This window comes from Alteromonas sp. ABH4_454 (assembly GCF_056311775.1).
On sequence record NZ_CM149972.1, the window covers coordinates 1,903,156 to 2,133,841 of the forward strand.

Annotated in this window: 188 protein-coding genes, 6 tRNA genes, 1 other RNA gene, 10 pseudogenes and 1 riboswitch (2 of these 206 running past the window's edge); of the genes and pseudogenes, 128 read left to right on the top strand and 77 right to left on the bottom strand. The window is 44.4% G+C overall.

Annotated elements, in window-relative coordinates:
- The 8 genes from ACYX4W_RS08265 to pseI form a co-directional block, all read left to right on the top strand.
- Positions 1-3,298: the 3' portion of a motility associated factor glycosyltransferase family protein gene (locus ACYX4W_RS08265; protein ID WP_476075244.1), read on the top strand. 65 nt of this gene lie to the left of the window's left edge; 3,298 of the gene's 3,363 nt are visible here — the last part of the coding sequence; its start codon lies beyond the left edge, outside the window; it ends in the stop codon at positions 3,296-3,298.
- Between the two features lie 78 nt (positions 3,299-3,376).
- On the top strand, positions 3,377-4,072 hold the full coding sequence (pseF, locus tag ACYX4W_RS08270; protein ID WP_476075245.1) for a pseudaminic acid cytidylyltransferase: 696 nt from the start codon (positions 3,377-3,379) through the stop codon (positions 4,070-4,072).
- Between the two features lie 2 nt (positions 4,073-4,074).
- On the top strand, positions 4,075-5,196 hold the full coding sequence (pseG, locus tag ACYX4W_RS08275) for a UDP-2,4-diacetamido-2,4,6-trideoxy-beta-L-altropyranose hydrolase (RefSeq protein WP_476075246.1): 1,122 nt from the start codon (positions 4,075-4,077) through the stop codon (positions 5,194-5,196).
- Between the two features lie 9 nt (positions 5,197-5,205).
- Positions 5,206-5,850, top strand: coding sequence for an acetyltransferase (locus tag ACYX4W_RS08280; protein ID WP_476075247.1), 645 nt, complete (start codon positions 5,206-5,208; stop codon positions 5,848-5,850).
- Complete coding sequence (locus ACYX4W_RS08285) at positions 5,850-6,440, top strand: hypothetical protein (protein ID WP_476075248.1); 591 nt, start codon at positions 5,850-5,852, stop codon at positions 6,438-6,440. The genes ACYX4W_RS08280 and ACYX4W_RS08285 overlap by 1 nt, the downstream gene beginning before the upstream one ends.
- A gap of 1 nt (position 6,441) precedes the next feature.
- The gene (locus tag ACYX4W_RS08290; RefSeq protein WP_476075249.1) at positions 6,442-7,380 is read left to right on the top strand and encodes a ketoacyl-ACP synthase III; all 939 of its coding nucleotides are present in this window, start codon (positions 6,442-6,444) and stop codon (positions 7,378-7,380) included.
- The gene (locus ACYX4W_RS08295; RefSeq protein ID WP_162889814.1) at positions 7,370-7,597 is read left to right on the top strand and encodes an acyl carrier protein; all 228 of its coding nucleotides are present in this window, start codon (positions 7,370-7,372) and stop codon (positions 7,595-7,597) included. The genes ACYX4W_RS08290 and ACYX4W_RS08295 overlap by 11 nt, the downstream gene beginning before the upstream one ends.
- 3 nt (positions 7,598-7,600) lie before the next feature.
- Complete coding sequence (gene pseI / locus ACYX4W_RS08300) at positions 7,601-8,626, top strand: pseudaminic acid synthase (protein ID WP_476075250.1); 1,026 nt, start codon at positions 7,601-7,603, stop codon at positions 8,624-8,626.
- Here pseI and pseC read toward each other — a convergent pair.
- Both pseC and pseB read right to left on the bottom strand, forming a co-directional pair.
- Complete coding sequence (gene pseC / locus ACYX4W_RS08305) at positions 8,607-9,776, bottom strand: UDP-4-amino-4,6-dideoxy-N-acetyl-beta-L-altrosamine transaminase (RefSeq protein ID WP_476075251.1); 1,170 nt, start codon at positions 9,774-9,776, stop codon at positions 8,607-8,609. The two genes, pseI and pseC, sit on opposite strands and share 20 nt — an antisense overlap.
- Positions 9,773-10,774 (bottom strand): UDP-N-acetylglucosamine 4,6-dehydratase (inverting), encoded by a 1,002-nt coding sequence (gene pseB / locus ACYX4W_RS08310; RefSeq protein WP_476075252.1) that lies wholly within the window; start codon positions 10,772-10,774, stop codon positions 9,773-9,775. The genes pseC and pseB overlap by 4 nt, the downstream gene beginning before the upstream one ends.
- Positions 10,775-11,054: 280 nt before the next feature.
- On the opposite strand from pseB, the gene ACYX4W_RS08315 reads away from it, so the two are divergent.
- The 38 genes and pseudogenes from ACYX4W_RS08315 to ACYX4W_RS08500 all read left to right on the top strand — a co-directional run bounded on the left by ACYX4W_RS08315 (position 11,055) and on the right by ACYX4W_RS08500 (position 51,185).
- Entirely contained in the window at positions 11,055-11,852 is a 798-nt protein-coding gene (locus ACYX4W_RS08315) for a flagellin (protein WP_476075253.1), read from the top strand.
- Positions 11,853-12,015: 163 nt separating this feature from the next.
- Entirely contained in the window at positions 12,016-13,479 is a 1,464-nt protein-coding gene (locus ACYX4W_RS08320) for a sigma-54 dependent transcriptional regulator (RefSeq protein ID WP_476075254.1), read from the top strand.
- A gap of 136 nt (positions 13,480-13,615) precedes the next feature.
- The gene (locus ACYX4W_RS08325; RefSeq protein WP_476075255.1) at positions 13,616-14,755 is read left to right on the top strand and encodes a sensor histidine kinase; all 1,140 of its coding nucleotides are present in this window, start codon (positions 13,616-13,618) and stop codon (positions 14,753-14,755) included.
- 16 nt (positions 14,756-14,771) lie between these two features.
- Positions 14,772-16,109 (top strand): sigma-54-dependent transcriptional regulator, encoded by a 1,338-nt coding sequence (locus tag ACYX4W_RS08330; protein ID WP_476075256.1) that lies wholly within the window; start codon positions 14,772-14,774, stop codon positions 16,107-16,109.
- 243 nt (positions 16,110-16,352) lie between these two features.
- Positions 16,353-16,688 (top strand): flagellar hook-basal body complex protein FliE, encoded by a 336-nt coding sequence (gene fliE / locus ACYX4W_RS08335; protein WP_474808213.1) that lies wholly within the window; start codon positions 16,353-16,355, stop codon positions 16,686-16,688.
- 12 nt (positions 16,689-16,700) lie between these two features.
- Entirely contained in the window at positions 16,701-18,395 is a 1,695-nt protein-coding gene (fliF, locus tag ACYX4W_RS08340) for a flagellar basal-body MS-ring/collar protein FliF (protein ID WP_476075257.1), read from the top strand.
- A gap of 12 nt (positions 18,396-18,407) precedes the next feature.
- The gene (gene fliG / locus ACYX4W_RS08345) at positions 18,408-19,448 is read left to right on the top strand and encodes a flagellar motor switch protein FliG (protein WP_025254367.1); all 1,041 of its coding nucleotides are present in this window, start codon (positions 18,408-18,410) and stop codon (positions 19,446-19,448) included.
- A 118-nt stretch (positions 19,449-19,566) separates the two neighbouring features.
- Entirely contained in the window at positions 19,567-20,349 is a 783-nt protein-coding gene (gene fliH, locus ACYX4W_RS08350) for a flagellar assembly protein FliH (RefSeq protein WP_474808208.1), read from the top strand.
- On the top strand, positions 20,342-21,676 hold the full coding sequence (fliI, locus tag ACYX4W_RS08355; protein ID WP_474808206.1) for a flagellar protein export ATPase FliI: 1,335 nt from the start codon (positions 20,342-20,344) through the stop codon (positions 21,674-21,676). Before fliH ends, fliI begins: the two co-directional genes overlap by 8 nt.
- Before the next feature lie 72 nt (positions 21,677-21,748).
- Positions 21,749-22,195 (top strand): flagellar export protein FliJ, encoded by a 447-nt coding sequence (fliJ, locus tag ACYX4W_RS08360; RefSeq protein ID WP_461851375.1) that lies wholly within the window; start codon positions 21,749-21,751, stop codon positions 22,193-22,195.
- Between the two features lie 349 nt (positions 22,196-22,544).
- Positions 22,545-24,881: a flagellar hook-length control protein FliK gene (locus tag ACYX4W_RS08365; protein WP_476075258.1), complete on the top strand. Its 2,337-nt coding sequence runs from the start codon at positions 22,545-22,547 to the stop codon at positions 24,879-24,881.
- Positions 24,882-25,108: 227 nt separating this feature from the next.
- Positions 25,109-25,648 carry a flagellar basal body-associated protein FliL gene (gene fliL, locus ACYX4W_RS08370; protein ID WP_461851373.1) on the top strand — a complete coding sequence of 180 codons (540 nt, stop codon included), beginning with the start codon at positions 25,109-25,111 and terminating at the stop codon, positions 25,646-25,648.
- Between the two features lie 27 nt (positions 25,649-25,675).
- Positions 25,676-26,734: a flagellar motor switch protein FliM gene (fliM, locus tag ACYX4W_RS08375; RefSeq protein WP_118489991.1), complete on the top strand. Its 1,059-nt coding sequence runs from the start codon at positions 25,676-25,678 to the stop codon at positions 26,732-26,734.
- Positions 26,735-26,751: 17 nt separating this feature from the next.
- On the top strand, positions 26,752-27,159 hold the full coding sequence (gene fliN / locus ACYX4W_RS08380) for a flagellar motor switch protein FliN (protein ID WP_012517672.1): 408 nt from the start codon (positions 26,752-26,754) through the stop codon (positions 27,157-27,159).
- Between the two features lie 28 nt (positions 27,160-27,187).
- The gene (gene fliO, locus ACYX4W_RS08385; RefSeq protein ID WP_476075259.1) at positions 27,188-27,637 is read left to right on the top strand and encodes a flagellar biosynthetic protein FliO; all 450 of its coding nucleotides are present in this window, start codon (positions 27,188-27,190) and stop codon (positions 27,635-27,637) included.
- Positions 27,630-28,385 (top strand): flagellar type III secretion system pore protein FliP, encoded by a 756-nt coding sequence (gene fliP, locus ACYX4W_RS08390; protein WP_474854067.1) that lies wholly within the window; start codon positions 27,630-27,632, stop codon positions 28,383-28,385. Before fliO ends, fliP begins: the two co-directional genes overlap by 8 nt.
- 8 nt (positions 28,386-28,393) lie before the next feature.
- The gene (fliQ, locus tag ACYX4W_RS08395) at positions 28,394-28,663 is read left to right on the top strand and encodes a flagellar biosynthesis protein FliQ (protein WP_012517675.1); all 270 of its coding nucleotides are present in this window, start codon (positions 28,394-28,396) and stop codon (positions 28,661-28,663) included.
- Positions 28,664-28,675: 12 nt separating this feature from the next.
- Positions 28,676-29,455: a flagellar biosynthetic protein FliR gene (gene fliR / locus ACYX4W_RS08400; protein WP_269915974.1), complete on the top strand. Its 780-nt coding sequence runs from the start codon at positions 28,676-28,678 to the stop codon at positions 29,453-29,455.
- A gap of 6 nt (positions 29,456-29,461) precedes the next feature.
- A complete protein-coding gene (gene flhB, locus ACYX4W_RS08405) occupies positions 29,462-30,586 on the top strand; it encodes a flagellar biosynthesis protein FlhB (protein WP_476075260.1) in 1,125 nt (374 codons plus the stop codon).
- A gap of 168 nt (positions 30,587-30,754) precedes the next feature.
- A complete protein-coding gene (gene flhA / locus ACYX4W_RS08410; protein ID WP_474831504.1) occupies positions 30,755-32,854 on the top strand; it encodes a flagellar biosynthesis protein FlhA in 2,100 nt (699 codons plus the stop codon).
- A 29-nt stretch (positions 32,855-32,883) separates the two neighbouring features.
- Positions 32,884-34,293, top strand: coding sequence for a flagellar biosynthesis protein FlhF (flhF, locus tag ACYX4W_RS08415; RefSeq protein ID WP_476075261.1), 1,410 nt, complete (start codon positions 32,884-32,886; stop codon positions 34,291-34,293).
- A 5-nt stretch (positions 34,294-34,298) separates the two neighbouring features.
- Positions 34,299-35,165, top strand: a complete 867-nt coding sequence (locus tag ACYX4W_RS08420; protein ID WP_118489983.1) for a MinD/ParA family protein — start codon at positions 34,299-34,301, stop codon at positions 35,163-35,165.
- Positions 35,162-35,893 (top strand): RNA polymerase sigma factor FliA, encoded by a 732-nt coding sequence (locus tag ACYX4W_RS08425; RefSeq protein WP_118489982.1) that lies wholly within the window; start codon positions 35,162-35,164, stop codon positions 35,891-35,893. Before ACYX4W_RS08420 ends, ACYX4W_RS08425 begins: the two co-directional genes overlap by 4 nt.
- Before the next feature lie 36 nt (positions 35,894-35,929).
- A complete protein-coding gene (gene cheY / locus ACYX4W_RS08430) occupies positions 35,930-36,313 on the top strand; it encodes a chemotaxis response regulator CheY (RefSeq protein ID WP_025254383.1) in 384 nt (127 codons plus the stop codon).
- Between the two features lie 34 nt (positions 36,314-36,347).
- The gene (locus ACYX4W_RS08435; protein ID WP_474854077.1) at positions 36,348-37,103 is read left to right on the top strand and encodes a protein phosphatase CheZ; all 756 of its coding nucleotides are present in this window, start codon (positions 36,348-36,350) and stop codon (positions 37,101-37,103) included.
- 12 nt (positions 37,104-37,115) lie between these two features.
- On the top strand, positions 37,116-39,386 hold the full coding sequence (locus tag ACYX4W_RS08440; protein ID WP_476075262.1) for a chemotaxis protein CheA: 2,271 nt from the start codon (positions 37,116-37,118) through the stop codon (positions 39,384-39,386).
- 28 nt (positions 39,387-39,414) lie between these two features.
- Positions 39,415-40,545 (top strand): protein-glutamate methylesterase/protein-glutamine glutaminase, encoded by a 1,131-nt coding sequence (locus tag ACYX4W_RS08445; protein WP_476075263.1) that lies wholly within the window; start codon positions 39,415-39,417, stop codon positions 40,543-40,545.
- 28 nt (positions 40,546-40,573) lie between these two features.
- Positions 40,574-41,338, top strand: a complete 765-nt coding sequence (locus tag ACYX4W_RS08450; protein ID WP_476075264.1) for a ParA family protein — start codon at positions 40,574-40,576, stop codon at positions 41,336-41,338.
- A 7-nt stretch (positions 41,339-41,345) separates the two neighbouring features.
- Positions 41,346-42,152, top strand: coding sequence for a chemotaxis protein CheW (locus ACYX4W_RS08455; RefSeq protein ID WP_476075265.1), 807 nt, complete (start codon positions 41,346-41,348; stop codon positions 42,150-42,152).
- A 17-nt stretch (positions 42,153-42,169) separates the two neighbouring features.
- Positions 42,170-42,661 carry a chemotaxis protein CheW gene (locus ACYX4W_RS08460; protein WP_136780770.1) on the top strand — a complete coding sequence of 164 codons (492 nt, stop codon included), beginning with the start codon at positions 42,170-42,172 and terminating at the stop codon, positions 42,659-42,661.
- Between the two features lie 59 nt (positions 42,662-42,720).
- The gene (locus ACYX4W_RS08465) at positions 42,721-43,155 is read left to right on the top strand and encodes a DUF2802 domain-containing protein (RefSeq protein ID WP_476075266.1); all 435 of its coding nucleotides are present in this window, start codon (positions 42,721-42,723) and stop codon (positions 43,153-43,155) included.
- Between the two features lie 122 nt (positions 43,156-43,277).
- A complete protein-coding gene (gene metA, locus ACYX4W_RS08470) occupies positions 43,278-44,216 on the top strand; it encodes a homoserine O-succinyltransferase MetA (RefSeq protein ID WP_476075267.1) in 939 nt (312 codons plus the stop codon).
- Between the two features lie 3 nt (positions 44,217-44,219).
- Positions 44,220-45,287, top strand: a complete 1,068-nt coding sequence (locus ACYX4W_RS08475) for a homocysteine S-methyltransferase family protein (protein WP_476075268.1) — start codon at positions 44,220-44,222, stop codon at positions 45,285-45,287.
- A gap of 9 nt (positions 45,288-45,296) precedes the next feature.
- Positions 45,297-47,923: pseudogene (gene metH / locus ACYX4W_RS08480) on the top strand (methionine synthase).
- 23 nt (positions 47,924-47,946) lie between these two features.
- Complete coding sequence (locus ACYX4W_RS08485) at positions 47,947-48,537, top strand: DUF938 domain-containing protein (RefSeq protein WP_476075269.1); 591 nt, start codon at positions 47,947-47,949, stop codon at positions 48,535-48,537.
- 34 nt (positions 48,538-48,571) lie between these two features.
- Positions 48,572-48,856: a pyrimidine/purine nucleoside phosphorylase gene (gene ppnP, locus ACYX4W_RS08490; protein WP_476075270.1), complete on the top strand. Its 285-nt coding sequence runs from the start codon at positions 48,572-48,574 to the stop codon at positions 48,854-48,856.
- Between the two features lie 89 nt (positions 48,857-48,945).
- Entirely contained in the window at positions 48,946-50,169 is a 1,224-nt protein-coding gene (locus ACYX4W_RS08495) for a YjgN family protein (protein ID WP_476075271.1), read from the top strand.
- 5 nt (positions 50,170-50,174) lie between these two features.
- Positions 50,175-51,185 (top strand): M48 family metallopeptidase, encoded by a 1,011-nt coding sequence (locus ACYX4W_RS08500; protein WP_476075272.1) that lies wholly within the window; start codon positions 50,175-50,177, stop codon positions 51,183-51,185.
- 1 nt (position 51,186) lies between these two features.
- Here the strand turns inward: ACYX4W_RS08500 and ACYX4W_RS08505 are convergent, their stop codons facing one another.
- Complete coding sequence (locus ACYX4W_RS08505) at positions 51,187-52,083, bottom strand: LysR family transcriptional regulator (RefSeq protein WP_476075273.1); 897 nt, start codon at positions 52,081-52,083, stop codon at positions 51,187-51,189.
- Positions 52,084-52,099: 16 nt separating this feature from the next.
- Positions 52,100-53,068, bottom strand: coding sequence for a hydrogen peroxide-inducible genes activator (locus ACYX4W_RS08510; protein ID WP_474808162.1), 969 nt, complete (start codon positions 53,066-53,068; stop codon positions 52,100-52,102).
- Between the two features lie 159 nt (positions 53,069-53,227).
- On the opposite strand from ACYX4W_RS08510, the gene ACYX4W_RS08515 reads away from it, so the two are divergent.
- The 4 genes from ACYX4W_RS08515 (at position 53,228) to betI (ending at position 58,855) form a co-directional block, all read left to right on the top strand.
- Complete coding sequence (locus ACYX4W_RS08515) at positions 53,228-53,881, top strand: carbonic anhydrase (protein ID WP_476075274.1); 654 nt, start codon at positions 53,228-53,230, stop codon at positions 53,879-53,881.
- A gap of 11 nt (positions 53,882-53,892) precedes the next feature.
- Positions 53,893-55,527 (top strand): SulP family inorganic anion transporter, encoded by a 1,635-nt coding sequence (locus ACYX4W_RS08520; RefSeq protein ID WP_474808159.1) that lies wholly within the window; start codon positions 53,893-53,895, stop codon positions 55,525-55,527.
- A gap of 256 nt (positions 55,528-55,783) precedes the next feature.
- Positions 55,784-58,207 carry a TonB-dependent receptor domain-containing protein gene (locus tag ACYX4W_RS08525; RefSeq protein ID WP_476075275.1) on the top strand — a complete coding sequence of 808 codons (2,424 nt, stop codon included), beginning with the start codon at positions 55,784-55,786 and terminating at the stop codon, positions 58,205-58,207.
- Between the two features lie 72 nt (positions 58,208-58,279).
- Complete coding sequence (gene betI, locus ACYX4W_RS08530; RefSeq protein ID WP_476075276.1) at positions 58,280-58,855, top strand: transcriptional regulator BetI; 576 nt, start codon at positions 58,280-58,282, stop codon at positions 58,853-58,855.
- Positions 58,856-59,075: 220 nt separating this feature from the next.
- Here the strand turns inward: betI and ACYX4W_RS08535 are convergent, their stop codons facing one another.
- Positions 59,076-61,148, bottom strand: coding sequence for a M13 family metallopeptidase (locus tag ACYX4W_RS08535; protein ID WP_476075454.1), 2,073 nt, complete (start codon positions 61,146-61,148; stop codon positions 59,076-59,078).
- Complete coding sequence (locus ACYX4W_RS08540) at positions 61,138-62,427, bottom strand: GNAT family N-acetyltransferase (protein WP_476075277.1); 1,290 nt, start codon at positions 62,425-62,427, stop codon at positions 61,138-61,140. The genes ACYX4W_RS08535 and ACYX4W_RS08540 overlap by 11 nt, the downstream gene beginning before the upstream one ends.
- 119 nt (positions 62,428-62,546) lie before the next feature.
- Here ACYX4W_RS08540 and ACYX4W_RS08545 point away from each other — a divergent pair, with 119 nt between their 5' ends.
- The 10 genes from ACYX4W_RS08545 (at position 62,547) to ACYX4W_RS08590 (ending at position 71,907) form a co-directional block, all read left to right on the top strand.
- On the top strand, positions 62,547-62,996 hold the full coding sequence (locus tag ACYX4W_RS08545; protein ID WP_476075278.1) for a regulatory protein RecX: 450 nt from the start codon (positions 62,547-62,549) through the stop codon (positions 62,994-62,996).
- Between the two features lie 299 nt (positions 62,997-63,295).
- On the top strand, positions 63,296-65,893 hold the full coding sequence (gene alaS, locus ACYX4W_RS08550) for an alanine--tRNA ligase (RefSeq protein WP_476075279.1): 2,598 nt from the start codon (positions 63,296-63,298) through the stop codon (positions 65,891-65,893).
- A 134-nt stretch (positions 65,894-66,027) separates the two neighbouring features.
- On the top strand, positions 66,028-66,219 hold the full coding sequence (gene csrA, locus ACYX4W_RS08555) for a carbon storage regulator CsrA (RefSeq protein ID WP_012517705.1): 192 nt from the start codon (positions 66,028-66,030) through the stop codon (positions 66,217-66,219).
- 109 nt (positions 66,220-66,328) lie between these two features.
- A protein-coding gene (locus ACYX4W_RS08560) for an IS3 family transposase (RefSeq protein WP_476073589.1) occupies positions 66,329-67,533 on the top strand; the annotation gives its coding sequence in 2 pieces (ribosomal slippage) (positions 66,329-66,701 and positions 66,701-67,533; 1,206 coding nt in all).
- A gap of 535 nt (positions 67,534-68,068) precedes the next feature.
- A tRNA-Ser gene (locus tag ACYX4W_RS08565) sits at positions 68,069-68,160 on the top strand.
- A gap of 37 nt (positions 68,161-68,197) precedes the next feature.
- Positions 68,198-68,274, top strand: a tRNA-Arg gene (locus ACYX4W_RS08570).
- Positions 68,275-68,327: 53 nt separating this feature from the next.
- A tRNA-Arg gene (locus tag ACYX4W_RS08575) sits at positions 68,328-68,404 on the top strand.
- Positions 68,405-68,664: 260 nt separating this feature from the next.
- Positions 68,665-68,940 carry an OadG family protein gene (locus tag ACYX4W_RS08580; protein ID WP_474808148.1) on the top strand — a complete coding sequence of 92 codons (276 nt, stop codon included), beginning with the start codon at positions 68,665-68,667 and terminating at the stop codon, positions 68,938-68,940.
- Between the two features lie 18 nt (positions 68,941-68,958).
- Positions 68,959-70,773, top strand: coding sequence for a sodium-extruding oxaloacetate decarboxylase subunit alpha (gene oadA, locus ACYX4W_RS08585; RefSeq protein WP_476075280.1), 1,815 nt, complete (start codon positions 68,959-68,961; stop codon positions 70,771-70,773).
- Positions 70,774-70,776: 3 nt separating this feature from the next.
- Positions 70,777-71,907: a sodium ion-translocating decarboxylase subunit beta gene (locus ACYX4W_RS08590; protein WP_476075281.1), complete on the top strand. Its 1,131-nt coding sequence runs from the start codon at positions 70,777-70,779 to the stop codon at positions 71,905-71,907.
- A 52-nt stretch (positions 71,908-71,959) separates the two neighbouring features.
- On the opposite strand, the gene ACYX4W_RS08595 is transcribed toward ACYX4W_RS08590, so the two are convergent.
- The 6 genes from ACYX4W_RS08595 to pspF are packed head-to-tail and all read right to left on the bottom strand — an operon-like array spanning position 71,960 to position 78,496.
- Positions 71,960-72,763 carry an ATP-binding cassette domain-containing protein gene (locus ACYX4W_RS08595; protein ID WP_118489956.1) on the bottom strand — a complete coding sequence of 268 codons (804 nt, stop codon included), beginning with the start codon at positions 72,761-72,763 and terminating at the stop codon, positions 71,960-71,962.
- The gene (locus ACYX4W_RS08600) at positions 72,763-73,758 is read right to left on the bottom strand and encodes a peptide ABC transporter ATP-binding protein (RefSeq protein ID WP_179982689.1); all 996 of its coding nucleotides are present in this window, start codon (positions 73,756-73,758) and stop codon (positions 72,763-72,765) included. The genes ACYX4W_RS08595 and ACYX4W_RS08600 overlap by 1 nt, the downstream gene beginning before the upstream one ends.
- A gap of 1 nt (position 73,759) precedes the next feature.
- Positions 73,760-74,653 (bottom strand): ABC transporter permease subunit, encoded by an 894-nt coding sequence (locus ACYX4W_RS08605; protein WP_474808142.1) that lies wholly within the window; start codon positions 74,651-74,653, stop codon positions 73,760-73,762.
- Positions 74,640-75,671: an ABC transporter permease subunit gene (locus tag ACYX4W_RS08610; RefSeq protein ID WP_476075282.1), complete on the bottom strand. Its 1,032-nt coding sequence runs from the start codon at positions 75,669-75,671 to the stop codon at positions 74,640-74,642. The genes ACYX4W_RS08605 and ACYX4W_RS08610 overlap by 14 nt, the downstream gene beginning before the upstream one ends.
- A complete protein-coding gene (locus tag ACYX4W_RS08615) occupies positions 75,668-77,371 on the bottom strand; it encodes an ABC transporter substrate-binding protein (protein ID WP_476075283.1) in 1,704 nt (567 codons plus the stop codon). The genes ACYX4W_RS08610 and ACYX4W_RS08615 overlap by 4 nt, the downstream gene beginning before the upstream one ends.
- A 3-nt stretch (positions 77,372-77,374) precedes the next feature.
- A complete protein-coding gene (gene pspF, locus ACYX4W_RS08620) occupies positions 77,375-78,496 on the bottom strand; it encodes a phage shock protein operon transcriptional activator (RefSeq protein WP_476075284.1) in 1,122 nt (373 codons plus the stop codon).
- 220 nt (positions 78,497-78,716) lie between these two features.
- Here pspF and pspA point away from each other — a divergent pair, with 220 nt between their 5' ends.
- The 7 genes from pspA (at position 78,717) to maiA (ending at position 85,121) form a co-directional block, all read left to right on the top strand.
- On the top strand, positions 78,717-79,400 hold the full coding sequence (gene pspA, locus ACYX4W_RS08625; protein ID WP_474808134.1) for a phage shock protein PspA: 684 nt from the start codon (positions 78,717-78,719) through the stop codon (positions 79,398-79,400).
- Between the two features lie 75 nt (positions 79,401-79,475).
- The gene (pspB, locus tag ACYX4W_RS08630) at positions 79,476-79,715 is read left to right on the top strand and encodes an envelope stress response membrane protein PspB (protein ID WP_025254416.1); all 240 of its coding nucleotides are present in this window, start codon (positions 79,476-79,478) and stop codon (positions 79,713-79,715) included.
- A gap of 3 nt (positions 79,716-79,718) precedes the next feature.
- On the top strand, positions 79,719-80,159 hold the full coding sequence (gene pspC, locus ACYX4W_RS08635) for an envelope stress response membrane protein PspC (protein ID WP_476075285.1): 441 nt from the start codon (positions 79,719-79,721) through the stop codon (positions 80,157-80,159).
- A 203-nt stretch (positions 80,160-80,362) separates the two neighbouring features.
- Positions 80,363-81,163 carry a phenylalanine 4-monooxygenase gene (gene phhA, locus ACYX4W_RS08640; RefSeq protein ID WP_476075286.1) on the top strand — a complete coding sequence of 267 codons (801 nt, stop codon included), beginning with the start codon at positions 80,363-80,365 and terminating at the stop codon, positions 81,161-81,163.
- Between the two features lie 214 nt (positions 81,164-81,377).
- On the top strand, positions 81,378-82,934 hold the full coding sequence (gene tyrR / locus ACYX4W_RS08645) for a transcriptional regulator TyrR (RefSeq protein WP_474808129.1): 1,557 nt from the start codon (positions 81,378-81,380) through the stop codon (positions 82,932-82,934).
- Between the two features lie 348 nt (positions 82,935-83,282).
- Entirely contained in the window at positions 83,283-84,293 is a 1,011-nt protein-coding gene (locus ACYX4W_RS08650; RefSeq protein ID WP_476054709.1) for a fumarylacetoacetate hydrolase family protein, read from the top strand.
- Positions 84,294-84,467: 174 nt separating this feature from the next.
- Entirely contained in the window at positions 84,468-85,121 is a 654-nt protein-coding gene (gene maiA / locus ACYX4W_RS08655) for a maleylacetoacetate isomerase (RefSeq protein ID WP_476075287.1), read from the top strand.
- A 44-nt stretch (positions 85,122-85,165) separates the two neighbouring features.
- On the opposite strand, the gene ACYX4W_RS08660 is transcribed toward maiA, so the two are convergent.
- A complete protein-coding gene (locus ACYX4W_RS08660) occupies positions 85,166-85,633 on the bottom strand; it encodes an Lrp/AsnC family transcriptional regulator (protein ID WP_014948689.1) in 468 nt (155 codons plus the stop codon).
- A 319-nt stretch (positions 85,634-85,952) separates the two neighbouring features.
- Here ACYX4W_RS08660 and ACYX4W_RS08665 point away from each other — a divergent pair, with 319 nt between their 5' ends.
- Both ACYX4W_RS08665 and ffs read left to right on the top strand, forming a co-directional pair.
- Positions 85,953-87,011 carry a Glu/Leu/Phe/Val dehydrogenase dimerization domain-containing protein gene (locus ACYX4W_RS08665; RefSeq protein ID WP_476075288.1) on the top strand — a complete coding sequence of 353 codons (1,059 nt, stop codon included), beginning with the start codon at positions 85,953-85,955 and terminating at the stop codon, positions 87,009-87,011.
- 85 nt (positions 87,012-87,096) lie between these two features.
- Positions 87,097-87,193: signal recognition particle sRNA small type (gene ffs / locus ACYX4W_RS08670), an RNA gene on the top strand.
- 15 nt (positions 87,194-87,208) lie between these two features.
- On the opposite strand, the gene ACYX4W_RS08675 is transcribed toward ffs, so the two are convergent.
- A complete protein-coding gene (locus ACYX4W_RS08675) occupies positions 87,209-87,514 on the bottom strand; it encodes a late competence development ComFB family protein (RefSeq protein WP_476075289.1) in 306 nt (101 codons plus the stop codon).
- Positions 87,515-87,837: 323 nt separating this feature from the next.
- On the opposite strand from ACYX4W_RS08675, the pseudogene ACYX4W_RS08680 reads away from it, so the two are divergent.
- The 9 genes and pseudogenes from ACYX4W_RS08680 to ACYX4W_RS08720 all read left to right on the top strand — a co-directional run bounded on the left by ACYX4W_RS08680 (position 87,838) and on the right by ACYX4W_RS08720 (position 98,355).
- A pseudogene (locus tag ACYX4W_RS08680) lies at positions 87,838-88,930 on the top strand (tryptophan 2,3-dioxygenase family protein).
- Between the two features lie 497 nt (positions 88,931-89,427).
- Positions 89,428-92,070, top strand: a complete 2,643-nt coding sequence (locus tag ACYX4W_RS08685) for a TonB-dependent receptor domain-containing protein (RefSeq protein ID WP_476075290.1) — start codon at positions 89,428-89,430, stop codon at positions 92,068-92,070.
- 104 nt (positions 92,071-92,174) lie between these two features.
- Complete coding sequence (locus tag ACYX4W_RS08690) at positions 92,175-93,089, top strand: class I SAM-dependent methyltransferase (protein ID WP_476075291.1); 915 nt, start codon at positions 92,175-92,177, stop codon at positions 93,087-93,089.
- 322 nt (positions 93,090-93,411) lie between these two features.
- Complete coding sequence (locus ACYX4W_RS08695; protein WP_118489934.1) at positions 93,412-94,173, top strand: DUF3450 domain-containing protein; 762 nt, start codon at positions 93,412-93,414, stop codon at positions 94,171-94,173.
- A gap of 6 nt (positions 94,174-94,179) precedes the next feature.
- Complete coding sequence (locus ACYX4W_RS08700) at positions 94,180-95,538, top strand: MotA/TolQ/ExbB proton channel family protein (RefSeq protein ID WP_474808117.1); 1,359 nt, start codon at positions 94,180-94,182, stop codon at positions 95,536-95,538.
- 1 nt (position 95,539) lies between these two features.
- Positions 95,540-96,064 (top strand): MotA/TolQ/ExbB proton channel family protein, encoded by a 525-nt coding sequence (locus tag ACYX4W_RS08705; protein WP_012517736.1) that lies wholly within the window; start codon positions 95,540-95,542, stop codon positions 96,062-96,064.
- Positions 96,065-96,075: 11 nt separating this feature from the next.
- Complete coding sequence (locus ACYX4W_RS08710; RefSeq protein ID WP_012517737.1) at positions 96,076-96,474, top strand: ExbD/TolR family protein; 399 nt, start codon at positions 96,076-96,078, stop codon at positions 96,472-96,474.
- A gap of 1 nt (position 96,475) precedes the next feature.
- Entirely contained in the window at positions 96,476-97,087 is a 612-nt protein-coding gene (locus ACYX4W_RS08715) for an energy transducer TonB (protein ID WP_474808114.1), read from the top strand.
- 2 nt (positions 97,088-97,089) lie between these two features.
- Positions 97,090-98,355, top strand: a complete 1,266-nt coding sequence (locus ACYX4W_RS08720; protein WP_474854126.1) for a tetratricopeptide repeat protein — start codon at positions 97,090-97,092, stop codon at positions 98,353-98,355.
- 152 nt (positions 98,356-98,507) lie between these two features.
- On the opposite strand, the gene ACYX4W_RS08725 is transcribed toward ACYX4W_RS08720, so the two are convergent.
- Positions 98,508-100,784 carry a GNAT family N-acetyltransferase gene (locus ACYX4W_RS08725; protein WP_476075292.1) on the bottom strand — a complete coding sequence of 759 codons (2,277 nt, stop codon included), beginning with the start codon at positions 100,782-100,784 and terminating at the stop codon, positions 98,508-98,510.
- 59 nt (positions 100,785-100,843) lie between these two features.
- On the opposite strand from ACYX4W_RS08725, the gene ACYX4W_RS08730 reads away from it, so the two are divergent.
- The 10 genes and pseudogenes from ACYX4W_RS08730 to ACYX4W_RS08775 all read left to right on the top strand — a co-directional run bounded on the left by ACYX4W_RS08730 (position 100,844) and on the right by ACYX4W_RS08775 (position 108,787).
- A complete protein-coding gene (locus ACYX4W_RS08730) occupies positions 100,844-101,269 on the top strand; it encodes an acyl-CoA thioesterase (RefSeq protein WP_474854129.1) in 426 nt (141 codons plus the stop codon).
- A 129-nt stretch (positions 101,270-101,398) separates the two neighbouring features.
- Positions 101,399-101,502, top strand: a riboswitch (TPP riboswitch).
- A 55-nt stretch (positions 101,503-101,557) separates the two neighbouring features.
- Complete coding sequence (locus ACYX4W_RS08735; RefSeq protein ID WP_476075293.1) at positions 101,558-103,648, top strand: TonB-dependent receptor; 2,091 nt, start codon at positions 101,558-101,560, stop codon at positions 103,646-103,648.
- Positions 103,649-103,665: 17 nt separating this feature from the next.
- Positions 103,666-103,929: a hypothetical protein gene (locus ACYX4W_RS08740; protein WP_476075294.1), complete on the top strand. Its 264-nt coding sequence runs from the start codon at positions 103,666-103,668 to the stop codon at positions 103,927-103,929.
- Positions 103,929-104,574, top strand: a pseudogene (pnuC, locus tag ACYX4W_RS08745) (nicotinamide riboside transporter PnuC). The gene ACYX4W_RS08740 and the pseudogene pnuC overlap by 1 nt, the downstream one beginning before the upstream one ends.
- On the top strand, positions 104,540-105,400 hold the full coding sequence (locus ACYX4W_RS08750) for a phosphotransferase (protein WP_476075295.1): 861 nt from the start codon (positions 104,540-104,542) through the stop codon (positions 105,398-105,400). Before pnuC ends, ACYX4W_RS08750 begins: the two are co-directional and overlap by 35 nt.
- 187 nt (positions 105,401-105,587) lie before the next feature.
- Positions 105,588-105,664: transfer RNA gene (locus ACYX4W_RS08755), tRNA-Trp, on the top strand.
- Positions 105,665-106,020: 356 nt separating this feature from the next.
- Entirely contained in the window at positions 106,021-106,689 is a 669-nt protein-coding gene (locus tag ACYX4W_RS08760; protein ID WP_476075296.1) for an alanine acetyltransferase, read from the top strand.
- Positions 106,690-106,698: 9 nt separating this feature from the next.
- Positions 106,699-107,199, top strand: coding sequence for a ribosomal protein S18-alanine N-acetyltransferase (gene rimI / locus ACYX4W_RS08765; protein ID WP_476075297.1), 501 nt, complete (start codon positions 106,699-106,701; stop codon positions 107,197-107,199).
- A gap of 133 nt (positions 107,200-107,332) precedes the next feature.
- Positions 107,333-107,629, top strand: a complete 297-nt coding sequence (locus tag ACYX4W_RS08770; RefSeq protein ID WP_476075298.1) for a 2OG-Fe(II) oxygenase — start codon at positions 107,333-107,335, stop codon at positions 107,627-107,629.
- A 228-nt stretch (positions 107,630-107,857) separates the two neighbouring features.
- Complete coding sequence (locus ACYX4W_RS08775; protein WP_476075299.1) at positions 107,858-108,787, top strand: DMT family transporter; 930 nt, start codon at positions 107,858-107,860, stop codon at positions 108,785-108,787.
- 7 nt (positions 108,788-108,794) lie between these two features.
- Here the strand turns inward: ACYX4W_RS08775 and ACYX4W_RS08780 are convergent, their stop codons facing one another.
- A complete protein-coding gene (locus ACYX4W_RS08780) occupies positions 108,795-109,691 on the bottom strand; it encodes a LysR family transcriptional regulator (protein WP_476075300.1) in 897 nt (298 codons plus the stop codon).
- 192 nt (positions 109,692-109,883) lie between these two features.
- Here ACYX4W_RS08780 and ACYX4W_RS08785 point away from each other — a divergent pair, with 192 nt between their 5' ends.
- The 4 genes and pseudogenes from ACYX4W_RS08785 to ACYX4W_RS08800 all read left to right on the top strand — a co-directional run bounded on the left by ACYX4W_RS08785 (position 109,884) and on the right by ACYX4W_RS08800 (position 113,827).
- On the top strand, positions 109,884-111,083 hold the full coding sequence (locus ACYX4W_RS08785) for an MFS transporter (protein WP_476054694.1): 1,200 nt from the start codon (positions 109,884-109,886) through the stop codon (positions 111,081-111,083).
- A gap of 10 nt (positions 111,084-111,093) precedes the next feature.
- Positions 111,094-112,002, top strand: coding sequence for a TIGR03571 family LLM class oxidoreductase (locus tag ACYX4W_RS08790; RefSeq protein WP_476075301.1), 909 nt, complete (start codon positions 111,094-111,096; stop codon positions 112,000-112,002).
- Positions 112,003-112,023: 21 nt separating this feature from the next.
- Positions 112,024-112,861 (top strand): annotated as a pseudogene (gene dkgB / locus ACYX4W_RS08795) (2,5-didehydrogluconate reductase DkgB).
- A 30-nt stretch (positions 112,862-112,891) separates the two neighbouring features.
- Positions 112,892-113,827, top strand: coding sequence for an alcohol dehydrogenase catalytic domain-containing protein (locus ACYX4W_RS08800; protein ID WP_476075302.1), 936 nt, complete (start codon positions 112,892-112,894; stop codon positions 113,825-113,827).
- On the opposite strand, the gene ACYX4W_RS08805 is transcribed toward ACYX4W_RS08800, so the two are convergent.
- From ACYX4W_RS08805 to ACYX4W_RS08840, 8 genes and pseudogenes are all read right to left on the bottom strand, one after another.
- A complete protein-coding gene (locus ACYX4W_RS08805) occupies positions 113,822-115,579 on the bottom strand; it encodes a diguanylate cyclase (RefSeq protein WP_476075303.1) in 1,758 nt (585 codons plus the stop codon). The two genes, ACYX4W_RS08800 and ACYX4W_RS08805, sit on opposite strands and share 6 nt — an antisense overlap.
- Positions 115,580-115,742: 163 nt before the next feature.
- Positions 115,743-116,775 (bottom strand): annotated as a pseudogene (locus tag ACYX4W_RS08810) (DUF2955 domain-containing protein).
- Positions 116,776-116,805: 30 nt separating this feature from the next.
- Entirely contained in the window at positions 116,806-117,879 is a 1,074-nt protein-coding gene (locus ACYX4W_RS08815) for an HlyD family secretion protein (RefSeq protein ID WP_476054688.1), read from the bottom strand.
- Positions 117,876-118,331 (bottom strand): MarR family winged helix-turn-helix transcriptional regulator, encoded by a 456-nt coding sequence (locus tag ACYX4W_RS08820; RefSeq protein ID WP_474854160.1) that lies wholly within the window; start codon positions 118,329-118,331, stop codon positions 117,876-117,878. The genes ACYX4W_RS08815 and ACYX4W_RS08820 overlap by 4 nt, the downstream gene beginning before the upstream one ends.
- A gap of 284 nt (positions 118,332-118,615) precedes the next feature.
- On the bottom strand, positions 118,616-121,600 hold the full coding sequence (locus ACYX4W_RS08825) for a TonB-dependent receptor plug domain-containing protein (protein WP_476075304.1): 2,985 nt from the start codon (positions 121,598-121,600) through the stop codon (positions 118,616-118,618).
- Between the two features lie 527 nt (positions 121,601-122,127).
- A complete protein-coding gene (gene btsR / locus ACYX4W_RS08830; protein WP_476075305.1) occupies positions 122,128-122,856 on the bottom strand; it encodes a two-component system response regulator BtsR in 729 nt (242 codons plus the stop codon).
- Positions 122,853-124,547: a LytS/YhcK type 5TM receptor domain-containing protein gene (locus ACYX4W_RS08835; RefSeq protein WP_476075306.1), complete on the bottom strand. Its 1,695-nt coding sequence runs from the start codon at positions 124,545-124,547 to the stop codon at positions 122,853-122,855. Before ACYX4W_RS08835 ends, btsR begins: the two co-directional genes overlap by 4 nt.
- Before the next feature lie 122 nt (positions 124,548-124,669).
- Complete coding sequence (locus ACYX4W_RS08840; RefSeq protein ID WP_476075307.1) at positions 124,670-126,163, bottom strand: carbon starvation CstA family protein; 1,494 nt, start codon at positions 126,161-126,163, stop codon at positions 124,670-124,672.
- A gap of 346 nt (positions 126,164-126,509) precedes the next feature.
- Here ACYX4W_RS08840 and prfC point away from each other — a divergent pair, with 346 nt between their 5' ends.
- From prfC to ACYX4W_RS08855, 3 genes are all read left to right on the top strand, one after another.
- Positions 126,510-128,099 (top strand): peptide chain release factor 3, encoded by a 1,590-nt coding sequence (prfC, locus tag ACYX4W_RS08845; RefSeq protein WP_474854170.1) that lies wholly within the window; start codon positions 126,510-126,512, stop codon positions 128,097-128,099.
- Between the two features lie 33 nt (positions 128,100-128,132).
- Complete coding sequence (argS, locus tag ACYX4W_RS08850) at positions 128,133-129,863, top strand: arginine--tRNA ligase (RefSeq protein WP_476075308.1); 1,731 nt, start codon at positions 128,133-128,135, stop codon at positions 129,861-129,863.
- 204 nt (positions 129,864-130,067) lie between these two features.
- The gene (locus tag ACYX4W_RS08855; protein WP_474808067.1) at positions 130,068-130,634 is read left to right on the top strand and encodes an NADPH-dependent FMN reductase; all 567 of its coding nucleotides are present in this window, start codon (positions 130,068-130,070) and stop codon (positions 130,632-130,634) included.
- 42 nt (positions 130,635-130,676) lie between these two features.
- Here the strand turns inward: ACYX4W_RS08855 and ACYX4W_RS08860 are convergent, their stop codons facing one another.
- The 5 genes and pseudogenes from ACYX4W_RS08860 to ACYX4W_RS08880 form a co-directional block, all read right to left on the bottom strand.
- Entirely contained in the window at positions 130,677-131,348 is a 672-nt protein-coding gene (locus ACYX4W_RS08860; protein WP_474808065.1) for a pentapeptide repeat-containing protein, read from the bottom strand.
- 62 nt (positions 131,349-131,410) lie between these two features.
- Positions 131,411-133,261 carry a methanol/ethanol family PQQ-dependent dehydrogenase gene (locus ACYX4W_RS08865; protein ID WP_474808063.1) on the bottom strand — a complete coding sequence of 617 codons (1,851 nt, stop codon included), beginning with the start codon at positions 133,259-133,261 and terminating at the stop codon, positions 131,411-131,413.
- A gap of 243 nt (positions 133,262-133,504) precedes the next feature.
- Positions 133,505-134,140, bottom strand: coding sequence for a response regulator transcription factor (locus tag ACYX4W_RS08870; protein ID WP_474808061.1), 636 nt, complete (start codon positions 134,138-134,140; stop codon positions 133,505-133,507).
- A 105-nt stretch (positions 134,141-134,245) separates the two neighbouring features.
- Positions 134,246-135,502 (bottom strand): annotated as a pseudogene (locus tag ACYX4W_RS08875) (DUF2891 domain-containing protein).
- A gap of 59 nt (positions 135,503-135,561) precedes the next feature.
- The gene (locus ACYX4W_RS08880; protein WP_474808057.1) at positions 135,562-136,605 is read right to left on the bottom strand and encodes a PLP-dependent cysteine synthase family protein; all 1,044 of its coding nucleotides are present in this window, start codon (positions 136,603-136,605) and stop codon (positions 135,562-135,564) included.
- Positions 136,606-137,017: 412 nt separating this feature from the next.
- Between ACYX4W_RS08880 and ACYX4W_RS08885 the strand changes: the two genes are divergently transcribed.
- Positions 137,018-138,232: an endonuclease/exonuclease/phosphatase family protein gene (locus ACYX4W_RS08885; RefSeq protein ID WP_476075309.1), complete on the top strand. Its 1,215-nt coding sequence runs from the start codon at positions 137,018-137,020 to the stop codon at positions 138,230-138,232.
- A gap of 94 nt (positions 138,233-138,326) precedes the next feature.
- Here ACYX4W_RS08885 and ACYX4W_RS08890 read toward each other — a convergent pair.
- Positions 138,327-139,194, bottom strand: a pseudogene (locus ACYX4W_RS08890) (DUF417 family protein).
- A gap of 231 nt (positions 139,195-139,425) precedes the next feature.
- Between ACYX4W_RS08890 and ACYX4W_RS08895 the strand changes: the two are divergent.
- The gene (locus ACYX4W_RS08895; protein WP_476075310.1) at positions 139,426-139,884 is read left to right on the top strand and encodes a hypothetical protein; all 459 of its coding nucleotides are present in this window, start codon (positions 139,426-139,428) and stop codon (positions 139,882-139,884) included.
- An 83-nt stretch (positions 139,885-139,967) separates the two neighbouring features.
- On the opposite strand, the gene ACYX4W_RS08900 is transcribed toward ACYX4W_RS08895, so the two are convergent.
- The gene (locus tag ACYX4W_RS08900; RefSeq protein ID WP_476075311.1) at positions 139,968-140,393 is read right to left on the bottom strand and encodes a hypothetical protein; all 426 of its coding nucleotides are present in this window, start codon (positions 140,391-140,393) and stop codon (positions 139,968-139,970) included.
- A gap of 203 nt (positions 140,394-140,596) precedes the next feature.
- Here ACYX4W_RS08900 and ACYX4W_RS08905 point away from each other — a divergent pair, with 203 nt between their 5' ends.
- On the top strand, positions 140,597-141,034 hold the full coding sequence (locus ACYX4W_RS08905; protein ID WP_476075312.1) for a DUF2177 family protein: 438 nt from the start codon (positions 140,597-140,599) through the stop codon (positions 141,032-141,034).
- Here the strand turns inward: ACYX4W_RS08905 and ACYX4W_RS08910 are convergent.
- Positions 141,012-142,175, bottom strand: coding sequence for a fatty acid desaturase family protein (locus ACYX4W_RS08910; RefSeq protein ID WP_476075313.1), 1,164 nt, complete (start codon positions 142,173-142,175; stop codon positions 141,012-141,014). The genes ACYX4W_RS08905 and ACYX4W_RS08910 overlap by 23 nt on opposite strands.
- Positions 142,172-143,230 carry a flavin reductase family protein gene (locus ACYX4W_RS08915; RefSeq protein WP_476075314.1) on the bottom strand — a complete coding sequence of 353 codons (1,059 nt, stop codon included), beginning with the start codon at positions 143,228-143,230 and terminating at the stop codon, positions 142,172-142,174. The genes ACYX4W_RS08910 and ACYX4W_RS08915 overlap by 4 nt, the downstream gene beginning before the upstream one ends.
- Positions 143,231-143,520: 290 nt before the next feature.
- Between ACYX4W_RS08915 and ACYX4W_RS08920 the strand changes: the two are divergent.
- A pseudogene (locus tag ACYX4W_RS08920) lies at positions 143,521-144,607 on the top strand (alkene reductase).
- Between the two features lie 163 nt (positions 144,608-144,770).
- On the opposite strand, the gene ACYX4W_RS08925 reads toward ACYX4W_RS08920, so the two are convergent.
- Positions 144,771-144,989 (bottom strand): hypothetical protein, encoded by a 219-nt coding sequence (locus ACYX4W_RS08925; RefSeq protein WP_474808041.1) that lies wholly within the window; start codon positions 144,987-144,989, stop codon positions 144,771-144,773.
- A gap of 336 nt (positions 144,990-145,325) precedes the next feature.
- Between ACYX4W_RS08925 and prfB the strand changes: the two genes are divergently transcribed.
- Positions 145,326-146,424 (top strand): peptide chain release factor 2 gene (gene prfB / locus ACYX4W_RS08930; RefSeq protein ID WP_474808039.1). Its coding sequence is split into 2 segments (ribosomal slippage): positions 145,326-145,400 and positions 145,402-146,424, totalling 1,098 coding nucleotides; the frame shifts between segments, so codons are not numbered across the junction.
- A gap of 23 nt (positions 146,425-146,447) precedes the next feature.
- Positions 146,448-148,016, top strand: a complete 1,569-nt coding sequence (gene lysS / locus ACYX4W_RS08935; RefSeq protein ID WP_269916047.1) for a lysine--tRNA ligase — start codon at positions 146,448-146,450, stop codon at positions 148,014-148,016.
- Between the two features lie 23 nt (positions 148,017-148,039).
- Here lysS and ACYX4W_RS08940 read toward each other — a convergent pair whose 3' ends face one another.
- From ACYX4W_RS08940 to ACYX4W_RS08950, 3 genes are read right to left on the bottom strand one after another with little or no spacing between them, the layout of a single operon-like run.
- Positions 148,040-148,981, bottom strand: a complete 942-nt coding sequence (locus ACYX4W_RS08940) for a ketopantoate reductase family protein (protein WP_476075315.1) — start codon at positions 148,979-148,981, stop codon at positions 148,040-148,042.
- Positions 148,982-149,039: 58 nt separating this feature from the next.
- Positions 149,040-149,795: a pseudouridine synthase gene (locus tag ACYX4W_RS08945; RefSeq protein ID WP_476075316.1), complete on the bottom strand. Its 756-nt coding sequence runs from the start codon at positions 149,793-149,795 to the stop codon at positions 149,040-149,042.
- A complete protein-coding gene (locus tag ACYX4W_RS08950; protein WP_476075317.1) occupies positions 149,795-150,355 on the bottom strand; it encodes an Hpt domain-containing protein in 561 nt (186 codons plus the stop codon). The genes ACYX4W_RS08945 and ACYX4W_RS08950 overlap by 1 nt, the downstream gene beginning before the upstream one ends.
- A 336-nt stretch (positions 150,356-150,691) precedes the next feature.
- On the opposite strand from ACYX4W_RS08950, the gene ACYX4W_RS08955 reads away from it, so the two are divergent.
- The 6 genes from ACYX4W_RS08955 (at position 150,692) to ACYX4W_RS08980 (ending at position 157,588) form a co-directional block, all read left to right on the top strand.
- Positions 150,692-153,562, top strand: coding sequence for a M16 family metallopeptidase (locus ACYX4W_RS08955; protein WP_476075318.1), 2,871 nt, complete (start codon positions 150,692-150,694; stop codon positions 153,560-153,562).
- Positions 153,563-153,636: 74 nt separating this feature from the next.
- Positions 153,637-155,235 carry a glutamate--cysteine ligase gene (gene gshA / locus ACYX4W_RS08960; protein ID WP_476075319.1) on the top strand — a complete coding sequence of 533 codons (1,599 nt, stop codon included), beginning with the start codon at positions 153,637-153,639 and terminating at the stop codon, positions 155,233-155,235.
- Between the two features lie 92 nt (positions 155,236-155,327).
- Positions 155,328-155,942: a transglycosylase SLT domain-containing protein gene (locus ACYX4W_RS08965; RefSeq protein ID WP_476075320.1), complete on the top strand. Its 615-nt coding sequence runs from the start codon at positions 155,328-155,330 to the stop codon at positions 155,940-155,942.
- 339 nt (positions 155,943-156,281) lie between these two features.
- A complete protein-coding gene (locus ACYX4W_RS08970; protein ID WP_476054658.1) occupies positions 156,282-156,740 on the top strand; it encodes a hypothetical protein in 459 nt (152 codons plus the stop codon).
- Positions 156,741-156,875: 135 nt separating this feature from the next.
- Positions 156,876-157,277 carry a hypothetical protein gene (locus ACYX4W_RS08975; RefSeq protein ID WP_476075321.1) on the top strand — a complete coding sequence of 134 codons (402 nt, stop codon included), beginning with the start codon at positions 156,876-156,878 and terminating at the stop codon, positions 157,275-157,277.
- A gap of 185 nt (positions 157,278-157,462) precedes the next feature.
- Entirely contained in the window at positions 157,463-157,588 is a 126-nt protein-coding gene (locus ACYX4W_RS08980) for a hypothetical protein (protein ID WP_259462646.1), read from the top strand.
- Between the two features lie 21 nt (positions 157,589-157,609).
- Here ACYX4W_RS08980 and smrB read toward each other — a convergent pair whose 3' ends face one another.
- Positions 157,610-158,260 carry an endonuclease SmrB gene (gene smrB / locus ACYX4W_RS08985; protein ID WP_476075322.1) on the bottom strand — a complete coding sequence of 217 codons (651 nt, stop codon included), beginning with the start codon at positions 158,258-158,260 and terminating at the stop codon, positions 157,610-157,612.
- A 152-nt stretch (positions 158,261-158,412) separates the two neighbouring features.
- On the opposite strand from smrB, the gene prmB reads away from it, so the two are divergent.
- The 3 genes and pseudogenes from prmB to ACYX4W_RS09000 all read left to right on the top strand — a co-directional run bounded on the left by prmB (position 158,413) and on the right by ACYX4W_RS09000 (position 161,821).
- Positions 158,413-159,348, top strand: a complete 936-nt coding sequence (gene prmB / locus ACYX4W_RS08990) for a 50S ribosomal protein L3 N(5)-glutamine methyltransferase (RefSeq protein ID WP_476075455.1) — start codon at positions 158,413-158,415, stop codon at positions 159,346-159,348.
- A 9-nt stretch (positions 159,349-159,357) separates the two neighbouring features.
- The gene (gene aroC / locus ACYX4W_RS08995; RefSeq protein WP_476075323.1) at positions 159,358-160,455 is read left to right on the top strand and encodes a chorismate synthase; all 1,098 of its coding nucleotides are present in this window, start codon (positions 159,358-159,360) and stop codon (positions 160,453-160,455) included.
- A 150-nt stretch (positions 160,456-160,605) separates the two neighbouring features.
- A pseudogene (locus ACYX4W_RS09000) lies at positions 160,606-161,821 on the top strand (MFS transporter).
- Positions 161,822-161,849: 28 nt separating this feature from the next.
- On the opposite strand, the gene ACYX4W_RS09005 reads toward ACYX4W_RS09000, so the two are convergent.
- The 4 genes from ACYX4W_RS09005 to sodB form a co-directional block, all read right to left on the bottom strand.
- Positions 161,850-163,397, bottom strand: a complete 1,548-nt coding sequence (locus ACYX4W_RS09005; protein ID WP_476075324.1) for a SpoVR family protein — start codon at positions 163,395-163,397, stop codon at positions 161,850-161,852.
- A gap of 1 nt (position 163,398) precedes the next feature.
- A complete protein-coding gene (locus ACYX4W_RS09010; RefSeq protein WP_474831327.1) occupies positions 163,399-164,685 on the bottom strand; it encodes a YeaH/YhbH family protein in 1,287 nt (428 codons plus the stop codon).
- A gap of 102 nt (positions 164,686-164,787) precedes the next feature.
- The gene (locus ACYX4W_RS09015) at positions 164,788-166,710 is read right to left on the bottom strand and encodes a PrkA family serine protein kinase (protein ID WP_476075325.1); all 1,923 of its coding nucleotides are present in this window, start codon (positions 166,708-166,710) and stop codon (positions 164,788-164,790) included.
- A 240-nt stretch (positions 166,711-166,950) separates the two neighbouring features.
- Positions 166,951-167,532, bottom strand: a complete 582-nt coding sequence (gene sodB, locus ACYX4W_RS09020) for a superoxide dismutase [Fe] (RefSeq protein ID WP_025254504.1) — start codon at positions 167,530-167,532, stop codon at positions 166,951-166,953.
- A 349-nt stretch (positions 167,533-167,881) separates the two neighbouring features.
- On the opposite strand from sodB, the gene ACYX4W_RS09025 reads away from it, so the two are divergent.
- The 5 genes from ACYX4W_RS09025 to ACYX4W_RS09045 all read left to right on the top strand — a co-directional run bounded on the left by ACYX4W_RS09025 (position 167,882) and on the right by ACYX4W_RS09045 (position 176,093).
- Positions 167,882-168,232, top strand: a complete 351-nt coding sequence (locus ACYX4W_RS09025) for a Grx4 family monothiol glutaredoxin (RefSeq protein ID WP_136780857.1) — start codon at positions 167,882-167,884, stop codon at positions 168,230-168,232.
- A 334-nt stretch (positions 168,233-168,566) separates the two neighbouring features.
- Positions 168,567-171,137, top strand: coding sequence for a TonB-dependent receptor plug domain-containing protein (locus tag ACYX4W_RS09030; RefSeq protein WP_476075326.1), 2,571 nt, complete (start codon positions 168,567-168,569; stop codon positions 171,135-171,137).
- Between the two features lie 166 nt (positions 171,138-171,303).
- Positions 171,304-171,864, top strand: a complete 561-nt coding sequence (locus ACYX4W_RS09035) for an RNA polymerase sigma factor (protein ID WP_474831674.1) — start codon at positions 171,304-171,306, stop codon at positions 171,862-171,864.
- A gap of 1 nt (position 171,865) precedes the next feature.
- Positions 171,866-172,921: a FecR family protein gene (locus tag ACYX4W_RS09040; protein WP_474831324.1), complete on the top strand. Its 1,056-nt coding sequence runs from the start codon at positions 171,866-171,868 to the stop codon at positions 172,919-172,921.
- Positions 172,922-173,021: 100 nt separating this feature from the next.
- Complete coding sequence (locus tag ACYX4W_RS09045; protein WP_476075327.1) at positions 173,022-176,093, top strand: TonB-dependent receptor domain-containing protein; 3,072 nt, start codon at positions 173,022-173,024, stop codon at positions 176,091-176,093.
- Between the two features lie 149 nt (positions 176,094-176,242).
- Here the strand turns inward: ACYX4W_RS09045 and ACYX4W_RS09050 are convergent, their stop codons facing one another.
- Positions 176,243-176,437, bottom strand: a complete 195-nt coding sequence (locus ACYX4W_RS09050) for a bacterioferritin-associated ferredoxin (RefSeq protein ID WP_025254510.1) — start codon at positions 176,435-176,437, stop codon at positions 176,243-176,245.
- A 287-nt stretch (positions 176,438-176,724) separates the two neighbouring features.
- Between ACYX4W_RS09050 and ACYX4W_RS09055 the strand changes: the two genes are divergently transcribed.
- On the top strand, positions 176,725-177,330 hold the full coding sequence (locus ACYX4W_RS09055; RefSeq protein WP_474808007.1) for a peroxiredoxin: 606 nt from the start codon (positions 176,725-176,727) through the stop codon (positions 177,328-177,330).
- Positions 177,331-177,404: 74 nt separating this feature from the next.
- On the opposite strand, the gene rnt is transcribed toward ACYX4W_RS09055, so the two are convergent.
- On the bottom strand, positions 177,405-178,040 hold the full coding sequence (gene rnt / locus ACYX4W_RS09060; RefSeq protein WP_474831322.1) for a ribonuclease T: 636 nt from the start codon (positions 178,038-178,040) through the stop codon (positions 177,405-177,407).
- 341 nt (positions 178,041-178,381) lie between these two features.
- On the opposite strand from rnt, the gene ACYX4W_RS09065 reads away from it, so the two are divergent.
- Positions 178,382-179,254, top strand: a complete 873-nt coding sequence (locus tag ACYX4W_RS09065; protein WP_118489874.1) for a flagellar protein MotY — start codon at positions 178,382-178,384, stop codon at positions 179,252-179,254.
- 37 nt (positions 179,255-179,291) lie between these two features.
- Here ACYX4W_RS09065 and glpQ read toward each other — a convergent pair whose 3' ends face one another.
- The 3 genes from glpQ to ACYX4W_RS09080 all read right to left on the bottom strand — a co-directional run bounded on the left by glpQ (position 179,292) and on the right by ACYX4W_RS09080 (position 181,919).
- The gene (gene glpQ, locus ACYX4W_RS09070; RefSeq protein ID WP_476075328.1) at positions 179,292-180,488 is read right to left on the bottom strand and encodes a glycerophosphodiester phosphodiesterase; all 1,197 of its coding nucleotides are present in this window, start codon (positions 180,486-180,488) and stop codon (positions 179,292-179,294) included.
- A 108-nt stretch (positions 180,489-180,596) separates the two neighbouring features.
- A complete protein-coding gene (gloA, locus tag ACYX4W_RS09075) occupies positions 180,597-180,992 on the bottom strand; it encodes a lactoylglutathione lyase (RefSeq protein ID WP_476075329.1) in 396 nt (131 codons plus the stop codon).
- A 216-nt stretch (positions 180,993-181,208) separates the two neighbouring features.
- The gene (locus ACYX4W_RS09080) at positions 181,209-181,919 is read right to left on the bottom strand and encodes an SDR family oxidoreductase (protein ID WP_476075330.1); all 711 of its coding nucleotides are present in this window, start codon (positions 181,917-181,919) and stop codon (positions 181,209-181,211) included.
- 328 nt (positions 181,920-182,247) lie between these two features.
- Here ACYX4W_RS09080 and cspE point away from each other — a divergent pair, with 328 nt between their 5' ends.
- Entirely contained in the window at positions 182,248-182,460 is a 213-nt protein-coding gene (gene cspE / locus ACYX4W_RS09085) for a transcription antiterminator/RNA stability regulator CspE (protein ID WP_025254517.1), read from the top strand.
- Between the two features lie 164 nt (positions 182,461-182,624).
- Complete coding sequence (locus ACYX4W_RS09090) at positions 182,625-182,804, top strand: hypothetical protein (protein ID WP_334057716.1); 180 nt, start codon at positions 182,625-182,627, stop codon at positions 182,802-182,804.
- A 234-nt stretch (positions 182,805-183,038) separates the two neighbouring features.
- Here ACYX4W_RS09090 and ACYX4W_RS09095 read toward each other — a convergent pair whose 3' ends face one another.
- The gene (locus ACYX4W_RS09095) at positions 183,039-184,457 is read right to left on the bottom strand and encodes a M20/M25/M40 family metallo-hydrolase (protein ID WP_476075331.1); all 1,419 of its coding nucleotides are present in this window, start codon (positions 184,455-184,457) and stop codon (positions 183,039-183,041) included.
- A gap of 198 nt (positions 184,458-184,655) precedes the next feature.
- Here ACYX4W_RS09095 and ACYX4W_RS09100 point away from each other — a divergent pair, with 198 nt between their 5' ends.
- Positions 184,656-185,462 (top strand): putative periplasmic lipoprotein, encoded by an 807-nt coding sequence (locus tag ACYX4W_RS09100; protein WP_476075332.1) that lies wholly within the window; start codon positions 184,656-184,658, stop codon positions 185,460-185,462.
- A gap of 68 nt (positions 185,463-185,530) precedes the next feature.
- Here ACYX4W_RS09100 and ACYX4W_RS09105 read toward each other — a convergent pair whose 3' ends face one another.
- The 9 genes from ACYX4W_RS09105 to ACYX4W_RS09145 all read right to left on the bottom strand — a co-directional run bounded on the left by ACYX4W_RS09105 (position 185,531) and on the right by ACYX4W_RS09145 (position 193,424).
- On the bottom strand, positions 185,531-186,253 hold the full coding sequence (locus ACYX4W_RS09105; protein ID WP_476054642.1) for an endonuclease III domain-containing protein: 723 nt from the start codon (positions 186,251-186,253) through the stop codon (positions 185,531-185,533).
- Positions 186,254-186,375: 122 nt separating this feature from the next.
- Complete coding sequence (locus tag ACYX4W_RS09110; RefSeq protein WP_474854240.1) at positions 186,376-187,068, bottom strand: electron transport complex subunit E; 693 nt, start codon at positions 187,066-187,068, stop codon at positions 186,376-186,378.
- A 1-nt stretch (position 187,069) separates the two neighbouring features.
- On the bottom strand, positions 187,070-187,924 hold the full coding sequence (locus ACYX4W_RS09115) for an RnfABCDGE type electron transport complex subunit G (RefSeq protein ID WP_476075333.1): 855 nt from the start codon (positions 187,922-187,924) through the stop codon (positions 187,070-187,072).
- Entirely contained in the window at positions 187,924-189,009 is a 1,086-nt protein-coding gene (gene rsxD / locus ACYX4W_RS09120) for an electron transport complex subunit RsxD (protein WP_476075334.1), read from the bottom strand. The genes ACYX4W_RS09115 and rsxD overlap by 1 nt, the downstream gene beginning before the upstream one ends.
- On the bottom strand, positions 189,006-191,882 hold the full coding sequence (gene rsxC / locus ACYX4W_RS09125) for an electron transport complex subunit RsxC (RefSeq protein WP_476075456.1): 2,877 nt from the start codon (positions 191,880-191,882) through the stop codon (positions 189,006-189,008). The genes rsxD and rsxC overlap by 4 nt, the downstream gene beginning before the upstream one ends.
- 5 nt (positions 191,883-191,887) lie before the next feature.
- Entirely contained in the window at positions 191,888-192,469 is a 582-nt protein-coding gene (gene rsxB, locus ACYX4W_RS09130; RefSeq protein ID WP_179982769.1) for an electron transport complex subunit RsxB, read from the bottom strand.
- Positions 192,469-193,050, bottom strand: a complete 582-nt coding sequence (rsxA, locus tag ACYX4W_RS09135) for an electron transport complex subunit RsxA (RefSeq protein ID WP_179982770.1) — start codon at positions 193,048-193,050, stop codon at positions 192,469-192,471. Before rsxA ends, rsxB begins: the two co-directional genes overlap by 1 nt.
- 193 nt (positions 193,051-193,243) lie before the next feature.
- Positions 193,244-193,320: transfer RNA gene (locus ACYX4W_RS09140), tRNA-Asn, on the bottom strand.
- 27 nt (positions 193,321-193,347) lie between these two features.
- Positions 193,348-193,424 (bottom strand) — tRNA-Asn (locus tag ACYX4W_RS09145).
- Between the two features lie 998 nt (positions 193,425-194,422).
- Between ACYX4W_RS09145 and ACYX4W_RS09150 the strand changes: the two genes are divergently transcribed.
- The 3 genes from ACYX4W_RS09150 to ACYX4W_RS09160 all read left to right on the top strand — a co-directional run bounded on the left by ACYX4W_RS09150 (position 194,423) and on the right by ACYX4W_RS09160 (position 199,285).
- Entirely contained in the window at positions 194,423-195,805 is a 1,383-nt protein-coding gene (locus tag ACYX4W_RS09150) for an MATE family efflux transporter (protein ID WP_476075335.1), read from the top strand.
- 96 nt (positions 195,806-195,901) lie between these two features.
- Complete coding sequence (uvrB, locus tag ACYX4W_RS09155; protein ID WP_476075336.1) at positions 195,902-197,917, top strand: excinuclease ABC subunit UvrB; 2,016 nt, start codon at positions 195,902-195,904, stop codon at positions 197,915-197,917.
- Positions 197,918-198,358: 441 nt separating this feature from the next.
- The gene (locus ACYX4W_RS09160) at positions 198,359-199,285 is read left to right on the top strand and encodes a LysR family transcriptional regulator (RefSeq protein ID WP_118489862.1); all 927 of its coding nucleotides are present in this window, start codon (positions 198,359-198,361) and stop codon (positions 199,283-199,285) included.
- 109 nt (positions 199,286-199,394) lie between these two features.
- On the opposite strand, the gene queC is transcribed toward ACYX4W_RS09160, so the two are convergent.
- The gene (queC, locus tag ACYX4W_RS09165) at positions 199,395-200,051 is read right to left on the bottom strand and encodes a 7-cyano-7-deazaguanine synthase QueC (protein WP_334057735.1); all 657 of its coding nucleotides are present in this window, start codon (positions 200,049-200,051) and stop codon (positions 199,395-199,397) included.
- A 94-nt stretch (positions 200,052-200,145) separates the two neighbouring features.
- Between queC and queE the strand changes: the two genes are divergently transcribed.
- Together queE and ACYX4W_RS09175 are read left to right on the top strand one after the other, a co-directional pair.
- The gene (gene queE / locus ACYX4W_RS09170; protein WP_476075457.1) at positions 200,146-200,820 is read left to right on the top strand and encodes a 7-carboxy-7-deazaguanine synthase QueE; all 675 of its coding nucleotides are present in this window, start codon (positions 200,146-200,148) and stop codon (positions 200,818-200,820) included.
- Between the two features lie 100 nt (positions 200,821-200,920).
- On the top strand, positions 200,921-201,802 hold the full coding sequence (locus ACYX4W_RS09175) for a type 2 periplasmic-binding domain-containing protein (protein WP_476075337.1): 882 nt from the start codon (positions 200,921-200,923) through the stop codon (positions 201,800-201,802).
- Positions 201,803-201,871: 69 nt separating this feature from the next.
- Here ACYX4W_RS09175 and asnB read toward each other — a convergent pair whose 3' ends face one another.
- Positions 201,872-203,542, bottom strand: a complete 1,671-nt coding sequence (asnB, locus tag ACYX4W_RS09180; RefSeq protein WP_118489858.1) for an asparagine synthase B — start codon at positions 203,540-203,542, stop codon at positions 201,872-201,874.
- A 399-nt stretch (positions 203,543-203,941) separates the two neighbouring features.
- Positions 203,942-205,609: a M28 family metallopeptidase gene (locus tag ACYX4W_RS09185; protein ID WP_476075338.1), complete on the bottom strand. Its 1,668-nt coding sequence runs from the start codon at positions 205,607-205,609 to the stop codon at positions 203,942-203,944.
- A gap of 70 nt (positions 205,610-205,679) precedes the next feature.
- On the opposite strand from ACYX4W_RS09185, the gene ACYX4W_RS09190 reads away from it, so the two are divergent.
- Positions 205,680-206,633 carry a DUF3025 domain-containing protein gene (locus tag ACYX4W_RS09190; RefSeq protein WP_476075339.1) on the top strand — a complete coding sequence of 318 codons (954 nt, stop codon included), beginning with the start codon at positions 205,680-205,682 and terminating at the stop codon, positions 206,631-206,633.
- A gap of 150 nt (positions 206,634-206,783) precedes the next feature.
- Here ACYX4W_RS09190 and ACYX4W_RS09195 read toward each other — a convergent pair whose 3' ends face one another.
- From ACYX4W_RS09195 to ACYX4W_RS09275, 17 genes and pseudogenes are all read right to left on the bottom strand, one after another.
- Positions 206,784-207,488 (bottom strand): YIP1 family protein, encoded by a 705-nt coding sequence (locus ACYX4W_RS09195; protein ID WP_476075340.1) that lies wholly within the window; start codon positions 207,486-207,488, stop codon positions 206,784-206,786.
- Positions 207,489-207,762: 274 nt separating this feature from the next.
- A complete protein-coding gene (locus tag ACYX4W_RS09200; RefSeq protein ID WP_476054632.1) occupies positions 207,763-209,487 on the bottom strand; it encodes an SLC13 family permease in 1,725 nt (574 codons plus the stop codon).
- Between the two features lie 16 nt (positions 209,488-209,503).
- A complete protein-coding gene (cysN, locus tag ACYX4W_RS09205) occupies positions 209,504-210,919 on the bottom strand; it encodes a sulfate adenylyltransferase subunit CysN (protein ID WP_476075341.1) in 1,416 nt (471 codons plus the stop codon).
- 1 nt (position 210,920) lies between these two features.
- Positions 210,921-211,712: a 3'(2'),5'-bisphosphate nucleotidase CysQ gene (gene cysQ / locus ACYX4W_RS09210; protein ID WP_334057750.1), complete on the bottom strand. Its 792-nt coding sequence runs from the start codon at positions 211,710-211,712 to the stop codon at positions 210,921-210,923.
- Complete coding sequence (gene cysC, locus ACYX4W_RS09215; RefSeq protein WP_474807967.1) at positions 211,712-212,308, bottom strand: adenylyl-sulfate kinase; 597 nt, start codon at positions 212,306-212,308, stop codon at positions 211,712-211,714. Before cysC ends, cysQ begins: the two co-directional genes overlap by 1 nt.
- A complete protein-coding gene (gene cysD, locus ACYX4W_RS09220; protein WP_179982784.1) occupies positions 212,308-213,222 on the bottom strand; it encodes a sulfate adenylyltransferase subunit CysD in 915 nt (304 codons plus the stop codon). Before cysD ends, cysC begins: the two co-directional genes overlap by 1 nt.
- 252 nt (positions 213,223-213,474) lie before the next feature.
- On the bottom strand, positions 213,475-214,980 hold the full coding sequence (gene putP / locus ACYX4W_RS09225) for a sodium/proline symporter PutP (RefSeq protein WP_476075342.1): 1,506 nt from the start codon (positions 214,978-214,980) through the stop codon (positions 213,475-213,477).
- Between the two features lie 117 nt (positions 214,981-215,097).
- Entirely contained in the window at positions 215,098-217,059 is a 1,962-nt protein-coding gene (locus tag ACYX4W_RS09230) for a GGDEF domain-containing protein (protein ID WP_476075343.1), read from the bottom strand.
- Positions 217,060-217,254: 195 nt separating this feature from the next.
- The gene (locus ACYX4W_RS09235; RefSeq protein ID WP_476075344.1) at positions 217,255-217,959 is read right to left on the bottom strand and encodes a DUF3379 family protein; all 705 of its coding nucleotides are present in this window, start codon (positions 217,957-217,959) and stop codon (positions 217,255-217,257) included.
- The gene (locus tag ACYX4W_RS09240) at positions 217,952-218,509 is read right to left on the bottom strand and encodes a sigma-70 family RNA polymerase sigma factor (protein WP_476075345.1); all 558 of its coding nucleotides are present in this window, start codon (positions 218,507-218,509) and stop codon (positions 217,952-217,954) included. The genes ACYX4W_RS09235 and ACYX4W_RS09240 overlap by 8 nt, the downstream gene beginning before the upstream one ends.
- A 116-nt stretch (positions 218,510-218,625) precedes the next feature.
- Positions 218,626-220,479: a DUF885 domain-containing protein gene (locus ACYX4W_RS09245; RefSeq protein ID WP_476075346.1), complete on the bottom strand. Its 1,854-nt coding sequence runs from the start codon at positions 220,477-220,479 to the stop codon at positions 218,626-218,628.
- Between the two features lie 204 nt (positions 220,480-220,683).
- On the bottom strand, positions 220,684-222,477 hold the full coding sequence (locus ACYX4W_RS09250) for a BatD family protein (RefSeq protein WP_476075347.1): 1,794 nt from the start codon (positions 222,475-222,477) through the stop codon (positions 220,684-220,686).
- Positions 222,478-224,527: pseudogene (locus ACYX4W_RS09255) on the bottom strand (vWA domain-containing protein). It lies immediately after the preceding gene.
- Positions 224,527-225,603 carry a vWA domain-containing protein gene (locus ACYX4W_RS09260; protein WP_474854276.1) on the bottom strand — a complete coding sequence of 359 codons (1,077 nt, stop codon included), beginning with the start codon at positions 225,601-225,603 and terminating at the stop codon, positions 224,527-224,529. Before ACYX4W_RS09260 ends, ACYX4W_RS09255 begins: the two are co-directional and overlap by 1 nt.
- Complete coding sequence (locus ACYX4W_RS09265; RefSeq protein WP_474854278.1) at positions 225,596-226,216, bottom strand: DUF4381 domain-containing protein; 621 nt, start codon at positions 226,214-226,216, stop codon at positions 225,596-225,598. The genes ACYX4W_RS09260 and ACYX4W_RS09265 overlap by 8 nt, the downstream gene beginning before the upstream one ends.
- Entirely contained in the window at positions 226,216-227,190 is a 975-nt protein-coding gene (locus ACYX4W_RS09270) for a DUF58 domain-containing protein (RefSeq protein WP_476075348.1), read from the bottom strand. The genes ACYX4W_RS09265 and ACYX4W_RS09270 overlap by 1 nt, the downstream gene beginning before the upstream one ends.
- Positions 227,191-227,193: 3 nt before the next feature.
- Complete coding sequence (locus ACYX4W_RS09275) at positions 227,194-228,150, bottom strand: AAA family ATPase (RefSeq protein WP_474807947.1); 957 nt, start codon at positions 228,148-228,150, stop codon at positions 227,194-227,196.
- Between the two features lie 472 nt (positions 228,151-228,622).
- On the opposite strand from ACYX4W_RS09275, the gene fadI reads away from it, so the two are divergent.
- Positions 228,623-229,933 carry an acetyl-CoA C-acyltransferase FadI gene (gene fadI / locus ACYX4W_RS09280; protein WP_474831292.1) on the top strand — a complete coding sequence of 437 codons (1,311 nt, stop codon included), beginning with the start codon at positions 228,623-228,625 and terminating at the stop codon, positions 229,931-229,933.
- Positions 229,934-229,952: 19 nt separating this feature from the next.
- A protein-coding gene (fadJ, locus tag ACYX4W_RS09285) for a fatty acid oxidation complex subunit alpha FadJ (RefSeq protein ID WP_476075458.1) crosses the window boundary here: on the top strand, positions 229,953-230,686 show its 5' end (the start). 1,408 nt of this gene lie beyond the right edge of the window; only the first 734 of its 2,142 coding nucleotides appear in the window; its start codon is at positions 229,953-229,955; its stop codon lies beyond the right edge, outside the window.

Below are 230,686 nucleotides of genomic sequence, written 5' to 3' on the forward strand. Positions count from 1 at the left end.
ATCTGCATATGCGATAAAAAAGAACAAAGAAAAAAGTCTAATAGCGCTCAAACGTGTGATGCCTGTTATCTGTGCTCAGCTAATGCAATCGCGAAGCACGTCTACGTCTGTGTTCGTTAATAAAGATAAAGAGCTCGATATTGTCGATTTCAACAGCGGCAAAGTACTGTATGGTGAACAGGTAACCGTAAATATTCAAAAGCATGTAGATGCTTTTTTACGTTCTCCTTTTGTTTTAAATAAAAATGGCTTTTCGCGGCAAGCATATCCTCTTGAACGTGACGCTGACGTATTGGTGGTGTTGGGGTTGGGTTTAGGCATTCACCTTTTAAAGCTAGTGAGAGAAACTAACTTTAAAAGTATTATTCTTTACGAACCTAATTTTGAATACACACACTGCTCTTTGTACACAGGTGTGTGGCCTGAAATTTTTAAGGTTGCTGCTGGAAAAGGGACGGCGATTTACTTTCAAAGCCAGCGTGACGGAAGTTCCGTCTTAGAGGACTTAAGTGAATTAAAGCAAGTTAGCCCTTTTACTAGTGTTTATTTTTATCAGCACTACCACAGTGTGAGCTTCGACTCAGTAATGAGAAGCCTGTCAGAGCTAACCATCGATAACGTACAAAAACGTTTATTTTCTTTTCCTTCACTGCAGCCATTCGACGATTATTTAGTCCCATGGAGCCCTATAGTCACTAGAAATAATTGGGACGAAAGCCACCTTAGGCGCGACACCTTTGATAAAAATATAGCGGCGTTCTCAAAGTACTACCCAGACATTGCACAAGAATTCAAAGATTATGTTCCGCTCAAATGGGAACCTCGAGCGAACCAGCGCGGTGAAGTAAACCTTTTTCATATAGAGACCTGTACGCCACTTCATGGTGATAGTCCAAAACGCGAATCTGAACTGGCTTATGAGGCGTTTGTTAGACAGCCTAACCGGGATAACTTAATTTTAGGTTACGCTGGTGGAAAGCTGATTCATTATTCGCACCATAAAATGGTTAAAAGAATTCAAGAGCACTTGGCGGGAATGGAAGAGGAAGAAGGCGAGTTACCTGAAACTGTTAAGTCGATGCTTCTATTTGGTATGGGAGCGGGCTATCAACTCGAAGCTTTAAGTGAATCTCGAGATATCGAAAAGCTCTTTGTTTGTGAGCCTAATCGAGATTACTTTTTTGCTTCCCTGTATGCGATAGATTGGGCTGCAATACTCAACAAGGTTGACGAAAAACGACACAGAATTTATCTCAATATTGGCGATGATGGAAGTAACTTAGTACGCGACCTGTTAAGTCAGTTTCATTCCATTGGTACACATATTATTGCAAATACCTACCTCTCCCTTGGTTACGATAACGAGGTGCTACTGCCTGCTGTCGATAAACTTAGAGAAGACCTGCGTTTGATAGTTGCTATGGGAGAATATTTCGAACATTCTCGCTTTGGGACAACACACACCAAATGGGCGGTAGAAAACAATATAGGATTTTATCGCAAAACTGGCGTGCAGCCCTTGGCTAAAGACCTAAGTGATGTTGCCGTGTTTGTTGTAGGAAATGGTCCGTCTCTCGACAAATTAATGCCTCTTTTAAAAGAAGAAAGAGAAAATGCTATAGTTATCTCGTGCGGTACAGCTCTTCAGGCAATGTATAGTAATGGGATCGTTCCTGACTTTCATGCGGAAGTGGAGTCGAACCGTGCATCTTTCGATTGGGCATCGCGAATTGGTGACAAGGCGTACTTAAAGCAAATCAATTTCATAAGCTGTAATGGCGTACACCCTGATACGGCAGCGCTTTATAAAAATACTTATCTCGCTTTCAAAGAAGGGGAGTCGTCAACGGTATTTATGAAAGAGCTCTTTCCTGAGCTGAATTTACCCTTCCTTCACTTTTCCTACCCTACAGTGTCTAACTTAGTTATTAATTACGTATTAGAACTTGGTTTTAAACAGATTTATTTGTTTGGGGTAGATTTAGGTATGGTGGATGTTAAACATCATCATTCTAAATCGTCAGGCTATTATAAAAAAGACGGAAAAGAGCTGTTTAATCACGATGAGCGCGTAGACACTTCATTGGTAGTGCCGGGTAATTTAAGACCCTATGTAAATACCAAATTTGAATTCAATATGTCTAAATCTGTGATTGAGAAAACTCTAGCAGCCTTTAGTGATGCGGACGTCTATAACTTAAACGATGGCGCCAAAATTGCCGGCAGCCCTGCGTTAGAGAAAGACGCGCTAATCATTACTAATTCATTGGAAAATAAGCAGTCTGCTATGAATTGGATTCAATCTCAAGCTCATATTCCTATCCCAGCCGATGAATTCCAGCAGAGATTTGCTCAACGTTTTAACCACGAAGCTTTAATTGAGGATATCACCAACTTCAAAGCGTTATCTGAAAGAGAATTTAACGGGCGCGAAGATATTGATAAGCTTGTGTTCGACCAGCGAAAATTTTTGGTCGAAGCGTATTTGCGTAAATGCTCTATTCTGTTTTTCTACTTCAATGGTACCTCGAACTATATAAACAGTATTTTTAGTAAATTAACGCATTTCAAGAACGACGAACTTGTGATGGAAAAGTTTGAGGCAATTAGAGAGTGTTGGCACAATTTTCTCGACGATGCGTTAACAAGTATTTCGATGTACCCAGATGCCTTTGACACTGTTTCAAGTTTTACAAGAGAAAGGCAAGAAATTACCCTTCAAGAGTTTATCGAAAGAGAAAGTGTATCCTTCGTCAGTGAATCTGTTAGCGACGTACTTAGTGCATTAAAATTTAATCAAAACGCTGAAAATACTCAATGCCAGTATCAGATTGAAGTTATCTCAAGTATTTCTGGTTTAAAAGAGAGAAAGGCTGGAATTAGTCGAATTGCGTATATCGTAAATGACCCAGAGCTTCTATTGGCGTTACACGAGCGACTCAAGCCCGCTGAAAACGATATGCTTGTATTTTGTCCATTTGAAGATTTCGATGACGAAAGGGTCGAAAAAGCCGTATTTATTGCGATACTTGCGCTAACCTCTAGCGATAAATTGAAATTAGTGTTTCCCAAGCTGGAGCAAGAAGATTGGGGGAGCTTCTTTGAGGATTACTTTCCTGCAGTCTCGCGCGGTATGACATCATTCGAAACCTATAATATGTTTGCTTTAGCTTCTGAGCCTCTGGCCGATAAAGAAATGACGAATGAAGGCGGTGATAGATTTTGGTTGTGTTCAAGACCGTTAGAAACCTCACTATGTGAGACAAAACTCATTTTCAGTAAAAAGAAATCATCTTAGCGCGATAAAATTGATGAGTCATTGTGCCATTAGCGTCAAAAGTTACTAAATCAGAATACGCTAGCAGCAGAGACGTTTATGAATGTAGCAATAATTCCAGCGCGAGGCGGAAGCAAACGTATTTTGCGAAAGAACCTCCGTCCTTTTTGCAATAAGCCTGTAATTGCCTGGTCTATCGAAGCCGCTTTAAAATCTGCGCAATTTGATAAGGTCATTGTAAGTACAGATGACGACGAAATTGCCCAGTTTGCGATTGACAACGGGGCAGATGTTCCGTTTGTTCGTCCGGCTGAGCTGTCTGATGACCATGCGTCAACCCGAGATGTAGTTAATCACGCGCTAACATGGCTAGTAGAGAATGAACAGCCGGTAGATTACTGCTGTGTGCTTTATGCTACTGCGCCTTTTGTTACTTCTGATGTTTTAGTTAGCGCTTTCGCACAGTTAAAAAGTTCAAATAGGGACTTTTGTTTTGCGGCCACCAGTTTCCCCTTTCCGATTCAACGTGCTTTTTACTTCACGCCGCAAGGCGATATTGAAATGTTTGATAAAAAGCAAATGAAAGCACGTTCTCAAGACCTACAAGAGGCCTACCATGATGCGGGGCAATTTTATTGGGGAAAAGCTGACGCTTTTCTACAAAATTTGCCTATGTACTCCCAACACGCCAGTGCGTTTTTGATGCCAAGATATCGCGTACAAGATATTGATACTGAAGAAGATTGGGAAACCGCAGAACTCTTATTTAGTGCGATACAGTCGCGAGGGTTGTAAGGTTGAACAACTCAGTTACAGTACTATTTCGAGCAGACAGTGCGCAACACATTGGAACGGGCCACGTTATGCGCTGTTTGACACTGGCTACGATATTGAGAGAACGGGGCGTATCGATAATCTTTGTTTCAAAGCCGCATGAAGGGCACTGCTTAGATGAAGTGAGGCGAGCAGGTTTTAAGGTTATCGAGATACCTGTAGCCGAGTCTGCTAAATATGAAGGGAGTTGGTGCCCTCATGCTAGTTGGTTAGGCAGCACAGAGTTGTACGACGCAGAGCAAACCTTAGAGTCGTTAAGATGTGTAACTTTAACAGAGCGCTTAATTGTTATAGTTGACCATTTTTCGCTTACGTCTCAGTGGCACAAAACAGTACAAAAAGCCCTTGATGCCAAAATCGTCGTAATTGATGGTTTAGCCGACCGGCTCCTGCAATGTGATGTATTAATTGATCCTAATCTAGTGCTCAATCCCCAAAAAAAATGGGGCGGGAAAATAAAAAACGATACTAAGCTCATGATCGGGCCTCAGTACTTTCCATTGCGAGAAGAGTTTTCATGTGTCTCTTCAACATTGCGCAAATCAGTTAAGCGCCTTTTTGTTTGCTTTGGTGGTATGGACAAAGATAATGCCACCTTGTTTTTATGCGAACTGCTCGCTAAATGGAATGAAAAGTTAGATAACCCTGTTAGCGTAGATGTTGTTATAGGCAAGCATCACCCATGTAAACGGGAGATAAAGGCGTTCTGTGAACAACGTGGCATCGAATTACATGTGCAGTCATCGAATATTTCATCCTTAATGTCACAAGCTGATTTAGCTATTGGCGGAGGGGGGACCATATCTTGGGAGCGCTGTATGATGGCCTTACCTACAGTTATCCTCACCATTGCTCAAAATCAAATAGCACAGGCAATCGCATTAGAAGCAAAGGGGGCGGCGGTTTATGTTGGAGACTTCAGTAAAGAATGCGAAAAATTACAAGAGATTGAGCAAGGCGTTATAAGCGTGCTTGAGGACTTAAGAGGCTCTTCAGATAAATTGAATGAAATGTCCGCTAGGGCGCTATCGGTTATGGATGCATACAACCACAATCAACCGTGGGTAGATGAAATTATCAGTTAGAGGCAGGATGTGTTGAAAAAGGTAGTGATCATAGGTGGTGGCGGGAATGGCTTAGTTGTCGCGCAAATTGTGCTTGATTTAATTAAGACAGGCGAGCCTATCGAGCTTGTAGGTTTTTTAAATGACAATATTCCTTTCGGGGAGTACATCGAGCGATGGCCAGTATTAGGCGCTCCTCATGAATGGGAAAGCTTAGACGGTGATGTTTCGTTCGTTTACGCACTTCTGTCTGTTGGTAAAATGAAAGTTCGCGCTGAAAAGTTTAAACAGCTCAATATTCCACAAAGCCGAATGGCAACAGTGGTTCACCCATCTGCGAGCATTGGTTTTAATGTTAAACTGGGTAGCGGTGTCGTCGTCGCAGCCAATGCTGTACTTCAACCTGGTGCAAAGGTAGGAAATAACTGTTTTATTCGCGCGAATGCTAATCTTGGGCACGATGTAGCGCTTGATGACTTAGTTGATATAGGCCCTAATTCAACGCTTTGCGGCTATGCACACGTTGAAGAGGGGGGGCAAATAGCGCCCAATTCAGTGGTTAGAGACAGCGTGCGTGTAGGAGCGTACAGCACGGTGGCTGCTGGCGCTGCTATTTTCAAAGATGTTGCCCCTGGCGCCACTATGTTAGGAAATCCGGCTAAAAGGATTCGATAATGAAAACAGAACTTAAGTTTAAAGGTTCGCGAAAGTACTTACACAGTACAGACTTCTACACCTGGTTTAGCACTGCAGTATGTAATACGAATCAAATTGTTACCAAACTGGTGTTTAAGCAATTGATTCATCGCCAATGTCAGGTTTTGTTAGGGCAGGTCCAGGATGTGGCTGAAAAAGACATTGTTGGTACCGTTGAGCTTTTCGATAAAAACACTCAAGAAAAAACTCGAGGGTTGATTGTCGAGACCAATACATCAGTAGATGAGTCCTACCCATTTGATGAAGATAAGCTGGTAAAAGACGCCGAGATAATTTCCTCGCAACAACAGGCCACTGCTTTTTGTCGCAATGACTGCACAACCATTGAGCTTGTAGTGGCATTAACGAAAAAGCTTCATAACACACTCTTTAGTCTAAATAAGGGAAAGTGGTTGGTGGGACAGCTTAACTTTTGCGATGAGCTGCCGATAGTTTATGAAAGTCTTTCTATTAAAACTACGCGAATGATGCAAAACAAGTTTTCGATTAACGACGTTATAATCGATGGTAAACGTTTTGGAACCGTGCAGTTTATTGTTGGAGAATAGCATGATAGGCATTAAGGCTATTTCAAGCTACATACCTAAAGACGGTGTAGACAACTTCAAGCAAGCGGAAGCTTTTGAGGAAACAGCATCATTTGTTGAGACCAAACTCGGTGCTCGGTTTTTGCCAAGGTTAGAAGAGGGTGATGATACCTCTGATATGGCAGTAAAGGCGGTGGAAACTTTACTTTCTGAATCGGACCTCGCTAAAGAAGATATAGATGCACTTATTGTTGTAACCCAAAATCCAGACGGTCACGGTTTGCCACACTGTGCAGCCCTTGTGCATCAAAAGCTTGCGTTGCCTACTCACGTTGCCGCCTTTGATGTTTCACTGGGGTGCTCAGGGTATGTTTATGGATTATCAATTCTACAAGGCTTCTTAGCTGCATCTGGTAAGAAAAATGGCGTCTTGGTTACCGCCGATCCGTACTCGAAAGTGATTACAACGCCCAATAGAACAACCTCTATGCTGTTCGGCGACGCCGCTTCTGCTACATGGATGGGAGAGAATCCACAATTTTTAGTTTCAGATTGTACCTTTGGTACGGATGGAAAAGGCGCAGAACATCTAAAGGTAGAGCAAGGTGAGCTTTATATGAATGGAAGGCAGGTCTTTAACTTTGCTTCATTGAACGTTGCTCCTGCTATAAAATCATTATTAGAAAAGAATGATTGGCCCGAAGAGAGTGTAGATGCGTTCATTTTGCACCAGGGAAGTTTGGCTATCGTGGACGCAATTGCAAGGCGTTTCAAAGGCAACGAAGACAAGTTTATTAAAGCTTTAGAAGAGACGGGGAATACTGTTTCTTCATCTATCCCGCTTATATTGAAAAACTATTTACATAGCGACAACGCAACGCGACTCGTATTAAGCGGATTTGGTGTAGGGTTTTCTTGGGCGACCTGCCTATTAAAGAGGAATGAAGAAGATGTTAACTGAAGTAGACGTAAAGCAAGCAATGACTGATTCTGGTGTAACAGCAGATGTGAGCAACCTAGGTAGTGAACAAGCGTTTTCAGAGTATGGTTTAGATAGCTTAGATTTATTCAATTTGTTTGTGGAGCTTGAAGGCAAGACAGGCGTCACTGTACCAGATGAAGACCTCGATAAGTTGAAGTCTATTGATGACGTACTTGTATATTTTAATAAGTCTTAATAGATGTACCCATTTACCGACCAAGTATTCATCATTGCCGAGTTGTCTGCCAATCACAATAACGATTTCGATTTGGCGGTTAATACGATAAAAGCAATGGCGAAAGCGGGAGCTAACGCGGTTAAAGTACAAACTTACACCGCTGATTCGCTGGCCATAAATATAGACAATGACATTTTTGGAAAACGCAAAAATGGCCTATGGAAAGGCCGTACTTTATGGGATCTATACAAAGAAGCCTCCATGCCATATGAATGGCATGAGCCTCTTCAAAAAGTAGCTCAAGAATTAGGGCTAGTGTTTTTTTCCAGCCCGTTTGATTTGGATGGTGTGGCACTTTTAGAAGAGCTTAACGTCCCCCTCTATAAAATAGCGTCCTTCGAAATTACTGATATTCCTTTGATTAGAGCGGTAGCGAAAACGGGCAAACCTATTATTATTTCAACAGGGGTAGCGCAAGAAGAGGACATTGCCCTAGCATTAGAAACCTGTCACAGAGAGAATAATCATCAAATAACGCTATTGAAGTGCACGTCGAATTACCCCTCAACTCTTGCTGATGCCAATCTCAAAACCATGCTAGACATGCGTGATAAGTTCGAAACCACTGTAGGTGTTTCTGACCATACCATGGGCTCTGTGGTACCGATAACGGCCGCAGCGATGGGAGCCAGAGTCATAGAAAAGCATTTTATCTTGGACAGAGCATTAGGTGGTCCAGACTCCGCATTTTCGATGGAGCCAGGTGAATTCGCTGACATGGTGAAAAGTGTTCGGCAGGTAGAGCTCGCGTTAGGTAACGTCACCTACGAGGTAAGTGAAAAAGATAAGTTTAGACGCCGCTCACTTTATGCTTGTGAACCCATTCAAAAAGGGCAGCCTTTCACCCGTAAGAACGTTAAGTCGCTCAGAACAGGTTTTGGCTTGGCTCCACAACATTTAGACGCACTTCTAAGTCGAAATGCATCGAGGGCTTACAATATTGGCGACCCAATATTAGCTGAGGAAGTTAGCGCGATAATTGATTAACAATATCAACTGTCGTATCAACTATATATTGCGCTTCTTCTCTGGTAAGTGAAGGATATAGAGGAAGCGTAATTGCGTGCTCGTAGTATTGTTCTGCTTGAGGGTAATCACCCTTTTTAAAGCCTAACTTTTGATAATATGGCTGAAGGTGAATAGGAATGTAGTGAACGTGAGCAAAAATTCCTTTTTCCCTTAAGGCTTCGATTGCCGCTTTGTGTGAATCTGAGTTTAAACCCTTGCATCTAATAACGTACAAATGATAGCTACTGTAGCAGTCGGTTTTAACCTCAAGCGGCGAAATCTTATCTTGTTGTTTGAATGCATCATTGTAAAAAAACGCGAGTTCGTTCCTTTGCTCAACAAATTGCTCTAGTTTTGTTAGCTGGCTTGTACCTAAGGCCGCTTCCACATCGTTCATGCGGTAGTTAAACCCTAGTTGTATTTGCTGATAATACCAAGGGCCGTGTGATTTTTCAGTCATTTCATCTTTATTCGCGGTCACACCATGACTACGCATCAATTGCATTTGACGCGCTAACTCACCGCTATTCGTTAACGCCGCGCCTCCTTCCATCGTCGTAATTATTTTTACGGGGTGGAAACTGAAAACCGTAATATCCGAATACTGACAGCTACCTACGGGGCGTTCGCAATATTTCCCACCAATCGCGTGGGAAGCATCTTCAATGACACAAAAGTTATATTTCTTTGCAAGTGTGGCAATCGCTTTCATGTCGCACGACTGACCTGCGAAATGCACTGGGATAAGAGCTTTAGGGAGAGTCCCATGCTCTTTTGCCTGCGCTAACTTAGCGTCTAATGCATTGACAGATATATTGCCAGTATTAGGCTCTATATCAACAAAGTCGACTGTCGCACCACAATAAATAGCACTGTTTGCTGAAGCTACGAAAGAATTGGGACTTGTCCATACAATATCATTTTGTTGTACCCCAAGAGCGAGGCAAGCAAGGTGCAGCGCAGACGTAGCGCTATTTACTGCGACGGCATGCTCGGCACCACAAAATTGAGTCAAGGCTTTTTCAAAAGCGGGAACAGCGGGCCCCTGTGTTAGCCAGCTTGATTTTAGTGTTTCAACAACAGCGTTAATGTCATCTCCATCAATTGACTGGCGTCCGTAAGGGATCACTTAGCAGCGTCCTTATTACAAGAAATGATTTCTTCAACTGTAAGAAAATGAGGGTTGTTGTCGGAAACATATTCGAAGCCATCAGATACTGGTTTACCCTGTTCTTCTAGCCCATTTACAGTGAAGTCGTTACTTCTATTGAAAAATTTTATAGCCGGCGCAATCACAAAGTGGTCGTCATACTCAAAAGTATGAAAAGCCATATCGCCGGGGCACATCATTTCATGAAGCTTTTCACCTGGTCGAATACCCACAATTTTTATTGGCACACCAGGCGCCATAGCTTCGGCCAAATCGGTGATTCTAATTGATGGTATTTTAGGAACGAATATTTCGCCGCCAAGCATCCGCTCGAAATTCTTTAGAACAAAGTCTACGCCCTGCTGAAGGGTTATCCAAAAGCGGGTCATATCTGTATGTGTAACAGGAATATAGTCTGTACCTTCTGCAATGAGCTTTTCGAAGAAAGGAACAACCGAACCGCGAGAGCCTACTACATTTCCATATCTTACTACCGAAAATCGAGGTTTTCCTGAGCCCACCATATTATTTGCCGCTACAAAAAGCTTGTCAGAGGCAAGTTTAGTGGCGCCGTATAGGTTTACAGGATTAGCCGCTTTGTCGGTCGACAAGGCAATGACTTTGCTTACTGAGTTATCAATAGCTGCGTTAATAACATTCTCAGCACCATCAATATTAGTGCGGATACATTCCGTGGGATTATATTCAGCAGCAGGAACTTGTTTCATAGCCGCTGCATGAATAACGTAGTCCACCCCCTGCATCGCTCGGGTAAGGCGGTCTTTGTCTCGAACATCGCCGATGAAATAGCGCATGCATGGAGCGTTAAACTTTTGCTGCATTTCGAACTGTTTGAGTTCATCACGTGAATAAATGATTAAGCGCTTGGGGTTGTAGCGTGATAACAAGTTTTCGGTGTATTTATGACCGAATGAACCTGTACCACCTGTTATCAATATAGACTTACCGTCAAACATAGATCGCCCACGATTTTTATGATTATCGTTTAAATATATCATGTGTCGGCAACAATGCCATAAACCATTAGGCCACAACGATTATTCATCAAAAATAAATGCAAAATAGAGGTGTTCAAGTACCAGTATGTTTATTTGAAAAGAGCCACAGGCACAGCTCATAAGCGCATATCGTATATAATTTTACCTTAAGGAGTATGAACTTTTATACCTTGTATTGATTAGAAGTTATACAGCGATATGCTATATTTGGAAGAAGTGTTAATGAGAGGGCGCAACTATGCAAATTAATAACAGCAGCTCAACATCGCTAATTGGTCAAATCCAAGAAAAGCAGGACAACTTGTTTGAGAAGCTGGCTTCTGGAAAAAAGGTAAACAATGCCTTAGATGATGCGTCGGCCCAGCAAATCATCGATCGATTAACATCAGAAGTCGAAGGTAACCGTCAATCATTAAACAACGTCTACGATGGCATCTCTGTCGCGCAGGTTGCAGAAGGCGGACTCGGAAGCATAAACGACGACGTCAACCGTATTCGCGAGCTTACTTTGCAGTCTGGTAATGGTGTACTTAGCAGTGGCGATCGCCGTGCTATTCAATCTGAAATCACTCAGCTGCAAGAAAACATCTCGCAAACTATCGAGCAAACAAATTTTGCAGGCAAGCCGTTATTATCTGAGAATGGCTCACTAGAATTTCAATCAGGTTCTAGCCCTGGTCAATCAATAAGTGTTAACACCCAAGATGTTGCAGCGCAGCTCAACGATGTTTTATCTATCGATATTACGTCAGGTACTAGTATCGAAGATGCGCTAGGTGCTGCAGATGCGGCTATAGAAACCATAGGCGGTGCACGGGGCGATTTAGGCGCTACGCAAAATCGATTTGAAAGTGCAGCGCGCTCACTCACGCAAGCTAACGTAAATACCGCAGAAGCACGAAGCCGTATTCAAGATCTGGATTTTGCGCAAGCCGCTTCGCAACAAGCATCAAATGACGCAATAGGTCAGGCTGCACTTACCGTTCAAGCCCAAGCGAACCAACAAGAAAGCCAAGTTTTATCGTTATTAAGCTAGACTAGATGGTGTAGCTTAGGCTAAATTTAATCGAAAGAAGCAGGGTAACCTGCTTTTTTTATTGATATATTTCCCAAAACAGCGGTTGCGCTCCGATCTTTTGTCGTTACAATTTAGAAATGCGCTAAACTGTAAATAATAACAAAGCGTTCTCGGGGAATTGATGAAGAACATTTTGCTGATTAGTGATAATCAGGAACTTATTCAAAACTTGGAAACTATCGTTACCTTCATGGGAGAGTCGTGCCAGTCACGAGGCTTCAGTGAATGCGAGCGATACCTCCATGAAAGTGGTGCAGACGCCGTGCTTATAGAGTACCGTTCGCCCACCGCCGTAAGTAATCTGGTAGAAAAGTTTCCACACATACCGTTTGTCGCTTTAGTTGAAAGTAATACACAGGCGTCTGCAAGCTGTAATCTGGTTAGTGTTATTGCAACACCGTTAACGTACCCTGTTTTAACGCAGGCTATACATCGTTGCCAAGAATACTCTCGACGTAAACCAGGCTTATCTCGAGCGGCAGGTACAAAAACTCGGTTATTTAGAAGCCTAATTGGTAAAAGTGAGCAAATCCAAATTGTGCGGCGCTTAGTTGAGCAAGTCGCGCCTACCGATGCCACCGTGTTGATTTTAGGTGAGTCTGGAACCGGTAAAGAAGTGGTTGCGCGCAATGTTCACTTCTTATCTGAACGTAAAGACGGTCCATTCATTCCAGTAAATTGCGGCGCTATTCCCGGCGAGCTTTTAGAGAGCGAATTGTTTGGTCACGAGAAAGGCGCTTTCACAGGCGCTATCAGTGCACGTAAAGGCCGCTTTGAGTTAACTGAGGGCGGCACATTATTTCTCGACGAAATCGGTGATATGCCCCTTCAAATGCAGGTGAAGTTATTACGTGTGTTGCAAGAACGTATGTTTGAACGCGTAGGCGGGAATAAGCCCCTTCAATGCAATGTGCGCATAATTGCGGCAACGCACCGCAACTTGGAAACGATGATCAGCGAAGACAAGTTTCGAGAAGACTTGTACTACCGACTCAACGTTTTCCCAATCGACAGCCCTGCGCTTAGACAAAGAAAAGACGATATTCCCTTATTGCTTCAGGAATTGAATAGCCGAATTCAAGGGGATGGCGTTGAAAGCGTGCGTTTTACCGAGCAAGCCATTGCGTCGCTAATGGAGCATGAGTGGGCGGGGAACGTTCGTGAACTCTCAAATTTAGTTGAGCGATTAACAATTCTTTACCCTGGGCAGATTGTTGATATTGCTGATTTACCGGAAAAGTATCAGTACGGTGATGTTCAGGCTTACGAACCAGACTATCCAGAAGAAATGCTTGAGCGTGAAGCCTTTAATGAACTATTTGCCGAGGCTGCAGCGCAAGAACCAGAAGAAGACGTTAGCGAGCAGAGTCACGACGGCCTAAACGGTATGGTGTCCTCCTCGTTACCTGCAGAAGGTGTTAACCTCAAAGAGTACCTTTCTGAGCTTGAAGTGAATCTCATAAAACAAGCCCTGGAAAACCAAGATTGGGTGGTAGCACGTGCCGCCGACAAGCTTGGAATGCGCAGAACCACGCTCGTTGAAAAAATGCGGAAATACGATATCCAGCGTACTGAAGAAGCGTAATGTCAGCTAATTGACGTTATGCTTTTCTTTGAAAATACCATCTATCCTACTGATAAATAAGCCAATATCAAGTTGGCATATCTTCTGCTTTATCTAAGCCATAGTTAAACAGCGTCTGCAATTTGACGAGGATAATATGGCTTTCGACAGCACACAACAATCTACAGAGTATTTCGCATCTGCCTATGCACTTAACGGCGGCTCGGCGGTATCTCAAGATGATTATCAAACGTCGCAAAATGATGATATTGAATCACTGAGATTGCAGGCGAGTCGACTCGAACATTTACTTCAAGTGATGCCAGCGGGTGTTATTGTTATTGATGGAAAGGGCATTGTTCGCCAAGCCAACGAGCAGGCAAAAGCATTGTTAGGCGAACCGCTGGAAGAGGAAGTGTGGCGCAGTATTATTACTCGCTCTTTCAAGCCTCGCGCAGACGATGGTCATGAAGTATCGCTGGTTGATGGTAGACGAGTGAAGCTTTCAATTACCCCACTAGACAACGAGCCAGGTCAGCTAATTGTTATCACAGACCTAACTGAAACCCGTCAGCTGCAAGCGCGGGTTAGCCACATGCAACGGTTGTCTTCTCTTGGAAAAATGGTGGCATCCCTAGCCCATCAAATCAGAACTCCACTTTCTGCAGCCATGCTTTATGCGTCAAACTTAACGCGTAAAGGGTTAGGGGAAGAAGCACAAACACAATTTGCGAACAAGCTAACAGACAGGCTTAAAGAGCTGGAAAGCCAGGTTAATGACATGCTGCTTTTTGCTAAATCTGGCGAAGAGCAAGTGGTAAGCAAAATTAGTCTCGCTGAACTATTCGCTGCCATTGAGGGGAATGCACAAAGCATGACAGCTCAAGCGCAGCAAAAGCTAACGTTTTCAGGTTTTGAGCAAAACGTAGCAATAACTGGGAATTTAACTGCTCTTCAGGGTGCATTGTTAAATCTCATACATAATGCGAGCCAAGTTACCCCGAAAGGTGAGTGTGTACATGTCCAGGCATCGGTAAGCGATCAGCGTTTACATGTTTCAGTTATTGATAAAGGCCCAGGTGTACCAGAACGGTTAAAAACCAAAATCTTTGAACCCTTTTTTACAACTAAAACTCACGGTACCGGTTTGGGTCTTGCTGTGGTGAAGTCGGTGGTAAGTGCGCATAGCGGCGCACTCAACGTAATTGACGTACCCGAGGGCGGGGCATGCTTTAGCGTGTCATTACCGTGTTCGGTGAATGCTAAAACTTCACAAACATTGACTCATGTTGCGTAAGTCATAGGAGAGAATAATGTCTAAAACTACCATACTAATTGTTGAAGATGACGCGGGTTTACGCGAAGCCCTCCTAGACACCCTGTTATTAGGTAACTACAACGTGATTGCCGCTGATTGTGCAGAAGAAGCGTTAATGATGCTGTCGTCTCAGAATGTAGACCTAGTGGTTAGCGATATACAAATGGGCGAAATGAGTGGCTTAACGTTGCTAAAAAGCATTAAAGCTAAATATCCTAATATGCCTGTGCTGTTAATGACGGCCTACGCCACCATTGATGATGCGGTTCAGGCGATGCGCGATGGCGCAACGGACTACCTTTCAAAGCCTTTTGCGCCAGAAGTACTGCTTAACTTAGTGGGGCGCTACGCGCCTGCACAAAAAATTGAGTCACGTACGCCAATCGTAGCCGACCCTTCAAGTTTGAAGCTACTTGAGCTTTCACGGAAAGTTGCGAAGTCTGAAGCTACCGTTATGGTGATGGGTCCAAGCGGGTCGGGTAAAGAAGTGCTGTCTCGCTATATTCACGACCAGTCACCGCGAAGCGATGCGCCTTTTGTTGCCATCAACTGTGCTGCTATTCCAGAAAATATGTTGGAAGCGACTTTGTTTGGTTACGAGAAAGGGGCCTTTACAGGCGCTATTCAGGCCTGTCCGGGTAAGTTCGAACAAGCTCAAGACGGCACCCTGCTACTTGATGAAATAACTGAGATGGATTTGGCACTGCAGGCTAAATTGCTGCGCGTGCTGCAAGAGCGTGAAGTTGAACGTCTTGGCGGCCGAAAAACCGTTAAACTAAATGTGCGAGTTATTGCTACGAGTAACCGAGATTTAAGAAAAGCAGTGGATGCTGGCGAATTCAGAGAAGACTTATACTACCGCTTAAACGTATTTCCTATTGAATGGCGCCCGCTATCGGAACGCCCAGGAGACATTGTTCCGCTTGCCGAGCACCTTGTTCAGCGTCACGCCAGTTCACAGGGCTTGGGTACTATCAGATTAAGTGCTGCTGCGCGCAATAAATTGTCGCAATATAGCTGGCCAGGAAACGTTCGAGAATTGGAGAACGTGGTTCAACGCGCGCTTATTCTTTGTGAAAACAATGAAATAGATGCTAGCGATCTAATGATTGACGAAGACATGTCGGCCCCGCTTGAAGTTGCACAAGAGCCGGTTGAAGACAACAGATTGGGCTCAGAGCTTCGTTATCAGGAGCACCAAATTATTCTTGATACCTTGGTATCTTGTAATGGTAAGCGCAAAGACGTAGCAGAAAAGCTAGGTATAAGCCCTCGTACCCTTCGTTATAAACTAGCGCGTATGCGTGAAGATGGTATTGAAGTACCAGCATAGTACTGCTGTTTTGAATCTCTCGTTTCATCCCCGTTATCCGTCGCCTCTGAAGTAAAGAAGGCGGCGGTTTTTTGTTACTCCCTTCAAATCAAACGCCATAAATTTGGCTCACCCTCTCATTTGGCTGTTATCGTATTGAAATTTAAGGTTTTTTAAAGTTGGCAAGACCTTTGCTAAATCACTCTTATAGATTATGTATTCGCCGGTGTTCAGGCGGTTTTCAAAGAAACGCTAGGAGTGGTTATGGACGTTAAAGCCAATAGTTTGTATCAAGAAATGCAGAACATGATTGGGCAAACTCGTCTTCAAGTTAACGAGCCTCAGCAACAGCCGCTTAGTGAAGTTAATAGCTCGGCAAGCGAATTCTCGACCATGCTTAAGAACGCGGTAGATGGTGTAAACGGTATGCAGCTTGAGTCAAAAGATGCTCAACAGCGCTTTGAAATGGGCGACCCAAGCCTAAGTTTAGCCCAAGTCATGTTGACAAAAGAAAAGGCAGGCATTGCGTTTGAAGCGACTGTTCAAGTGCGTAACAAAGTACTTGAAGCCTATAAAACAATAATGAATATGCCGGTGTAGGTGGAGTAGGTTATGGCTGAAGCTACAGGTACAAACCTTACGGTTCCTGATCAAAATCAAGCAGTGGACAATGAGCCAGAGAATAAATCTGGTTTCATGGATACGTTAGGCAGTGCAGATATGATGCGCCAAATGGCCCTTGTGGTTGTTTTGGTCATCTGCGTTGCCATCGCAATCTTTATTCTTATCTGGTCGCAAGAACCTGATTATCGCCCCCTTGCGAAAATGGAAACCCAAGAGCTTATCGAAACTCTCGATTATATGGATGCGAATCAAATCGACTATAAGCTTGAAGGCAATATTGTTTATGTAAGAAGTGACGAATTCCAAAATATCCGCCTGGGTATGACACGCCAGGGGTTAACTAAAACCTCAGATGCAGGTACCGATATCATCATGAAGGATATGGGTTTTGGTGTAAGTCAGCGTGTTGAAATGGAGCGTTTAAAACACGCTCGTGAACAGCAGATTGCCTCGACCATTGAAGATATCGCAAGTATTCAAAAAGCACGTGTTCTTTTAGCTATGCCAAAAGAGAACGTTTTTGCTCGAAGAGAGAAGAAAGCGTCGGCAACCGTTGTGCTAACGGCTAAACGTGGTGCCGTCATTGCTGGTGAAGAGGTTGATGCGGTCGTTGATATCGTGGCGTCTGCCGTACAAAACATGGAGCCGTCTAAAGTAACGGTAACAGACAGCAATGGTCGTCTGCTTAACTCCGGCTCGCAAGATTCAATGAGTGCTCGTGCAAGAAAAGAGTACGAAATTGAACGTCAGCGCGAGCAAGAGTATCTTGAAAAAATTGACGCTATACTAATTCCAGTTTTGGGCATAGGTAACTACACGGCGCAAACTGACGTTACAATGGACTTCACGGCAATGGAGCAAACCCAGCGCAGCTACAACCCAGACTTACCTGCGGTTCGCAGTGAAATGATCGTCGAAGAGAACAGCGTGGGTGGCGGCGTGGGTGGTATTCCTGGCGCATTATCAAATCAGCCTCCGCTTGATTCTAATATTCCAGAAAATGCTGTGGGCGGCAGTCAACAAAGCATGCCAGGGCGCACGGCAAAAGAATCGACGCGCAACTACGAGCTTGATACCACCATTAGTCATACCAAAAAGCAGACAGGTGTAATCCGCAGACTAAGTGTGTCGGTGGCAGTGGACTATACCCAAGTGGCGGGTGAAGACGGCGCGATGACACCGACGCCGCGTAAACAAGAAGAGATTCTTAATATTCGCAGACTATTGCAGGGCGGTATTGGCTTTGACGTTACCCGCGGCGATTCGCTAGAAGTGGTTAGCGTACCCTTTACCCGTATGGATGCAGGCGAAATTGAAGATGCGCCTTTGTGGGAACAGCCTGGTTTTCTGCCAATTCTTAAGCTAGTTGTTGGTGGCTTGGTTATAATAGTACTTATCATCTTTGTGATTCGACCTATGCTGCGTCGTCTTATCAACCCAGATGAGTCTAACGAGGCAGATGAATTTGATGCTGATGAAGGCTTAGACTTAGGCGATGACACAATTAGCATGTTAACGTCTGACTTTGACGAAGGACAGGTAGGCTTTGCGCCAGATGGCTCACTTATGCTACCTGACTTGCACAAAGACGAAGATGTACTTAAAGCCGTACGTGCCCTAGTGGCCAATGAACCAGAATTATCAGCCCAGGTAGTTAAGGGCTGGTTAATGCAAGACGAGTAGTGAGATAAGATTATGGCTGAAGAACTTGCCAATGTTGAAGAACCGTCATACGACGTCAGTAAATTAGAAGGCGTAGAAAAAGCTGCCATCTTACTACTTAGCTTATCTGAAGAAGATGCGGCGCAGATATTAAAACACCTTGAACCAAAACAAGTGCAGAAGCTGGGTTCTGAAATGGCGAAAGTGGACGATATGACGCAAACCAAAATCACGTCAGTTCACAAACACTTCATTGAAGAGATTCAGAACTACAGCACTATTGGCTTCCAGAGCCAAGACTTTGTTAAGCGAGCACTAACTGCGGCCTTAGGTGAAGACAAGGCGGCAAACCTAATCGATCAGATCCTAATGGGCAGTGGCGCTAAAGGTCTAGATTCACTGAAATGGATGGACTCTAAGCAGGTGGCGAGCATTATTCGCAACGAACACCCGCAGATCCAAACCATTGTACTGTCTTATCTAGAGCCTGAGCAAAGCGCTGAAATTTTGGCGCAATTCCCAGAAAAAGTACGTCTTGATCTGTTGATGCGTATTGCGAATCTAGAAGAGGTTCAGCCAGCAGCATTGCAAGAACTAAACGAAATTATGGAGAAGCAGTTCGCTGGTCAAGCGGGAACGCAAGCGGCGAAAATGGGCGGCTTGAAGTCTGCAGCGAACATCATGAACTACTTGGATACCGCGATAGAAGGCCAGCTAATGGACGCTATTCGCGAGCAAGACGAAGAGATGAGTCAGCAAATTCAGGACCTTATGTTTGTCTTCGACAATTTGGTCGATGTAGACGACAAAGGCATTCAGGCAATATTGCGCGAAGTGCAGCAAGATGCGCTGCTTAAGGCCATTAAGGGTGCTGACGAAGAGCTTAAAGATAAAATTATGCGCAATATGTCTAAGCGTGCTGCTGAAATGCTTGGCGATGACTTGGAAGCTCTTGGCCCTGTTCGTATCAGTGAAGTGGAAACCGCACAAAAAGAAATTCTTTCTGTTGCCCGTCGACTTTCTGACTCAGGTGAAATCATGCTTGGCGGCGGTGGCGGTGAAGAGTTCTTGTAAGCGCTCTGATGCCCTTAGCGCTGTAGCTGAGGTAGAACCAAGTCTCGTAATAAAGAACTTTGTAATAAAGAGCCTTGTAATAAATAGCCTCGTAATAAAAAGTCTCTGGTAATTAAAAATGTCTGGTAATAAAAATTTCAGTGAAAACGAAATAAACGAAGCTAAAGCGTGGGATCTACCTTTTGTCGATGATCCAAGGGCAGCTAGAAAAGACGAGACAACCAACGCACTGAACAAACGCTCAGATTGGAAGTATGAGCCCCCTGAAGTTGAAGAGGAAATCAAGCCTCCTACTGCTGAAGAGATAGAAGCTATTCGCCAGGCTGCCTATGATGAAGGTTTTCAGGAAGGCAAGGAAAAAGGTTTTGAAGAAGGTAAAGCTGAAGGTCTTGAAACAGGCTTGGTCGAAGGTAAAGAACAAGGTCATAACGAAGGTTTGGAACAAGGTTTAGAAGAAGGTCGCCAGCAGATGGCTGAACAAGCCGAAGTGTGGCAAATGCTTGCTGAAAAATTCCACGACCCACTTTCTCAGGCTAACGATGAAACCCGTGACCAGTTGGTTAAACTTGCCGTAACACTTGCAAAAGCTGTGATTAAAACAGAAGTTAGCACTAACCAACAGGTGGTACTTCAAGCGTTAAGCGAAGGCATTAAGGCGTTACCCATTAATCAAGAAGACTATCAAATTCACATGAACCCAGACGATATTGAATTGGTAAAAGCGCATTTCGGCGACGAAGAAATTGCCAAAAAAGGGTGGAGTTTGGTTGAAGCCCCAGCAATGGAACGTGGCGGTTGCGATATTACCACTGCACAAAACGCTGTAGATGTGTCTGTTGAGCGCCGGTGTCGTAACGTTATAGATAAATTTTTACTAAACCAAGGTTTGTCAGATGACTAGCCCTTGGCATTCGCATTTTGAATCCCTCACAAAACAGGTCTCTTCTCCGCCGGTAGTCGCTGCCGGCAAGTTAGTTCGTGGTATCGGTTTAACTCTCGAAGCGGTGGGGTGTCAGCTACCCGTTGGCAGTCAATGTTTAGTACAGACCATTGAAGGTGAGATAGAAGCCGAAGTGGTTGGTTTTGGCGATGATATAACTTATTTAATGCCCACTGAAGCGGTGCGCGGTATTGTGCCTGGAAGCCGCGTGATGCCGTTAAACCGACAAAGTGGTTTGCCAGTAGGTATGGGGCTTTTAGGGCGTGTGGTAGATGGCAATGGTCAGCCCCTTGACGGTTTAGGTGAGATAAATGCCGAGGCCCGCGCGCCAACGACTAGACCGCCAATGAACCCGCTTATCCGCCGTCCCATAAATACCCCGATGGATGTAGGCGTACGCGCCATTAACGCACTTAATACGGTGGGTGTAGGTCAGCGCATGGGGCTCTTTGCAGGAAGTGGCGTGGGTAAAAGTGTGTTATTAGGTATGATGACCCGGGGCTGCGAAGCCGATGTGGTTGTTGTGGGGCTTGTCGGGGAGCGTGGCCGAGAAGTAAAAGAATTTATTCACGAAATCCTCACAGAAGAAGAGCGCCAACGTGCAGTTGTAGTAGCTGCACCAGCCGATACTTCACCGCTTATGCGCTTGAAGGGTTGTGAAACTGCAGTCACCATTGCTGAATATTTTCGCGATAAAGGCATGAAGGTGCTGCTGCTCATTGATTCGTTAACTCGTTATGCCATGGCGCAGCGCGAGATAGCGCTGGCTGTGGGAGAACCTCCTGCAACAAAAGGCTATCCGCCATCTGTCTTTGCTCGGTTACCTGCATTAGTTGAACGAGCTGGTAATGGCAGCGAGCGGCAAGGCTCTATCACGGCCTTTTATACGGTACTCACTGAAGGCGACGATTTACAAGACCCCATTGCTGACGCGGCTCGTGCCATTTTAGACGGTCACGTGGTCTTATCGCGAACCCTTGCCGATAGCGGCCACTACCCGGCAATTGATATTGAGGCGTCGATAAGTCGAGTAATGCCAATGGTGGTAAGTGAAGAGCATCAATTAATGGCTCGTCGTATTCGCCAGGTTTACTCAAACTACAAACAAAACCAAGACCTTATTTCTATTGGCGCTTATGCAAAAGGCTCCGACCCTCGCATTGATCTAGCAATTCGTGCAGAGCCCGCAATCAATGCTTTGTTGCAGCAAGGAATGAAGCAAGTCATTCCTTATGACGAAAGCCTAGAAGGTATGGCAGCACTAGCCAAAGGATTAGGGCAGGGATGATGGCTTTGTTAGTAAAAGGTAATAAAACGCTCGTGAAGAAGAAATCAGAACTCTTGAGTAAGGGCGCTAAAAATGTCTAAACAACTAGAGCGTCTAGCCGAGTTCGAGCAAGAAAAAGAGCAGCGAGAAGCTCGCTATTATCAGCAGGCTCAGCAAAACGTAAATCAGCAAAAGCAAAAGCTAACCAGCCTCGAGCAGTACCGTATTGACTATATCAAAGGTATTCAGCAAACCGGTCAAGCCGGCGTTACGGCGACTTATTATCAACAACACTTATCTTTCGTCGGAAAATTAGATAAAGCGTGTGAGCAGCAGATGCAAGTGATTGCTCGTGCGCAGATGGCAGCGGATCAGCGCAAGCAAATATGGCTAAAGCAGCAGCAGAAAGTCAAAGCTGTTACCTTGTTGCTTGATAAGAAGAAGTTGGCTGAGCAGAAAAAAGAAGCCAAAGCCGAGCAGGCCATGATGGATGAATTTGCCACACAACGATTTTTCAGAGCTAAGCGCTCTCCTTTCTAATAAATAGTATGTTCTCAAGCCACTTTGGCTCAACCCTTGCTAAATCAATATGAAATGTAACAGCGCGCCTTAGTTTTAATGCAATGGTTATTACGCTCTAACAGTGTTTTTTGAAGTTCTACACTTATTACAAAGTATGAAATTCAACGAAAGCGAGCATAAAACCTAATGCCAAACGATAGCCATAAAGGTTATCTGCGTAGAGCTAAGTGATTGAAATTTAGATAAGCGTTGGTGGGTTTGCGATTTACTTCTCTCGGTCTGTATAAAAATAACGCCCAGTGATTGATTCGCATCACATAACGTCTTTTTGGTGAAAGACGAGATAAATGTAGGACGGTAGGACAATATGCAACAAGTTGCCGCACATAAAACAGACATTGCCGCATTACCTTTTTCTGCTTCTAGCACAGCTAAAGCGGTTGAAACAGGTATTGGTACGCAACAGCAAGCGAATAGCGAAAACAACCAAGCATTTAATCGACTTTATCAGGAAGCAAAGTCAAGCAAATCAGATTTTGTTTTAAATGACAAAGAAACATTTAACTCTCAGTCTCGGGATAGAAGCCGTTCGACCAGCTCACCTGCTAACACTTCAGTTTCTAATGAAACGGTAAAGAAGGGAAAAGACCGGGATGCGGGCCATACCGATCTTCCTGTTGATAAGAAAGTGACAGACAATCCAGCAGAGTCTACGCCCAGTACAAAAGAAGAAAACGCTGCCATTGCCCAAAAAGATATTGCCGAAGCTATAGAAGCGCATCGCAACTTAGACGGTGAAGAAAAGACCAGTTTGAAAGCAGATGACGCTCAAGGTGTTATTGAGCAAAAAGCTGTAACCGAAGCAGATTTTGTTATTGGAGAAGGCGGCAAAAAAGATGCTGAGGCAGGCGTTATTACCACACCTGGTACGCCTGATGGAAACCCGGACAAGACTGATGAAGAACCCGACTGGGTTGCCTATGTTGAAACCCTAGCCGATCGCTTTGGTAACACTGATAACAGAGAGCAAACTCAAGGGCAAACTGGTAACAGAACAACCAATGGTATTTCTGAAGTTTCAGATGAGACGGTGAATGTTCTTTCTGTAAAAGAAAACGGAAAGCTTTGGAAGATCCCAGACGGTGTTGATGCCAGCGACGCGCCCTCGGTGATGGCGCATCTATTTTTTCAGCTTAATGGTGACAGCAAAGAGGGCGAAATCGCCATAGAATCCCTTTCGACTGACGCACAACAAACACTGAGTGCTTTAACCGCACTACTGCTCGGCGCTGAAAGTGAGCAGAGTGGTGCCGGCAGCGAACAAGATAGTGCCGGCAGCGAACAAAATAGTACCGGCAGCGAACAAAATAGTGCTAACGGCGAAGCAAACGTTGAGCAATCGCAAATCCTTGCCAATGATAAGTTAGATTCAAATGCCAGTGAACTTTCAGCGCTAATTGCACAACTCATGCAGCAAAAAGAAAGCGATAGCAATGTAGTGCAAAGCTTGGGCGAAAGTGCAGGGAAAACGCTGACAAATAGTACAAACGCATCAGATGAGTCTGTTGTGTTAAGTCTGTTATCTGATGAGCTTAAAGCGATACAGCAATTGTCTTCAGATGAAGCCAGCTCTCAGTTAGAAGCATTGTATTCTGACGCAACCACTGACATAGCCGCTGAAGTAGTCATTGCCGGGGCAGGTATGGAAAATGATGATGTAAATACTAACGGGGCAGACAAAAATAAAGTAACTGACAAAGCACCAGTGATGAATATCCAAAGTGCTATACCTCCAAACAATGGCTTTGAAATGACCGGTGATCCACAAAGCGACTTATTAGCTGCATTAAGTGAACTCTCCCCTCAAACTGCACAAAAAGCGACTGAGGCGTTTGCTGAACGTATAGTTACAGTAATGCCAAGTGGTGCACAACAACAAGCTGTGAAGGCAAATATCATTGCCGGTATTAATGAATTTCAGCAACAAGTTCAGCAAGGCAGAGAGCCTGGCATTGATTTAACGGCTATTGTGACTGATGCCGTTAAAGAGGCAGCAGTAAATACCGACGTTATTGCTTCGATGACTGCTAGGGTCGATAGCCAGGCGAGTCAGTTTCTTAACTTGATGACGCAAACACAGGCCAGCGCCCAACAAGCTTTCGCAAGTATGGTAGGACAAACCGATACGGTAATACAGGAAAACACCCAGCTTCGCGCTGAAGCGTCAAAATCTCAGCAGCAGTTTGAAGGCTTTGATAAAGCGGTCAACATCCATAAGCCAGAAGGCCAGCAGCAGCTAAATGAAAAAATTCGCTGGATGGTTAACGCGCGCAACACCATGGCTGAGATTCGACTCGACCCGCCGGAAATGGGCAGCATGCAGGTTCGGGTGAACGTTGTAGGTGATGCAGCAAGCGTAAGCTTTGTTGTTCAATCTCAACAAGCAAAGGAAGCGCTAGCCGATGCCATGCCTAAATTGCGAGATATGCTTTCTGAACAAGGCATTGAGTTAGGTGATGCTGAAGTAAGAAAAGATAATTCGTCAGGTAACGAAAATGGCCAGCAACTTGCAAACGATAATAGCAGAGGAAACGGCACCGAAAACCGTGGAGAAAATGACGGTTTAGACGACATGGGCGAAACGCGGATTATCGAGCAATCAGTGACGCGAGCAGCCAAGGGTGGAATTGATTTCTACGCTTAAAATTAAGCAAAACTATTATCAATAGGTAGCATGGTGAGATTATTTTAAGACTGCTATGTTTGATGTATTCAATTGAATCCGATTAAACAGGTCGATGTAACGCCGCTCAATAGTAATTGATGGCTGCGGTTACGGTATCAAGTAGATGTAGATACGAATAATGGCATTGCCATTTGCGATGGAACATTGATAATACGTTTTTTCTTAATATTACTGATGAGTTACACATGGCTGATGAAGAGTTACAGGTAGAAGAAGGCGGTAAAAAGAAAGGCAAAATGATGTTGATCATCATTATCGCTGTGGTTCTTGTAGGTGGTGGAGCTGCTGCTTATTTCTTACTGTTTGCAGGAGGCGATGAACCTGCGGCCGAACAACTGGCTGAAGCCGACGCTGCGGCGGCCGCCGAGAGTGCACCGGCAGCGAGTTCGGGTAATGCTGAAATAGGTACGGCGCTGTACGTTGCTATGCCAAGACCCTTCGTCTTCAATGTGCCCGGATCAGGACGAGACAGACTTGTCCAAATTAAAGTACAGCTATTAGTACGTGGTTCTGATAACGAAGAGTTAGCAAAGACGCATATACCGCTTATTGAAGGTACACTTTTGCAAGCTTTTAGTACGTCAAATGCAGATGATCTTGTCACCGAGGCAGGTAAAATTGAGCTTCGTGAGCAAGCGGTAACTGAAGTACAAAAAGCATTGAAAGACATTACGGGCAGCGATGTTGTAGAGCGCGTATTGTTTACAGGTTTTGTCATGCAGTAATGCATCGACTAAGTAAGGTAGAAGACGGTGAGTGATTTATTATCTCAAGATGAAATCGATGCCCTGTTACACGGGGTAGATGATGTAGAAGAGGAAGAGGTCGGCAGTAGCGACTCTGATGCTTCTACGCTCGAGTACGACTTCTCCTCGCAAGATAGAATTGTACGTGGGCGTATGCCTACGCTCGAAATTGTGAATGAACGTTTTGCCCGTCACATGCGCGTAAGTCTATTTAACATGATGCGACGTTCAGCTGAAGTATCGATTAACGGTATTCAGATGATCAAGTTTGGCGAATATATCCATACACTGTTCGTTCCAACGAGTTTGAACATGGTGCGTTTCCGTCCACTTAAAGGTACGGGGCTAATCACCATGGAAGCTCGCTTGGTGTTTATTCTGGTAGATAACTTCTTTGGCGGTGACGGCCGATACCATGCGAAAATCGAAGGTCGTGAATTCACGCCAACAGAACGTCGTATTATTCAAATGCTGCTTAAAATAATCTTTGAAGATTATAAAGAAGCCTGGGCGCCTGTCATGGACGTGTCTTTTGAATATTTAGACTCAGAAGTAAACCCGGCCATGGCGAACATTGTGAGTCCGACTGAAGTGGTGGTCATAAGTTCGTTTCATATCGAGCTAGATGGTGGCGGTGGAGACTTCCACGTGTCATTGCCATACTCAATGTTAGAGCCTATTCGCGAACTGCTAGATGCAGGTGTTCAAAGCGATAAAGAAGATACAGATTTACGTTGGAGTAAGGCGCTTCGCGACGAAATTATGGATGTGAAAGTGGGTTTAACCACGCACATGCTAGATGTGGATGTACCGCTTCGCGATGTGATGGAGTTTAAACCCGGTGATATCATTCCTGTGGAAATGCCGGAAACCATCACAGTATTAATTGAGGATTTACCTACGTTCAGAGCCAAACTAGGTCGTAGTCGCGATAATTTGGCGCTGAAAATAGTAGAGAAAATTGCAAGACCGACTTCAGTGAAGTCTGAGCTACAGTTATTAACCCGCGGTGGGCGCATTATTGATAATGACGCAGAGCTGCAAGTACTCGAAGAAGACCTGTAAGGTAGAGGGGAGTTCCCATGAGTGAAGACGGTATGGACGATTGGGCTGCGGCAATGGCCGAGCAAGCCGAATCTGAAGCGGATCAAGAGGCTGGCGATAACGAAGACGTGCAAGTTGCTGAACTTGACGAGTTGACAGATGATGCGCCAATTACGCAAGAAGAGAAGAAAAAGCTAGATACCATTCTAGATATTCCAGTGACTATTTCGATGGAAGTCGGTCGTAGTCAAATTAGTATCCGAAATCTGCTACAGTTGAACCAGGGTTCTGTGGTGGAACTGGATCGTGTTGCCGGTGAGCCACTAGATGTATTAGTTAATGGCACGTTGATTGCTCATGGAGAAGTAGTAGTGGTCAACGACAAATTCGGTATTCGATTAACGGATGTTATTAGTCAAATTGAGAGAATCAAGAAGCTCAGATAAAACTTCTTATAAACTAAGGGGTTGCGCAATGCTGCCCCTTTTATTTAGTCAGCTTGCGTTTGCACAGTCGACCCAATCAATCACCAACCCCACATCAATACTGTCAATTTTCCTTTCCTTGCTGGTGGTCGTAGGCGTTATTTTTGCCTTAGCGTACGTAATGCGTCGATTTAATGTCACTGCGATGGGCGGAAACCAAATGAAAGTGGCGGCCAGCATGGTTGTTGGCACAAAAGAAAAAATCATGGTTATTCAGGTGGGCGAAGAGCAGCACCTTATTGGTGTTACTAGTCACAATATCTCACATCTAAGTAAGTTAGATAAAAACCTCGATGTGCCGGTAAAAGGACTAAATAAAGCCACAGGAGAGCAGCAAAATGGGGCTGAGGCGTTTAAACAAAAGCTTGTAGCTGCCATGGCGGGAAAGCTTAACCCCAGCTTAGAAAAAGAAAAAAAGGAAGAGTCGAAAGATGCGTAAGTTTGCCTGGCTACTTTTTATCCTACCGTTATTGCTGCTTGTGGAGCCTGTTTATGCTCAGCAGGGGATTTCTGCAGTAACGGTAACAACCAATCAAGATGGGTCGCAAGATTACACAATGACGCTTCAAGCGCTGTTTATCATGACAGCGCTAAGCCTTATCCCTGCGTTTATCATGATGATGACCTCGTTTACGCGTATTATCGTGGTACTGTCTATTCTGCGTCAGGCAATTGGCCTTCAGCAATCACCATCGAACCAGATACTCATTGGCGTAAGTTTGTTTTTATCTATGTTCATTATGGCGCCGGTATTTGAAGAGGTGAACGAGCGTGCCTTGCAGCCTTATCTTAACGAGCAACTCACTAGCCTAGATGCCCTAGAACAAGCCAAAGGCCCCATGCGCGCTTTTATGCTTTCTCAAACACGGGTAAAAGACCTAGAAACGTTTGTACGGATAGCCGGAGATGAAGGAAAATACGCCGATACCAATGAAGTACCGCTAACCATCCTTATCCCCGCATTTGTAACCAGTGAACTTAAAACCGCGTTTCAAATTGGTTTTATGCTATTTATTCCCTTTCTTATTATTGACTTGGTGGTAGCGTCTATATTGATGGCTATGGGTATGATGATGCTTTCACCTATGATTGTATCTTTGCCGTTTAAGCTCATGTTGTTTGTATTAGTGGATGGCTGGAACCTTATTTTCGGAACGTTGGCGACCAGCTTCGGTATGGGCGTCTAGGAGGGCTTATGTCACCAGAAGTCTTTGTCGAAATACTGCGAGAAGCCATGTTTATGGTTATCGTGTTGGTCTCTGCTGTGATAGTTCCAAGCCTCATCGTGGGTTTGGTTGTTGCGGTATTTCAGGCTGCCACCAGTATCAACGAACAGACCATGAGCTTCTTGCCCCGCTTACTGGTAACGCTTCTCGCGCTAAGTTGGGGAGGAAACTGGTTGGTGCAACAGCTTATGGATTTCACATTCAGAATGGTTGATATGATCCCTCAGGTTGTGGGATAGCAGGCTAAAGCTGTGGAAGTAGAACTCGCCACCATCAATCAATTTCTAGCCGATATGCTGCTGCCGTTTATGCGCATTAGCGGCTTATTTGTGGCCATGATTGGCTTGAGTGCTAAATCAATTCCCCCGCAGGTAAGAGCCTTGTTGGGTATAATGCTTACTCTCATTATCATGCCGGTAGTGCCTCCGTCACCCATAGAAAATTTAGTGGATGTGGGCACATTTTTAATTGTTATTCAGCAATTGCTAATAGGCATTGCTATTGGTTTTATATCAATGATGGTGCTTAATACCTTCGTGCTTGCAGGCCAAATTATAGCAATGCAAACCGGTTTGGGGTTTGCGTCAATCGTTGACCCCGTAAACGGTATTAACGTACCTGCAGTTGGTCAGTTTTATCTAATATTAGCGACCTTATTGTTTTGGACCTTGGATGGGCATCTGTCCATGATCCAAATGATAGTAATGAGTTTCGAGGCGTTTCCCATAGGTGAAGCGTGGTGGACCGGTGAACAGTTTCGCGATATTGCCCATTGGGGAGGTTGGATGTTTATATCGGCAGTAACCTTGTCTCTAGCGCCCATTGTGTCACTACTTATTGTGAATTTAGCATTTGGTGTAATGACCAAAGCTGCGCCGCAGCTAAACATTTTTAGTATTGGTTTTTCCATTGCTCAGGTAATGGGATTACTGATTATCTGGATAACGCTAGATAACTTTACTGCGCACTTTGAAACCCAATGGTTTAGAGCCGAACAGTTTATGTGTGAACTATTGAACATTTGTGGTTAGGAAAAAATGGCAGATTCAAGCGAAAAAACAGAAGACCCCACGGGGAAAAAACTCGATGATGCCCGAAAAAAAGGGCAGCTGGCCCGTTCCCGTGAACTATCCACAACTTTAGTGCTTATTGTCAGCGCCTTCATGTTTTTGTTTGTGGGCAGTTGGATTGCTGAATCTGTTTTCAAGCTTACCCAGCGAATGTTTATTCTCTCTCGCGACGAAACTTATGATACTACCCACATGTTCGGCGCTTGGGGGGAAGCCTTTTCGGCAGTAGGTCCTGCCGTGCTGCTTTATATGGTGGTTGCCATGATAGCCGGCATCTATGGCTCTATTGCACTTGGCGGTTTTAATTTTACCTGGGAAGGAGCAAAGCCTAAGGGCTCCAAGATGAGTCCAATTCAGGGCTTTAAGCGAATGTTCGGTATGAACGGCTTAGTTGAGCTATTAAAATCCATCGCTAAAGTTGTGGTTATCATCAGCATGGCCATAGGAGCGCTGTTGTTCTTCGAAGATGAAGCGCTGCATTTAGATATGGAGCTATATCCGGGAAACATCTTTCACGCGCTCGACATGCTTAAATGGGCGTTTCTTATTCTAGTATGTGGCATGATCCCCATTGCACTCATCGATGTGCCTTATCAAATGTATAAGCACAACAAAGAAATGAAGATGACCAAGCAAGAGGTTAAAGACGAACGGAAAAATGCAGAAGGCGACCCTATGGTAAAAGGTCGTATTCGTCGCTTGCAGTATCAAGCAGCAACTAAGCGCATGATGCAGGATGTACCACAGGCAGACGTGGTAGTAACCAACCCTACTCACTTTTCTGTTGCCATTAAGTATGACGAGCAGGGTATAAGAGCCCCAGTTGTGGTGGCAAAAGGAGCTGATGAATTGGCTATGCATATCAGAAAAATTGCTACCGCCAATGACGTACCCTTAATACCTTCTCCTATGCTCGCTCGTGCCATCTTTTATTCGACAGAAGTCGACGATGAAATTCCGAACGCCTTATTTATGGCGGTAGCACAGGTGCTAGCACACGTTTATCAGCTTAAAGCACATAGGGCAGGTAAGGGGAAGCGCCCTAAACCACTTAAACGAGATTTGCCTATCCCTCCAGAATACCGTCGCTAAGTATCTATATTTCTGGTTTTTTTTAGAGGGCCTATTTATACCTTTCGCATAATTTTTAGCTCTACTGGTGTACTTAAATGCCGCTTCGTATAAAGCTGGCACGTTAGTTGAAAACTCTATTGAAGATTTACATAAAGCGTCAATTTTCTGATAGAGAGACACCCAGCCATGCAGTTATCCGGTTATCTTCAGCGATTCGATAAAAATCAGCTGCAAAATTTTACCAGTGGTTTAGGCGCGCCTATTGTCCTTTTGGCAATCATGGGAATGGTAATACTACCCATGCCGCCGTTTTTACTCGACGTATTGTTTAGCTTTAATATTGCGCTCTCTCTCGTCATTATTTTGGTAGCGGTACTCACCCAACGACCTGTGGATTTTGGTATTTTCCCACTTGTACTCTTAATAGCGACAGTTCTGCGTTTGGCGCTTAACGTTGCGTCTACGCGGGTTGTATTACTGTACGGCCACGAAGGGGGAGATGCGGCAGGTAAAGTGATTGAAGCCTTCGGTGCTGTGGTTATCGGTGGTAACTATGCTGTAGGTATTGTTGTCTTCGCTATCCTTCTTATTATCAACTTCAAGGTAGTAACCGCAGGTGCGGGACGTATTTCAGAAGTAAGTGCTCGCTTTACCTTGGATGCTATGCCAGGTAAGCAGATGGCAATCGATGCCGACCTTAATGCAGGCTATATCGACCAAGACCAGGCGCGTCAGCGTCGCGAAGAAATAACCGCAGAGGCTGACTTTTACGGGTCGATGGATGGTGCATCAAAGTTTGTAAAAGGCGATGCGGTTGCCGGCCTTTTTATCATGCTTATCAATATTGTTGGCGGGTTATTCATTGGCATGATTCAGCACGGCCTTTCATTTGGAAATGCCATAGAGATCTACACTATTTTGACCATTGGTGATGGTTTGGTGGCGCAGATACCTTCATTGCTACTTTCGGTAGCAACAGCGATTATCGTTACTCGAGAAAACGAAACCCAAGAAATGGGTAAAGAGATCCGTGGTCAACTAGGAAATAATCAAGCGCTTTATATAGCATCAGGCGTGCTTTTCGTCATGGGTATCATTCCGGGTATGCCTCATATCGCATTCTTGGGTTTTTCATTTTTGATTGCGGGCTTTGCATATTGGCAGACAGTTCAAGCTAAGAAGAAAGCTGAAGAACCTCAATTGCCAGAGAACATTTCAAAAGATGAAACTGTTGCACCTGAAGTTAAAGAGCTGGGATGGGACGACGTTCAGCAGGTGGATACTATTGGTTTAGAAGTGGGCTATCGCTTAATTCCGCTTGTTGATAAATCTCAAGGTGGTGAGTTGTTGACACGAATTAAAGGCGTACGTAAGAAACTATCGCAAGAGCTGGGTTTCCTTATTCCACCTGTTCATATACGCGACAATCTAGACTTAGAGCCTAACACTTATACCATCGCTATGCTCGGCGTCACAATTGGCGATTCCGTTATAAGTCACGACGAAGAGCTTGCCATTAACCCAGGGCAAGTGTTTGGCAAGCTAGAGGGGCGGGCTACTAAAGACCCTGCTTTCGGGCTAGACGCGGTGTGGATTAAGCCTAATAAGCGCGAGCACGCGCAAACGCTTGGATACACGGTTGTTGATGCCGCTACGGTTGTTGCGACTCATCTAAGTCAGTTACTTTCAAATAACGCCTATCAGTTACTTGGGCATGAAGAAGCGCAACAGCTTCTAGATATGCTGGCCAAACAGCACCCTAAATTGGTCGAAGGTTTGGTGCCCGATATTCTGCCGCTTAGTACCGTTGTGAAAGTGCTGCAAACCTTACTATTTGAAGGCGTGCCTATTCGCGATATGCGCACCATCGTGCAAACGCTTAGCGAGTACGGCACACGGAGCCAAGACCCAGATGTATTGGTGTCTGCGGTGCGTATAGCACTCAAACGTTTAATCGTTCAGGAAATTACTCAGGGGGCAAAAGAGATACCTGTCATAACCTTGGCGCCAGAGTTGGAACAGATGTTGCACCAGTCCCTTCAAGCAGGTGGCGAAGACGGTGCTGGTATAGAACCAGGTCTGGCAGACAAGCTGCAGAAATCATTGCAGCAAGCCAGTCAGCAGCAAGAGTTAGAGGGAGAACCTGCAGTACTCCTTACCTCAGGCATGCTACGACCCGTGCTGTCTCGCTTCTTAAAGTATTCTGTTGTTGGGCTGCATGTTCTTTCATACCAAGAAGTGCCTGATGACAAACAAATAAAAATAGTCAGTTCGGTCGGTCAATAATCTGACACTGGGTGATTGGAGAGGTTGCAATGAAAATTAGACGTTTCTTCGGCAAAGATATGCGTGAGGCGCTAAGCCAAGTTAAAGCTGAGTTGGGCAGTGATGCAGTGATCATGTCAAATCGCAAAGTCGCTGACGGTATCGAGCTTGTAGCAGCCTACGACAAAGAGCCTGAAGCCAAGCTTTTCACGCCTAAGGCGGCACCACAGACCGCTGCTAAAACGCCTGGCCAAAAGGCTGTGCCTAGCTTAAGTGAAATTATTGGCGACGATGGCCCTGATAGCTTAAAAGCCTTGCTGGAAAAGCAGCATGGTGGAAACCCAGTTGCAGAAAGTTCTGCACAACCAGCACAGCCAATGTCAGCGAACGCTAAGCACGCCAACGAAATTGCATCTCACTTAGATTTTTCAGAAGCGTTTATCGACGATCTTGAAATACAGTCACCACAACAAGATGCTATCGAGCACCAGGCTTTTCCAGAGCATCAAGCGTCAAGTATGGGTGAAACTCCTGTATCCCAGTCTGCTGAACTAGCTCAAATTAAAGAAGAGTTAGCTTCACTTCGCGACGTATTGCAGTATCAAGTTGCTGACCTAATGGAAGCGAAGAACAAGCGTCAAAAACCTGTTCATCAATACTTGGTCACGCGATTAACCGATATGGGTTTGAGTAGTGCACTAGCAACTCAGCTGATTAGCTATACACCGGCTCATTACAACGAACGTGACGCGTGGGTATATCTTCTTAACCTATTGGCTAATCGCATAAATGTTACCGGAAACGATATACTAAGCTCACAAGGTGCCGTTGCATTAGTCGGGCCTACTGGTACAGGTAAAACAACCACGGTTGCAAAGTTGGCCGCCCGCTACGCGCAAAAATACGGTGCAGAATCGGTAGCTATGATAACTATTGATACGTATAGAATTGCAGCCTATGAGCAACTAGCGACATACGGAAAAATTATTGGCTGTACTGTGCGAAAAGCGCAAACTAGTGAAGAACTAGCAGATTTATTGTTCCAACTTCGTCATAAGCGACTAGTATTGATTGATACAGCAGGTTTTAGTCAGCGTGATAGTCGATTAATTAAGCAAATTAAGCAGTTCGACAATGGTCAAATGCCAAAAGTTAAAAAATATTTGGTAGCGCAAGCCAATACGCAATATCCGGCTTTGCAGAGAATCATTCAAGCGTATGACGATATTGAACTAAGTGGCTGTATTTTCACAAAGTTAGATGAGTGCTACTCTTTAGGAGAGGTACTTAGTGCAGCGGTTGAATACCAACTACCGGTTAGTTATGTCACCGATGGTCAAAAAGTGCCTGAAGACATTAAGATTGCAGAAGCGAAATCTTTAGTTTCCGCTGCTGCAAAGCTTTATAAAAAGTACGGTTTGAATCATACTAGTGGTAACAACGCAATTAAAACAGCATAAGCAGTATGATTGACGATCAAGCGAGTAGCTTAAGAAAAATGAAGCAATCACGGTTAATCAAAGTAATCGCCGTCACCGGTGGTAAAGGTGGCGTCGGTAAAACAAACATTACGCTTAACACTGCTATCGCCATGGCGAAGCAGGGCAAGCGTGTAATGGTTCTTGACGCGGACCTTGGTCTTGCAAACGTAGATGTGATGCTAGGCCTGCGAGTTGAGAAAAACCTATCTCACGTACTCTCTGGCGAGTGCACGTTGGACGAGGTTTTAGTAACCGGCCCCCACGGTATTAAGATTGCGCCCGCCACATCTGGCACGCAGTCAATGGCGGAACTCTCACCCACACAGCACGCTGGCTTGATAAGAGCATTTAGCGAGCTGCGTTCTCAAATAGACGTATTAATAGTCGACACCGCTGCTGGCATTTCAGATATGGTTTTAAGCTTTTCTAAAGCTTCCCAAGATATCATGGTGGTGGTTTGCGATGAGCCAACATCACTAACTGATGCGTATGCGCTGATAAAAATCCTTAACCGTGAGCACGGTGTTTTTCGCTTTAAAGTTGTGGCCAATATGGTTCGCGATGTACGAGAAGGTCAGGAATTATTTAGCAAATTAAGTAAAGTGACAGGGCGTTTTCTCGATGTTGCACTAGAATTAGTGGCGACGGTGCCATTTGACGAAAATATTCGCAAAGCAGTGCGTAAGCAAACAGCTATTGTTGATGCTTTTCCAGGCTCTCCTGCAGCCGTAGCGATAACCAAGCTAGCAAACAGGGCGCTTACTTGGCCCATTCCGGCGCAGCCTGGAGGTCACTTAGAATTTTTCATTGAACAATTAGTTGCAGAAAAAGCCGTAGGAAGTCAACGTTGAACAGCAAGGCAGCCGCTTATCAACAGCAAACAGATAAATCGCAGTTAGTCGAAAGACATGCGCCCCTGGTTAAGCGTATTGCGCACCATTTGATGGCGCGCCTGCCTGCGAGTGTACTTGTTGATGACCTTATCCAATCAGGCATGATTGGTTTGTTAGAGGCTGCTCGAAACTTTGATGGGTCAAAAGGCGCAAGCTTTGAAACCTTCGCAGGTATCCGCATTCGCGGTGCCATGCTGGACGAAATACGCAAAGGTGATTGGACGCCACGTTCTGTTCACCGAAATGGTCGCGCAATAACAGAAGCGATATCTCAGGTAGAAAGTGAAACTGGGCGCGACGCACGAGATTCCGATATTGCTGACAAGCTTAATGTGAGCTTGCAGGATTATCACCAGATGCTCAATGAAGTAAATGCCGGGAAGTTGGTCGGCATTGAAGATTTAGGTGTGTCGGAAGATGTGATCACTACCGAGCAAAGTCGAGGCAGTGATGCACCGTTAGAAGATTTAATGCAGGGCGCATTTCAAAAAGCGCTGGCCCATGCAATAACGACATTACCCGAGCGAGAAGCGATTGTTCTTTCACTTTACTATGACGAAGAACTAAACTTAAGAGAAATAGGCGAGGTTCTCGACGTAAGTGAGTCGAGAGTCAGTCAAATTCATAGTCAAGCCATGTTAAAACTCAAATCACGAATGAAATCGTGGCAAGCTGACGAAGAATAGAAATTAAAAACAATTAACCCCTCAGTGGAGGCTATTTTGGACAAAAGCATGAAAATTCTCGTGGTCGATGACTTTTCAACCATGAGACGTATCATCAAAAACCTACTCAAAGACTTGGGTTTTGCCAACATTCAGGAAGCGGATGACGGAAGCACTGCATTACCTATGTTACAACAAGGCGATTTCGACTTTGTTGTTACTGATTGGAACATGCCTGGTATGCAGGGTATAGATTTGCTCCGCGCGATTAGAGCCGATGACAAACTTAAGCATTTGCCAGTACTTATGGTGACCGCCGAAGCGAAGAAGGAACAGATCGTTGCCGCCGCCCAAGCGGGTGTGAATGGTTACGTCGTTAAACCTTTCACCGCGGCAACGCTTAAAGAAAAATTAGATAAAATATTCGAACGTTTAGGTTGATCCAGACGCTCACCAGATAAATGAGGTTTACTGGATGTCAACGAATGTAAACGTTCCAATATCGTTAGAAGAAGCAAAGCAGCTTGTCACTTTTCTCGAAGAAGGTGACAAGGCTTCAGCTAACGCACTACTTGAAGCCGTCTCAATGAAAGAAAACGTTGAGCTATTCGCTGAAGTAGGCAAGTTAACGCGTCAACTCCACGACGCATTAAACAACTTTCAAATAGACGACCGCATCAAAAATCTAGCTACAGACGATATCCCTGATGCCCAGTCCCGCCTTACCTACGTAATTGAAGAAACCGAAAAAGCTGCTAATACTACTATGGATGCCGTTGAGGCGAGTATGCCCATCGCTGAACTGCTATCGGAGCGGATCGAAAAGGTTATGCCAGAGTGGAAAAAGCTGATGAACCGCCAAATCGAGTTGGGTGAGTTTAAGGTTTTATGTGCAGACTTAGACGAATTGTTGGAAGACGGTTCGAATCAGTCGGCTAAACTTACACAGTTACTTACAGAAGTTTTGATGGCACAAGGTTATCAAGACTTGACTGGACAGGTTATTCGTCGCGTTATCGACTTGGTTAAAGAAGTCGAAGATAGCCTTGTAAACATGCTTACTATGTTTGGCGAACGGGACGGTGCAGAACAAACTAAACCTTCCAGCGTTAAGGCCGATAAGGTTGATGGTGTAGAGGCAGAAGGCCCAATTATTGATGCTGACAAACGAGATGACGTCGTTTCAGGTCAAGATGATGTAGATGATCTTCTGTCTAGCTTAGGTTTTTAGGGGAGCGGGTGCATGTCGTTTGATGTTGACGAGGAAATATTACAGGACTTTCTAGTTGAGGCTGGAGAGATACTTGAACAATTACAAGAACAGCTCGTTGATCTTGAGAACAATCCTGAAGACGCGGACTTGCTTAACGCAATTTTTCGCGGCTATCACACAGTAAAAGGGGGAGCGGGCTTCCTTTCTCTTACTGAGTTAGTTGAAATTTGTCACGGTGCTGAAAACGTTTTTGACGTCATGCGCAATGGCCAACGAACGCTAACGCCTGAGTTAATGGATATCATTTTGCAAGCCACTGATGTGGTGGTTGAAATGTTTGAGAGAGTAAAAGCACAAGAGCCGCTAGAGCCGGCGGATGCTCACCTCGTCGACCTGTTACACAAACTCAGTCGCCCAGAATCTCCAGATGAAAACATTTTCGACAATGCAAGTGCGCCCGAGCCAGAAGTTGTCGCGGCTGAGCCCGAGGTCGTTGCAGAAGAGCCGGAACTAGCTATAGATGAACCAGTGCCAGCAGCGTCAGATACCAGTGAAAGTAGCGGTGGTATAGAAGAAATTACCGAAGATGAGTTTGAGGCTCTCCTTGATGAGCTTCATGGAGGTGGTGCTCCAGGACAAGCTGCATCAACCAATACAGAAGCCGCCAAAACGGAGCCTGCGCAAACGTCAGCACCAGCGGCGAGCACTGACAGTGATGACATTACTGATGAAGAGTTCGAAGCACTGTTAGATGATCTGCACGGAAAAGGTCAGTTTGGTGGGGACGAAAAAAGTGCTCCAGAACCAGTATCAGCAGCTGCTCCGGCAAGTAGTGCCGGAGATGAAGAAATTACCGACGATGAATTTGAAGCACTGCTTGATCAGCTTCACGGTTCTGGTCAAGGTCCAACTAAACAAGGCTCTGCTCCAGCGGCCCCTGAACCTCCGGTAGACAAAGCGGCTACCGAAGCTGTTCAAAAAGCAAAGCAAGCCGCGTCGAGTGCCCCGGCTGCGCCTAAGGCGAAGCCAGAACCCAGTGCAGCGAGCCCAGCTAAAACGAGCAAAGCAGCTGCGCCAAAAGCGCCTGCCAAGAAAGATGATAAAAAAGGGGCTCCTGCTCCACCACCTGCTGAGACAACAGTACGTGTAGACACTAAGCGTTTAGACCAAATTATGAATATGGTCGGCGAACTCGTACTCGTTAGAAACCGACTGATAAGTTTGGGGATCAACAGCAACGATGAGAGCATGTCAAAGGCCATTGCTAATCTAGATGTAGTGACTGGAGACTTGCAAGGTGCGGTAATGAAAACCCGCATGCAGCCTATCAAGAAAGTGTTTGGCCGTTTTCCTCGCGTTGTACGTGACCTGGCTAGAAGCTTAAAGAAAGAAATTACCTTAGATCTTGTAGGTGAAGAGACAGACTTAGATAAAAACTTGGTTGAAGCATTGGCCGACCCGCTCGTGCATTTGGTGCGAAACTCTGTCGACCACGGGATAGAAATGCCTGATGATCGTGCAGCGGCAGGTAAGCCTCGCATGGGTACGGTTCAGCTATCAGCATCTCAAGAGGGCGACCATATTCTTCTTACTATCGAAGACGACGGTAAGGGTATGGACGCCGAAAAGCTCAAAGAGATCGCAATTAGCCGCGGCGTATTGGACGCAGACGCAGCAGCACGCATGTCTGACGTTGAAGCGTTTAATCTTATTTTTGCACCTGGCTTCTCTACTAAAACCGAAATCAGCGATATTTCAGGTCGTGGTGTGGGCATGGACGTGGTTAAAACCAAGATTAACCAGCTCAACGGTACCATCAATATCGACTCGCAGTTAGGAAAAGGTACACGATTAGATATCAAGGTACCGCTAACGCTCGCGATTCTACCTACGTTAATGATTGTTGTAGGAAAACAGACCTTTGCGTTACCATTAGGTGCGGTGAACGAAATAATAAACATGGACATCAAGAAGACCAATACGGTAGATGGCCAGCTAACAATGATAGTTCGTTCGAAAGCAATTCCGTTGTTCTTCCTTGGTGAATGGTTAATCCGAGGCCCCAAAAATATAAATAAAGAAAAGGGGCATGTTGTTGTGGTGCAAATTGGTACTCAACAAGTAGGGTTTGTCGTAGACGCGCTGATAGGCCAGGAAGAAGTGGTTATTAAACCACTCGATGCATTGTTGCAAGGTACGCCTGGTATGGCTGGCGCAACAATTACTTCAGACGGTGGAATTGCATTAATTTTAGATGTTCCTAGCCTGCTCAAACGGTACGCGCGTAAACCTATAAAGTAAGGCGATGAATTAACAGGAATGATAATCCATGGTCTTTAAAGTCCTAGTCGTGGACGACTCGACTTTCTATCGCCGTCGAGTAAGAGAAATTCTCGAAGGAGATAGAGAGCTTGAGGTTGTAGGTGAAGCAAGAAACGGACGTGATGCATTAGACAAGGCGGAAGCTCTTAAGCCTGATGTAATAACAATGGACGTTGAAATGCCTGTTATGGATGGTATTTCCGCCGTTAAGGCAATTATGGATAAACGTCCTACGCCAATTTTAATGTTTTCATCATTAACGCATCATGGCGCTCAGGCAACGCTAGATGCGTTAGAAGCAGGCGCGCTCGATTTCTTACCCAAGAAATTCGAAGATATAGCCCAAGATAGAAAAGATGCTTCGCGGTTACTTTGCACTAAAGTCAGGTTGATCGCGCGAAGAGGGTTAGGCGTTAAGCGCCCATCTCTTCGCACCGCCGAGACGAGAAAACTCCCTGACAATGCGCCCAAACAGGCTTTTTTCAAAACGTCGGGTTTACTTTCTGGTCATAAAGACGCTGCAAAGCAGCCTACCGTTTCCTCAGTGAGAGCAACGGGTAAGCAATACAGATGTTTAGCTATTGGGGCGTCCACAGGTGGGCCTGTTGCACTTCAAAAAGTGCTTTCTCCACTACCTGCAGATTTTCCTTATCCTATTTTACTTGTGCAGCATATGCCTGGGACTTTCACTACTGCATTTGCACAGCGTTTAGATAGCAACTGTAAAATTAAAGTGAAAGAAGCAGAGCATGGCGATATTTTAGCACCAGGGCACGCTTATCTTGCCCCAGGAGGAAAGCAAATGTTGCTTGAATCTATCGGTAGCAACAAGCGAATTTCCATCGTTGATGCAAGCCAGTCTGATAAGGTGAATTATAAGCCAAGCGTAGACCTGACCTTTAGCTCGTTGGCTAAAGTTTATGGTGGCGACGTGCTTGGTATCATCTTAACGGGTATGGGCGCAGACGGTAGAGAGGGCTGTCGGATACTCAAGGATAAGGGGGCGACTATTTGGGCGCAAGACCAAGACTCCTGTGTGGTTTACGGTATGCCTCAGGCTGTCGCTGTGGCTAATATATCGAGTAAAAATATTAATATCGATGATATAAGCAGTTGCGTTCAAACCGAAATGCGATAGCAGTTTGAACAGTAATGGAACAGTAATTATGAAAGTGTGGACTGTGGCAAATCAAAAAGGCGGGGTAGGTAAAACTACCACAACCGTAAGCCTTGGCGGCTTGCTCGCTCAAAAGGGCAAGCGAGTGCTCATGATAGATACCGATCCCCACGCATCGCTTAGTTACTATTTTGGTATTGATGCAGAAGCGACAAGCCATTCTGTTTACGACATTTTTATTAAGTCTAACGAGATTACTGCCGATAATGTTATGGACTGTCTCAGTCCTACAAAACTCGACAATTTATATGTGCTACCCGCAACCATGGCATTGGCGACGTTAGACCGAACCATGGGAAGCGAGCAGGGGATGGGCTTAGTGCTAAAAAAAGCACTTGCTAAAATAGCCGATGAGTTCGACTTTGCTATCATCGACTGCCCGCCTGTATTGGGCGTGTTAATGGTTAATGCCTTAGCGGCATGCGATAAGGTTATTGTTCCGACTCAGACAGAATATTTGGCGCTTAAAGGCTTAGATAGAATGATACGCACTATGGAAATAATGGGGCGTTCATTAAATAAGTCTTTTGATACTCTGATCATTCCTACTTTGTTCGATAAACGAACAAACGCCGCATTAGCGTCGAGAAAGCGCTTAATGGGTGATTACGGTGAACGTGTGTGGGAAGGTGTTATCCCGGTGGATACTCATTTTAGGGATGCGAGTTTGGTGCAGCTTCCTATCTCTGCTGCGTACCCGAAGACAAGAGGTGTAAATGCCTACAATAAACTGTTAGCCGTATTGGAGAAATAACAAAACCATGAGCAAGCAATCGCCATTTGCCCGTGAAGAAGTGATGGAGGCATACCTAGACAGTCTTCTGAAAGAGCCCGAAACTCCGGAAGATGTCACTGCGCGCACGGCAAAATTGCTTGAGCAGGCCTCTCAGCAAATGGCTGAGTCAGCCCTTGTCTCAACGGCTAGCGATAGCGAAGCGCACGTCGACAAAGAAGAAGTGTTAGCTCAAGAGGTTTCTTCGTTAATTGAAAGTCAAAATTTAAAGACGATTGATAGCGAAAAGCCGCATTCATACGTTGACGTACCTGTTCAGGCAGAAAAAGAAAGTGAGGTAAGTGCTCCTGAGAGTTTAAAAACGCCACTAAAGGATACTCTCGGTTTCCGCTTTCAGGCGCTATTCTTTGAGGTTGCAGGGCTAACGCTTGCGGTTCCCTTAACTTCGCTAGGGGGAATCCACCAAATTGAAAAAATAGGCCCTTTATTTGGAAAACCTGACTGGTTTATGGGTGTAATGTTGCACAGAGAGTCTAAACTAAGTGTTGTTGACTCTGCAAAATGGGTAATGCCAGAAAAATACGACGAAAATCTCGCACAATCGCTCAACTACCGATATCTTATAATGTTAGGAGAGAGTGCGTGGGGATTAGCAAGCGAAAAGCTTGTAAACACAGTCAATTTGACTACCGATGATGTTAAATGGCGCGAGTCCACAGGTAAACGTCCCTGGTTAGCAGGGATGGTTAAAGAAAAAATGTGTGCGTTAATTGACGTTGAAGAATTAATATCTATGCTTAACAAAGGCTTAGGCAGTAACGACCAGACGCCATAGTATTGGGAGCCAGGTTCATGAGCGATGAAAGAATGAATAATAACGCTAGCGACAGTAACGATGAAGTCCTTCAATGGGTGACGTATCGCTTAGGTGAAGAAACGTACGGTATTAACGTAATGCAAGTACAAGAAGTACTGCGTTATACCGAAATAGCCCCTGTACCCGGTGCGCCTGATTATGTGCTTGGTATTATTAACTTGCGTGGTAACGTGGTAACCGTCATTGATACCCGTGCGCGTTTTGGGCTGCCGCCAACGGAAATCACAGACAACACTCGTATAGTTATCATAGAGTCGGACGAACAGGTTGTCGGTATCTTAGTGGATAGTGTCGCAGAAGTGGTGTACTTAAAATCTTCAGAAATCGACAGCGCCCCTAACGTTGGTACTGAAGAAAGCGCTAAATTTATCCAAGGGGTTAGCAATCGTGATGGCGAACTGCTTATTCTTGTTGATTTAAATAAATTGCTCAGCGACGAAGAGTGGGATGAGCTTAGCAATATCTAAATAATGATTAGGCGGCATGTATTGTCTATGTCGCCTCCATTTCCCCAAGGGTTATGTCCATGGAATGGCAGCTTGCTGCACCTACCTTAATTGAACTTATTTTGTGCGGCTTTATCGTTGTGCTTGCTGTTACTGTAAGTATTCTATATTCGCACGTTAAGCAGTTACGTACAGCTTTAAGCGATAGTGAGCAAAATAGTGCTTCTGCAATTGCGCGAGCAGAAGCGCTCGCTAAAGATGCAAATAACCAACAAACCGAGGCGCAAGCACGCACATTGGTCATTACTCGCCACATTCAAGAGCTAGACGAAAAACAAACTGATATTGAAAATCAGCTTCGAGAGCTCAAACTTCAAGATCCTTCCCTACGCCTATATCAACGTGCTGCAGACTTAGTTAAGCAAGGTGCCAGCATCGACGAAATTATTGAGGCCTGTGACATTCCTCGCGCTGAAGCTGAGATGTTAGTTATGGTGCATAAACAGAACAGCTAGTTGTTTGGTACTGATAAACTCGCCTTACAAAGAAAACGTTTAGACGTCTAGACGTAAAGATGTTGACATATCGCCAGTTATAGACACAATACAGGTATTGTAATTTATCACTGGAGCCCTCTATGCCAATTCGTATTCCTGAGCAGTTACCCGCGCAGAACGTACTACAAGGTGAAAACATTTTTACCATGGACATGGACAGGGCTGCCAATCAGGATATTCGTCCTCTTGAAGTCGGCATTCTTAATTTGATGCCGAACAAGATAGAAACAGAAGTACAGTTACTTCGCCTGCTATCGAATACGCCGCTGCAAATAAACGTAGACTTGATTCGCATTGATAATCAAGCACCCAAAAATACTCCCCAGTCACACATGGATGCTTTCTATCACGACTTTTCAGCAGTCGCGAATAAGAAATACGACGGCCTTATTGTTACTGGTGCGCCTCTAGCGCTTATCGACTATGAGGAAGTGAAGTATTGGGACACCATGACCACCATATTGGAGTGGGCACAGCGACACGTTAACTCTACTTTATACCTGTGTTGGGCTGCCCATGCGGCTATGTATCACTTCTATGGCATAACCCGAGAGATCAGAGACGAAAAGTTTTCTGGTGTTTTTCAACATAAAGTGAACGACCCTAACAATGAACTGCTAAGAGGTTTTGACCCTACGTTTCACGCTCCCCATTCTCGTTATGGGCATATCGATACTTCGCTGTATAACAGTGTTGATGGGCTGAGTGTTGTGGCAGAATCTGATGATGTAGGTGCGTATATTGTGGCATCTGAAGACAAGCGAATGGTGTTTGTAACAGGCCATCCAGAATATGACCCTGATACGCTTAAAGACGAATACTTACGGGACATTGCCGCGGGTCAAACTACAGCAATGCCGAAAAACTATTTTGAAGGGGATGATCCAGCCAAGTCTCCTATAGTACAGTGGCGCTCGCACGGCAGCCTATTGTTTACAAACTGGCTGAATTATTATGTTTATCAGACCACGCCTTACGATTTAAGTCAGCTTGCTGAAAAGTCACAGCCAAAGAGGTAGCACGTGAGCCAAAGACAAATTTCTAGCGCGCAGGCAACGCTTACAGAAGCCGCTAAAAAACGCATTCTTATATTAGACGGCGCCATGGGCACCATGATCCAGCGCCACAAGTTGGAAGAAGAAGATTACCGCGGGACACAGTTTGCCGACTGGCATTGCGATGTTAAGGGTAACAATGATTTGTTGGTGCTAACCCAGCCCGATATTATTTACCAAATTCACTGTGATTATTTTGAAGCTGGTGCGGACATTATTGAAACGAACACGTTTAATGCTACGACTATCGCAATGGCCGATTATGATATGCAGGCTCAATCACGGGATATCAATGTGGCTGCGGCTAAGTTAGCGCGTAAAGCTGCCGATGAATTCACCGCAAAAACACCTGAAAAACCCCGCTTCGTGGCCGGTGTATTAGGTCCAACAAACCGCACGGCGTCTATTTCGCCTGACGTTAATGACCCAGGTAAGCGCAACGTCACGTTTGACGAACTAGTGGAAGCGTATAGCGAGTCTACCGAAGCGCTCATTGAAGGCGGTGCAGATTTAATCATGCTCGAAACTATTTTCGATACATTAAACGCGAAAGCGGCAGCGTTTGCCGTAGAGTCGGTATTTGAAAAGCTCGGTAAGTCTTTGCCCGTGATGGTGTCAGGCACTATCACCGACGCTTCAGGGCGTACGCTTTCGGGGCAAACCGCGGAAGCATTTTATTACTCAATGCGACACATTAGTCCGTTTTCCTTCGGCTTAAACTGCGCACTGGGCCCAGATCTATTGCGTCAATACGTCGATGAAGTGGCTAATGTTAGTGAGTGCTTCATATCCGCACACCCTAATGCAGGCTTGCCTAACGAATTTGGCGAATACGACATGGAAGGTCCAGAGATGGCCGAGCACATCAAAGAATGGGCGCAATCAGGGCTAGTAAATATCGTAGGTGGTTGTTGTGGCAGTACCCCAGAGCACATTCGCGATATTGCCAATGCGGTTGAAGGTCTCGCGCCACGCAAGATTCCCGAATTTAAACCTAAAATGCGTTTGTCAGGCCTAGAGCCGTTTGTACACTAGGAGGGCATTATGAGCGCAGAATTTTCAACATTTATTAATATCGGTGAGCGCACTAACGTTACAGGTTCTGCTCGCTTTAAACGTCTTATTCTTGAGGGTGATTATGAAACCGCACTTGATGTCGCAAGACAGCAGGTAGAAAACGGTGCCCAAATCATTGATATCAATATGGACGAGGCCATGCTTGATTCAAAGCAGGCCATGATCACATTTTTAAACCTTATCGCTTCTGAGCCAGATATTAGCCGAGTTCCCATTATGATCGACTCGTCTAAATGGGAGATTATCGAAGCCGGGCTTAAGTGTGTACAAGGTAAAGCGATAGTTAACTCGATTAGCTTAAAAGAAGGTGAAGAACTCTTCTTAAACCAAGCTAAGCTAATAAAGCGCTACGGTGCTGCAACCGTAGTGATGGCGTTTGACGAGACCGGGCAGGCCGACACACAAACCCGCAAAGTTGAAATTTGTCAGCGTAGCTACAAGCTTTTGACTGAAGAAGTTGGTTTTCCGCCTGAAGATATTATCTTTGACCCCAATATTTTCGCAGTAGCAACGGGGATTGAAGAACACGATAATTACGCGGTTGATTTTATCGAAGCTACCCGCGAGATACGTAAAACCTGCCCTTACTCACATATTTCTGGTGGCCTTTCTAATATTTCGTTCTCTTTCAGGGGCAACAACCCAGTGCGCGAGGCTATGCACTCGGTGTTTCTGTACCACGCTATTCGCGCGGGTATGGATATGGCAATCGTTAATGCCGGTCAGCTTAGAGGTATATGACGAAATTCCCGCTGAACTTCGAGATGCGGTTGAAGACGTGATTCTAAATCGCAGAAGTGATGCCACAGAGCGCTTGCTTGATATTGCCCCTAATTATCAAGGTGATGGTAAGGCTGCCGCGAAGGAAGATTTATCTTGGCGCGAGCAAGAAGTGAATAAGCGATTAGAACATGCGCTTGTTAAAGGAATTACCGATTATATTATTGAAGACACCGAAGAAGCGCGCCAGCAAGCTGAGCGCCCGTTACACGTTATCGAAGGGCCATTGATGGATGGCATGAACGTAGTAGGGGATTTATTCGGTGAAGGTAAGATGTTCCTTCCGCAGGTAGTAAAGTCGGCTCGCGTTATGAAAAAAGCGGTAGCCCATTTACAGCCATACATTGAAGAAGAAAAGTCAGACGATGCTAAAAGCAACGGTAAAATTCTTCTCGCTACGGTAAAAGGTGATGTTCACGATATCGGTAAAAATATCGTAGGCGTGGTACTTCAGTGTAATAACTTTGAAGTGATTGATCTTGGCGTGATGGTGCCAGCGGCAACAATTTTACAAACCGCTAAAGATGAAAATGTTGATATGATTGGTTTGTCAGGCCTTATTACGCCATCACTTGATGAGATGGTTCACGTAGCCAAAGAAATGGAACGTCAAGGCTTTGATATTCCTTTACTTATTGGCGGGGCGACGACGTCTAAAGCGCATACCGCAGTAAAAATTGAACAAAATTACCATGCGCCTGTGGCTTATGTTCCAAATGCAAGTAGAGCAGTAGGAGTATGTCAGCGTCTTCTAAACAAAGCGTCTCGCGATATTTATGCAGAAGAACTGGCAAAAGAATACGATACGGTACGTGAACAGCACGCCCGTAAAAAGCCGCGCAGCAAGCCGGTGACGTTAGCTCAGGCGAGAGAAAATGCTTTTAAGCCAGATTATACGACTTTACCGGTAAAACCTGCGAGCTTAGGTGTTACACCGGTAACCGCCGATTTAGCTACGCTACGCAACTACATTGATTGGACGCCATTTTTCTTAACGTGGTCTTTAGCAGGAAAATACCCGCGTATACTCGAGGATGAAGTAGTAGGAGAGCAGGCCCGGTCACTGTTTAACGACGCCAACGCCATGTTAGATAAAGTTATCGAAGAGAACAGTCTTCAGGCGAAAGGCGTTATCGGCTTGTTTCCTGCTAACCGCGTTGATGATGATGTTGAGATTTATACCGATGAATCTAGAAGTGAGGTCCAAGGCGTTGCCCATCACCTGAGGCAGCAAACGCTAAAAGACAAATTCGCTAACTATTGTCTGGCGGACTTTGTTGCTGAGAAATCCAGCGGCATAAACGACTATGTAGGGGCTTTTGCCGTCACCGGTGGTATAGGTGAAGACGAGCTTGCTGATAGCTATATTCAGACTGGCGATGACTACAACGGCATTATGGTTAAAGCGGTGGCAGACAGGCTTGCCGAAGCGTTTGCAGAATATCTACACGAACAAGTACGTAAGCACTACTGGGGCTACGCCGCAGACGAATCACTAAGCAATGAAGAGTTGATACGCGAAAAGTATCAGGGCATTCGACCTGCACCCGGTTATGCGGCGTGTCCAGAACACACTGAAAAGCAGTCTCATTTGGGATCTGCTATCAGCAGAACAGCACACAGGTATGAAGCTAACCGAAAGCTATGCTATGTGGCCGGGAGCTTCGGTATCCGGATGGTATTTTGCTCACCCTGATTCGAAATATTTTGCTGTTGCTAAAATTCAAGCCGACCAGGTAGAAGATTACGCCACACGTAAAGGCTGGACGCTAGAAGAAGCTGAAAAGTGGTTAGGGCCTAACCTAAGTGATTAGTACTAATAAGGCAGGGAAGGTATATGCAAATCGAAAAGCCTTTTAGTCAGGCCTGTGAAAACAACAAGCGCGCTATTTTGAGCGTGCTTGAACGTACATTTGCTAACTGCCGACAAGTTTTAGAGATAGGAAGCGGTACGGGGCAACACGCCGTATTTTTGGCTGAACACTTGCCCCATCTTATTTGGCACACAAGCGATCAACCACACTACCACGAGGGTATTGCCGCTTGGCTGAGTGATGCAAGTGTGGGTAATGTGAAACCTCCCATTGCATTCACTGTGGGGCAAGATGTATTTCCCAACCTCGACGTAGACGGTATTTTTACGGCAAACACCGCGCATATCATGCAGAAAGAAGAGGCAAAGCTACTCATGGAATCAGTAGCGTTGCACTTACCTAAAGGGGGCATATTTTGTCAGTATGGCCCTTTTACACACAGCGGTAAATTTACCTCTGAAAGTAACCAAGCCTTCCACGCTTCGCTCTTAGCGCGTGGCTGTGGTGGTTACCGCGATATCAACGAGCTTACTGCTTGGGCAGGCGAGTTAAGCTTGCAAGATATTATCGATATGCCCGCCAACAACCATATGCTTATTTGGGAAAAGCGCTAAAGAAGTATCAATTGCATCAATCAAAGGAGTAGCTATGAGCTTTAAAGTAAACCATTATTTCGACAACAAAGTGAGCTCGATCGCGTTTGAATCTGCAAACGGCCCTTGTACGTCAGGGGTAATGTCACCAGGTGAATATACTTTCTCTACCTCTCATAAAGAGTTAATGAAAGTGGTAGAAGGTGAGCTAGTGGTTAAGTTACCGGGAAGTGACGAATGGCAATCTTTCGCCACAGGTACCAGTTTTAATGTGCCTGCAGATGCATCTTTTGACGTAAAAGTGTCTACGCCTACCGCTTACCTTTGCTTTTACAGCTAAACGTAAAAGACCTAATAGCTACGCAATCTTGCCATGTGCGTTAATTTTGCGTAGCTTTATAAAAAACAAATCAAGGATGAAACGTTGCCATGACGGATGACAATGCATATACCCCCATGCCCGACTACGAAAGTTATAGTCTAGAAGAACTTGCCCAAGCGTTAAACTCCATAGACGCTGCTGAGTATCCAGAACGCGCTGCCAAGATTTCGGCCTTAATCGCTGAAAGAAAAAGTAAGTTGCACGCATCACACGAAGCAATCAGTAAAGCGAATGATAAAATAACCCGTACCGAGCAGATTAAGTTTCATGGTAAAGCGGGTGAGTTTTTTTCTATATGGATAGTTAATTTACTTCTGAGTATTGTTACCTTAGGTATTTATTCTGCATGGGCTACGGTGCGTACCAAACGCTATTTCTATAGCAATACAGAGCTTGATGGTCATCGCTTTTCTTACCTTGCTGAACCGCTACAAATTTTAAAGGGGCGGATAATTGCCGTAATTTTATTCGGTGGTTATTTTTTTCTAACTACGATAAACCCCGCTGCTGCGCTTATTTTCGCACTTATTCTCATGGCATTAACGCCTGCTTTAATTATTATGAGTATGCGTTTTAGGCTTCGTATGACGGCATATAGAAACGTTAGATTTTCTTTTAAAGGCCGGTGGGGAGAAGCCTTTGCGTTATTTGTACTCTTGCCTATTGCAAGCATATTTACTCTGTACTTGCTTATGCCTTGGGTATTAAAGAAGATTGATGCGTTTTTAGTAAACGAATCATGTTTTGGCAATAAATCCTTTTCCACCACGCTGGAAACGGGCAAATACTATCGAACATCAGTTGGTGTGCTGTTTATCTCTCTTTGCTTAATGCTAGTTTCGTCTTTTGTGTTAGGTATTGGCGCTGTGGCAATGTCTAACGGTGAACCGTCGTCTGTTTCAGCTCTAGCACCAATACTGTTAGTTTTGTTTTACTTAGTAGCCTACGCTGTAGTATCAGGTTACTACAATGCTCGAATTAGGAATCACATTTTCCAAAAAACACAACTTGAAAACGTTGCTCAATTTAATTCATCGCTAGCAGCAGGTGCACTCATCAAACTGCGCTTAGTCAATGCGCTAGCGATTGTTCTAACTTTAGGAATGGCGCTTCCTTGGGCAAAAGTGAGAACTGCAAAATTATTCGCCGACGCCACTGAAGTAAAAGTGCTTGAAGGTTTTGATCAGGTACTTATTGGTAGTTCTGGTTCTGCTGGTGCGGTAGCAGAGGAAGCTGCGACTTTATTTGATGTAGACGTTGCTTTAGGTTAACTGCTGTGTCGGTATCACATTACTATTACGCAAGCGGTGTTAGTTCAGATATTGTGACCTGTAATATTGAGGGCGACGAGCTGGTTATTTTCTTTGACCAAAATGGCACTTCTAAACGGGTACACAGGTCAGAGATGACAACTCGCACAAAACTTGCGGGGTTACCACGAGAAGTGTCTTTGGATGGCGGTGATTTACTTATGTGGTCGTCTAGCCCAGAGGAAGATGCCTGGCTTGATAAAAATCAATGGGTAGGGGTGAGTAAATTAGAGTCGAAAAAGTCGTATTTAATGGCAAGTATAATACTTGTGCCTTTGCTTCTTTATGGACTATTCACCCAAGCACTTCCTCGAATTGCCGTGTCGTTTTCTCAATATGTTCCCTACAGCATAAAAGAAATCGGTTCTCAACATACCTTGGCCGCGCTCGATAGCACTTTACTTAAGCCATCTGAACTTAGTACCGAATCAAAGGAATTACACGCTAACAGTTTTTATTCACTATTAGCTCAAATAGAGACGGAAAATAAAAATTACCGCGTGCACTTTCGCCACTCTAACGTACTAGGTCCCAATGCTTTTGCCTTACCTGATGGCACTATTGTGTTTACCGACCAACTCATCGCTTTGGTTGAGGAAAATCAAGACGTATTAAATGCTATTTTTCTGCATGAAGTAGGGCATGTAGAAAACAATCATTCCATGCAGCTTATTGCAGAGTCACTATTCGCAACCCTTGCGATAAGTTATATTTTTGGCGACTTGAGTGGCGTTTTAGATGGTGTTCTAGGCGTAGGAACAAGTGTAGTTCAAAATCAATTTAGCAAAGCTCATGAATGGGAAGCGGACAACTACGCTATTGGTCAATTAAAAGCATTGGGTAAAGATCCCGCTGACTTCGCGGCTGCTATGGAAGCATTCCAAACGTTAGCCACAGAGCAGTCAGACGTTGATAGCTGGTTTAGTTCCCATCCACTTGTACAAGACCGTATTGATAATGCACGAATGGCAAAATAACCTATGAGGTGCTAAGCGAAAGAGTTTGGGACATTGCGATAAAGTCATCTACAAACCCCAGCGCGTCAGTAGCGTTGCGATGGCCCAAATATAGAGTTTTAGTCACGCCCGCTTCACCCATAGATTTTGTGCATAGCAATTCACTTTCCTTTGCCTCCTCAACAAGCCACTTTGGTAAAGCGGTAATACCGCGACCAGCAGCTACCATTTGCAAAATAATTTCAGTGGTTTCAATGGTTTTGTGCTGTTTGACCGTGCAGTTGGCAGGTGTAAGAAAATGCGTAAATACGTCAAGGCGACTTTGCTCCACCGGATAAGTTATAAGGGTTTCATTACTTAAGTCTTTTGGCGTTACAAATGACTTTTCTGCTAAGTTATGATGTTTATCCATAACCAGTACTTGCTCGTATTCAAATACGGGCGTGTAGGTAATAGTGTCAAGATGCAGCGGGTCGGGCGTAAGTAAAATGTCTATATCGTACCCGTGAAGTGCCTGTAATCCACCAAACGAAAATGCACGGCGTACATCAACATCAACATCGGGGAAGGCCTTTAAAAACGGCGCGACAACTTTTAACAGCCATTCGAAGCATGGGTAGCATTCCATCCCAATACGCAATATGCCTTGTTTTCCGTCGGCAAACTTTTGAAGCTGGGCTTCGGTGTGTTCAAACTGTGGTAAGACCCTGTGGGCAAGACCTAAAACACTTTGACCGGCTTGGGTGAGCGTTAGCCTTCTGCCTTCTTTTTTCCAAAGCGGCACGTCAAAATGCGCTTCTAATTTCTTCATCGCGTGACTTAACGCTGATTGGGTAAGAAAAAGCGATTTTGCTGCTTCCGTCATGGTACCTTCAGCGTCAATCGCTCGTACTATTTTTAAATGGTGTCTATCAATCATAGTGGCTATATTTAGATTAACGTTTCTGAGGTGAACTAGACGCGGAGCTAACAATAGTGACTGCGTCAGAAAGACGAGATTCGATGATCTCCTTTATGATAATAGAGATCTCTCTAAAGGTTTTCCTGCCTGGCGCCGTGTTTCTCCATGCCAAAGAGTGCTGACGCTCTATGGGCATATCTGCGATTTCACACACATGCAGTGCTTCAGGTTTGTGTAGTTCTGAATGTATGTAAAGACCAGGCAAAAAAGCCACACCCATCCCCATTACTACCATTTGGCGCAAAGTATCTAGGCTGGTTCCTTCGTAATCACGCTGTAAATCGGCACCAATTTCATCGCAAATACGCTGTACTTGATGGTGAAAATGATGACGGTCTTCTAGCGTTAGTACTTTTTCACCACTTAATTCTTCTGGTTTAACATAGGCCTCACCCGCTAATTTATGATCGGATGGTGTGACAAATTTCAACGGCTCTTTGAAAAGTGGCTGGGTTATCAATTGTGAGTTCTCGCCCGAAAGTGGCGATAAAATTAAGTCATACTCGCCCCGCAAAAGACCATGCTGTAGGGCATTAGGCGCGCCTTCACGTACGTAAAAACGCAAGCCAGGTTTACGTTTGTGTAAATCGGGCAAAACGAAAGGGAGCAAATAAGGGCCAAGTGTTGGGGGAATACCCAATCGGAATGTCACCGTTTCCCCCTGAGACAAGTCACGAGCAATTTCGCCGAACCTCTGAGAGGCCTGTAATACTTCTTCAGCCGCATCTAGCAGCGCTTTACCTTGTGGTGATAAAAGCGTGCCGGTGCGTGAGCGCTCAAATAAAGTTAAGCCTAAAAGGTTTTCCAGTGCACTAATTTGACTGGTCAGAGTAGGCTGACTAATTCCTAGTATTCCCGCAGCCTGTCTGAAGCTCAAGTACTTAGCCACAGCTACAAAATAGCGGATTTGGTTTATTGACGGGGTCTTTCCGTTAAATTGCATGGTGAAAATAGCCTTCTCTTACTAGACTTATAATTGATGATGTTTTGGTTGTGATAGTATTTAGCTATCGCGAGTTAGTATATTAAACTATTAATCTATCAGGTGAAACTGGCGTAATTACATAATCATTACAATTATTAAAAAAATTGGGAGTTATATATGGATCACGTTATCTCTGGTGTGGCTAAATTTCAGAAAGAAGTTTATCCGAACAAAAAGGCTACGTTTCAAAAGTTAGCAAACGGCCAAAACCCAGAAGTGCTTTTCATTACGTGTTCAGACTCACGTATCGACCCTAACCTCGTAACACAAACTGACCCAGGCGAACTTTTCATTTGCCGTAACGCAGGCAATATCGTTCCTCCTCACAGTAATGAAACCGGTGGCATGACAGCATCTATCGAATTTGCAGTTGCTGCACTGGGCGTTTCTCACATTGTTATTTGTGGTCACACCGACTGTGGTGCGATGAAAGGTGCGATTAACCCAGAAGGTTTGAGTTCGTTGCCACACGTTAAAGAGTGGCTAGGCCATTGTCGTGTGGCAACTGACGTAGTTAAAGAACGCTGCGGTCATTCAGATTTGTCGCTAGAAGATTTAGAAGCGGTAACAAAAGAAAATGTTGTTCAACAAATTCAGCATCTTCGTACTCACCCGTCTGTTGCTGCGAAAATCGCTACAGGCCAGGTTAAGCTACACGGATGGGTTTACAACATCGGCGAAGGTGATGTGCTTTGCTACAACGCTGAAAGCGGTGAGTTTGAAGCCATGGACCAGAGCGCTGCTGAAGCACAGCTTTCGCGCGGTGAATAAGGTCAAACACTATGGTTAAAATTAATCTCTCTAATTTACGAGGCGATTTTACCGGCGGTTTAACAGCCGGTATCGTTGCTTTGCCACTGGCGCTTGCGCTGGGTGTAGCGTCAGGTCTTGGCCCAATGGCTGGTCTTTACGGTGCTATCGCCGTTGGCTTTTTTGCTGCACTGTTTGGTGGAACGCCTGCGCAAATTTCAGGTCCTACAGGGCCAATGGTGGTGGTACTTGCAGGCCTATTTGCAAGCCTTTCTGGCGATGCCAGTCTTATATTCACAGCGGTGATATTGGCGGGTATATTCCAAATTGTTTTTGGTGTGCTTGGCGTAGGTCAATATATCCGCTTGGTTCCCTATCCGGTAATCTCAGGCTTTATGTCGGGCATTGGTGCTATAATCATCATCCTCCAATTAGGCAGACTGTTGGGTCATGAGCCTCCGGGCGGTACCATTGGCGCACTGTCTTACCTACCTACAGCCCTTGCTGATATTGACTTTGCTACCCTTGCATTAGGTTTAGGTACATTAGTCATTGCCTACAAATGGCCACCTCAATTAGGCAAGTATGTGCCAGGTGCACTTGCTGCGTTAATCATAGGCACGCTAGTAAGTTTGGCGCTTTCAGTACCAATTCTTGGCGATATTCCTACAGGTTTACCAAGTCTTCACCTACCAGTTTTTGACCAAAGTAAGGCACTGCTAATTCTTGAAGCAGCGTTCATTCTTGCTGTACTGGGCGCTATCGATAGTCTATTAACGTCTCTTGTTGCTGATAACATGACACGTACTCGTCACGACAGTAATAAAGAGTTAATCGGTCAAGGTATTGGTAACACCTTTGCTGGTCTAATTGGCGGTATCGCGGGCGCGGGCGCGACCATGCGTACGGTTGTTAATATCCGCAGCGGTGGTAAATACAACATTTCAGGTATGGTCCACGCGCTTGTTTTGCTTGCAATCGTATTAGGACTTAGCCCGTTAGCAGCGCAAATTCCTCACGCAGTACTTGCTGGTATTCTGGTTAAAGTTGGTTTAGATATCATCGACTGGAGCTACCTGAAACGTGCACACAAAGGACCGCGCTGGGACTTCGGCCTAATGATTATGGTGCTTGCACTAACGGTATTTGTAGACTTGATTACAGCGGTTGGCGTGGGCGTTGTATTTGCTGCACTTGCATACGTTAAGCAAATTGCGCAGCTTCAAATTGAAGAACTTAAAAAGATCCCTGAGTCGCTAAACGACCCTAAAGAGAATGAGCTTTTAGAGTCACTTAAAGACAAAGTTTCAATCTTTAGCTTTGGTGGACCACTAAGCTTTGGCGCTGCCGCCGATTTAGGTCACCACGTTCGTGAGCGCGTGAAGCCGGGTTCTAAAGTCACCATACTAGACTTCTCGCGTGTTCCACTTATGGATGTATCGGCAGCAATGGCAGTTGATACGGTAACATCAGACGCACTTGCAGCTGGACGACAGCTTGTAATTTGCGGTGCAAATGCTGAAGTTAACAAAGTGCTTGAGGGCGTAAATGAAGCCCATCCAGGTATACCTAACTTCGAGACTCTTCACGACGCTTTGCTTTATGCAAAAAAGCAAGTAGCCGGGACTGAAAGCAACACGAGTTTTCAAGCCGCAACGCAATCGTAATAAGAGTTTGACGTAAACAAAACCTTTCCCTTTTTTAGCCCTCCTCTGGAGGGCTTTTTTATGCCCATAGCTTAATTTTTCCTGTAGCACGGCGATTTATTGAGGAAAGTTTACAACTTCCAAGTCGAATTGAGCACAGCCTCCCGGGAAGAATTTAGCAATTTAATTAATTGATTGTTCAATTAAACTTAACCTAAGTGTAACAATACCTACCTAAAGTAGTGTACAAACAATACACAACTACTTTGGGAAACACATGAAACCACACAATAAATTATCTATAGCAATACTTGCTGCCCTTTCATCTATGGCTGCATCGTCACAAGTTTTGGCGGAAGAGGCGGAACGTGCAGAAGAAGAGCGCATAGAAGAGATTACGGTTGTCGGTCGTAGCGTTTCTTACGCGAATAACGCAACCAGCGACGACATGTTTAAACAGCAGGCAAATCTTAGCAGTGTTTTAGCCGCGGTGGACAATTTACCCGGCGTACTCATTAACGAAGGCGATACCTTTGGCGCTGATGATTGGTCAACGTCCATCGTTATTCGTGGTTTTCAGGTCAACCTAAACGAACAGCAAATAGGTATGACGGTAGATGGCATTGCCAACGGTAACTCAAATTACGGCGGTGGTGCTAAAGCAAATCGCTATATCGATACTGAAAACGTTAATGGTGTAGAAGTGTCACAGGGTACTGCAGACATCGCTTCTCGTTCTCATGAAGCATTAGGCGGCACGCTAAATTTTACCACCATAGACCCGTCGATGGAGCAGGGTTTAGTCGCTAGCGTTACCGCTGGTGAGTTTGATGCGTCAAAATACTATGTTCGTTATGAAACCGGTGAAATATTCAAAGACACTTACGCTTGGATAAGCCTTTCAAGTCAAGAAAGCTCTGACTTTATGCAGCAGGCGGCGGAAAATACCCGCGACCATTTAGCGATGAAGTTTATCTCTACCGTTAGCGATGTATCGCTTACTGGTTATCTGTCTTACGACGATACTCACGAAGATAACTACCAGCGTATTTATGGCTTAGCGCAATATGAGCAAAACCCAGACTGGGATCAGTTAACTGACGAGTGGACAGGCGTGCCTTATCAAGATCAGGCATATCGCCGCGGTTGGTCTACGCTACGCGAAAATTTATTCGCCTATTTACAGGCAGAATTTACGATTGGTCAGGTCGATTTTATGACCAACGTGTATTATCACGACAATGAAGGGCGTGGTGAGTGGGTGCCTCCATATATCGTTGATGTTACTGACGACGGCGCAGAAGGCCATTCAGAGCTTGTTGTTGGCAACACGGTATTTGGCGGGCAAGAACTCGGACAAATTTACTTTGTGGATAGACAAGGCAATCAGTTAAGCCCTATTGAAGGTTGTCAAAGTTCACTAACTTTCCCTTATGGCGGTGCAGGTGCACAGTACGATCCTGGCTGTCACGAGCAAGGGGCTATCCCAGTGGGCTCTTATCGTCATACCCACTATGACAAACAGCGTATAGGTCTTAACGCTGATGCCGTTTGGTACACAAAGATTGGTGATTTTGATAATACGGTTCGATTTGGTATTTGGTGGGAAGATTACGATCGTGATGAATCACGTGACTGGCACAAAATTACCAACTCATCTATCAGTGTAGATTATGACAATGTACCTTATTGGGTGCAGTACGACAGAACATTCCCGGTTGATACTCTAATGTACTATGTGGAAGACGAGCTAGATTTAGGCTTTGCGCGCATCCGCGCGGGTGCGAAGAAATTTAACGTCGATATTGAAAAAACGGACAACTTTGATTCAGCTAACAATTTATCGGTGAATACTGATTCAGATACGCTGTTTTCAGCCGGTATTGTCGCACCATTGCCATTTGAAGGATTAGAAGTCTTTGCAGGCTACGGTGAAAACTTTGCGGCAATTAAAGACGCGCAGCTAGAGCGCAACGATACCGACCTCCGTTTTATAAAGCCAGAAACCGCTGACAACATCGACGTGGGTTTCCGCTATGCATCACCAGGCTTCAATGCCAGTGTGACCTACTACAATATTGAGTTTAACGACCGTATCCAATTTACCAGTAACGAAACTTCAGAGGGAATAGACTTTCTTGAAGCGGCTGCTGGTGGTTACAAAAACGTGGGTGGTATAGAGTCTAGCGGTTTTGAAATTTCAGCAGACGTTATGCTAACCGATGAGTTCTCGTTGTTTACCTCTATCACTCTAAGCGATTCTGAATACGTTGCTACGGTAGGAAGTTCAGGCACGGAATACGACACGCTTGACGATGCGCTGGCAGCCATTGCTGACCCTGAAAACCCAGAAGTGTCACTGGTAGCTATTGAAGGTAATACGGTTATCGGTACGCCTGACACTATGGCTGTAATTAGCCTTGATTGGGCACGCGATAACTACTTTGCTGGTTTGTCTACAAAGTACGTTGATAGTCGCTACTTGGATATTGATAATGCCGCACAAGTTGATGACTACATAGTTAGCGACTTCTATATTGGCGGTTTTATCGAAAACATTGGCCCAAGTGTTGAAGAGTTGGAAGTGCGTTTAACAGTAAACAATCTTTTTGATGAAGACTATGCGTCTACTATCGCCCCAGGTGCATTTTGGATTGGCGCACCTCGCGCTGTTGCAGTCAACGCACGCTTAACCTTTTAATCGTGATATCATACCTGCGACAGCATAGCGCTGTTGCAGGTTATTTTTAGATTTAAGGTTTGGAGTTGTAGCATGCCCAAGGTGGGAATGGAGCCAGTTCGTAAGAAGCAATTAATTGAAGCAACGCTAGAAGTGATGGCAGAAGTGGGCTATCACGGAACAACGATTAGCTTAATTAGTAAAAGAGCTGGGCTTTCTTCAGGGATAATCAGTCACTATTTCGGTGACAAACAAGGGTTAATTGAAGCAACCATGCGTCACCTACTCGATGCGCTTAAAATTACAAAGCGCATTGACGATCCACTTCAGCGTATTGACTTCATCATTGAGAACAACTTTTCGCAAACGCAGGGGGCGAGTTCAGCCACCAATACTTGGTTTAACTTTTGGGCGCTATCGCTGCACAATGAAGGTTTGCATCGTTTGCAATGTATTAACCACAAACGCTTAGAACGTAACTTAGCGTTTAGCTATCGCAAGTTACTTCTGCCGGAGCAGGTTAAAAATGCCGCTGCGTCCACCGCTGCACTCATTGATGGGTATTGGCTGCGCTATTCTATGGGAAGCGTAGGGAACGGTGATTTTTCGGAAGCTGTGGTGCGCTGTAAGCAGTACGTTCGCGATTTAGTGGCTCAATACGGAAAATAAATAAGCAAACGGAAGTTAAACAAGTACTCGCGGCTGGCGTATAAGTACCACCGAGCGAATACTGATTAGAAAAATAAAAAGGGCGGTTCGAGATAAATCGAACCGCCCTTTTTAATTAACTACACTTTCTAAATGAGCTTTAACGTAATTGGGGCCAGATACAAGTCGCTAGCCGGCGCGAGAATCTAGCATGAGCTCACTAAGTGACTAACTCAACGAATTACCAAATTCTTACACGCTCTTCTGGCGCAAGATAAAGTGCATCACCTGGCTTCACATCAAACGCCTCGTACCATGCATCGTGGTTTCTTGGCGCTTGAGCACGATAACGGCCTGGTGCGTGTGTACCTGCACGTAGTTGGTTAAGCATGCTTTCTTCGGTGCGCTTTTCTTTCCACACTTGTGCCCAAGCTAGGAAGAAACGCTGGTCGCCTGTTAGGCCGTCAATGACCGGCGCCTCTTTGCCGTTAAGGCTAAGCTTGTAGGCGTGGTAGGCCATAGCTAGACCGCCTACATCGCCAATGTTCTCACCCAAGCTGTTGCGACCGTTTACGAAGTTACCCTCGATAGGCTCGTATTGGCTGTATTGCTCGGCTAGCATGTCTGCTTTTTCTTCAAATGCTGCACGGTCAGCATCGGTCCACCAGTTGCGCTGAATACCGTTTGCATCAGATTTTGAACCTTGGTCGTCAAAACCGTGGCCCATCTCATGACCAATTACCGCACCAATAGCACCGTAGTTCACAGCTGCATCGGCATTAGGGTCGAAGAATGGCGGTTGTAAAATAGCCGCTGGGAATACAATCTCATTGAACGAGCTATTGTAGTAGGCATTAACGCGCTGCGGTGTCATACCCCAACGATTGCGGTCCGTTTTCTCTAGCTCGCGCTCTATTGACTGGTCTTGGAAGAAAGTACGCAGGTTGCGTACATTGCCCACTAAGTCTTTGTCGCTAATGGTTACGCCATCGAAAGACTGCCATTCATCTGGGTAGCCAATTTTAGGGTTAAACGCCATTAGCTTTTCTTTGGCGTTAACCTTGGTTTCTTCGCTCATCCAGTCTAGGTTTTCAATACGCTCACCTAGCGCTGTACGCAAGTTCTCAACCAATTCCGCCATTTGCTCTTTTGAGCTCTCGGGGAAGTATTCATTAACGTAAATCTTACCAATAGCAAAACCTAGAGATTCAGTGCCAGACATTTGGCTTACCGCACGTTTCCAGCGAGGGCGAGGCTCTTGCTGGCCGCTTAGCGTGCGACCGAAGAAGTCAAAATTAGCTAAGTAGATATCTTCTGAAAGGAAGCCAGCGTTATTTGAAATAGTGTGATACTTCAAATAGGATTTCCAATCGGCTAAGTCAGCTTCGTTAATAATTTTAATAACGTCTTTTACAGGCTCTGGCTGTGAAATATTCAGCTCAGGCACTTTGTAGCCGGTTTGAGCAAAATACGTGTCCCAATCAAAACCTGGGTATGCGTCAGACAGTTTACTACGCTCAATTTGGTTAAGCGTTAGGTCGCGGTCACGGCGTTTTTCGCGAGGCCACTGAATGTCTGCAATTTGTGTTTCAAGAGCAAGAATGTTCGCTGCTTTTTCTGCTGCGTTTTCTTCGCCTGCAAAATTAAGCATTTCCTCAATATGTGCTACATAAGCTTCGCGGATCTTAACAAAGCGTTCGCTATCGCTTAAGTAATAGTCACGATCAGGAAGGCCTAAACCACCTACACCAACGCTTAGCTGGTATTCGTTCGGATCAAGGCGGTTGTACCACATGCCACCATAAATAGGAGTACTTGAACCCACCAGCCAGCTATTACCAAAAGCTTTGGTTAGGTCAGTTCTATTTTCGATGCTTTCTATCGAAGTTAGTACGTCCTGAATTGGCTCAATACCTTTTTCATTAATGGTATCGGTGTCCATATAGGCAACAAAGAAGTCATGAACAAGCTGCTCTTCTTCATTTAGAGACGTTTTCTCCATAAGCCCATCGATGATGTTTTTAACCTGCTCTTCACTGCGTTCCGCTAGACCAGTAAACGCGCCATAGCGGGTTTTATCTGCAGGAAGTTCATAGTTGTCGTACCATGTTCCGCTGGCGTACATAAAGAAGTCGTCACCAGGTTTTACTGCTTCGTTGCGCGCGCTTAAATCAACGCCGAAAGAACCTAGCTCTGCTTCACCTTTCGCCTCAACAGTGCTTTCCTGAGTTTGTTCTTTTGCTTGCTCAGGCTGGCCGCAGCCTGCAAGGCCCAAAGATGCCGCAATCGCTACGGCTAAAAGTTTATGTTTCATCATTTTTCTCGTTGTGATTATAAGTGTCGTCGTTAGGTGCAGTGACACTCGTTGTTTTTAAAGTAGGCACAAATTCCTTGTTAAACGGTAAAGCATTCCGTGCCTGATTAAAATAGCTTGCGATATGCGGCGTTTCGCGCTGTAAAAAGTCTGCTACAGCACTGTGGAACGATGCATGTTTTAATTTGTGGTGTGAACGGCAATAAATAGGCTCGAAACCTCGAAGTATTTTATGCTCACCCTGGGTTCCGGGGTTGAATAACTCTAGCTTTTTCGAAATCGCAAATTCGATGCCCTCAAAATAACAGCAGGCAAAGTGTAACCCGTCTATTTCTTTAAGTGCTCCCCAGTATCTGCCATACAGCCCTGTTTCATCATAGAAAAATAGGGCGCTGGCTACCGCAACTTCATTTTCTATTGCAGTTACGATAAGCATGTTGTCACTCATGGTGTCGACAAGTTGCTCAAAGAACGCATCATTTAAATATCCCACGTGACCGCTGCGTTTTAAATAGGTTGCTTTGTAACACTTTGTGAAAAATTGCAGAGTTTCTGGGCTAATTTCACTTCCCGTATGGTGGGTAAATCGAACGCCTCCCTCACTGAGTTTACGGCGACTTTTCTTTATGTCTTTCCTTTTGCGGGATGTCAGTGCGTTAAGAAAATCGTCGAAGTCACCATACCCGTAGTTATGCCACTGAAACTGAACGGCGTAACGAGTTAAGTAACGGGTTGCAGCATGGGTTAAAGCCGAAGCTTGCGTTTCGCCGTTAACCGAAAGTTGTGCCGACGTTCTCTCGTTGGTGAACAGGTAGTGAAAAGAAGAAAGCTCTTCCCCAAACGCTGATGCTACATACTCTGTCAAAGTATGCTCCAGTTTCTCCATAAGAGCGTGCGTTAGGGTTACGCTATCATCGCAAAGTATCCTTGGGCCTGTAACAGGGGTGAAAGGAATTGCTGATATCCATTTAGGATAATAGTCGAGCCCGTGCTGTGCATATGCGTTGGCCCATGCATGATCAAATACATACTCGCCATAGCTATGCGTTTTTAGAAAACCAGGAATAATGATGCTGACTTCTTCTTGGTGATCATGAGTTAAAGCAATATGGCAAGGTTGCCAACCCGATTCATTTTTACACGAACCGCTGTTTTCCAATGCATGCAAAAACTCATAAGAAAGAAAAGGGCCCGCATTTTTTGCAAGTTGTTGCCAACGCTCTTTCGAAAGCTGTTCGATAGAATCTATTATTGTTATGCAATAGTCAGGTGCTGTCATGCAATTAATATCATGTAGAGGTTTTGTGCGTAAAACGCTTAGATAGTCGCAATATACGAGTATTTAGCGCTAAAATAACGCGGTTTCTACGTTTAATACAGAAGAGTAAGTTTACAAAAATGTCAGAGTTCGATCGAAAAATCATTACCGACGCGATTACTCGCATGCTGGCACGACGAGAGCATAGCTTTAACGAGGTAGTGCGCAAGCTACAGCAAAAAGGAATAGTGAGTGAGGCTTTCATGCCTATTCTGGAGGAATTTAAAGACGCTGATATTCAAAGTGACGCTAGGTTTGCTGAAAGCCGAGCGCGCGCACTGTATTTAAAAGGAAAGGGGCCTCGTGCAATAAAACTAGACTTACAGCAATATGGTGTAGACGAGAGTACTGCTGAGCATGCAATGGCAGAGATTGATGCTGACTGGTTTGAAAGTGCGAAAAAAGTAAAAGAAAAAAAGTTTGGCGAGTTTTATGAAACAGAATTCGCCTTAAGGCAAAAGCAAAAACAATTTTTGCAATACCGTGGTTTTTACCAGGAACACATCGATTATGCGGTTAGTGCTAATTAAACTAAACGTTTCTTTTCGGCCAGTTTTGCCACGCTCCGCACCTTCATACTAATCACCCAAACGAATATCCGCTATTTTTTACTAAATTAGGTAAAATTTGGCGGTATCTCGTGCCCTTGCCACTTAACAAAATTGCGCTTTCCGTGGTATTGTTGCGCAAATTTGTGCGCATTTTTACTATTCAAAGAATGGTAATAAGGTGTGGCACATTGAGTAATGACGAAATGTCCCGATTATAAGTCTTATCAAACAGGCAATTCGCACGTTTCAAAAATAGAATAAAGGAAGTTAGGTTTTCAATGACATTATCAACTGCTGACTTACGTAACAAGTTTATCGATTATTTTAAAAGCCATGGCCATCAGGCAGTGGCAAGCTCGTCACTGGTGCCGGCAGATGATCCCACACTTCTTTTTACCAACGCGGGCATGAACCAGTTTAAAGACTGCTTCTTAGGTGCAGAAAAGCGTAGTTATACTCGAGCAGTCTCTTCGCAGCGCTGTGTGCGCGCCGGTGGTAAACACAACGACCTTGAAAACGTAGGTTATACCGCCCGTCACCATACTTTTTTCGAAATGATGGGTAACTTTAGTTTCGGCGATTATTTCAAAAAAGAAGCGATCGAATTTGCATGGAACTTTCTAACTAAAGAAGTCGGTTTACCAAAAGAAAAGTTACTCGTTACCGTTTACTCTGACGACGACGAAGCGTTCGATATTTGGGAAAACCACATCGGTGTGCCTAAAGAAAAAATCATCCGTATCAGCACATCAGATAACTTCTGGTCAATGGGTGATACTGGTCCTTGTGGCCCTTGCTCTGAGATCTTTTATGACCACGGTGCACACATCTGGGGTGGCCCTCCGGGAACGCCTGAAGAAGACGGCGACCGTTTCATTGAGATCTGGAACTTGGTATTTATGCAGTTTAATAAGCAAGCTGACGGTACCATGGAGCCGCTGCCAAAACCGTCTATCGATACGGGAATGGGCCTTGAGCGTATTTCAGCTATTTTGCAAAACGTGCACAGCAACTACGAAATTGACCTGTTCCAAAACTTGATCAAGTCAGCGGCATCAATTGTTGGTACTGACGACTTAGAAAACAAATCTTTGCGTGTTATTGCCGATCATATCCGTTCGTGCAGCTTCTTAATTTGTGATGGTGTAATGCCTACCAATGAAGGGCGAGGCTATGTGTTGCGCCGTATTATTCGTCGTGCGGTTCGACATGGCTACCAGCTAGGCGCAAACGATATCTTCTTCTATAAGCTGGTGGCATCACTGGCTAAAGAAATGGGCGAGGCGTATCCGGAACTTGTCGACCAGCTGCCTGTTATTGAAAAAGTACTGCGCGTTGAAGAAGAGCAGTTTAGCAAAACCCTAGCTCGTGGTATGGCTATTCTAAACGATACTCTGGAAACCCTGGAAGGCGATACAGTACCAGGCGATGTAGTGTTTAAGCTTTACGACACTTATGGTTTCCCTACAGATTTAACAAACGATGTGGCTCGTGAGCATGACCTTAAGATTGACGAAGAAGGGTTTGAGGCTGCTATGCAAGCACAGCGCGCTCGTGCTCAGCAGGCAAGTAACTTTGGTGCAGACTACAACAGCAAACTTGCCATTGACCACACAACCTCATTCACAGGTTATACCGATGTAGAAGGGCAGGCTAATGTGGTTGAACTTATTGCCGACAATGCATTCGTAGAAAAGCTAGAAGACGGTCAGGAAGGCGTTGTGGTATTAGATAGCACACCGTTCTACGCTGAAAGCGGTGGTCAAGCAGGTGATAAAGGTGTGCTTCGCGTGGCAAACGGTGAATTCATTGTTACTGACACCCAAAAAATGGGTAATGCATTTGCTCACAAAGGTATTGCTAAAGGCTCGGTGTCTAAAGGTGATACGGCAACGGCGGCAATTGATTCTGGAAACCGTGAAGCCATCAAAAAGAATCACAGTGCTACCCACTTACTTCACGCCGCGCTACGTGAAATTCTTGGTGAGCACGTAACGCAAAAAGGCTCATTGGTTGAAGCGTCTCGTATGCGTTTTGATTTTTCCCATTTTGAGGCGGTTACCGCTGAGCAACTTACAGAGATTGAAAAACGCGTTAACCAAGAGATACGCGCAAATCATACTCTAGCCACTGAGCTTATGGACCTAGAAGAAGCCAAAGCATCAGGTGCTATGGCGCTATTTGGCGAAAAGTACGATGAAAAAGTTCGCGTTGTAACCATGGGCCCATTCTCAGTAGAGCTATGTGGCGGTACACACGTTACGCGCACAGGCGACATCGGCTTGTTTAAAATTACCAGTGAGGCGGGTATTGCTTCGGGCGTTCGACGCATCGAAGCGGTTACAGGTGAGCAAGCCCTTGAAGTTGTACAAGCACAACAGGCTACCTTGGCTTCGCTGTCTGGTTTACTGAAAACTGACAGCCAAAATGTACTCGATCGCATAGTTTCTTTACAAAATCAGACTAAAGAACTAGAAAAAGCGCTCAATTCTGCGAAACAAAAACTGGCGAGTCAGCAAGGTGCTGATATGCTTAGTAATGCAGTAGAAATAAATGGCGTTAAAGTTCTTGTTGCGAATTTGGAAGGTGTTGAAGCGAAGTCGTTGCGTTCAATGATGGATGACATTAAAAACCGAATTGGCGAAGGGATCGTAGTATTAGGTGTGGCCAACGATGCGAAAGTGAATCTTATTGCTGGCGTTACTAAAAACCTCACCGGTAAAGTAAAGGCAGGCGAGCTGGTTAACTTTGTTGCATCTCAAGTAGGTGGCAAAGGAGGCGGACGTCCTGACATGGCACAGGCAGGTGGAGATCAGCCTGAAAACTTGAACCAGGCACTAGATTCGGTTAACGCTTGGTTACAAGATAAGCTATAATTATTTTTGTGTATAACAGTGAGTTTTTGAAGTGACACAGAAACAGGGAATCACTGTCGCTACCATCGGGTCGTGCCGTTGGGTTGGCAAATATTAATGGATGATGTTCAGTATTAAGGAACAGGAGCAAGCGAATGCTTATTTTGACTCGTCGAGTTGGTGAAACGCTTATGGTAGGTGACGATGTAACCGTTACCGTACTAGGCGTAAAAGGGAATCAGGTACGTATAGGTGTTAACGCACCAAAAGAAGTTTCTGTGCACCGTGAAGAAATATATATGCGCATTCAGGCAGAAAAAGGCGGTCAGCCAGGCTCTGCAGAATAATTGCATAATACGCTTCATAGGAAAAGGTCAGCTATTGCTGGCCTTTTTTGTTTTTCTTGACCCATCCTAAATAGCGTTGACACTTTTCAAACTTAATTTGGAGAGTGTAATGAAATCAAATAGCAAAAGAACTCAACGCGATTATTCCCTCGCTTTTAAACTGGCCGTTGTAGACCAAGTTGAAAAAGGCGAATTCACATATAAACAAGCACAAGACCACTACGGAATTCAGGGGTGTTCAACGGTTTTAGTTTGGCTTCGTAAGCATGGTCGTTTAAATTGGACGGATGGTACACCTGAGTTTCTTAAACGAGGTAACTGCGTGGATAAGTCCAAAGTAGAGTTCACTCCAGAACAGCGTATTAAGGCACTGGAGAAAGAGCTTGCTGATACGAAAATGAAAGCTGATTTCTTTGAAGCCGTCGTGAATGTTCTTGAAACTGATTATGGAGTAAGCGTTGTAAAAAAGCGCAAAAGAAAGTCATCCAGGAAAAAGTGATAGACGGGGTTTCCGTAGCCAAAGCTTGTCGTTATCTGAATATTTCTCGCCAGGCCTATTACCAACATTGTGCTCGTTCAATCAAGCGCGAAGCGCATGAGGCTAGAGTCATTCAATTCGTACGTCATGAGCGAATGATTCAACCTCGCATCGGTGCTAGGAAATTACAGTATCTTCTTGCGCTCGTAAAAATAGATATTGGTAGGGATCATCTCTTTAATTTACTAAGAGAAAGGCGTCTATTAGTGCCTACAAAGCGTGCCTATCACAAAACAACGAACAGTCATCATCGGTTCCGCTGTCATCCCAACCTTATTAAAGCGGGGTTAAAAGCGGATAAACCCAATCAGCTATGGGTAGCGGATATCACGTACTTACCGACGCGAACTGGAGAGAGTTATGTGAGTCTCATTACAGATGCTTATTCGCGGAAGATTGTGGGCTATCAGGTCGACGATAACATGCGAACGCAGTCAGTAAAGCAAGCATTTACTCGAGCGCTTAAACAAAAAAGTACAAACGAAAAACTCGTACATCATTCTGACAGAGGTATACAGTATTGCTCAGAAGAGTATCAAAAACTCCATAGAAAACATGATGTACAGTGCTCAATGACAGATGGCTACGACTGCTATCAAAACGCCCTTGCAGAGCGGATAAACGGTATTCTTAAAAATGAATACTTACTCCATAAGCCAAGAGATTTAGAAGAAGCGAGAAAGATGGTTGCAGAGTCAGTAACAATCTATAATGGTAGGAGGCCACATCTGGCTCTTAAATACAAAACGCCCGATGAAATACATCGGGCGTTTTAACCGAAATAAGTGTCAACCTATTTCAGGACTAGTCATCTAGCACTCCCCGCTAACAAAAACTTTGAAGCGATTGAAAAACATAAAATCATTAAGTAAGCGTTTTAGGCATAAAGGTAGCAACTTGGACAGTCCACTTTGCATGGCCTGCTTTTTAACCTATACCTTTTCTAGAAGCGATACAGAAAACCTGCTAAAGCTTTTTATCAGCGGCCTTAAAGCGCGTAAGTAGAACTCAAGCGAGCAATACACAGCGGTGCAGCTGAATTGAGGCGAGAATATTTAAAAATAACTGACATTATTTTTGAAAATTTGTGCACATTAACAAAGAAAAAGTGGTGACAAAGGTAAAGGGGCCTTGTAGTTTCAAATACAAATTGGTTAATAGTGACAAATGAAATCTGATTTAATTGTTTGTATTGCGAACAATTTACTGGTTTTTTGTTCGAATCGTTTAAAATGGCAGCGAGTGAACAATTTCTTTATAAAAAAGGTTTGACTCAGGCCAATGAATCCGTAAAATGCACCCCGCAGTCAAGGAGAGGTGGGTGAGTGGCTGAAACCAGTTCCCTGCTAAGGAACCATACGCATATACGCGTATCGAGGGTTCGAATCCCTCCCTCTCCGCCATTATTCGTTGGCAGTGACGGCCAACAACAAGTTTTGCGCGTGTGTAGCTCAGCTGGATAGAGTACCTGGCTACGAACCAGGCGGTCGGAGGTTCGAATCCTTCCACACGCGCCACTTATTTTAAAGCGTCACCTTTTGAGGTAATATTCAAAAGTAAACAAGTTAACGCGTGTGTAGCTCAGCTGGATAGAGTACCTGGCTACGAACCAGGCGGTCGGAGGTTCGAATCCTTCCACACGCGCCATATTGAAGAGCCCACCTTTTTAGGTGGGCTTTTTCATTTCTTAAATCCTTCAATTCTTCTTTTCTTTCTAAGCTACTTTCGCATAAAGCCCCAGCTTCATATAAATACAATGCATATGTTGCAAATTTATTAAGTAATAATGCATTAAGTTTCATATTGTGGGGGTTTATTCAATTTTAAGTGGTTTTTTATGCTGTTTTGTTGTGTTTTGAAAAACCTCGTGATACTTATTCAGGTACAAAATAACAACAGGATTGAATATGAATTCGGAATCCGTCGCTAGTTTGCTCATTGAAGCAGGCTCTCTTATGCTCATAGGAATGGTATTTGTCTTTTCATTCTTGGGACTGCTTATTGTCGGCATTCATTTGATTGCACGTTTTTGTGAAGCATTTCCAGGTGAAACATCAGAGCCTTTAGCTACTTCAGCTAAGTTGAGCCGAAACGATCAAGCGGTACAACCAGGAATAGACGGTAATGTCATCGCTGCTATTTCTGCTGCAATTCATACCCATCGCCAAAATTCTAAAAAATAATCCATATCAGGAGTTACCATGTCTAAGCCTCTGGCCCTTACCGAGCTGGTCCTGCGTGATGCCCATCAATCGCTTCTTGCTACGCGTATGCGTATTGAGGACATGCTTCCCATTGCTGAAAAGTTAGATAAGGCAGGCTTTTGGTCTGTTGAATCTTGGGGCGGTGCGACCTTTGACGCCTGTATCCGTTACTTGGGAGAAGACCCATGGGAGCGTATTCGTAAGTTAAAGGCAGCCATGCCCAATACCAAACAGCAAATGTTATTGCGTGGTCAAAACTTATTGGGTTATCGCCACTATGCTGACGATGTCGTTACTCGCTTTGTAGAGCGCGCTCACGAAAGCGGTGTAGACGTATTTAGGATTTTTGATGCCATGAATGACATCAGAAATTTGAAAACTGCTATTAAAGCTACCATAGACAGCGGCGCTCACGCGCAAGGCACGATTTCTTACACAGTAAGTCCTGTGCATAATCTAGAGCTGTGGCTAGATATGGCTAAACAACTTGAAGATCTCGGCGTGCATTCTATCTGTGTAAAAGACATGGCCGGGCTTTTAAAACCCTATGAGTGCGAAGCGTTAATTACAGGGTTAAAAGAAACCGTCGATGTGCCTATCGCCATGCAGTGCCACGCCACAACAGGTTTGAGCACGGCAACTTACCAAAAGGCCATCGATGCCGGTATTGATATGCTCGATACAGCTATTTCATCAATGAGCATGACCTACGGTCACAGCGCAACGGAAACTATGGTCTCAATCGTTGAAGGCACAGAACGCGACACGGGTATTGCGTTACCTGAACTGGAAGACATTGCGAGTTATTTTAGAGAAGTCAGAAAGAAATACAGCAAATTTGAAGGAAGCCTTAAAGGTGTAGATGCACGTATCCTGCTGGCCCAAGTGCCAGGTGGCATGCTAACCAACATGGAAAGTCAGCTAAAAGAGCAGGGTGCTGAAGATAAGTTTGAAGAGGTGTTAAAAGAAATCCCTCGGGTACGTGAAGATCTTGGGTTTATCCCTCTTGTAACGCCCACCTCGCAAATTGTCGGTACGCAGTCGGTACTTAATGTGCTAACTGGCGAGCGCTATAAGAGCATTACCAAAGAAACGGCTGGTGTACTTAAAGGCGAGTATGGTGCTACTGCGGCTCCAGTAAACAAGGAACTACAAGAGCGTGTGCTAGATGGTGCAGAGCCTGTAACATGCAGACCTGCTGATAACATTGCGCCTGAACTTGATGCGCTGAGTAATGAGCTAGATGAACTGGCCGAGAAAAAACAACTTTCGCTGTCAGATGATAAAATTGATGATGTGCTGACTTATGCTCTATTTCCCCAGATCGGCCTTAAGTTTATCGAAAATCGCGGCAATCCTGATGCGTTTGAACCTGCACCGGGCGCTCAAAAGGCTAGTGATACCCTTGCGCCAGAACCAGTTAGCACAGCGTCGAACGCGCAAAGTGCAACCTCGGCTGAATCATATGATGTAAACGTAGATGGTAAAGTGTATCGCGTAGAAGTGGCACCCTCAGGTACGCTAACAAGCGTTACGCCAGCCAATACGTCTCAACCCCAGCAACAAACTGTTAGCACAGCTTCACCTGCCGCTGCGTCATCGCAGTCAATTGATGCGCCACTAGCGGGTAACGTATTCAAAGTATTAGTACGAACTGGCGATAGTGTATCTGAAGGTGATGTAGTGATGATCCTCGAAGCCATGAAAATGGAAACAGAGATCCGTTCAGCGTATACCGGTACGGTCACTGACATTTCCGTGGGTGAAGGCGATGCTGTAACTAGCGGTCAACCGTTAATCTTATTGGGGTAATACATGGATAAGTTAATGGTACTTTGGGATAGTACCGCACTTGCGCATTTTGAAGCAGGCCAGCTCGTCATGATGGCGGTAGGCTTCGGGTTACTCTATTTAGCCATTGTTAAGAAGTTTGAGCCACTGCTCTTATTACCCATTGGTTTTGGAGCACTGCTTACGAACATTCCAATTGCTGGTTTTTCAGAAGCGGGTGGCTTACTGCACTACATCTATAAAATTGGCATTGATACAGGCGTCTTCCCATTGCTCATTTTTATGGGAGTAGGTGCAATGACAGACTTCAGCGCGCTTATTGCAAACCCTAGAATGTTACTGCTTGGCGCAGCCGCACAGTTCGGTATTTTTGCGACCCTATTTGGCGCTATTGCGTTAAACCTTATTCCTGGTTTCGAATTTACACTAAAAGATGCAAGCGCTATTGCCATTATAGGGGGCGCAGATGGGCCGACGGCCATCTTCCTTGCTTCACGTTTAGCCCCTGACTTACTAGGTGCTATTGCGGTTGCCGCTTATTCTTACATGGCGCTGGTGCCTATTATCCAGCCGCCCATTATGAAAGCGCTGACCACAAAAGAGGAACGCGAAATTAAAATGGGCCAACTTCGACCTGTTTTAAAGCGTGAAAAAATTATCTTTCCGCTCGCCGTGTTGTTTATGACCATTTTGTTTTTACCAGCCGCAACGCCGCTCGTAGGTATGTTCTGCTTTGGTAATTTGATGAAAGAATGTGGCGTTGTCGACAGGTTAAGTAAAACAGCCCAAAACGAACTTATCAATACCGTGACCATATTCCTCGGTTTAGCCGTGGGTTCTAAGCTATCAGCTGAGGCATTCCTTACAGTGGAAACCTTGGGTATTCTGGGCCTAGGCGCAATTGCATTTGGTATAGGAACCGCTGCTGGCGTGTTAATGGCTAAGTTAATGAGTAAGCTATCGGGCGGGAGTATAAACCCGCTCATTGGTGCTGCGGGTGTATCTGCCGTGCCTATGGCGGCGCGAGTCGTGAATAAGGTTGGCTTAGAAGCAAACCCTCATAACTTCCTGTTGATGCATGCAATGGGGCCTAATGTAGCCGGTGTTTTAGGAAGTGCGGTCGCTGCAGGTATTTTGCTAGCACTGGTTGGCTAACTAGCGTAACGCAAATTTGATATTGAGAGGGCAGTTTACTGCCCTCAGCGCTTTAACGGATTGTATTTTGCGGCACTAGCGACTGGTAAGCGGTAACCAGTTTCTTTGTTCGGGTGTGCTGCGGCCATCTGAAAATAGTTTCAGTTTTACCTTCCTCCACAATTTCGCCGCCTTCCATCACCACAACTCTATCTGCAATATGCCGGACAATCCCTAAATTATGGCTGATGAAGATAAATGCTAAGCCCAGCTCTTGCTGTAGTTGCAGTATTAGGTTCACTGTCTGCGAGCGAATAGTAGGGTCTAATGCAGCAAAGGGTTCATCTGCAACAAGCACTTTGGGTTTTAGTACTATAGCCCTAGCCAATGCCACGCGCTGCTGTTGGCCGTCAGAAAGCATGTGCCGGTAAAAATAATAATGCTCGCGTAGTAACCCTACTTTTACCAACATATCTTCGATAATAGGCTTGCGTTCGGCTTCGCTAAGGCCCGTATTCAAACGCAAGGGTTCGTCTAAGATTTTGCCTACCGGAACCGATGGATTCATCGATTCCGCACTGTGTTGCAGAATCATACGAATGTCGTGGGTCCGCTTGCGTTGGCCGTCTTTTGACTGGTACTTGGCTAAATACTTGTGAGTGTTTATTTCAATTTCACCCGCATCGGCAGGTAGGGCGCCAACTAATAATTTAGCAAGAAGGGATTTACCCGAACGGTTTTCCCCTATGATGGCAATAGTTTCCCCTCGTTTAACGCTCATATTAACCGGGCCAAGTTGAAATACCTCAGGCCGCTTTAACCAGCGCTTCTTTTCGTTATGTATAAACGTAAGGTCTTTTACCTGCAAAATGTCCATCACAGCTTCTCCATATGTAGCGGGTAATGACAGCTGTAGCTATGATCGTGAATTTTGCGTACGGCGGGCGTTTGCACACAAGCACGCTGGGCTCGTGGACAGCGGGGGCCTAAACGACAACCAATAGGCAAATGTTGTAGCGTTGGTATAGAGCCGCTTAACGTAGGTAGCGCAGACTTAGGCGGTAAGTCCTTTCTGAAGCTTGGCGCACTGTCTAATAGCGCCTTAGTGTAAGGGTGAAGAGGGCGCTTTTTAATGTGCTTCATCTTTCCCGATTCTACCGTTTGCCCCGCGTAAAGAACTGTCATTGAATGCGACATACTCGCAATGGCAAGCAAATCATGGCTGACAAACAAAATCGATAGCGAGCGAGTTTGATTAAGACGCGTAAAGAGTTTTAGGATCTGCGTCTTGGTTGTGGGCTCCATACCTCGAGTGGGATCATCTGCGATAAGTAATTTGGGTTGAGACACTAGCGCCATCGCTATCATGAACTTTTGCCCAATATCAGCGGGAATTTGGTGAGGGAATGCACTTAAGTAATGTTTGTGATGCTTTATTCCCACCTTATGTACAGTACTTATCGCTATCTTCTTTCTGTGCTGCGCACGTTGCCAAAACCAGCTACCTTCAACAAATTCATCAGGAATGCTTTCTTCAAGCTGTTCACCAAGCGTGGCCGACGGGTCAAGCGCCGCTTGCGGGTTTTGAAAAACCACCGCAATTTCACGGCGCATCACTTCACGGCGCTGTTGAACCGACATACCTAATAGGTTTTCTCCATTCCAGCTCATGCGGTCGGCGGTTAAATTCCACTGGTTTGGAAGCGCTCCGCATATCGCCGATACAATAAGGCTTTTACCAGAACCTGACTCGCCCACAAGTGCACGAATCTCGCCTGAACTCACTGACAAATTTACCTTGTCCAGAGCCTTTATGGTGCTGTCACCGTTTTGCATTTCTAAGGTGAGGTTTTTGATATCAAGCATTGGCATGTTAGTGACTCACCCTTTTTCTCAATGAAGAACGTAAGCCGTCACCCACGATATTGATAGACAGTACAATAAAAAATATCGCCATACCGGGTACCGCTACATTCCAAGGCGCTAGGTAAGTAACGTCTAATCCGTCAGCTAGAATTACACCTAATTCAGGTAACGGTGATTGAGCCCCCAAGCTTAAAAAGCCAAGCGCCGAGATATCAATAACTGCGATAGAAAGAGCCAGTGTTCCTTGAACCACAAGCATTTCCGTCATATTAGGTAAAATAGAGTGTACAAAGAGCTGCCATTTGCTTGCACCGTCAAGCGTTGACGCAACAATGTAGTCTTTCTTCATTTCTGCCCGCACGAAACTGCGCGTGTGGTGCACAAACTGAGGAATAAGGGCTAGGGTGATAGCCCACATACTGTTGACCAAACCCGTACCAAGTATTGCAACTATGATAATAGCAATCAGTAGGGTAGGGATCGCCATAAGCGCATCGAGTAAGTGATTCGCAACACTTGAGCGAACCCCGCGTAACATACCAGCAAGCGTACCTAAACTTACACCAACTAGCATCGCAAGTACTACGGTTAAGAAGGCCGAGCCCAGCGTTGTTCTGCAGCCGTAAATAATACGGGTAAATAAGTCTCTTCCTAACGCGTCTGTGCCGAACAAATGAGTAATAGAACCATTCGCTAACCAGCTAGGCGGAATTAGCAATCCGTCGATGTTCTGTTCAACAGCGTCATAAGGGGTAATGAGAGGAGCGAATAAGGCGCACACCACAAATAGCGCTAGCAGAATTAAACCCAGCATAGAAATGTGGCTAGCCTTGAACGAAGCCCAGGTCCGTTGCCAAGGGGAGGGATGGAATTCTTCTTCGTACAAACTAAACTGTGGCACGCTCGTATTTCTCTCTACTTGGGTCAATCATACGGTTTAATACATCGACCAGAATCGTCAGGGTAATTACTACCGTGGATACCGCCATCATACCAATACGTAAAGCAGGGTAATCCCGTTGATAGATGGCTTGAATTAGCCAGTTGCCAATGCCTGGCCATGAAAACAAGGTTTCAACAATCATTGCATTGGTTATAAGCGTAGTAATCTGAATTGCCATCAGCGGCAAAATGGGAAGTAGTGCATTACGTAGTATATGGCGAAAGAATATTTGCCAACTAGAAAGCCCGCGAGACACAGCTGCAGCAATATAGGGGCGATGTTTTACATCTATAACTGAGCGCCGAGTAATGCGTACCATCGAGGCCGTGGTTATGGCGCCAATAGCAAATGTAGGTAGCGCTAAGTGTGATAGTGCATCTTTAAATGCTAAGGATTTGTTTTCGATATCCGACAGCAAAACGTCGAATAGAATAAAGCCTGTTACTGGCTCTATGTCGTAAATTAAACTTATTCGACCAGACAATGGGGCCACGTCTAATTCTAAACTAAATACCAGAATAAGCAGCAGAGCGAACCAAAAAACAGGGAAAGAATAGGTAGTAATGCTCGCACTATTTATTAAGTGGTCAGACGTTGAATAACAGCGGATGCCGGCGTAATAGCCTAAGGGGATGCCAATAAATAAGGCCATTAGCATTGCGTACGTGGCCAGTTCTATTGTAGCTGGCATCGCAATACCGACTTCTTCTCTTAAAGGCAGACCAGACGTAAAACTATAGCCCCAGTCACCGGTCAGCAAGTTACCTACGTAGTAAATAAACTGAAAAATATAGGACTGGTCTAGCTTAAACTGTTTCTCTAACGCGGCGCGCTGCATCTCATTTTGTGGCGCAAGCCCGGTCAGGTTTTCCAACGTATCGCCTGGAAAAAGGTAGGCCAGCGAGAACGAAATAATCGTCAACACTAAAAGCGTTAATATGAATAATGTGCAATATCTAAGGAGAATTTGGATCACAGTGCTTTCTCTACCCCGCCAAAACGCACACCGCCAAAGGGATTAATAGTCATGCCTTCTAACTCATTTCTATATGCTTGATAGCGATAGGCATGTGCAATGGGGACCACAGGAAGACGTTCGTATAATAGCCTATTTACTTGCTTGTAAATAGCCAATCTCTCGTCAATGTCATCGGTTTGAAGCGCCTCGTTAAGTAGCTTGTCATAACTATCATTGCACCACATTGCCCGGTTCGTTCCAGATGGGATTGCTCCGCAGCTCAACAAGGGGCGATAAAAGTTGTCAGGGTCGCCGTTATCGGCAGACCAGCCGATTAATACGGAGTCGTGCAGACCTTCTTGTAGATGACGTCTAAATGTAGCCCAATCGTAGCTAACGATAGTTGCATCTACGCCCACATCGCGAAGGTATCGCTGAATCAGCTCGGCCATCTTCGTTGCGTTGGGGTTGTAAGCGCGCTCGACCGGCATGGCCCATATTGTCATTGAAAACCCAGGGGCTATTCCTGCATCGGCCAATAACTTACGCGCTAGAACAGGGTTGTAAGCTGTGTCATCGGCATCGTTTTGAAATGCCCAGCTAGCCGCAGGCAACAGGGTCTTAGCCCGTGTTGCACTGTCGAAATAAACTGCTTCTAATAAGGTGTTTTTATCAATAGCCGCGGCGAGCGCTCGCCTTACATCGGGGTCGTCAAACGGCGGGCGCTGAGTATTAAAGGCCCAAAAGCCTACATTTAGCCCAGGTTTTTCCGCTAATGTCAGATCGTCCTCTGTTCGAATCACTTCAAGTTCCGTTTGTGCCGGGAATGCAGTTGCATCACATTCTCCAGTCATCAGCTTAGCTAGTCGTAATGAACTTCTTGGAGTGATGTCAAAAATGAGCTGCTCAACCAAGGGCGTTTTTAGCTTTTTTTGTTGGCTTAAACTTTGTAGCTCTGATGTTATGTTGCTATCGCTGTTGTCACCTTCTCCAAATGACTGTGTGCGCCAATAGTTTTCATGGCGTAAATATTTAATAAAGTGGTCTTTGCGATAGCTGTTGAATTTAAACGGTCCTGTGCCAACGGGAAGTTCATCAATTTTGCTAGGTGTTCCAGCTTCAGCAAGTTGTTCGGCATATTCTTCTGACAGAATAACGGCGAAGTCTGTGGCTAAATTAGACAAAAATGAGCTGTCACGACGCTTAAGCGTAATTTCAACGCGATAGCCGTTTACCCGTTCAACTGACGCAATATTTTGAGCAAGACCAATACTTTCAAAATACGGATAACGCCCACCCGACACATAATGGTAGGGATGCGAGCGCAAACGCCATCGGTTGATGCTAAAAATAACATCGTCTGCGTTGAAGTTTCGTGTTGGCTTGAAATAGTCCGTTGTGTGAAACCAAACATCTTTACGAAGCTGAAAGGCGTAGGTGAGCCCGTCATCACTAACTAGCCAGCTACTAGCAAGACTCGGCACAATGCGACCAGAATCGGGGTCGAAATCAAGTAGTCTATCGTACAGTTGGTGAGATGATGCATCAGAGGTTGTGCTCGATGTATCAAGCTGCGGATTAAAAGTTACTGGGTTGCTTTCAGAACAATAAATAATACCCGTATTATAAAACGCTTGTTTATTCTGTTTAGCACAGGATGCAACAAGAAGCGCTGTACATAAACATAATGACAAACGCTTCACCAAACCATGGGACATGCTCTACGCCTCGACGTTTTCAGCGGAAGAATCTAGTAAGTTATATTTTTTGAGATAGCCTCGCAGCTGATGATAAGTCAGGCTCAATTTTTCAGCGGTTTTCTTTTGATTAAACTGACTGTCAGCAAGTGCCTGTTTTATCATATCTATCTCATGTTGTTGAGAGCGTTCTTTCAAATCTATGGGATATTCGACAATTTCCTGCGTTTTAGCAGGGGTAAGTGGTGTAACGTCAGCACTTTCAATACGTTCATTCACCATTGGCGTGTCTGGCTGCGCAACAAGGTTAGGCGAATCTGTGGCGCTCACTCTATCATTTGTTTTAACTCTACCTTTCGGACGGTAGGCTGACTCGAAGGGGTCTAACACTATTTCATGGACGGGAAGGTGGGGGTTATTCGTTCTGTATACTGCACGTTCGACCACATTTTTAAGCTCACGGATATTACCAGGCCAATCATAATCAAGCAGAGTGCGTTTTGCTTTTTCAGTGAAGCCGCTAAACAGTTCCATTTCCATTTCACGGGCCATATTAATAGCGAAGTTTTCAGCTAACATCATGATATCTTCTCGACGCTCGCGAAGGGGCGGGATGGTGATAACGTCAAAAGCAAGACGATCGAGAAGGTCTGCGCGAAATTCACCGGCATCGGCAAGGGCTGGCAAATCTTCATTGGTAGCTGCGATAAGGCGTACATCGGTTTTTACTGACTTACTGCCACCTACGCGCTCAAATTCACCATATTCCACTACCCGCAGTAGCTTTTCCTGAATAAGACCCGATGTGTTAGCGAGTTCGTCAAGGAATAGGGTACCGTTGTGCGCCACTTCAAAGCGACCTTCGCGACGTTTCGAAGCGCCGGTAAAGGCACCAGCTTCATAACCGAAAAGCTCACTTTCTAATAAACTTTCACTTAGTGCCGCGCAATTCAACTTAATGTAGTTTTGATCCCAGCGCTTTGATAAGAAGTGCAGGCGCGCAGCAATCAGCTCTTTACCAGTGCCTCGTTCGCCAATGACGAGGACGGGTTTATCTAGCGGTGCAATCTGTGAAATTTGCTCTAAAACTTCTAGAAAACTATTTGCTTGGCCAAGTAAATTGTCTTGCTGTCGATACCTACTCATTAAATCCCTCAAAAATTAGTCATTTCGACCAATTAATAGTGTAGAACAAAAGATATTGATAAACGAGCATTATTTGAGCGCATGGAAAATGTATATAAAATAATAGGTTAGCATCTGAATAAAGTTGGCAAGTATATTGAATGCTACCTATACCAAGAGTAACCTATTTATCAAGTGTGGTGTTTTCTAACACTTACCATTTTAGCAAGAGGTAATTATTATGGGTATCTTCTCGCGTTTTACAGATATTGTGAATTCGAATATTAATGCGATTTTAGACAAAGCCGAAGATCCTGAGAAAATGGTTAGATTAATCATTCAGGAAATGGAAGACACGTTGGTTGAGGTGCGCTCTGCATCTGCAAAGACGCTAGCTAATAAAAAGGAAATTGCTAATCAAATTGCAAAGTATGAAAGCGATGCAAATGATTGGGAAGCAAAAGCAGAACTTGCGTTAAGCAAAGATAGAGAAGACTTGGCGCGCGCTGCGCTGCAAGAAAAGAAAAAGTCTGCAGAAGCTGCTGAAGCGCTAAGTAAAGAATTGGCCGTTGTTGAAGAACAAATCAGCAAGCTTCAGGATGAAATTGGTCAGCTTCAAGAAAAGCTTGCCGATGCTAAGAGCCGTCAGAAAGCCATTATTATGCGTCAGAAAACCGCAAGCTCTCGTCTAGAAGTCAAAAAGACACTAGATAGTACGAAAGTAGATAATGCAATGGGGCGCTTTGAGCAATACGAGCGTAAAATCGATGACCTTGAATCACAGGTGGAAGCTTATGATTTGGGTAAAAAGACGCTGCAAGATGAGTTTGCAGAGCTAGAAGCCAGTGACAAAGTGGAAGATGAACTAGCTGCGCTTAAAGCCAAGGTAAAAGGTGCAAATAAAAGCACTGAAAAATCAGAATAATAAAAATAAGGTATACCCTCTTGATGGAAAACCGTGAAGAGGGTAGTTACATCAGAGTTTGTAGGAGACATTGAGATGGACGAAGGTACAATTGCAGTGTTGGTTATGCCCCTTGTGGTGTTCTCAATATTTGTTGCTCCCATTTGGCTAATTTTACACTATCGAAGCAAAAAGCAGGTCAATCAAGGATTGAGTGTTGAGGAGCACGCCTCTTTACAAGATCTTGCTGAAAAGGCAGAAAAAATGAGTGAGCGTATTGAAACATTAGAGGCCATTCTAGATAGTGAGGCGCCAGAGTGGAGGAATAGAGCATGAGAAATGGTAAGCAGTCTCTATCGCAACCCCGAAAATGCACGCATTGCAGGTGTGTGTTCAGGTATAGCCGAATACTTTGGGTTGGAAACCTGGTTAGTGAGAATCTTAGTCGTTACCGGTTTCTTTCTACTTGCAGGTCCGTTTATCTTTGTCGCCTACATAGCCGCTTGGTTCATTTTAGATAAGAAGCCTGCTGGCCTTGATGATAAGCCTACAACACCGGTTTTTTCAAAAGGTAAAGGCTGGACGAATCCAAACGCTGGACAGGTAAAAAGCCCTAAAGTTGAGGTGAAAACCAAAGTTTGGCAGGCTGGAGAGCCACCGAAACAGGCGTTTCACGATATTCGCAATCGCTTTGAAAAAGCAGAAGTTCGTCTACGTAAAATGGAAACCTATGTGACGTCTCGTGAATATCAGCTAAATAAAGAAATTAGCCGTCTATAGCTGGCCTTACAGCTCACAAGAATCTAAAAGAAAGCCGCTCGCAATGGGCGGTTTTTTATTATCTAAATCAAGCGCTTTAGTTGCCTATGTAAAATTCCTGTTACAGCAAATATGAAGTTGTCATGAGGTCATCCACTTTTCGGCGCCGTGAATTTCATTAGACTAAAAGGTAAGTTATTTCACACCTATTGGTTACAGAAGTTATGCCAAAATCAACGCAATACCAGTCGAGAGAATCTGATGAAAATGGCATTATTCATTGGTCAGATGAAGAAAACCAAATTTGGTCGGAGCTTTATGCGAGACAAATTCCACTGGTAAAAGAAAGAGCTTGCCAAGAATATTTGGACGGGCTTGATTTGTTGAAATTGAACGAAAAAGAAATTCCTCAGTTGCCAGACATCAATAAAGTTCTGATGGAGAAAACGGGGTGGCAAACTGCTGAAGTGCCTGCGCTAATAAATTTTGGTGAATTTTTTAGGTTGTTGGCAAACAAGCAATTTCCTGTCGCTACTTTTATTCGTACTCGAGAAGAGTTTGATTATCTTCAAGAGCCCGATATTTTTCATGAGGTATTTGGACACTGTCCGCTTTTAACAAATCCAGCTTTTGCTCATTTTACCCATACATATGGTAAGTTGGGCCTAGCGGCCAGTAAGGAAGACCGAGTTTACTTAGCGCGCCTTTATTGGTTCACGGTAGAATTCGGACTAGTGCGTGCTAAGAATGAATTAAAAATATATGGCGGGGGTATCTTGTCCTCACCGGGCGAAACTATTTATGCGTTAGACAGCGACACACCGTTACGCAATCCACTAACTGCTATCGACGCTTTGCGAACACCTTATCGTATCGATATTATGCAGCCTCTTTATTATATCCTGCCGGAATTCGACCATTTGTTCGAATTAGCAGAAATGGACATCATGGCACTCGTGGAAAAAGCAAAATCGTTAGGGTTGTTTTCCCCACTTTTCCCACCGAAAGAGAAAAAAGCCAGCTAACGCTATTGTTAATTAAATGTGTTTTATATAGGATGCCGCTCATCGAAGCGGCATTTTTTTGTCTCTGGGGTTTAGTCCTTTGTCCTTGTGTAGTTTGTGCCTCAAACTAAGCTGCTTATCGCAATTTTAAAGTTCTGTAACATTTATCTTGTTATCTTTTTGTAAAAGTGTGATATCCTGTACATATATGTTTACAATAAAGCTATAACACCCTATGCGTCTAGAAATAAGCTGTCAGGACCGTCTTGGTATCACTCAAGATGTTTTAGATATCCTCGTTACCAAAGAAATAGATTTGCGTGGTATTGAAATTGATCCCGCAGGTAAAATTTTCCTCAATTTTCCCAACATTGAGTTTGCTGATTTTCAGCATCTTATGCCTCAGATACGTCGCATCGACGGTATCGATGATGTTAAAACAACTTTATTCATGCCGGGAGAGCGAGAGAAAAACCAACTCTCTGCGATTTTAAGAACATTACCTGATCCCGTTTTCTCTATAGATGCAAAAGGCAATATTTTATTGTGTAACGAAGCGGTGAGCGCAGGGCTTGAAATGCCAAGCACTGAAATCATCGGTACCGAAGTTAGTGAAATTGTTAAGGGGTTTAACTTTACTAAATGGATGGATGGAAAGTCACCAGGCCCACAGTCTTCAAAAGTGAAGTTTATTCAGCAGGATTATCTTGCCGATATGCTGCCTATCACCGTACCAGATGGTGAACAAAATATGATTATGGCAGGCGCCGTTGTTATATTGAAATCGGAAATGCGCCTTGGCCAGCAGTTTACTGCTTTCCACCAATCGCCAACTGACAGTTTCGACCGCTTTATTGCTCAGTCACCTTTTATGAAGCGAGTGGTTCACGAAGCCAAGCGCATAGCAGATTTAGACGCACCTATTTTAATTTTCGGCGAGACAGGTACGGGTAAAGAGATGATTGCCAGAGCATGTCATCAGTCGAGCCGCCGCAGTGAAGGGGCGTTTTTAGCGCTTAATTGCGCATCGCTACCCGACAGTGTGGCAGAGACTGAGTTGTTTGGTTACGCTGCTGGTTCGTTTAACCAGCCAAGCGCTAAGGTGGGGCTATTAGAACAGGCAAAAGGCGGTACGCTTTTACTTGATGAAATCGCCGATATGTCTTCACAACTTCAGGCCAAATTGCTTCGGGTTTTAGAGGACGGTGAGTTTAGACGCGTGGGAGACTCGGAACCGGTTAAAGTCGACGTGCGATTTATTTGTACTACGTGCCGAGACTTAGGTCAGCTGGTGGAAGAGGGGCGATTTAGAAAAGAGCTGTATTATCGCCTAAACGTGTTGAGTTTAGTAATGCCGTCTTTAAAAGACAGAAGGCAGGATATAGTACCCCTAGCCGAATCTTTTATTGTACAGCACAGTACTAAACTGGGTCGCCGTCCCGCAAAACTTAGCAAGTCTTGCGTAGATTTCCTTCAGCAGTATCCATGGCCTGGTAATGTAAGACAGCTTCAAAATGCCCTTTACCGTGCACTATCACTGCTAGATGGAAAAGAAATTACCAAAGAAGATATTCAACTGCCAAGCTGTGCACCTAGTGTTACCTATATAGATGAGAACTTCGAGGGAACACTAGATGAGGAAGTGAAGAAGTTTGAAAAGGACCTGCTCAAGCGCTTATACCCTTCCTATCCAAGTACACGCCAATTAGCGAAAAAGCTAGGATTGAGCCATACTGCCATCGCCAATAAGTTGCGAGAGTATGGCATCAACAAAGCGACTGTTAAACTATAACAAACTAAAAAGTATTGCCCTTTGGTTCACGCATAATGGCAAAGGGCAATAGGGTTTGAGCCTTTCTAGTAACCCTACGCATCCGTTACGATTAATTTACATTGCTTGCAGAGCAGACTATCCGCGCCTTTCGTTCCCGATTAACAACTTTGTGCGTACACCCTTTCTTACAGCCAAACAAAACTTCGTAGCTCAAACACTTCTCAAGTTGTACCAACTAGTGGCATAACAGTATTCACATAATGCTTACAATCTGCTGGCGCTTTAAGACTACTCTCATTTCAAATTATACAAATCGAGAGCTTAGGCAAATGGGCCAAGCAAAAGAGATATGTCGAGGAACGAACAATGAAACTAGCGACCTATAAAAATGAAACCCGCGATGGCTGCCTGATGGTAGTGTCAAAAGATCTTTCTCGCGCTTGCAGTGCAAAGGACATTGCAAAAACAATGCAGCACGCACTGGATAATTGGAAAGAGATAGCGCCTCAGCTTCAAATGAAATACCAAGCACTTAATGACGACACCTGTGAAAGCGTTCCGTTCGACGCTTCTCGCTGCGAGTCTCCTTTACCACGTGCGTATCAATGGGCTGACGGTAGTGCTTACGTAAACCACGTTGAATTGGTAAGAAAGGCACGAAATGCAGAAATGCCCGAAAGTTTTTGGACCGATCCACTCATGTATCAAGGTGGTTCAGACGATTTTATTGGGCCTCTTGATGACATTATTCTGCCAAGTGACGACTGGGGCATTGATTTTGAGGGAGAAGTCGCCGTTGTTACCGATGACGTGCCGATGGCATGTTCATCCGAGCAAGCTTCAGAGCGCATCCGCCTTATTATGCTGGTTAACGATGTATCCCTTCGAGGCTTGATTCCTGGTGAACTAGCAAAAGGGTTCGGTTTCTTTCAGTCTAAACCTGCTTCTAGCTTCTCGCCAGTTGCGGTAACTCCAGACGAGTTAGGTGATGCTTGGAAAGATAATAAAGTTCATCTGCCGCTACGTTCAACCTATAACGGAGAATTGTTCGGCAAGCCCGAAGCGGGACAAGATATGACCTTCGATTTTGGTCAGCTAGTTGCACATGCAGCGAAGAGCAGAAACTTGGGCGCGGGCGCAATTATTGGCTCTGGTACAGTGTCAAATAAGCAAGGTACAGATTATGGTTCGGCTATTTCTGAGGGTGGGGTAGGTTATTCATGTATTGCCGAAGTACGTATGATTGAAACGATACGGGATGGCAAACCTTCTACGCCTTTCATGCAGTTTGGTGACCGTATTCGAATTGAGATGCTAGATACAGAGGGTAAATCAGTATTCGGTGCTATCGAGCAGCAGGTAAAGCCGCTGAGCTAAAGAATAAGCATCGATAAGGGGCGAAAGGGGCAACGGCTTTTTGTTCACTGACAGGCTTTTATATGTAATGCTGGTCGTTGTGTTTCGTCCAATCATTAATAGAAGGTAAAGTGTTGTTGCATAGCAACAATTAGCGTTTTCCTCGGCTGCATGTTTGACTGATGGAGTATTACCATGAGCATCAAGCTTTACGGTTATTGGCGTTCAACCGCCACGTATCGAACACGAATTGCACTTAATTTAAAAGGTGTTGAGTACGAGTATGTGCCAGTGCATCTTGTCAATAACGGCGGGGAGCAGCATAGCGGTGAGTATTCACGGCTGAACCCTGCACACCTTGTCCCCACTTTTGTTGATGAAGACGAAGATATCATTCTTAATCAATCGCTAGCTATCATTGAATATCTCGATGAGAGATACGAGAGTGAGCACAGGCTAGTGCCAGAGCACTTAACAGAGCGTGCTAGAGTAAGAGCGTTAGCGCAAGATATTGCCTGTGACATTCAACCCATAGGCAACCTTCGAGTGTTAAATGCACTTCAAGGTAATTTTGAGGCCTCTCAGGATGATGTGGCTAATTGGGCTGCGCATTGGATCGCGTTAGGGTTTGATGGAATTGAAAAGCGCCTGCAAACCCAAACTGGTAGGTATTGTTTCGACTTCGACGTTACCCTTGCTGATATCTGTTTAGTACCGCAAGTGTATAACGCACAGCGCTTTAACGTGGATATGACCCGCTATCCGCTAATCAGTAAAATAGCGAACAACTGTAATGAGCTGAATGCATTTGAAAAGGCGAGACCTGAGAATCAAACCGACGCAGTTTGAATGGTATGGGGTCAGAGTCGTGACTCTGACCCCATAACTTTTTGCTATTGGCGTTTTATTGGTAGCTCGGTGGTGTTTTTCACCTGTTTCAATGCAAATGTAGAGCTTAAATGATCAACAAGAGGAAGGTGGGTCAATTTCGTTTTAAGTAAAAATTCGTATTCTTCAATACTTTCTACTATCACTTTCAGTAAATAGTCTTTTTCACCGCTTGTGGTGTGGCACTCTACTATTTCATCAATATTTTGAACCGCATTTTCAAAGTCGGTCAGCGAGTCACCGTCATGGTTTTTAAGCGTGACATAGATAAAAACTGATACACCTAAATTAAGCTTCTTACTGTTTAGCAGAGTAACTTTACCTAGGATAATTCCATCGGCTTCCATTCTCTTTACGCGACGCCAACATGGTGTATGCGACAAACCAACACGTTGACTTAAATCTGCCATTGATACCGTGGCGTCTTGCTGAAGCACGCGCAAAATTTCACGGTCAAACTTATCCAATTTCATTAACACTGTTTCCGTCGTCTTTATGATGTTTATTATATATCAAAAAAAATTCTAGGATAGCTATCCTAGAAAAATAGTATTCAATTCTATTGCGTTTCAGTTTGTAAAATTCATTAACAAACTTTGCAAGGCATGTCCTCAGAACTATCAGATACACTTTTCAAAATGTCGATGATCTTTGCAGTACCGCCGCTAGGCCAATAAGTGTATCGCAAATCGTTATCAGACTCTCACATCATTCCAAATGAGCGCCGTTTAGAATTCGTGACAGCTCAGACTTGGATAAGTTTTAACTCATCACAGTATTAATAGGGAAAATATGTCAGTTTTTGATCACCCAGAGTTCGATAAACACGAACACGTTGCGTTTTATCACGACGAAAAAGCGGGCCTGAGTGCCATTATTGCTGTACACAACACTAACCTCGGCCCAGCCCTTGGCGGCTGTAGGATGTGGCCCTATGTTAACAGTGGTGAGGCGTTGACCGACGTATTGAGACTATCTAAAGGGATGACATATAAAGCTGCAATGGCAAATTTAGAACTTGGCGGTGGCAAGTCGGTAATAATCGGTGACCCTCGAAAAGCAAAATCGCCGGAAATGATGAAAGCGATGGGTAAATTTGTCGAGTCACTGGGTGGAAAATACTTCACCGCTGAAGACTCGGGGATTTCAGTAACTGATCTACAAACCATGGCAACTGAGTCTGATTACATAGCGGGTGTTAAAGCTCAGTATCACTATGCGGGTGAAGTACCCGATGGAAACCCTGCACCGTCAACGGCATATGGTGTTTTTGTTGGTTTGAAGGCTACCGTAGAGTATGGCTTGAAGCGCAGCTTGGATGGGGTCAGTGTGGCCATTCAAGGAATGGGGCACGTAGGCTATCGTCTTGCTAGGCATTTACATGAACATGGCGCCAAACTTTACGTGGCAGATATTTATCCTGAAGGCGTAGAGAAAGCGGTGGCCGAGTTTGGCGCAACTGCGGTAGCGCCAGAGGAAATTTTAAGTTTAGATGTGGATGTACTTGCACCTTGTGCATTAGGTGCTGCAATAAATGACCAAACGCTACCGGCGATTAAAGCCACAGTGATTGCAGGCGCAGCAAACAACCAGCTTGCTCGCGAAGACATTGGTGAGTTACTTCAACAGCGCGGCATATTGTATGCGCCAGATTATGTGATCAATGCAGGCGGTGTTATTGATATCTTCCATCAGCGTATGGAATCGAGTTCGAACGAAGCATTACGCGCACATATTGAACAAATTGGCGAAACGCTGAAAGAAATTTATACCCGCGCTGAGCAAGAGGGGGCGGCGACTAACCGTGTCGCAAACGTAATTGCTGAAGAGAGATTTTCTATAAAGGGTTGAAAACTCTTGGCCAAATAGTCATAATGCGCCCCGCACTCAGGCAGGGCGAATGACTTTGCTTTGAATGCGATTTTCTATGGTGGGCTTTTGGTCCTCCCGCAATGATACTCTGTGAACCCGGTCAGGCCTGGAAGGGAGCAGCCGCAGCAGACGACTCATGTGCCGGGATGTGGCTGGAGGCCCGCCACCCAAATCACTTATTCTATTTCTTCTATACCTTCTTCCGTATTTTCTTTCTTACTTTTATCTGCTTCGTCTAAATATTTCAGTGCTTTGCTAATCGCGTGCTCAACATTCATTTCCATTTGGTTGCGTTCACTTTGCGGCAGGTAAAATGCCATATCAACTTCGTATCGAATATAACGCGGCGGCACCTGATTGAGCGCAAGACAGCACAAATCTGCCAAATAATCGGGGCTTTTCGTCGTATCAAGACCAAGTTTGCTAATTCTTTCTAAGACCAAGTGCTCGTAATAATTGTGAATATCGTCGTCTAGTTTCACCTTCGTTCCCCTTATAGTTTTTGTAAGCATCGTGCTTTAGCGTTTTGAATAGTATGCAAGCAATACGTTACACAAGTAGCCTTAAGCTTAAAAGAGCCCCAGATCAAGAAAGCCTTTGAGCTTTTAAGAAACCCTTAGCTTAATTAAAACCTCTAGCTCAGATAAAGCCTTTACACTTGTAATGGATACATTCGTTTACGCCCACAGCGATACGACATTATCTTCAGCTATGTCGCCTTATAATGTATAGCTTGTATTCTGGGGATGTCGAGGTGACAGTGTTAGTATTACACGGTTCAAATCAGTAATAAGGCAATAATAAAATGAAGAAAAATATAGAGCCCTGCTACTACGGCGATTACTTGCATTTAGATAAGGTACTAGGCGCGCAAGAATTGCAAAGTGAGAAATACGGCGATGCGGCCCACGAAGAGATGTTGTTCATTATCGTACATCAGGTTTACGAACTTTGGTTTAAACAGGTCCTTCACGAACTCAATGCCGTTATTGATACGTTTAACCAAGAAACGGTGAAAGATCAGCAGTTAACGTTAGTTGTACACAGACTGCAGCGAATCATACAAATTCAAAAACTTATGAACGACCAAATTGCCATCATGGAAACCATGACACCGCAGCAATTTCTGTCGTTTCGAGATTATCTTGTGCCCGCTTCGGGCTTTCAGAGTATCCAATTCAAACGTTTAGAAATCTCTCTCGGCTTAAAACGTGATTTTAGGATCGATTTTGACAAGCAAAGCTTTTATAACCGGCTTACTGACAAGGACCGAGCACTGCTCGAAAGTTTAGAAAGCAAACCAAGCTTGTTTGAATTGGTCGATGATTGGCTTTCTCGCATGCCCCTTTTAAAAACTGAAGGGTTCGATTTTTGGCAATACTATAAAAATGCTGCCGACGAGATGTTGAAAGATGATCATAGCACTATTTCTACTAGTGATATGTTGTCGCAGACAGAAAAGCGTCAGGAGTCTGAAAGACCTAAAAGCCACTAGAGAAAACTTCGATGCCTTGTTTGATGAAACTAGATTTGAAAAACTTCGAGGTGAAGATAAGTTTCGTTTAAGCCATAAGGCCATGCTCTCAGCTTTATTTATTAAGCAATACTCGGAAGAGCCGATATTCAATCTTCCTTTTCAACTTATCATAGCACTTACTGAAGTAGATGAACAATTAACGATATGGCGCTATCGGCATGCAATGATGGTCCAGCGCATGCTAGGTACTAAAATAGGGACGGGCGGCTCTTCTGGTCACCACTATTTAAAGAAAACCACCGAGTCCAATCGTATCTTTCTAGATTTCTTCAACATGGCAACATTTTTATTACCTAAAAGTGCGTTGCCTGAATTGCCTGAAGCGGTGCGTAAATACTTGGGGTTTTATTTACAGCAATGAGCAAACTTAATTCATTAACTTTATCTTATAATTTCTTCAGCATTTTTCTGTTCGTGTAGGGACCAAGTAAAAAGAAGTATCTGGGGTTGTCTAGCCTAATAAATTTGAATTTAAGTTTTTAAGTAAAAATAAAGTGTCCTTTCAATTGTCTTGTGGTTTTAAATTCTGGTACGAAATTTAACCTTCTGAAGGTTAAATAATAACCAGTTTGGGTGGGCGGTATGAAAAATAATCAGAAATAAATTGGGTGCATTTTTTACATTTTATCTAATTGTAATAAAAGGCTTTATTTCGTTTTTGTAGCTATTTTGTTACAACTTTCTTTATGGACTCGAAAAAAAAATTGAACTTTTCAGAACCGTTTATCTGATCCTTATTGACCCTGAATTGAGCTTATGTTTATTATCTTTATGAGGTCCAAACCTTACTAATAATAAATCGTTATAAAGACGATGCTGAAATGCTAAAACGTATTTTCAAGTCCAGGGAGACAATACATGTTTACAAATTCTAAGCTGGCTAAATCAGTCAAGCTAGCGTGCGCGTTTGGTGCTGCGTCCGCTTTTTCATTCTCAGGTGCTGTTAATGCACAAGAAGAGCAAGAAGCTGTTGCTGTTGAAAAAATCGAAGTAACAGGTTCACGCATCAAGCGTAGTGACCTAGAAGGCGCTGCTCCTGTTGTATCTATTACAGCCGCTGATATTAAACTTGAAGGTGACTTTACTGTTGCTGACGCGCTTCGCTCAAGCTCACTGAACTCTTTCGGCTCGTTCTCAGAGCGTTCAGGTAGTTCTGCACAGTCTCAAGCAACTATCAACCTTCGCGGTGCTGGTTCTCGTCGTACGCTAGTACTTCTTAACGGTCGTCGCTTCCCAGGTTCACCTACACTAGGTGGTGCTTCTGCAAACCTTAACGCTATCCCAATGGCTGCGGTTGAGCGTATCGATATCATGACTGAAGGTGCTTCTTCAATCTATGGTTCTGACGCAATGGCTGGTGTTGTAAACATCATTCTTAAAGACAACTTCGAAGGCCTGACTTTCAATATCGGCGCAGGTATGCGTGAGCAGGACGAAGGTACAACTTCTGCTGAGTTCTCAGTAGTTGGTGGTATTTCTAACGACAAAGGTAACGTAACATTCTCGTTCGATCACCAGCGTCGTGAAGGTATTTCTGATGCAGACCGTGACTACACCAAAGCAAAAATTGGTGATTTCGACGGCGACGGCGATATCCAAGCATACACTGCTGATACTGTAGGTTGGTCTTACTTCGGTGCTACTGTATTGTCTCCAGACTTCGCAGAAACTCAAGCTTCACCTCTTTGTGATAGCCTAATCTCTGAGTACGGTGAAGATACATTCCGCCGTGTAGACGCTGATGAAGATTGGGGCGAAGGTTCTGAGTACTGTATGTATGCGTACGCTAACGTATCTTACAACACTGCATCAATTGACCGTAATACACTATATGTAAGTGCTGATTACGAAGTAATGGAAGATGTTGAGTGGTTTGGTCAAGCAATGGTTGTTCAAAACTCATCATTTGGTCGTTACGCTCCACCTGCTGCTGCATGGACTGACATGGATGCTGACAACCCTCACAACCCTTACGGTGTTGACGGTGCATACGGTCTATTCCGCTGGGTTGGTATCGGTACTCGTGACGGTAACGTAGACGACTACAACCAAGACTACACAACTGGTCTTCGCGGCATGCTAGACTGGAACAATGCTGAGTGGGAAGTTTACTACCACTTTAACATGGCTGATAACAAATCAGTTGGTCAGTACTACCTTTCTTACTCAGGCCTTGCATATAACGAACAAAACGGTATCGACCTAGGTTCAGACGAAGGTGTTGCAAACATGAAAGCAACAACCCTTCAAGAGTCTAGCTCACGCTTCCACCAATACTACGCGGGTATCGGTTTCGACATGTTCGAACTACCTGGTGGTATGGTTGCTCACTACTTCGGTGCTGAGTTCTTTGAACAAACTTATGCTGACATCTATGACGGTCAGTCTGAAGCTGGTCTAATCGGTGGTTCTGCAGGTAACTCATCTCAAGGTGACCGTGACGTAACAGCAATCTTCTTCGAATCTGTTCTTCCAGTATCTGATACTGTAGAAGTAAACATTAAAGCGCGTTACGATGACTACTCTGACTTCGGTAGCAAGCTGTCACCAGCAGTGTCTGCTCGTTGGGAAGTTGCTGATGGCCTAGTACTTCGTGGTTCATACTCTGAGTCTTTCCGTGCACCAGGTCTTGACCTTCTAAACGCTGCTCGTACGTTCTCTGCAGAAGATGCGATTGACTATAACAACGGTTCAACTGTTGAGCGTCAGTACGACACTTATTACACAGCTAACGCTGACCTAGATGCTGAAACGTCTGATTACCTAAACTTTGGTGTTGCATATGACGTGAACGATAACGTTAGTGTTAAACTTGACTACTTCAATCTATCGATTGACAACGTAATTCAAGCGAAATCGCTTCAGAATCTACTTTCTGACGAAGCAGCAGGTCTAATCACTGCGGTTTCTGTAGATACAGACACCTCAGACGAGACTTTCTACCTTAAGCGTGCAGCATCTGGTGTTCTAGTTGAAGCTGGTACTTCATACTTCAACGGTGCAGGTTTTGAAATTGAAGGTATCGATTTCACCCTTAATGCGAACCTAGAAACTGAATTTGGTAACTTCCGCTTCCAGAATGTTAACTCTTTTGTACTTTCTTACGATCAGGAAGTTGGTGGCATCGTTCAGGATATTGCTGGTTGGTCTGGTAGCCCAGACTTTAAGTCAGTTGCAACTGCAGTTTGGAGCTTTGAAGAGCATACGCTTGCTTGGAACATGACTTACACAGACAGCACGTCTGAATTCCAGACAGCGCCTGTAGATGCGGACGGCGAAACTATCGTAGGTCCATACGACATCAACGGTAAGCTTGATAGCTGGTTAATCCATAACGTAACTTACACGTTCGATATGGCTGACTACGGTTCAATCACGCTAGCTGTTAACAACGTAACTGATGAAGATCCAGTATTCTCATCAAGCGGTACATGGGATAACCAAGACCTGTACAACAACTTTGGTCGTGACTACCGTCTTAACTACCAAGTTAGCTTCTAAGCATAGAATCTAGTTTAAAAAAGGCCGAGCAATCGGCCTTTTTTTATTTTGGTGGAAGAAAATTAGCTTTATCCTGTCTTTAATATGATTAAAGAGTACTTCTCATGAGTAGTTATTGGAGTGAATACTGGCAGCAAGGTCACGTTAACTCGTTTGCCGATTCAACAAGTCGAAATTATGAAGGCGAGCTTGCTGAACAATGGCTGAGGTTTTTTGATGAGACAAACGTTCAAGGTGGTAGAGTCGTAGACCTTGCAACAGGCAATGGCGCGCTTATCGATCTTGCCGTAAATATAGGTAATTTCCGCGAATCCAACTATGTAGGTGTTGACTACGCGACCTTAAAAATAGGCGATAGTCTTAAACACCCTAATGTCACCTTCCTGCAAGAACAAAATATTGAGTCGCTCCCATTTTCAGATAATGAAGTGACAGCTGTCGTTTCCCAGTTTGGTATCGAATACAGCAATTTGGATCTTACATTAAATGAGGTAAGTCGGGTATTACGGCCGGGTGGGAAATTAAGAGTAGTGGTTCACCGAAAAGAAAGTGCTATTGTTGCGCCAAATTTTCAAATTCTTAAAGTTATACAAACACTTCAAGAAAAGGGTAGCCCTTTAGAGGCACTAAAGCGATTAGTGGCTGCGTTAAACGAATCTTCTAAGCCAAGTGAGGATAAAGAAGCTATTCGGTTGGAGTTAAATGAAAAAGTGGGAAAACTCGTCAGTGAATATAAACAAGCATTGTACGATACAAATTTCCCGAAGCTTTTAAAGACGGTTTTAAATCCGAAAGTTTCAATTGCACAAAAAGAGAAGATTTTTGTCGAGTACGATAAAGAATTAGCATCTCATGGTGTAAGATTATCGGATTTAATCGACGCTGCGAGCGATTCCGAAGAAATTACGTTACTCAAAAGTAAATTAATGTGTAACGATTTTGTTGATATAAGTGTTTCAGACATATCCGATAAAAGAGGTTTAATAGGCACAGTTATTAGTGCTATAAAAAGACAGTAACTTGTTGTATTTTTAACCGCTAGCTGTGCATGTTAATGTGTATTATGTCCTTCAGGTTAATTTATTAACAAACAGATTGCATAAAAGGTGATTAATTGGACGCTGAGTGAACAATTAATCTCCACTTCTCGGCTGCAAGTACTTTGCTAGCTTGACTCTACCGAGCAATCCATGTGAATATAACACGTTCGTAGTACTGACTATTAATGTCAGAGCTACATTCCTGAAACAAAATTGTGAAAGTTTTATACGCCCCTTGCCCGAATATTTTCCTTATCGGCGAGGATTCAAATAAGAAATTTGGTTGGGAACTATGTCCAAAATGAGCAAGAGAACTCTTATTGCTTCTACTGTTATGGGTGCTTTCGCACTAACAGGTAGTGCAGTCTCTGCAGATACGCTTGAAGATCTTCATAAAGAAGAAGCGAAAATCCACGCGGCTGCAGCGAAATCTCAAGAAAAAATCAACACGTTGTTTGAACAGTCTCAAGAACTACTTGTTGAGTATCGTCAAACAGTAGATGAGACAGAAAACCTTAAAATCTACAACGATTACATCGCTAGCCTTGTTGCAGACCAGCAGCGTGGAATCGACTCTCTACAGCGTCAAATCGACAGCATCGAACAAACTAAGCAGGGCATCGTTCCTCTTATGTTCCGTATGATTGACAGCTTAGAGCAGTTCATCAAGCTAGACCGTCCAATTCGTTTGGAAGAGCGTCTGCAGCGCGTTGAGCGTCTTCGTGACCTAATGGCTAACTCTAACGTTACTGTTTCTGAGCAGTTCCGTCAGGTACTAGAAGCTTACCTAGTAGAAGTTGAGTACGGCACTAAGATCAATTCTTACCAAGGTACTATCGATGATGCGGGTACTGAAGTAACTGTTGACTTCTTTAACCTAGGTCGTACAGCTTTACTAGCTCTTTCTCTTGACCAAACGCACGCATGGGTTTGGAACAATGAAAGCCGCACTTGGGAGAAGCTAGGTGATGAGTACCTTTCTTCAACTATTGACGCAGTAAAAATGGCTAACGGCACCATTCCTGCGGCTCTTGTTAAACTACCAATTAGCGCAGCGGAGTAATTGTTAATGAAACCAGTATTCAAATCTCTTTTAGCCGCTGCGACAGTTGCAGTTGCGGCAACCGGAGCGCAAGCTCAGGAAGCAAAGAGCCTGAAAGATCTTTTAGACCAGGTTCAACAGAACCGTGTTTCTGAAGCTCGTCTAGACAAAAAGCGTGAAGCTGAGTTCCAATCAGCACGTGCTGATAAGCAAGCGCTTCTACGCAAAGCTCAAGCAAACCTTAAAGCTGAGCAAGACCGTGGCGATCGTCTACAGAAGCAATTCTCAGACAACGAAGTAGCACTAAACGAAAAAGCCGCTGAGCTTGACCAAGCTACTGGTACACTTGGCGAAATGTTTGGTGTGGTACGTCAAGCATCTTCTGAAGCTTACGGTCGTATCTCTACATCAATCGTTAGTGCACAGTTCCCTGGCCGCAGCCAGTTCCTAGCGGAAATGTCAGAAGACTCTAAAGGTCTTCCTAACATTAAAGAACTAGAAGACCTATGGTTCGCACTTCAAAAAGAAATGACTGAAGGTGGTGAAGTTGTTAAGTTTACTACTGAAGTAGTTAACCTAGACGGCGGTTCTTCACAGCAAGAAGTTGTTCGTATCGGTACTTTCAACCTTGTTGGTGAAGATGGTTACTTAGCATACGACGCCGAGTCTGAAGTTGTTCAGCCTCTAGGTCGTCAACCAGACGGTCATTTCGTAGCGTCTGCTGAAGATCTAATCGACGCGACTTCAGGTTTCACACCTTTCTACGCTGACCCTTCTCAAGGCGGTATCCTTGGTCTATTGAAGCAAAAAGCGACAATGTCTGAGCGTTATCACGCGGGTGGTCCAGTAGGTTACACAATTACGCTAATGCTAGCTGTTGGTCTACTAATTGGTCTTTATAAGATGATCACGCTTACCATCACTGGTGGTAAAATGCGTTCACAGCTTAAAAACGTGAACAGCCCATCTGAAGGTAACCCTCTAGGTCGTATTCTTAAAGTTTACCAAGAGAACAAAACTGCTGATGCAGAAAACCTTGAACTTAAACTTGATGAAGCGATTCTTCGCGAGCTTCCTAAAATTGAAAGCGGCATCAACGTAATCAAGATTTTCGCAGCGATTGCTCCTCTACTAGGTCTACTAGGTACAGTACTAGGTATGATCGAGACGTTCCAAACTATCACACTATTCGGTACTGGTGACCCACGTATGATGGCAGGAAGTATCTCAATGGCTCTTGTAACTACTGCTCAAGGTATTATCGCGGCTCTGCCTCTAATCCTTACTCACAGCATCGTAGCTTCTCGTAGCAAGTCAATCATCCACATTCTTGATGAGCAAACTGCGGGTATCGTAGCTGCTCACTCAGAGTCGGAGAAAGCGTAATATGAATTACCTGATTGGATTATTCGAATCGGTCAGGGACTTTATCGCTACCGGCGGTGACGTACTTTACTTCGTTGCTGCCGCGCTCTTTCTCATGTGGGTTTTAATGATTGAGCGTTACTGGTATTTAACCTCGGTCTTCCCAAAGGTGAAGAAAAACATCATCGCGAATTGGGATGCCCGAGCAGATACCACATCATGGTATGCGCATAGAATCCGTGACGCGTGGATTTCTCAAGCGTCAGACGATCTAAACGCTAGAATGCTGATTATCAGAACCATTATTGCAATGTGTCCACTAATCGGTCTACTTGGAACAGTAACCGGTATGATCAGTGTTTTCGAGACAATGGCAACACAGGGCACCAGCAACGCACGTCTAATGGCGGCTGGTATCTCTATGGCGACTATCCCGACAATGGCGGGAATGGTAGCCGCGCTATCTGGACTGTTCATCAGTTCGCGTCTTGAAGCGAAAGTGAAGCTGGCAAGAGAAGGGCTAGTTGATAGCCTGCCACATCATTAGAGAGAGAGATTATGGCTCGAAAAGTCAGAACCGAGGAAGAAGATGCACAGATCGACATGACGCCCATGTTGGATATCGTGTTTATCATGCTGATCTTCTTTATCGTTACCACTGTTTTCGTTAAAGAAGCAGGGATCGAAGTCAACAAGCCAGATGCGAGCCAGGCGATTCTTCACAAAAATGCAAACATTTTCATCGCCGTAACTGAAGACGGAAATGTATGGCTAGATAAGCGTGAAGTAGCGCCGGACAGCGTAAGAGCGAATATTGAAAGACTGCTTACCGAGCAGCCAACTGACTACGTAATCATTCAAGCTGACGTTAAAGCAAAGCATGGTTTAGTAGTTGAGATTATGGATCAGGTTAAAGCCGCTGGCGTTAACCGAGTCTCGGTAGCGGCAAGGGGATAAGATGTTACGTATAATTGTATCTATACTTTTAGGTGCTGGTGTTGCATTTGCCCTTTTCGTTCTAATGGCTAAGTTGATTGAAAACTCATCTAGACCAGCAGACGAAGTTCCGCCTGCACCGGTTATCGATATTGTAATGCAGGAACCAGACGACCAGACGCAAACGCGTACTCGTGTTCCACCACCACCACCGCCTCCGCCTCCACAGCCTCCTAAAATGGAGCAAGTAGAGCCGGAAACAGCGGAACCTGATGCAGATGGCTTTAGCTTAGCTATTCCAGCTATCGACACAGGTGGTGTTGGTGTAAACATCGGTGGTGTTGGTGCAATGCAACGTGACGGTGAAGCTACACCTATCGTTCGTATCGACCCGAAATATCCACCTGATGCAGCCCGTGATGGCCGTGAAGGTTGGGTAAGACTGTCTTTCACTATCAACGAAGTTGGTGGTGTTGAAGATATCGAAGTTATCGAAGCTGAACCTAAGCGCGTATTCGACCGTGAAGCACGTCGTGCTCTACGTAAGTGGAAATACAAGCCTAAGATCGTTGATGGCAAGCCAGTTAGACAGACAGGCATGTTCGTACAGCTAGACTTTAAACTGGAGCAATGATCATGATGAAACGTACATTCAAAATGTCAGCCGTTGCTTTAGTGCTAGGCGCAGGTGCGGTGCTTTCAGCACCCGCTGCTCTAGCGCAGTCGGCACCTGTTGTTTGCCCTGGATATGAAAAGGGCAAAACAACGCTAGTAGGTGAGCGTACCGGTAAGAAAGTTCAAAAAGCTTTTGAATTCTATAATGAAGACCAGCTTACCGAAGCGTTAAATGTACTTTATGAAATCGACCCTTCAGACGATTTTGATAAAGCTTACGTTAAACGTTTCATCGGTAACTTATTGGCTTCACAAGAAGGTCAGGGCGTTAAGGCGTTAAACTATTTGGTCGACTCTGTTGAGCCAAAAGTACTTAACGACACAGAGCACTCTCAAACACTTAAACTGATAGGTGATTTGAGCATGCAGGAAGAGAAGTACACTGATGCCATCAAATGGTATAACAAGTGGATGGAATTTACCTGTAAGGAAGATGCTGATGTGTACACTCGCCTAGCGCAAGCTTATTTTGAGTCTAAGCAGTTAGCTAAAATGATTGAGCCAGCAGACAAGGCAATTGCTTTGTATGAAGAGCCAAACAAGAACCCTTATGTTCTTAAGCTAACTTCTTACTACGAGCGTAAGATGTACCCTGAAACGGTTTCTGTAGCGGAAGATCTTGTTAGTACTTTCCCTCAGGAAAAGACTTGGTGGTCGCGTCTTGGCTTTTTCTATATCTTGGTTGAAGACTACAAAAAGGGTCTTTCAACGCTAGAACTTGCATACATGCAGGGTTATCTAGAAAAAGATTCAGAAATCAAAACGCTTGCTCAGCTTTATCAAAGTAACGGTATGCCTTATAAGGCTGCTAAGCTTCTTGAAAAGCACATGAAAGAAGGCTTGTTGAAGAACGATGCTGATATGATTGCAAACATTGCTAATGCATATCATCAGGCTAAAAACTTTAAAACAGCGGCAAACTTGTATGCACAAGCTGCGGCTAAGAGTTCAGACCCTGAGCATTATCGTAAACAAGGTACGCTTTTACTTGTAGCAGAAGACTATAAAGGCGCTATCAAAGCACTAGAGAATGCTCTAGAGCGTGGCGCTGAAAACCCTGAGAAGATTCACTTCACACTTATGGAAGCGAATTTCTACGCGGGCAACTTTAGATCTGCATACAAGCATGTACAAGAAGCTAAGAAAGATCGCTCGCTACGCCGTAACGCGGCAGCGTGGGAACCTTACATCAAGGAAAAAGCTAAAAACCGCGGTATTAATATCTAATATTCGGATTTAGCCAAAAGCCTCCCTCGGGAGGCTTTTTTTTGCCTAGTAATTTGTAGTGTTTAAAAGATAAGTAAGACGAGAGTTAAGGTAAAAGGCTACAGGATAGTAAAAAACACGCCTGTAAAAACTAATAGTTAGGCCTAGTGTTTTTACTTTAAATGTTCAAAAGCAGGGCGCAACTCAGTTCTTATTAATGAGGTAGCTTCTTTCAACCCATTTACGTTAATGCCATTATTTATAAAAACACCCTCGATTCGCTTTATATCTATGAACGAATTGCTGAATAGGGTTGTTAGGTAGCTTTTTGCATTTACCACCTCTATCAGTAGGTCTAACTTTTCCTGCGTATCCCCAGTTATTCTAGGCATATTGCGGCAATCTCGGGCATTACTTTGCGCTTTAAACAGAGCGTCAGATTGCGCTTCTTTCGACAACTTATGCAAAATTGGCCAAACATCTTCTAACGTTCTTGTACCCTGAATAAAATGACTCAGCTTTGCTATATAGATTTCGGTCACGGTTTTGGAAAGTTCATGCACATTGGCGGCGTCAAAACTTGCTTTTAATGACATAAGGTTAGCTACAAGTTCAGTTGTTTTAGGGGAAAGGGGCAGCACAGCTAACGCGCTCGTCTCACCACTGGCCTTGTTAGGCTTTCGGCCATAATCAACTATGTCAAAACCATTTTGAGTCCAAAAGTTATCTAGCTTCAATGTGGTCCCGTAGGACGTGCAAGTTGCATCTATGGACTGTTCACGGGCTGCGTTAACGACTTTATTAACTACATAACTACCTAAGCCTCTCCCCTGAAGTTTCGGATGTACAGCAATACGGTTAATTCTCCAATAATTATACGTGGCAGCTTTAGGAGTACTAGAAAGCAGGGTAAGCCTTTGCGCGGCTAAATGGCCTTTAGGACGGCGCTGTCCCGAAGCAATACCGGTTGATACATGGGTTAATCTAGTCCCACCTTCAATATTTATAATCGCGGCTGCTAACACAAGTGTGCCCAACTTCAGTGTGGCAACCATTACGTCAGGACTATCCAGTAAACGCATAAAATCGTCTGGCGTGGTTTGGTAGTGCGCCAGTGCAAGCAGGGACATAATTTGCTGAAGCGTGCTTTCGTTTAAGTTTTCAAAAGAACTTATACAGAATTTGCATCTCTCTATTAATTCAAGGCTGTCTTCTGACTCAATACCTGTGATGTTATCGTCGGCAGAGCTGCCCTCAAATAAACATGCGCTGTCAAAGAATGCTTCAACAGGATCGTTCTCAAACCATCGCAGGGGGGTCGACAGGGTTAAATGAATGCTGTCGTTAGGCAAGTTAGGAAGGAGTTTATGAATAAACCCGTTTCCTGAACCCTCATAGCCTTGCAGCGTGGTGCTAAAAATCCACTGAGGGTTTGCTGCTATTATTCGGTTTACGACTGGCAGGGGCATTGAGGCGGCTTCATCAACCACAACAAGGTCATACGCTGTATGGTTTTTGTTGTATAGCAGTTCGCTGTCAGGCGGTACCCATTTTACAGAGCCTAGGAACCTTCTTCCGTTTTCAACCGCTTGGTGCTCTTGATTCACATAGTCGGGTTGATAAAACGGACTGCCTGTTTTCTTGCTGTCATCAAAGTGGTGAAGATGAGACATTACGTTAGCAACGTTTTCACGCTGCTCGCTGGTAAGTAACACGTTTTTACCCTTCCTCACTAAGCTGTCAATAAATATACCTAACAAAGAAGATTTACCTCTCCCCCTCGGAGCAGTGATCAAGGCGTTCAACTTATTTAACGAGTAAGACTGGTACAAACGGCCGTATGCGCTTTCTTGTTCTTTGGAACGAAATAGCGAACCTCTATAGGCATTATCTAAGGAAAGCTTCTCTACTCGATAGGTTGCTAAATCCGGTAGTCTAGCTGTGGATTCAGTAAGTATTGCTATTCCAGTTTCGGCATGCAGGCAGTCAATAAAGCGTGCCAGGTATCGGCTATGGGCGAGTGTAAAGCCTTCTGAAAGAAAAGAAACTGAAGCATTGCTGCTCCAATGTTTCAACTCAGGACAGATAAGTATTAAACACCCGTGGTGTTTTACTATGCCTGCCACTGCCATTGCATCACCAGGCTTAAAAGAATCCCTACAATCCAATGTCGCAATATCGTACTCGCTGCCAAGCACTTTTTTCCGTCTCTTTCCTTTTAGCTCTGCACTAGTAAAGGTCGCTACGCTCAAAGTGGAAGTGTCATCAGCTAAAGTTTGAATAATGGATAGTGCGGCTTCACAGAGCGTATCATGACCAGAAATTACCAGCATTCTTCGGTGAAGTGGGTAAGTTACGTCTGATAAGAGTGAGCTGTTTTCGCAGCCATTGTCGCAGCTTTTTTTACTATAGGGGGCAAGAAGCCATTCGCGTAATTGATTTAGCGCCATGAATCAGTTTTTTCGGTATAATCTAACGCTATAGTAGCGATTTATTGTGAGGAATTCGAATGCGCTTTCTTTCTCGACGTTTAGTTATGCCAAATGATCTTAATTACGCCAATTCTTTATTCGGTGGCCGCGCGTTAGAATGGATAGACGAAGAGGCTGCCATTTGGGCAATCTGTCAGTTAGAGACCAATTGTTTAGTGACTAAGCATATTGGCGAAATTAGTTTTGAATCACCAGCGATGCAAGGTGATATTGTAGAGTTTGGTCTGGAAACCAAAGCCGTAGGCCGGTCATCTATTACCGTAAGTTGTCTAGTGCGCAACAAGGCCACTAAGAAAACTATCTGCTTTGCAGATGACATTGTATTCGTAAAGGTTGACCCAGATACTCGCCAACCAACGGCTCACGGCAAAACGCTAGAAGGGTTAAAAGCACAGACTGACGATGAAGTACGTCGTCTTAATATGAATATTGACACTGAATAGCCTCGGGCTTTCAATACCTTATATCATATAAAAATTATAACCTTAGCTTGATGTCTTATCTGCTTGACGGCGTGTATCTAACTGGTAGACTCCGTCGCATACGTTGAGGTTGCTATTTGCGTAGCCCAACACTATACCAAGGGGTGTCCGTTTACGGTCTGAGATCCACACACGTGGGAACCCTTACACCTGATCCGGATAATACCGGCGTAGGGATGGTTCACAGCATAGCCTTATCACCTGCCGTTAGACCCGGATCTTTTTTCTTAAATAAGAACAAGAGATCCCATGTATAAAACACTTTTCACACTATCATTGCTAGCAAGTTCTGTTGCTGCCTTTGCGCAAGAATCTGCAGCAAACAACACGTCAAAAAACACGCCTTCTGATATTGAACGAGTCGTCGTATCTGGTGACTTTCGACAAACTACACTTGACCAGCTAAGTGCTAGCGCGACGATTTTAGATCAAGAGCGTCTTCGCAGCAGGCAGCCAAGTCACATCGACAGTGTGTTAAACAGTATTCCAAACGTTAATTTTGCAGCGGGTGCTTCTCGTGGTCGCTTTGTGCAAATTCGAGGTATTGGTGAGCGTAGCCAGTTCGCTGAACCAATCAACCCTTCCGTAAGCTTTATTGTCGATGAATTTGATTTTTCAGGCCTTGCTGCAGCAGGTATCATTTTTGATACAAAGCAACTAGAAGTCTATCGCGGACCTCAGGCTACGCTTTACGGCACAGGCGCACTCGCTGGTGCGGTTAAGCTTTCTAGTAATAACGTAGGTAGCGACGCGCCAGACTACGTAGAAGCCCGTATTGGTAACAAAGAGAGCTACCGTATTGAAGGGGCAACGGGCGACGATATCAATTCCGATTGGGGATATCGCGTTGCACTTGTGCATAACCGTAGCGATGGCTTTGTAGAAAACACCTTTCTAGATAGAAGCGACACTAACAATATCGATGAGAGCGCATTGCGCTTTGCCGTTGAAGGCAGCGTAGACGAACGAACCACGCTTGCACTTACCTACCGCTGGTATGATATTGACAACGGCTACGATGCATTTTCGCTCGATAACGATAACAAAACACTGTCTGATGAGCCAGGCTTTGACGAACACCAAACGCATGCAGTAAGCGCACGTTCAACAACCAGTACAGCCGCGGGCGACTTCATACTTATTGCCACTCATGCTTCTCATAATATTGCTTATGGCTACGATGAAGACTGGACATTCACTGATTTTCACCCTTGGGGTTATACGTCTTTTGATGCGTACTACCGAGATGTCGAAACCCAAACCGGTGAGTTGCGTTTTGTGTCATCAGACAGTGCTGCGCTTTTCGATGGAATGACAGATTGGACGGTAGGCGTATTTTATAAAAACACAGAAGAAAAATTACTGCGTCAGTACACATACCTTGATAGTGACTTTGCCAGTGAATATACCCCAACGACTACTGCTATCTATGCTCAGACGGAAAGCCGTTTGAAGGACAACTTAGTGCTTGTAGCCGGAATGAGAGTAGAAAACTATGACTTCGATTACGCTGATAACAACCAACTTACACGCGCGTTTGACACCACCATGGTTGGCGGAAAAGTAGCGCTTCAGTATACGCAGGGTGATCACTTCTACTACGGCAGCATTTCACGCGGTTTTAAAGGCGCAGGCTTTAATCCCGACAGCCGAGTAAACGATAATCAACGTTTCTTTGATGAAGAATACAACTGGAACTATGAAGTGGGTGTAAAAGGCCCGCTGCTTACGCCTGCTCTTGTTGCTCGCGCTGCAATTTTCTACATGGATAGAACAGATACGCAGGTAAGTGATTTTGACGTTATCACTCGCGATGACGGCACGGCAGGTTTTGTAGATATTATCGATAATGCTGATTTGGGTACAAACAAAGGGGCCGAGCTAGAACTGAGTTGGTTTGCAAGCGATGCATGGCAGTTAGATGCAAGCGTTGGTTACCTAAGCGCTACATTTGAAGGATATACACTAGCAGACGGTACTGAAGTATCTGAGCAAAGACAGGCTCAGTCACCAAAGTGGACCGCAAACATTTACAGTGAGTACGCACTTACAGACACCATGCTATGGCGCGTAGATATAGACTATAAAAGCGAATACCGTTTTTCTGACGGCCATGATGTAACCGCGCCAAGCACAACACTGGTTAATTCTGAAATTGTTGTGTTGCACGGTGATTGGCAGACCTCACTGTGGGTTCAAAATGCATTTGACCGCGAGTATTACACTCGAGGGTTTGGTGGTTTCAGCAATGACCCTCGCGATGAGTATGCGTTTAATGAACCATATTACCAAATAGGTAACAGCCGCCAGTTTGGTATCACTGTTAAATACGCGTTTTAAAATAAAAGGAAACAGACATGCAAGTTATGGTTGAACTGTCGTTGTACCCTTTGGTTAACGAATATATTCCACCTATTCAAGATTTTATCGATAGGTTAAATAGCTATAGCGATATCACGGTGACAACATGTTCTACCAGCACGCAGGTTACAGGTGACTATGGTGTTGTTATGAAAGTACTCGGCGATGAAATGCAGAGAACTCACGAAGAAGTGGGGCAGGCTATTTTCGTTGCTAAGTTTTTAAATTTTGATGCCATGCAATCTAGAAAGTCATCTTAATGGCTAACTTCTTTTCTGAGTTCACTTCTCAAATTGCCGCTACTTCACTGCTAGAGTGGGTAGCGGTTGTCCTCGCTGTTGCCTATGTGTTGTTAGCTGCGAAACAGAACAGCTTGGTGTTGGCTGTGCGCCTTTGTAAGTACCGCAATTTACACCTGGTTATTTTGGCAGGTGACGTTGCCATTTCAGTCTGCGCTTAATTTCTTTTACATGGTAATGGCGGGATACGGTTATTATCAGTGGTCTAAAGGGGCGGAAGATGGCGAGGTAAAGCCAGTACTTCATTGGCCGCTGTGGGTTCATTTGCTCATTGTGCCGAGTATGTTACTGCTCGCTTGGGCTCTGTCTGAAGTGGCAAGCTCACAGTTCAATAGTGAGTACCTACTATTAGATGCGAGTATCAACTTATTGAGTGTGGTTACCACATTTATGGTGGCCCATAAGATACTGCAAAATTGGGTTTACTGGTTTTTCATAAATTTAGCTTCGGCATATTTATACCTGCAAGTGGGCTATGCATTGTCTGCCTGCCTGTTCCTAGGTTACGTAGGCTTTGCTGTATTTGGATACTATCAATGGCTTATTCAATATAAGAAACAAGGTGAACAGGTTGGATATCCTAGCCACGCTGCAAAAGGCGCTTAATCTCAGCGACAGTGCAAATGTTTCGGTACATCCTGCTGGCGCGGTAAACCGTGTTTATCGCGTTCAAGACCCAGCAAATAGCCTATCAAGTTTAAGTGAAAGCAACCGTCAAATAACCGTTCATCAAAAGCTTGAATATGTCCCCATTGATTTAGCCGTTAAGTGGCTGGGCGATGATGGTTTCAGTGGTGTGGAACGCAGACATCAGTTTGCTTTACAGCAACAATTATATGAAGTTGGGATAGCGCCGCAACCAATTTGGTTAAGCGATGATGAAACAATCTGGGTAGAACAGTGGGAAAGTCATAGAGCAAGCGCAGGGCTTTCTTCAACTAAACCCCCTTTACTAACGTTGGCTGAAACCCTAGTGCGCATTCATTCGTTGTCTATTACCGCAAGGCCACTAAATCTAGTTGCGAGATGGCAGCATTATTGTGATGTTGCAAAGCTTGACACGAGCAGTGACCTTTACTTGAGGGCGCGAGCATTTCAAAACAACGTAATTAATAGTGAGCAAGACGATGAAGACTGCGTGTTGTGCCACAACGACTTGTTGATTAATCACCTATTGCTTGGTACCAACAACTCGATAAAAGTTATTGATTGGGAGTATGCCGCAATGGGAAATCGTTACTTCGATTTAGCAAGCTGCTGCCTTATCAATAAACTTAACAAGAATGAAAGCGAAGAATTAGTTGCTCACTACGCAAAAGCTATGAATATCGACGAAGGCGATGCATTGGGTAAGTTTGAGTTACATTCTGACATTGTCCATATAACAAACGACCTGTGGTTTGCTGCGCTCAATGCGAATAAAAGTAATTAAACGCAAAGCGTGAAGCGCTTTAGGCTTGCCTTTGCGTAAGGCTAGTTCAATGGTCAGCTTAAACAGGCATATTTGACGTTATTCGATTGAAAAAACAGCGTATTGCGTGTTAATTAAGCATGCAGTGCATGGTAGTGATAAAAAGGCTTTACCTTTTTAATGTCATCCGTATAATGCACAGCGCGCTAGGGGTGTAGTTCGAATTGGTAGAACAGCGGTCTCCAAAACCGATGGTTGGGGGTTCGAGTCCCTCCACCCCTGCCACTTTTTCTTCTTGTGAACGATTCAGTTCAAATAAACAAACTTCTTTGTAAACTACTTATCTCGTTTTTTCTACAAGCCTATTTTTCATAGTTTTTATTCATAGTGCTTACTATTAGTGTTTTGCCACGTGAGTTTAAATACTCAATAGCCTAAGCGTTAGCTAATGCTTTAAGTCGTAATGCTTGTAAAGTAAAAGATTCCAATGCCTCTCTGGCTGATGGGTAGTATTTATTATTCTTTGTGTGCATACGGCATAGCGCACTTTAGGTAAAAGAATGCGATAGTTATTCATTCAGCTCAGCAACTTTAGTAAACTTGGGCAAACAACGGTTTATTTACTTTAGGTCTTTTACGCAATGTCTCTTACTTCATATCAGCAGGCGGTATTACAGGAAATGGGGATCCCAGTGTGGATCACTAAAGACGCCCATGCGAAGATGAAAAAGCAGGAAGGCTTAAAAGAAGACAACGCCTCAGCACCAATGCATGGCGCGGCTGCTAGTACATCGCCGCAAACATCTTTTAGCCAAAACGGTCAGGAACATAAGCCGCCATCAACGCCAATCTCACAAGAAGAAAAACAGTCACGTCTTGCCCAATTAAGGGCAAATGTAGGCAGTAGTGCAAAAGACAAACCTAAGCCTAAAGATGCTGTCACAGCCAAAACGCCCACTCGTTACGCGCCATCAAATGAGGCAGCTGAGCAAAATGTCGCTAATCAATCAGAAGTCGCGCAAAGCGAAGCTAAAGGACCTTTATCGCCAGAAGGTATTCCGTTAAGTGCTGAGCATAGAGCGAAGTCTCAGCAATGGCTTAAAGACTTGCAGCTAGCCTGTGTTCAGTTAGGTATTCCGTCACATTGGGCTAGCACCATAATGATTGGGCGTACGCTATCAGTAACTGAAACTGCCATTATATTGCCAGCCACACCGCTTAAACTCACCGCCACGCAGAAACGGGCGTTATGGGCACAGCTCGTCAGCGCGGGTAAAGCGTTAAACAACGCTTCCGTTGCACCCCAATAGTCTAAACCTATGAAGTTAGTCATCGTAACACCTGAAAGCTTTGATAAGCATATTGAAAGTGCACATGTTATCCATCAGCACTCGCAAGTCGCACCTTGGAAGTTAAGCACCTTTGCGGATTGCTTTACTAAACCCTATTACGGAGTGTTTGCCTTTGAAGGTGACGAGGTAATCGGCTATGCCATTATGCTTGAAGTTGTTGATGAAGCAACGCTAATGGATATAGCTGTAGATAAAAACGCTAGAGGTAAAGGAGTAGGGCGGGCTTTAGTTGATTTTGTCGTTGAAATGTCGGTGAAAAATGGCATGGGAGAAATCTGGCTGGAAGTTCGTGAAAGTAACTACACGGCTATTTCTCTGTACGAGAGTTCAGGTTTTGAACATATCGAAACTCGTAAAAACTATTACACCGTAGAAAGCAGCGATAACGACAAAAGCGGTATCAATGGAAATATCGCACAAAAAGAAAACGCTAAAATCATGAAGTGGACGAACTCAAACCTAATCTAGTCTGCGGCTCCACCGTTAGGCATATGCGTTTCATGTATATTAAAGCACTATCCGAACTCAGCATATGCTTCCCAGCACTTAGCCCTGCGTGTTTAAATTGCACCATGTTCTCGCCATCCAAGGTGAAATTAGCATGGCCAAAGTGCTCAACAAGGCAATAGTTTCGTCAAAACGTTTTGCCATAAATGTGGTTACCTATAAAGAGGGACATCGTGTGTTAGAACATAACGACCCTATGGGAAGCGGGCGTTATTTTAAATTTAACGTAGTGCTAAAAAAGCCTGAGCTGGGTGGCCAGTTTTGGGCGGAGAAAGTGATTTTTAATTTATTCAATCGAATCTACTTCTTTCGACCCGACAAATACATGCACAGTGTCAGTAAAATAGAGAATGGAGAGCGTAAGCTACTCTCCATTGCCTTGTACCTGTAAATCATATTTTTACGTTGCGGCGAAAGACCCGTATAGCAAAGTTTCCACGGGTTTTTAAAAAGTTGACCATATGGTCGACAAAATAACGTTATTGCACGGCAGGCTAGGTTTCAATTCACCGCCATTTCACTTATATTTGCGCCCTTAAAATTCTCCGCCTACATTCAGCTTACTCGGCGGTAGAAACTTTTCTTAACGCATTTCGTGTAATTGGATTTTTAAAAACGCATGTCTTCATTATCGGTGGCGGAAAAAGAGCAATCAAAAGGTATTAAAATGCTTTTGGTTGCGGTGTTGTGCTTAGGACTTAACTGGCCAGGTATGAAACTAGGGCTAGAGATCGTTGGCCCTGTGTGGATGGTGTGCTTACGCTTCTTGTTAAGCCTTCCCGTACTTGCGCTGTTTGTACTTATCACCAAAAAACGTTTACCGGTGCTCAATCGTAAAGATCGCTCGGTAGTTTTTGTCGTTGCGTTTTTCCAGTTTATCCTATCTATGGGGCTTATTACTGTCTCCCTGCAGTTTATCCCCGCGGGCACGGCCAGTATTCTTATTTATACCACCCCTCTCTGGATGCTGCTTATCGATACATTATGGTATCGGCAACGCCCGCCTTCTAAGCGATTAATCCTTACCGGTATATCTACTATTGGCTGTGCAATGATTTTATTTGCTTCGGGAGAGCCAGGCGCATGGCTACCCCTGTTTGGGATGCTGTTAGCGTCTGCATTGTGGGCGATCGCTATTCGTCGAGTGTCTTTTCATAAATGGAAAGGTAGCGTTATTGAGGCGGTATTCTGGCAATTCACCATTGCTGGTTTCGCCATGCTTGCTATTGCTCTGATAGTAGAGCCAACGCCAAATTTTGGGGCCTACGATCTAATTGACTGGCTGTTACTTGCCTACATTGGCCCTGTGGCAACGGGTCTTGGTTTTGGCCTTATGGTTGCGGCTGGACCTAAATTACCGCCAGATAAAATCGTTCTTATTAGTACACTTACCCCGATTGTGGGCTATGTAAGTTCTGTGATATTACTTAAAGAAACGCTGCTGCCTATGGTTATGGCCGGCGCAATATTGATGATTGCAGCGCTAATCGTAAACGGCCTTTCACCAAGTATGCTTAAGAAAATACTAGGCAAAGGACGCACAAAGTAATCTCTGTTTAAAGCGTTAAGCGAGGTTGGATAAAGTCTAAAAACGCAGAGATACGAGACGATACGGCGCTATTTTTGTAGTACACCGCTTGCACTGATTCTCTGCGATTTGGACTCACAATATCCTCGCTAAACAAATCGACAAGCGTGCCCTCGCTAATATCCTTATGAACCATAAAGTGGGAAAGTAACGCGATACCTTGCCCTGCAATGCATAGTTGTCGAATGGTTTCACCGCTTGACGCATGAAGGCTGTATTGCAAGTTGATATCTTGCTTAAGTGGCCATTTATTTAGACTTGGTGAGTCGCTAAAGCCAATCAGTTTGTGTTTGTTTAGCGTGCTAATTCCATCATCGTTTTCAGATATGGGATATTTTTCAAGATACTGTGGACTTGCCACAATATGTAGTTTACTTTTTCCTAGACGTCTAGCATGCAAGTTAGAGTCGCTTAAATCACCAATACGTATTGCGATGTCGGTTTTGTGTTCTAACAAGTCGATAATGCTATCGTGACTGGTGATATCAAGCGTTATGTCAGGAAATGCTTCTCGAAATTCACCCACTAACGGCGCTAACTGGTGGAGTACAAACGGGCTCGCAGCATCAACCCGAAGTTTTCCAGACGGGGTACGCTTCAACAGCCGAAGTGCCTCTTCACCTTTTTCCAATATATTTAGCCCGTCTCTGGCATATTGCAGAAAAAGCTCACCTTCTTCTGTTAGCTCTAGCCGTCTGGTAGTGCGATTCAATAGGGTTACATCTAAGCTATCTTCAAGGCGGGTAACCGCTCTGCTGACTTTCGCAACCTGCTGATTAAGCAAATTTGCAGCACTGGAAAAACTACCTGTATCCACAACGGTTAGGAAGGCTTCTAAATCTTCAGTTTTTGATGAGACTGGCATTACACACCTTATATTTTCAAATACCGCAAAAGTATTTTGTCATTAGTGCTGTTTTTTGCAAATAAATTTATCGTCAAACTGTACGCACTTTATTAATGGCTTTCAAAAAACGGTGTAGTTGTTCGTTCTAGAAGCCAATGGTGGCGTTGTTAATCAAGCCATCTCGTTAATTACTTTTTGAGGATAATTGAAATGCCTATTGCATTATTTGCGTTAACGTTAAGTGCGTTTGCTATTGGCACAACAGAGTTCGTGATAGTGGGGCTTGTCCCCACCATTGCTACTGATCTTGGTGTTACGTTACCGAGCGCAGGCTTACTGGTAAGCTTGTACGCCGTTGGTGTTGCCGTTGGCGCACCGGTTCTTACCGCCCTTACGGGAAAGTGGAATAGAAAGCATGTTCTGCTTAGCTTAATGGCGCTATTTGTGGCTGGTAATATTCTCGCTTGGCAAGCGCCTAGCTACGAGAGCTTAATTTTAGCTCGCATATTGACAGGCCTAGCGCACGGAGTGTTCTTCTCCATAGGGTCCACTATTGCTACTGGGCTTGTGGCGAAAGAAAAAGAGGCCAGTGCTATTGCCATTATGTTTACTGGTTTAACCGTAGCTCTTGTGACCGGTGTGCCCTTAGGGACTTGGATTGGTCAAAATTTCGGTTGGAGAGCAACTTTCCTTGTGGTTTCCGCACTTGGCACACTTGCGCTAATTGGTAGTGCGTTGTTGGTACCGAGCAATCTTAAACAAAGTAAGCCTGCCACCTTGGGTGAACAAATGAAAGTGTTGGTTCAGCCTCGTCTGGTATTAGTGTATCTAATGACGATTTTGGGGTATGGCGGCACGTTTACGGCATTCACCTACCTCGCCCCTATATTGCAGGAAGAGGCGGGTTTTGCGCCCTCAGCCATTAGCTTAATTATGTTGGTTTACGGTGTATCTGTCGCGGTAGGCAATATTTATGGCGGCAAGCTTGCTGACAAAAAAGGCCCAATCCGTGCGCTAACAATCATCTTTTCAGCCCTTGCAGTCATCTTGTTTGCGCTGACATTTACCATGGGCAGTAAAGTTGCCGCAGTGATTACTGTTTTAGTGTGGGGGGCATTTGCCTTTGGCAATGTGCCAGGGCTACAGGTTTACGTTGTTCAATTAGCAGAGAAGTTTACCCCTAATGCCGTCGATGTGGCATCAGGTTTAAATATTGCGGCATTTAACATTGGCATAGCAGTGGGTTCCATCTTAGGTGGCGCAATTGTCGATGGCATGGAGCTATCAGATACCGCATGGATTGGTGCGCTTATTTCTGTCTCAGCTTTGGTTGTTACTCGCTACAGCGGCTATTTAGACAAGCGCGCACTCAATACTGCGAATACGGCGAATAATACAACGAGCGCGTAGGGAGGTCACAATGACGACAAATACCTTTGATAAGCTTGCACAACATACGTTCTCTGTAGGTGTAGAGCTTCCGTTAGATAACGACTGGGCACATTTCGACGCCACAAAAGGTACGCCGTTTGGCGTACCTGATATGACCGAGCATCACAGCCGTATTCAGCTAGCTGACAAGCTGGGGTTTAAAGCAGCGTGGGTACGAGATGTACCAGTTTACGACCCTAGCTTTGGTGACGCGGCTCAGGTTTTCGAAACCTTCACTTACTTGGGCTATTTAGCAGGTATCACAGACAATATTCTATTAGGCACAGCCGCTGTTGTTTTACCTCTTAGGCAGCCATGGCTTGTTAAAAAGGCGGCAGCAACGGTGCAGCAGCTAAGTAACGACCGCCTTATACTCGGTGTAGCCAGTGGGGATAGACCAGTGGAATATCCGTTGTTCGATGTTGATTTTGACAGTCGCGGCGAGCAATTCAGGCAGTCACTAGAGATTGTAAAGTACGGTGAAAATTCTCTTAAGCCTGGCATGTCACTGTTACCACGCTCAACAACGCAACCGTTGTACGTTGCAGGACTTGCACAGCAAAACCCTCAGTGGGTTGGCGAAAATATGGACGGTTGGCTAGCGTATCCAGGTACACCGAACGACCATGCAAAGCGCGTAGAACTATGGCGAAATGTCGCTGGCAACAAGCCGTACGTTAGTTTTATTCATCTCAATTTGGTTGAAGACGATGAAGCGCCCATAAAACGCCACCGATTCGGGGTTGAAACTGGTGTAAACGGGCTTATCAAAGAACTCAATGCAATGAAAGAAGCGGGGGTTGATCATATTGGCCTGCACTTCAGACGTAATACGCAACCTGTAGAAGACGCGATGCAGCGCATTGCTGACAAGGTATTACCTCACTTTCATAAATAACGGAACCAACAAGGAGGCATCATGCCGAATGTAAATCAGTCACAATCTAAAATTCCTTCGCTAGGTGTAGGCACGTTTCGCTTAAAAGACGATGAAGCCTATAACAGCGTGACAATGGCACTTGAAGTGGGTTTCCGTCACATTGATACGGCGCAAATTTACGGCAATGAAGAAGCGGTAGGTCGCGCTATTAAAGACGCTATTGCAAACAATCTTGTTGCACGTGAAGACCTTTTTGTCACCACCAAGGTATGGAACGACAAGCTGAATAAAGCAAGCTTTGTGGATAGCGTAAAAGAAAGTTTGGAAAAGCTTCAACTGTCATACGTTGACCTGCTACTTATTCATTGGCCGTCACCGGAAAATGGCGAAAGCATGGAAGAGTACCTAGGTGAATTGCTGCGCGTTAAGGAGCTAGGCCTGACAAAAGAAATTGGTATTTCTAACTTTACCGTGGCACAAATTGAAGAAGCGGTGAGTATCTTGGGCGAGGGCGTTATCGCAACGAATCAGGTAGAGGTGCACCCTTATCTTACTAATGGAAAAGTGCGTGCAGCGTGCGAGAAGCATGGCATCACAGTTACAGGGTATATGCCGTTTGCTGTGGGCAAAGTGCTAAAAGACGAGACTATCACTGCGATTGCAGATAAATATGGTGTAAGTACTGCTGAGGTAGTCGTAGCCTGGGAAGCTGGCCCATGGTTTAGTCACTATTCCATCGTCGACTAAGCGTAAAAACCTGGAAACCAATTTCAAAGCGCTTGAACTTACCTTAGATGCAGAGGATATAGCGAAAATTGATGCGCTAGATTGTGGCGACCGTCAAGCCAACCCAGATTTCTCACCTGCGTGGGACTAATTGGAAAAATCACCGTGTTAAGGAGCTTTTATGGAAGCTAACGTTTGGCAATTTGATCAGGCCGGCGCTGCACTGGTACAAGATGTACGGGAATTTTCTGAGCCAGAAGCAGGGCGTATTGTTGTGCGCAACTATGCTATTGGCATTAACCCAGTTGACTGGAAATTTATCGATGATAACCCGCGAGACTGGGAAAAAGGGCATATTCCTGGTGTAGACGGCGCAGGTGTTGTTGTTGCTGTAGGAGAGGGCGTTGATAACAATCTTTTGGGTAAGCGGGTGGCTTACCATCATAGCCTAGGTGAACACGGAAGCTTTGCCGACCATAGTGAAGTGTACGCAAGTCGCGTAATGCTAGTGCCAGAAAGTGTGGATTTTGCATTGGCCGCTGCCTTGCCATGTCCAATGCTTACTGCCTGGCAAGCGTTTAGTAAAGTACCGGTAAGAAAGGGCGCTGACGTGCTAGTCAGCGGTATGGGCGCCGTTAACAAATTGCTGGCGCAAATGCTTTCACAAGCAGGTTTTAGTGTGCATGTTATCTCAGGTAGCTTTACTCAAGAGCAAGCTGCTGAGATGGGCGTAAAAGCCATTCATCGCAATAAGCCTGAAGGGCAAGCCTTTTACGCGCTTTTCGATGCAAATGGTCCAGACTATGCGGCGTCATTCGTGCCGCTTCTCGAAGCTAATGGGCACGTGGTAAGTATTTTAGGTCGTATTGAAGAGCCTATTGATGCGCCTTTCACTCGCACTATTTCTTATCATGAGATAGCCCTAGGCGCGCTGCATGATTATGGCGATTTATCGCAGTGGCAGCGCTTGGTGAAAAACGGAGAGGCGCTACTTGAGCAAGTCGCTGAGCAATCTTTAGTGGTTGAGATCCCCAATCTTTTCGAATTTGATAATTTGAACAAGGCGCTGCAATTTTCAAAAGAAGATAAGCGAAAGGCGGTGGTTACGGTGTCATAAAGCCGGAACGATTAGGTTTCTTCCTTTATCTTTGGCTACGTAAAGAGCTTTATCAGCCCGCCTAAAGGCTTCGACAATATCGTCGGAGCCTTTACATAATGTCCAACCTATACATGCTCCCAGTTTCCTGTCATCTATCGATGCAATCGCTAACTGATTTATGGCACGGTGGACGATTTCCAATTGTTTTGCAAATTCCTCGGCTTCGCTAAACTGACTATCATTAGGCTTTGTAATGCGCTTTGCAATGGCAAACTCTTCACCACCATAGCGCGCTGCTACTTGTCCCTCATCATTAAGCGGCGCAAGAATGTTAGCAATGCCCTTTAGTACTTCGTCACCTACATCGTGCCCAAATGTATCGTTGATACTTTTGAAGTGATCTAAGTCGATTAGCGCAATGGCTAACGCATCATGATCGTGTAAGCTTTTATCAAACGTATTGTCCACGAACATATCCAGCGTACGACGATTGGGCAACTCCGTTAAACTATCTTTGGAAGCCAGTTCTGCTAGAGTGCTATTCGTTTGTTCGAGCGCAAGGGTACGCTCTTTTACCAGCGCTTCTAATTTAGATGCCTGTTCACTTTTTAATTGTGCAGTTTCTTTCTGCGCGTCTCTTTCCCTTTGAACAACTTTCACCATATAGCTGGCGGTAAGTGCAACCATAAATAGGCATGTCATAACTAGCCCAGACATAAAAGTGGCGATGGGCTCTAAATAAAGCTCGACCTCAAAAAGTGCAATAATAGTAAGGACTAGGGTACTAAATGTTACTGGAAGCATAGCGGCAGCTAGCCACTTGGCTCTATCAGAGCCCCGCTTGTGCTCTACGACGATAACAATACCCGCTATCAGTATATAAGGGAAAAAGAGGACAACAGGAAGCTTTAAGGCAATATCTAATCCCACCGTTTGCCAAAGTAAAATACCCATAAAGGGCAACACTATGCAGAATCGTTTCACCGTCTTTGCCCCGTACACTTCGTGGTTGTCTCTGGCAAGAGTTTGAAACAATACCCAAAAGGCAGTAATCAATACCGAATAAATACTGATGGCATAGCTAATGTCATTCAAGCTTGGTGTATTTGGCCACAGTAGTTCAAATGCGTAACCGAACACGCGGAAAAACCAAAATGTTGTCGCAAAAATAAATGATGCAAAGCTCAAAAAAACTAAGTTACGGCTAGCAATATAGCCTAATGCACAAAGTAGGGTAAGCAGCCCCATTGCGCCGAAAAATGCCATATCCCGCTGCAAGGTTTTCATATACAAGTTACTGTAATACTCAGGTGTGGCGACCGAGAAACTGTATCTTAAAATCTCACCAGACATAGTGCCGGTAAACTCAGTATAAGAAGACGGCTGCAATACAGAGGGGAAATGATAATTGGGCGTATTCACCGCTCGAGTACTGTAAGGTTTACTGTCGCCGGTTTCCCATTGATAATTGCCATCGGTGACAACTAACGTTTTCATTGCAGGGAAACTTATTGAAAACCAGACGGGAACTTGTGTATCTAACTGATTGTAAATACGAACTTTGAAATGCAAATACTGTGACGGCGACCTATCAATAACATCAGCGCTATACAACCACTCTTCTTCGCCGGTTATAATTGCTGAGTCACTTACCGCAAAAACTACATCGTTATCTAAAGACAACATAGTTTGTGAGTTATTGAAATTAGCTGCGTTGGCCGTCTGGCAACAGCATGCTATTACAAGCCATGCGAGCAATATTCGCAGCATTCATCGTCCTTGTTTTATTGGTTTTTTTTATCTACAACTCAATATAGCACATAGTTTCAAAAATTTAGTACGCATCAAATAAAACATAAGTATAGGTAAATCGCCTATTTCTTGTTGCGTTTTTAGCGTGGATAACTAATTAAAGTCGTTAGAGAACTCGAAGCTAATAAAATGTGTGATGTCGTGTCACTTGATAGGCGTTGAGAGCGCGATGTACAACGTAAATAACACACAGGCTAAGTGCAATGGCAACCACTACCGATGAAAAGCGATACAGCGCACTATAAATAATATCCTGCTCAGGTGAGAGTGACTGGCCGTACAAAATGCCAAAGGTCGTTAGCACACCGAAGCCAGTACCAGCACCACCTCCGCCTAAGACATGTTGGCGGCTAATGAAAAACACCAATATCCACAAGCTAAAGCTAGCAAAAAATAACGTATCACTATAATTGAGCAAAATGAGACTGGGCGAGCAGGGCAAGATTACAACCAATGAGTGTACCCAGTGCCCGTTGCCATCCACTCATCGTTGCGCCTTTCCAACAAAGTGGAAATAGTATCAAGACGCTCGCAGCTTGTGCTGATATCGAATCTACTAAGTCAAAGGTTTGAAACACAGCAAAGGATAATGTGGCGACTGTCGTACATAAGATAACTTCGTGACGAATACTCGCTTTATCTTTTGTCGCTTTGGGCAAAGGCGTGCGCGGCGCTTCATCGGGAAAAACAATATGCAAGGCCAATGCAATTATCAGTGCCAACAGAGTTGCACCTATGTTTGATATGACCAATGCATAAATATCTATTCCATCACTACTGTAGCTGGCAAAATGAAGTTGCAGCGATAGTCCTACAAGAGAAAAGGCCCCGAATAAATACAGTGTACCTTTACTCATCTGCCAAAACAAAAAAGCAAAAGTGGCGGCAATTAGCGGTGTGATCAGCAATGGGTGGCTGCCGAACAAGCCGTAGATCACTAAAACAGTAGCCGCAGGAAAGGTGGTTGCGGCAAGAAATTGTCGAACAATGTGACCGTTTATAACGGCCACCAGTCCAAGCAATAGAATTGGATACAAAGTGAAAAATATCGGATTAGGCCAATCCAACGCTTTCGATATAGCAAACCCTAACGTGGCACCTGACGCGATCCGAAGCATCTGCTGAACATCATTTTTACTTAGCTGTGATTCCATATTTTATGTCTAGTAAACCATAATTTAAGTTTAATAAATAAAGTGCAGTAAGCTTATAAAGTGAATTTGAATATTTGCTGCCGCCCTTTCAACAGGATTGTCTGGCACAATTTGTACGGTAGCGCGAGCACCACTGGTGAGATGTTTTAACGATATTTTTTGTTCATCAAGCTTAATATGGACTCTTTGGCGCTGCGCATCGCGTACCCATCGGTTCGATTTCTCAACGCTTGCAAGGGTGCCGTTGGCAGCGAGTTGACCGTCACTTACACCAGCTTCAAACTCAGCCACTTTCGCTTTAAACACTTTGCCAGGTAGCGCATCAAAAACCACATTAGCTTGAATCCCTTCCTTTACATTGGTTAGCGATTTCTCTCGAAAGTCTGCAACCACATCTAACGTGTTATCAACTACCGAGGCAAGCGGCGTACTTTGCTTAGCATAAGTACCCTGAGTTACCTGCATGTTTGCCATGACGCCGTTATGCGGTGCTTTAATTTTTGTATAGGCTAAGTTTAATTCTGCCCGTTTGACCGCATTTACCGCGTCTAAATATTTCAGGTTTTTGTCGCCTTGCTTACCTCTTGCAACAACTTGCTGGTTTAGTTCGGCTTCAAGCGTACTAATTTCAGCTTCGGCGCTTTTAAGCTGAGCGTAGGCTTTATCTACGTTTTGTTGAGATACCACTTTGGTCTGCTTTAGGGAACGCAGCCGTTGAAATTCATTGTTACGCTCGTCGTAAATTGCGGATGCTGCCTCTAATTTGGCTCTTATCGCTTCTGCTTTGGCATCAATTTGAGCATTTTCTAGTTCCACATTTGCCAAAGCAATCTGCGCCTTCTCAAGCGCAATTAGGTAAGGTGTTTCGTCAATAGTGAACAAAACCTGTCCTTCTTTTACGGTTTGATTATTTTTGACAAGCACCTCATTAATCGGCCCATTTATCTGGGGTGAGATTTGTGTGACCTGATGATAAACCCTCGCCTGTGGCGTCATAGGCATGCGTATATCTGCAATAATGAAGTAGACAAAACAGATGGCGAAACCGACCAAAGACAGTTTTATATACCTAGCAAATTCCTGATCTGGTGTTCGTTGACTCACTTAAATGACTCCAACAATTTTGCTGCATTGGCTTCAATTTTCTGAACACATCTAGCCATAGTGCGTAATTCCTCGTCCGATACTCCTGCGTACACTTCATCTCGAAGTGCCATTAACGTACTTTCGATATCATTCATTCGGCCTTTGCCCTTATCTGTGAAATAAAGCAAGCGACTTCGTTTGTCGTTATCACCTGTAACGCGTTTGATTAAACCCGTAGTTTCGAGCTGCTTGATGGTGCGCGTTAAACTAGGCATTTCTATTTCCAAGCTTTCTGCCACCATCTGCTGTGTACAGCCTTCACCAAGTAACGACATATGAATCATTACGCGCCATCTAGACTCTGTAAGGTCGAGGTGTGCGACAGATTCAGTAACAGCTCTTCTGCACTTTTGCGCTGTACGGGCAAAAAGCGCAATAAGATGAAGTGGCATGGGTTCTGAAAATGACATATCGGCATCCTTGATTTTACTTAGCATGCTAACTAGTTTAATTGTTTAGCATGCTAAGTAAATAATATTGAGATGAGGATGATATTTTGTAAGCTGAGCGCTTATTAGGAAAAGCGTAAATGGATAATTATATAGAGCTGTGTTTGTAACAGATGTATAGGCTTTAAATAAGTGCTGTTGAGCACTGAGCAAGTACAGGGTGAAGTGGAATATTCATAAAAAATAAAAAAGCCGTTTATTAAGAATAAACGGCTTTTGGCTTAGGTCCAAAGGGAGATTTGGATTTAGAATTTACCTCTAAACGAAGCAAACCAGTTTGTGCTAGTGTCATAAACTGTTGGATACGTATTACCGTTACCAAGAGCTGGACCTGCGCCAGAGTAAACTGGAGGTTGCTCGCCAAGAAGGTTTAGAACACCTAGCGTGAACTCTAAATTGTCGTTCATGAAATAAGTGGCAGAGATATCAAGATAGTTGATAGCTTTGAATCCAGTCTCAAGTGTATCACCGTCATCATCGTTATCAGTTGTACCAAAGTGTCTCCAAGTCGCAGTAATATCAACGTCTAGGTTGGTATTCCATGTTGCCATAAATCTATGACGATACTCAGGGTTAGGTGCGCCACACGCGTTTCCGAAGAAGCCAGCACACTCAACAGTGTCACCACCAGGGAATGGTACTGTGCTTAGTTCATCTAGTAGCGTAGCTGCGTAGTCGAATCTTACATCACCAAGCTCTGTGTCGAAGTTATAGCCTACCTGAACATCCACACCCGAAGTTTTAAGCGTAGCAATGTTTAGGTTTGTTTGTTGGAAACCAACACCAAATGTGCCTGCTGCAAGTGAACCCGCAGAAGAACGGGTAATTAGGTTACAGAAGGTTGGGTCACCTGAATCAAGACAGTTGTCGAAGATAGTTTGAGCTGGAATACCAGCAGAAATCGCATCCTCTACTTCGATGTCGAAATAATCCACAGTAATCGAAAGACCTTCAATACTTGCTGGCGTAATTACAACACCAAAGGTTACAGTATCTGCAGTCTCAGGAGATAGTTGTGGGTTACCACCTGTTAAAGATTGTGTTTGACCCGAGATAACGTCAAGAATATTGCCGTATTGCGCAGCTGTAACGCCGGTACGCGCACAAGTTTCAAGTGACGCGATTGGGTTGGCGCCTGCACATGGATCGTATAGCTGTTCGCCGCTAGCATCGGTACCTGCTGGGCTTAGGTTAGGTAGACCTGTGTTTTGACCTGTAAATAAGTCAATTACGTTTGGCGCTCGAACAGCGCGCTGGTATTGCGCACGTAGTTTAACGTCATCTACTGGTGTCCACGCTAACTGGTACCCGTAAGCATTCGTGTCAAAGCTGTTTGTCGTGCCGTTACCGTCTGCGTCATAGTCGGAGAAACGATATTGTGCACTTAACACTAACTCTTCAGCTAACTCTGCACCAGAAATAAGAGGTATTTGAACCTCGGTGAAGAATTCACGAACTTCAATTTTACCTGCTACTGCTAGCGTTGCACCGCCTACACCGGTGAAACCACCACCTTGAACTTGGCTAATTTCATCTGGTGACGAAGCAAGTTCGTCTTTACGGTATTCAATACCAAATAACACGCCAATACCATCATCAGCAGTAGGGATCTTAATGCCGTAATCGCCTAAGTTAGCTTGGATATCAGCACCAAATACTTTTTGTGACGTTTCACCGTTTACAATACCAATACCTTGGATGAAGTCTAATTGATCTTGCGTTACAGAACTTTCACCGCCAGGGCGTTGGAAGATGTTGTAAGGTACACAGCCGCCAGACTGGTCAAGACAGACTACGTTACCATCTTCGTCAGTGGTTGCTAACAGCGCTTGCTGTAGGTTAGCGACGACGAAATCGTTCGTAGCTGAGCTTTGGTCACGAGTTTCTGAGATTTGACCAAATACGTTCCAAGCCCAGATATCATCAATGAAACCATTTAGACCACCAACGAAGCGCCATGCGCTGTTCTCAAGACGAGAGTTACGCGAGCCACCTTCAACGTTACGGTGAGATGCTGTGATTCCGCTTACGATTACATCGTTTGCAATATCGTCAGCCGAACAACCAAAAATATCAGTGAACGCTAAACCGCTGTTACCTTGGATGAATGGGTTTCCGCAGTTGATGTCGTATGCGCCGATACCAAACGAGGCACTTGGAGCAATCTGAGCATCACTGGTGTTGTTGATGTAGGAAAAGTCAGCGTAAGCTTCTAAATCGTCTGCAAGCTCGTAGTTACCTTTCGCATAGAAATGATAACGCTCAGAAGGGCGTTGGAAAAAGTTGGTTGCACCAAAGTTATAGGTTTGAGTCGGGCCGCCCGCGTAAGGAATAATATTTCCATCTTCTTCCTGGAACGCAAAGCCACCAGGGCCACCAAACAAGCGGAAGTTAGCTGAACCTACACAACCAAACCCTTCGAAACTTGCTGAGCCGCTGCTTTGGCCCAGTGTACACGCTGAAAAAATTCTATCAGCTTGGACGATCTCTTCGCGGTCTTCATATGACGCATAAATGGTTACGTTACCTTTACCGTCGGCGGAAGATGCGCCAAACATTGTGTAGATAAGTGTTTCGTCGCCGTCCATGGTTGAACCAGGGATAGGCTGCTGGGCTGCGTTAAGCACGCCTTCATACAAGCCATTGTCGTTGTCAGCGTAGTTTGTGCTGAACTGACCGCCAAACTCTACGCCTTCGAAATCATCGCGAAGAATGAAGTTTGCAACACCACCAACAGCATCAGAGCCGTATACCGCTGATGCACCACCCGTTAGGATGTCTACACGTTCCAACATTTGCGTTGGAACTAGGTCGACGTTAGCTGCGCTGGTTCCCGAAGAGCCATATGGGAGACGTTTGCCGTCAATCAATACCAACGTTCTGTTCGCACCTAAACCACGGAGGTTTAGTGTTGCAGTACCCGTTGAACCGTTGGAAACTTCTGATGCTTGTCCCGCGAATACTTGTGGAAGCACGTTAACGAAGTCTTCTACACGTAAGTTACCGCGAGCGGCTGCTTCAGCGCCTGATACACTCAGTACAGGTGTTGCTGCTGCAACATTGGGGTTTGAAAGTAAACGTGAACCAGTGACTTCGATTTTCTCGACCGGTTCTTCCTCTGACTCAACTTCTTCTTGGGCGTAGACACTACCAGAAAATGCCAACGATGCGGCAGCGCCAAAGACGCAGGCAAGTCTCACCGACTTTGCCAGTTTGTGGTTTTTAAACATTGTAGTCTCCCTAGACTTTAATTTTATTGCTTTAATTATTTTTAGTGTGTTTTTTAGACACTTATTATGTATTGCACAACTTTTGAATATTATCAATAGCATATATGCGTAAAATCTAAGAAGCGGCTCTTTTTAATGAATATTTATTGTTATTTTATAAAAAGTTTAACTTTCAGTAATATTTTGCGCTTTTTTATACAGCAATATGATCAGGATAAGTCGAGGATATCTAAACAAATAATCGGATTTGGCGGTTAGAAATCAGCAGTAGAACTCTATTTTTTTATACTTTAGTTTAATTTTTTCTCTGTTTTGCGTAGCAGCTTCAAAAATAAAATAAGCGCAAATTTAGAGAAAATGACGAATAATTTAAGACAAATGGCGTCAAAAATCGGAATGTTCAAAAATTCGTTTTGGGGTTGCTTTTGGGGGAAAGGTCAGCCCCATCGGACCGACTTTTATAGTTTCATGGTTTTAAAGCATCAGGTAATAGCTTAACTGACTTTTGGAAGCTCTGTTTGCAGAGATTATAGTTCCAACAACGATTTCAGCTTTTTGAGGTATCGACGGCTAACGGGTATCGAATCTCCCGTCGCCATTAGAAGCGTAGCAAGGCCATTATCCAAGAGTTTAATTTCCACCACACAGGATAACCTCACTAAGTATTGCCGGTGACATCTTACAAGCCCGGTTCTCTCTTCTAAGGTCTTTAATGTGAGTTGCGTGTCTGCTAGTTGCTCTAAAGTTTTAACATGTACTCCCGCCACATCACTATATGCAAAATGAATATCTGATTCAGGTAATAGCAAAATGCGCTGATGGCCCACGCAGGGAATATGTATCAACGTAGGTGAGGCGATTGTGTCGATACCAGTCTGGGGAAAACTTCTCTTTTTCAGCCTTGTAAGTGTTTTATTGAGCCGCTCTGGTTCTACTGGTTTTAGTAAGTAATCAAACGCATTATCCTCAAATGCCTGAAGAGCATACTGCTCAAACGCGGTAACCAATACAACATAAGGCATGGTGTCTATGTCAAGCATAGCTAACACATCTAGCCCCGAGAGCTGAGGCATTTCTATATCTAGAAAAATAACGTCTGGATTGTATTGTTTTATTAAAGCCAACCCTTCTATTGCGTTTGCTGCCTCGGCTAAGACTTGTACCTCATTGGTTTCGTTTAGCAACTGACAAAGCTCATCTCTGGCGAGAGGTTCGTCATCAATAACAATTGCCCGAAATACTGAATTCTTGGTCATGGTAAGCTCTGATAAGAATGAAGAGTATGTGGGATAGAGAAAGACATACGGGTGAAGTGGTTAGTCCGACACTCGATTACCAGGCCTGCTTGTTGGCCAAACTGATGAATAAGCCGTTTATCTACAATATCCATTCCTAAACCCGCGTTTTGCTCTTTCTTAGGTTTATACAAGCCAGCATTGTCTTCGACAAGAATGTGAATATGGTCATCTGCTGTACATCGTATATTTAAAGATAGGTGACCCCCCTCTATGCACTGAGCGATGCCGTGCTTGACCGCATTTTCAACTAATGGCTGTAGCGTAAAACTAGGTAAAAGTGCTGACATTGCTGCTTCGTCGTATTTTACAGTGACTTGCAGGCGCTCCGCAAAACGCGCTTTCTCAATCGCCAGATAAGCATTAACGTGGTCAATCTCTTCTTTCAGGGTAACAATTGCTGTATTTTGCTTGAGGTTTATTCTAAAAAAGCGCGATAAGCTTAGCACGAGCTCTCTGGCCTTTTTGGGGTCGCGGCGGATAATAGCGCTAATGGTATTGAGCGCGTTAAAAAGAAAATGCGGGTTTACCTGTGCATGTAGCAACTTTATCTCTGATTGTGAAAGTAGATCTTTTTGTTGTTGATATTCGCCGTAAACTATCTGACTAGACAATAATTGAGCGATACCTTCTGCCATAGATAGCGTAACCGTCGACATAAACTTCCGTTTGGGTTCATAAAGCTTGATGGTACCCACAACTTCAGAACCAGAGTGGAGCGGTATAATTAACACAGAACCGAGCGGACAATTTTTGTCTAGGGTGCATTGATAAGGAAGCTCAGCGCCGTCTAAATGCACTATCTTGTTATTGTTCAACGATTCCATGGTACTTGATGATGAGATGGGCGTATTTGGGAGGTGATGATCCGCTCCCGTTCCGATAAACGCCAAAATCTTCTCTTTATCAGTAATCGCTACCGCACCCACATTCGTTTCTTCATAAATAATGCGCGCAATTTTTTCTGCGTTTACCGGAGTAAATCCAGACGTAAGTATACCCACTGAGCGGTCTGCGATGGACAGTGCCCTACGTGAAAAAGTAGCAGAGTACTTTTCAAATATCGTTTTCTTGTCAGATAAGATACTGATAAAAAGTGCGGCCCCCACAGTATTTGCAATTATCATAGGTGCGGCAATAGCACTGACCAGGGCGTAAGACTTTTCAAAAGGTTGTGCAACGGTAAGTAGAATAGCCATCTGAAATAGCTCTGCGACAAAGGTAACCACACCCACTTTCCATGGATTAAACAGATCTAAGCTCTTATTCTTTTTGACGTAGTAAATGTGCACTAGGCCACCAATCAAGCCTTCTAGTGTAGTGGAGATAGCGCAGGCCAGATCCGTAAAACCTCCCAATGAATAACGATGTAGGCCGCCGGTTAACCCTACGGCAAAGCCAACTATTGGCCCGCCTAGCAACCCACCTATGACAGCGCCAATGGCCCTAGTGTTCGCTATAGCATCGTCTATTTGCAGACCAAAATAGGTACCCAACACACAAAATGAAGAAAAAACTAAGTACACCAAGTAGCGGTGCTTGCGGTGGGAGGAAATACTGAGAATAGGAAGGAAAAGCGGTGTTTTACTGAGCATGTACGCCAGTACAAGATACACACACATTTGTTGAAGTAGTGAGAGTATGAGTTCCATGCTTGCCAATATTACCGCCAGTTAAAGGTGAGCCTCATTATAATCCATTTAAAACGTACAAAATAAATAGCCGCCCCATCTGAAGGGCGGCTCATCATAATGTCTGTATTTCGATTATTAAGTTACGCGTCCGCTGGTTGGGTGGGCTTTTCAGCACTTACAGACATAGGTTCAAGTGGGGCTTCGCCTTTCCCTTTAGAAATTCGAATGACATACACTGTGGTAATCAATGATGCAACGAGCCCGATGATTGTCGATACATTCATCGCCATACCGAAACCCAAGGTATCGTTATTTAAAATAAAAGTTACACAAACGGCAGTCATAAACATAGCCGGCACCGTGGTGATCCAATGCAGTTTATTATGTCTTAGTAAGTATGCAGACGCGGTCCACAGCATCATGACGGCTGTTGCTTGGTTGGCAAATCCGAAGTAGCGCCAAATAACGCCGAAATCAACTTGGGTAAGAATTCCGCCAAGCACAAACAAAGGGGCGGCCATGAACAAGCGGTTACGTATACCTTTTTGTTCAACGTTAAAGTACTCAGCCATAATGAGACGGCTTGAACGAAAGGCGGTGTCGCCTGACGTAATAGGCAAAATCACCACACCAAGAAAGGCAAGTATGCCACCCACAACGCCCAACAGTCCGAATGAAGAAGCGTAAACAACGTTTCCAGGGCCACCGTCACTGATGGCTGAAGACAGCGCTTCTAAATTGTCGAAGTATGAAAGGGCAATCGCACACCAGATAAGGGCAATCACGCCTTCACCTATCATTGCACCAAAAAACACGAAACGTCCATTTTTCTCGTTTTCCATGCAGCGGGCCATTAGTGGAGATTGGGTAGCGTGAAACCCGGAAATAGCGCCACAAGCAATAGTAATGAAAAGCGCTGGCCACAGCGGCATATCGTTAGGGTTTAGGTTAGTTAGCATATCGCTTGCTGAAAACTGACTTAAAATTGAGTGCTGGTCAGAATAGCTGGCTGCGGCTAATAAACCTACTGACATGAAGATTAGAAGTGCACCGAAAAACGGATAAAAGCGACCAATAATTTTATCTACAGGAACTATGGTTGCCAGTATGTAATAGGCGAAAATAATAGCTACCATGGTGCCAACTTCAACCTGCCATGATGTCTGGTCGTTGACTAAATTTGTGATCATACCTGCGGGCGCTGAGACAAAAACCACACCTACCAGCAGAAGCAGCACAATAGCGAACAAGTTCATAAAGTGTTTAGCGCCTCGGCCCAAATAACGGCCAGATAAGCTAGGCACTGACTCACCATTGTTGCGAACTGACAGCATGCCAGAGAAGTAGTCGTGAACAGCACCGGCAAAAATGCAGCCTAATACAATCCAAAGCATTGCTGCTGGGCCATATAGCGCCCCCATGATAGGACCAAAAATAGGGCCTACACCAGCAATGTTGAGTAGCTGTACGAGATATACCTTTGGTGTAGACATAGGAACAAAATCTACACCGTCTTTTTGGCTATGTGCTGGAGTAGGGCGTGCAGGTGTGACGCCAAATACCTTTTCGACAAAGGCGCCATATATAAAGTAGCCAGCAATAAGCGCGGCTACACAAATCAAAAACAATATCACAGGGCATTGTCCTTATTTTTATAAATAGGGATTATAAAAAGGGTCTCTTTCTTATGTTGTAAACGCTGTGTACAACAATGTTTGAAATAGGTTAACGATATGAAAGTGTGTATGCATGAAAAAAAGCAGTGAGCGGTCGCATAGCAAATTAAGCGGTAGGGAGTATGTAATTTCGCTCTACTGTTACGAGCAGTAAAATGCTAAAATCCGCGCAATTAACTACCAAGCCGTATCAAGCGTTTTGCCGCAATACTAAATTTGCGCGGAAAAGCATTGCTTATCCGTTATAAAACGCGCCTGTAAATAATTGTTTTACAGGGATAATAGATAACGAAGATAAGTATTGATGTCAGATAAAAAGCTTCTTGAAGAGATTAAAAAGCGACGTACGTTCGCAATCATATCGCACCCGGATGCGGGTAAAACCACCATTACTGAAAAAGTACTGTTGTTCGGGCGCGCCCTGCAAACGGCGGGTACTGTAAAGGGGAAAAAGTCAGGTCAGCACGCCAAGTCTGACTGGATGGAAATGGAAAAAGAGCGTGGTATCTCGGTAACTACCTCGGTTATGCAGTTTCCTTACAGCGATCACTTGGTAAACCTGTTAGATACCCCGGGGCACGAAGATTTCTCTGAAGATACCTATCGTACGCTCACAGCGGTTGATTCGTGCCTTATGGTAATCGACGCGGCTAAAGGTGTAGAAGACAGAACCCGTAAGCTTATGGAAGTTACGCGTTTGCGCGATACGCCAATTGTGACTTTTATGAACAAGCTAGACCGGGATATTCGCGATCCTATGGAACTGCTTGATGAAGTAGAAACCGAGCTTGATATACTGTGCGCGCCAATCACGTGGCCAATTGGCTGTGGAAAAAGCTTTAAAGGTGTATATCATCTTCACCGCGACGAGACTATTTTGTATCAAAGCGGTCAGGGTCACACTATTCAAGATGTGCGTATCATTAAAGGGTTGGATAACCCAGAGCTTGATACCGCAGTAGGAAGTGACCTAGCTGAAACCTTGCGTGACGAGCTTGAGCTTGTACGAGGTGCATCAAACGAATTCGAGCAAGAGCTTTTCTTGGAAGGCCAGTTAACGCCAGTATTTTTCGGTACAGCATTGGGTAACTTTGGTGTTGACCACATGCTTGACGGATTGGTTGAGTGGGCGCCTGCGCCACTTGGTCGTGAGACCGAAGAAGGGACTATTGAAAGCACTGACGGCAAGTTCAGCGGTTTCGTCTTTAAGATTCAAGCCAATATGGATCCGAAACACCGTGACCGTATCGCGTTTTGTCGCATAGTGTCGGGTAAGTACGAGAAAGGCATGAAAATGCGCAACAGCCGTCTAGGCAAAGATGTGCGTATTTCTGATGCACTGACTTTCTTAGCAGGCGATCGTGCTTTACTAGAAGAAGCTTATGCTGGCGATATCATCGGCTTGCACAACCACGGTACTATCCGAATTGGTGACACTTTTACTTCGGGCGATAACTACCGCTTTACAGGCATTCCAAACTTTGCGCCAGAGCTATTTAAACGTATTCGTTTGAAAGATCCACTTAAGCAAAAACAGCTGCTGAAAGGCCTTATTCAGCTTTCTGAAGAAGGCGCAGTTCAGGTGTTTCGACCCCTTGCAAACAACGATTTGATTGTAGGCGCGGTTGGTGTGCTTCAGTTTGATGTGGTAGTGGCACGACTAAAAGCCGAATACAACGTAGATGCACTTTACGAGCACGTGAACGTTGCAACAGCCCGTTGGGTTTACGCGGATGATGAGAAGAAACTAGACGAGTTCCGCCGTAAAGGTGAGCAGAACCTTGCCCTTGATGGGGGCGACAACCTGACGTACATCGCGCCAACAATGGTGAACCTGCAGCTATCGCAAGAGCGTTACCCAGATATTCAGTTTACGAATACGCGCGAAAATTAAGCTAGAAAGAATTAATTAAAGACAATATACATTATGAACATACATGCACTATTAGTTAACCGTTTCACTGAAGCTTTACAAGAAATGGGCGTAGATAATGCGCCAGTGCCAGTTTCGCGCAGTGCTCGACCTGAGTTTGGTGAGTATCAGTTTAACGGCGCTATGGCATTGGCCAAGCAGCTTAAGCAAAAGCCTCGAGATATTGCAGAGAAGATTGTTGAGACCGTTAAGCTTGACGATATTGCCAGTAAATTAGAAGTAGCTGGACCTGGCTTTATTAACGTACATTTAAACGACGATTGGCTGTCAAACCAGTGCGAGCTGTCGTTAACCGATCCGCGTTTGGGTATTGCAAAGTCAAAAGAGCAAAACATTGTAGTAGATTATTCATCGCCGAACTTAGCCAAAGAGATGCACGTGGGGCACCTGCGTACGACCATAATCGGCGATGCAGTAGTTAAAGTACTCGAGTTCTTGGGTCACAACGTAATTCGTCAAAATCACATGGGCGATTGGGGTACCCAGTTCGGCATGTTGCTTGCGCACCTGTCAGACAAGCTTCAAGAGGAAGTGGCGGAAACTGCGCTGTCTGACCTTGAAGACTTTTATCGCGAAGCCAAAGTACGTTTCGATGAAGAAGAAGGCTTTGCTGACCGTGCCCGTGAATACGTAGTTAAGCTGCAGGGCGGTGATGCACAGTGTCTAGCGCTGTGGGAAAAGTTCATTGATGTGTCTATCGCTCACTCAGAAGAAGTTTATGACAAGCTAAACGTAAGCCTTACCCGTAAAGATATTATGGGTGAGTCTGCGTACAACCACGACTTAGCTAATGTAATAAGCGACCTTAGAGAAAAAGGCATTGCGGTTGAAGACCAAGGTGCACAGGTGGTGTTTATTCCTGAGCTTGCCGATAAGGAAGGTAACCCGGCTGTTTATATCGTTCAGAAGTCGGGTGGTGGCTATCTTTACGCAACTACTGACCTTGCGGCCATGCGCTATCGCAGTGGCAAGCTAAATGCCGACCGTACGCTTATTCTTACTGACGCTCGCCAGGCACTGCACTTCAAGCAAACTGAAATTGTAGGCCGCAAAGCAGGCTTCATGAAAGAAGAGCAAACTTACGAGCACTGCCCGTTTGGTATGATGCTAGGCAGTGACGGTAAGCCATTTAAAACCCGTACCGGTGGCACGGTTAAATTGGTTGAATTGCTTGATGAAGCGGTTGAGCGAGCGGGCAAACTGATTGCCGAGCGTGACAACGATTTAAGTGAAGACGAGCTTAAAGAAGTTGCACGGAAGGTAGGTATTGGCGCAGTAAAATACGCTGACCTATCTAAAAACCGCACAACTGATTACATGTTCAACTGGGACTCAATGCTAAGTTTTGAAGGTAACACTGCGCCTTACCTTCAATATGCGTATACCCGTGTGAAAAGCTTGTTTAGAAAAGCGGGTGTTGATATGGCAACTATGCCGGTAGATATCAATATAGTTGAGAAACAAGAGCATGCGCTAGCAGTGTTATTGATGCAGTTTGAAGAAGTGATTGGCATGGTATCTCGTGAAGCGACACCTCACGTATTGTGTACGTACCTGTACGATGTGGCTTCAGCATTCATGACATTCTACGAAGCTTGCCCAATGTTAAAAGACGGCATTGAGCCAACTGTACGTGATAGCCGTCTAGCGTTGTCAGCTTTGGTTGCCAATACGCTAGAGAAAGGATTAACTCTACTTGGCATCGAAACACTAGAAAAAATGTAGTGTTCGCGGTACAACATAGGTAGTGATATTGAAAAGGCTGACATTGATTGTCAGCCTTTTTTTATGCTTAACGCTAACTACCAAGAGAGCTAGCTTGTCGGTCTCACTAATTGATTTGGTATTTCAAATAAAACCGATAGGCCAACACATCTTTATAAATAAGAAGACTAAATTATCTATTCAAATTAAGGACAGGAAACCCAAATGACTAAGATCCTTGCATTTGCAGGCAGTACCCGTAAAGGTTCGTTTAACCAAGCTATTGTTAACGTCGCTGCTGAAGGCGCCCGTGAAGCTGGCGCAGAGGTTACCGTTATTGACCTAGCCGACTATCAAATGCCAATATTTAATGAAGACGAAGAGGCTGAATTTGGCATGCCTGAAAAAGCGCAGGCGTTCAAAGAATTGCTAATGAGTCATGATGGTTTTCTTATAGCATCACCAGAATACAATTCTAGCTACCCAGCACTGCTGAAAAACGCTATCGATTGGGCATCACGTATGGGAGAAGGCGAAAAGCCACTGCAAGCGTATCGCGGTAAAGTGGCCGGTATTATGGCCGCGTCGGCCGGCGGGCTGGGTGGTATGCGTGTGCTGGTGGTACTGAGAATGCTGCTTGAAAACTTAGGTACTATGGTCCTGCCAAACCAAAAAGCTATCGCGAAGGTCAGTACGCTTATGGAAGATGGCGTAATTACCGATGAAAAAACGATTAAGCAGCTCAAGAATTTGGGTAAAGAAACCGCTGAGTTGGCTGGTAAACTGTCTTAGACGTGAGCGACCTTGCTAGAGCAACCCCAAGGGGGCTCTAGCTTACCAGTCAATCGGACAATTTATACATTCGTCCATGAAAGTGCCCTGAAATGTTGCGTAGTGGATGCGCGTGCCTGTTAGGTTCGCTCGATACAAACTTGCATCGTTCAGTTTTGCTTCCTGAATATTGGCGTTAATGAGTGAAGCACCTTCAAAGTTTGCTTTGTTCATCCAAACTCGCTCTAGGCGCGCGGCACGTAAGTTGGTGTTTACCATTGTCGCACCTGATAAACGCCCTTGGTCTAGGTTGGCACCTGAAAAGTTGGAGTTGGTGAAATCAACCCCTTGACCGAAAAGCGCCCAGCCATCTACACCTTCTAAGTTAGCGTTGCGAACTTTTGAACTGCGTAAATCTGCATGTTTTAAGTTGGCGGTAGCTAAATCAGCGTGGTCTAGGTTACTTTTCTTAAACGTCGAGTAGCTTAAGTTGGCGTGCCTTAAATTGGTTTTGTTGAACTTAACGTTTGTGAATACTGCCCCGTGCAAATTTGCATGGCTCAAATCAGCACCGCTCAAGTCTGTATTGCTACATACTGTTTTTGGTTTTATTTCACATCCGTTGATAATCTTCACATCATCTTCGAAATCGGGAATGGCACTGGCAGTTGCTGAATATAGGGCGACTAATAATAATACTGGGAGTTGTTTGGTTTTTTGAAAACGTAAGCGCATGAGAGCTCCTTAATGCCGAGAGGCTTTTTCACTGCCTCTCGGTTTGGTTTGCAAATTTAAAGCTATTGTTTAGCTACATTTTGCTTCTTATTGTGATTAGGAAGTTTAAATACCCAAAACGAACCACCTTGCGCTACAGGTTTAGTGAGTTCAGCCATATCTCCACCCCATAGAGGTACTGCACCACCATACCCTGACGCTAAACCAATGTACTGCTCACCATCCTCTTCCCAGGTTATAGGGCATGAAATGATGCCCGAGCCCGTTTGGAACTTCCAAAGTTCTTCACCGGTTTCCTCATCGAAAGCTTTGACATAGCCATCGCCCGTTCCGGTAATAATGAGTCCGCCTTTCGTCGCCAGTACCCCAGCCCACATAGGAAGTTTCTCTTTGTGTGTCCATTTAATTTCACCTGAAATGGGGTCTACGGCACGAAGTACGCCCACGTGGTCGTCATACATGCGCTTAATTCTAAAACCCTGTCCTAGGTAAGCTGCACCTTTCTTATAGGTCACTTCTTCCGTCCAGTAGTCTTCTTTCCAGTGGTTTGCGCCCATATAGAACCAGCCGGTATTCTGGCTGTAGGCCATCGGGTTCCAGTTCTTCCCGCCCAAGAATGGAGGCGATACCTCTATTGACTTTCCTCGTTTTTCACCCGGCTCAGGCAGTGGCGGGCGCTGTCCGTCTACTTCAACTGGGCGACCCGTGTCATGGTCTATGTGTGTGGCCCACGTAATGTTATCTACAAAGGGAAAGCCTCTGATGAATTCACCGTTTTGTCTGTTAACTACATAGAAAAAGCCATTTCTGTCTGCATGAGCCGTCGCTTTTACGAGCTTTCCATTATCGTAATAGTCAAATAGAACAAGTTCATTGTTGCCAGAGAAATCCCATGCGTCGTTAGGTGTATGTTGATAGAACCATTTAACCTCACCAGTGGTTGCATCTACACCTACTTGTCCGGAAGTATAGAGGTTATCCCAATCTCGCGGATCGCCGCCTTTGGCGGTGCGTTTCCATGTATTCCAAGGAGCGGGGTTACCTGCACCAATGATGATGGTGTTAGTTTCAACATCGAAACTTGCACTCTGCCATGGTGCTCCACCACCGTGGTGCCAAGCCTCAACCATTTCGCCATTTTCATCTTTCGGCCATGTTGTCACTTCGTATGAACCGCCAGTAGGTGTGCTGTCTTTTCCATTTAATCTGCCCATGTGCCCTTCAACAAATGGACGCATCCAAATCTCTTCACCGGTTTCAGGATCGCGTGCAAATAGTTTTCCTACAACACCAAACTCATCACCTGATGAACCGTGAATAAGCATGACTTTTCCTGACTTTTGGTCTTTAACAATCGTAGGTGCCCCCGTCATGGTGTAGCCTGCACGATAGTCTTCAAAGCGCTTCTTCCATTTTACTTTTCCCGTTAGCCGGTCAAGGGCAACAACGCCAGCATCCAGCGTACCGAAAAAGACTAAGTCACCATAAATTGCTGCGCCGCGATTTACCACGTCACAACAAGGTCGAATACCTTCTGGAAGGCGGTGGGCGTAGTCCCACAACTTCTTACCTGTTTTTGCTTCATAGGCGTAGATACGGGAGTAGCTACCGGTTACATAGACAATACCGTCGTACACTATTGCCTGGGATTCTTGACCCCGTTGCTTTTCATCACCAAAACTCATCACCCAAGCCGGAGATAGCATGTGTACATTTTCTTTGTTGATTTGATCTAGTCCGCTGTAACGCTGAGCTTCTGGACCCATACCATACATCAGCACGTTCTCAGGCGTCTTGGCATCATTTTCAATGTCTGCCCATGTCACGCCATCGTCCGCATATAAATGTGAACTCGTACCTAAACCAATAATTACGCTTAAGGCCAATGAAGCCTTTGAATAGAACTTAGCCATAGTTTTATTTCCACTGTTACCTTGATGTTGTGTTAACAGTATGTAACTAAGTAGAGGCTCTTATAAACGGAATTCGTCCTCCAAAACACGGGAAAATTTCCCTTAGTTTGAAGTGTAATGAAAACGCTAATATATTGATTTGCATGAGGTATCTTTATCATGAGACAAAGTCAGTACCAAAGGGGTATAAAAAAGATACGAAAGTACAGGGAAGATTTCCCGACTTTATTTAGTGGGTCTTGTTTAGCTGGCGATTTTGATATATCCCTGCTTGATGGCAAGGTGAACAAACTCGGCATTTGTTTGTAGCTCAAGTTTTCGCTTGAGCTGGGTGATAACGTTTGAAACCGTTTTTTCGGAAATATTGAGGCTTTCTGCAACCTGTTTTCGACAGAGGCCGTTCGCTATTCCAAGGAATATATCTAACTCTCTTTGTGTCAGATCTGTTAAGTTGCTTCCGGAATGTGACAGGTTGAATGTGGCGAGTTCAATTGCAGTATTGTGTTCCAAATAACGCCGGCCTTTAATGATAGATGTCACCGCGCTTATCAGCACATCAGGTTCACTTTGTTTGCTAACATAGCCCATTGCCCCTAGCTTCATAGCTCTATCGATGATGGAAATATCATCGAACATGCTGAACATAAGTACTTTTGCGTGCTCCCAGCGCTGAATAATGTATTCCGCTAGCGTAAGTCCGCTGGTGGCTCCTAAATTAATGTCTAAAATAATGAGGTCGAAGTGGTTGGTACGAAGTGCATTTGTGGCTTGCTGCGCATTTTTTGCATTGGTGACGACAGCGCCTTCGAGTACCGAAGATAACAGCGTAGAAAAGCCTTCTCTCACTATTGCGTGATCATCAACAAGTAAAATTTCCATAGCTGCGCTTTATTCATATCACCATAGAATGAGCATGCCACGGTTGGGGTGTGAGACGAATAGCACTTTAGTGCCCATTCATCTCACACTTTAGTAGGATAAAAGTTAATTCAAACCGCGCTGTGTTTCCAAGTAGCTGGCAAAGCTGCCAAGCCAATGGCTTCCCATGTAGTGCATATCACCAAACACCGCGTTTAATCCTGCTTCACGATGTGCTTTTAGCGTTTTCTCCAATACAGGTAAGCGTGCGTCATCGTCTGGTAAAGCGCTCATAATGCCTTCAATCATCCACGCACGACTGATATTCAGTCCGTCTAGGTGGGCAAGCTTACCGTCTGTTTTGTCTGTCACGGTCGCAGGCGCTAGCCAATTTGATGTTTTAGCGGTTAGGTCTGGAAAAAATGCTGAAAGCCATTGGCTGTAGTCTTCTTTAGCCATTACTCGGCGCATTAGGTCAGCTTCGGCCAAACACGGAGATAGGAAATCCTGCCCTGAGGGTTCGTAGGCTAGGGGGCATTGCTTATCAGCCTGGTAATACTCTTTTACTCTAGATGTAAGCAGGGCTTCAAAGTCCTCGTTATCTGCTACCTTCGCCCAGTCTAACATTAGTCCGAAAGCAAAGGCGGTTTGGCTGTGTTCACCCGTTCGAATAGGGTAAGCCAATTTAGGTAACCATGCGCTTACTCTTGCCACAATTTCTTCCTCAAGTGGCAGTAGCGTGTTTAGCCACACCTTTGCTTGTGGCATTGACGATTGACGTAGTTCCGCGGTTAATTGTAGAAACCAAGCAAGGCCATAGGGGCGCTCAAATGACGCATTGTTTTCGCGCTTAAGGCTGGCAAGTTCGCCTTGAATGTTCTCTGTCGTAAAGCTGATATTTAGCTTTTCAATGATCTCATCTTTATTCACTGCGTCTTGCGCAGTATTAAGCATTCTTACTAAAAGCCAATGGCCATGCACCGACGAATGCCAGTCTAAACAACCATAAAAGGCCGGGTAGAGTTTATTAGGTGCTTTAACGTCGTCGGCACTATTCATCATGTGTTTTACAACATTGGGATACTCTTGATGGATGCAGTGAAGTGCAAGATTGGCAAAAACGCTTTCGTAGTTGTTGTTAGAAGTACCTGTGGAGTAACTTGCATCTGTCTTAGTATTGCTGGTGCTAACGCCTTCAAGCTGTCGGTATGCTAGTAGCGAAGGCGTTGGGGGTAGCGATTATGGCAGTTAATGCAACACTGCTGCGAATAATGTTCTTTATTTTCATCTTTATTTTCATCATGGCTTCGTGAGCTTTTTTATTACAAATCTATCGCTAATGTATAGTGAACCATGATTTGAATAAAGTGCTGCGCGACATATAGCGTGCCAGCACTTTAAGTAGCAGCTTAAAATGTAAACCGAGCTGCCTTAGTTTTAATTCAGCTTTCAATACTTTCTAGTTTGTCAGTAAACACACTTGTACAACCAATATTGTTTAGTACCCACTGAGCGTTGTAATAGGTGTCGCCATACCTTTCTCCGCTGTCGCACATAAGCGTAACTATTGAACCCGCTTCACCCTGTTGATTCATACGTTTGGCAACACTTAATGCGCCCCATAAGTTGGTACCGGTAGAAGGGCCGGCTTTTATTCCCATGGTATTGTTTAACCAATGCATAGTAGCAATACTGGCCGCGTCGGGGACCGCAATCATGTCGTCTATAACGTCGTGCTGAAAAGAGGCTTCCACTTTGGGGCGTCCAATGCCCTCTATGCGGCTTCCACGGGTAGCCGTAAGTGTATGATCCTTACTCTTGAAGCTATCAAAAAACACACTGAATTCTGGGTCTACTACAACGAGTTTTGAAGTGAGGCCTTTGTATCGTATGTAGCGGCCTATGGTTGCTGATGTTCCGCCTGTACCTGCACTCATAACCACGGTGTGTGGTACAGGGTGGGGTTCGGCTTTCATCTGCTCAAAAATACTTTCAGCAATATTATTATTGCCGCGCCAGTCTGTAGCGCGCTCAGCGTAAAGGAACTGGTCCATAAAGTAGCCGTTAAGTTCTTTCGCTACCTTAGTGGCTTCGCTGTGCATTTGTGTAGGGCAATCCACAAAGTGACACTGTCCGCCATATCGCTCAATAAGCGCGATTTTACTTTGTGCAGTTGATTTAGGCATGACAGCAACAAACGGAACGCCAATCATCTTAGCGAAATAAGCTTCAGACACCGCTGTACTGCCTGATGAGGCTTCAACAACAGTGGTTCCCTCTACAATTTTTCCATTACACAAAGCATACAGAAAAAGGGAGCGAGCCAAACGGTGTTTCAAGCTGCCCGTGGGGTGAGTGCTTTCATCTTTTAGATAGATGTCGATACCTTGAAATGCTATTTGCTCAAGCTTTATCAGATGGGTGTCTGCAGAGCGCTGATAATCTGCATTGATGGTATTAATCGCTTTTGAAACCCAGCTTTTCATAACACTTCTCTCTTTCTATTAAATTCTTAGCCATTGCTTAAAAATGCGCGCCGCAGTTAAAGTTCAGGGGAGAGCTGTTCTCTCTAAACGCCAGAAAAAGAATATCAGTGCATTATGAGTAATAGATTCTATTATTCCACTTTGTGGTAGTTTTTGTGCAATATAATTTTGTTGAACGATTTAATTGTGCGGTTATTTTTTAAAATGGTGATAGCACAAGAATTGGAAGGATTAAAACTAACCCAAGATTGTAACGACGAGGGCAAAAAAATAGCCGCAAGTGAGGTAACTTTAGGTAAGGTTCATTGCTCCTAACGCTTAACAGACCCTGGCTATTCTTCAGTACAAAATAGTTTAGAATCCTCATGCATATTGGTATCGTTAGCAAACGACTTTATTTAAAGGTAACAACATGAAAATTAGGGCGCTTCTCTTTGTAACAGCTCTTTTACCCGCAATGTGCGTATCCACTTTGGCTTATTCAAAAGATCAGCAAATGCTTAAACTCGCTACGTTTAACGTAAGTATGGAAGCCACTAACTATAAATCGTTGGATATGCCGCCAAGCAATAAAGTTCTTCAACACGTTCTATCTACAGGTGAGCACCCTCAAGTCAAAAATATTGCTGAGATCATTCAACGTGTGAACCCTGATATTTTATTACTCAATGAGTTTGATTACATTGCAGATAAACGCAAAGGGGTAGAGGCTTTTATAGAAAACTACCTGAATGTTTCTCAGCGTGGCCTAAAGCCAGTGGATTACCCCTACACCTACGTAGCGCCAGTAAACACGGGCGAGCCTACCACCTTCGACTTAGACAATAATGGTAAGGCAGAAGGTTTTGGTGGCGATGCCTATGGGTTTGGATTATATCCTGGACAATACGGTATGGCGCTACTGTCAAAATACCCAATTGATGTTGAGGGTATTCGTACTTTCCAGACGTTTAAATGGCATCACATGCCTCATCCCCAAGTACCTATTATTCCAGATGAAAATGGCAATGTGGACAATGGCACTCCTTGGTACGATGTAAATGAATGGGCGGCATTGAGGTTAAGTTCAAAGTCTCACTGGGATGTGCCAGTAAAAGTAGGGGATAAAACCGTACATGTATTAGCAATGCACCCAACGCCCCCGAATTTTGATGGAAAAGAGGACAGAAACGGTAAGCGCAATTTCGATGAAATAAGACTTATGGCAGATTACCTTTCTCCTGACAAAGGCGCATATATCTATGATGACACGGGTGAGAAAGTTAGCCTAGCAAACGATACACGCTTTGTGCTTGTAGGCGATTTTAATGCTGCTGATATCGGGGACAAACACAGAGAAGGTGTAATAGAACAGCTTACTGAACACCCGCTCGTCAATAACGACACAATTCCAACAAGTGCAGGCGGTGCCGGCGCATCTGGCGCTAAATACAGCAATCGCTTTACCGCTTATTGGGGCGCCAGAGCCGACTATGTTCTACCATCTCGATATGGGTTCGATGTACATGATGCAGGCGTTTTTTGGCCTGCTAAAACAAGTGACCTGTATCGATTAGTTAAAGACCGTGCTGCCAGTTCAGATCATAGATTAGTCTGGGTAAGCTTGTTGGTAGAACAAGATAAATAAAGACCATCAAACGATTGCTCATTATTTACTGGCTGTTTTATATCACTTGAAATGGCCGCAGCACGCGGCCAAGTGTAGCCAAATTTAGCCTGATTTAGTCTAGTTGCGCTTTTCGGTTTTGAATTGACACCGAATTAAATATTGTGAAGTAGGCCACTACCGCTAAGTTAGCGACAAACCAAAGGTCTTTAATAACGAACTGGCCTAAACGGTTAACGATGGTGGCACTGTTAAAGGTATCCGGCACAGTAAACAAAAATGTTTGGGTCATCAAAAATACAGATAAACAAGCGATTCCACTCGTAATGATCATTGGCTTGTTCTTAGTGTAAATACCTACGCCCAAAACAAGCGCAAAGAAGACGTCAAACCCACCAATTACATTCGATGCTCCCTGTACACTGAACACGTCATAAAGCCACGACATAAACGGCGAGGTTTCTACTAACCCAACAATTGCATTGGCTTCAAACTCAAAAAACTTCATGCTCCCTATCCATAGTAAAACCATGGCTACAGGTGCAAAGTTAAGGGAAGTCAGACTGTTTATGCGAAAGTTTGTCGCGATAAAACAAGAACAGAAAAAGCGGTAATACTGCGAAGTACTTGATGATGCCTTGACCACTTCCAATAATCGGAAAGCCGCCTAAATCAGCCATCCATCGCCCGGGAGATAACAAGGTGAGTAGGGGGATAGCGGTAACCAATGCAGCGAATAGCGTAACCGTTTTTGCTGACACTAGCTTAAATCGTGCTGCAAATGTCATTAAGGCTAGCAGCAATAATGTAATCCCAGTGATAGCACCAAGTGCACTTTCACTAACCATTGCGGCTAACGAATAGAAATTAAAAGTAGTTATTAGTGCATTGGGATTTGCACCCAATAAAAATGTTAGGCCAAGAACAGCGAAGCTGAAAGTTATTAACGCGGTTACCAGGTTTTCGGTTTGGTGTAGTGTCATAAAGCATCCGTAAATACTGCAAGTTTTGCGAAGTGTATGAAGAGACCCGCCTAGGTATCATTAAAATTTCATAGGCTCGATAATTTATTAGGCATAGCGCAGCGCACGAATAAGGATTTATCGAAAAAATAAGAACTTATCTAATAGCCGTGGTCATAAGTATCGCAGGTTTGAAAAAGCGTGGCTTTTAAGTAGTAATTGTTTAAAAAGTAAAACAAATAGAGGGAAAGAATGAAACAGGCAAGCGTTAAGATACAGCATCGGTTTGGGGCCTGGTTGGCAGTGGGCTTGGGTGCAACTTTAGCGGCTTGTGGTGCGCGGCCCCCAGAAGTCATTGAACAGCCGATAGCAAGTGTTGAAGAAGTTGAAAAATTAGAGCATGTTGTTGATACCTCTCTGCCTTTGGTACAGCAGGCCTATTCTATTGAGTCTGAAAAAGTGTGTGATAAACAAGGTGGTGACTGGAAGAAAGTAGGCCGACAGCAGGCGTATGCTTGTGTGCTACCCGCAAAGGATGCTGGCAATGCGTGTAATGACAGTAGCGAGTGCGAAGTGGCCTGTGTTACAGGAAACAACCAGGTAGAAGCAGGGCAAAAAGCCAGTGGCGTGTGTTTAGAAACTACGGATTTGTTCGGCTGTAGAGCCTATGTGTCTAACGGTGTGGTGGAGCATACCCTATGTGTTGACTAAGGTGTTACTGTGCAAACAAATGTTGAGCAAACGAGTGTTAAATGAAGCGCACGCTATCGGCAATGCGCCTTATGAAAAACGCGTTAATTAACGTTCGGGAAGTCGAGTCTGTCCAGTTCGCTAGCCGTCTCATTACATTCGCCTAATAGGTGCAGCCTATCTTCGGTTTGATGTGTATCGATTTCTATATAGCCGGTTTGGCAATAACCTGTTTCATCCAATTTTTCATCAAGAGAGGCATAGAGTTGCTTAGTCATTCTATCGCTGCTATCAGAAGATTTTTGTGATGAGCCTCCTCGGTTTTCCTGTCCTCCACGGCCGCCACGACCACCGCCACCTTTAGCGCCTTCTCGCGGTTTCATTAATGGAATGCTAAACGCGAAGAGCTTGGTACCGTCCTGCTTGATTTTCGTTTCAAAGAATATTTCATCCATGTCTAAAGGTGGTGGCCTATGAGCACACGCACTGACAATTAACGAAGTCGTTATGACTAATAGTGTTTTTTTCATTTTATTTTACGTTTTTTTGAACCACGTCACTTTGAGGCTAAGCGGTCTTTAAAGTTGCAGTTGCCAGTGTAAGTTTTAAGTAAAGTGATCACGCGCAGTGAATAGGTTTACCGTTTTCCCAATGCGCTAATTGTGCAACACTTACGTATTCATATTTTAAATAACTTATATCAACAATTTGCTTATTTACAGGGATAGGTTTCATGCTTTCCAACATCATTCGCTTTGCGAAAAACATCATCGTGTCGTTAATTGCTATCTTTGTGTGCTTTGGCGTACTTGATTTCTTTTGGCTTGGCGTTATCGCGGACGGCTGGTATCAAAGTGAGATGGAGCCGCTACTCAGAAGTCAATTTATCACGTGGCCTTGGGTAGTGTTTTATTTAATGTATGGATGCGTGGTGTTTGTACTTGCTGTGGTAGCGAACAGAGAGAAATCGCTACTTTATGCTGGAATAGATGGCGCGCTTTTAGGATTAGCCAGTTATGGCGCTTACAACTTAACGGCATACAGCATTATTGAAGGTTTTACATTGTTCATCATGCTGATTGATTGGGCGTGGGGCACTTGCCTAACCAGCGCGAGCGCTATGGCCGGCTGGTTAGGGTTTCAGTTTGTTAAGGGAAAGAGTAGCGAATAATTCGCTTTAACACGCTACCGTACTGTTTTAAAAAGCCTCCAGTGTTGTAGTGCATGCCGTGTTCTTTGAATACGGCCTCTACCTTTGGGGCCATTTCTCTATAGCGTCTGGCTGGGATATCTGGAAACAGGTGATGCTCAATCTGAAAGCTTAAATGCCCGGTAAGCACGTGAAACAGGTTTCCGCCTTTGATGTTAGATGAGCCTAGCGCTTGACGGTAGTACCACTGTCCTTGCGTCTCGTTAACGCAATCTTCCTCTTTGAATGTTTCTACATCGCCAGTGAAATGACCACAGAAGATGATAGTCGACGTCCACAGATTGCGCAGTAAGTTGGCAACAAGGTTGCCTGTAAGTACCCATAAAAATAGAGGGCCAGCTATCAGAGGAAATAGAACATAGTCTTTTACTAATTGACGCGCCCCTTTGCTGAAAAAGCGCTTCTTAAGCTCGCTATGGGTAACCTGATTCTTGCGGTTATCTTTCTTCTTTCCAAAAAAGACCCGCTCAGCGGCCATCTCGTGATAAGACACGCCCCACTGAAACATCACGCTAAGTACGATATAAGTTGCGAACTGCCATAAGTTTTTTACACGCCATCTGAAATCGTTAGACAGGCGAAGCAAGCCATAGCCAAAGTCTCTATCTTTGCCAATAATGTTGGTATAGGTGTGATGTTCGTAATTATGAACGCGATTCCAGCTTGCGCCATCACAGGCAATATCCCATTCATAGCCTTTCGAGTTAATATGTTTATCGTTCATCCAGTCGTACTGACCGTGCATCACGTTATGGCCAATTTCCATATTGTCGAGTATTTTAGCCGTTGCTAAGCTTAATACGCCGGCAACCCAGAGCAGCGGTTGAATGAATCCCAACATTAGGAGTATTCGGCCCCCCCATTCGCAGATACGCTGAATGAGAATAATACGTCGAATATAGGCTGCATCTTCAGCACCTACTTTCTGTTTGATATCGGCTTTGATTTCATCAAGTTGGGCGGCAAGTAGCTCGTAGTTAGGTTTCTTTTCAGTGCTCGTTGCCCCAATTACTTGAGTATTATGAGTTTCACACTCCGGTAAGCGCGCTTGTTCAATCGCCTCTTCTCGGTGTTGTTTGTCTATTGCTACGCTTGTGTTCATAGTTGAATCTCCACATCGGTAACGGCTTGTGATACACACAACTGAATAAGTTGCTCTGCGCTATCTGAAAGTTCGCCAGTACGGGTATCTCTTACCACGCCTCTTTTCTTAACACATTGGCACTGATGACAAATCCCCATTCCACAGCCATAGGTCACAGGTTGTTCTGCTTGTTGAAGCTGTGAAAGCAGGGTTTGCTGATTATCGATAGCCAAAGGTTGGCCGTTGTGAATTAAAGAGAAGATTTCGCTTTCGGTAAGGCTTGTGTTGTCCACCACAGGCAGCGCAGCGAAATGTTCGCTTGAAACAGGTGCGCTAATTGTCTTTGCATAACTTTCAGCTTGCTCGAACATGGCATGTGGGCCACACACTAACCAGTGTGCATCGGCGAAATAAGATAAATGGGCTTCTACGTCCCCATCTTTTTGCTTGGTTAAAACATCATAGGTGAAGCTTTCACAGCGTTTACTGAAGGCAGATAGCTCGTTAAGCAATACGTGTTCATTTGGCTTAGCAAAATAAAGCAAATGCACCGCTTTTTGATTTACCTGCGCATTGTTAATAGCATCGTCAAGCATGGCAATGAAAGGGGTAATGCCTGAGCCACCCGCAATCATAAGGAGAGGCTTTTGCGTTTCAGGCCATACAAACTCTCCCTTGGGGGCTGAGATATTTACCCATTGATTGGGCACACAAGCATGAAGGTAAGGCGTTAGCGCGCCCTCGGCTTTTACCTTAGTCACCAAGCGGATCTGCTTGTCTCTTTGGTAGGTATTAGCACCACTTGCTATGGTAAATACGCGGGTGGTGAGCCTGCCATTAATCTCTATGGTTAACGCGATATGCTGCCCCGCGGTATGAGTGGGCCACGAACTATCTGGCTTAAGTACCACCTCGAGCATATCCGTGCTTAAGCTGTTTACTGTTATAACTCTGGCTCTGAAATACCCATCGCGCCATGCGGGTTTAATTTGCTGAATCAGTACTTCCCAATAGCCCTTCCAAGAGCCGTGGTGGAATATGCGATCAGTAAATTTATCTAGTAATTGTCTCAATGTAGAAATCACACCTATTTAACGTCGGAATATTTTCAATACAAAAAAGGATGAAATATTTAAGCGTACAAGTGTACGCTAATTCAGCGCACAAGTGTAAGCTTAAAATTTTCTGCGTCAAGAGGTGATAGTGAATTTTTGGTGTAACGTCGTCGAAATGGGCTAATACTTTTGCGAAAAATGCAAAAGTGCTTTGTGAAAAGTACGGGTTCTGACAAAGCTAATGGGCCTCATTTATAGGGTTACATAAGATGAAACTGCAAAAGTGAAAAACTTAAAGGACCCCCATTATGAAATTATTTGAAACCGTATCGCTGGCTGGAAAAACGCTTAAAAACCGTGTTGTTATGCCACCGATGACCCGTTCCCGTTCAACCCAGCCTGGTGACGTGCCAAATGCGTTAATGGCAGATTATTACGCCCAACGCGCAAGCGCAGGGCTAATCGTAAGCGAGGGCACACAAATTTCTGCGCTAGGTAAGGGATATGCTTGGACGCCAGGTATCTATACCAAGTCCCAAATTAAAGGCTGGAAACTAGTAACAGATAAAGTACATGACGCAGGTGGTGTAATGTACGCACAACTTTGGCACGTGGGTCGTGTTTCTCATCCATCAAATACAGAAGGGCAGCAGCCTATCAGTGCATCTCCAATTCAAGCAAAAGGGGTTAAGGTATTCGTGGATGAAGATGGCAACCCTGGCTTTGTAGACTCAGTCATGCCTAGGGAAATGACCATTGACGATATAAAAGCGGTGGTTGAAGAATACCGAGTTGCTGCAAGAAACGCGGTTGATGCCGGTTTTGATGGTATTGAGACTGCATTCTGCTAATGGTTACTTGCTTAACCAGTTTATTGATTCTCAGAGTAATGCAAGAACTGATGAATACGGCGGAGGTGTACAGAACCGTATTCGATTCTTGAAAGAAGTGGTGCAGGCTGTGTCTGAGGAAATTGGCGCTGATAAAGTAGGTGTACGTCTAGCGCCCCTAACAACATTAAACGGGACGGTCGACAACAATCCGGAAGAGACCTACCTTGCAATAGCTTCAATGCTAAACAGCTTTAATGTTGGCTATATGCACATTGCAGAGGCCGACTGGGACGATGCACCGCAAATGCCGATATCCTTCAAGCAGGCTATTCGCAAAGCATTCAGCGGTATATTGATTTATGCAGGAAAGTACGACAAGGCGCGTGCCGAAAGTGCGCTGTCAGCAGGGTGGGCAGATATGATTGGTTTTGGCCGTCCTTTCGTAGCAAACCCTGATTTACCCTATCGATTAGAGAACAATCTACCGTTAAACACACATAATCCTGACACCTTGTTCGGTGGCGGTGAGAAAGGCTATACGGATTATACGTTGGCTAAATAGGCGTAAATGTAAAGGTGAGCACTACTGCGGATAAAGGGGGCGCCTTCTTTATCCGCTCTGTAACCTACCTATACGCGCTGCAATTTGTAGTTGAAAACACGTAGGTGTATTTAGTTAATTTAGGTTCGGCAGATTGCAGTGCGCTTACAATATGGCAACGCGATTAGACGTTGCGGTTTCGAAATAGCCAAGCGGCGATACCACTTCCAGCTATTAACATTGAGGTGGCCAGCCATAGTTTTGAAATAGGCGTACCATTGGGGCACTGTAGCGCCATGGTTGCGCCGGCTAAGTTCTGACAGTCAACAAGTTGGCCTAATGCCAATACTAAGAGACCGAGAAGTACTCCGATAACAGCATAAGACAAATTATTTAACGACATTCTTTTCCTATTACTTTTCCAATTATCGCTTATAACGACTTTATGGTTTGCACTGCACACTTGTGGGAAGCGAGAATGTGCTAAACCAGTGCATCGAATTAAGATGCCAGTAAGCGTTTAATGCTTTATAAGTTTAATCTTATGGGCTTTGACTGTATTACCAATGCTAGCTGCGCGCCGTTTAACGGTAATATTATTCAATTCACCTTAAGCGACTAAAAAATGTTCGCTAGCTTATGCAAAAACTAGGTCGCAATATTTGCGCCAACCCCTATCAAAATTCCTTCAAATTCGGTACTATCCGCGGTCTTAAATTTTTAACGAAATAAGCGGACTATGTTTGAAATAAACCCCGTTACTAATGCGATAAAAGATATCCGCGAGCGCACCGAAGCGCTTAGGGGGTATCTTTGACTTTGATGCAAAGTCAGAGCGTTTAGAAGAAGTTAGCCGAGAGTTAGAAAGTCCCGATGTTTGGAACGAGCCAGACAGAGCGCAGGCACTTGGCAAAGAAAAAGTGGCCCTTGAGCAAATCGTTGAAACGATCCATAAGCTCGACCAGGGAACAGAAGATGTTGAAGGTCTTGTTGAATTGGCCGTTGAAGCTGAAGATGAAGATACTTTCAACGAGGCCCAAAGTGAACTGGAAGGCTTAATTGAGCAGCTAGAAGTGCTTGAGTTTCGCCGTATGTTCTCTGGTCCAAATGATGAAAACGACTGCTACATTGATATTCAGTCGGGCTCTGGTGGTACAGAAGCGCAAGATTGGGCAAATATGTTGCTTCGCATGTATTTGCGTTGGGGTGAAGCCCACGGTTTTAAAACTGAACTTATTGAAGTATCAGACGGTGATGTAGCCGGGATTAAAAGCGCAACTTTGCGTATTCAGGGCGAATATGCATTTGGTTGGCTACGTACAGAAACTGGCGTGCACCGTTTGGTTCGTAAGTCACCGTTTGACTCGGGTAACCGCCGTCATACGTCATTTTCATCAGCGTTTGTATACCCAGAAATTGACGACGATATTGATATAGATATCAACCCGTCTGATTTACGTATAGACACCTATCGCGCATCGGGCGCGGGTGGTCAGCACGTAAACAGAACGGACTCTGCGGTACGTATTACTCACGAACCAACGGGTATTGTGGTGCAGTGTCAAAATGACCGCTCGCAGCATAAAAACAAAGATCAGGCGATGAAGCAGTTAAAAGCCAAACTTTACGAGTTTGAACTGCAAAAACAAAACGCTGAAAAACAAGCGATGGAAGACAGCAAGTCTGATATCGGCTGGGGAAGTCAAATACGCTCTTACGTACTTGACGACTCTCGCATTAAAGATTTGCGTACTGGCGTGGAAACACGTAACACTCAAGCCGTGCTAGATGGCGACTTGGACAAATTTATTGAAGCCAGCCTGAAATCTGGGCTGTAAACCGAACAACGAAGTGAAAGGTTATGACTGACCAACAAACAGACGATAACAAATTGATTGCAGAGCGCCGTGCCAAGCTAAGCGCTATTCGCGAGCAGTGCCGTGCAAACGGTTTCCCAAACAGCTTCCGTCGCGAAAACTATGCGGATGAGCTTCAAGCTAAGTTCGGTGAATTCGACAAAGAAACGCTACAAGAACAGGGTAATAAAGTAAGCATTGCTGGCCGTATCATGGCAAAGCGTGGTCCTTTCATGCTGCTTCAAGATATGACAGGCCGTATTCAAGCTTACGCTGATAAAGACACACAAAAAGCCCTTAAAGCCAAATACGGTGCACTGGATATTGGTGACATCATTGGTGTAGCGGGCGACTTGCACAAGTCAGGTAAAGGCGACCTATACGTAAACATGGAGCAATACGAGTTGCTAACAAAAGCGCTTCGTCCATTGCCAGAAAAGTTCCATGGTTTGAGCGACCAGGAAACGAAGTATCGCCAGCGTTATGTTGACCTAATTACAAGTGAACAAACGCGTAAAACCTTCATGATCCGAAGCAAGATCGTAAACGGGATTCGCAATTATCTTACCGAGCGAGACTACCTTGAAGTAGAAACGCCAATGCTACAGGTTATTCCTGGTGGCGCGACGGCGAAGCCGTTTGTAACTCACCACAATGCGCTAGACATCGATATGTACCTGCGTATCGCGCCAGAGTTATACCTTAAGCGCTTAGTGGTTGGTGGATTTGAGCGTGTGTTCGAAATCAACCGTAACTTCCGTAATGAAGGTCTATCAACCCGTCATAACCCAGAGTTTACTATGCTTGAGTTTTACCAAGCGTATGCAGACTATAACGACCTGATGAACCTTACAGAAGATATGCTGCGCACCTTGGCAGAAGATATTCTTGGAACAAGCATTATCAAAAACACAACCAAAGACGCTGAAGGTAACGTAACGTCTGAAGTTGAATACGATTTTGGTAAGCCGTTTGACCGCTTAAGCATGGGTGAAGCTATTCTTAAGTATTGGCCAGAAGCTAATGAGGAAGCTATCCGCGACCCAGAAGCTAACCTTGATGCGCTTAAAGCGATGGCGAAACAGCTTCACATCAAAGAGCCTGAAGTTGACGGTATTTGGGGTGCAGGTAAGTATCTTTGTGAAATCTTCGAAGCAACCGCTGAAGAAAAGCTTGAGCAACCTACGTTTATTACAGAATATCCGTGGGAAGTATCACCGCTTGCGCGCCGTAATGACAATAACCCATTCATTACCGACCGCTTCGAGTTCTTCGTAGGTGGACGTGAGTTGGCAAACGGCTTTAGCGAGTTGAACGACCCAGAAGACCAAGCAGAGCGCTTTGCGAAGCAGGTTGAAGAGAAAGATGCTGGTGACGATGAAGCCATGCACTTTGACGACGATTACATCCGCGCCCTTGAATACGGCTTACCACCAACAGCGGGTGAAGGTATTGGTATCGACCGTCTAGCGATGTTGTTTACCGATAGCTCAACAATTAAAGACGTTATCTTGTTCCCACACATGAAGCCTCAGGCGCCAAAAGATGGGCAAGAAGCGGGTGAGCAAGAGTAAAAACGGTTATAAAAGCTAAGGCTTTAAACACTTAGCGCTTTAATACGCTCTACCAAAAGGGTGTTCTCGGGAACGGGGATACCCTTTTTTGTTGCCATATCTACAATGTAACCGTTGATGGCGTCTATTTCTGTTTGTCTATCGTGGGTTACATCCTGATGCATGCTGGAGTAGTTTTCACCTGTTGCATTGGCTACCGACAGTACGTTTTCATGAACCATCTCTGCAGTAAAATCTAACCCGTACGCTTTTGCCACAAGCGTAAACTCATGGCATATAGCATGACGGCTTTGCTCGAATTCTGCATCAGCGATATGCTTATTTTGAATATTGTAAAGTGCTGTCAGTGGGTTTATCACCGCATTAACGGAAAGCTTCGTCCACAGTGCTTTTAAAATATCACTTCGGTACTGCACGGGCGGAAGCGCACTATTTAAAGTAGCAATTGCATTTGCAAGCAACGGTGCTACTTGTAAAAGGTTTGCAAGCTTTTGAGGTATTGGCTTAGCTAAATTAGGCGCGCCAATTTGCGTTGCGCCAACTCCAGTATACTTCACATGAAAATCGCCGCTTAATGTACTTTCTTTTAACGCACCGTGACTCGTTGTAGCAAGAAGCAGCGGATAATCGCCGCCTAAAAAATTTCGTGCAACCTCTAAACCGCCCATACCATTGTGCATCAGTACAACCGTCGGTTTTTGATTAAGGTAGGGAAGCCATTGTATTAGAGCTGCGTTAAGTTGGTACACTTTAAGTGGGAGTATTAACACGTCATCTTTTTCGAGAACGACAGGCGCTGACATAGCAGCTTTCAGTTCAATACTTTGACCATCTTGCCATTGTGCGCGAGCTGGCATAGTCCTAATATTTCTGGGGTAGCAATCATAGGGCACGCCATTTTTATGAGCGCTCGCTGCAATTAAACTCCCGATGGCACCGCCACCGACTATGTGTAGTTTTCCCATTAATATTTATCAAATGTTGTATAAGGTTACGGTTTTACTTATGTGGAACTGGCTTAACTCAACAATGCTCTTTAACAGATGCAGACATAAAGCGCGCTGGTATTGACGGCCATGGATAAGTTTCCGGCGCATTAAGTTCCTTGATCCAAGCTTGCACGTCTTCTTGGTTAATTACTTCGCCTGTATCAAAAGGGGCGGTTACCGCTAATTCACCTTTTGATAAAGGAAGGCGCAAATGCCAAGCATGAAGGTAGAGCCTGTCTGATGCCGCGCCGCCGTAAAGTGTATCACCTAAAATAGGGGCCCCAATGCTTTTAAGCGCGACTCTAATTTGATGGGTTTTCCCTGAATGAGGTTTAACGACGAAACCACGAGTGCCGGGTTTAGCAGCGCTACTGAAAAACTGAGTTATCGCTGGGCTTTCCTGAGTTTTAAGCAAAATACGCTGGCCGCCGCGACGATTTTTCATATCGCCGATTATCGTGCCCTGTTTCTTTTTAGGTTTGTTATCGCTCAAGGCTAAGTAGTATTTGCTGACCCGTCTTGATGAAAAAAGCTCGCCGATTTCTGCCGCCACTGTGGCGTTTTTAGCCAGACACAAACAACCTGAGGTACCGGTATCTAAACGGTGACAAAGGTGCAATTCTTTAACGGCGAGCTGCTTTTTTAGAACAGTAACAATGCCGTCTACCTTTCCTGGTTTGATTCCTTCAGTTGTTTCTTGTTCTACGCCAGCGTCATGCATGGCAACGCCAACAGGCTTATTAACGACAATAAGCTCAGCGTTTTCAAAGAGGATAGGGATGTGCAGCACTAGCTATTTTCTAACTCTTCGATAGCTTCTTCATAATCTAGCTCGTCAACCGCATCGATAATAGCCGTGCGTTTTTCTTGCGGTAAGGCAAGGGCGTCTAGCCATTCGTCTAACTTATCCTGCGCAATAAACTCACTGGCTTTCAGTGCCGCTAATAATTGCTTTCGAGCTTGCTCAGCGGCAGCGCCATTTGCAGGGGCAGAAGCGGTAACTTCTGGCTCTTTGATGAGCGCATCTACCGTGGTAATGGTCTCATTTAGCACAGCAACGAACGCTGGATATTCATCAGCGACTTGTCTGTCATTTCGAAAGCTGGCTTCAACCGGCTTGCTTGCGTTGTGAAGCGCAAACATACCAAGATTTCCCGTCACTCCCTTAAGGGTATGAACAAGTGAATAAGCCTCAGTGAAGTCACCCTTTGCTATATGCGCTTGTAAGTCAGCATCAAGAGAACGGTATTCCTCCGTGAACTTACCTAGTAGGGTGAACAACAGTTTTTTGTTACCACTTAACTGTGACATTCCGAAGTCTATATCAAGTACTGTTGTTGACTGATCCATACATCTATCCTTTTATTTCGCAACTTCTTTCCGGACAATTTCTAGTCCGAACGCAAACCATTTGTCAATTCATTCGTACCACTTAACGAATTCAACTGGCTAAAGCCTTTATTACTAAAGACTATGAAGTGTAAGTGTATTTCAGAAATACACAAATTAATACAATCATAGCAAAGTCGAAGCAAGTAAAGCGTTAAAAAGTCTGGTAGTCTTCGAAAATTCGCTCGCGCTTTTAAAATCGCAACTTCATTCTTGACCGTAAAGTTAAGTGGTTACGTCAAAGTGAAGTTAGAGTGAAGGCGAGTGAAAACATGTAGTAATTGAAAAGGAATCATCATGTCAGGAAAACTGACCCTTCGTACCCTCTTTATGGCCATAGGCGTCATTGCAGTATCAGCGTGTCAGCACGTGCAGGAAGAACAGGCGAATAGTAAATTAGATACCGCCGCAACTACATCAAATAGCGTATCTATTCCTTATGAAAAATATACGCTTAGTAACGGGCTGACCGTCATCCTTCACGAAGACCATTCAGATCCGCTGGTTCATGTCGATGTAACCTATCACGTCGGTTCGGCACGAGAAGAAATTGGTAAATCCGGCTTTGCTCATTTTTTCGAACACATGATGTTTCAAGGATCAAAACACGTTGCTGATGAGCAGCATTTTAAAGTTATTACAGAATCTGGCGGCAATTTAAACGGCACGACAAATACCGATCGCACTAACTACTTTGAGACTGTGCCGGCAAACCAGTTAGAAAAAGTGTTATGGCTTGAGTCTGACAGAATGGGCTACTTGCTAGAAGCCGTAGACCAAACCAAATTTGAAAATCAAAGAGAGACAGTTAAAAACGAACGCGCACAACGGGTGGACAACCAGCCTTACGGGTTGCGTTTTGAGCTTAATGGCGAAGCGCTATACCCTGAAGGTCACCCGTATTCCTGGATGACCATTGGTTATGTAGAAGACTTAGATCGGGTAGACGTAAACGACCTGAAAGCCTTCTTTAAGCGCTGGTATGGCCCTAACAATGCTGTGCTAACCATTGGGGGCGATATCGATGTAGCTAAAACTAAAGCTTGGGTGAAGAAATACTTCGGCGAAATACCAGCGGGCCCCGCAGTAGAAGAGCCTGAGCCGCAACCGGTGACATTAAACGAAACCCGTTATGTAACGTTAGAAGATAAAGTCCATCTTCCGCTTCTTCAAATAACCTACCCCACGGTATACGGTCGTCATGAAGATGAAGCGCCGCTAGATGTTTTAGCCGATATTTTAGGTGGTGGTAAAACGTCATTGTTTTATAAAAACTTAGTAAAAGAGGGTATGGCAGTGCAGGCCGTGGTGTCTCACCCTTGCCGTGAACTCGCCTGTGAATTTCAGCTACTTGCCTTGGCTAATCCTGCAAAAATCACCTCACTCTCAACACTTCAAAATGTGCTGAATGAAACACTTAAAGAGTTTGAAACAAGAGGTGTCACCACCGATGATTTGGCGCGAACAAAAGGTAAAATTGAAGCGCGTACGGTGTTTGGCTTACAAAGTGTGTCTGGCAAAGTGTCAGCCCTTGCTGCTAACGAAACTTTTTATCAAACACCCGATTTAATAGCTGAAGATATTGAGCGCTATAACGCGGTAACGGCTGAAGACATCATGCGCGTTTATAATAAGTATATTAAAGATGCCAACAGCGTAGTGCTAAGTGTAGTGCCAAAAGGGCAGGTGCAACTTGCTGCAGCCGAGCAGAATTTTGAGCGCCCGGTAAGAAATATTGAAATAGAAACCGCAGAGGTTACAGATGAGGAAGCCTTTACCAGCGCAGCATCAAGTTTCGATAGAAGCGAAATGCCAAAGGCTGGCGAGGCACCAGTTGTAGAAGTCCCTGATTATTGGGAAGCTGAACTAGCTAACGGTATAGAAATGCTTGGCGTTACCAGTACTGAAACACCAACGGTAACGTTAACCCTAGGCATGGATGGTGGCATGTTGCTAGACCCTGAAGGTAAAGCGGGAACGGCTTACCTGACGGCTTTACTTATGAACGAAACTACAAAAAATTACAGTAACGAAGAATTGGCTAACGAGCTTGCTAAGCTGGGAAGTGCTATCCGTTTCAGCACCGCTGGTAGGTATTCGCAAGTCTATGTATCAACATTAACTAAGCATTTAAATGAAACCTTTGCACTGTTAAGAGAAAAGTTGTTTAACCCAGCGTTTACGCAAGAAGACTTCAACCGCATGAAAGAGCGTGTTGTTCAGGGGCTTCAGCAGCAAGCGAGAACCCCTTCAAGCCTGGCGCGTCGTGCACGAGATCTCATCTTGTTTGGAGAAGAGAATCGCGTAAGCCTGCCTGACGAAGGTACATTAGAATCAGTACAAAACATCACGTTAGAAGACGTTAAAGCGTTTTATACCAATTATTACTCACCTGATAAAGCGAGTATTGTTGTTGTCGGTAACTTACCGAAAGATGCTATGGTGAATACTTTAGATTTCATCGGTAAGTGGCAAGGTAAAACCTATGAGTTCGCTGATTACAGTGACTTCCCTAAATATGAAGAAAATCAGATATTCCTGGTAGACAGCCCAGAAGCGGTACAGTCAGTGGTATATCTAGTTGATCGAAGCCTACCTTTTGATGCAACAGGCGATCACTTTAAGTCCCGCCTTATGAACTTTCCGTTAGGTGGGGCATTTAATAGCCGTATAAATCTTAACTTGCGAGAAGATAAAGGTTTCACCTACGGAGCAAACAGCGGCTTTGTGGGTGGTAAAACACTTGGTTGGTTTGAAGCAAGTACCGACTTAACCGCTGCCAATACAGGTGAAGGCATTTCTGAAATTCTTAAAGAGATTAATCGCTACCGCACCAAGGGAGTGAATGAAGAAGAAATAGCCTTTATGCGCAATGCCTTTACGCTAAGTGATGCGTTAGAATTTGAAACACCTGCTAGCAAAGCACGCTTTCTAAGACAGCTGCTTAGTTACGATTTGGAGAAAGGCTATCGTGAAGAGCAGCTTACTATTATCAACAATATTGATAAGGAAACGATGGATGCGTTAGCGAAGCAATATTTGAATCTCGATAAGATGCAAATTATTGTAGTAGGTGATAAAGCTAAAATTTTGCCTCAGTTAAACGCGCTATCGATGCCAATTATCGAGTTGTCAGTAGAGAGTAACACCCGAGAAACGTTAAACTGATAGATTGATTTTTGTTGAATTTACACTATTGCCCCCCATAACAGGGGGCAATATTGACATAACGGACCACCATTTTGACTGTAGACTCATCCCGTTTTGAAGCGCGTATTGCTGCGCTTAAGTCACCCGAGTTCTTAGCTGCGCTAAAAGACATTAAGCGCGGAGTAGAGCGTGAAGCCCTTCGCATAAACCCAAATGGTACGTTGGCACAAACGCCTCATCCTAAAACATTGGGTTCAGCGCTGACTCACGATTCAATAACTACAGACTTTTCTGAGTCGCTGCTTGAGTTTATTACGCCGCCAGAAAACAGTTCTGCCAAAACGATTTCTCAGTTAAAAGATATCCATAGGTTTGTTATTGATAACATTGGCGACGAGCAAATATGGCCGCTAAGCATGCCGTGTTTTATCGAAGATGAAGCCGATATTCCCATTGCTTACTTTGGTGAGTCAAATGTAGGAAAAATGAAACGGGTGTACCGTATTGGCCTTAAAAATCGTTACGGCAGTATGATGCAGGCTATCGCAGGCGTTCATTTTAACTTTTCTCTACCAGATAGCTTTTGGAAACTATGGGCTGAATTGAACGGTAAAGAGCATTCGCAAGACCAGGTTTCAGCAGATTATTTTGGGTTAATTCGCAACTATCGCCGTCTATGCTGGCTCATTCCTTATCTCTACGGCGCGTCTCCAGCACTTTGTGGTTCGTTCCTAAAAGGTAAAAAGCACGCTTTGCCGTTTAAGAAAGTGGGCAAAGGTACGGTGTATATGCCCCATGCCACGTGTCTTCGAATGAGTGATTTGGGCTATACCAGTGCAGAGCAGTCTTCGCTTAAAATCTGTTACAACCAGTTGGATAATTACGTCAAGCTGTTGCGGGATGCCATGAATACACCGTCTACGCGCTTCAGCCAATTTGCGGCTGGGGATGAGGGCAATTATCAGCAACTTAGCCGTAATATCATTCAGATTGAAAATGAACTCTACTCGCCTATACGACCAAAGCAGCCTACCAAGTCAATGGAAAAGCCAACAGACGCCTTGGTTCGCCGCGGTATCAATTACATTGAAGTGCGTGCGCTAGACGTTAATCCGTTTTCCGCAGTGGGTATTTCACAGACCCAGTTTGATTTCTTAGATGTATTTTTAGTTGCGTGTTTACTAATGCCAAGTGCTGAGCTCGACGAAACTCAACTTAACGAAGCAAAAGAAAACATGAATCGAGTAGTACTAGAAGGGAGAAACCCAGACCTAGTGCTACAAAATGGTGGTGTGGATATCACGTTACCTCAATGGTGTACTTCGCTGTTTGAGTCTTTCAAGCAGGCCGGTGAATTACTTGATATGGCTAACGATACTTCTCGCTACGGTGAAGCAGTAAAAACTGAGTTTGCCAAAGTACAAGACCCTGAGTTAACGCCGTCAGGCAAACTGCTTTCTATGCTTTTAGAAGACGACAAAGACAATGGGGTGCTAGGGTTAGAACTTGCACAAGCTTATCAATCTGAGATGAAGTCTTTTGAATACACGGATACGGATGCTGCTGGATTTGCTGCCCAAGCTGACGTGTCGTTTGCTGCTCAAAAAGAAATAGAAGCGGCTGACGTGAAAGACTTCGATACATTCATACGTGATTATTTCGCTGAAGCCCCAGCAAAAAAAAATGCCTGACATAGGTCAGGCATTAAAAGGTTCCAGGGAAACACACATTTTACTAGAACATTAGTTAAGACAAGCTATGAACCAAAAGTTCAAAAAACTGGTTGTTTTTTTATCAACTCTCATCGTTCTTTTTCCGCTGTTTATCGCTGGGTGCGCAACTACGCCTCCTAAAGACATCAGTAATTTGTGCGAAATATTCTACGAAAAGGACGATTGGTATGATGCAGACTGCTGACGCCAGAGATAAGTGGGGCGTGCCCATCCATGTGCCTATGGCCATGATGTACCAGGAAAGCTCTTTCCGTCACGATGCGCTACCACCTCGCGATTATGTGTTCTTCGGGCTTATTCCTTGGGGGCGTGTCAGTTCGGCGTATGGTTACTCACAGGCTAAAACGCCTACGTGGGCAGACTACATGCGCGAGACTGATAATAGTGGTGCGGATAGAGATGATTTTGAAGATGCCATCGACTTTATGGGGTGGTTTATTTACAAATCGCAAAAAGTGAACGGCATTTCTAAATGGGATGCTTACGCGCAATACCTAAACTATCACGAAGGATGGGGCGGCTATAAGCGCAGAAGCTATGACAGAAAACCTTGGCTCAAGAAGGTGGCGTCGAAAGTAAAAGCCCGTTCTTTGCGTTACGCGACACAACTGAAAACCTGCGAAGAAGATCTTCAAAAAGGTTGGTTTATGAAACTGTTTAGCTAGCTTTAAAAAGCGAATATTTATTTTGTGTTTAAGACGCGGCTTGTAAGTCGCGTTTTTTATGTCAGTAAGAGAATAGGTAGTAAAAGAAAAAATGAGGGATAGACGGGCGTCTACCCCTCAGCGACGCTAAGCCAAGACCGTTTTTTACCCAACGTCGAACAGGCATTTACAAGATAGTGTAAATGATAATGATTTGCAATAACTTTATGGTGTTATTTTTTACTTTCTTTAAATTACGCAGTTTTCTTGGTTAGTTTGCAGGCGCAATCTTAGATCCTACTTTATACTTTACTCACAACTAGCAATACTGCATTAGGTAAAAAGTAGCGACAGCAATTTATGGACAACGAAAAGTTTAGCGCACACGGCGATGTTAAGGCTCACTTCGTAGAGGACAGACGGATACTAACCATCGATCTCAACGGCCCTTTCAATTTAGAGTTTATCCGCAAATATCAACGTGTGGTGGGGGCAGAAAGAAGAAAGATTAATGTTCCTCGTTGGGCAAGCCTAGTTAATATTTACGGCTTGGCGCTTGCGCCCCTAGAAGGTACAGCAGATGCGCAACTGATAGTAGAGGAAGCTGTGGACTCAGGGCTTGTTGCCACCGCTGTAGTACTTCATGAACCAGAGGGACTCGCACTGCAGCAAAAGTTTTGGTCTAGAATTTACGATGCATCCACAATACCTTTCCAGTTTTTTAGTGAAACACCTAAAGCCTCAGAGTGGTTAAGCGAGAAAATTACTTCTGGCATGCGCACGAAGGGCGTTTATCAAAACAACAACATTATAAGGTAAAGGGTAAAGAGTACGAACAGTGCGAACTCATTCGTTTTCTCGGTTTCTATCTTTACAATCACTTCCTTTGCATTAAATGATCTAAGCATCACAACACTTCCTATCAATTCTATAAAGGCATAACAGGAGGTAGCCATGGTAGGAAGTCAGCATCAATATCGTTTTTTTAACGTTAATAACGTGCTATTTGATATCCCAAGCAGCGTATACGACGACAGAACGGTAGACGATTGGTTTGCGGCGATTGTTAGAGAAGGAAGAAAGAGAGAACATTGGGTAATATTCTCTATTCCAGATAAAAGTCTAACTGTCACCCATACAGCAGCAAAACAACTCTGTAGTCGATTACCCTATTTAAAATCTTACGGTTGCCTTGGCTTTTTGCTTTTAGCGACACACACTAACGCAAAGATTTTTCAACACAGTTTAAAATCTACGCCTTCTAACTTTGACATGAAAGTGAGTGAGTCGATGGAAACACTCTGTAGGACTGCTGAGTTGATGCTAGGTAATGAAAACGAGACTCAATATCTTTAACCGATTTGGGTCACGATAACACCAAATGAACTCGAGCGTTCGTGACGGTTCTAATAGTAAGGTGAATTTGACCTAGATCAAGCATACTAAAAGTTGCCGAAAGGCTAATTTTCACTATTGATCTAGATCACAATCGCTAACACCAGTCTCTTCTATTATGAACTTAGTTAAAGAGGAGACTTATTATGATGTGGACTATGATGAAAGACCCAGTGGTGTGGGGCTCACTATTAGGTATAGGCATTATTGTTGCGATGATGATGTACTACACCTATTTATTTATGCACAACAGTGCAGACGAAGATAAGTAGACTGCACTACGCAGCATTGCCCTATCGTTTGTTGTTTTGAAGCGGTATCTCAATAAGCACCAGTAGTGCAGCTTGTCCGCCGTATTCGAGAGGGGCTTGATGGAAAGCACGTACGTGTGGATGCTGGACTAAGTAATGGGGTAGGGCCGCTTTTAACACGCCCTGCCCAAAACCGTGCATGACGCAAACACAATCAATCAGTTCTTTTCTCGCCGTGTGAATAAGCGCCGCAAGCTCTGCTTTTGCTATTTCTCGGGTTAACCCATGCAAATCCAGTGTCATTTCGGGCGAGTAGTCGCCGCGACGTAACTGTTTCAAAATATGCGTAGATTCACCTTCCTGGCAAAAGCGCATAGGGCCTTCTTGAGGTAGTGCCGCTTGATACATGTCAGAAAAGTTGAAACTAGCTGCAAGTTGCTTGCTGTGTTTTAGATGTTTACCTTTTATTTGCTGTGACTTCCTAAATAACTCAACCTTTTTATCAGGCTCTACCTTATCTTGCGATATAGGTGTGACGCCCTGCATTGCATCTGCAAATGAAAAGGTTTCTTCCTCAGCGCTTGAGGACGTATTGCGCTTATTTGCGCCCTCTAGCCCAGTTCGCCCCGTAGGACGCTTTGGTTCAGCCAGTTGCTTTTTTAATGCTTTGAGTTCTTTTTTAAAGGTTTTCATCAAATATAGCTTTGGTAAATAAACACAAGTTTAATAATTCAAAACGCCTAAATTATAACGAATAGAAAGATTCCGTACGTAGTTAATTATGTGAATCGCTATGAAGTTTGGGTATGATACCAGCTTTGAAATTTTTGATGTACCCAAACGCCATGACCGATAAGTTTTACCTTGAAGAAGCCATTGAAGATCTGCATACCCTGTTAGATATGACACGATGGGCAACCAGCCGTTTTAACGATGCGGCTTTGTACTTTGGTCATGGTACTGATAATGCGTGGGACGAAGCGACTAGCCTCGTTATGCAGGCACTGCATTTACCTCATCCTATCTTAGATCAGGCTGGCGATAACATTCTTAGCTCACGCTTGACCAAAAGTGAACGTGAAAAAATTGCCGAGCTTGTTTTAAAGCGCGTACAAACTCGCATGCCGTTGCCTTATATTACAAACGAGGCCTGGTTTTGCGGTATGCCATTTTACGTGGATGAACGTGTGCTTATTCCACGTTCGCCATTTGCCGAGCTTATTCAAAACGAATTTGCGCCTTTTGTTGAGTCAGCGCCAAATACTATTCTCGACATGTGCACAGGCGGTGCGTGTATCGCTATTGCACTTGCTCATGCATACCCTGAAGCCCAAGTGGATGCCGTTGATATTAGTACGGATGCACTAGAGGTGGCCGACATCAATATTCAGGAACACGGTCTTAGTCATCGCGTTTATCCCATTCAGTCAGATTTGTTTTCTAGCTTAGAAGGGCAGAAATACGACCTGATCGTTTCTAATCCGCCTTATGTTGACGCGGAAGACATGGCTGACTTACCTGAAGAGTATCATCACGAGCCAGAACTTGCGCTCGCCGCAGGCGACGACGGTTTAGACCTCGTGGACATTATGCTTAAAGATGCGCCAAACTACCTTAATGATGGCGGCTGGCTGTTCGTAGAAGTAGGTAATAGTGAAGTGCACATGAATGAAAGGTTTCCTGGCTTAGAAGTCATTTGGTTAGAGTTTGAAAATGGCGGTTCAGGTATTTTCGCCGTTAAGAAAGACACACTAGTACAGTATTTTAGTAGTAAGGATTAATAGTTAATTATGTCAGGTAACAGCTTCGGAAAACTTTTCACTGTAACCACGTTTGGTGAAAGCCACGGCATTGCAATTGGCGGTGTAGTAGACGGTTGTCCTCCAGGGCTTGAGATCACAGAAGAAGATCTTCAGGTGGATTTAGACAGACGCAAACCAGGCACTTCGCGCTATACCACAGCGCGAAGAGAAGACGACGAAGTACAAATTCTATCTGGCGTATTTGAAGGCAAGACGACAGGCACAAGCATTGGTTTGTTGATTAAAAATAAAGATCAGCGAAGCCAAGATTACGGCAATATTAAAGACCGCTTCCGCCCAGGTCATGCTGACTATACCTATGACCAAAAATACGGTAGCCGTGACTATCGCGGTGGTGGACGTTCATCAGCCCGCGAAACAGCTATTCGCGTAGCCGCTGGCGGTATTGCGAAGAAGTACCTGAAAGAAGTGCACGGTATTGAGGTGTTGGGTTATTTGTCTCAGCTTGGCCCTGTTAGCGTTGATAAGGTGGATCACAGCGTCACCAATACCAACCCGTTTTTTTGCCCAGATGAGTCTAAGTTAGATGCGCTGGACGAATACATGCGTGACCTTAAAAAATCTGGTGACAGTATTGGCGCAAAAGTATCTGTGGTAGCGAAGAATGTGCCCGTTGGCCTTGGCGAGCCTGTTTTTGATAGACTGGATGCTGAAATTGCCCACGCTATGATGGGAATTAACGCCGTGAAAGGCGTTGAAATTGGCGACGGTTTTGATGTTATAAACCAAAAAGGTAGTGAACATCGCGATACGCTAACGCCCGATGGTTTCTCTTCAAACCATGCAGGTGGAGTATTAGGCGGCATTTCTACTGGTCAGGATATAGAAGTGCACATGGCACTTAAACCGACCTCGAGCATTTCGGTACCGGGTAAAACTATCAATAAAGACAATGAAGAGATTGATATAGTAACCAAAGGACGTCACGACCCGTGCGTAGGTATTCGTGCTGTACCCATTGCTGAAGCCATGCTGGCACTGGTATTGATGGACCACTTGCTGCGTCACCGTGCGCAAAATACGGGCGTGCTGTCGACGACTAAGCCGATTGCAGGTCAGGCATAGGGTATAAATCGAAACACCGCAATCTTAAAATCACCACATTCACGCGGTTTACAAATCCGCGCAGCACTAAAAACATGCTGCGCCAATAAATTTTATTATTCGCCACTACCCGTTTTGCGCTAGTGGCGTTTTTGCATATGGAGATGTGAATTGTCATCTAATGGTCTAAACCACGCCAAAAGCGCTGATCCAAGCGCAAAAAGTAGCAAAACTGCGCTCTTTATCCTTGCTGTTACCTATTGGCTATACTTCGGGCAACTTGGCGTACTTGTTCCATACTTGGGGATCTTTCTCGATGGGCGAGGCTTTTCTTCTGCCGAAATTGGTGAGCTTTTTGCCGTCATTACCCTAGCGCGTATTCTAGGCCCTGGCTTGTGGGCAGGGGTTGCTGATAAAACGGGAAACGCTATAGGCGTCATGCGTTTAGGCTGCTTGCTCACCGTACTGACTTTCAGTTCGGTGTTTTACTTCACCAGTTTTTGGGGGCTTACGCTGGCGTTCGGTCTAATGATGATGTTTTGGACAGCCGTATTACCTCAGCTTGAAGTCATCACTATGAATACAGTGGCGAAAACCAAGGCTACCTATGGGCAAATAAGGCTATGGGGGAGCGTTGGATTTATTTGCTTGACGGTAGGAGTGGGTAAGGCCCTAGATATTTTTTCTACTGATACCCCTGTGCATGCCAGTGTTGGTGTACTAGCGCTTTTATTTATAAGTACCTTGTTTATACGCGCGCCGAAAGAAGCTGCGCCTGAATCGTCTACGGCGGGCAGTATTTGGAAATACGCCAAAAAAACCTTTCGCCATCTTTATATTCGCTTCAGCGTGCTTGCAAATTAGCTTCGGCGCGTATTACGGCTTTTTTGCCCTTTACATGCGAGACCTTGATTACAGCGGACAACAAACCGGCATATTTATCGCGCTGGGGGTACTTGCTGAAGTGGGGATATTTCTTGTTGCCCGCAGGCTTATTAGTCAATTTGGCGTGTGGAATTTATTGTTTGTAAGTATCGCGCTCACAGGGCTACGTTGGTATGTGATGGCGGCATTTGCTGACAGCTTTATGGTGATCGTATTAAGCCAGCTTATTCATGCGTTAAGCTTTGGGTTAACCCATGCGGTATCGGTACACTTTATTCACCAGTTTTTACCTAAGGCGTATCACAGCCGAGGGCAAGCAGTGTACATTAGTGTAGCTTTTGGACTGGGTGGCGCATTGGGTAATTACATGGCGGGGCAGCAATGGCAGCAGGGCACTAACGCTTACGAGACTTTCGTCACTGCAGCGGTGTTTGCCGCAGTCGGCGCGCTGTCATTACTAATGTGTTCACGAAAAGAAATGGAAAGCGCACAAGCAGCTTAATACCTTTTTCTAAGGGCGTACCGCAGGCTTATCCCTGCGGTGCGCGTTTACACTCCGATATCACTTCAACGCCACTATCCCCATTATCTTGCTCTAAACGTACGTCGAATTTCCATAGCCTGTGCAAGTGACGCATGACTTCATCTTTAGACTCACCAAGCGGTATACCGCGCTGTGGAATATAGCGCAGAGTCAATGACCGGTCCCCACGCACATCAACGTTGTGTACTTGAATGTTGGGCTCTAAGTTACTCAAATTGTATTGAGCAGAAAGCTTTTCTTTAATAATTTGGTAACCCCGTTCATCGTGGATAGCACTGACTGCGATAAAGGGTTTAGCGGTATCATCTTCAAGGGCGAATAATTTAAAATCTCGAATCACTTTTGGCGATAAAAACTGACTGATAAAGCTCTCGTCTTTAAAGTTTTGCATAGCGAAATGCACGGTTTCCAGCCAGTCCTTACCCGCAATACTTGGCAAATATTTAAAGTCTTCCTCAGTAGGCGACTGACATACCCGCTTAATATCCATGAACATGGAAAAGCCAAGAGCATACGGGTTTATGCCAGAATAATAAGGGCTGTTGTATTCAGGCTGCATCACTACACTTGAATGACTGTGCAAGAACTCCATCATAAAGCGGTCGCTAACTAAGCCCTCGTCATACATTTCATTGAGAATATGGTAATGCCAGAAACAAGCCCACCCTTCGTTCATCACTTGGGTTTGTTTCTGCGGATAAAAATACTGTGAGACTTTGCGTACAATACGCACAATCTCCCGCTGCCAGGGTTCAAGTAATGGAGCGTTTTTCTCAATAAAATAGAGCAGATTTTCCTGGGGCTCTTGTGGAAAACGAATTTTTTCTTTGTGCTTGCTGTGCGGGCTATCGGGCAAGGTGCGCCAAAGCTCATTCACTTGCGATTGAAGGTAGGCTTCCCGCTCTTCCTGCCTGTTTTTTTCTTCTTGTAGCGAAATCTTCTGCGGGCGTTTGTATCGGTCAACGCCATAATTCATAAGCGCGTGGCATGAGTCGAGCATGTTTTCGACCTCGTCATAGCCGTACTTCTGTTCGCATTTGGCAATGTAGTTTTTAGCAAATACCAGGTAGTCGATGATAGAGTTGGCATCGGTCCAGGTTTTAAATAAGTAATTACCTTTGAAAAACGAATTGTGCCCGTAGCAGGCATGGGCCATCACCAGCGCTTGCATGGTAATGGTGTTCTCTTCCATTAAATACGCAATGCAGGGGTCAGAGTTAATAACAATTTCGTAAGCCAAGCCCATTTGCCCGCGACGATATTGTTGCTCGGTTTGAATAAACTTTTTGCCAAAGCTCCAGTGCGTGTAATTAAGCGGCATACCTATACTGGCGTAGGCATCCATCATTTGCTCTGCGGTAATGACTTCAATTTGATTAGGGTAGGTGTCTAGCTTAAACTTTTTAGCGATGCGATCGATGTGCTGCTCGTACTCTTCGATAAGCGGAAATGTCCAGTCGGGCCCATCGCTTAGCAAATGTCGTTTTGATGATTTAGCCTTGCTGTTTTCTGTTGCGATAGCGTCGGTTGTCATATTAGGCTCCTTGCTGCGCATCTTGCTCAGAGCGTTTGAATAGCTCTCTGAACACAGGATAGATGTCGGCCTGGGTTTGTATGTGCTTACATACAAAATTATCGTGAGTGGCGGCGACTTTCTCGTATTCACGCCACAAGCTTTGATGTTGCCTTTCTGTTATTTCGATATAGGCATAATAGCGGGTGGCCGGCAGCAGTTTAGTGGTAAGCAAATCGCGGCATTGTGGCGAATCGTCAGCCCAGTTATCGCCGTCAGACGCCTGTGCTGCATAGATATTCCAGTCTCCATCGCTATAGCGCTCACGCACTACTTCATCCATTAGTTTCAAGGCACTTGAAACAATAGTGCCGCCAGTTTCTTGAGAATAGAAAAACTCCTGCTCGTCTACTTCTTTAGCCTGAGTGTGATGGCGAATGTATACCACGTCTACGTTTTCGTAAGTGCGACTTAAAAATAGATAAAGCAAAATATAGAAGCGTTTTGCCATTTCTTTAGTGGCTTGGTCCATAGAGCCAGACACATCCATTAAACAAAACATCACCGCTTTACTTGAAGGAAGCGGGCGCTTGTCGTAGTTTTTAAAGCGTAAATCAAACGTGTCGATAAAAGGCACTCGAGCTATTTTGGCTTTAAGTGCTTCAATTTCTTCTTTTAGTGCATTAATAGCCAGCGTATTGTCATGCTTGTCTTCTACAAGCAGTACCAGTTTTTCTTCAAGCTCTTTGAGTTTCTTTCTATCACTTCCACTTAGGGCAATACGCCTTGCTACAGAACCTTTGAGCGAGCGAACAATATCAAGGTTACTCGGTACGCCGTCGGTCTGATAACCTGCGCGGTAGGTTTCGAATTGGGTGACTTTGTCGAACTGATTTTTCTTTAAATTTGGAAGCGCTAAATCTTCAAATAGTAAGTCTAAATATTCGTCTTTGGATATTGAAAATACGAACTCGTCTTGCCCTTCACCCTCGTTGCTAGCGTCGCCTTCACCTGCGCCTTTACCACCGCCACCAGGCGGTCTGTCAATTTTATCTCCTGCGGTGAATTGGTCGTTACCTGGGTGGACAATATCTCTGCTGCCACCTCGCCCGGTATGAAAAATAGGTTCAGAAATATCTCTGGCTGGAATGCTAATTTGCTCACCAGAATCTAGGTCGGTAACAGAACGTTTTCCCACTGCATCAGATACAGCGCGCTTTATCTGCTGTTTGTAACGCTTGATAAAGCGCTGGCGGTTTACCGTACTCTTGCCTTTACTGTTTAACCTTCGGTCTATGAAATGCGCCATACACACCTGCTTGAGTTGTTGTGAACCACAAGTACCGGTATTAAAGCGCGCTTAGCGCACGCTTTAATACCCTATACGTTCTAGAAGCTTCTAGCCTTTAAGCTATGACGCTTTTCGCACGCGTAGGTACCATTCACAAAGCAAGCGAACTTGTTTTTGCGTGTAGCCTTTTTCGGTCATACGATTTACAAAGTCGTCGTGCTTTTTCTGCTCTTCTGCTGAGCCTTTGGTGTTAAAAGAAATAACGGGCAGTAAATCTTCCGTGTTAGAGAACATCTTCTTCTCAATGACGGTGCGAAGCTTCTCATAACTTGTCCATGCTGGATTTTTGCCGCCGTTATTTGCACGGGCTCTCAAAACAAAGTTAACGATTTCGTTACGGAAGTCTTTCGGGTTGCTAATCCCAGCGGGCTTCTCTGTTTTTTCTAACTCAGCATTAAGCGATGCTCTGTCAAACAGCTGCCCGGTTTCTGGGTCGCGATACTCTTGGTCTTGGATCCAGAAATCAGCATAAGTCACATAGCGGTCAAATAGGTTTTGCCCGTATTCAGAGTATGACTCTAAATAAGCGGTTTGAATTTCTTTGCCTATGAACTCCACATAGCGAGGGATTAGATAGCCTTTTAAAAACTCCAAATACTTATCAGCGGTTTCTTGGGGGAACTGTTCCCGCTCAATCTGACGTTCCAATACGTAGAATAAATGAACTGGATTCGCTGCCACTTCTTGATGATCGAAGTTAAACACGCGAGAGAGGATCTTAAAGGCAAAGCGGGTGGATAACCCCTCCATGCCCTCGTCGACACCTGCGTAATCTCTGTACTCTTGATAAGACTTCGCTTTCGGATCGGTGTCTTTTAAGCTTTCTCCGTCATAGACCCGCATCTTTGAAAACATGCTAGAGTTTTCAGGCTCTTTTAAACGGGATAGCACGGTAAACTGTGCTAAGCATTCCAAAGTGTCTGGTGCACAGGGAGCGCCACTGAGTTCACTGCTATCGAGTAATTTTTTATAAATGCGAATTTCTTCACTTACTCTTAAGCAGTAAGGGACTTTAACAATATAAACACGGTCTAAAAACGCTTCGTTGTTTTTGTTGTTTCTAAACGATTGCCACTCAGATTCATTAGAGTGTGCCAGTATTAATCCATCGAAGGGAAGGGCAGAGAAGCCCTCTGTCGGGTTGTAGTTACCCTCTTGTGTAGCAGTTAATAGGGGATGCAGCACCTTAATCGGTGCTTTGAACATCTCTACAAATTCCATTAAGCCTTGGTTGGCTTTACACAGGGACCCTGAATAACTGTAAGCGTCTGGGTCATTTTGTGCATACTGTTCTAGGCGGCGAATATCTACCTTACCCACAAGAGCCGAAATATCCTGGTTGTTCTCATCTCCCGGTTCGGTTTTAGCTATGCCCACTTGGTCAAGCACCGATGGATAAACCCGAACCACTTTGAACTTGGTAATATCACCATTGAACTCATGAAGGCGTTTGCGAGCCCATGGTGATATGATTGTTTTCAGATAGCGCTTAGGAATGCCATATTCTTTTTCTAATATGTCGCCATCTTCTTTGACATCGAATAGACAGAATGGATGATCATTCACTGGTGAGCCTTTAAGCATGTAAATAGGCACGTGCTGCATTAGCTCTTTAAGTCTTTCAGCCAGTGACGATTTACCGCCGCCAACAGGGCCGAGTAAATAAAGTATTTGTTTCTTCTCTTCAAGACCTTGTGCGGCATGCTTGAGGTAAGAGACGATTTGTTCAATGGCTTCTTCCATGCCATAGAATTCTGAAAAAGCTGGATAACGAGAAATGACGCGGTTGGAGAAAATGCGGCTTAGAGCCGGGTCGTTGGCAGTGTCGATTAGTTCTGGCTCACCGATGGCTTGTAACAAACGTTCTGCAGCGTTTGCGTAAGCACTTTGATCTTCCTTACAAATTTCAAGGAACTCCCCAATGGTGAACTCTTCCTGTTTTCGCTCTTCATAGCGACTTTGATAGTGTTCAAAAATACCCATGAATACCCCTTAAATACGGAACCCCGTAATTTCAGCTTAGTAGGTATTTGAGAAAAGGATAGTAATTATTGTGTATAGTTTTTAATCTTTTCGTCTAATGAAAAATGCAACTTTAATAAGAATTTAGTGTCTCTTAATGAAGCTTTTACATAAACAAAAGCCCCGCTGTAGAGCGGGGCTTTTCATTTGTTTTTTCAACGCTGTGTAGCACACAGTGTGCACTACAAAACGGCGTAAGGCTTACGCAAAGTTTTTGCTTGCGAATTCCCAGTTAACCAGTGCCCAGAAGTTTTCTAGGTACTTAGGACGCGCGTTACGGTAATCGATATAGTAAGCGTGCTCCCAAAGGTCAACAGTAAGTACTGGAGTTAGGTCGTCGCCAGAGATAGGTGTTTCAGCATTGCTAGTGTTAACAATGTCTAGGCTGCCATCAGCAGTTTTAACTAACCATGTCCAACTAGAGCCAAAGTTGTTAACTGCTTTGTCGTTAAACGCAGCTTGGAAGTCTGCGAATGAGCCCCATTTTGCGTTAATCGCGTCGGCTAGTGCGCCAGTTGGCTCACCGCCGCCGTTTGGACTTAGGCAGTGCCAGTAGAACGTGTGGTTCCAAACTTGCGCTGCGTTATTGAAAACACCGCCTTCAGAAGATTTAATGATTTCTTCTAGGCTTTTGTTTTCCATGTCAGTACCTTCAACTAGGCCGTTAAGCTTAGTTACATAAGTAGCGTGGTGCTTGCCATAGTGGTACTCAAGCGTTTCAGCAGAAATATGCGGTTCTAGTGCATTTTGTTCGTATGGTAATGCTGGTAGTTCAAAAGCCATGACGGTCTCCATGTTGGTTTAGTATTGTAGTCTAAAGCACACTTATCTTCGCCTGTTCAATAAGTGCCAGTCAACGCTTAGCTGACTATATCACTTTAGACGCTAAAGCATATCCCAGATGTGGGGATAAAGTCTTATAACTCAATGACAAAATTGTGAATTTTTTTTCAAAAACTATTTTGTGAAAATATAGAGCATGTTGTTATACAGGTACATAGCGATATAGCGAATGAAAAGATCAATTCAGTAATGGGTAATTAAAAGGGATTTTATGATACCCTTCGCCTTGATAAATCATACATGCATTCCCATCTTAGAGGGAATACACTTTTGTGCTCAGAGGAATCAAATGGATAATACTGAAAATCAATCAACGCTAGATAGAATCAAGCAGCAAATCGAAGAAAACCCAATTTTGTTGTATATGAAAGGTTCTCCTAAACTACCTAGCTGTGGCTTTTCTTCACAAGCATCACAAGCGTTGATGTCATGTGGCGAACCATTTGCTTATGTAGATATTCTACAAAACCCTGATATTCGTGCTGAACTACCTAAATACGCGAACTGGCCTACATTCCCACAGCTATGGGTAGAAGGAGAGCTTGTTGGTGGTTGCGATATTATCATCGAAATGTTCCAGCAAAACGAACTTCAGCCGCTTATCAAAGAGACAGCTGAAAAATACAAAGAAGAAGAGTAAATCTTTCGATTTGTAGCAGATTTCTGATATTTTAAATATCGATTAAAAAGCTGGCTTTATGCCAGCTTTTTTCATTAAAAACCGCCAAAAACGCCTCACTTTTATTCCCGTAAAAATTATATAGACAGGTCAGAAATCAAAATCCTCTATAGCTTGAAAAAATATTTTTATTTTGTCGAAAAAGGTTTGTTTTTTAATACCTTGCGTTCTATAAAATCAAGCATCTGGCCACAAATGAGTCAGTGTTGAAGGTATAAAATAACAACCTCTCGGAACACTTTTTTATTGTGCGAATAGCGCTAAAAGTGTTTCAGAGAAAATCCGGGAAACCACCATGAATACATCCTTGTCTTTATTGACCAAAAACGTGCGCGGCGTATTAGCTGCATCTGCCGCGTTTTCAGTAATGGCTACTGCACCTGTTTATGCGCAAGAAGCAGAAGAGAGTGCGAAAGCTGAAGATTATGAACAAATCGCCGTCGTTGGTTCGCGCGCAGCGCCTCGCTCTGTAGCAGACTCTGCGGTTCCAATTGATATCATTTCTGACGAAGAATTTAAGCAGCAGGGTGCCACAGATATGGTATCTATGATGCAAACCGTAGTTCCGTCTTTTAACGTAAACGACCAGCCTATTAACGATGCTTCAACGCTAGTACGTCCTGCTAACCTTCGCGGTATGGCATCGGACCACACGCTTGTACTTGTAAACGGAAAGCGTCGTCACCGTTCTGCGGTAATCACTTTCCTAGGTGGCGGTCTATCAGACGGTGCACAAGGCCCTGATATTTCAGTGATTCCAGCAGCGGCGCTTAAGCAGGTGGAAGTACTTCGTGACGGTGCAGCGGCGCAATACGGCTCAGATGCTATTGCCGGTGTAATTAACTTCGTACTGAATGACGCGTCGGAAGGCGGTACATTTGAAGCCCGCTATGGCTCTTTCTACGAAGGCGATGGCGACATGATCCAGCTGTCAGGTAACGTGGGTTTACCATTATCTGACAAAGGCTTTATCAACCTTTCTGCAGAGTACCGCACTGCTGATGATACTTCGCGTAGCATCCAGCGTGACGATGCGGCAGCGCTTATTGCGGCGGGCAATACCTTTGTGGCAGATCCTGCACAAATTTGGGGCTCCCCTGAAATCAAGCATGACATCAAGCTTTTCGCTAACGCAGGTCTTGAGCTTTCTGCAACGTCAGAAGCTTATATATTTGGTAACTTTGCCGAGCGTGAAGTTGAAGGTGGCTTCTATTTCCGTAACCCGCACAATCGTGGTGGTGTAAACGACGGTGGTACAAATGAAGACGGTGAGCAGCTACTTCTGGTTGGTGATTTAACAGGCGACATGTCAGGTAACTGTCCAACAGATATCGTGGTTGGTGACAACGTTCTTGAAAACCCTACCTATATCAATCAGGTGTTAAACAATCCTGATTGCTTCGCGTTTAATGAGATTCTTCCGGGCGGTTTCACACCTCGCTTTGGCGGTACGGTAACCGATATGTCTCTTGTCTTTGGTACCAAAGGCGAATTAGCCAATGATATTACCTATGACGTAAGTTTAAACCTTGGCCAAAACGAAGTTGATTTTTCTATTAGCAATACAATTAACCCGTCTTTAGGCCCAGAAACGCCTTTCGAGTTTAGCCCAGGTCGTTATACCCAATCTGAGCAAACTCTTGATATTGATTTTACAAAACCTTTCGATGTTGGTTTGTATGAGCCGCTATTTGTAGCGACTGGCTTCCAATACCGCAACGAAAGTTATGAGAGCTTTGCAGGTGATACTGCCTCTTATGAAATAGGTCCGCTGGCGACACAAGGCTTTGGCATTGGCTCAAATGGTTTCCCTGGCTTGGCGGCCAATAGCCAAGGTCGTGTGTCCCGCAACAACATCGCGCTTTACATCGACGCAGAAGCCTACATCACTGAAAACTTTATGCTAGCCGGTGCGCTACGTTACGAAGATTTCTCTGATTTCGGTAATACAACCAAAGGTAAGATTGCGTTCCGTTGGCAAGCGCTAGAGAACATTGCGTTCCGTGGTGCGTTCTCAACAGGCTTTAAAGCACCTACGCTGGGTCAAAGTAATGTACGTAACGTAACAACTGCGTTTGGTACGGGCGGTGAGCTAATTGACCGTGCAACACTACCTCCAACAGATCCTGTATCTCAACTTAAAGGCGGTGAGCAGTTAACGCCAGAAGAGTCAGAGAGCATCACATTTGGTGTGGTAGCAGACTTTGAAAATGGTCTATTCATTACTGCCGACTACTACAACATTGAACTGACAGACCGTATCAGTACAGCGTCTGGTATCGCGTTAACAGAAGAAGATATTGCGACGCTACTAGCGCAAGGCATTAATGATGCATCTAGTTTCTCTGAAATTAGTTTCTTCACGAATGACTTTGATACGACTACTGAAGGTCTTGATGTAGTTGCTAACTACTCGATGGAGATGATGGGTGGTGAAACTAAATTCTCACTAGCCTACAACTGGACATCTACAGAGGTAGATCGCGCTTCAGATAATATTTCTGAGTTCCGTATTCGCATGCTAGAAGATAACCTTCCAGCAGTGCGCTACAGTGCAACAGCAAATCACACTAACGGTGACTGGCGCTTCCTTGCACGCTTGAACTATTACGGTAGCATCTTTGAAGATCACTTAGATTCTGCATTACCTATTGAAAAAGTAGGTTCGGAATTTACTGTGGACTTAGAAGTGGCTTATAACTTCACTGAAGAGTTTACTGTAACAGTAGGCGCGAAAAATGCCTTTGATGAATACCCAGATGAGAATACACAGTATGCCGGTATAGCAGGTTCGTTGTATCCAACTACCTCACCAATCGGTATTAACGGTGGCTTCTATTATCTAAGAGGTGTTTACACGTTCTAATCGCTAACTATTAGCGAAAATAACTTTCACAATTGTTTCGACGTGAAGGGGAGCGTTAGCTCCCCTTTTATTTTCAATATCGAACATCATTTGCGTGAAAAGTTATGAAGAAACAGGCATTATTGATGCCATTGTAAGCAATTCGAAACACACAACTTCTATTATTATGACAAGAAAGTCGACAGTAGCTGAAACCTTTTTAAAATACCGCTCGAAGTTAATGCGCGCGGTAGGTTCTATTGTTGGCGCCGACGACATTGAAGATATCGTGCAAGAAGCTTTTATAAAAAGCTACGAAGCAGAATTAAAACAAGAAATACAATATGAGCGGACATATATGCTCAAAACAGCGCGTAATTTAGCGTTGAACCATGTTGCAAAAGCAGAAAATAAAAACAAGCAGCAGCTAGATGACATGGATATTTTGCCTTACGAACTAGTGGGGCACAGTTTAGAAAAAAATGTAGAGAGTAAAGAGCGCTTTATTCATTTTTGCCGAGCGACAGACACGCTGTCTGCTGATGTAAAACGCGTATTTTTACTTAAAAAAGTATATGGCATGCGACAAAAAGAGATTGCAGAGCTTGTGGGGCTAAGCGAAAGTACCGTAGAAAAGCATGTCGCCAAAGGTTTAATGATGTGCTCTAGGTATTTAGCAGAGCTTTCAAATGACAGTGCATCTCCCCGTGCCACTGCTACCGCGACTCAGGACATAAGCAGTAGTTAACATGAATAATATTCGCCAGTTTTCAAGCAAAGAAGATATCCAAGAGCAAGCGTGCCTTTGGGTAAGCCGTCTCGATCGCGGTTTAAAAAGTGACGAAAAGGTAGAGTTAGACACCTGGTTGGCAGAAAGTAATGCCCATCGCCAAGCTCTACTAGATGCCGCAAGCTTGTGGGACGATATGTCTGTGCTTAATGAATTAAGCGGTTTGTTCCCTGAACCAACAGCGCGACATACTACCAAAGGGCGTACCCTACCGAAAAACGCTGTATGGGGTATTGCTGCCACTTTCTTAGTTATGGCAATCGCGGTTGGCGTCATTGTTCAGCGCACTTGGCTAAATAGCGCGCCTGAATTTGCTGCTGTTAGCCAAAAAGTACAAACAGGTGTTGGTGAACAGAAAAATGTAACCTTATCCGATGGTTCGCAGCTTCATCTAAACACCAACTCTTTAGTAACGGTAGATTTCACATCAAGTGCACGTAATATTGTACTTTTGAAAGGCGAAGCCCATTTTGAAGTGGCTCATGATAAAACCCGCCCTTTTTCTGTTACCGCTGGAAACAATACTGTAACAGCAGTAGGTACCGCGTTTAATATGCAGTATGTTGACGACAACGCATTCGAACTTGTTGTTACCGATGGCAAAGTGTTAGTAAAAGACCGCTTTAAAGCGTCATCTTCAAATGAATCATTGTTTGGTAAGCGCCCTGTTACAGAAGAAGGTCTGCTAATGTTTGCCGGGGAGAAAGCGACTGTTTTGGGTAAAGTAGAAGCCCGAGAAAGCATGTCGCAAGATGAAATTGATGATGATTTGGCATGGCAGCAGGGCATGATAGTTTTTAAAGGCGAGCCCCTTGAATCTGTGCTACTGGAAATTGGGCGATACACGCCAGTCCGTTTTCACATCTCTGACAATAGTTTGCGTAAGCGCAGAGTAGCGGGTTATTTCAAAGTGGGCGATATAGACGGCTTGCTGTCGGCACTTGAAAGCAGCTTTAATATTACCTATGAGAAAGTTACAGAAACCAGTATTGAGCTTAAGCTAGCGAAAAGTTAAATATTCTTTGATAGATAGGTGATATTAGTTATTCCCTATTGGCATCAATTTATTTAATGTGACAATATAACTAGAATAATAAGTACATCGATTATATATCTTGCATTACGGCAATTTGGCGATAAGTAGGCAAACCAAAAAAGCAATAAAGAAGCTGCGTGCCTTTGCGTGTTCGGCTAGTTGTATTTCGCGCAAAAGAACAGCGTGGCCTTCATACTTCTCGCTTGCAGCGCCCTTACATATTGCCTCGAGTGTATGTTTATTCTTATTCATAACACCGTCACTCTACGCGCAAGACGAGAGCGGTTCGACTCTCAAAAATCCTCAACCTTCTAAAACTCTTCCGGCATCAGCGCCCGATGCGTTTAGTTTCTCTATTCCAGCACAGAACGCTAACGAAGCCTTAACTGAATTAGCTAAACAAGCCAACACTACCCTTTTGTTTCCTTTTGATTTGGCGAAGAAAGTAACGACCAATGCGCTTAAGGGAACCTTTACCTTGAGTGAAGCATTAGCTCAGCTACTTGAGGGCACTGAATTAGCGGTGGTAGCCGATGAAAATGGGGCATTGAGTATTCGTTCCCGTGCATCGCTAACAGCACAAAGTAAACAGCCTAATGATAATGAACAGCCAGATGACGAGGGCACAAACGGGCTTGAAAAAATTGCTATCGTTGGCTCTCGTAACGCGCCTCGAAGCGCTGTTGACTCGGCAGTGCCTCTTGATGTTATTGGAGCAGATAAACTAAGTTCTCAGGGCAATAGCGACGTCCTTTCCATGCTAAGCGTTATGGTGCCTTCACTAAACGTGAACGACCAGCCCATCAATGATGCAAGTAGCTTGGTGAGGCCTGCTAATTTAAGAGGCATGTCGTCAGATCACACTTTGCTCTTGTTAAATGGCAAGCGACGCCATCGCTCAGCCGTTATCACATTTTTAGGCGGGGGGTTATCTGATGGTGCTCAAGGTCCCGATATATCCGTTATACCTGCTTATGCGTTAAAACAAGTGGAGGTACTGCGAGACGGGGCCTCTGCTCAATATGGATCAGATGCTATCGCTGGTGTGATCAATTTTGTGCTAAAAGATGACCGCGAGGGTGGGAGCGTTGCGCTTAAAGCCGGAGGGTACAGCGAGGGCGATGGCGAACTGTTTCAAATACAGCTTAATAAAGGCTTTGCGTTAGGAGAATCGGGTTTTTTTAATACCACTTTAGAATACCGACAGCAAAACGGCACGTCGCGCTCGGTACAGCGAGATGATGCCCAAGGGCTATTGGAACAGGGAAATAGCTATATCGCCTCGCCATCTCAAGTTTGGGGGGCCCTTGATGTTAACGAAGATATCAAACTTGCGCTCAATGCAGGTGCTGATATTTCAAAAACGTTCCATTTTTATAGTTTTGCGACCGCCGCGAGAAGAGAGATAAACGGAGGGTTTTATTTTCGAAATCCGCAAACTCGCGAAGGGGTATTTAGCCGAACGGATCCGAATACCGGCGAAAGCCGCCTTATTGTTGCTGATTTGGATGGGCTAAATAGCGGTATAGCGTGCCCTTCAATATCTTTATCAAATGACAACGTACTAGAAAACCCTGATTACCAACTTATCGCAGATAACACGACCTCACTTGGAGCAAATTGTTTTGCCTTTAATGAATGGTTCCCTGGTGGTTTTACTCCTCGGTTCGGTGGAACGATTACCGATGCTTCTATTGCAATGGGTATAAAGCAAGAATTGTCTTACGGGTGGGCGATGGATATCAGTGCCACCTTGGGCTATAGCGATATTGAGTACACTATATCGAATACGGTCAACCCTTCGCTAGGGCCGCAAAGCCCAACGACCTTTTCTCCAGGCGGGGTATCACAAGTAGAACGCACGCTAAACTTAGACTTTACTAAACTGATCCAGACTATTTTTGACGACCCCGTGAGCATTGCTGCTGGCGTTGAGTGGAGAAAAGAGACGTATTTTCAAAAAGCGGGAGATGAAGCCTCGTATATCGCTGGCCCTTTCGCTTTAGAACCACCGATAGGTTTAAGTGAAGGCTTCTCAATAGGCTCTAACGGTTTTCCTGGTTATCAACCTCAGTCTGCTGGTCACTGGAGTCGCAGCAATTGGGCTGTGTATGCCGACTTGGAATTTTACGCGACTGAAGATTGGCAGTTTGGTGTAGCAACGCGAGTAGAGCATTTCAGTGATTTCGGGTCAACATTTGATGGAAAGCTAAGTACGCGCTACACACTTAACGATATGTTTGCACTGCGAGGTTCTTTAAATACGGGCTTTAAAGCTCCGACTGTGGGCCAAAGTAATGTTATAAATGTAACTACTGCCTATGGCCTTAATGGCTTGGAAGACCAAGCAACATTGCCGCCAACCGACCTTATCTCGCAGCAGTTTGGGGCCACGCCGCTGACGCCTGAAGAATCAGTAAACTTTAGCTTGGGCTTGGTTATGCAAGCAAGTGACAACTTCTTTGCTACGCTCGACTATTTTAATATTCGCCTTACCGATCGTATCAGTACCACATCGGCCATTCCTTTAACCGAGGATGACGTTAATACGCTTGTTGCTCAAGGGCGTTTTGATGCGGCCCGATATAATTCCGCTAAGTATTTTACCAATGATTTTGATACCAAAACCCAGGGTATCGATTTAGTTGTAAACTACAATTTTGCGTTAAGCGACTGGTCAAACTCTGTGTTGGTCGCCTACAACTGGACAGACACGCAAGTTGAGCGTGTATCTCTGTACCCGGTGTTAAGCGATGGGGAAATAACGCTTCTGCCCAACTTAACTGAGGCTCGAATACGTATGTTAGAAGACAATCTCCCTGCTCATCGAGGGAGCATTACCTTAGAACAGTCAAAAGACGAATGGGCCTTCACTTGGCGTTTAAACTACTACGGTAAATTTTATGAAGATCATCTAGATGCTTCGGCAGGCTTGGATATTTACGGCAGTGCGCTAACCACTTTCGATGCTCAACTCGCTTGGAAGATTTTGCCTGATACTCAACTTACTTTTGGAGCGCAGAACTTATTTGACGCGTTACCAAATGAAAATCCGTTTCAAGGTGAGGTTGGGGCGCTTTATCCACCAACATCCCCTGGCGGTATTAATGGCGCATTTTACTATGCAGGTGTTGAATACAGCTTTAAATAGCTAATAGTATTGACGAAGCTAATTTAGGAAAAGTTGAGGGTGTCAAACCGAGCTTTTAAACATGGATAAAGCTTTAACTTCAATAGATAGGGTAAGCGTGTTCGGAAATAAGCCTGTGTTATTTAGCCTGATAGCCTTGGACTTTTATATTAGCCGACGTCTTTGAAGAGAGATTCGTCAATAATGGTTTGATCGATAATTTGTTGTGCCATATTGATGCACTTACCGCATTGTGAGCCAAGCTCTAAATGTTGACGTAACTCACGCATATTACCCACGCCGTTTTCTTCAACCGCCGCGCGAATGCTTTTATCTGTTACCCCATAGCACATGCAAACAAACATTAAACGTACTCCAAATGAATCTGTAAATGATAATAATTGTTATTCTTTGTTTTGGCAAGTAGGTAATGGCAGATTTAATAAACCGCAATTAGGTAACGACGGGGTAATGTCCGGGACAGTTTTGTTCTATGCTGTTCAGTTATTGGTACGAGCAGTAAAAAAACTCATTGTTTAATATTGTTATTTCCGTATTCGTACCTATTTTCTGGATAGGAAATTTCTCATCAAAGTGATTGCGCAATGTAATCACCTTTATTATTACAATCCAAATATAAATGGAGAGACTCATGAGTGTATTAGTTGGCCGTCCGGCACCTGATTTTACTGCAGCTGCGGTACTTGGTAGTGGTGAAATCGTAGATTCTTTCACGCTAAGTGAAGCTATTAAGGGCAAAAAAGCGGTTGTATTCTTCTACCCACTAGATTTTACCTTTGTATGCCCGTCAGAGCTTATCGCTTTCGACAAGCGTTATGACGAGTTTAAAAAGCGCGGTGTTGAAGTAATTGGTGTTTCAATCGACTCTCAGTTTTCACACAATGCGTGGAGAAATACCCCAGTAAATCAAGGTGGTATTGGTCCAGTTAAATATACTCTTGTTGCTGACGTAAAACACGACATCTGCCAAGCATACGATGTTGAGCACCCAGAAGATGGTGTTGCTTTCCGCGGTTCATTCCTAATTGATGCAGAAGGTATGGTACGTCACCAGGTAGTAAACGATCTTCCACTTGGTCGTAACGTTGACGAAATGCTTCGCATGGTTGATGCACTAGCGTTCCACGAAGAGCATGGCGAAGTTTGCCCAGCAGGTTGGACCGAAGGTAAATCAGGTATGGATGCATCACCTGAAGGTGTAGCTAAATATCTATCTGAAGAAGCAGATAAGCTATAAGCAAACCTGTTAAAAGATAATAGAAAAACAGCGCCTTTTGGCGCTGTTTTTGTTTACGGCGTTTATCGAAAAAACTATTCTTGATTTTCTACTGGCCAGCCACCTAAGGCCTTATAGCGATTTACCATATAGCAAAATAGCTCGGTGGTTTTCTGTGCATCGTAAAGGGCGCTATGCGCTTCATTTTGGTCAAACGATATCCCAGCCGCTCGACATGCTTTTACCAGCACAGTTTGACCAAGGGCAAGGCCCGCTAGGCTGGTGGTATCGAAGGAAACAAATGGGTGAAAGGGCGTGCGCTTTATATTGCAGCGCTCAATCGCAGCATTAACGAAGCTTTGATCAAAAGTTGCGTTATGAGCAACGATAACAGAACGCTGACAGTCTGCATTTTTCTGTGCTTTGCGAATACCTTTACATAAATCCTTCATGGCTTCGCTTTCCTCAATAGCACCTCGTAATGCGCAATTCGGATCAATGCCATTAAATTCTAATGCCGCAGGCTCAAGGTTAGCACCCTCGAAAGGATCTATATGATAGTGAAAGGTTTGGTCAGGATGCAGTACTCCTTCTTCATCCATTTTCACCGTAACCGCTGCTAACTCTAATAAGGCGTCAGTGCCTGCATTAAATCCGGCCGTTTCAACGTCGATGACAACGGGAAAATAACCTCGAAAGCGCTGGGAAAGAAGGGGCGGGTTGGCAGACATAAACACTCTTGTAAGACTAGGTTGCAGAAACTGGTTGGTCGCTTTTTATGCAAACCTACCTGCGAAACTTATTAGCACAGAGAATTATCGCAAGGATATCTTCGAGTTGCCAGTTTCAATTTGAAAACCGAGAAGATGAGAAGCGCTAATAGTACGAAACGCTAATGGTATTAAACGCTAAACTTTTCTACACTTTGGACGATAATCTTATTAACCATGAATTTTTCAAAACGTTCTATTTGCGGCTTAAAGCGAATGGGTACAATTTATGGCTCTTAAAGATTGGTGGGCGTATGAAAGGCCTACATTCATGTTAGTCTGACTTTCGTTATGGTGTCGAAATGGTGTCGAAATTAAAATATATCGCTTTATTGGGGATGGTGGGGTCGCTGTCGTCCCATGCTGCCATGCGGCAATATTCTGCAACCATTGAAAGTTCCAACTGGCGTATTGATACGGACACGCGCCTGCAGTGTACACTTAACCATGAATTGCCTGGTTACGGCGAAGCCATGTTCACTAGTTCTGCGTCGAAGCAGCTCAACATGGAATTTGAATTAGATATGTACATGCTGCCAAACAAGTTTGATGTGGCTGCGGTCTACTCTGTTCCGCCAAAGTGGATGCCGGGTGTGGCGCCAAAGACCATCGCGGATATGTCTATTCGAAAGCAATACAATGGCGACCTGCCGCAGGATGCTGCATGGACTATGCTGTCTGAGTTGGAGAAAGGCTTTTGGCCCACGATTTACTACCAAGACTGGTATAACAAATATGATCAAGTGAGTGTGGCATTAAACGCAAGCAACTTCTCAGGTGTGTATCGCGACTTTGTTAAGTGCGTGTCGAACTTGCTTCCCTTTAGTTTTGATGACATAGCCTACACAGTGTTGTCTTATCAGAACAACAGCACCGAACTTACTAAGTACTCGCAAAAGCGCTTAACTATGATTGGCGAATATTTAAAAGAAGACAGTGAATTGGAGCTTGTGCTTCTCGATGGTTATACGGACAGTTACGGTGGACGTTACAACAACGAACAATTGTCTATTCGAAGGGCCAATGAAGTAAAAAGCTATCTCACTACGCTAGGTGTACCTGAAGATAGGATCCAGCTGACAGGCCACGGTGAAAAACGTCATATCGCGCCAAACGATACGCGGGAAAGCCGTGCACAAAACAGACGCGTAGTGGTACGACTATCCAAGTCTTAGGCGCTTGCTAAAGCGCCTTAAACCCGTTTAACTTGCGTTAATTTGTTTTGTCTCGCCAGGTTAATACAGGCACTAAATGGTCGGTGAAAACGCCATCAGCTCGCACTACCTTGTGCAATACATCTAAAATTTGTTCTCCAGACATGCCCGCTGGAAGCGCATCCTGACGATAAGTGTAGGGGTGAATGGTAAGTTCATTATTGTGAGCGTACTGAACCCAGCTTGCTGCTTCTACTTTCCCTTTAGCCATCGCCTCATTATCCATTAAATGGCCTAACCAAGGGCCTATGCCGTTTGCATACTTCGCGACTTGCTTCATGCCATCTTGTGTACGCAGCCAATCGTAGTCGGTGTCGCTCTCTCCCCAATCGTTCTCGCCAATCAGCATAACTACTTTGCCCTTATAGCCAAGGGTTTCACGAATACGCTTGACCTCGTTAAAGTCAAAGCACTGCAGGTAACTATTGCCGTTTTCTCCCGCAAAACCGTAGTTATTTAATGTGTCGATAACTATCTTACTGGCATCAATACCTTCAGCAATGTGAAAAGCAGGGGACTTTACTTCTGGGTATACGCCTACAGACGTGTCGAATTGGCGATTAAGTTCGCTGATTAGCTCAAAGTGTTCACTTAACGTGGCCACTTTAAAATTAGCCTGGGTGCCGCGGTACCTACTTTTAAAAACTTGCTTCCCGGCACTGTTAGCACGTTCATGTACCTGCAATGCTCGTAGTTCTTCGAGGGTAAAATCACGGGCATAATAACGTCCGTCCTTTCGGTGACGCGCTGGAAAAATTTCTTCTACATTAGTGACTGTCTCTAAGTGAATGTCGTGCAGTACCACCGGAATGTCATCTTTGGTTATAACAACATCCTGCTCTATAAAGTCAGGACGCAGCGAGAACGCTAGCGTGGCTGCTTCAAGGGTGTGTTCCGGCAAATAGCCAGAAGCGCCGCGATGGGCGATAACGGTAAAATGCGGTCTTTCGCTAGTGGTATGTTCTGCTTCAGCTTGCGAGGTTTTACTATTCGTAGCATCAGCTGCAAACGTACTCTCAGAGGCAAGGGCACCTGTAAATAGCACCACCAAAGCAGGTAGTAACGATGCCAACCTGGTCGTATATCTATTGCGAAACCTAGCATTGCCCTTTAATAGCAACTTAAGCTTGTTCGACGAACCCGCTACAGCCTTGCTTACACGGTTTAAAGAAAATAATAAGCGGTTACCTAGCATGTGACTGCCACTCCATGTGTTTACTTTTATCGCCTTCTTACTTATGCCGTACATTTCACAGAAAGCTTATGTTACAAGCGCTTAAAAGATATTGGCGACGTCCTGCTGCTATAGTGAAATAGACTTATTTTGAATAAGCTCTATGGCATACCCATCTGGATCGCGTGCAAAAGCGATGACGGTAGAGCCACCTTTTACTGGGCCAGGTTTACGATACACCTCAGCGCCATTTGCTTCTAAGTTTTCACAAAACTGATAGATGTCGTCTACTTCAATGGCGATGTGGCCGTACGCGTTACCCTTATCGTAGGTGTTGTCACCCCAGTTATAAGTAAGCTCTAACACGGTGCTATCGGTCTCTTCTCCATATCCTACAAAAGCGAGGGTGTACTCATACTCTTTGTTTTCTGATTGTCGAAGAAGGCGCATGCCCATCAATGAGGTGTAAAAGTGAAGTGACGCCTCTAAGTTTTCAACTCGAAGCATGGTGTGAAGCATTCGCATAACTATTTCCTATTCGAACCATCAGAATTACCCGATGGTACACTGCATTGTAAGTGTGCGTTTGCAGTTGCTACATGTACGCAGAACTCGAGCCACACAGAGCCCCATTCACACGGCTCCCTGCAGAGCACTTTCGTTGGTCAACGCAAACGACACACCATGATAATGGGGAAATGTTAACGCTTTAAGACAGTTTTACCATTCCACTTAAACGTATTAAAAACCCCACATGCCGATATTATCAATTTTAAGTCTACGTGGTTGGCTTAACAGATAAACCACTATTTTTCCTAAGTCTTCGTTTTGAATCAGACCCTTGTCTACTTTCTCTGATCCTGTTTTCTGTGACTGAATTAACGCAGGGTTGAGTGAGTGAACGTGAATGCCATAAGGTCGCACTTCCTCTTGAAGAGCTTTCCCAAGCCCCACCAATGCGAATTTCGACGCGCAGTAAACGCCCGCATTGGCATATCCATTTAGTGCCGCCTGAGAGGCAATATTGATAATGTAACCTTCTCGATTTTCAATCATATGGGGCACTACTTGCTTACACATAAGGAAGGAACCTTTTACATTGGTATCCATCACTTCGTCCCAATCGTCTTCACTGGTTTCCCAGATGAGCGTTTCTTTACCAAAACCACTGTTATTGATAAGAACGTGAAGTTCGCCAAATGTATTTTTAACTTCTTTTACGAAACTTGCTACTTCATCACTTTTTGATACATCACATTTCGCCCCAATGACCTTACCGGGAAATAGCGAATCTAATTGTTTAACTGTCTCGCTAATCGTTTCTTCAGTGCGTCCGCAAATAGCTACTTTCATTCCTGCATCTAATAGAAACTGAGTTATAGTTTTACCCAGCCCCTTGCCGCCACCTGTCACAATGGCGGTTTTACCCGATAATAAGTACATGTCTGTCATAATTAAAACCTAGCGAAAAAAGAATAAGATTAACTGAGCTGGTATTGGCGTTATACAAACATACGTATTCATTGTGGGCCCAAATGATAAGCTCGCGTTGCAATGCTTAAAAAATAATCCCGAATTAATTGGACATGGCGAGTAATTACCTGTACTGTCTCGCACGCTCTAGATATGTTTTATGCTTTACCTAATACTGCGCTGTACCTTTCTTTATACCTTCAAATTGAAGTGCTAGATAGATATACAACTGCTTTACTAGCTTAGTTATGTCTATTGCTATTCGGTGGCTTCCACCATTACATCAATTTTTTAAAAGGTTATTATTATGTCTAATTCTGTAAACGGTACAGTTAAGTGGTTTAACGAAGAAAAAGGTTTCGGTTTCATTACTCCTGAAGCTGGTGGCAAAGACGTATTCGTACACTTCCGTTCAATCACTTCTGACGGCTTCAAGACTCTTGCTGAAGGTCAAGCGGTTAGCTTTGAAGTTGAACAAGGCCAAAAAGGCCCACAAGCTGCTAACGTAACAGTTCTTTAAGACCTGTAAGCAAGCTTAGGGTTATTTCTCTTATTTGAAGTAACCCGCAAAGATGGGCTCTTTTTCACGTAAAATGTGAAAAGAGCCTAATTTTCGTTTTTAGATTTCTTAACCCAACCTGCGAGGAATTCAAAACAAACAACATTAATAAAGAAGTATTTAATATGCAATTTCAAAACTCTATCTCTACCATTAACAGCCTTATTCCAGGTGCGTTAATTTCAAATATCTCCATAAATAAAACAGCTGTTGCCTTCAAACATGCGAACACCTATCGACATGTTCAATTATCATCGAGACAAGAAGCAAAGCGATTTATTGATCAGCTTATTCAAGAGAGCTAATTAAGTTCTAACTACCCATTCTATGCTTTCGTGCTTAATAACAAGCGCTTAAGAAACTTTATCGCTGTATAGTCAATAATGATGCTAAAAAGCTAAAAGGTTATAGGTCTTGCGTGTTCAGTCGTGCAACTGCGTCGTATGTATTAAGCGCTGTAAATAATGGTGCTGTTGCAAGAGAAGCATTGGCTAGTACGGGTGTGTACTAACCAACGTCATTATATAGATAACCTGTGGTTATTGTTTGGCTTTTAAGTCGACATCTGAATCTGCTAACAGATATATGCTTGCTGCATAAGCTGCAATGTTTTGCGCCAGTTCATCAGGGTTAATTTTATCCAATGTGTCATCAGGCGTATGATGAAGATCGAAATAATCTCGTCCGTTTTGATTTAAACGGATAGTCGGTACGCCTTTCGCTGCTAGCGGTATAATGTCGGGGCCGCCACCAGCAACGTCTGAGCCGCCGCGAATTATACCTAGCGGGGACAGGATTTTTGCGATTTCATCTACCAGTACTGTTGCTTCAGGGTTCACATTCGACACAAGTTGCCAAATTGTTTGCGCGCCAAAATCAGACTCAGTAGCAAGTACGTGGTTAGCAAGGTTCTTTTCATGCTCTTTTGCATAAGCAAACGCGCCTAACAAGCCTACTTCTTCAGCGCCAAACATAACTACACGAATGGTGCGTTTAGGGCGTTCAGGCAATGATGCAATTAATGCGGCTGCCGCTGTGGTAATAGCAACGCCCGCACCGTCATCTACAGCGCCAGTGCCTAAGTCCCAGCTGTCTAAGTGACCACCAATGAGCACAATCTCTTCGGGCTTTTCACTGCCGACTAAATCTAGTATTACGTTGCCGCTATTTACTTCGCCTTTCCACTTTGACTCAGAATGGAGCGATAACGACAGTGGCTTGCCTAAATTGTGTAGGCGTCGTAAATGATCGGCGTCGGGGTTAGAAATAGCAACTACTGGGATATCGGCCCACTCATCACCGTTTGAGCTCATCATGCCAGAGTGAGGGAAGCGATGAGAGTCTGAGCCTACCGAACGCACAACTAAAGCTTCAGCACCACCGCGTTGTGCATGTTGCCAACCAATACGGCGACGCTGATTCGCTTGACCATAACCTGCACCCGTTTGGCTTTTTACCATGGCGTCGCCATCGACAAACGCAATTTTGCCTTTCAGCGCGCCGTCTTTAACTGCGGTTAGTGCATGAATATCCCTGAAATATACGATGTCAGCGTTGATCTCGCTCTCTGAAGGAGCAGCTCCACCTAACGCGGTACCGTAAAGGGGCTGCATGTATGGTGCAGTAAGTGAAATATGTAAGTGACCCCTGTCCCAGAAGGGCATGCTAAACTCTTCAATGCTCACTTTATCAAACCCAAGGTTCTTTCCTACCTTAACACCCCAATCTCTGGCGCGCTTTTCTGCTTCTGAACCGCCAAGGCGTGGGCCTATCTCTGTAGTGAGTGATTCTACGATGCTATAGCCTAAGTCACTTTTCAGCGCTTTTTGAATTAGCGTTTCCGCAGTTTTCTTTTGCTCGTCAGTAATGGGGGAAGTTTCAGCAAAAACGCCAAAGCTGCATGCACTTACTAATGCACCAAACGCTAGATTCCTAGCGATATTATTCAATCGGGACATGTGTTCTCCGTGGATTATTTTTATATTTTTGTTTATTTGCGTGAGCAAAAATATGACGTACTTATCATAGCCAAATTGAGATGTGCTTTCGAGGTAAACCACAAGCCGAAGCCGTAAGTTAATCGCAAAGCAGGTCTACTTGGTTGTCAAAAATAATGTTACCTTTTGAAAAGGAAAAAAATAACAAGGAAAGTAAATTTGAAAATGTCACTCTATACTTATTTCAAACATAGCACATTAACCTTCTCTGGCTTTATCAACGATAAGGCTTGTTTCGGTTCATTGCTTTGTGCATTTTTGCTTGTTGGTTGTGGCGGTAGCTTAAATGATAATGACAGTGTAGTAAGGCCAAATTCAGTACTAGGCGTATGGTTTGGGCAAACTTCAACAGCTGAAGATGGGCAAGAAGAGGTTGTTATTGCGGTCTCCTCTGAGGGTAAGACTATTGTATTTTCGCAGGCCTCGCGAGACACGCTTATTGCTCACGGCGACATAAGCGAAGATACCTTTACTTCTGACGATACCATGCTGTATCCAGGAGAAGGCATGACTAAGCATGGCACAATGCAGTTCACAGCGAATGGTGACAGTTTAGAAGGCTCAGCGACAGTATCGGGTCTCACATTTGACTTCTCTGCCAACAAAGTCAGCGCTACCGAGGATGTTTCATTTATCGATATTGCTGGCAATTATGCAAGTTCTTGGTCTGATGGTGCTTACACTCGTTCGATCGCTATCGATAACGAAGGGATGATCAGCGGTTCAGATACTAATGGTTGCATATACTCAGGCTCTGTTGAGCCAATTAGCGGGATCAGTTCGCTTTTCAATATTAAGATTAAAGCAGAGGTATGCTTTGAAGATTTCGATTATGAAGGGCTTCTTGCTTATGGCGTATTTCCCTTTGAGTATCAGAACTCAATTATTGAGAGAAATGGTATTGTCATAGCATCAGAGGCCTCATCGAGAGCTTATGCTTTTCGCCAATTTAGCCCTCAAGATTAAGGTTGTCGACTATATAAACAAGGAGTCTATAGACTCCTTGTTTGATTCGTAAGGGCTCGCCTTAAGTTCTATTTACGCTTCTTCTTAAGCGCCAATTTTTGCTTTTTCTCTTGCTCTTTTAGCACTTCGTTTATAAAACTTTTTCTACCGAATTCACGGGTAATAGTACACTTATTTAGATCAAAGCCGCGAGCGGGGCAGTATTCTCTGCCGTACAAGATAATCTGCAGATGGAGGTCGTTCCATCTTTCTTTAGGGAACAGGCGTTTTGCATCGCGTTCTGTTTGCTCTACGCTTTTTCCATTCGATAGACCCCAGCGGTACAATAAACGATGAATATGAGTATCTACCGGGAAAGCAGGAATACCAAACCCTTGAGACATAACCACCGCGGCTGTTTTGTGGCCAACAGCAGGCATGGCCTCCAGCGCTTCAAAGTTCGCTGGAACTTCACCATTGTGTTGTTTAATGATCATATCGGACAAATGCCAAATGCCTTTCGATTTCATAGGCGATAATCCACAAGGGCGGATAATGTCTTGTATTTCTTCAATACTCATCAACACCATGTCGTAGGGATTATCCGCGCGAGCGAATAACTTTGGCGTAATTTGATTAACGCGCTCGTCGGTACATTGGGCCGATAATAGAACCGCAATGAGTAACGTATATGGGTCTTTGTGATCTAAAAAGATAGGAATTTCTGGATAAAGGTCATCCAAAATTCGCATTATTTCTTTTACTTTTTCCTGCTTAGAAAGTGGCTTTGCCGGCTTAACTACATCATTCATTTCTATATACTTTTTTAATATGGTCGCTAAACAAGGTGTAAATTTTTTAAGTTAAAACGTTTGCGCCATCTGCTGAAGTTTTCGCTTACTCCGTCAAGCCACACTAATAATTACAGTATGATTTAACTCTCTGCAGTAACACGCACGCGCTCAGCTTTCACCGCAGGCGATGTTTGCTTAGCTGCTAACTTGGCATCTACGCTGTTTTTAATAGCAATAAGAAGTCCCATGCCTAAAAACGCACCCGGCGGTAATATCGCAAGTAGAAATGGGTTTTCTGTGTTGAACAGTGTAATAGTCCAATTCGCAGCAATGGGCCCAAATAGCCTATCTGCACCCGCTAATAACGTACCCGCACCCAGTATTTCTCGCATGCCGCCTAGTACCACCAACACAGTGGTAAATCCTAAGCCCATCATGAACCCATCGTATGCGGACGCAAGGGGCCCGTTTTTCGATGCAAAGGCCTCAGCGCGACCTATGATGGCGCAGTTAGTTACAATCAGTGGAATGAAAATACCTAACGCCAAGTAAAGGTCGTAGGTATAGGCATTCATTAAAAGCTGAACAATGGTTACAAATGCTGCAATAATCATAACGAAAACAGGGATGCGAATCTCGTTTCTTACCACGTTTCGAACGAGTGAAACGGTAATGTTACTGCCAATTAAAACCAACATGGTAGCAAGGCCAAGTCCTAAACCATTAATGAAGGTAGCGGTAACGGCTAGTAGGGGGCACAATCCTAACAGCTGTACTAACGCAGGATTGTTCTTCCAAAGTCCTTGCAAGGACAGGTCGCGAAAGTCAGTCACGTTATAACTCCTCTACACTATGAGGTTGGGTTTCATCCACATTAAGGGCATCTATTGTTTCAACCGAATCTGTTATTGCACAGGTGTTGGGAGCGGAGAATAGCGCGCTTTGGTTAGCCTGAGCGTAAAGTAAAGCCTCACGTACGGCTGTGACTACCGCTCTTGGTGTTATAGTAGCGCCTGTGAATTGGTCAAATTCGCCGCCATCTTTTTTGACTTGCCATGGGGCTAAATTGTCTGGTGAGAAAGACTTGCCGCTGAAGCTTGTGATCCAATTGCTCACTGCAAGCTCAATTTTATCACCAAGCCCAGGGGTTTCTTTGTGTTCGATAACGCGTACGCCAAGCACTCTCATATTGGTCGTTTTTATTTCAGGCGTATTCATTTCGGAAGAACTCCCGTCGAGCTCAACCATATCGGTTAGCGGTAGGGCAGAGGTATTGAGGTTTTCACTCTCACCGCTACTGGAGTCGCTTTTCATACTCTGTTGTTTATCGGTGCCAATATGTGTATCTACTTTTACACCGACAACAATATCTATATCACCGCTATAACCATCTGGAGCGGTGGCTTCCAGCACAAGCGCGCTAGGTTGGCCGTTTAGCGTAGCACGGTATACCTTATGGGCTTTTTTGTTGCCCAGTTCGGGGGCGTTGACTTCTGTGCAGTTGGCGTACAGGGCATTGTCGTGGAATTCACTAGGCACAACTTCATTAAGTACGCTTAGAAGCTTTTGCTGCTTTTGTTGCTCAATTTTGTCTTGGGTGCCGAAAAAGGTTAACGCTATCAACGCTGTGGTGACAACGGCAAACGCACCTAACATAAGGCCGTTTTTGGCCAAGCTTTCTTTCATCATTACTGCTTACCTCGGCCTTTGCCCACATTTTTACCGTAAACGCGAGGGCGGGTGTAATAGTCAATAAGCGGTACCGCCATATTCATAATGATCACCGCAAACGCCACCGCATCGGGGTAACCACCAAATGTACGTATTATAACTACCCAAAAACCAATGGCAGCTCCAAATATAATTCGGCCTTTTGGGGTTGTTGACGCTGAAACCGGATCGGTTGCGATAAAGAATGCGCCTACCATTACTGCTCCATTGAATAGGTGGAATAGCGGTGAAGCATAGTAATCGGCGTTAACTAAATGAAGCAGTGATGCACAAACAAATACGCTCAGCAGCATGCCACCTGGGATGTGCCAGCTAATAACACGGGTTTTCCACAGGTAAAGACCGCCAAGTAAATAGGCAAGGCTCACCATACCCCATCCTGCACCAGCGGCGTCGAATATGCCGCCATCGAAAATCGGTTTAGCTAAAGACTCTGAATAAGTCACGCCTTGTGTTAAGTCAGTTTTTAACGTGTCTAGCGGTGTAGCCATGGTTACACCGTCGGCAATAGTTTTAAGCTGAGTAACATCGTAGCCGCTGGTAGTGAAGCCTGTAAATATCAATGATAACGAGTCAAAGAAGCTTGGCGTAACACCGGCATGGGTTGCAGGAGGTAGCCATAGGCTCATGGCTGCCGGGAATGAAATAAGCAAAACCACGTAGGCTATCATTGCGGGGTTAAAAATGTTGAAACCAAGCCCGCCATAGACTTGTTTAGCAACCGCGATCGCAAAAAATACCCCAATGACCGTCATCCACCATGGCAGAGTAGGTGGAATACTAATCGCGATTAACAAGCCTGTTAAAACCGCGCTGTAATCAGTAAGCGTGCGTTCGATAGGGCGCTTTCTTAAAAATAAAATAACTCCTTCAATTACCAGTGCACTTACTACCGCAATAACCGCTTGAATAAGCATGCCCCAACCAAAAAGAATAGATTGGGCTATCATGCCTGGGATCATAGCGTAAATGACCATGCGCATGACCTGTCCGGTATCGCGTTTAACTCGTTGGTGTGGTGAACTCGATAAACTTAACTTCATTCTGATTCTTTCTCTTGTTCAGCCGCCGCTTTTTTCGCTTTTGCTTTTGCAATGGCTGCCGCTATACGTGCTTTCTTTTCATCTTGAGCAGTGTGTTGAGAAGTTGTTTGCACGCTTGCTACTTGTTTTGCTTCACTAGGCGTCTCGCTCTGCTCATTTTCCTTGTGACTTTCTTGTTCAGCAGTATCTTGTAAGGCTGCTAAATCGTCATTTGTGCTCTGAGCAAGTTTTTTTGCTTTAGCCTTTGCCACCGCAGCAGCTATACGCGCTTTTTTCTCGTCGGCATCACTTTTAGTTGGAGCGTCGTTAGTATTCTCATTAGGCGTGCTGGTTACATCCTGCGCTTTTTGCGCTGAAGCAGCCTCCATGCTGAGGTCACTGTTGCTAGCATCTACTTGCTCGCCTTCTGTATTGTCCTCTAGGTTCCCTTCTTGTTTGGCCGCTTTTTTGGCTTTTGCTTTTGCCACGGCGGCAGCAATGCGGGCCTTTTTCTGTTCCGCTTCGCTCAAGTTGCTAGATGAATTTAAAGCCTTGTTATCCTGAGCACCATTATCTTGGCCGTTGACACTTTGAGGATCCGCTTCTTTTTGCAAGCTAACGTCTTGGCTGTCTGTGTCAGCTTCACTAACAGAGCTAGATGCTTGTGCTTTTTGCGACGCGGCCTTTTTGGCTTTCGCTTTAGCAACGGCAGCAGCTATCCTAGCCTTCTTTTCATCCTTAGCGTCCGGTTCACCTAGCGGTTCTTTAGACTGATTGTCTTGCTGCTCGCCAAATTGAGTTGGCGTAGGCTGCTCAGATTGGCCACTTGCGTCATTTCTTGCGGCTTTTTGCGCTTTTGCTTTAGCAACAGCCGCTGCAATTCGCGCTTTTTTCTGTTCATCAACTGATAGCTCTGAATTAGTTTTAGTGTTTGAGGGCTCGGTATTTGAAGGCTCGGTATTTGAAAGACCAGCAGTTTTTTCGTCTTGAGAACCTGCTTGGTTTTCTGTTGACGCATCTGAATGCTGGCCAGCTTGAGCTGCTTTCTTGGCTTTCGCTCTAGCAATGGCAGCGGCCACTTTTGCCTTTTTATCATCCTCTGGCGATGATACCTGAGCCGCTGGCTCAGTGACGTTCTCAGCTTGATTTAAGCCTTGAGCTTGCGCTGCTTTCTTCGCTTTCGCTCTGGCGATAGCAGCGGCTACCTGCGCTTTTTTATCGTCTGCCGCTGGGTTAGGCTCGTCAGCGTTTTCTGGTGTATTTTCGTCTTTAGCCTTGGCCTGCATTGCCGCTTTTTTCGCTTTCGCCCGTGCAAGCGCCGCCGCTACTTTATCCTTTGCTCCCGTTGCGGTAGTATCAGCCGTGCTATTTGCATTATCTACAGCTGCAGCGTTTTGTTCTTTGGCTTTATTTGCGGCTAACCGCGCCTCTTTTGCTTTTCTATGCTTTGCTTCTCGCTCCAGCTTTTCACGCTCTAAACGCTCTTTACGCGCTTCAAAACGCTGCTTGGCCTTTTCAGCCTTGTTCTTTTCATCGCGCTGAATGCGTATCTCAGATTTCGCTTGGCGATAGTAATGCACTAGCGGAATCTCGCTGGGGCAAACGTAAGCACATGCGCCACACTCTATACAGTCGAAAAGGTCGTATTCTTCGGCTTTGTCGTATTCTTTTGCTTTAGCGTGCCAAAAAATCTGTTGTGGAAGCAGTGATGCCGGGCAAGCATCGGCGCACGCACTACAGCGTATGCACGGGCGTTCTGCATTATCATCTACAAGCTCTTTTTTAGCCGGGACCAATAAACAGTTTGTGGTTTTTACCACAGGAATAGTTGCGTCTGATAAGGTGAAGCCCATCATAGGGCCGCCCATAATGACTTTGGGCGCTTTCTGTTTTTTCGGGTTGTAACTTGCTTCTTCTAACAAATGAGAAACTGGTGTACCTAATAGCGCTCTGAAGTTACTAGGGGATTTAACTGCTTCACCGGTTACAGTAACAATACGCTCTATAAGCGGCTTACCATGCAAAATAGCGTCTGCAATGGCATAGCAGGTTCCTACGTTAAACATCATCACACCTACATCGGCAGGCAAACCATTTCTTGGCACTTCTCGACCAGTAACAACTTGAATTAGCTGCTTTTCACCGCCAGCAGGATATTTAGTTTCAACGCTAACCACGCGGTAGTCTTTCTTATCCTGACAGGCAATATTGAGTGCCTCGAACGCTTCGGGTTTGTTGTCTTCAACCGCAACTATAATTGCCTTAGGTTCGATAAGGTGAGTCAAAATGTCTAAACCCTGGCGTATTTGCCATGCGTGCTCGCGCATTAACCGGTCATCAGATGTGATATAAGGTTCACACTCAATCCCGTTTAGAATAAGAAACTCAACAGGCTTAGACGTTGAGGTTTTAATATGGGTCGGGAAGCCTGCGCCCCCCATTCCTGAAATACCAGCTTGGCAGATGGCTTCAATAAGTTTGTTTTTATCAAGCTCGCTGTAATTAGCGATGGGCGACAGGTCGCCCCATGTGTCTTTACCATCCGGGCGTATTGATATACACATTTCGGTTAAGCCGCTAGGATGAGCAACAACATGCGGCGCTATTGCAACGACTTCTCCAGAGGTGGGAGCGTGTACAGGTACCGAAAAAAGCGAGGAGCTTTGCGAAAGAATTTGGCCTTTTAACACGGTATCGCCAACTTCTACGCAGCATATGCCGTCTGAACCAATGTGCTGGCGCAATGGTACTATCAATAACTCAGGCAACGATGGCTTTTTAATTACCGACGTATTAGAAAGTGATTTTTTATCGTCAGGATGCACACCACCTGGAAATGAGTACAGCTTCCCCGCTTCAAGCGCTTCTATAATTGAATCAAAACTTGGATACATCACAATTACGATACCATTTTGATGGGGATATCACCTTTAGGTGATGATTCGAAATCCCACTTCCATGTAGAAGTAGTTTGAACGATTGGCACCATGTCAATGCAGTCGACAGGGCAGGGGTCTACACATAAGTCACATCCTGTACACTCATCAGTAATAACGGTATGCATGTGTTTTGCGGCACCTAATATGGCATCGACAGGGCAGGCTTGGATACATTTGGTACAGCCGATGCACTCATCTTCTCGAATGAAAGCAACTTTTTTGACGTCTTCTTCGCCGTGTGCTGCGTCAAGGGGTTTGGGTTCAACCCCCATTAAGTCTGCAAGTTTTTTAATTGTTGCTTCACCGCCTGGAGGACATTTATTAATGTCGTCGCCATCTGCAATAGCTTCAGCATAAGGTTTACAACCTGGATAACCACATTGGCCGCACTGGGTTTGTGGTAACACGGCGTCGATTTGTTCGACAAGTGGGTCGCCCTCTACTTTAAAGCGAATGCTCGCATAGCCCAAGACTAGGCCAAAAATAAGGGCTAGGACGCCAATTGCAATGACAGCAAGTATGATCGTAGTAGACATCGACATTACACCTTCACCAACCCACTAAATCCCATAAATGCGAGGGACATAAGGCCTGCGGTAATCATGGCAATTGATGCACCCTTGAATGAGACAGGTACGTCAGCAGCCGCTAAGCGCTCACGCATGGCTGCAAATAACACTAATACCAAGGAGAAACCTACTGCAGCCCCGAACCCATAAATAAGGCTCTGCATGAAATTATGCTGCTCCGTCAGGTTTAACAACGCTACACCAAGAACTGCACAGTTGGTTGTGATAAGAGGAAGAAATATACCTAACAGTCTATATAAGGTTGGACTTGTTTTGTTCACGACCATTTCTGTGAACTGAACAACCACCGCAATAACAAGGATAAAGGCCAGGGTTCTGAGATAGCCAATACCTAAAGGCGCAAGTAAATAGGTTTCAACCAGGTAACTTGAAGCCGAGGCAAGGGTGAGTACAAATGTGGTGGCCATAGACATGCCCATGGCGGTTTCCAGCTTTCCAGATACACCCATAAACGGGCATAAACCGAGAAACTTAACCAACACGAAGTTGTTAACCAGTACTGTACCAATCAATAGCAGTAAAAATTCAGTCATGAATAACGCAATTCCTTCGAGGAATTTTGACGGACAATGCCCGCGAATTAAAAAGAAAAACAGATTAGGTCTATTATCCCTTTTTAGAACGGGTTTAACAACTTGATTGAATTAGGGTTATTTAATGTCTAAACGCGTTGTTTTAGGAATTAAAATAGAATGAAGTGGGTGAGGCGATTAAGAGCCAACTAAGTGGCTCCCCCTCCCCGACTCGAACGGGGGACCTGCGGATTAACAGTCCGTCGCTCTAACCAACTGAGCTAAGGGGGAATCGACACCTAAGTTGTTTGCTGAAGTTGGCTCCCCCTCCCCGACTCGAACGGGGGACCTGCGGATTAACAGTCCGTCGCTCTAACCAACTGAGCTAAGGGGGACCTGTGCTTCAACGGGGGCGAATATTAAAGACGTACTTAGGAACTGTCAACAACATAAATGAAATATTTGTGCTGACTGCGCAAAAAATAGCTTTTTACAGCTTTAATGCTCATTTTGTCGTCAATGTAGCGAAAGTGATGGTTAATAAGTGCACATGTTGCTTATTAACATATAAACAAGTGTGCTTTTAGCTATTAAAGAAAATGATTTTTTCATTTTCGCTATATATCTCAGCAAAGGTAAGTAATATAACTAAAAAGAATAAAAAATTGCTTCCATACTGTTATTATGTACAGCCTTTAATAAATCTGTAACCTGTACCTGAGGATTAAAAGGTTAGTCATCACTTACGTGATGAGAAATTAATCGAGCACGAAATCCCGCCGAATATGGTCTGGCGGTAGTTATCCACTAAATCTGTGGATAACTATGTTGATAGCTTAGATTCGCCTACTGCTTTTGTAAGATCAGGTATTAATTGATCCGATTGAATAGGCCTGAATGTGGGGTGATATTCTATATACTACAAAGGGTTAGCACTGTTTTTGTGATCGCAACCTTCGATCTAAATTGATCGGTTGAACAAAAAGTAGCTTGTGTGTTAATTCAACGAATGACTAAATGCTATCCAACAAAATCCATGTTATTTCTCAGGTTCTTACAATCTATTAACATTTTTGTTGTTCTTTCAAGCGTTAAGCAGTGAAAACTTAACGTGAACGAACTTCAGAAGTGACTATATTAAAAGTGAAATAGAATAGAAACTAAACTGTCACGGACTTACTGACTCATTTATCGCGTACAATTATCGACAAAGTAGTGCTTTTAGCGAATAGCGAACAAATTCGTAGAACGCATGCATTTTCATTAAAAACACCATATTTCTTCTCTCCCTCTTGCTCTTTGCTTTGTTTATCGAAACAGAATGGCTAAATAGCGTTCACCGTTTTACACTAGCGTGCAATTAATGAGGGGAATTCATTCAGCCGGAGATCTAGTGATAAAAAGTAACGCTAAACAACGTACTTCCGACTTATTGGGAGGAGATATAGGTACTACGTTAAAGCGTATGACTATTCCTATGATATTAGGAATGGTAATGATGATGAGCTTTGGGCTTATCGATACCTTTTTCGTCAGTTTGTTGGGCACGGACCCATTAGCTGCTATCAGTTTTACCTTTCCAGTGACCTTTACAGTAATCAGTCTGAACATTGGTTTAGGTATAGGAACCTCAGCAATTATAGGAAAATTGCAGGGTAGTAAGGAAATAACCAAGTCCCAACACTATGCTACAGGTTCGCTAATGCTGTCTGTTTTGCTGGTAGGAACATTAGCAATGATTGGCTTTTTTACCATAGAGCCTGTATTTAAACTGCTTAATGCCACAGATAACTTAATGCCATATATATCTGACTATATGGGGCTATGGTATTTGTCGAGCATCTTTTTAGCTATGCCTATGGTGGGCAATAGTGTACTACGCGCATGTGGTGACACGCGGACGCCTAGCATAGTGATGGCAGCTGGGGGCGGTTTAAATGCGTTGCTTGACCCTATTTTTATATTCGGACTTGGGCCTATTCCCGCAATGGGAATAAAAGGTGCGGCGCTGGCTACCTTTATCGCGTGGATAGTTGGTGCCATATGGATACTTTATATTTTATCTGTACGTCGAAAGTTGATGTTACCTCGACTTCTAACAATCACCGAGCTCCGTGACAGCAGCCGGGAGATTCTCAAAATAGGGCTGCCTGCGGCAGGGGCAAATATGTTAACCCCAATTGCAGGTGGTGTGATGACAGCTGTAGTTGCTGGTTACGGCGCCGAAGCAGTGGCAGCTTGGGGGGTAGGTAATAGAATGGAGTCTATTGCTAGTATTGTCGTTCTAGCGCTATCTATGACGCTGCCTCCATTTATTAGCCAGAACGTAGGGGCAGGGCAGATAGAGCGGGTTAAAAAAGCATATTCGCTTACTTTGAAGTTTGTTCTTGTTTGGCAGTTCGGCATTTTTCTTCTTATGTGGGCAATGTCTAGCTGGATAGCCGTTGCTTTTGCCCATGAAGCAGAGGTAAGCGTATTAATACAGCTATTTTTGATGATTGTACCTCTAGGTTATGGCATGCAAGGCATTATAATTCTGACTAATTCATCGTTGAACGCAATGCACCGCCCCATGACGGCATTAGTATTAAGTGTCATCCGCTTATTTATTTTCTTCGTACCAATAAGTGTTGCCGGTAGTTTTCTATTTGAACTGAAAGGGTTATTTGCCGGTACTGTCATTGCCAATATTGCAATGGCGTGTGTTTCATTTGTTGTTTTCAAACGTGCGATTACTCAGTTTGAATCAGATAAAAAAATATCTGAGCGCAGCTAATACCATAGTGGCCAACCAAGGTTAAGTGTTTGTAATGTTAAGTAGTTTGACCGAGAGCAAAATGTTAAGCAGTAAGCTAAAGAAAAGGTTAAGTAAATGAGTAGAGGGTTTGAGCTTCATTCTAAATACAAGCCAGCAGGCGACCAGCCAAAAGCAATAGAAGCTTTGGTGGATGGCTTGGAAAGTGGTTTGGCTGGCCAGACACTGCTGGGTGTTACGGGGTCAGGTAAAACCTTTACTATGGCAAACGTCATTAAAGAAGTGCAGCGACCAACACTTATTTTGGCACACAACAAAACACTGGCGGCTCAACTTTACGGTGAAATGAAAGAGTTTTTCCCCAATAACGCAGTAGAGTACTTTGTCTCCTATTACGATTACTACCAGCCAGAAGCCTACGTTCCTAGTACCGATACCTTTATCGAAAAAGACGCGTCTATAAATGATCACATTGAACAAATGCGATTATCAGCTACCAAGGCACTAATGGAGCGCCGGGACGTAGTGATAGTGGCCAGTGTGTCGGCTATTTATGGCTTGGGTGATCCTGAATCCTATATGAAAATGCTGTTGCACCTTCGACAGGGCGACACCATGGATCAGCGTGATATTTTACGTCGCCTTGCTGAATTGCAGTACAAGCGTAACGATTTGGCCTTTGAACGGGGTACATTCCGCGTGCGTGGTGATGTCATTGATATCTTCCCCGCCGACTCTGAAAAGCAAGCCGTACGGGTTGAGCTGTTTGACGATGAAATAGATAAAATCAGTTTATTCGACCCGTTAACGGGCGCAGTGGATAAGTCTGTTATTCGCGCGACGGTTTTCCCAAAAACGCACTATGTAACCCCGCGAGAGAAAATTCTGAATGCTATTGAGCATATAAAGGATGAATTAGGCGATCGCAAAAAGCAGCTTCAAGAAACGAATAAGCTTATTGAAGAGCAACGCATCTCACAACGTACCCAGTTTGATATCGAAATGATGATGGAGCTTGGATATTGTTCGGGTATTGAAAACTATTCCCGCTACTTGTCGGGACGAGCGCCGGGCGAGCCGCCTCCAACTTTGTTAGATTATTTTCCGGCAGATGGCTTGATGTTTATCGATGAGTCTCATGTTACGGTTTCCCAAGTAGGGGCTATGTACCGTGGGGATCGCTCTAGAAAAGAAACGCTAGTGGAGTTTGGTTTCAGATTGCCATCTGCGTTAGACAATCGTCCGCTTAAGTTTGAAGAATTTGAGCAAATTTGTCCTCAAACCATTTATGTTTCTGCAACGCCGGGTGACTATGAGTTGAAGAAAACTGACGGCGAGATAGTCGAGCAAGTGGTAAGGCCCACTGGGCTCTTAGATCCGGTTATTGAAGTGCGCCCTGTTGCAACTCAAGTCGATGATGTTCTGTCTGAAATTCAAAAGCGGGTAGAGCTTGACGAACGTGTGCTTATTACTACCTTAACAAAGCGTATGGCCGAAGACTTAAGCGAGTACTTAAACGAGCACGGCGTTAAGGTGCGCTATCTACATTCGGATATCGATACCGTAGAGCGAATTGAAATTATCCGTGATTTACGATTGGGTAAATTCGATGTGTTGGTCGGTATCAACCTGTTGCGTGAAGGTTTAGACATGCCAGAAGTGTCGCTGGTGGCTATCTTAGATGCAGATAAAGAAGGGTTCTTACGTGCTGAGCGTTCGCTAATTCAAACCATTGGTAGAGCTGCGCGACACGTGAATGGTAAAGCCATTTTATATGGTGACAGCATAACCAAATCTATGAAAAAAGCGATAGACGAAACGGACCGTCGTCGTGAAAAGCAAATGGCACATAACGAGGCAAACGGCATTACACCAATGCGTCTTAATAAGCCTATTACCGATATTATGGACTTGGGTGATAGTGCACACCCTGCTTCTGGTAAGGTAAGACTGCGCAAGGTTGAAGAAAAGAAAAAGCAACAGAAGACAGCAAGTGCAACTGAGTTAATGGATCAAATCACCGAACTGGAAAAACAGATGTTCGAATATGCTCGGGAGCTTGAGTTCGAAAAAGCGGCGTCACTTCGTGACGATATTGAATCACTTAGAAAACAGGTAGTTGCGCTTTCTTAAGCATTTTACCCAGTCAACGCCCTCAGTACTTATTGGGGGCGCTTTACTTGCCAGATCTTCCCGAAGGACGAGTCTAAAATGTCCGTACTCTTTGTGGTGTAACCTTGATGTCGAACCACTACTCCTACGGTTACACGCCGCGATTACGAATATTCTAACTCTCATTGAGTGAGTAATTATATATGCGGGCTGTTAAAAAGCCCCCTGCGCTCGTATTCCGTATAAATTTGAATAACACATCTCTACTTGCTCTTCACCTTCGCTTATGTTCTTTTTACTTATGTAAAAATATTCCTGTAGATAACTATTTACGAAACAGAGAAGTTGCTTTTTTATTATTAAATGAGACGAAAAGCAGCAAAATGTCGTTGTAATAGCACGATTAGTTACATATAGTTCTCGTTAGAGTATCTATAACTATACCTAAAAACAGGTGCTAACATGCTTAATCGTCTTCAGGAGTCAGATATCAAGCTACTGCGTGTGTTTTATGCTGTAGCAAGCTGCAACGGATTTACTGCGGCTGAACCCGTGTTGCGTATGCAACGTCCAAATATCAGTGCCGCCATTAAAAAGCTCGAAGAGCGTTTGGATTTGGTGCTATGTCATCGTGGTCGTGGTGGTTTTCAAATGACAAAAGAAGGTGAGGTGGTTTTTCAAGAAACCAAGCGCATCTTCAATGCCTTCGATAACTTTGTTTTTAATCTAAAATCGCTACACGATGATTATTCTGGTCATATCACGCTAGTGTTAATGGCAGGCCTCCCACTTTCAATGCACATGGCTGTAAGTAAAGCAGTTAAAAGTACAATGAAGAAGTTTGATGATATCCACGTGAATATCCAAACGCGTTTATATAACGAAGTAGAACATGTTGCGTTATCAGGTGAGTGTCACCTTGTGGTTTCAACCTATGACATGGTAAAACCTGAATCAGTGACTTTTCACCCTGTGGGGATTGAAACTGAAGGGCGTCTATATTGTGCGCCAACCCATCCGTTGGCAAAGTATCGCGATACTGAATTGCCAGAAAATGTGAAGATTGGTGATTATCCTGCCATTGGCATTGCTGGCCTGTCATCAGCTAACTACATTGAAGATGAGACAAGGCTATCTATACAAACCTTTTCTGATTCTTTTGACGCTGCGATGTCCGCAATTATGACGGGCGAATATATCGGTTTGTTACCTGATTATATGGCAAAAGAGCAGGGGGCGGCGTTAGGACTTGTGCCTATTGCTCAAGGGAGTCTTTTTAACTTTAGCCACGAGCTATTTGTGATGAATGGTAAAAACACGCGGTTAAACCCGGTATTACGCCACTGCATTAAAGAGTTAAGTTATTTTATTTCTGAAAGCCAGAAGTAGTTTCATCAATACAGCTAATATAAAAACACCTCTTGTCCTAAAGCGTTCATAAATACGCAGGGAACAAGAGGTGTTTTTTATTGAGTCTGTTTATTTGTATGAGCAGTACTTATTCGTACTCTAATGGGTCGGTAGCGTTGTTTTCCTTAAAAGCTTCTAAACGCTCTTCACATGCACCGCATTTCCCGCAGGCTTTTTCTCTGCCGTTGTAGCACGTCCATGTTTGCCCGTAATCCAAACCCATCGACAACCCGTCAGTCAAAATAGCTGTTTTGCTGTCGTCGATATAAGGCGTCATAATGGTAACTGGGGTATAGTTTGCAATACCACATACGTCATTCATCTTATGCACGAATTCTGGTCGGCAGTCGGGGTAAATGGCGTGATCGCCTGAGTGTGCACCGTAATAGACTTCATTGGCGTCCAAACTTACAGCATAGCCAACCGCCAAAGACAGTAATATCATGTTACGGTTAGGCACTACCGTTTGTTTCATGCTTGGTTCTTCATAGTGACCTTCAGGTACGTCGATATCTGACGTTAGGGCAGAGCCACCAATAAGTGTGTTAATAGCGCTAATATCGACAATTTTATGTGGCACATTAAGTGATTTACACACGTTCGCCGCATAGTCGAGTTCTTTTTTGTGACGCTGTCCGTAGTTAAAGCTTAATGCGTGAACTTTTTTGCCTGCCTTCAGTGCTTTGTGCAGTACTGTGAAAGAGTCCATGCCTCCTGAATAGATAACAACAACATTTTCTGACATAGTTTTCGAAGATTTAAGAAATTATCCCCGAATTTTATGTGATCCTTGGTAAAATCCCAACATACAATCGTTAAAGGGTGTCAATTTGTCTGTAATGTCCACATTAAACATCAATGAGATGTTTGAAACTATCCAAGGTGAAGGTGCTCACACAGGTATTCCTTCTATCTTTGTTCGCCTGCAGGGCTGCCCTGTAGGCTGCCCATGGTGTGATACTAAACATACGTGGGAAATAAAACCTGATTTAAGTGTTTCGCCTCAGGCTGTGATAACCAAAGGCGAAGAGTCAGAAAGTTATTTCATCTCAAGTGAAGACGCCTTGCTGGCCGAATTTGGTAAGCAAAAATACGTGGCAAAACACGTGGTCATCACGGGGGGGGAACCTTGTATGTATGATTTACGTCCGTTGACAACCCTGCTACACGATAACGGGTATACCACACAAATTGAGACCAGCGGTACCTTTGAAGTGCTCTGTGATGAGCGCACTTACGTAACTGTTTCACCTAAAATAAATATGAAAGGCGGATACGACGTTTTAGTCAGTGCTTTAGAAAGAGCAAACGAAATTAAGCATCCTATTGCTATGCAAAAGCATATTGATGAACTTGACGCTCTGCTGAGCAGTGTATCATCGCTGGAAGGAAAACAGGTTTGTTTACAACCAATTAGCCAGCAGAAGAGAGCAACTGAACTGGCTGTGCGGACTTGTATTGAGCGCAACTGGCGGCTATCTTTACAAACACACAAATACATTGGCATTGAATAAATGTTTAATACATATCTGCCTTTTAAAAGAATAAAACGCGATCAAGAGTACTCAGCTCACTCTTTAACTCACTCTTTAATTCAACTTGGGCATAAAGAAAATGAACAGCTTCAACTCGCTTAAAAAAGCTGTTTCTGCAGCGGTTTCTTTATGTCTTTTGGTTATCGTTCCAATGGCTGATGGCGCTACGTGGACCATTACCTATCCCCGTCCTATCGACGACTCCGACGCGCGAGCTCAATATCCTATCGCTTTACTTAAACTCGCTTTAGATAAAACAGGTGTCAATTACGAGCTTCGCCCTTCGGATCGCATATTACTAACGAGTAAGGCTATGCGCCAGCTTCGTGAGAATAGAGAAGTGAACGTTGTGTGGAGCATGACAGATAACCAGCGTGAAAAAGAACTGACCCCTATTCGAATACCTATCGCCAAAGGGCTTATTGGCTTTCGCGTTTTTGTTATTAACGAAGATAAGAAGTCGAAGTTTGATGATGTATTGTCGTTGAACGATATGCGTAAACTTGTTCCTATCCAAGGAGAAGAGTGGCCAGATACTAAGATTTTGCAAGCTAACGGGTTCAACGTCTTCACCGTGCCTGAATTTCGTGAAGCGTATGACATGATTAAACAGGGCAAAGGAGACTTTTTTCCTCGTTCTGTGATGGAAGTGAGCGCAGAACTCGAGGAAGAAGGCCGTCGCTCTAACCTCTACCTTGAACCTTCAATGGCGCTTTATTACCCGACAGCCATGTATTACTTCGTTAATGGGAATAATAAAACATTAGAAAACCTCATTCAGACTGGCCTAAATAGAGCTATAGAAGACGGTTCATTTGACGCCCTATTTGCGTCTACTTATGCGCCTATCTTAGAGTCTCTAGACGTTAGTGAGCGCAAAATATTTACGCTGGAAAACCCATTGCTTCCTATTGAGACGCCTCTCACTAATTCTACACTTTGGTATAAACCAAAGTTATAAAGAATAAAATGGCAATAAAAAACGCAGCCTAAGCTGCGTTTTATACATATCTTTGCTTCGTTTCGTCTATTACGACTCGCCAGCGTGAACATCTTTCATTGAGCGACCAGATGGGTCGGCATTGTTCTTAAAGCTCTCGTCCCATTCAAGAGCTTCTGCAGTACTACAGGCGATTGACTTACCGCCAGGTACGCAGCGAGCGGCACTTTCTTGAGGGAAATAGCTCTCGAAAATAGTGCGGTAGTAATAGCCTTCTTTGGTGTCAGGCGTATTCACTGGGAAGCGGAATTCAGCAGTAGCTAGTTGTTGGTCGGTTACTTCGTTTTCCACAAAGTCGCGAATCGAGTCGATCCACGAATAACCTACACCGTCACCAAATTGCTCTTTTTGACGCCACAATACTTCCGCGGGAAGGGTTTCGCCGTTATCAAATGCTTTACGAAGGATCCATTTCTCCATTTTTCCGTCAAGACACATTTTGTCTTGTGGGTTTAAGCGCATGGCTACGTCAATAAAGTTCTTATCTAAGAAAGGAACACGTGCTTCAACACCCCATGCTGACGTCGCTTTGTTGGCGCGAGCACAGTCAAACATGTGAAGACGATCCAGCTTACGTACCGTTTCTTCGTGGAACTCTTTGGCATTTGGCGCCTTATGGAAATACAGATAGCCACCAAAGATTTCATCAGAGCCTTCACCCGAAAGCACCATCTTTATGCCCATTGCTTTAATTTTGCGGGTCATAAGATACATAGGGGTAGCGGCGCGGATAGTGGTTGTATCGTAGGTCTCAAGATGGAAGATAACATCACGGATGGCATCTAAACCTTCTTGAATGGTGAAATGGATTTCATGGTGAACGGTACCAATCATATCCGCCACTTTCTTCGCAGCCTTAAGGTCAGGAGCGCCTTCAAGACCTACAGCAAAACTGTGTAGGCGTGGCCACCACGCGTCAGTCTTGTCTTCATCTTCAACACGTTTGGCTACGTACTGTGCAGCCACAGCAGAAACCAGTGATGAGTCTAGACCGCCAGACAACAGAACTGCGTAAGGCACGTCAGACATCATGTGTGACTTCACCGCTTTCTCAAACGCTACACGAAGCTCGTCTAAATCGCTTGTGTTGTCTTTTACGTTGTCGTATTCCATCCAGTCGCGTTTGTAGTACTTAGTGATTTTTCCTTCTTTGCTCCACAGGTAGTGACCTGGAGGGAATTCACTAATTGTCTTACATACGCCCGCTAGTGCTTTCATTTCTGACGAAACATAGAAGTTTCCGTGTTCATCGTAACCCGTATAAAGCGGGATAATTCCAATGTGGTCACGGGCAATCAGGTAAGCGTCTTGTTCTTCATCGTAAAGAATAAACGCGAACATGCCTTCTAGGTCATCAATAAAGTCGATGCCTTTTTGCTGAAAAAGAGGAAGGATAACTTCACAATCTGAACGGGTTTTAAATGGATACGGCTCATCTAAGTCAGCGGCTAGCTGCTTGTGATTATAAATCTCGCCATTAACCGCAAGAATTTGCTTATCGTTTTGGCTGATAAGAGGCTGTGCCCCTGTATCTACGTCGACAATCGCCAGTCTTTCGTGACAAAGAATGGTATTGTCATTATTCCAGATACCCGACCAGTCAGGGCCACGGTGGCGCAATAGTTTTGATAAATCGAGGGCTTGGGTTCTGAGTTCAGACACATCGGTTTTGATATCAAGGATACCGAAAATACCACACATATAACGGATTCTCTCTGTTCACTTGTTGAAAAAAATAATAGAAGCTTTTTCTGTCGGTACTCGCGTACGAGTGAGCGAAGGATTGTTTTTATTCTTTTTTCGCGTGCCTTGAATGTGCCAGTCTGACAGGAAATTGCAAGTAGATTATGATGAGAAAATGGAAATACTTATGCCTTTTATCTCAAAATAGCCGTTTATTAACATTTTTATCCTATTTAGAGTGCATAATTATTATGTCAACTAAATAGCCCGTGAGTTTTCTGAATAGTAAAAAATAGCAATTCGAAGCCGCTTGAACCAGTGGTATAGGAAAGGGAAGTAAGAAAGGGCCTGTAAAAAGGCCCTTTTAGTTTTACTGCATAACTAAGCATTTTTGACGCTTAGAAGTCAGAGCGGATATTAATTCTTGCGCTGAAACTCACTTGCTTCATTCCATTTAGGCCAAGTGTCAGCATTCGCAACGCCGACACCCACATCAAACAGCATCTGCGTGTCTTGTACAATGCCGCTTAGGTCCCAGTCATCGCGATATTGGTCGCACACTTGATGGTAGCAGCCTGTCACGATAACGTTCATACGTTTTCTGTACTTAGCCGTTTCTTCATCTGCTGGCTCATTCCCGCCCTCTGCATAAAGTGCTGGTACACCTTGTTTAGCAAAGCTGAAGTGGTCAGAACGGTAGTAGTAACCTGCTTCAGGTCGGTCTTCTTGGGTCAGCGTTCGACCTTGCTTAGCTGCAGCGGCTTCAAGGTAGTCTTCCATTTCTGATTTGCCCATGCCTACAACCGCCACGTTCTTGGTTTTACCTAAAACGTTCATTGCATCCATATTGATGTTCGCAACGGTATTTTCAATAGGAATAACAGGGTTGCTGGCATAGAATTTACTGCCCAATAGCCCTTGCTCTTCAGCCGTCACTACTAAAAACGACACTGAACGCTTAGGTGCAGGCGTAAGTTCTGAATAGGCTTTAGCCATAGCAAGCATTGCTGCAGTACCTGTGGCGTTGTCGTGCGCGCCGTTATAGATTTGGTCGCCTTCTTTGCTTTCATCTTTACCTAAATGATCCCAATGTGCCGTGTAGATAATATGCTCATCAGGAAACTCGGTACCCGGTAATGTGGCGATAACATTGTTGCTTTCTGACTTTTCGAACGTGTTTTTCACGGTAACTGACGCTTTAATATCCATTGCTTTGCTATATGGACCCTGCATGGCGTTAGCTTTCTCTGTGTCAAAATCAAGGCCAGCATCGGCAAACACTTTTTTCGCTGCATCTAACGTAAGCCAGCCTTCAACGGCAACGCGGCTCGCACCTTTATCGGCACTCACTAAACCGTACTGCGGACCACTCCAACTGTTTGCAACAACAGACCAGCCGTAAGAGGCAGGTGCGGTTTCGTGAACAATAATAGCGCCTGCTGCACCTTGACGACTCGCTTCTTCATACTTGTAGCTCCAACGGCCATAATAGGTCATGGTAGTACCTTGAAACTTACCGCTTTCTGGGTTTTCAAAACCTGGGTCGTTAATTAACATAACCACGGTTTTGCCTTTAACATCTAACCCTTCATAATCGTTCCAGTCGTATTCTGGCGCATTTACGCCATAACCAACGAACACCAGTTCAGAGTCATCAAGAGATACCAATTTTTGCTCGCGCTTGGAAGAGGCTACCATTTGCTCTTTGTAGGCAAACGTATTGTCGCCTATCGTCATGGTCATATCTGGATCAGCGGTAATTTCCATAAGCGCTACTTTTTGAAGGAAGCTATCGCCATTACCCGGCTGAAGCCCAGCTTTAGTAAATTCACTGACCAAGTAATCAATGGTTTTCTTTTCACCTTCAGTCGTTGGTAAACGACCTTCAAACTCATCAGAAGACAAAACTTTTAGCGGCTCGCGAATGTCAGCATCAGAAATACTGCTGTAAACGCTGTCGAAGTTAGAAGCCGCAGGCATAGTCTTCTGCGCTGATTCGTTTGTTGAGGTGCTGTCGTTGTTAGGAGTGCAAGCACTTACGCCTAGAAGGGTAGGTACAAGCAACGGCAAAAACATTTTTTTCATTGTTAGTCTCTGTTTGCTCTACAATACGCGTCCAGTATAGAGAAAACCCCAAAGCGAACCAATAGTTGATATGCAATCAAACTCAATTCCCTTCTGTAAAGACTACTTACTAAAACACGCCAGTAAACCGGTTACGGCGCTTCTTGAAGAGGTTGGCTTGCTAAGTAATACCGAATTTCCTACGCCTGAGCTGCTAAATGAATTGACTATACGGTATTGTGAGCATTGGCAGGGGCCTCAGTTCAAAGGGCAAAGCCAGTTTTCAAACGATGAACAACGATATTACGAAACCATTATTAGTGAAGACGGTGTAGTTCCTACACGGGAGCAAAGCTGGCACGACCTGTTTAATGCACTTATTTGGTTGCAGTTTCCTAAGACAAAATCGTTACTAAATGAGTTGCATATCAAAGATATCAATGCGTATGGTGTAAACCCCAGAACGGCGCGCCGCAACCGCATTACGCACTTCGATGAGTGTGGGGTAGTACTTGCCATTGAAGCACCCGAGAGCATTGCTTTAAATAAGCCTAAGCGCACAGCAACACTCACTGACTCAAATAGAGGAACAACAGATAAGATCATGCAAGGTGCGCCATGTGATAGTGCCACCCTTGAAACGTTTTTAGCGGAATTAGCGTCCCATCAGTGGGAGCGTGTTTTTATGGCAAAACGGTCACTGTGGCACGCACAGGTCAGCCCTTTTATCTTCGGGCACGCGAATTTAGAAATGATGCTAAACCCATTTATAGGTCTTACGGGCAAGTGGTTAGCAGTAGCCGTACCACATGGTTTCAGCAGTCTCGATAAATGGCAGCAGCGCTTGCTGTTAGACGATGCGATGACAGCACGCATTAAAGCGTTAAATTATTTTGAAAAAACACCGCTTTTAAAGCCATTACCTTTGCTTGGTGTTCCTTTGTGGCACAGTCAACAAGATGAAACGTTTTATCAGAATAAAGACTATTTTAGACCGCTAAGGGAGGGAAGTAAGCCGACAATTCAGCTACCTTTGTGGTCTTAAAGGGCTTGGGTCCGTTGACTTGTGTACCGTCTTTTTTAAATTAAGCTTCGAAGATTTAAATTTTAGGTAGGAGCTTGTCGCTGCCCCAGTTTTATCGGGGCAGCAACAACAAATAGCCAAATGAAAAGCGGGCTATTGAAAGCGATTTTTTTAGAATAGCGCTAAAGCAATCAGCCAAATACCGTAGATAACCACATACGGAGCGCTTGCAATGAGTGCCGCTTTCTTAAGAGGAAAAGACGTCCATTGAGAGATGCCTACCGTGGCCAAATAAATTCCCCAAAAAAGCTCTAACCTTAAAGCTTGGCCGAACGCGTACCAAGGCGAGTCCATAGGAATACTTGCTATAAAGCCTAAGGATGCTGGTGATAAGATTGATGGTGCCACCTGGTGGTCGCCGGTGAACAATAGCAGTGCAACGCCAACTAAACCGGTAAGTACGTAAGGCATTGAAAGCCACCATGCAAAACCGTACCAATCTGTGAAACCGAAAACATGGCTATCGTCTGAACGAGTCATAAGGTTTACGTATACGGCATAAACAGCGTTAACGATAATAGGAATGAAAAAAGCACCGATAATAGAAGACCAAAGCAGCGCATCTCTGGTAAAGAAAGCCTTCATCTGTTCTTCTTCAGCCGGGCTCATATCGCCTTGTGCGGCAATGTTCATTTCTGCAAACCACTCAATATCGACAAAGTTCACATAGAGATATTGAGATACCAGCGTAATAGCCATTACCAAGATAAACGGCATCCAGCTCCAGTTATTGTGCTCGCCAACCGCTTTGAAGGCGCCATTCGGTTTAAAAAAGATATCATTACACGCTTGGAAAGGATTCGTCACAGTGTGCATCCTTTGCTCCTCTTTCTTAGTTTTTATTTGCTGTTCAGATTCTGTGTAAAACAATGATTGTAAATTATTGTTCGTTAACACGTGGATAAGTTTGGGTATAAAGATTACTGGCGGGCACACATTATGTACAGCACAAGATTCTGATAAAGAGTCATTTTTTGTAAGGGAAAATGAATAAAGTTAGTTAATTGTAGCGCGCACACTCGGTTAAAGAGCAGTAAAAAGGGAAGCTAGGCTTCCCTTTTGTTTTCTATGGTAGTAAACCATAAACAATCTATAGATAAGTTATATTCAGCAGCGTTAGCACTATTGTGCTGTACATTACAGATATAGGTAACCCTATCTTTATAAAATGCGCAAATTTGTAGTTGGCAGCATTGTAAACCAAGAGGTTGGTTTGGTAGCCAAATGGCGATATAAAGCTCGCGCTTGCCGCAAAGGCAACGGCTAAAGCAAATGGCATTAGCGGTGCGCCGATAATTTGCACTAGCCCATAAGCAAACGGGAACATTAATGCCGCAGCTGCATTGTTGGTAACGAACTCAGTTAAAAGTAAGGTTAGCAAGTAGATAACCACGAGCGCCACAAACCAATCAGTGCCCGCCAAAAGAGGCATGAGCGCTTCGGTTGTAGTGGTTATGACTCCAGAGTTTTCAAGCGCAGTGGCTAAACTTAGCGCACCGACTATTACAACAATCAAGTTTAGCGGCAGGTTTCGCTTCATTTCGCCGTTTGACGTAACCCTAACGCCGATAAGCACAGCAGCTAAGAACAGTAAACCGATAGCCAATGAGATGACATTAGTCGCGGCCAATAACACCGTGGTAAGGAAACCGCCAAGCGTGATCCACTCTTGCTTATTGGTCAAAGGACGGGCAATTTTTTGCTCAGACAAAATGAAAAAGTTCTTGTTCAAGTTTTGACGAGTCGCAAAGTCAGGACCTGTCGCTAACAACAAAAAGTCACCGGCTTGAAGCTTTATTTCTCCTAACTTTCCTGATAGTTGCTCTCCATCGCGACGAATTGCCACAACGGCGGCATCAAACAGAGCTCTAAAACCAAGATTTTTAATGGTTTGCCCAATTATTTGAGCGCGGTTTGCCACCACAACTTCAGTTAAGCTTTCACGCAATACCCCATCGGTTTCTGCGAACATGCTTAAGCCTTTTATATGGCTTAAGTTATCTAGCTTTTGGACGTTGCCAGAGAAGATCAGCTTGTCGTTTTCCAGAATAACCAGGTCAGGCCCAACAGGCGAGATTAGGTTGCCATTGCGCACCACTTCTACTAAAAAGAGCTCAGGCAGATTACGTAAGTGGTTTTGCTCCACGGTTTTGCCAATGAGTTCTGAACCTGCTTCGACTTCTGCTTCAACCATATACTCATGATAGTTATTGTTTTTGTTGCCGATATTGGGCAGCAAAGGTAATAACATGAACATGAGAAGGCCACAGCTTAACCCAGCAATGGAGCCATAAAGAGTGAAGTCGAAAAAATTGAAACCAGGGTGCCCGTGCTCTTGTAGAAAGCTATCTACAATAAGGTTGGTTGAAGTACCAATTAAAGTAACCGTGCCACCGAGTATTGCAGCGTACGAGAGCGGGATCAGTAATCGGGAAGCGGGGTGATATTGGTTCTGTTTTATAGGGCCAATAAGACTGGCCACAATAGCGGTGTTATTGAGTAGTGCTGAAGACACAAAAGTGAGTGAAAACAGACGCCAGTAAGACTGCGTAAAGTTAGCACTAACAAGTTTTCTACCAATGCGTTTTATTAACGCGGTTTTATCAATAGCACTGCTTACTAAAAGCAACAAAACAAGGGTGATTAAGCCCTTGTTTGTTAAGTTTAGCAAGATGTCATCAAGAGATAACTGCTGGGTAACCAGTAAAGCTAACACTGCGCCAGAAAACACAGTGGAAGGGCGCTGACTGGTAAAAATCAGCGCGCATATCGTACTGACAAAAATTGCCAGTACGATGAACTGGGTCACATCCATATTGCTCCAGTCCTGCTTATAGTTTACTGATATCCACAGAGTTCCAATGCGGGAAGTGCTTGCGAACTAATGCATTGAATTCAAGTTCAAACTCAGAGAAGTTAGGCGAAGTATGTTGTGCATCACCCGCTATTTCGTCGATGATCATACCTGCACCTACCGTACCATTGGTTAAACGGTCGATAACAATGAATGAACCTGTAGGACGATTGCGCTTGTACGGGTCACAGGCGACTGGCTGTGTGAACTTAACGTCTACCACACCAATTTCGTTAAGATTTAGATGCATGGCATCTGTTTCTTCCAGCGTGTTCACATCAATTTGGTTATCGATATGAGCAACAACCCCTGGCGTTGATTTAGTCGCGAACTTAAACAAGTATTGCTTGTTTGGCATTAGCGGCTCTTCAGACATCCACACTAAATGTGTTTTGAACTGGGTGTTTAGAAGTGGCAAGTTGTCTGATTTAACAATCATGTCGCCACGAGAGATATCAATTTCATCTTCAAGCGTTAGCGTAACTGCTTGAGGTACATAAGCGCGTTCTTGATCACCTTCAAATGTAACTACTTGCTTAACTTTTGATTTCTTGCCAGAAGGAAGTGCCGTCACTTCATCGCCTGGTGCGACCTGGCCTGATACTACCGTACCAGCAAAGCCACGGAAGTCTAGGTTAGGGCGGTTAACATACTGTACAGGGAAGCGGAAATCTTCTTGATTGTCATCTTCACCAATTTCAATATTTTCTAGCATTTCCATTAGTGGCGTGCCGTTAAACCAAGGTGTTTTCTCACTGATACCTACAACGTTATCGCCTTCAAGTGCTGAAATAGGAACAAATTGAATGTCTGGGATATCCAGCTGTTCAGCAAACTTCAGGTAATCTTCTTGAATCTGCTTGTACACTTCTTCTGAATAGTCCATTAAGTCCATTTTGTTGATTGCAACAATAACGTGCTTAATACCTAGAAGTGAAACTAGGAATGAGTGACGCTTGGTTTGCACCTTAACGCCGCCACGGGCATCAACAAGAATAATTGCAAGGTCGCAGGTAGATGCGCCTGTTACCATGTTGCGGGTGTACTGCTCATGCCCTGGGGTATCAGCGATAATAAATTTACGCTTGTCGGTAGAGAAGTAGCGGTATGCTACGTCAATGGTAATACCTTGTTCACGTTCAGACTGAAGGCCGTCTACAAGAAGGGCAAGGTCAACTTTCTCACCCGTAGTACCTACTTTTTTACTGTCTTTTGTAATGGCAGCAAGCTGGTCTTCATAAATCATTTTTGAATCGTGAAGTAAGCGACCAATAAGGGTACTCTTACCATCGTCTACGCTACCGCAGGTAAGGAAACGTAGCATGTCTTTCTTTTCGTGTTGCTCAAGGTAAGACAGAACGTCCTGTCTTAATAATTCGTTTTCGTTGTTCATGTTATGCGCTCACAAGGAAAAAGGGGTTTAACACAGACTCTTTTTGGTTATAGGTAAGAGCGTCGGCGTTGTCATCTAATGGGTTTTCTGGATCTAGAACAGTTACATTTGCTCCAGCAGCTAATGCAACTGCATGTGCTGCGCCTGTATCCCATTCAGATGTTGGGCCCAAACGAGGGTAAAGATGTGCTTCGCCCTCTGCCACCAAGCAAAGCTTCAGTGAACTACCCATCGCCACAAGCTCTGTTTCACCTTCAAGCTGTGCCAATAAATTTTGAATTTCAGGACTTTGGTGAGAACGACTGCCAACCACTTTCCACACTTCTGCACCATCGTGCTTGCGTGCAGAAATAGCAGTGAATTCACCATCTACTTCGGTCCACGCACCTTCACCTACAATACCGACATAGCTTTTGTTTAGCGCAGGCGCGTAAACCACACCCATTGTCGGTTTGCCATTTTCGATAAGTGCAATGTTTACCGTAAATTCGCCGTTTTTCTTAATAAACTCTTTGGTGCCGTCGAGCGGGTCTACCAACCAGTAAGACGACCATGTTTTGCGTTCGTCCCACGAAATATCAGCTGACTCTTCAGACAAAATAGGCAGATCAGATTCCGCTTCAAGGGCCTTTACAATAACGTTATGGGCGGCAAGGTCAGCTTCGGTTAGCGGGCTGGTGTCTTGCTTTTCATAAATAGCGAAATCTTTTTCGTAAATCGCCATAATTTTATCGCCAGCTTCTTTGGCAATAGTTAGCACTTTTTGTGCAAGGGTATTTAAAGGCTGTGTCATTACACCAATCCCTTTTCTTGTAGCAAAGCATATAAACGCTCAGCGGTTTGCTCTGCCGGTTCATCCTGATAGGTTAGGTGCACTTCTGGTGATTCAGGTGCTTCATAGGCTGAGTCTATGCCCGTGAAGTCCTTGATCTCACCGCTGCGCGCTTTCTTGTATAGCCCTTTAGGGTCGCGCTTTTCACACACCTCAAGTGGCGTATCAACAAACACTTCTACAAATTCACCGTCATCCATTAGGCTACGGCAGTAATCGCGGTCTGCCTTAAACGGAGAGATAAAAGCGGTAAGCACAAGAGTACCTGCGTCAACGAACAGCTTCGCAACTTCACTGATGCGGCGAATATTTTCAACGCGATCTTTGTCGCTAAAGCCTAAGTCGCCGCATAAGCCGTGACGTACGTTGTCGCCATCAAGCAGATAGGTGTGCTTGTTCTGCTCGTGAAGCTTTTTTTCAAGCAGGTTTGCTAATGTCGATTTACCAGAGCCGCTTAAACCCGTAAGCCAAAATACACGAGGCGTTTGACCAAGCTTTTCAGAGCGAGTGGTTTTATTGACTTCGTGTTTGTGCCAAACAACGTTGTCTGTGGCCATTAGAAGTACCCTTCCATTTTTTTCTTCTCCATAGAGCCCGCGCTGTCGTGGTCGATAACTCGGCCCTGACGTTCAGACGTCTTGGTAAGCAGCATTTCTTGAATAACTTCAGGTAGGGTTGCTGCTTCTGACTCTACTGCACCGGTCAATGGATAACAGCCAAGAGTACGGAAACGCACAGAGCGCATTTCTGGAACTTCACCTTCTTCAAGCGGCATACGGTCGTCATCAACCATAATAAGCACGCCATCACGCTCTACCACAGGACGAGGCTTAGAAAGGTACAGTTGTGGAATATCAATGTTTTCTAGGTAGATGTATTGCCAGATATCTAGCTCAGTCCAGTTAGACATTGGGAAAACGCGGATGCTTTCGCCTTTGTTAACTTGTGAGTTGTAGATATTCCAAAGTTCTGGGCGCTGGTTCTTAGGGTCCCAGCGGTGGTTGCTGTCGCGGAAAGAATAAACGCGCTCTTTAGCACGAGACTTTTCTTCGTCGCGTCGTGCACCACCAAACGCTGCGTCAAACTTATATTTGTTTAACGCTTGCTTAAGCGCTTGAGTCTTCATGATATCAGTGTGTTTCGATGAGCCGTGGCTAAATGGACCAACGCCAGCTTCAACACCTTCTTCATTAATGTGAACAAGCAAATCAAAACCGTGTTTCTCTGCTTGCTCGTCGCGGAATTTGATCATTTCGCCAAACTTCCACGTGGTGTCTACGTGTAGAAGTGGAAAAGGAATTTTGCCTGGCGCGAACGCTTTACGGGCAAGGTGAAGCAGCACTGAAGAGTCTTTTCCTACAGAGTAAAGCATTACTGGGTTTTCAAACTCAGCAGCTACCTCACGGAAAATTTGAATACTCTCGGCTTCGAGTTGTTTCAAATGCGTTACAGACGGGATACTAGCAGTCATTTTGAAGTCCGAATTTATGTTATATATAAAAAAGTTATATGCGGGTTATTTTTCTGCATAGAACGATAACATATTTAAATTCAAAAGTAGTATGCGATTTTGCTATTTAAAATAGCAATCTTATTCCAATAAATAAAACTGTCATACAATTGAAGCATAAGGCCCTATTTTGCAAGGGTAGAAAAAGATAAGGCCCTGCTTAGAAAACTAAACAGGGCCTTACTTTTACTCTTATTTACGCGTTGTTTTTAATTACTTTTCATTCAGCTTGGTCTGGAATGCATCGAATGTGTCTAGCACGCCTCCTCTTGGTGTACCTGATTTACTCAAAATCATTATGGTTAAGCTCGACAAAATGAACCCGGGTACAATTTCGTACATCCATGCCCCAAGCTTTTGTCCACCAATTTCTATCGGAAGATAAATCCACAGTAGTACGGTCACAGCACCAACTATCATGCCCCCCAACGCCGCGCGGCGGGTCATTTCACGTTTAAATAAGCTAAACAGTACTAGCGGGCCAAATGCTGCACCAAAGCCAGCCCATGCGTTACTCACTAAGGTCAATATCGTGCTGTCTCTGTCATAAGCTAGGTAGATAGCCACGAGTGCGACGGCTACAACGCTTACACGACCCGCTATTACTAACTCACCATCAGATGCATCTCTGCGAAGGAAGGCTTGGTAAAAGTCGCTGGTAAGTGAACTAGACGTTACTAGTAGCTGAGACGAAATGGTACTCATGATAGCCGCTAGGATCGCAGCTAGTAAGAAGCCTCCAATAAGCGGATGGAATAAAATTTGAGAAAGGTAGATAAATACTGTTTCTGGGTCAATGTCATTGCCGTTACCGGTAATATAAGCCAACCCAAATAAACCCGTCATTAGCGCGCCGATGATAGAAACAATCATCCAACTCATGCCGATGTTTCTAGCGGTAGGAATATCTTTTACCGAACGGATAGCCATGAAACGAACGATAATATGTGGCTGACCGAAGTAGCCTAGACCCCATGACATCAGTGAAACAATACCGATTACGCTTAATGCTTCGTTAGTAGAGGCATCCATGAATGCATCAAATAAAGCAGGGTTAATGGTATCTAGTGCGTCAATTGAAGCCCCAATTCCGCCAAGCTCACTGATGACCACAGCAGGTACCATAATGAGTGATACGAACATTATGCAGCCTTGCACGAAATCGGTCATGCTCACTGCCATAAATCCACCTACGAGGGTGTAGGCAACGACAACACCGGCAGTAACGTATAAGCCGGTCTCATAAGTTAAGCCAAAGGATGTTTCAAAAAGCTTCCCACCAGCGACAACACCAGAAGAGGTATACAGCGTGAAGAAGACAACGATAACTACAGAGGCTATAACGCGCAATAAACGCGTGTTATCGGCAAAACGGTTCTCAAAATAGTCGGGGAGGGTAATGGAGTTGTTAGCCACTTCGGTGTAAACGCGAAGGCGCGGAGCGACCAACATATAATTTGCGAGTGCACCTAAAACTAACCCGACGGCAATCCAGCCTGCAGATAAGCCCGATACGTACATGGCACCAGGTAAACCCATGAGCATCCAGCCACTCATATCTGATGCGCCTGCTGAAAGTGCGGTTACAGCGGGGCCTAATTGGCGGCCGCCAAGCATATAGCCTTCTACGTTGGTGTCTGTTTGCCGATAGGCGAAAAGTCCTATTCCCAACATTACAACAAAATACAAACCCAACGAGATTATCGTGCCAGTAGCCATATAAATTCCCTATGTTTTTTATTTCATGCTAACACCTATGACTTAGAGTCTCTACGTCAGTCGGCGACCTTGCTTGTTTTATATACGGCTACAGGTAAATAAAGTTTGGCAAAAATTTTAATACGCGAAAGATTCTACTCGCGCGCGCCCGGATCTTTTTGCTTTGTAGAGAAGCTCATCACAGGCTTTAATAATAGTATCCAAATTGGTTTCTCCGCGGACATTCAGCAGCCCCGAAGAAAAGCTAACTGAAAACTTCTTATTGGTATGCGTCCAGTTTTTTTGGTGAGAAAGCGCCACATTTAACTCATCGAGTATACGCTTGGCCGATTGCTCATCTGAGTCAGAGAAGTAGATCAAAAATTCTTCACCACCATATCGGCAAAGCTTATCTGATTTTCTAATCCTATTTTTGATGATTCGAGTGAGTGTAGTTAGTACTTCGTCGCCTACGGTGTGGCCATATCTATCGTTAATCTTTTTAAAATTATCAACATCAAGCAGGGCTATACACGATGTATTGTCGCCTTTAAGTGACTTTTTAAGACTATTCAACATCGCGCGACGGGTGAGGGCGCCAGTAAGAGAGTCTCGTTCCGCTAGTAAGTCACTTTGTCGTTTAGAAATCCAAAGCCACAAAGCAAGTATAAGAAGAATAGTGACAATGAGCGCAAAAATAGTCGTTTTCATTGCCTCTTTATCGGTGGATAGCCCTTCTTTTTCGTCTCGCAGGGCGTTGATTTCTTTTTGTCTATAATGGACAAGCTCAATATCCTTCGCGATGCTATTTGAGAAGTCAGGCGAAGAGAACTGAAATTGCTCCGTGTTCTTTTCGAAGAGAAGTTGGTTGTACGCTTTTGAATGCTCATAGGCTTTTTCGTAATTGCCAGCGGCGTCATAGATTCGAGCAAGTTCGAGTTCTTTTCTTAACAGGTGATCAGCTCTAAATTCCTTAGATGGCAGGGTATCTAGCATGGCTTTTGTATACCTGTTAGTTGCTTCATAAAGCCCTTTTTTATTACGTTCAGCAATAGCTTTATAAGACTGATAAAGATAAAAAAGCTCCTCTGCTCGAGTTTTTATCTGAACATTATCTATCGCCTCCATCTTGTTTATAACTAAGCTGATTTCACTATCATGAGTTTGCTGAAACCCCGTTACAAGCACTCGCAATTTTTGATACAAACTTAAAAACATCTCAAATTCTGAATTTCTATTTTTTACAAATTTAATGGCCTTATTTGAGGTCAGCAGGGCGTCGTCATATTTATTTTGGAGAAGAAGAGAGTCAATCGAAGTAAAGTATGCCCACGTAACAGAACCATCTTTGAGGTTACTTTGCTCGATTATCTTCATTGAGTGAGAGTAAGCTCTACTCGGTACCGATAGCTCTGTAAAAGCGATGCGAAGCCACTCGTGTGCAGTTGCGCTACTTAACGCATTCTCAAGAGTTCGTGAAGAAGCTCGCGCTGGCAAATGGGGGAGTGCGTACTCCAATTCATTGATTGCCTGAATGGGATTAGCTAGGGTGAGTTCCATTGACAGCCACACACTAGCTATGGCGGTTGCTGTTTTGCTACCCGTTTCCAAAACTTCACGCTTTAAGCGTTTAAGCGCTGGCACTGTAACATTGATTCGCAGTGACGATCGGTCAAAGTCGTTAACTGCTCTGGCATAGATATAATACGCCCTTGCGGCAGCATACAAATCTGTATTGAGCGACTTTAGCTCGTTCCAATGGTTCTCAAGCAAAGGTGACTTAACGTATATTGGAACTCGAGGGCCTTCCGTTTCGTTAGCTGTCCCCGTAGCCAATAAATGTCTAAAGATTATGCCTTCACTACTATCATCAGATTGAATTTGTAAGTCTTCGATTTTTGCTTTTATCTGGTCATTATCAATATCAGATTGATTATTCCAGTTATAGATAGTTACTGCTGCTAACCGACTATAAGCATCTAACTTTTTAAGCCTCAACTTCTCAGAATTAGTGTCTAACTGTGCATGAAGCGAGTGACTGAAGAAAATGATGAAAAGTAGACAAAATTTCCCCCTTGTAAAACGACACCAAGCGGCCATTGAATTTGCTACCTCTATACTGCGGATAAGCTGAAATGTTTGCTGAAAATTAAAACGATTGTTTTAATCCTAAAGTATAAGTTTTATTGAACGTATTTTCACCTTAAATTTAGGTAAAAAAAATCGGCCGCAGTGGGCCGATGAAGGGAAGTGCATAAATTCAGCACTTTTTTGGAACAAGGAGCAAGCTTTTTTCTAGGCCGAAAATTGAATCCTTTCAGATACGGCTTTTTTCATTTCACTTAAGTCAGCATCTTTGTCGCCCACTATCATGACATTGGCGTGTCTCATTTTGATGCTTTCGCCGTGGTACTGGTCGTCAGAAAATTCGCTAGGTACAGTGATATCACCGCGCTCAGGCACAACAAATACCGACATTTTCCCTTGCGGCGTATCAACGATAAGGTGCAGGCTTCTCACTGTACTTAAGTGACAATAGTTCACCACTTCAACACCATCAAGCATCTCACTGAAGCTACCGCCAAAGCTTGCCAATTTTGCATTTACCATATTCAAATCAGCTGGAAGTAGCGAATGCGCAGTTTCCATTTCGGCATACTGCATATGCGCTAGCGCTTGACCACCAATACTAAGCGGTTGGTGGTACCACATGGTAAGTCCGATACCAATAGTGAAAGCAACGGATGCGGCCATCGCCAAATACCAACGACTTCTGCGTTTGTAGCGATTGAACTCGTCAGTCGACTGTTGCCAAATGAGCTTGCTAGCAAGGTCTTCTGGCACATCGACTTTTAAGGCTTGCTTTAATTGCTTATCTAACTGCTTTTGTTCATTCCAGAAATTGCGTTTACTTTCATCCGCTTTCGCTGCTTCTACAACATCACTGTCAGTCGTTTCTGGATCGGCGTAGATTCGACGCCTAAATTCTAACTCATCCATTTATACGACCTCTCTGTTCATTTTGTTTCTCTAATGCCTCTTTCAGCTGGTTTCTCGCTCTAAATAAACGCGTCATTACTGTGTTTTTATTAAGCCCTAACTGGTTGGCAATCTCTTCACCACTGAACCCGAAAATCAATTGAAGGATTAACGGTTCGCGGTATTCCACACTAAGCCCACCTAACAGTCGCTGAAGCTCTCTGTCTTTCAGGTCGCCGTCTGCATGTTGGGTGTCATCTTGTATATGACAATCGTCAATATCTACCGTGTCGAATTGCTTGCGCTCGAACCTGCGGGCATTCTCACGACGAAGAATGGTTATTAACCATGACTTTGCCGCCTTTTCATCATTTAGGGCGTCTAACGATCGCCACGCACGTAGAAACGTTTCCTGTACAACATCTTCAGTAATGCTCTGGTCTTTAATAAGCCAGAATGCATAGCGGTAAATGTCGGCGTGGAATGCCTTTACCAGTGCTTCATATCTTTGGTGTTTTGCTTTCATACCCGATAAGACCTGACCACTGTCGGATTTATTTCGCCCAAACATAAAAAAATCCAAAAACTTAAAGAATTTTCACTATGGCACAAAAAACGCGCCATTTCGTTAGCCGAAAGGCGCGTTTTTATTTTAATTCCAGTGATCAGAGCACCTATTAAGGAATGCTAAGCACCTTTTTGAGTGGTTATCCAAGCGTTGATGTTTTCTTCTAGTATAGAAAGTGGTACTGGACCGTATTTTAGCACCTCGTCATGGAAGCCTTTCCAGTCAAACTTGTCACCAAGTTCAGCTTGAGCATGCGCTCTAAGCTCCATGATTTTTAGTTTGCCAATCATATAGGCGGTAGCCTGACCTGGCATAGCTATGTAGCGCTCAATGGCTTTTTGCGCGTCATACTCAGGGTTTGGCGTATTTTCAATGAGGTAATCTACAGCCTCTTCACGGGTCCACTTCTTCGCATGAATACCCGTATCAACTACAAGCCGACATGCGCGCCATAGTTCCATGGCTAGGCGGCCGAAATCAGAATAAGGGTCTTCATAAAAGCCCATGTCTTTGGCAAGTTCTTCGGTATATAGACCCCAGCCTTCTGTGTACGCAGTAAAGCTCAAGAACTTTTGAAATTGCGGCACGCCTTCAAGCTCTTGTGCAATGGCACGCTGCATGTGGTGACCGGGAATGCCCTCGTGATATGCCAGCGCCTCTAGCTGATACGTCGGCATCGCTTTCATATCGTACAGGTTTGCATAGTAAATACCTGGGCGGCTGCCGTCTTGCGCTGGGCTTTGATAAAACGCTTTGCCCGCAGACTGTTCGCGGAATGCTTCGACGCGTTTAACAATCATTGGCGCTTCTGGGAGAATTCCAAAATATTCAGGAATAGCTTCTCGCATGTCATCTATGGCAGTTTTCGCCATATCAAGGTATTGCTGTCTGCCTTCATCTGTTGAAGGTAAATAGAATTGTTCGTCTTCACGCATGAAAACAAAAAACTCTTGCAGCGTACCCTCAAATTTTACCTGTTTCATAATGTCGCGCATGGCGTTGTGTATGCGCTCTACATTATCTAGGCCAATTTGATGAACTTCATCAGCAGTAAGGTCAGTAGTAGTAAACCAGTTAAGGCGATTTTGATACCACTTATCGCCGTTAGGTAAGCGCCATACACCATCGCCTTCAGGGGTTACTTCACGCTGGTGGGCGAGTTCTTCAATAAACTTTTCGTACGACGGCATGACTGATGTTACCAAAGCGGCCTTTGCTTCACCTAGCAGCGTGGTTTTTTCAGCTTCTGTAATATCAAGGTTGTTTACTTTGTTTTGGAAATCTTCCCAGATAGTTGACGGTGTTTCACTTGAATCAAATGGTGCGCCGGTAATCACGTTTTTCGACGCATCAATCATTTGGTCATATGCCCATGCTGGTGGGAATACGCCGGCTTTTTCACGGACTTTCATCTGTTCGATAACTTGGTCAAAGTAGGTGCGTACATTGTCCAAACGACCAATATATGCCTGGGCATCTTCTTTGCTTTTTACACTGTGAATATTAATAAGAAAGCTAGGGACTTGGGTATGCGCAGCGCGAAACTGATGCACAATGTAGCGGTGGTGTCTAAATTCGTCGTTAGCTAAATCACGTTCAATGCCAAGCTTATACAGGCGCAAGCTTAACTTTTCTTGCTCGCTTAACTTGCTGGTGTCGAAACTACTAAGCTTCTCTAAACGGTTTTTGGCGATAGCAACACGGGCATCGGCCTCCTCATCACTGATGTCGTCCCACTTGTCATAATCCCACTTTTTACCGAGGTAACTCTGGAATAGGGGAGAGCGCTTAAGATCTTCTTCGAAAGTACGCTCAAAAAACGCATTAAGGCGTTCAGACTCAGACTGTCCAGCAGGCTGTTCGGTTTTTATCGGCTCTGGCGCTGTTTGCGCGGTTTCACTTGCTGGAGAGCAAGCAGCTAATGTGGTAACTGCCAACGCAATTGGCGTTAGCTTTAGTAGTGTTTTCTTCATTCTATTCCCCGTCGCGTTTAATTGATTATTTTTATAGGCTACAAGCGGTTCGGATTTTTGAGCCTCTCAAAGGGCACTAAAGACCGAGACTTGTGCTGAATATTAACTACAGATAATGCGTTCAAAACCCTTGCGGCTGTCGTTCAGCTCTATACAAGGGCTTTAATTACGCAGGTTTCCGTGTATTAGCAAATGAAATGCGTTTTATGAAGCAGGATACAAGTTAGATAGCGTGTGGCTGTTCTTTGCACCTGTTTGCTGCCATTTGCTGCGAGCGCGCTTTATTTCATCGGTAAGTTTTTCTAACGTCTTAGATACTTGTTCCGATTGAGCACGTTTATCAGTTTGACTAGCCGAGAAGCGTAGTGCGTAAAGCTCATTCACAGCGGTGTTAATTCCTTCAAACTGTGAAAGTTGCGCTTTCCCGGCAGTTAGTGCGTTTATCCATTGCTTAAGAGTAAGTGTTACTGAGCTGGTATCTTTTGCTTTTATCACTGCCATCAGTTTTTGATATTGGGCTTTCTCATCAAACTCCGCTGTAGGAATTAGGCGCTGTTTAGGGCCGTGAGCATTTCCGATGAACTGAGCTTGTTTAAGTTTTCTATAGGTAAATAGCCACCCGATAAGCGCGACCAGCAAAAGTGCAAGTAGTACACTGCTCACAATCCAATCAAACTGTGTTTTTTCACGAATACTAGCGTTATCGGCATTGCTATTAGACGGTTTGCTTTCCTTACCCGAATCGACGTCGGGCTTAACTGCTGCTGACGGTAAATTACTTTGAGTATCGCCTACGGTCTCATTGCTTGTAGGTGTAGTGTTGCTTGGGGTACTGCTGCTCGTTGCCGGTACTACTGTAATAGAGCGAGCTGGAATTGTGGCATACTCAGTTTTTTGAGTAAGCGTATTAAACCAAGGAATAGTAATTTCAGGCAAAACAAAGTCGCCAGGCTGTGTTGGAATAATTGCTAAAGACGTTTGGCGCTGTGAAATTAAACTCTGGTCTTTTTCAACAGTCGTTGTATTTGATTGATCTGGATATAACTTAAAGTTCGGCGGATAAAACTCAGGAATATCAGGAAGCTGTTCCTCTACTACACCCAATGCAGTTAGCGTAACTATGCGGGTGACTGGTTCGCCTGCAACAAAGTTATCTCCTTGCGGCCACTCTTCGTCAACGCGAACCATTTCAGAAGGTAACCAAGGATAGTCAATTCCTTGAGGGATAGGCTTAATGTTTACCGTAATGTCAGGACCAACACGATTAATTTGCTGGGTACGATTAAAGAAGCCAAAACGCTGGTTAGTATTAGCCGCCATAACTTCACCGGTAAAGATGGGGCCCCTTAGCGTGAACTCTCCTGAAGCTTGAGGAACAACGGCAAATTGACGCTCAATAATCTGATACCGTCTGCCGTTTACTATATCGGTATACTGTTTATCTTCACCTAGCTGAGTAATTTCCGCATTTTGCATTTCTGGTGCTTGCAAGCTGCCCCGCTCAATATTGCTAGAGAGAAAAAGCTTAACAGTGTACAGCAGTTGTTGGTTTAAATAGGCCTCGTCCAAGTCGATATCTGTAGTAACAAAATAGTCGCGGGCCACATTGCTTTGTTCTTGAACAGGAATAACTTCAACTTGAATAGGCTTTGTTGATTTCCCTTCAATAGCTAATGAAGGAATTGTGAAGGTACCTTCTTTACGAGGGAATAACGTGGTGGTCCAAACGGTAGTGCGTTTGGTGTCAAAATTGACGATAGACGTTTGGCTACTTACCGATGTCCTGCCCACTACAAAATCTTTCAATAGGGGAGAACTGTCAAATGCATCTCTGTCGGCGCTTCCATCTGCCGTAATGGTTAAACGAATAGCTTCATCTAGCATAACCGGATTGCGGTCAATGGTTGCTTCAACTGAATTTACATCTGCATGAGCAGGCGCGCTAATAAGTAGGGTTAGTAAAAAAATTATTCCTGTAGATTGTAATAAGGCTCTCATCTACCAATCACTCCGGTTTGAAGGCATACGTTGACGCTGACGTTTTTGTGCTTCTAATTGCATTTTTCGTTTTAGTAAGAATGCTGGGTCGTCTGGCACGCGACGCATTAAACCTTCCATTCGCTGTAGTTCTTCTTTTTCTGCATCGGTAAGCTCGGCTTCTTGACCTTGCATTGCCTGCGCTTCCCGCTGTGCTTCTTGTTCGTCTTCTCGCGCTTGCGCACTAGCTTGCTGAGTGTTTTCTTGCTGTGCACTATCACCTTGCTCAGACTGTTCTTGTTCCGCATTTTGCCGCTGAGAGTCTGATGACTCGTTTTGATTATTCATCTCAGTATCATCAGGCTGCGCCGAGTTATCTCCGCCATTTTGTTGTTCGTCATCAGGAGAGCTGCTCTTGGTTTTGGTCAGACTGTTGTCCTTCAGTATTGTCTTGCTGGCCATTCTGATCATTCGAACCCTCCTGATTGTTCTGATCTCCTGGTTGCTTCTGGTCATTATCTTGCGAGTCACTTTGTTCGCCATCATCACCATTTTCGCTTTGATTCTGGTCTTGCTCTTGTTGCTGCTGTTTCAGTAAATCCTCAACAATTTTTTTATTAATTTTCGCGTCTTCAAACTCAGGTGCCTCGTCTAAAGCCTGCTCGTATTTCTCGATCGCTTCTTCAAGCTTTCCGAGTTTGGCCAATGCATTGCCCTGATTGTAAAGGCTTTCAACACCTGGGATATTTTTGTAAGCATTTAAAGCACCTTCATAGTCACCTGACTTAAAAAGGGATGATGCTTTCCACGCTTCGCTATTGAACTGGCTAACGGCGTCTTTGTATTTACCTCTTTGATATTTATTCAAAGCTTCCTGATCATCATTCATAAATGGTTTTTGCCACCATGCAAGCGGTTCAGGTCTATTTGTCGTTACTGGCGCAGGCTCTTCCGACAGTTTCGTGCTTGGAATAGATTGAGCGCCTTGAGACGTACCTATATTTTGTGCAGCATGGGCGTTTTTAACTATTGAAGGGCTTAGCAGGCCAACCAATACGATAAATACTAATCCGCGTTTAAACGCAAAGGCCGCAAATGGCAGAAGTAGTAGCAATAAGTAAGGGCCAACTTCTTTCCACTGATCTCCCTGTAAATTACTTTCTTCTTCATTCTCTTCACTGCTGCCTTTATCTAGCAGCGATACCGCAGCGAGAGCATCAATGTCACTGTCGTTAGAAGTAAAGGATTCAAAGCGACCACCACTTGTTTTCACTACACCTTCCACCGCGCTTTCATTTAGCTTGGGTATAACGATGCTGCCGGTGAAGTCTTTTAATAGCTCGCCGCTTTGCTGGCGAATAGGCGCGCCTTCACTTGTGCCAACGGTAAGTGCATTTACCGTAAAAGGGACAGATGCCACATATTCTTGAAGTTCTTTTTGCTGCTCCAACTCTATACCGTCAGTAATCCAATAGATCATGCCTGTGTTATAACCCGCATTTGTTAACAGTTCAGCAGCACTTTCAATACCCAGCAACGGGTCGCTTCCGGGGACGGGCATTATCTCGGGTGAAAGACTGGGTATTAGCGTAGTAATATTCCCAGCATCTTCGGTCAAAGGGCTTATAACAAACGCATCGCCAGCGTAAGCAACCAAGCCCATTTCACCCTCGCCGATGGCGTTAACTAAGTCTATGGCTTTGTATTTAGCCCTTGTCAGTCTGTCTGGTGTCATATCGGTCGCACGCATCGAGAGCGACATGTCTATTACGATAACGTGCCCCATTTTTAGTTGATAAACCGGCTGAGGCAGGCGTTCCCACGTTGGGCCGGCGAGTGCTGTAACACTTATTACCCACACAAACGCCAGCATCCACATTGGCGGCTTTACACCCATTTCGGTCTTTCCAATCACCATATGTTGATAAAGGTGAGGAGGGATAACCGATTGCCAGCCAGATTGTTTAGCCGTGGTTTTTCTAATTAAAAGCACAAGCAGCATCAAAGGAACGAGCGCGATAAACCATTCGGGGCGTAAAAAATGAAATTGGTTTAAGAAGTCGAAATTCATTATTTCGTCTCCCTATTTGTTTGAGTTACTTGTGCTGCGTTAGCCGTATTTAGCTGTTGCGTTGACGTGTTATTCCGCTTTTGTATGAACCAACGAAATGAAGAAATCGAAATAGTGAGGAAAACCCAAAGCGCCGACAATAAAATTGCAGCCGCTAGAGGGTAGTAAAACAGCGCGCTCAGTGGACGCATTTTCCGAGTTTCGCCTTCGATAGGCTCAAGTGCATCAAGCTGTTGATAAATTGCCTGAAGCTCTTGGGCATTTCTCGCCCTAAAGTATTGGCCGCCGGTAGCGGTAGCAATATCAGTTAACATGCCTTCATCAAGTTCTTGCGACGGGTTTATCTGTCGGCTGCCGAAAAAGCTTTGGATCAGCATTTTGTCGGCGCCCACGCCAATAGTGTAAACCTTCACACCTTTGCTTATAGCCAATTCTTTAGCTTGCTCAGGCGTAATATTTCCTGCGGTGTTTTGTCCGTCGGTAAGAAGAATTAATACGTTATTAGATTCTTCTCGTTCGTCAAAGCGCTTCACTGCTAAACCAATGGCATCACCTATGGCAGTTTGTTCTCCAACTAAGCCAATCACAGCTTCACTGAGAAGCGTAGAAACGGTGTCTCTGTCATAGGTTAGCGGCGCCTGAACATATGCGGTATCGGCAAATAAAATTAGCCCGATTCTATCGCCCACGCGGCGCTGAATAAAGTCATACACCACTGATTTTGTCATGGTTAAACGGTTAACTTGTCTTCCATTTAGCTGCATGTCGTCTATCTTCATGCTGCCAGATAAGTCTACCGCCAACATCATTTCTCGGCCTTCATTCGGTATGCTAACAGGTTCACCTAACCATTGAGGGCGTGCGGCAGCTGTTACGAGCAGTATCCATATTAAGCTACTTGCTATTAGCGGTATTTTGGTTTGTTTCAACTGGGTTTGCTCTGACACATCACCAGGTCGCAAGCTGGGAACCCGCAGCGCTGCCATAGGCATTTCTTGGGCTTTTTTAGAAAGAAGGCGTACGATAATAGGCAGGGGGAGTACGAAGAAGACCCACCACCAAGCAAAATTAAGCATGATGCGGCTCCTTTACATTTTCAGAGGAAAGGCCATTCACCGTCCGCTTATTTTTCGGGAGCTTCGCTTTCGAAAGCCAACTTTTTACCGCCCCTTTGCAGGTTTCAAAGTCACTTGGGTTAGGGTTAGCTTGGTAAACATTGCTTATCAATAATGCCAAGTCACCTTCAAGCTTGTTATCACGGCTTTTTAGCGCAGATGTTAATAACGCTTGCCATTGTTTGCCGTATAGCCCAGCAACCTGTTGAGTAGAGTAATAGCTCATGGCGGTGCGCTTCAAAATAGAGTTTAGGGCTACCGGCCAATTACTTTGTTGTGCTGAAACTGATTCGAGCAATGCTAATGCTTGCTTACGAGGCTTGTTATGCCGTACATGAGCAGAAATAGCTTTATAGAGACCAAATAACACTAATAAAACCACGGCGATAAGTACCCACCAACCCCAATCTAATGGCCAAATACTGACCTCATTGGGCACGTGTATATCGCGCAGCTGGGCGAGGGGGTCTTGCTGCTGAGGCGCTGCCGGCATTTGATGTGTAGGTGGCATCGACTGTACTGACTTTGGTAAAAGGTTTGATAAAAAATGGGTTGAAAGATTATTGCTTTGCATTAATTAAGCTCCAACCGTTGTTCTTGTTGCATGCTTTGAAGCTGTTCATCTAACGGAAGGCCGGCACTCACACTGAATCTGGCGATGTTAATTTTGCGCAACGTATCGTAAATTGCGCTGTTGTGTTCATTTCGCCATTTTAAATATTGCTGTTGTTCGGTATTGTCACCTAATACCCAGCGCTGTTGATTGTGACCATCTGAAACGCTAACGCTTTGCAGTGAATTGGTTTGTGGCAAGGCATGCTCTATCGGGTCATGGATCACGATAGCCCTTACTTCACAATGGCGCGTTAAGTGACTTAAATGCTGAATAGCCTGGGTACTTAAATGCTGAAAATCTGATACCAAATAAACTAAGCTTCCTGGCCTAGCTAAACGTCTTGCGCGGGCACAAGCATCAGCAAAAGCTTGTTCGTCTTTTGCTTTGTCAGCTTTAGACTGTGTGCTTTGTTCATGTAATGCCATAAGCTCATGACAAACGTGAAGTACGGCTTTTTTACGAGTAAGGGGCTTAATTTCTTTGTGCTGTTGTTGGTTAAATACCAATGCGCCAACCTTATCGCCGCGGGCCGCAGCAGACCAGCTAATCAATGACGATACATGCGCGGCCTGAACGGCTTTGGTAAGCAGTTGCGTACCAAAGGCCATTGAAGGCAGATAATCACAGAAAAGAAAAACCGGGCGCTCCCGCTCTTCACGGTACACTTTAGTGTGGGTTTTACCCGTGCGCGCAGTAACACGCCAATCAATAGCGCGAATATCGTCACCGGGTTGGTAGTGACGGGCCTCGTCAAACTCCATACCTCGGCCTTTGTGCTTAGTCAAATAACTCCCAGCAAGTTTGGCTTGTGGCATACGTTTTGGCGCCAAGCTAAAAAGCTTGGCCAACTGCTGGTAGCGAAGTAACTCTGCACTAGACAGCGAGACACCGTTACATTGCAGCTTACTCAGCTGCGCTCGTACATTCACCATAGCTTAAGGAACTGCGACAGTAGCAACAATCTTATCGAGTACGTCGTTAATCGTTATACCTTCTGCCTCAGCTTGATAAGACAAGATAATACGATGGCGAAGTACGTTATGAACCACGGCTTGAATGTCGTCAGGGCCGACAAAATCTCTACCGCTAAGCCAAGCGTGGGCGCGTGCACAGCGGTCCAAGCTAATAGTGGCGCGAGGACTTGTTCCCATCGCTATCCACTGGCCTAATTCTGCATCAAAATTAGCTGGCTGACGGGTCGCCATTATTAGTTGTACCAAGTATTGCTCTAGCTCTGGTGCCATGTATAAGGACAAGGCTTCTTTGCGAGATGTAAATATATCATCCTGAGTTAGCGTAGGCGGTGTAATAGGCGGCTCTGAAAGCGCTTCGCCTCGAGTTAAGCGCAGTATTTCTAATTCAGTCTCTGCACCTGGATAATCTATGTCTACGTGCATTAAGAAACGGTCAAGCTGCGCTTCAGGTAGGGGATACGTTCCTTCTTGCTCTAATGGGTTTTGCGTTGCCATAACTAAAAATAGCGGGGGCAGGGGATAAGTTTTACTGCCCACGGTAATTTGGCGTTCAGCCATAGCTTCGAGCAGCGCAGATTGCACTTTGGCTGGAGCACGGTTAATTTCGTCAGCTAACACTAGGTTGTGAAAAAGGGGCCCTTTTTGAAAAACAAACTCGCCGGTCTCGGGGCGATAAATGTCTGTCCCGGTTAAGTCGGCCGGTAAAAGGTCTGGCGTGAACTGTACACGATGGAAATCACCGTCAATACCGTTAGCTAATGCATTTATTGCACGTGTCTTTGCAAGTCCTGGTGGGCCTTCTACTAGAAGGTGGCCATCGGCCAAAAGAGCGATTAGAAGACTTTTGGTTAACGCACTCTGACCAATAATCTGCTGGTCTAAATAAGCGTGTAACTGTTGAAATTGCGCTGCTGCCATAATGCAAAGTTTCCGTTTGAGTTCTCGTTATCAGGAAGTGTCAGTTGGACAATGGGGTTAACTAATCTATTAAAAAGTGATCGCCTTAGTAAAAAGTGAATTAATTAACCTTACGCTAGTCACACTTTACCTTAGCCACTCTTTACCTTAGCAAGACTGACACAAAACAGACTTTAATTTCGATATAAGGTTCATTCTATCTTTCTTCAAGTCGTTAAATAGTAATAAAAATGCGATATTTGGAAGGGCAATAACAAGTTACTTGGACCACCAGAGCGTATTTATAGAAGGCAAGAGGAAGTTTTGCCGATGGTTTGAGCTGCTCAGGTAAACTTTAGTTTCATTTATATTGCCCTTAGCTCTGCATTATTTGCTATTTTGTTCATTGTTTGTAAAAATCAGGTTTATTACAGGTCAGACCACTTTATAGCAACGAGCTAATCATGAAGTCGGTCATCAATTTAGGTGCATTATGGCAACAAAACAATCAGTTACTACCCGAGAGGGTGATCGCATCGCCATTGTCGCGGGGTTGCGTACTCCGTTTGCTAAAATGGCTACATATTTCCACGGCGTACCGGCTGTTGATTTAGGTAAAATGGTCGTAAACGAACTACTCGTTCGCCATGGTGTTCAAAAAGAATGGGTTGACCAAGTAGTTTACGGTCAGGTAGTACAAATGCCTGAGGCGCCAAATATTGCGCGTGAAATCGTACTTGGTACAGGCATGAACATTCACACAGATGCTTATAGCGTATCTCGCGCTTGTGCCACGAGTTTTCAGTCTACGGTCAACATCGCCGAAAGCATGATGGCTGGTACGGTCCAGGTGGGTATCGCAGGTGGTGCAGATTCAACATCAGTATCACCTATCGGCGTGTCTAAGAACCTTGCACGTGCTTTGGTAGATTTGCAGAAAACTAAAACTCTGGGTCAAAAGCTGAACATCTTTAAGCGTTTAAGCTTAAAAGACTTAGCACCTGTTCCGCCAGCAGTAGCTGAATATTCTACCGGTTTGTCGATGGGGCAAACGGCAGAGCAAATGGCGAAAACACACCAAATTTCTCGTGAAGAGCAAGACAAGCTTGCACATCGCTCGCACAGCCTAGCGGCTGAAAGCTGGGAAGCAGGTAAACTGTCTAGCGAAGTCATGACTGCCTACGCGGAACCGTACAAAGGCGCGCTTGAGCGCGATAACAACGTACGTTTCGATTCAAAGCTTGAAGGCTACGCGAAACTTCGCCCAGTGTTTGATAAGAAATACGGCTCTGTAACAGCTGCGAACGCAACACCGCTAACAGACGGTGCGTCTGCAGTAATTATGATGACAGAAAGCCGAGCCAAAGAATTAGGCTATACACCGTTAGGCTACATCAAAAGCTACGCATTCTCGGCAATCGACGTGTGGGAAGACATGCTAATGGGGCCGTCGTACGCGACACCTATCGCACTAGACCGTGCGGGCATGACGCTAAATGACTTAACACTAATTGAAATGCATGAAGCTTTTGCTGCGCAGACGCTTGCTAACGTTAAGATGTTCGCCAGCGACAAGTTCGCCAAAGAGAAACTAGGCCGCGATAAAGCGACTGGCGAAATTGACATGGACAAGTTTAACGTAATGGGTAGTTCAATTGCCTATGGTCACCCGTTTGCTGCAACCGGTACACGTATGATTACGCAAATGCTTAACGAACTAAATCGCCGTGGCGGTGGTACAGGTCTACTGACTGCATGTGCTGCGGGTGGTCTTGGTGCCGCAATGATCGTGGAGACAGAATAATATGAGTCAGGAACAAGAAATGACAAATGAAGTTCAGCCAACATCAGGCGCATTTACGCTAACTAAGCAAGATAATGGCGTTGCTATTCTTAGTATGGACGTACCTGGCGAGAGCATGAATACGCTTAAAGCTGAGTTTGGTGATGAAATATCAGCCATGCTTGACGATATCGAGCGCGATAGCAGCATTAAAGGCGTTGTATTAACGAGCGGTAAGCCAAGTTCTTTTGTTGCTGGCGCTGATATTAGCATGCTAGCGGCGTGTAAAACTGCTGAGGATGCAACGACTATAGCTGCGGGCGGCCAAGCTATTTTCGATAGAATTGAAAATATGAAGGCTACCTTCGTTGCTGCGATTCACGGCCCTGCGTTAGGTGGTGGTTTAGAGCTTGCGCTTGCGTGTCACTATCGCGTATGTACCGATTCATCTAGTACTCAGGTAGGTCTACCTGAAGTGCAGCTTGGGCTATTGCCAGGCAGTGGCGGTACTCAGCGTCTTCCTCGCCTAATAGGCATTCAGCAAGCAATGAAAATGATGCTAACTGGCTCACCTGCACGTGCCAAGCAAGCCAAGAAATACGGCATTGTTGATGAAGTTGTTCCGCATAGCGTACTTTTGAAAGTGGCAGAGCAATTTGCCCTTAAACGCAAGCCAGAACGTGAAGCGCCGCAAAAAAGCGCTATGGACAAAGTGTTAGAAAAAACGGGCCCAGGCCGTAACATGATGTTCAAAAAAGCCCGTGAAGCAACGTT

Bases quoted from the DNA above. Each gene is read 5' to 3' on its own strand.
- pseF (WP_476075245.1), top strand. From the start codon at position 3,377: ATGAATGTAGCAATAATTCCAGCGCGAGGCGGAAGCAAACGTATTTTG.
- ACYX4W_RS08285 (WP_476075248.1), top strand. From the start codon at position 5,850: ATGAAAACAGAACTTAAGTTTAAAGGTTCGCGAAAGTACTTACACAGT.
- ACYX4W_RS08290 (WP_476075249.1), top strand. From the start codon at position 6,442: ATGATAGGCATTAAGGCTATTTCAAGCTACATACCTAAAGACGGTGTA.
- ACYX4W_RS08295 (WP_162889814.1), top strand. From the start codon at position 7,370: ATGTTAACTGAAGTAGACGTAAAGCAAGCAATGACTGATTCTGGTGTA.
- pseI (WP_476075250.1), top strand. From the start codon at position 7,601: ATGTACCCATTTACCGACCAAGTATTCATCATTGCCGAGTTGTCTGCC.
- pseB (WP_476075252.1), bottom strand. From the start codon at position 10,774: ATGTTTGACGGTAAGTCTATATTGATAACAGGTGGTACAGGTTCATTC.
- ACYX4W_RS08315 (WP_476075253.1), top strand. From the start codon at position 11,055: ATGCAAATTAATAACAGCAGCTCAACATCGCTAATTGGTCAAATCCAA.
- ACYX4W_RS08320 (WP_476075254.1), top strand. From the start codon at position 12,016: ATGAAGAACATTTTGCTGATTAGTGATAATCAGGAACTTATTCAAAAC.
- ACYX4W_RS08325 (WP_476075255.1), top strand. From the start codon at position 13,616: ATGGCTTTCGACAGCACACAACAATCTACAGAGTATTTCGCATCTGCC.
- ACYX4W_RS08330 (WP_476075256.1), top strand. From the start codon at position 14,772: ATGTCTAAAACTACCATACTAATTGTTGAAGATGACGCGGGTTTACGC.
- fliE (WP_474808213.1), top strand. From the start codon at position 16,353: ATGGACGTTAAAGCCAATAGTTTGTATCAAGAAATGCAGAACATGATT.
- fliF (WP_476075257.1), top strand. From the start codon at position 16,701: ATGGCTGAAGCTACAGGTACAAACCTTACGGTTCCTGATCAAAATCAA.
- fliG (WP_025254367.1), top strand. From the start codon at position 18,408: ATGGCTGAAGAACTTGCCAATGTTGAAGAACCGTCATACGACGTCAGT.
- fliH (WP_474808208.1), top strand. From the start codon at position 19,567: ATGTCTGGTAATAAAAATTTCAGTGAAAACGAAATAAACGAAGCTAAA.
- fliI (WP_474808206.1), top strand. From the start codon at position 20,342: ATGACTAGCCCTTGGCATTCGCATTTTGAATCCCTCACAAAACAGGTC.
- fliJ (WP_461851375.1), top strand. From the start codon at position 21,749: ATGTCTAAACAACTAGAGCGTCTAGCCGAGTTCGAGCAAGAAAAAGAG.
- ACYX4W_RS08365 (WP_476075258.1), top strand. From the start codon at position 22,545: ATGCAACAAGTTGCCGCACATAAAACAGACATTGCCGCATTACCTTTT.
- fliL (WP_461851373.1), top strand. From the start codon at position 25,109: ATGGCTGATGAAGAGTTACAGGTAGAAGAAGGCGGTAAAAAGAAAGGC.
- fliN (WP_012517672.1), top strand. From the start codon at position 26,752: ATGAGTGAAGACGGTATGGACGATTGGGCTGCGGCAATGGCCGAGCAA.
- fliO (WP_476075259.1), top strand. From the start codon at position 27,188: ATGCTGCCCCTTTTATTTAGTCAGCTTGCGTTTGCACAGTCGACCCAA.
- fliP (WP_474854067.1), top strand. From the start codon at position 27,630: ATGCGTAAGTTTGCCTGGCTACTTTTTATCCTACCGTTATTGCTGCTT.
- fliQ (WP_012517675.1), top strand. From the start codon at position 28,394: ATGTCACCAGAAGTCTTTGTCGAAATACTGCGAGAAGCCATGTTTATG.
- flhB (WP_476075260.1), top strand. From the start codon at position 29,462: ATGGCAGATTCAAGCGAAAAAACAGAAGACCCCACGGGGAAAAAACTC.
- flhA (WP_474831504.1), top strand. From the start codon at position 30,755: ATGCAGTTATCCGGTTATCTTCAGCGATTCGATAAAAATCAGCTGCAA.
- flhF (WP_476075261.1), top strand. From the start codon at position 32,884: ATGAAAATTAGACGTTTCTTCGGCAAAGATATGCGTGAGGCGCTAAGC.
- ACYX4W_RS08420 (WP_118489983.1), top strand. From the start codon at position 34,299: ATGATTGACGATCAAGCGAGTAGCTTAAGAAAAATGAAGCAATCACGG.
- ACYX4W_RS08435 (WP_474854077.1), top strand. From the start codon at position 36,348: ATGTCAACGAATGTAAACGTTCCAATATCGTTAGAAGAAGCAAAGCAG.
- ACYX4W_RS08440 (WP_476075262.1), top strand. From the start codon at position 37,116: ATGTCGTTTGATGTTGACGAGGAAATATTACAGGACTTTCTAGTTGAG.
- ACYX4W_RS08445 (WP_476075263.1), top strand. From the start codon at position 39,415: ATGGTCTTTAAAGTCCTAGTCGTGGACGACTCGACTTTCTATCGCCGT.
- ACYX4W_RS08450 (WP_476075264.1), top strand. From the start codon at position 40,574: ATGAAAGTGTGGACTGTGGCAAATCAAAAAGGCGGGGTAGGTAAAACT.
- ACYX4W_RS08455 (WP_476075265.1), top strand. From the start codon at position 41,346: ATGAGCAAGCAATCGCCATTTGCCCGTGAAGAAGTGATGGAGGCATAC.
- ACYX4W_RS08460 (WP_136780770.1), top strand. From the start codon at position 42,170: ATGAGCGATGAAAGAATGAATAATAACGCTAGCGACAGTAACGATGAA.
- ACYX4W_RS08465 (WP_476075266.1), top strand. From the start codon at position 42,721: ATGGAATGGCAGCTTGCTGCACCTACCTTAATTGAACTTATTTTGTGC.
- metA (WP_476075267.1), top strand. From the start codon at position 43,278: ATGCCAATTCGTATTCCTGAGCAGTTACCCGCGCAGAACGTACTACAA.
- ACYX4W_RS08485 (WP_476075269.1), top strand. From the start codon at position 47,947: ATGCAAATCGAAAAGCCTTTTAGTCAGGCCTGTGAAAACAACAAGCGC.
- ppnP (WP_476075270.1), top strand. From the start codon at position 48,572: ATGAGCTTTAAAGTAAACCATTATTTCGACAACAAAGTGAGCTCGATC.
- ACYX4W_RS08495 (WP_476075271.1), top strand. From the start codon at position 48,946: ATGACGGATGACAATGCATATACCCCCATGCCCGACTACGAAAGTTAT.
- ACYX4W_RS08505 (WP_476075273.1), bottom strand. From the start codon at position 52,083: ATGATTGATAGACACCATTTAAAAATAGTACGAGCGATTGACGCTGAA.
- ACYX4W_RS08510 (WP_474808162.1), bottom strand. From the start codon at position 53,068: ATGCAATTTAACGGAAAGACCCCGTCAATAAACCAAATCCGCTATTTT.
- ACYX4W_RS08515 (WP_476075274.1), top strand. From the start codon at position 53,228: ATGGATCACGTTATCTCTGGTGTGGCTAAATTTCAGAAAGAAGTTTAT.
- ACYX4W_RS08520 (WP_474808159.1), top strand. From the start codon at position 53,893: ATGGTTAAAATTAATCTCTCTAATTTACGAGGCGATTTTACCGGCGGT.
- ACYX4W_RS08525 (WP_476075275.1), top strand. From the start codon at position 55,784: ATGAAACCACACAATAAATTATCTATAGCAATACTTGCTGCCCTTTCA.
- betI (WP_476075276.1), top strand. From the start codon at position 58,280: ATGCCCAAGGTGGGAATGGAGCCAGTTCGTAAGAAGCAATTAATTGAA.
- ACYX4W_RS08535 (WP_476075454.1), bottom strand. From the start codon at position 61,148: ATGAAACATAAACTTTTAGCCGTAGCGATTGCGGCATCTTTGGGCCTT.
- ACYX4W_RS08540 (WP_476075277.1), bottom strand. From the start codon at position 62,427: ATGACAGCACCTGACTATTGCATAACAATAATAGATTCTATCGAACAG.
- ACYX4W_RS08545 (WP_476075278.1), top strand. From the start codon at position 62,547: ATGTCAGAGTTCGATCGAAAAATCATTACCGACGCGATTACTCGCATG.
- alaS (WP_476075279.1), top strand. From the start codon at position 63,296: ATGACATTATCAACTGCTGACTTACGTAACAAGTTTATCGATTATTTT.
- csrA (WP_012517705.1), top strand. From the start codon at position 66,028: ATGCTTATTTTGACTCGTCGAGTTGGTGAAACGCTTATGGTAGGTGAC.
- ACYX4W_RS08580 (WP_474808148.1), top strand. From the start codon at position 68,665: ATGAATTCGGAATCCGTCGCTAGTTTGCTCATTGAAGCAGGCTCTCTT.
- oadA (WP_476075280.1), top strand. From the start codon at position 68,959: ATGTCTAAGCCTCTGGCCCTTACCGAGCTGGTCCTGCGTGATGCCCAT.
- ACYX4W_RS08590 (WP_476075281.1), top strand. From the start codon at position 70,777: ATGGATAAGTTAATGGTACTTTGGGATAGTACCGCACTTGCGCATTTT.
- ACYX4W_RS08595 (WP_118489956.1), bottom strand. From the start codon at position 72,763: ATGGACATTTTGCAGGTAAAAGACCTTACGTTTATACATAACGAAAAG.
- ACYX4W_RS08600 (WP_179982689.1), bottom strand. From the start codon at position 73,758: ATGCCAATGCTTGATATCAAAAACCTCACCTTAGAAATGCAAAACGGT.
- ACYX4W_RS08615 (WP_476075283.1), bottom strand. From the start codon at position 77,371: ATGTCCCATGGTTTGGTGAAGCGTTTGTCATTATGTTTATGTACAGCG.
- pspF (WP_476075284.1), bottom strand. From the start codon at position 78,496: ATGAGTAGGTATCGACAGCAAGACAATTTACTTGGCCAAGCAAATAGT.
- pspA (WP_474808134.1), top strand. From the start codon at position 78,717: ATGGGTATCTTCTCGCGTTTTACAGATATTGTGAATTCGAATATTAAT.
- pspB (WP_025254416.1), top strand. From the start codon at position 79,476: ATGGACGAAGGTACAATTGCAGTGTTGGTTATGCCCCTTGTGGTGTTC.
- pspC (WP_476075285.1), top strand. From the start codon at position 79,719: ATGGTAAGCAGTCTCTATCGCAACCCCGAAAATGCACGCATTGCAGGT.
- phhA (WP_476075286.1), top strand. From the start codon at position 80,363: ATGCCAAAATCAACGCAATACCAGTCGAGAGAATCTGATGAAAATGGC.
- tyrR (WP_474808129.1), top strand. From the start codon at position 81,378: ATGCGTCTAGAAATAAGCTGTCAGGACCGTCTTGGTATCACTCAAGAT.
- ACYX4W_RS08650 (WP_476054709.1), top strand. From the start codon at position 83,283: ATGAAACTAGCGACCTATAAAAATGAAACCCGCGATGGCTGCCTGATG.
- maiA (WP_476075287.1), top strand. From the start codon at position 84,468: ATGAGCATCAAGCTTTACGGTTATTGGCGTTCAACCGCCACGTATCGA.
- ACYX4W_RS08660 (WP_014948689.1), bottom strand. From the start codon at position 85,633: ATGAAATTGGATAAGTTTGACCGTGAAATTTTGCGCGTGCTTCAGCAA.
- ACYX4W_RS08665 (WP_476075288.1), top strand. From the start codon at position 85,953: ATGTCAGTTTTTGATCACCCAGAGTTCGATAAACACGAACACGTTGCG.
- ACYX4W_RS08685 (WP_476075290.1), top strand. From the start codon at position 89,428: ATGTTTACAAATTCTAAGCTGGCTAAATCAGTCAAGCTAGCGTGCGCG.
- ACYX4W_RS08690 (WP_476075291.1), top strand. From the start codon at position 92,175: ATGAGTAGTTATTGGAGTGAATACTGGCAGCAAGGTCACGTTAACTCG.
- ACYX4W_RS08695 (WP_118489934.1), top strand. From the start codon at position 93,412: ATGAGCAAGAGAACTCTTATTGCTTCTACTGTTATGGGTGCTTTCGCA.
- ACYX4W_RS08700 (WP_474808117.1), top strand. From the start codon at position 94,180: ATGAAACCAGTATTCAAATCTCTTTTAGCCGCTGCGACAGTTGCAGTT.
- ACYX4W_RS08705 (WP_012517736.1), top strand. From the start codon at position 95,540: ATGAATTACCTGATTGGATTATTCGAATCGGTCAGGGACTTTATCGCT.
- ACYX4W_RS08710 (WP_012517737.1), top strand. From the start codon at position 96,076: ATGGCTCGAAAAGTCAGAACCGAGGAAGAAGATGCACAGATCGACATG.
- ACYX4W_RS08715 (WP_474808114.1), top strand. From the start codon at position 96,476: ATGTTACGTATAATTGTATCTATACTTTTAGGTGCTGGTGTTGCATTT.
- ACYX4W_RS08720 (WP_474854126.1), top strand. From the start codon at position 97,090: ATGATGAAACGTACATTCAAAATGTCAGCCGTTGCTTTAGTGCTAGGC.
- ACYX4W_RS08725 (WP_476075292.1), bottom strand. From the start codon at position 100,784: ATGGCGCTAAATCAATTACGCGAATGGCTTCTTGCCCCCTATAGTAAA.
- ACYX4W_RS08730 (WP_474854129.1), top strand. From the start codon at position 100,844: ATGCGCTTTCTTTCTCGACGTTTAGTTATGCCAAATGATCTTAATTAC.
- ACYX4W_RS08735 (WP_476075293.1), top strand. From the start codon at position 101,558: ATGTATAAAACACTTTTCACACTATCATTGCTAGCAAGTTCTGTTGCT.
- ACYX4W_RS08740 (WP_476075294.1), top strand. From the start codon at position 103,666: ATGCAAGTTATGGTTGAACTGTCGTTGTACCCTTTGGTTAACGAATAT.
- ACYX4W_RS08760 (WP_476075296.1), top strand. From the start codon at position 106,021: ATGTCTCTTACTTCATATCAGCAGGCGGTATTACAGGAAATGGGGATC.
- rimI (WP_476075297.1), top strand. From the start codon at position 106,699: ATGAAGTTAGTCATCGTAACACCTGAAAGCTTTGATAAGCATATTGAA.
- ACYX4W_RS08770 (WP_476075298.1), top strand. From the start codon at position 107,333: ATGGCCAAAGTGCTCAACAAGGCAATAGTTTCGTCAAAACGTTTTGCC.
- ACYX4W_RS08775 (WP_476075299.1), top strand. From the start codon at position 107,858: ATGTCTTCATTATCGGTGGCGGAAAAAGAGCAATCAAAAGGTATTAAA.
- ACYX4W_RS08780 (WP_476075300.1), bottom strand. From the start codon at position 109,691: ATGCCAGTCTCATCAAAAACTGAAGATTTAGAAGCCTTCCTAACCGTT.
- ACYX4W_RS08785 (WP_476054694.1), top strand. From the start codon at position 109,884: ATGCCTATTGCATTATTTGCGTTAACGTTAAGTGCGTTTGCTATTGGC.
- ACYX4W_RS08790 (WP_476075301.1), top strand. From the start codon at position 111,094: ATGACGACAAATACCTTTGATAAGCTTGCACAACATACGTTCTCTGTA.
- ACYX4W_RS08800 (WP_476075302.1), top strand. From the start codon at position 112,892: ATGGAAGCTAACGTTTGGCAATTTGATCAGGCCGGCGCTGCACTGGTA.
- ACYX4W_RS08805 (WP_476075303.1), bottom strand. From the start codon at position 115,579: ATGCTGCGAATATTGCTCGCATGGCTTGTAATAGCATGCTGTTGCCAG.
- ACYX4W_RS08820 (WP_474854160.1), bottom strand. From the start codon at position 118,331: ATGTCATTTTCAGAACCCATGCCACTTCATCTTATTGCGCTTTTTGCC.
- ACYX4W_RS08825 (WP_476075304.1), bottom strand. From the start codon at position 121,600: ATGTTTAAAAACCACAAACTGGCAAAGTCGGTGAGACTTGCCTGCGTC.
- btsR (WP_476075305.1), bottom strand. From the start codon at position 122,856: ATGACCAAGAATTCAGTATTTCGGGCAATTGTTATTGATGACGAACCT.
- ACYX4W_RS08835 (WP_476075306.1), bottom strand. From the start codon at position 124,547: ATGGAACTCATACTCTCACTACTTCAACAAATGTGTGTGTATCTTGTA.
- prfC (WP_474854170.1), top strand. From the start codon at position 126,510: ATGTCAGATAAAAAGCTTCTTGAAGAGATTAAAAAGCGACGTACGTTC.
- argS (WP_476075308.1), top strand. From the start codon at position 128,133: ATGAACATACATGCACTATTAGTTAACCGTTTCACTGAAGCTTTACAA.
- ACYX4W_RS08855 (WP_474808067.1), top strand. From the start codon at position 130,068: ATGACTAAGATCCTTGCATTTGCAGGCAGTACCCGTAAAGGTTCGTTT.
- ACYX4W_RS08860 (WP_474808065.1), bottom strand. From the start codon at position 131,348: ATGCGCTTACGTTTTCAAAAAACCAAACAACTCCCAGTATTATTATTA.
- ACYX4W_RS08865 (WP_474808063.1), bottom strand. From the start codon at position 133,261: ATGGCTAAGTTCTATTCAAAGGCTTCATTGGCCTTAAGCGTAATTATT.
- ACYX4W_RS08870 (WP_474808061.1), bottom strand. From the start codon at position 134,140: ATGGAAATTTTACTTGTTGATGATCACGCAATAGTGAGAGAAGGCTTT.
- ACYX4W_RS08880 (WP_474808057.1), bottom strand. From the start codon at position 136,605: ATGAAAAGCTGGGTTTCAAAAGCGATTAATACCATCAATGCAGATTAT.
- ACYX4W_RS08885 (WP_476075309.1), top strand. From the start codon at position 137,018: ATGAAAATTAGGGCGCTTCTCTTTGTAACAGCTCTTTTACCCGCAATG.
- ACYX4W_RS08895 (WP_476075310.1), top strand. From the start codon at position 139,426: ATGAAACAGGCAAGCGTTAAGATACAGCATCGGTTTGGGGCCTGGTTG.
- ACYX4W_RS08900 (WP_476075311.1), bottom strand. From the start codon at position 140,393: ATGAAAAAAACACTATTAGTCATAACGACTTCGTTAATTGTCAGTGCG.
- ACYX4W_RS08905 (WP_476075312.1), top strand. From the start codon at position 140,597: ATGCTTTCCAACATCATTCGCTTTGCGAAAAACATCATCGTGTCGTTA.
- ACYX4W_RS08910 (WP_476075313.1), bottom strand. From the start codon at position 142,175: ATGAACACAAGCGTAGCAATAGACAAACAACACCGAGAAGAGGCGATT.
- ACYX4W_RS08925 (WP_474808041.1), bottom strand. From the start codon at position 144,989: ATGTCGTTAAATAATTTGTCTTATGCTGTTATCGGAGTACTTCTCGGT.
- lysS (WP_269916047.1), top strand. From the start codon at position 146,448: ATGACTGACCAACAAACAGACGATAACAAATTGATTGCAGAGCGCCGT.
- ACYX4W_RS08940 (WP_476075315.1), bottom strand. From the start codon at position 148,981: ATGGGAAAACTACACATAGTCGGTGGCGGTGCCATCGGGAGTTTAATT.
- ACYX4W_RS08950 (WP_476075317.1), bottom strand. From the start codon at position 150,355: ATGGATCAGTCAACAACAGTACTTGATATAGACTTCGGAATGTCACAG.
- ACYX4W_RS08955 (WP_476075318.1), top strand. From the start codon at position 150,692: ATGTCAGGAAAACTGACCCTTCGTACCCTCTTTATGGCCATAGGCGTC.
- ACYX4W_RS08970 (WP_476054658.1), top strand. From the start codon at position 156,282: ATGGACAACGAAAAGTTTAGCGCACACGGCGATGTTAAGGCTCACTTC.
- ACYX4W_RS08975 (WP_476075321.1), top strand. From the start codon at position 156,876: ATGGTAGGAAGTCAGCATCAATATCGTTTTTTTAACGTTAATAACGTG.
- ACYX4W_RS08980 (WP_259462646.1), top strand. From the start codon at position 157,463: ATGATGTGGACTATGATGAAAGACCCAGTGGTGTGGGGCTCACTATTA.
- smrB (WP_476075322.1), bottom strand. From the start codon at position 158,260: ATGAAAACCTTTAAAAAAGAACTCAAAGCATTAAAAAAGCAACTGGCT.
- prmB (WP_476075455.1), top strand. From the start codon at position 158,413: ATGACCGATAAGTTTTACCTTGAAGAAGCCATTGAAGATCTGCATACC.
- aroC (WP_476075323.1), top strand. From the start codon at position 159,358: ATGTCAGGTAACAGCTTCGGAAAACTTTTCACTGTAACCACGTTTGGT.
- ACYX4W_RS09005 (WP_476075324.1), bottom strand. From the start codon at position 163,397: ATGACAACCGACGCTATCGCAACAGAAAACAGCAAGGCTAAATCATCA.
- ACYX4W_RS09010 (WP_474831327.1), bottom strand. From the start codon at position 164,685: ATGGCGCATTTCATAGACCGAAGGTTAAACAGTAAAGGCAAGAGTACG.
- ACYX4W_RS09015 (WP_476075325.1), bottom strand. From the start codon at position 166,710: ATGGGTATTTTTGAACACTATCAAAGTCGCTATGAAGAGCGAAAACAG.
- sodB (WP_025254504.1), bottom strand. From the start codon at position 167,532: ATGGCTTTTGAACTACCAGCATTACCATACGAACAAAATGCACTAGAA.
- ACYX4W_RS09025 (WP_136780857.1), top strand. From the start codon at position 167,882: ATGGATAATACTGAAAATCAATCAACGCTAGATAGAATCAAGCAGCAA.
- ACYX4W_RS09030 (WP_476075326.1), top strand. From the start codon at position 168,567: ATGAATACATCCTTGTCTTTATTGACCAAAAACGTGCGCGGCGTATTA.
- ACYX4W_RS09035 (WP_474831674.1), top strand. From the start codon at position 171,304: ATGACAAGAAAGTCGACAGTAGCTGAAACCTTTTTAAAATACCGCTCG.
- ACYX4W_RS09040 (WP_474831324.1), top strand. From the start codon at position 171,866: ATGAATAATATTCGCCAGTTTTCAAGCAAAGAAGATATCCAAGAGCAA.
- ACYX4W_RS09050 (WP_025254510.1), bottom strand. From the start codon at position 176,437: ATGTTTGTTTGCATGTGCTATGGGGTAACAGATAAAAGCATTCGCGCG.
- ACYX4W_RS09055 (WP_474808007.1), top strand. From the start codon at position 176,725: ATGAGTGTATTAGTTGGCCGTCCGGCACCTGATTTTACTGCAGCTGCG.
- rnt (WP_474831322.1), bottom strand. From the start codon at position 178,040: ATGTCTGCCAACCCGCCCCTTCTTTCCCAGCGCTTTCGAGGTTATTTT.
- ACYX4W_RS09065 (WP_118489874.1), top strand. From the start codon at position 178,382: ATGGTGTCGAAATTAAAATATATCGCTTTATTGGGGATGGTGGGGTCG.
- glpQ (WP_476075328.1), bottom strand. From the start codon at position 180,488: ATGCTAGGTAACCGCTTATTATTTTCTTTAAACCGTGTAAGCAAGGCT.
- gloA (WP_476075329.1), bottom strand. From the start codon at position 180,992: ATGCGAATGCTTCACACCATGCTTCGAGTTGAAAACTTAGAGGCGTCA.
- ACYX4W_RS09080 (WP_476075330.1), bottom strand. From the start codon at position 181,919: ATGACAGACATGTACTTATTATCGGGTAAAACCGCCATTGTGACAGGT.
- cspE (WP_025254517.1), top strand. From the start codon at position 182,248: ATGTCTAATTCTGTAAACGGTACAGTTAAGTGGTTTAACGAAGAAAAA.
- ACYX4W_RS09090 (WP_334057716.1), top strand. From the start codon at position 182,625: ATGCAATTTCAAAACTCTATCTCTACCATTAACAGCCTTATTCCAGGT.
- ACYX4W_RS09095 (WP_476075331.1), bottom strand. From the start codon at position 184,457: ATGTCCCGATTGAATAATATCGCTAGGAATCTAGCGTTTGGTGCATTA.
- ACYX4W_RS09105 (WP_476054642.1), bottom strand. From the start codon at position 186,253: ATGAATGATGTAGTTAAGCCGGCAAAGCCACTTTCTAAGCAGGAAAAA.
- ACYX4W_RS09115 (WP_476075333.1), bottom strand. From the start codon at position 187,924: ATGATGAAAGAAAGCTTGGCCAAAAACGGCCTTATGTTAGGTGCGTTT.
- rsxD (WP_476075334.1), bottom strand. From the start codon at position 189,009: ATGAAGTTAAGTTTATCGAGTTCACCACACCAACGAGTTAAACGCGAT.
- rsxC (WP_476075456.1), bottom strand. From the start codon at position 191,882: ATGTATCCAAGTTTTGATTCAATTATAGAAGCGCTTGAAGCGGGGAAG.
- rsxB (WP_179982769.1), bottom strand. From the start codon at position 192,469: ATGTCGATGTCTACTACGATCATACTTGCTGTCATTGCAATTGGCGTC.
- rsxA (WP_179982770.1), bottom strand. From the start codon at position 193,050: ATGACTGAATTTTTACTGCTATTGATTGGTACAGTACTGGTTAACAAC.
- uvrB (WP_476075336.1), top strand. From the start codon at position 195,902: ATGAGTAGAGGGTTTGAGCTTCATTCTAAATACAAGCCAGCAGGCGAC.
- ACYX4W_RS09160 (WP_118489862.1), top strand. From the start codon at position 198,359: ATGCTTAATCGTCTTCAGGAGTCAGATATCAAGCTACTGCGTGTGTTT.
- queC (WP_334057735.1), bottom strand. From the start codon at position 200,051: ATGTCAGAAAATGTTGTTGTTATCTATTCAGGAGGCATGGACTCTTTC.
- queE (WP_476075457.1), top strand. From the start codon at position 200,146: ATGTCCACATTAAACATCAATGAGATGTTTGAAACTATCCAAGGTGAA.
- ACYX4W_RS09175 (WP_476075337.1), top strand. From the start codon at position 200,921: ATGAACAGCTTCAACTCGCTTAAAAAAGCTGTTTCTGCAGCGGTTTCT.
- asnB (WP_118489858.1), bottom strand. From the start codon at position 203,542: ATGTGTGGTATTTTCGGTATCCTTGATATCAAAACCGATGTGTCTGAA.
- ACYX4W_RS09185 (WP_476075338.1), bottom strand. From the start codon at position 205,609: ATGAAAAAAATGTTTTTGCCGTTGCTTGTACCTACCCTTCTAGGCGTA.
- ACYX4W_RS09190 (WP_476075339.1), top strand. From the start codon at position 205,680: ATGCAATCAAACTCAATTCCCTTCTGTAAAGACTACTTACTAAAACAC.
- ACYX4W_RS09195 (WP_476075340.1), bottom strand. From the start codon at position 207,488: ATGCACACTGTGACGAATCCTTTCCAAGCGTGTAATGATATCTTTTTT.
- ACYX4W_RS09200 (WP_476054632.1), bottom strand. From the start codon at position 209,487: ATGGATGTGACCCAGTTCATCGTACTGGCAATTTTTGTCAGTACGATA.
- cysN (WP_476075341.1), bottom strand. From the start codon at position 210,919: ATGAACAACGAAAACGAATTATTAAGACAGGACGTTCTGTCTTACCTT.
- cysQ (WP_334057750.1), bottom strand. From the start codon at position 211,712: ATGACACAGCCTTTAAATACCCTTGCACAAAAAGTGCTAACTATTGCC.
- cysC (WP_474807967.1), bottom strand. From the start codon at position 212,308: ATGGCCACAGACAACGTTGTTTGGCACAAACACGAAGTCAATAAAACC.
- cysD (WP_179982784.1), bottom strand. From the start codon at position 213,222: ATGACTGCTAGTATCCCGTCTGTAACGCATTTGAAACAACTCGAAGCC.
- putP (WP_476075342.1), bottom strand. From the start codon at position 214,980: ATGGCTACTGGCACGATAATCTCGTTGGGTTTGTATTTTGTTGTAATG.
- ACYX4W_RS09230 (WP_476075343.1), bottom strand. From the start codon at position 217,059: ATGGCCGCTTGGTGTCGTTTTACAAGGGGGAAATTTTGTCTACTTTTC.
- ACYX4W_RS09235 (WP_476075344.1), bottom strand. From the start codon at position 217,959: ATGGATGAGTTAGAATTTAGGCGTCGAATCTACGCCGATCCAGAAACG.
- ACYX4W_RS09240 (WP_476075345.1), bottom strand. From the start codon at position 218,509: ATGTTTGGGCGAAATAAATCCGACAGTGGTCAGGTCTTATCGGGTATG.
- ACYX4W_RS09245 (WP_476075346.1), bottom strand. From the start codon at position 220,479: ATGAAGAAAACACTACTAAAGCTAACGCCAATTGCGTTGGCAGTTACC.
- ACYX4W_RS09250 (WP_476075347.1), bottom strand. From the start codon at position 222,477: ATGAGAGCCTTATTACAATCTACAGGAATAATTTTTTTACTAACCCTA.
- ACYX4W_RS09260 (WP_474854276.1), bottom strand. From the start codon at position 225,603: ATGCTTAATTTTGCTTGGTGGTGGGTCTTCTTCGTACTCCCCCTGCCT.
- ACYX4W_RS09265 (WP_474854278.1), bottom strand. From the start codon at position 226,216: ATGCAAAGCAATAATCTTTCAACCCATTTTTTATCAAACCTTTTACCA.
- ACYX4W_RS09270 (WP_476075348.1), bottom strand. From the start codon at position 227,190: ATGGTGAATGTACGAGCGCAGCTGAGTAAGCTGCAATGTAACGGTGTC.
- ACYX4W_RS09275 (WP_474807947.1), bottom strand. From the start codon at position 228,150: ATGGCAGCAGCGCAATTTCAACAGTTACACGCTTATTTAGACCAGCAG.
- fadI (WP_474831292.1), top strand. From the start codon at position 228,623: ATGGCAACAAAACAATCAGTTACTACCCGAGAGGGTGATCGCATCGCC.